The sequence below is a fragment of the Nocardia fodinahabitans genome (assembly GCF_052983615.1).
In genome coordinates this window covers 3,656,970-3,886,467 of sequence record NZ_JBRJJC010000001.1, presented here as the reverse complement: position 1 = coordinate 3,886,467, position 229,498 = coordinate 3,656,970, and the positions used below count along the sequence as shown (strand labels likewise).

Here is a 229,498-nt window from a genome sequence, read left to right as displayed (position 1 = left end):
GACGTGGTGATCATCTCGGCCTCCGGCGAGGAGATCGTCACGCCGATAGCCGAGGTACTCGGCGCCTCGCACACCGAGGCGACCAGGATGGTCGTCGAAGACGGCAGGTACACCGGCGACATCGAGTTCTACTGCTACGGCGAGGGCAAGGTAGCCGCGATCGAAAAGCTGGCAGCCGCAGAGGGTTACGACCTGTCCCGGTGCTACGCCTACTCCGATTCGGTGACCGACCTGCCGATGCTGAGCGCGGTCGGCCACCCGACGGCGGTGAATCCCGACCGCGCGCTGCGCAAGGAGGCCGTCACCCGGGGCTGGCCGGTGCTCACCTTCTCCAATCCGGTGTCGCTGTGGTCGCGCTTCCAGGCGCCGTCGAGCACCACCGTGGCGGCCACCGCGGCGGTCGGACTGAGCGCGATCATCGCCGGCGCGATCAGTTACCGACTGCTGCGGAAACGTCGCTGACCTGCGACGCTCGAGCACGAATCGCCTGGCGACACGCCGAAAACAACCGCATTCGGTGATGCCGTCGATACGCTTGCTGTGAGTGCCATCACAGTGTAAGAATGGAGTCACGGAAGGACGGAAGGCCAAGACGGAGCCGGAAGAGAAGGTTTCGCCTCCCATCCCACCCTTCCCAGCACGGACGCCAGGCACCCACGCGGAGCGCGCCGCGACAAGGGCAGCAGAGTTGTGGGCCTGCGAAATTCGGGCAGTCGTCGGCGAACGCCTCGCACAGGTTGCGGGGATGAACCGACGGGGTTCGGATGATCGCCGAGGCCACCGAACACAACCCACCGAGCACGCTTGGTAACCAGGCGTTCCGTGCTAGCGGGCGGTGAGGCCGAGCAATCGGCACGCCGCCCGTTTCGATGTCCGGGGGACGTCTCAGCCCGCAGCGGCGTCGGCGATCGAGTTCGCTTCTCTGGCACCGTCTTCGAGCGCGCCCGCGCAGAACAGCACCCAGCCGCCGACCCCCTCCGCGGTGCCCATGCCGAATCCGGCGGCCGCGTCGAAGTAGGCCTGGCGGCGGCGCAGCCAGAACACCTCGGGCACGCCGAGGCAGCGTGGGTCGAGTCCGCTCGAGACCGTGACCAGGCGCGAGGCCGCCCGCGCGACGACACCGTCGGCGGTGCCGAAGGGCCGCAGCGACAACAGCTCACCGTGCACGACCGCCGCGATCACGGGCGCGGGCGCCTTGCTCGCCTGAACGGTCTGCACCAGCAGGTCCAGCCGTTCGGCGACGCCGGGCGTCGCGCGCGGCCTGCCGAGGTCCTGCTCATCGGCGACCAAGTCGGCGGCGGCGAGCAGGTGCAGCCGGGCCAGCGCCTGTAGCGGCGCGCGCTGCCAGGTGCCGACCAGATTCGTCAGCGCGTCACCGTCGAGCGCCTGGCCGACCCGCAGCGCGCCGGCCAGCACCGGATCGCTGACCTTCCCGTCGGCGGGCAGATCGGTGCTCGCGCCTTCGATGGCGGCCGAGGACCGCGCGGCGCGCACGGCCGCCTCGGCGGCGGTCGTCGCCCAGCCACGCCGGTTCGACTTGTGCCGATGCACCGCGGCGAGCGCGTCGCGGGCTTTGTCGGCGGCTTCACGCACGCCGGGCAGGTCGACCAGGGGCTGCAGCGGATCAGTCACGGCATACGAGGCTACCGTCCGACCACCGCACCCCCGACGACCACGTGCAGACCGCGCACCCCGGGCCAGGTGCGGTCCGGCCATAGCTCCTCGGCCAACCGCTTGGCGGCCGGGGTCAGCGCCCGGCGCCTGCGCGATTCCAGCTCGGCCTGCCGTTCGGCCTGAATGCGATCCATCGGCGACTCCTACCCCTGCGATCCACACCGCACCACCTCGGACCTCGCTCACGGTACGCCGACCAGCTGCGCTGACGAGGAGTTTCGACCAGGCAGCCGGGCGCTGCCGAGACGCCCGGCGGCAGCGCGGGTCACCCGGTGAGCAACTCCCGTCCCGGAATCGCTTCGAGCAGCGCTCGCGTGTATTCCTGTTCGGGCGCCGCGAACACCTCGTCGGTGGTCGCGGACTCGACGACCTTGCCCGCCCGCATCACCAGGACGATGTCGGCGATCTGCCGGACCACCGCCAGGTCGTGGGTGATGAACAGATAGGTCAAGCCCAGCTCGGCCTGCAGATCGTTGAGCAGGGTGAGGATCTGCGCCTGCACCAGCACGTCGAGCGCCGAGACCGCCTCGTCGCAGACGACCAGCTCGGGCGAGAGCGCCAGCGCCCGAGCGATCGCGACCCGCTGACGCTGCCCGCCCGAGAGCTCGTTCGGATAGCGGCGCAGCACCGACGACGGCAACGACACCTTGTCGAGCAGATCGCGCACCACCTTCTCCCGCTCGGCCGATGTGCCGACCTTGTGCACCCGCAGCGGCTCCTCGATGGTGCGGAAGATCGAGTACATCGGGTCGAGCGAGCCGTAGGGGTTCTGGAAGATCGGCTGCACGCGGCGGCGGAAGGCGAACGCGCCCTTGACATCCAGCGTGGCGACATCTTTGCCGTCGAAGACGACGGTGCCCGCGGTCGGTTCGAGCAGGCCGAGCACCATCTGGGCGATGGTCGACTTGCCGGAGCCGGACTCGCCGACGATCGCGGTGGTCGTCCCACGGTCGACGCTGAAACTCACGTCGTCGACGGCCCCGAACTCCGTGGACTGCCACGGCCGCTTGCCCCGAATCTTGAACGCCTTGGTCAGGTTCCGCACTTCCAGCACGGTGTCGCCGACCAGGTCCTCGGCCTCGGCCACCTCCACCGCCTGCGCGCGCACGGCGGCCCGCTGCCGCGACGACGACATCCGCTGCGCCGCCAGCGACGGCGCCGAGTTGACCAGCTTCTTGGTGTAGGCGTGCTGCGGATCGCGCAGGATCTGCAGTGCCGGACCGGACTCCACGACCCGGCCGCGATACATCACCACCAGGTGCTCGGCCCGTTCCGCGGCCAGGCCGAGGTCGTGGGTGATCAGCAGGACCGCGGTCCCCAGCTCGGTGGTGAGCTGTTCGAGATGGCCGAGGATCTGCCGCTGCACCGTGACGTCCAGCGCCGAGGTCGGCTCGTCGGCGATCAGCAGCTTCGGCCGGCAGGACAGCCCGATCGCGATGAGCGCGCGCTGGCGCATGCCGCCGGAGAACTCGTGCGGATACTGGTTCACCCGCCGCTCGGCATCGGACATGCCCGCTTCGGCGAGCAGTTCCACCGCGCGCTTGCGGGCGGCGTCGCCGGTGGCGATGCCGTTGGCCGCGAGCGTCTCCCGGATCTGGAAGCCGATCTTCCACACCGGGTTCAGGTTCGACATCGGGTCCTGCGGGACCAGGCCGATGCCGTTGCCGCGGATCGCGACGATCTCCTTCTCCGACGCCTTGGTCAGGTCGGTGCCGTCGAACAGGATCTGCCCGCCGGTGACCTTGCCGGTGCCGGGCAGCAGGTCGATGATCGCGTGCGCGGTCGTCGACTTGCCCGACCCCGACTCACCGACGATGGCGACCGTCTGACCGGGGAAGACGGTGAGATTCACCCCGCGCACGGCGGGCACCGGCTTGCCGTCGGTGGTGAAGCACACGTCGAGGTCGCGGATCTCGAGCAGTGGGGTGGCGTCACTCATCGGGTGCGCTCCTTCGGATCGAGCGCGTCGCGCACCGCGTCACCGAGCAGGATGAAGCTCAGCACGGTGACGGCCAGCGCGGCCGCCGGATAGAACAGGATCGGCGAGGTACGGATCTCGTACTTCGCGCGGGCGATGTCGGCGCCCCAGGCCACGATGTCGGGTGGCAGGCCGACGCCGAGGAACGACAGGGTCGCCTCGGTGACGATGAAGACGCCGAGCCACAGCGTGGCGACCACGATCAGCGGACCCGCCGCGTTCGGCAGCACGTGCCGCACCAGCGTCCCCAGCCGCGACACCCCCAGCGCCTTGGCGGCGGTGACGTATTCGCTGTTCTTGGCCTCGATCACCGCGCCGCGGGCGATGCGCGCCGCCTGCGGCCAGGTGAACGCGACGAGGATCAGGATCACCGTCAGCACGGTCGTCGGTCGCAGCAGCTGCAACAGCACGATGGCCGCCAGCACCATCGGGATGGCGTAGAAGATCTCGGCGATCCGCGACACCACGGTGTCGAGGAAGCCGCCGTAGAACCCCGACAGCGCGCCGAGGATCCCGCCGACCAGCAGGAACAGCATCGCCGCTCCGATGCCGACGCTGACCGAGGCCCGCGCGCCGTAGATGGTGCGCGCGTAGACGTCGCAGCCCTGCTTGTCGAACCCGAACGGGTGGCCGGGACGTGGGCCGTCCATGCCGAACTCGCCGAGGCACAGCTTCGGGTCCTGGCTGGTGAACAGCGACGGCCACACCACGACCAGCAGCACCAGCACGATCAGCACGACCGCGACCAGGAACACCGGATTGCGGCGCAACCGCCGCCACGCGTCGCCCCAGATGCTGGTCGGCGTGCCCACCTCGACCACCCGGTCGGTGGCCAGCACCTCCACCTCGTCGGCGGGGGCCACGAAATGCTGTTGGCTCTCATGCATAACGGATCCTCGGGTCGAGCGCGGCGTAGAGCAGGTCGATGATCAGGTTGGTCACCAGGAACACCACGACGAGCACCGTCACGAACGACACCACCGTCGGCGGCTCGCCGCGGGTGATCGCCTGGTAGATGGTGCCGCCGACGCCGGGAATGTTGAAGATGCCCTCGGTGACGATGGCGCCCGCCATCAGCGCACCGAAATCGGCGCCGAGGAAGGTCACCACCGGGATCATCGAATTCCGCAGGATGTGCACCGTCACCACGCGCCTGCGGCCGAGCCCCTTCGCCGTCGCGGTGCGCACGTAGTCGGCGGATTTGTTCTCCGCCACCGAGTTACGGGTCAGCCGCAGCACATACGCGAACGACAGCGACCCGAGCACGAACGCGGGAACGAGCAATTCCCCCAGGCTCGCGCTCCCGGTGACGGTGACCGGCGCGATCCCCCATTTCACACCGAGGAAGAACTGCGCCAGATAGCCGACGACGAACACCGGCAGCGCGATGATCACCAGGCTGGCGATCAGCATCGCCGAATCGAAGAGCTTGCCCTTGCGCAGGCCCGCGATCAGGCCGAACACAATGCCGAACAGGCCCTCGATGAGCACGGCGAGAAACGCCAGCCTGATCGTGATCGGGAAGGCGCGTTGGAGTTCCTCGCGCACCGGCCTGCCCGAGAACGAGGTGCCGAAATCGAGGGTGAGAATGCCCTTCAGATAGTGCAGATACTGCACGATGAACGGCTGATCGAGGTGATACCGGGCGCGCAGCGCCGCCTCGGCCGCCGGGGTCAGCGGTTTCTCACCGGCCAGCGCCTTGATCGGGTCGCCGGGGATCAGGAACACCATCGCGTAGATCAGCAGCGTCGCACCCAGGAAGACCGGGATCATCTGGAGCAGGCGCCGAAGTATGTACCAAGCCATCATTCCTCCGAAAACGACTGGGGCCGAGCCACTGCAGGTGGCTCGGCCCAGCTCCGAGTGTCTACTTCTCGATGTTCTCGAAGTCGAACAGACCGTTCCAGGCCAGCTCGGCCTTGGTCACCCGGTCGGATCGGCCCGCGGCGGCGACATAGTCGAACACCGGGATGTCGGCCATGTCCTTGATCATGATCGTCTGGGCCTGGGCGATCAGCTGGTAGGACTCCTGCTGGGTCGGCGCGGCCATGGCGGCGTCGAAGAGGCGGTCCACCTCCGGGTTGTTGTAGTCGACATTGTTGGTGTCGGAGTAGCTGTAGTACTGCGAGGACAGGAACTGCATCATCGTCGGGTAGTCGCCCTGCCAGCCGTAACGGAAGGCGGTGCCGATGGTCTTGGCGTTCACCGCGTCACGCACGTTCTTGAACGTGGGCACCGGGTTGGCGACCGCATCGATGCCGAGGGTGTTCTTCACGCTGTTGGCCACGGCCTCGATCCAGGCCTGGTGACCGCCGTCGGAGTTGTAGGTGATCGTGTACTTGCCCGACCACGGCGAGATCGCGTCGGCCTGGGCCCACAGCTTCTTGGCCTGGTCGGGGTTGTAGTCGAACACCTCCGAGCCCGGCAGGTTGCCATCGAACCCGGGCAGCGTCGACGCCGTGAAATCGCGGGCGGGAATGCGCAATCCGTTGAAGATCTTGTCGATGATCTGCGGGCGGTTGATCGCCATCGAGATCGCCTTGCGGCGCAGCACGCCTTCCTCGCCGCCGAAATGCGGCACGGTGGTCTGGATGCCGATGTGCTGGTTCTGCGCGGTCGGCTTGGTGATCGCGCGGTCGCCGAGATCGCTCTTGTAGGAGGTCAGCGCACTGTCGGGAATGGTGTCGAGGGTGTCGAGATTGCCCGCCTGCAGATCGGCGTAGGCGGTGTCGAAGGACTGGTACATGACGAACCGCAGGCCCTTGTTCTTGGCCGGGCGGCCGCCGGGGTAATCCGGGTTGGGCGTCAAGTCGATCTTGACATTGTGTTCCCACGTGCCGAAGGCGTACGGGCCGTTGCCGATCGGGTTCTCACCGAAAGCCTTCATGTCCTTGAAGGCGGCGTCGGGCAGCGGATAGAACGGGGCATAGCCGAGCGCGCTCTCGAAATCGATCGAGGGGGATTTCAGTTCCACCGTGAAGGTGCGGTCGTCGACCACCTTCAGGCCCGACATCGTCTGTGCCTTGGGCTGTTCGGCATTCACCTCGTCGAATCCGACAATGGGGGTGAACACGTAGCTCTGCAGCTGAGCGTTGGAGGCGAGCGCACCGTAGTTCCAGGCGTCCACGAAGGACTTGGCGGTCACTGTCGTACCGTCGGTGAACTTCCAGTTCGGCTTGATGGTGATCCGATAAGACTTGCGATCGGCGGTTTCGATCTTCTCCGCCATCTCGTCGTGCGCCTCACCGGTGGCGTCGTAGTACTTCAGCCCGGCGAACAAACGGTCGACGACCCGACCACCCATGTTCTCGTTGGTGTTGGTCGGCACCAACGGATTCTGCGGTTCCCCCGCGTTGGTGGTGACAATGCTCGCGTCGGCACTGTCGTCGGACGAGCACGCGGTCAGGCTGAGGCTTGTGGCCGCCAGGCCCGCTGCGATCAGCGCGGTCGCTCTGATGAATCTCAACGCTCTCTCCCGGTTCGATTCCCGTGGCATAACGCTCGGAGGTTAGCCACTTCGGCCCGGTTTTTCAGTGAACCGAGCCTTTTTCGCTTCACATGTATCAGTACGGTTACTCGACGGAAACGCAGGAAAAAATGCCGAGCCCCTCATGCTCGGCAGAAAAATATGAACAATTCTCGGAACCATCAGCTGAACGGTTGATTTAAAACGATAGCCCGCGACCGGCCGGTCTGTCCGCGAAGTCATCGGATGAACCGGCCCCGATTGACCGTGCCGAAACCTTGCCGACACAACGCCGCCGACAGTGCGCCCGGGTTGACTACGCTCGAGGGAGCAGGGGTGAGCCCCGCCCGACCGACCCGACCGCACCAGGCATGTGAGGCTGATTCGACATGACCGAAACCGCTGCAGGACACCAGGACTCGTATCCCCCGAGCGCGGAGTTCGCCGCCACCGCCAACGCGGGCGCCGACCTCTACGAGCGCGGCGAGACCGACCGTGAGGGCTTCTGGGCCGAGCAGGCAGGCCGCCTGCACTGGCACAAGCCCTTCACCCAGGTGCTCGACTGGAGCGATGCCCCCGTCGCGCGCTGGTTCGCCGACGGCGAGCTCAATGTCGCCTACAACTGCGTCGACCGCCACGTCATCGACGGGCACGGCGACCAGGTGGCCATCCACTGGGAAGGCGAGCCCGGCGACTCCCGCGACCTCACCTACCGCGAACTGCTCGAAGAAGTCTCACGCGCCGCGAACTACCTGACCGAGCTCGGTCTCGAAGCGGGCGATCGCGTCGCGATCTACATGCCGATGGTCCCCGAGGCGATCGTCTCGATGCTGGCCTGCGCGCGGCTGGGGCTCACCCATTCGGTGGTGTTCGCCGGCTTCTCGCCGACAGCACTGCGGCAGCGGGTCGACGACGCCGAGGCCCGGCTGCTCATCACCACCGACGGGCAGTGGCGGCGCGGTAAGCCCGCCCCGCTCAAGGAGGCCGTCGACGAGGCGCTCGCCGCCAAGGGCGATGTGCCGTCCTCGGTGGAGCATGTGCTCGTCGTCCGCCGGGTCGGCACCGAGGTCCCCTGGACCGATGAACGCGATCTGTGGTGGCACGAAACCGTCGGCACCGCTTCGCCTTCGCACGAGGCGCGGTCCTTCCCCGCCGAACACCCCCTGTTCATCCTCTACACCTCCGGCACTACCGGAAAACCCAAAGGCATCCTGCACACCACCGGCGGCTACCTCACCCAAACCGCCTACACCCACCACAACGTCTTCGACCACAAACCCGACGACGACGTCTACTGGTGCACCGCCGACATCGGCTGGGTCACCGGCCACAGCTACATCGTCTACGGACCACTGGCCAACCGCGCCACCCAGGTCGTCTACGAAGGCACCCCCAACTCCCCCAACGAACACCGCCACTTCGAGATCATCGAAAAATACGGCGTCACCATCTACTACACCGCACCCACACTCATCCGCACCTTCATGAAATGGGGACGCGACATCCCCGACGCCCACAACCTCACCACCCTGCGCCTGCTCGGCTCCGTCGGCGAACCCATCAACCCCGAAGCCTGGCGCTGGTACCGGGAAGTCATCGGCGCCAACACAACCCCCATCGTCGACACCTGGTGGCAGACCGAAACCGGCGCCATCATGATCTCCCCACTGCCCGGCGTCACCGCCACCAAGCCCGGCGCGGCCATGCGCGCGCTGCCCGGCATCTCGGCGAAGGTGGTCGACGAGGAGGGCAAGCCGGTGCAGCTCGGCGAGACCGAGGCCAACGGCTACCTGGTGCTGGACAAGCCGTGGCCGTCGATGCTGCGCGGCATCTGGGGCGATATGGAGCGGTACAAGGCCACCTACTGGGAGCGCTACGCCGAGCAGGGCTGGTACTTCGCCGGTGACGGCGCCAAGCTCGACGCCGACGGCGACCTGTGGGTGCTCGGCCGCGTCGACGACGTGATGAACGTGTCCGGACACCGCATCTCCACCGCCGAGGTCGAATCCGCGCTCGTCGGGCATCCGGCGGTGGCCGAGGCCGCCGTCGTCGGGGCCAGCGATGCCACCACCGGGCAGGGCATCGTCGCGTTCGTCATCCTCACCGGCGACTCGGCGGGCCGGGCCGGTGACGGCCTCGTCGACGAGCTGAAGGCCGAGGTGTCCAAGGAGATCAGCCCGATCGCCAAGCCGCGCGAGATCCACATCGTGCCCGAGCTGCCCAAGACCCGCAGCGGCAAGATCATGCGCAGGCTGCTGCGCGACGTGGCCGAGGGGCGCGAACTCGGCGACACCTCGACACTGGTCGATCCCGGCGTCTTCGAGGCGATTCGCACCGGCGGCAACTGAGACAGGGCGCGGGAACGCGCAGGATACGGCCGGTGACCTCCATTGTCACCGGCCGTATCCGTTAGAGTTACGTTCAGGTGTGCCGGGAAGACTGGTCGGCATGCGGTCGTGAATCCGTGGCACCGCAGGGTGGGATGAGCGCCCGCAGCGCCGTCCACCCCGCCGAAAGGCCCGCCCTTGATCACTCGTGTTCGCTCCGAACTCAGCCGCTATCTCCGCACCGAAACCGTCGGTGGCGCGCTGCTGCTCGCCGCCGCCGCCGTCGCCCTGCTCTGGGTGAACTCCCCCTGGGGCGCGAGCTACCAGACGATGGTCGACACCCATCTCAGCATCTCCGCGCTGCATTTGGACCTCACCCTGGCCGACTGGACCAAGGACGGGCTGCTCGCGATCTTCTTCTTCGTCGCCGGGCTGGAGCTCAAACGCGAATTCGTCGTCGGCGAGCTGGCCGATCCGAAGCGGGCCGCGCTGCCGATCATCGCCGCCGTCGGCGGTGTCGTCACGCCGGCCCTGATCGCGATCGCGGTCGGCCACGGTGTGCCCGGCATGGAGAACGGCTGGGCCATCCCGGTCGCCACCGACATCGCCTTCGCGCTGGCGGTCCTGGCCATGACCGGCTCGCGGATTCCCGCCAGCGCGCGAGTGTTCCTGCTGAGCCTGGCCGTGGTCGACGACCTGCTCGCGATCATCCTCATCGCGGTGCTGTTCACCGCCTCGCTGTCGATGCTGTGGCTCGCTGCCGCGCTGGCCTGCTGCGCGGCCTGGGCGCTGGCCCAGAAGTACCGGCTGCACACGCCCCTGTTCTACATTCCGGTCGCCCTGGTCTGCTGGTACGCGCTGCACGAGGCGGGCATCCACCCGACGCTGGCCGGTGTCGCGCTCGGGCTGCTCACCAGGGTGCGCAAGGATCCGGGCGAGAAGACCGCGCCGGCCACCCATCTCGAGCACGTCGTGCAGCCGATCTCGGCCGGCTTCTGCGTGCCGCTGTTCGCGTTGTTCGCCTCCGGCGTGCCGCTCAACAGCGCGGTGTTCGGCTCGCTGTTCACCGACCGGTTGTCGCTGGCGATCATCCTCGGACTGCTGCTCGGCAAGACGATCGGCATCTTCGGGATCAGCTGGCTCGCGATCCGGTTCGGCGTGGCGAAACGACCGGTGGGGCTGGAATATCGCGACATGTTCGCCCTGTCGGTACTCGGCGCGATCGGGTTCACCGTTAGCCTGCTGGTGGCGGAACTCGCGCTGGCCGATGTCGGTGACGACGCCATCGATCTGGCGAAGGCCGCCGTCCTGGTGACCTCCATGGCAGCATCGCTGCTCGGATCGGCGCTACTGTTGCGCCGAGGACGTGTGCACCAGGCGCGCCGCGACGCGGACGAGCTACAACCGGACAGTGAGGCCTAGTAGTGCCAGGACAGGGAGAAGGGTCGACGAAGTGAGTTACACCCAAGGCGGAAATGACGGTCGCACGGTCACTTCCATCCCGTTGACCGACGCCAACCCGCCCGGATCGGCGAGTATCGGCAGCCTCGTCCGCGATGCGACCGAGCAGATGTCCACCCTGGTCCGCGCCGAGGTCGCGCTGGCCAAGGCCGAGGTCACCGCCGAGGTCCGCAAGGGACTCACCGGCAGCGTGTTCTTCATTCTCGCGTTGACCGTGCTGCTGTTCAGCTCGTTCTTCTTTTTCTTCTTCCTCGCCGAACTGCTGGACGTGTGGCTGTACCGCTGGGCCGCGTTCCTGATCGTGTTCGTGCTGATGGTGGCGGCCACCGCGCTGCTCGGCTTGCTGGGCTGGCTCAAGGTGCGCAAGCTGCGGGCGCCGGAGAAGACGATCAACTCGCTCAAGCAGACCGCCGAGGTTCTGCCCGCGGCGCTCACCCACCATGAGCCCGCTCCCGCGCTGGAGAAGTCGACCAGTCGATGACGCGCCGGGCGGGCCCGGTCGCGACGGCCGGACCCGCCTACTAGGCTCGATCGGCGTGTCGTCCAACTCATTCCCGGATCCGTCCAGCGTCCGTTACGACGGACCGTGGACCCACCGGGACGTGCACGCCAACGGGATCCGCTTCCACGTCGTCGAAGCCGACGGAACGGACCGTGCGGATGCCCCGCTGGTGCTGCTGCTGCACGGCTTCGCCGACTTCTGGTGGTCGTGGCGGCACCAGCTGACCGGGCTCACCGCGCACGGCTACCGGACCGTCGCCGTGGACCTGCGCGGGTACGGCGACACCGACAAACCACCGCGCGGCTACGACGGCTGGACCCTCGCCGGTGACATCGCGGGCCTGATCCGGGCACTCGGCCATACCGAGGCCACGCTCGTCGGGCACGCCGAGGGCGGCCTGGTCTGCTGGGCCACCGCCGTGCTGCATCCCCGGCTGGTCCGCTCGATCGCGCTGGTGAGCTCGCCCCATCCGGCGGCGCTGAAGAGCGCGGTCCTGCGCGATCGCGCCCAGCGCGCCACCTGGCTGCCGGATTTCCTGCGCTATCAGCTGCCGCGCTACCCGGAGAACCTGCTCACCCGCCGCGACGGCGCCGAGGTGGAGCGACTGCTGTGCGAGCGGGTCAGCGAATCCTGGTCACGGACGGCCGAATTCGCCGAGACCGCGGCCCGGATGCGGACTGCCATCCGGATTCCCGGCGCCGCGCACAGCGCGCTGGAATACCAGCGATGGGCCTTCCGCAGTCAGTGGCGTCCCGACGGCAAGCGGTTCATGGCCACCATGCGCACGCCGATCGACATCCCGGTCCTCGGGCTGCGCGGCGAGCACGATGCGTATCTGCTGCCGACCACGTTCCACCGTGGGGCCCGGCTGTCACCGGATCGGACCCTGGTGTCGATCCCGAAGGCCGGGCACTACGCGCACCAGGAGAACCCCGGCAAGGTCAACGAGGTGCTGACCACCCGCTGGCACGAACAGAACGGCATCAACGGGTCGCCCAAGGACGGCCTGGTCTCCCCCTGAACGGAGTTCGTCCCGGGCAGCTGGTGCCGCCCGGGACGATGCGCGCTCAGCTCAGGACGCAGGCCCCGGTGGGGACGGGTCCGTCGTTGGTCTGCGCGGCGGCCAGTTCGGGGGCGATCTCGCGCAGGGTCAGCACGTAGCCGGTGTCGTCGTCGGTGACGGCGGCGCCGAAGACCACGCCGAGCACCTGGCCCTCGGTGTCGACCAGCGGTCCGCCCGAGTTACCGGCCCGGACCTGACCGCGCACCGTGTACACCTCGCGCTCGACGGTGCCGTCCCGGTGGATCGTCGGGCCGGTGAGGTCGAGGGTCTCGCGGACACGGGCGGCGCTGGCCGTGTACGGGCCGCCACCCGGGTAACCGAGCACGATCGCGCTCTCGCCCGAGCTGGCCGCTTGCGGCGCCTGCGGTACGACCGGCGCGGTCAGTCCGGGCACATCGAGGACCGCGATGTCCTTGGACGGGTCGAACAGGACCACGCTGGCCTCCAGCGGCCCGCGCGCGGTATCGACGGACACGCTCGTGGTGCCCGCGACGACGTGCGCGTTGGTCATCACCCGTTCCGGCGCGACGATGAAGCCGGAGCCCTCCAGCGCCCGCTGGCAGCTGGGCGCCACACCGCGGATGCGCAGCACACTCTGCTGCAGCGAGGCCGCGACCGGGCTGGCGAGCACGCTCGCGTCCGGCGGTTCGACGGCGGCGATCGGCGCCCGGCCGAACGGCCCGATGACGTCCGGCAGTCCGGAGGTGTTGAGCAGCTTCGAGAATTCGTTGGGCAGCGTGCGCAACCAGGTCGGCGCGACCTCGTTGACATCGGCGAGCACCCGCGACCCGTTGATCGCCGCCGCGACGCCCGGTTGCGAGGCGGTGGCCAGCGGCAGAGCCAGCAGCCAGGCCGCGACCAGCACGGTCGCCGCCTGCAGCACCGCGCCGATCACGCTGTCCACACTGCGCGCCACGGGATGACGCATACTGCTGCGCGCCGCGCGGCCGAGCACCATGCCCGCGACCTCACCGACGATCACCAGCAGCACGATCAGCAGGATGCCGCCGAGGACCCGGCTGCGCCCCTCAGTGAGGTGTTTGAGGATGTGTGGCGCGATCAGAATGCCCGCGACCGCGCCGAGCGCGACGCCGAAGAACGCCAGCGCCGACGCCACCGCGCCTTGCCGCCAGCCGGTGGACGCCGCGACCAGCGCGATCAGCACCACCGCGATATCGAGCCATACCGACGCGCTCACGCTTCCGCCTCGCTGACGCTCGGCTCCAGCATGACCGCGATGGCGGCTGCACCGATTTGCCGCTCGCTACGCTCGCTCACAGGGTCATTCCGACCGCAGCCAACGAGCTCTCCAAGTCACGCACGTCGCTCCGATCCCAGTCTCGTTCCCACCCAGCCGTTTTGATGATTCCGGCGAGAATACCGCCGGTGAGTCCCCAGACCAGCATGCCGTCGACCTGGAAGGCGGGACTCTGGTAGCCGAGACTGCCACGCACCATGAATCTGTGTGCCGGATCGAGCAATTCGGTCAGCGGAATACGGACGACACGCTCGGTTTCCGCCTGATCGACGACGCCGACCGCGCTCGGTGCTCGCCAGTAGCCGAGCACCGGGGTCACGTCGAATTTCGACGGTGGAACGAATAATTTCGGCAGCATGGCGAAGGGCTGAACGCCGGCCGGGTCCAGACCGGTCTCCTCGGCGGCCTCGCGCAGCGCGGTGCCGATCGGGCCGCCGTCGCCGGGATCCTCGGCGCCACCGGGGAAGGCGACCTGGCCGCGGTGCTGGCGCATGGTCGACGCGCGCTGGGTGAGCAGCACGTCGGCGTCGGCGGGCAGTCCGCCCGGTGCGTCCGGGTCGGCGTCCGGCGAGCCACCGAAGAGGACGAGCACCGCGGCCTGACGCGGCTTGCCGGTGATCGACATGGCCCGGCGCAGCGCGCGGGAGATGGCGAGGGTGTCGTCGGTGTCGGGGCCACCATGCCGGATCGCGGCGGTCAGCCAGGCCGGGAGGCCGGACTCGTCCAGCCTTAGTACACCGTTCATCACAACGTCCTTCGTCATACCGCGATCCGAACGCCGAGTTCCTCGGCCACCGTGTCGGCGATGTCGGCGACATCGGCGAACGTGCGTACCTCGACACTGGCAATCGTGCCGTCCGCGCGCACGAGCACCGACACCGGGAGTACCGCGGGGGCACCGACGGCGGTGCGCACGCTCGCCTGCGGGTCCTCGACACCGGGCAGCGTGATGCCCAGACCGTCGAGCCGGGACAGCGCCTTCACCTCGTCGGGGTCGCTGTGCACGGTCAGCACGGTGAGCTGCGAGCCGGCGCGCTGCGCGAATTCCTGCAGGTGGGGCAGCTCGACGGCGCACGGACCGCACCAGTAGGCCCAGAGATTGAGCAGCGCGGGCTTGCCACCGAGCGCGGCGGCGAGGTCGACGGGCGCGCCGTCGGCGAGGCAGTGCAGGGTGATCCCGGCCAGCGGACCCGATCCGGTCGCCTGAGCCGGGGCCGGACACGGGGCCAGGCCCGCCGCGGCCCGCTGCTCGGCCGACGCCGTCGCGGGCTGCTTCGCCTGCGGTGCCGGCGTGCCGGAATCCTCGGAACCACCGCGCGGCCACAGCGCCACCGTCGCGGCGACGACCAGGATCAGCGCGGCCAGCGCCCAGCGGACCGCGGGCCGCCGCACCGGCGACGGTTCGGCGGGATCACTCACAGGCCGACCATATCGAGCAGGTGTTCGCGCTCAGGACCCTTGACCAGATCGGCCGCCGCCACCGGATCGGTCGGCCCGATCCCGAACGACGGGCAGTCATTGGCGAGCACACAGGCGCCGCAGGCCGGCTTGCGCGCATGACACACCCGGCGACCGTGGAAGATCACCCGATGCGAGAGCATCGTCCAGTCCTTGCGCTCGATCAGCTCGCCGACCGCGTGTTCGACCTTGACCGGATCCTCGTCCTCGGTCCACTTCCAGCGGCGCACCAACCTGCCGAAATGGGTGTCGACCGTGATTCCCGGCACATCGAAGGCGTTGCCGAGGATGACGTTCGCGGTCTTGCGGCCGATGCCGGGCAGCTTCACCAATTCCGGCAGGCTGTGAGGCAATTCACCGTCGAATTCGGTGACGAGCGCCTGCCCCAGCCCGATGAGTGAACTGGTCTTGTTCCGGTAGAACCCCGTCGGCCGGATGTATTCCTCCAGCTCGGCCCGGTTGGCCTCGGCGTAGTCGCGCGCGCTGCGGTACTTCGCGAACAGCGCGGGAGTGGTGAGGTTCACGCGGACGTCGGTGCACTGGGCCGACAGGATCGTCGCGACGGCCAGCTCCAGCGGCGTGGTGAAATCCAGCTCGCAGTGCGCGTCCGGGAAGGCCGCGCCAAGCGTGCGGTTCATCCGACGTGCCCGGCGGACCAGTCCGATCCGTGTTTCCGCAGCTATCGCACGGTTCTTGCGCTTGCGCGCCGCGGAGATACCGGTGGGCGCCGCGGCCGTTGCGACGTCGTCGGCGGCCGCGGTGGAGGGGGAAACGGGCACCTGTCCACCATACGTAACCGCTACGACAACATTGGGCGGTCAGTTTGCCGCCTGTGTTCCATCTGAGACCTGGACCGTGTTTACTGCCTGTCATGCAAGGACTCGCTGTGGTGCTCTTCCCAGTGCTGTTGATGCTGTTCGCGCTGGGGATGGAGCGGGTCGAGAATCGGCTCCGAAAGCTTCTCGAACCCGACGAAGAGGTTCAGCAGTACCTGGACAACGCCAGCAACGCCGAAGTGAAAGAGCTGACGAAACTCGGCCTCCCGGCCGCGGTCGCGCGGATGCGCAAGCGCCGCTCACGGACCGCCGAAATGGACGTCGCTCGGGCCAGCTGATCATCGTTCCGCCGCGGGCACAACCGCCCGTTCACACTCCGCGCACAGTGCGCAATCCACTCTTTACGTGGTGTCTGTCACTGTGCTGCCGTGAGGCCGCGTAGACTGCGCTGTTGGTCGATTCGCTCGACCAGGTTCGCAAGCCATATCCCATAAGGAGCACATTCGTGGACGAGGCCCTCGCCAGAGCAGGCATCTTCCAAGGCGTCGAGCCCACCGCGGTGGCCGCGCTCGCCAAGCAGCTGCAGCCCGTAGATTTTCCGCGCGGCCACGTCATCTTCAACGAGGGCGAACCCGGCGATCGGCTGTACATCATCACCTCGGGCAAGGTGAAGATCGGTCGTCGGTCCCCCGACGGCCGGGAAAACCTGCTGACCATCATGGGTCCGTCCGACATGTTCGGTGAACTGTCGATCTTCGACCCGGGCCCGCGTACCTCGACCGCCGCCACGGTCACCGAGGTCCGCGCGGTGACGATGGACCGTGACGCGCTCAAGGCGTGGATCGATCAGCGCCCCGAGATCGCCGAGCAGCTGCTGCGCGTGCTGGCCCGACGTCTTCGCCGCACCAACAACAATCTCGCCGACCTGATCTTCACCGACGTGCCAGGTCGCGTCGCCAAGGCGTTGCTGCAGCTCGCTCAGCGCTTCGGCACCCAGGAAGCGGGCGCGCTGCGCGTGACCCACGACCTGACCCAGGAAGAGATCGCCCAGCTGGTCGGTGCCTCCCGGGAAACCGTGAACAAGGCGCTGGCCGACTTCGCGCATCGCGGCTGGCTGCGACTCGAGGGCAAGAGCGTGCTGATCTCGGATTCCGAGCGGCTCGCACGTCGCGCTCGCTGATCGAGTAGTTCGTCGACGTCTCGGCACGCCGGGACCACCGGTGCGGCTCCGCAGGAAGAGGGCCTCGGCCGCACCACTGTGGTTCCGGCGTGCCGTCGTCGTTTCAGCCGGGTGCGTCGCGCACGCCGAAAGCCGACGTGCGGATCACCCGCACGCCGGCTCCCGGGCCGAGCTCAGGCCCCGCGTTCGGCCCGGAGATAGTCCAGCTGTGCCTTCACCGAGCTGCGCGCGGCGGGCCACAGTCGTTTGTCCACATCGGCGTACACCTTGCGGACGACCTCGAAAGCACCCGCGTCCTGGCCCAATTCGACCAGGGCCGCCCGGATCTGCTCGAGCCGTTCGCGCCGGTGGTTCAGGTAGTACTGCACCACCGGAGCGGCGTCGGGATGATCGGGACCGTGCGCGGGCAGCAGTGCCTTGCTCGCGCCGTGGTGCAGCAGCGATTCCAGCGACCGCAGGAAATCGGCCAGCGCACCCGAGGACGAGGCGAGCACCGTGGTGCCTTGGCCGAGCACCGTGTCACCGGTGACGATCGCGTCGTCGAGCACGAAGCTCACCGAGTCGTCGGTGTGGCCCGGGGTGGCGAGCACGGTGATCCGTACCCCGGCCACCTCGATCAGCTCGCCGTCGACGAGCGGGGCCACCTCGCCGCGCAGGTGCTCGGGCTGCACCGACCGCACCGGCGTCCCGGTGGCTTTCACCAGGTGATCGATGCCGCCGGTGTGGTCGTGGTGGTGATGGGTGATCAGGGTCAGTGCTACCCGGCCACCGGTGGCCGCGACGATCGCGGCGACGTGCTTCTTGTCCTTCGGTCCCGGATCGACGACCACATAGTCGTCGCTGCCGGGGCCGCGCAGCAGCCAGGTATTGGTGCCCTCGAGCGTCATCTGCGACGGATTGTCCGCCAGCAGCACCGATGCCGTCGGCGTGACCGCTCTGACCTGGCCGTACGCGGGATGTTCCAGTGCCATGACGGCTGCCTATCCGACCTCGACGATCAATTCCACCTCGACGGGAGTGTTCTTCGGCAGTTCCGAGACACCCACCGCGGAGCGCGCGTGCACGCCCGCCTCCCCGAACACCTCGCCGAGGAACTCCGACGCGCCGTTGATCACGATCGGCTGATCGGTGAATCCCGGTGCGGAATTGACGAACCCGACGACCTTCACGATCCGCACCACCTGGTCGAGCCCGACCAGATCGTGCACGGCGGCCAGCGCGTTCAGCGCGCACAGCCGCGCGGCCTCCTTCGCCTGCTCCACATCGACGTCCGCGCCGACCTTGCCGACCGACGACAGCTCACCGTCGACGAAGGGCAGCTGGCCGGAGGTGTACACCAGCGAACCGGTGCGCACGGCCGGGATGTAGGCCGCGACGGGGGCGGCGACCGGCGGCAGGGTGACCCCGAGCCGATCGAGCGCGTCCTTCCACGCGGTGGCCACGGCTACTTCTGCCGCTTCAGGTAGGCGACGTGCTGCTCGCCGGTCGGACCGGGCAGCACCGTGACCAGCTCCCAGCCGTCGGCGCCCCACTGATCGAGGATCTGCTTGGTCGCGTGCGTCAACAGCGGCACGGTCGCGTACTCCCACAGGGTGACTTCACTCATGGTGTGAGTTTAGGGCGCACCCCGACCACGGCCGAGAAACGGGTTATAGGCTCGGCCACGTGGGAGCACCAACAGCAGAGCCGGTTTCGTCGGTTCCCGAACCGTCGACCGGATGGCCACAGCGCGCGGCCACCGCCCGCTTGCACTACGTCACCGGCAAGGGAGGCACCGGCAAGTCGACCGTTTCGGCCGCACTCGCGCTCGCCCTGGCCGCGGGAGGACGCAAAGTGCTGTTGGTCGAGGTGGAGAGCCGTCAGTCCATCGCGCAGTTGTTCGACCGGCCGCCGCTGCCACCCACCGAGACCCAGATCGCCAGTGCCGACGGCGGCGGCGAGGTGTTCGCGCTCGCCCTCGACATCGAGCACGCGTTCCTGGAATACCTCGACATGTTCTACAACCTCGGCTTCGCAGGCCGGGCGATGCGCCGGATGGGCGCGATCGAGTTCGTCACCACCATCGCGCCCGGTCTGCGCGACGTGATCCTCACCGGCAAGATCAAGGAATGCGCGGTGCGCGCCGACAAGAACGGCAAGCCCGCCTACGACGACATCGTCGTCGACGCGCCGCCGACCGGCCGGATCTCGAGCTTCCTCGACGTCACCCAGGCCATGGCCGAGATCGCCAAGGGCGGCCCGATCGCCTCGCAGGCCGAGGGCGTGTCCAAGCTGCTGCACTCGGACCAGACGATGATCCACCTGGTCACCCTGCTCGAGGCGCTGCCGGTGCAGGAGACCGCCGACGCGGTCGCCGAGCTGGCGGCCAACGATCTGCGGATCGGCACGGTGATCGTCAACCGGGCGGTCGAATCCCGGCTCAACACCGTCGATCGCGAGCTGGCCGTGCGTGGTGGACTCGACAGCACCGATATCGCCGCCAGTCTGGCGAAGGCCGGAATCACCCTGCCCGAGGAGGATTTCGCCGGTTTGCTCACCGAGACCGTCGACCACGCCATCATGCTGACCGCGCAGGACGAGAGCGCCGCCGAACTGGCGCGCGTCGACGTGCACCAGCTGCACCTGCCCGCCCTCAGCGAAGGCATGGACCTGGGCGGACTCTACGAACTGGCAGAACAGCTATCCGCGCAGGGAGTGCGATGAGCGAGCAAGTGACCCCGACGCCCCCGCTGGATATCTCCCGGATCATCGCCGATCCGACGGCCCGCGTGATCGTCTGCTGCGGTTCCGGCGGCGTCGGCAAGACCACGACGGCGGCCTCGATCGCGCTGCGGGCCGCCGAGGCGGGCCGCAAGGTCGTGGTGCTCACCATCGATCCGGCGCGCAGGCTCGCCCAGTCGCTGGGGGTGGCCGAGCTGGACAACACCCCGCAGCGCGTCGAACTGAGCCCCGAGGTGCCCGGCGAGCTGCACGCGATGATGCTGAACATGCGCCGCACCTTCGACGACATGGTGCTCGAGCACACCAGCGCCGAGAAGGCCGAGCAGATCTTCGCCAACCCGATCTATCAGACGGTGGCGTCGTCCTTCGGCGGCACGCAGGAGTACATGGCGATGGAGAAGCTCGGCCAGCTGGCCGGGCACAAGGAGTGGGACCTGATCGTGGTCGACACTCCGCCCTCGCGCAACGCGCTGGACTTCCTGGACGCGCCCAAGCGGCTCGGCAATTTCCTCAACGGCAAGATGATCCGGCTGATCATGGCGCCGGGTCGCGGCGTCGGCCGGTTCGTCACCGGGGCGATGAGCCTGGCGATGCGCGGTGTGTCGACGATCGTCGGCGGTCAGATGCTCAAGGACGCCTCGACGTTCCTGCAGTCGCTGGAATCGCTGTTCGGCGGTTTCCAGGATCGGGCCGAACGCACTTTCGCGATGCTGTCCAAGCCGGGCACACACTTCCTCGTGGTCGCCGCGCCCGAACCCGACGCGCTGCGCGAGGCGTCGTTCTTCGTAGACCGGCTGTCCACCGAGCAGATGCCGCTGGCCGGCCTCGTGCTCAACCGGACGCATCCCGCGCTGTCGGGGCTGTCCGCCGATCACGCGCTGACCGCCGCCGATCAGCTGGCAGAGACGGACCCGCTCGCCGCGGCCGTGCTGCGCATCCACGCCGAGCGGGTGGCGACGGCGAAGCGGGAACAGCGGTTGCTGCATCGCTTCACCGGCGCCCATCCGCGGGTCCCGATCGTTTCGGTCACCGCGCTGCCGTTCGAGGTCTCCGACCTGGAGGCTTTGCGTGCGGTCGGTGACCAGTTGGCGGGCAAACCCGCCGCGGTCTGAGCCGTCTGCCCGAATCCAGAGCTCGATTCAGACATATCGGCTATAGCTCACAATCTCGTAACACCCGCCAACGGCGCCGATTCCGCAAACTCAGCGGTCTCGGCGCCGTTTGTGATAACGCTGCGGTCTCGCCTGCTAGATCGCCACCTGATGCTGGCGCTGGGCCTGGAAGAAGTCGGCCCACGACGTCACATCGGGATGCTGCTTGAGCAGCGCGCGCCGCTGCCGCTCGGTCATCCCGCCCCACACTCCGAACTCCACCCGGTTGTCCAGCGCATCGGCGCCACACTGCATCAACACCGGGCAATGACGGCAGATCGTTGCCGCCTTGCGCTGCGCCGCACCACGAACGAACAGCTGATCAGGGTCCACTTCCTTGCATCGCGCCTGGGCAACCCAAGCGATCCTTGCCTCGGCCTGCTCTACATCCAGTCGAGCGATGGGGGTTGTGATGTGCATTTGATGTGCCCCTTTGCAGTCCGAACACCGTTGTGCGGCGCTCCAGAATCGCGAGCGCGGATCACAGCAACCCAACTACCGCTGCGGTCCGCACCACATTCCACTTTGAGTGTTAGCTCTATCACACTGGGTTCTCAATCTAGGTAAAGGTATGGCGGTTACGCAAGACCAGCCCCCGATTTTTTGGTACGGGCGTCCATTCAAATCGGGGATCGACGGCGCAGTCCTGCTGTTCACCGGCGTGGCCGGACGCGACACGCCGATGTGATCATTTTGTTGACACGCCCGAGCAACCCCCCTGGCACCGACCGGACATCACCCGTCGAGCAGCACAGCCGTGAACACCGCCACCCCACCCTTTAGGCTGGGCTCGTGCCGATCACTCAAACGCTCGCGAGGCTGGCCGGCAGCTGCGCGCTGGCCTCCGTGCTAGTCGCCGGGCTGTTGTTCCCCTTGGCCGGTGGATTCGGGTTCATCTCCAACCGAGCCGCCGATGCCGTCGACAACGTCTCAGCCGAACTGGTGGAAGGCACGGTCCCGGCCGTCTCGACCATGGTCGACGCGAACGGCGCGCCCATCGCCTGGCTCTACGAGCAGCGGCGCTTCGAGGTGCCGAGCGATCGCATCTCCAACAACATGAAGCTGGCGATCGTGTCCATCGAGGACAAGCGCTTCGCCGACCACAAGGGCGTCGACTGGCAGGGCACGCTGCGCGCGTTCCTCACCAACACCTCCTCCGGCGAAGTCCAGCAGGGCGCCTCGACGCTCGACCAGCAGTACGTGAAGAACTTCAACCTGCTCGTCGTCGCGAAGACCGACGCCGAACGCCGGGCCGCGATCGAGACCACCCCGGCGCGCAAGCTGCGCGAGATCCGGATGGCGCTCACGCTCGACCGCGAGCTGAGCAAGGACGAGATCCTCACCCGCTACCTGAACCTGGTGCCCTTCGGCAACGGCTCCTACGGCATCCAGGACGCCGCCCAGACCTACTTCGGCGTCGATGCCGCCGACCTGAACGTCACCCAGTCGGCGATGCTCGCCGGCATGGTGCAGTCCAGCTCCAAGCTGAACCCGTACACCAACGTCCAGGGCGTCACCGATCGACGCAACACGGTGCTCGACACGCTGATCCAGAACATCCCCCACCGCGCGGAGGAATTCCGCAAGGCCAAGTCCGAACCGCTCGGCGTGCTGCCGGAGCCGAAGGGCCTGCCGCGTGGCTGCATCGCCGCCAATGACAAGGGCTTCTTCTGTGACTACGCGCTGCAGTACCTGGCCGAGTCGGGCATCAGCCGCGAGCAGATCGACAAGGGCGGCTACCTGATCAAGACCACCCTCGACCCGGTCCTGCAGGAATCGGTGAAGCGGTCGGTGAACGAGCAGGCCGACCCCAACCTCGACAACATCGCCGAGGTCATGTCGGTGATCGCGCCCGGCCAGGACGCGCACCCCGTCCTCGCGATGGCGTCGAGCCGCACCTACGGCCTCGACCGCGACGCCAACGAGACGCTGCTCGGCCAGCCGTACTCGATGGCCGGTGACGGCGCCAGCTCGATCTTCAAGCTGTTCACCACCGCCGCCGCGATGGAGAAGGGCCTCGGCATCGCCGCCCAGGTGGACGTGCCGGGCACCTACGCCGCCAAGGGCATGGGTTACTCGAACTCGCCGGGCTGCCCGGCGGACTCCTGGTGCGTCAAGAACGCGGGCAACTACCCGGGGTCGATGTCGTTGACCGACGCGCTCGCGACCTCGCCCAACACCGCGTTCGTGAAGATGATCCAGGACGTCGGCGTCGCGTCCGCGGTGGACATGGCCGTCCGCCTCGGCATGCGGTCCTACACCGATCCGGGGACCTCCGGCCACGGCAACACGAGCCTGGCCGACCACATCAAGAACAACAACATGGGCTCGTTCACGCTCGGCCCGTTCGCGATCAATCCGCTCGAACTGTCGAATGTCGCCGCCACGATCGGCTCGGCCGGCAAGTGGTGCCCGCCCTCGCCGATCAAGGAGGTCACCGACCGCACCGGCAAGCCCGTACCGCTCACCCAGCAGGCGTGCGAGCAGGTCGTCGACCCCGGTCTGGCCAACACCCTCGCCAACGCGATGAGCAAGGACGACGTCAGCGGCACCGCCGCGGGCGCGGCGCGGGCCGCGGGCTGGGCGGCGCCGATGTCGGGCAAGACGGGCACCACCGAGAGCCACCGTTCCTCGGCGTTCCTCGGCTTCACCAACTCGCTGGCCTCGTCGGTCTACGTCTACGGCGACAGCCCGACCCCCGGCGAGATCTGCTCGTTCCCCCTGCGCAACTGTGGCGCCAGCAATGCCGCGGGCCTGTTCGGCGGTAACGAACCGGCGCGCACCTGGTTCAACGCCATCAAGCCGGTCATGGACCGATTCCCCCCGCCCGCCCTGCCGCCGGTGGACGACAAGTATGTCCGCGGCGCGAACAACTCCCAGGTGCCGGACGTGGCGGGCAAGTCGCAGGGCGAGGCCACCTCGATCCTGTCCGGCGCCGGCTTCCAGGTGTCGGCGGTGACCAGTCCCGGCTCACAGGCCAAGGGCACCGTGATGGGCAGTTCGCCGAACGGCTCGGCCATCCCCGGCTCGGTCGTCACGATCTACATCAGTGACGGCTCGGTCCGCGTGCCCGCGCCGACCACACCACCGCCCGCCGCGCCCGCGCCGGTGATCCCGGGTCTCCCGCAGATCCCGCGCCTGCCACCGATCCCGATCCCGGTGCCGCGCTAGTACGACCGACGAACAGGGCCGCCGTCCACTCCGGACGGCGGCCCTGTTCGTTGGTCTCAGCGGGTCAGAGCCGCGCTTTGACCGCCGCGGACAGCCGCGAACCGTCGGCCTTGCCCTCGGCGAGCGCGGTGGCCACCTTCATGACCTGACCCATCTGCTTCATCCCCGGCCGTTCGCCGATCGCCTCGGCGACCTGAGCGATCGCGGTGTCGGCGACCTGGGCCACCTCCGCCTCGGTCAGCTGCCTCGGCAGGTACTGCTCGATGACCTCTTCCTCGGCGCGCTCGTTCGCGGCCAGTTCGCCACGCCCGTTCTGTTCGTAGATCACGGCCGACTCGTTGCGCTTCTTGGCTTCCTTCTGCAGCACGGCGACGATCTCGGCATCGGAGAGTTCCTTCGCCTGCGCTCCCGAGACCTCGGCGTTCTGGATCGCGGCGAGCAGCATCCGCAGGGTCGACAGGCGCAGAGTGTCCTTGGCTTTCATCGCGGCGGTCATATCCGCGCGCAGTTGCGATTTCAGTTCCGACATGCGCCTCACGCTAGCTGTTCACCTCGCGGAGTCCCATCACATTTTCATCGCAACCGAAATTCCGACCGTTTGTGCGGAAACACACGCGCCGTTCCGGGAGGGGGTCGCCTATGCTGGGCAAATGCCCGTTATCTCGACGTCCGCTGTCCGCCGAACCGCGTTGGGAGCCGCCGGGGCCGCCGTCGCCGGTATCGGCTACGCCACGCTGATCGAACGGAACGCGTTCGTCCTGCGCGAAGCCACCATGCCGGTCCTCGCGCCCGGCTCGCCGACGCTGCGGATTCTGCACGTCAGCGACCTGCACATGATGCCGGGCCAGCAGCTCAAACAGCAGTGGCTGCGCGAACTCGACCGGCTCGAACCCGACCTGGTCGTGAATACCGGTGACAATCTTTCCCACCCCAGGGCCGTGCCCGCCGTCGTGCAATCACTCGGTGCGCTGCTGGCCCGTCCCGGTCTGTTCGTGTTCGGTTCGAACGACTATTTCGCGCCGGTGCCGAAGAATCCGCTGAAGTATTTCAAGAAGGATCATCGCCGTGTTTACGGCGACCCGCTGCCCTGGCAGGATCTGCGCGCGGCGTTCACCGAACGCGGCTGGCTGGACCTGACCCACACCCGTCGCGACCTCGAGGTGGCGGGCATCCGCATCGCGAGCGCCGGCGTCGACGATCCGCATCTGCAGCGCGATCGCTACGACACCGTCGCGGGCGCGCCCAACCAGCTCGCGCAGCTGAGCATCGGCGTCACCCATTCGCCGGAGCCCCGGGTGCTCGACCGCTTCGCCGAGGACGGCTACGACCTGGTCCTGGCCGGTCACACGCACGGTGGACAGCTGGTCGTGCCCGGTTACGGCGCGCTGGTGACCAACTGCGGCATCGACAAGTCCCGGGTGAAGGGCGCCTCGCAGTGGGGCGAGCACACCCAGCTGCACGTCTCGGCGGGCATCGGCACCTCGCCGTGGGCGCCCTACCGATTCTGCTGCCGCCCGGAGGCCACCCTGCTGACGCTGGTCGGCGCATCGCCGAAGCGGCCGTCGGCCGACACCGGCCACGGCATCTCGGCATCGGAGGCCGTCGCCCGCTAGGGTTGCGCCCCGAACGACGTTTGTCAGTAGGGGATGACAGTGAGCAGTGGATCCGACGACCGGCGCAACGACCCGACCGTATTCGGCGGTTCCGGTGCGCCCGACCCATCCGACGCGCAGTGGCAGCGGCCCGGTGCGGTGAACCCACCGCCGGGCGCGCCCGCGCCGGCGGATCCCGCTGCGGGACAGCAGCATCCCGATCCCACCGCGGTGTGGACGCCCGGCAGCACCGGCCTCCCACCCACCCTGCGCTGGGACGGCTCCGGCCCGCCCCCCGGCCTGCCCGAGCCGACGCAGTGGACCCCGGCGGGCCCACAGCAGTGGGACAACCCGCCCGCCGGCCAGCCCCAACCGTGGCAGCCCGGCCAGGCCGACGCGACGCAGCTGCGTAGCCCGTCGGAACCCGCCCCTTGGCCCGGCGGCAATCCCGCTGCTGGACAACCCGGTTCGCCTCAGCCATGGCAGCCCGGCCAGGCCGACGTCACTCAGCTACGCAACCCGGCCGAGCCCGCACCCTGGCCCGGCGCGAATCCGCCCGCCGGACAGCCCGGCTCACCTCAGCCAGGCGGAGCCGACGCGACCCAGTTGCGCACTCCGAACGCGGCGTGGCCGGGCGCGAATCCGCCCGCCGGTCAGCAGGGGCAGCCGTGGGGCGCGCCCGCCGGACAGCCGCAGTGGGGCGCTCAGACGCCGAACCAGCAGTGGAATGCCGCTGCGGGACAGCCGAATCCAGCGCAGCCGTGGGGTCAGCCGCAGCAGCAGTACGGCGAGGTTCCGCCGCTCGAGCAGTTCGGCAGACAGCCCTACGGGCAGGCGCCCTACGGGCAACCCGTCCAGAAGTCCGGCAGCAAGGCTGTGATCTGGGTGGCGGCTGGTGTCGCCGCCCTGCTGCTGGCCGGCGGCGCCATCACCGCGTTCGCGCTGACTCGCGACGACGACCCGGCCACCACCGCGAGCGGCAACACCACCCCGTCGATGGTCAGCGCCCTCACCACCACCGGCGCGCCCCCGTCGACCAGCAGGCCGAAGGCCAGCTCCACCACGCCGTCCCCCTCGGGCGCCGCGGGCAACCGCACGCCGCTCATCTCGGGCTACCAGGTGGTCGCCTCGCCCGACCGCGGCGCCGCCTACGACGTCCCGCCGAGCTGGAAGGTCGCCACCGAGACGACCATCGGCGGCGTCGGCGAACCGCCGGGCGACACCGTCATCGGCAAGGGCTACGCCTCCGACGGCCGCGACTACTGCCCGGGCTCCACCCGCACCATGTCGCTGCTCACCGGCTCCAAGCAGGCCGACCACGCCGCGGCCGGTGCCGAGCTCGGCACCAAGGCCGCGCCCCTGGCCTACACGGGCGCGACCGGCACCCCCGGCCCCGCCCAGCCGCTGAAGTCGATCGACGGCAAGACCAACGGCATGTTCACCGAGACCACCGGCACCGTCCCCAACCCCAAGCCCGGCTGCGCGACCACCTTCTCCATCTACACCTACGCGTTCGAAGGCTCGAAGGACGGCAGCTTCGTCATGGTCATGATCGCCGACACCGGCGTCCCCGACGCGATCGACGCCGCCACCGCCAAGCGCATCTTCAGCTCCGTCCGCGCCCTCAACTAGCCCCCTGACCAGCCGGTTTAACAATCCCCGCCACCTCGTTGTAAGCTACTTCAGGTTCGCCTCACGGGGTGTGGCGCAGCTTGGTAGCGCGCTTCGTTCGGGACGAAGAGGTCGCAGGTTCAAATCCTGTCACCCCGACGTGTTGGTTGAGACACAGAAGAGCCCCTGATCAGTTCACTGGTCAGGGGCTCCTCGTATTTCCGGACCATTCTCCCGGCATTCGGCCGACGACAGTCAGTCGGCGTCGTCAGCGCGCCGCGCGTGGATCGCGGCTCGACGGGCGGCGGCGCGGGCAGCATGACGTTCCCGGCTCGCGGCGCTACGACGGCTGTCGGGGTCGGCAGCTCGGTGGATCGGCTCGGCACGATCGACGCGACCCCGCACCCGATCGACCACGGCACCGACCGCGTCCCAGGCGACCGACGCGAGAACCAGCAGGACAAATCCCACGCCGACAAAGATCAGCAGATCCCCGAGGACGAAATTCCCCAGCAACTTCAGGCCGAACATCATTTCCCCCTGTACACGCGGCAACGCCGCTTCGGTCGCAACCGAGGAATGCTACAGCTGCCGCGGAACTCTCACCGACTTGTCCGGATCACCAGACGGATCAGTGGCGGTCACGGCGGGTGGGTCGAGGGACGGACGCACCGCGTAGCAGGGGTTCTTCGTAAGTCGGGGGTGTTTCGCGGTCGAGGGGGTTGGGCCACCAGACGGTGACGGCGATGACCGAGAACAGGCCGAGAATGAGGGCCAGAATTGCGGCGGTTGTGGTCATGGGACGCCCTTCCGGGTGAGCGGAGTGGGAGCGCGACGGTGGGCTCGCAGAAAAGACTGCGCGCGGACTGTGTCACCCGAGGTTCCCTGCGTGTTCGAAGGTGGTTGAGAAGTGCTCTCCACAGTGCCGCGGCCGTCGTGAGATGGGGCGGTGTGAGGACCCGATAACCTGCCGCTTACTTTCTGTCACTTGATAGAAATTCCCGGTCGATAGCGTATACACCCATGTCGACAAGGGTGGATGCACCGGATGACAGCGCGAGCAGGCCGCTGCGGGACGTCGTGTACTCGACGTTGCGGGCCGAGCTGATGAACGGCGACATCCGTTTCGGCGAGCGCCTCACCGAGCCGAAGCTGTCGACCAGATTCGGCATCTCCCGCACGCCGGTGCGCGAGGCGCTGACCATGCTGTGCTCGGACGGCCTGCTGGAACGCGAGGAATTCGGGTTCAGCCCGGTCCGGCCGAGCGTGGCCCGCATCCGCGACCTCTACGAACTGCGGCTGACACTGGAGCTTGGCGGGATGACCCGGGTTCGCACCGACCCCGCGCTCACCCACGACGAGCGGCTACTGCGCGCCGAACAGCAGCGCTGGCTGGCGTTGCAGGCCGACCCGCCTGCCCAGGAGCCGGGTTTCGTGGTGGTCGACGAGGAATTCCACGTCGCCCTGCTGACCGCGGCGGGCAATACCGAGATGGTGCGCGCGCTGATCGCGGTGAACTCCCGGATCCGCCATGTGCGCATGTACGACTTCATGATCAACAATCGGATCGAGACCACGATCAGCGAGCACCTCGGCATCCTCGACGCCGTCCTCGCCGGCGATCTCGAGCTGGCGCAGCGGCTCCTGCACACCCACATCGGCGACTCGCTCGATGTCGTGCTCGAGCGCATCTCGCGCGCCGTCGCCGCCATGTCCATGAGCGATTAAGGAGACCCCCGCCATGCCAGCAGGACTACTCGACACCGCGACACCGACCGCCAGGGTCGCCGCGGCCTACGCGCGGATCGCCGAGGTGGATCGTCCCGAAGTCTGGATCACGCTGCGCCCGGAGAGCGAACTCGCCACCGAGGCAGCGGAACTGGAGCGTCGGCTCGCCGCGGGTGAGCAGCTGCCGCTGGCGGGTCTGCTCCTCGCCGTGAAAGACAATGTCGACGTCGCGGGCCTGCCGACCACCGCCGCCTGCCCCGAATTCGCCTATCCGGCAAGCGAAACCGCCGCGGCGGTGGCGCGCCTGGTCGCGGCGGGCGCGCTGGTGCTCGGCAAGACGAACCTCGACCAGTTCGCCACCGGCCTGGTCGGTACCCGTAGCCCGTACGGCGCGGTCCGCCATGCCCGGCACCCCGAATTGATCTCCGGCGGTTCGAGTTCCGGTTCGGCGGCCGCGGTCGCCCTCGGCATCGCCGACCTGGCGGTCGGCACCGATACCGCCGGATCTGGCCGAGTGCCCGCCGCGCTGCACGGCATCGTCGGCATCAAGGCCAGCCTCGGCGTGATCCCCGCGCACGGCGTCGTTCCCGCCTGCGCCGACTACGACGCGGTCACCGTCTTCGCCGCCGATCTGGACCTGGCCGTCACCGCCGCCAAGACCATGGCGGGCCCGGATGCCCGCGATCCGCGCAGCCGCGCCTGGCCTGCCGACGTGCGCCTGGCCGCGTCGCCCCAGCCGAAGGTGGCGATCCCCCGCCCCGACGACCTGGCGCCACTGAGCACCGCCTACCGGCTGGCCTTCACCGAAACCGTTGCCACCCTGCGTGATCAGGGTGTGGCGGTGCACGAGATCGACATCTCGCCACTGCTCGACGCGGCCCGGCTGCTCTACGACGGCGCGATCGTCGCCGAACGGTACGCGGCCGTCGGCGAGTTCGTCGACAAGGGTGCGCCCGGCCTCGACCCCACCGTGGCCGGAATCATCGGCGCGGCGAAGGAACTCGACGCGCACACCTTCGCCACCGATCTCGACACCCTCGCCGGGGCCCGCGCCACCGCCACCGCCCTGCTGCGGGGCTACGACGGCCTGCTGCTGCCGACCACCACCGAGCATCCGTCGATCGCCGAGGTGGCGGCCGATCCCGTGGCCATCAACCGCAGGCTCGGCACCTACACCAACTTCTGCAATCTGCTCGACCTCGCCGCCGTCGCGGTCCCGGGCGCGCCCACCGCCGACGGCTTGCCGTTCGGCGTGATGGTGGTCGTCCCCGCCTTCGCCGACCAGCTCGCCGTCGACCTGGCCGCCCGCCTCACCGGCAGCCCGTCCCCGCTCCTGGTGGGAACCGGTGTGCCACTGGCGGTTTTCGGCGCGCACCTGCGCGGCCAGCCGCTGCACTGGCAGCTCGCGCAGCTCGGCGCCCGGTTCGCCGGCGAGATCACCACCAGCGACGCCTATCGCCTCACCGTGCTCGGCACGACCCCACCCAAGCCCGGCCTGGTCCGCCACGGCGACGGCCTCGGCGCGCCGATCCTGGGCGAGCTGTTCCTGGTCTCCCCCGGCGGCCTCGGCCGCTTCCTGGCCGAACTGCCGCCGCCGATGGCGCTGACCAGCATCGAGCTGTCCGACGGCCGCTCGGTGGTCGGCTTCGCGTGCAGCTACGACGCCGCCGTCGCCGCCACCGACATCACCGGCTACGGGGGCTGGGTGGCGTATCTGCGGGCTCGCTGACCGCGATCCCCAGCTCGGTGAGCAGGCCCGTCACGCGGCGGCCGATGTCGTCGCGGATGGGCCGCACCAGCTCCAGTTCCAGGCCGGCCGGGTCGTCGATGATCCATTCCTCGTAGCGCACGCCGGGCACCAGCGGACAGGTGTCGCCGCAGCCCATCGTGACGATCACGTCCGCGGCCCGGATGATCTCGTCGGTCCACGGCTTCGGATACTCACGCGAAATGTCGATGTCGACCTCCGCCATCGCCGCCACCGCGGCCGGGTTGAGCTGCCCACCCGGCACCGACCCGCCCGACCAGGCGACGGCGCGATGCCGCGCCAGCTCCTCGAAGAAGCCGAGTGCCATCTGCGACCGGCCCGCGTTGTGCGTACACAGGAACAGCACCGTCGGGCGCGGCGTCGCGACCTTGCCTTCGACCTTGGCCAGGGCCGCCAACCGCTGCCTGCCGAAACGTTCCGCCAGCAGCGGGAGATACAGAGTCACCGTCGCCCTGGCGGCGAAGTCGTCGTAGGAGGAATACAGGAAACGATGGATCGTCTCCGGCTCGAACAGCGTCGCGAATTCTTCGCGCAGCCGTACCTCGGCACGATCCAGCGCGTCTCGGTGCTCGGCGATTTCGACCACCTTTCAACCCTGACGGCGAATGCCGTCGAACGCAAACGACCGGGCCGGTCACCCCTCGATCAGACCGGCCCGGTCGGCGTACCCCGCGACACCTTCGGAACAGCTCCGGCCCAGTCCTTCGGTGTGGTTACCGTCGGCAGTGCGTCTTCAGCGTCTGGAAGAGCCACCTTCTGGTCTGCACCGCCGGGTCCGACTGATCACCCCTCGAGACCGGTCGGACCCGGTTGTTCCGGTGTCTGGAGAAAGGATGCGATGCCCGTCTCGAGAGGTTCTTAAGAACAACTTGTCAGCACAGGCCGGTTCATCGGCGATGATGGAAGTACCGACAAGATGGAGAACGACGATGGAGACCGTAATCGTCTGGTTGCTGGCGAGCCTGCTGTACTGGTTCAGCAACTTCTGACCGAGAAGACATCACTGGCGCGGAACGAATTCCGCTCCGCGCCAACCTATTTCCTGCGGACATGACGCGAGGCAGGTATGCCTTGCGGCGTACCTGCCTCGCTGTCGGTTCGATCGGTGGATCAGCCCTCCCGGCCGGCCCGGACCCCTTCCTCGACGCGCTTGCCCAGATCGGCGTCGACATTGCGCCAGTACTCGAATACCCGGCTCAGTACCGGCTCGCTGACCCCGGCGAGCACGTGCCCGACGATATTGTCGGCCAGCCGCTCACGCGCCGCGTCGTCGAGGACCTCCCGCACCAGGGTGCCCGCCTGGGTGAAGTCGCCGTCCTCGGCGTGCTCGAGGTAGCCAGCCCGCACCATCGACGGATCGAATTCCCACAGACCGCCGTCGCCCGCCTGTGACGGGTCGGCGTGCGGACCACCGTAGGAGTTCGGCGCGTAGACCGGCACGTCGGCGGGGTTGTACTGGTACCGCATGGCGCCCTCCTTCGAATAGGAGTTCACCTCGGCGGCCTTGGCCTGGTTCGGCGGCAGCTGCGCGTAGTTGGTGCCGATGCGGTAGCGGTGCGCGTCGGCGTAGGCGAAGACGCGGCCGAGCAGCATCTTGTCCGGCGAGAAGCCGATGCCGGGGACGATGTTGGACGGCTCGAACGCGGCCTGCTCGATGTCGACGAAGAAGTTGCCCGGATTGCGGTTGAGTGTCCACTTGCCGACCTCGATCAGCGGGTAGTCCCGCTGCGACCACACCTTGGTCAGGTCGAACGGGTTGAACCGGTAGCCCTCGGCCTCAGCGACCGGCATGATCTGGACATTCAGCGTCCAACTCGGGAATTCGCCACGCTCGATCGCCTCCCAGAGGTCCTGGCGGTGGTAATCGGGATCGGAACCGGCGAGGGTGTCGGCCTCGGCCTGGGTGAGGAACTCGATGCCCTGATCGGTCTTGAAGTGGTACTTCACCCAGAACCGCTCGCCCTCGGCGTTGATCCACTGGTAGGTGTGCGAGCCGAAGCCGTCCATGTGGCGGTAGGTCTTGGGCAGGCCGCGGTCACCCATCAGCCAGGTCACCTGGTGCGCCGATTCCGGGCGCAGGGTCCAGAAGTCCCACTGCATGTTGTGGTCGCGCAGACCGCTGCCCGGCAGGCGCTTCTGCGAGCGGATGAAGTCGGGGAACTTCATCGCGTCCTTGATGAAGAAGATCGGGGTGTTGTTGCCGACGAGGTCGTAATTGCCGTCCTCGGTGTAGAACTTCACCGCGAAACCGCGCGGGTCACGCCAGGTGTCCGGGCTGCCCTGCTCACCGGCCACCGTGGAGAACCGCACCAGCGACTCGGTGCGCGCGCCCGGCTGGAACAGCTTGGCCTTGGTGTAGCGGCTGACATCGCCGGTCACCACCAGCTCGCCGTAGGCGCCGGAACCCTTGGCGTGCACGATGCGCTCCGGCACCCGCTCACGGTTGAACTGGGCCAGCTTCTCGATCAGGTAGTGGTCGTGCAGCAGCACCGGTCCCTGGGTTCCGGCGGACAGCGATTCGTCGTCGCTCTCGACGGCATTACCGGTGTTCGTCGTGGTCGGCTTGGTCATTTCGCGGCCTCCTGATTTCGACAGTCGGGGCACAACCCCCAGAAGACGACCTCGGCCTCATCGATCGCGAAACCGTGATCGTCCGCGGGCTGCAGACAGGGCGGGGCGCCGGTCACACAATCGGTGTCGACGACCAGCCCACAACTTCGGCACACCAGGTGATGATGATTATCCCCGGTCCGGGTCTCGAACCGGGCAGGCGAACCCGCCGGCTCGATCCGCCGCAGGATCCCCACGCGCACGCAGGCACTGAGCACGTCGTACACCGCCTGCGTCGACACCGCGCCGAGCCGCGCCCTGGCGGCCGTCGCGATCGTCTCCGCATCCGAATGTGGTAGCGCCGCAACAGTATCCAGCACCGCGACCCGGGGCGCGGTCACCCGCAACCCGGCGTCGCGCAACAGTCGGCGAGCGTCCATGTCCTCGGTGTGCACGACCTCCACTCTCCCCGTTTTCTGGAATAAGTCAAGAAAACGAGTCGATCAAGCTAGGTTGCGCGGATCACATCCGAGGCGCGGAATAGCTCCAATGCGACCTTGGTTGAACACCACTGTCGGCGCCCGAACAGCCCCGGGCCTCACCCCTTTGTCGCTACGAGCGACCACCCGCCGAGAGGCGCTTGTGGGGCGTCGACACCCTGACGGGCCGTCCACGCGGCGGCCCTTCGACTCGAACGCCGCCAGGTCTCCCTCATCGACCTGGCGGCGTTTGCCGTCTCCCGGCCAGGCCGTCTGTGAGTCGGGGTTTTACGGGGAGATGAACATGCCTGTGATTAGGGGAACGAGCGGCCCCGCTATACGGGTTACGGACGGCGATGCGGGCTAGTCTCGGCCGCATGGGGCTGATCAGGGGACTTTTCGCGGGAACGATCGTGGTTGCACTGGCTTCGGCGACGCTGGTCGCCGCTCCCGCTGCCGCCGACCCCAGTGCCGAGACGCGGTGCGCGGTGACCTCTGAGCGTGATCTCGAACGTGCCAGCCCGGAACAGGTCGGGCTGGACCCGGCCAAGCTCGAGGAGGCATTGCAATTCGCCGCCACCCGTAATCGGTTCAATGTCCAAGTGTTCCGGCACAATTGCCTGGTCGGGGAGGGCCCGCGCAACGACGAGACCGGCGACGTCGCGTGGAACATCTGGAGCGTCACCAAGTCGGTGGTGTCGCTGCTCGCCGGAATCGCCTCCGACCAGGGCAAACTCGAGATCGGCGCCCCGATCGACCGGTACCTGCCCGCCGGCCTCGGCGACGCGGTGCACCGCTCGATCACGGTGGAGAACCTGCTCACCGAGACCTCAGGGATGAAGGTCGGCGTGCTCACGGAGGGCATCACCGCGGTGATCCCGGTCGACCCGAACAGCGCGGTCCAGGCGCTGGCGGTGGAGCTGACCAACCCGCCGGGCACCGCGTTCAGCTATAGCCAGCGCAATGTCGACCTGCTGTCGTGGGTGATCGAGCTGGCCGTCGGCGAACCGCTGCAGCAGTTCGCGCAGCGCGAGCTGTTCGACCCGCTCGGCATCGCCCGCTCGGACTACTACTGGGCGCGGGATCGGTCCGGGCACACCTACGGCTACGCCCACCTGCTGCTGCCGCCCAACAATCTCGCCAAGGTCGGGCTGCTCGTCGCCAACGACGGGCGCTGGGGCGCGCACCGGGTGATCTCCGCCGACTACCTGCGCAAAGCCCGCACCCCGTCACCGCAGAACAGCTGCTACGGCTACCTGTTCTGGGTGGGCGCCGACTGCGCCGAGTCCCCCGATTTCCTGCCCGCCGACAGCTTCTTCATGTCGGGGCTCGCGCTGCAGAACGTCTTCTTCCTGCCTGGCCTGGACCTGATGGTCATGTGGACCGGCGCGTTCGGCAACGAGACCGCGTACGGTGCGAGCGGGGTGATCGCGCATCCCGAGGAACTGCCGCACGAGTTCTTCCGCCGGCTGTTCGCGGCATTCACCGATACGCCCGCGCCGGTCGCCGCGCCGTATGTCGAACCGCCGATCGAGTTCGATCCGGCACGGCTGATCGACGCCAACATCCTGCTCGCGGTGTTCGGCATCGGTCCCGGCGCCTATCCGGGCTGCACCGTGTTCGACTGCCTGAGCCAGCCGCTGGCCGCGCCGTTCGCGAGCATTCCGCCGGGGTGCGCGGTGCTGGTCTGTCTCGGAGACGATCCGCGCACCCCCGGGATCCGGCGGTAGCGGTCAGCCTGGACGGACTGCGCCGGGTCGAGTCGTGAGACGAAAAACGGGCTGGGCCACCGATTGTGGTGGCCCAGCCCGTGTTACCGAACTGCTCAGCGGTTGTTCAGCAGAACTTCCGCGATCTGAATGGTGTTGAGCGCGGCGCCCTTACGCAGGTTGTCGCCGGAGATGAACAGCGCGAGACCGCGGCCGCTCGGGACGCCCGGATCCTGGCGGATGCGGCCGACCAGCGAGTCGTCCTGGCCCGCGGCGGCCAGCGGGGTCGGCACGTCGACCAGGCGCACGCCCGGCGCCTTGGCCAGCAGTTCCTGCGCCTGCAGCACCGAGATCGGCTCGGCGAACTCGGCATTGATCGACAGCGAGTGGCCGGTGAAGACCGGCACGCGCACACAGGTGCCGCTGACCAGCAGGTCGGGCAGACCGAGAATCTTGCGGCTCTCGTTGCGCAGCTTCTGGTCCTCGTCGGTCTCGCCGGTGCCGTCGTCGACCAGCGAGCCGGCCAGCGGGATGACATCGAACGCGATCGGGGCGACGTACTTGTTCGGCGCGGGGAAGTCGACGGCGCTGCCGTCGTGCACCAGCTTCTCGGCGTCGGCGGCCACCGCGCGGATCTGCGTGGCGAGCTCCTCCACACCGGCCAGGCCGCTACCGGACACGGCCTGGTAGCTCGACACGATCAGGCGCTGCAGGCCCGCCACGTCGTGCAGCGGCTTGAGCACCGGCATCGCGGCCATGGTGGTGCAGTTCGGGTTCGCGATGATGCCCTTGGGCAGGTTGCGCGTGGCCTCGGGGTTGACCTCCGAGACCACCAGCGGCACGTCGGGATCCTTGCGCCAGGCCGAGGAGTTGTCGATCACGGTGACGCCCGCCGCGGCGAAGCGCGGAGCCTGCACGCGCGACATGGTGGCACCGGCCGAGAACAGCGCGATGTCGAGACCCGACGGATCGGCGGTCTCGGTGTCCTCGACGACGATCTCGCCGCCGCGCCACGGCAGCGTCTTACCAGCCGAGCGCGACGAGGCGAAGAACCGCACCTCGTCGGCCGGGAAGTTGCGCTCTTCCAGCAGCTTGCGCATGACGGCGCCGACCTGACCGGTCGCGCCGACGACGCCTACCCGTACACCCATGGTTCAACGCCCCGTTCCGCCGTGGACGACGGCAGCCTCGTCGCCGCCCAGATCGAAGGCCTTGTGCAGGACCTGCACGGCCTCGTCGAGTTCGGTGTCGCGCACGAGCACCGAGATCCGGATCTCCGAGGTGGAGATCAGATCGATGTTCACGCCCGCGTTGGCCAGCGCCTCACAGAAGGTGGCGGTGACGCCCGGGTGCGACTTCATGCCCGCGCCGACCAGCGACACCTTGCCGATGTGGTCGTCGTAGAGGACCTGCGCGAAGCCGATCTCGTCCTGCCGCTTGGTCAGCATCTCGACCGCACGGGCGCCGTCGGTCTTGGGCAGGGTGAAGGTGATGTCGGTCTTGCCCGTGTCGACCTTGGAGATGTTCTGCAGCACCATGTCGATGTTGATCTCGGCGTCGGCGACCGCACGGAACACCTTGGCCGCGTAGCCCGGCTCGTCCGGCAGGGCGACGACGGTCACCTTGGCCTCGCTGCGGTCGTGCGCGACGCCGGTCAGGATTGCCTGCTCCACGGGAATGTCCTCCATCGATCCGAAAACAGTGGTGCCGATCTTGTCGGTGTAGGACGACCGAACATGAACGGGAACGTTGTAGCGGCGCGCGTACTCCACGCAGCGCAGCATGAGCACCTTCGAGCCACAGGCGGCCATCTCGAGCATCTCCTCGTAGGAGATCTTGTCGAGCTTCTGCGCGTCGCCGACGATGCGCGGGTCGGCGCTGAAGATGCCGTCCACGTCGGTGTAGATCTCGCAGACATCGGCTTTCAACGCCGCGGCCAGGGCGACGGCGGTGGTGTCGGAACCACCGCGGCCCAGCGTGGTGACGTCCTTGCTGTCCTGGCTGACGCCCTGGAAGCCGGCGACCAGCACGATCTGCCCCTCGGCCAGCGCCTCCTGCAGGCGGCCGGGGGTGACGTCGATGATCTTGGCGTTGCCGTGCGCGCCGGTGGTGATCACACCGGCCTGCGAACCGGTGAACGAGCGCGCTTCGGCGCCGAGCGAATGAATCGCCATGGCCACCAGCGCGTTCGAGATGCGCTCGCCGGAGGTGAGCAGCATGTCCATCTCGCGAGCAGGCGGCGCCGGGGCCACCTGCTCCGCGAGATCGAGCAGCTCGTCGGTCGTGTCACCCATGGCCGAGCAGACCACGACGACGTCGTTGCCCTGCTTCTTGGTCTCCACGATCCGTTCAGCGACGCGCCGGATCCGCTCGGCGGTGGCCACCGAGGATCCTCCGTACTTCTGAACAACGAGAGCCACGGCTAGGTCCTTCACGATCGACAATCAGGCTTGGTATCAGCGACCAAGAGTACCGGCCCAGGTCCACCGGATTCGCCGCTACCTCCCCAGCCTGTGGAAAACGACACAGGCTCGTCACCTGTGGATAACCACCGAAATCAGGCCCGGGTGAACCAGGTGACCTGCGTGCCGTTGTCGAATTCCTTGCGCTGCACCGGAGTGAAGGATGTCGGTTTGAAGACGCCGGTGAACGCCTGGACGCCGTCTCCCGCGATCACCGGGTAGCTCTTGATGACCATCTCGTCGATCTCGTCGATGAGCTGACCGGCCAGGCTGCCGCCACCGCACAGCCAGATGTCACGGCCGTCCTGTTGCTTGAGCTCGCGCACCAGCTCGGCCGGATCACCGGAGACGATCTCGACGTTCGGACCGTCGACCGGCCCGAGCGAGGACGAGAAGACGTACTGCTTCAGATGCGGGAACGGACTGACGATGCCGGCGAGGTACGCCGGGTCGTAGGTGCCGCGGCCCATCAGCATGGTGTCCCAGTGCTTGTTCGGCGTGTCCACGTCCATCCCGAAATGCGCGCGGAGGTGAGCCGGGACGGCCTCGGGGAATTCGCCGTTGAGCCACTCCGAGTACTCGGGCGGAGTCGGATAGAAGTCGTACTCGCCGCCGGGACCTGCGATGTAGCCGTCGAGGGAGACACCGATGTAGTAGACAAGCTTTCGCATGGGTACCGCCTAAGTTGTTGTACTCTGATTGAAGTGGTTTCAACGTAGTACTACAAACGGAGTGGTGTCAAGTGCGAACTAATCCCGAACGACGACAGGCGCTGCTCGACGCGGCGATCGAGGTACTGGCAAGCGAAGGCGCGCGTGGCCTCACCTTCCGCGCGGTGGACAAGCAGGCCGGGGTGCCCGTCGGCACCGCGTCCAACTACTTCGCCGGCCGCGACGAGCTGCTCACCCAGGCGGGCACCCGCTTCTACGAGGTGGTGCAGCCGTCCGAGGAGACGATGGCGCTGGTCAGCGAGGGCCCGAAGACGGTCGAGAACATCACCGCGCTGATGAAGGAGGTGGTCGGACGGCTCGAATCGCACCGCACCGCCTACCTCGCGCTACTCGAATTGCGGCTGGAGGCGACCCGGCGTCCGGAGCTGCGCGAGGTGCTCACCGAGCGGGTCAGGGCCGACCTGGATTTCAATGTCCGCAACCACCTGGCGTCGGGCCAGCCGGGCGACGAGGCGTCGGTACTCCTGCTGTATCTGGCCCTGAATTGGCTCATCGTCGAACACCTCACCCTGCCCGGGATCTTTACCGAGCAACAGAGCATGGAGCTGATCGAAACCGCCGTCGAGCGGGCGATACGCCCCTGACCCGGTCATATGTCCAGACCATAGACGTGTTGACGATCACTGGTACACATGTGCACAATCGGGCGCGAAGACAGCGGGGGTTTCGGAGGACAGGCAAGATGCGCTCGAAGATCGACATCCGATTCACCGTCGATGCTCCCGTCGACCAAGTCATGGATGCTCTGCTCGCCGTCGATCTGCTAGCCGAGTGGTCCACCACCTACAGCGACGTCCGCGTCGGCCCCCGCGACGCCGACGGCAGGCCACGCCGGGTCTTCGTCACCGCGACCTTCATGGGCAACTCCGACGCGCAGGTCCTCGAATTCTCCTGGGAGCACAACCGGGTGTCCTGGGAGGTCGTCGACAGCAGCCGCGGTTCCAAGGGCAGCGGCTCGTTCGATCTGCTCGCGACCCCCGAGGGCACCGAGCTCGACTATCACGTCGAGATCCAGCTGCCGCTGCCCATCCCCGGCATCCTGTTCAAGCGCACCCTGCGCAAGGTGAGTGACGAGGTCGTCGCCAATTTCATCGACTTCGCCGAGCGGTATCCCGAGATCGAGCGCTACGGCGTCGGCTAGGAGTTCCGCCGACGGCGAAAGCTCCCACGGTTCCACGCGGACGACGACTCCGGGTGCGACGATGGGCGCATGATCGGTACTCGACGGGTTCGGTTCCAGCAGGTGACCGAAGGCGCCTCGGTGACTCAGCTCGAACTGTTCTTCGACCTCGTGATCGTCTTCGCCTTCACCATGGTCACCGCGCTGGCCGCCGACAATCCCACCGGCGCCAACGTGGTCCGTGCGACGCTGGTCCTGGCACTGATGTGGTGGCTGTGGATCGCCTACTCCTGGCTGGGCAATGTGGTCAGAGCCGACGAGGGCATCACCCGGGTGGCGATGTTCGTCGCGATGGGCGGCGCGTTCATCGCGGCGCTGACCATTCCCGAGGCGTTCGACGACCTGAGCGGCGGCTGGTTCGGTCCGCTCGTCTTCGCCATCGCCTACCTGGTGGTGCGGCTGGTGCACGTCTCGATCTTCTGGGTGATCAGCGCCGAGGACTCCCAGCTGCGCGGGCAGCTGTTGCGCTGGGCGATCGGCTCGATCACCCTCGGCACCGCGCTGCTCGTCGTCGCCGCCATGACCGACGGCCTCACCCAGATCCTGCTGTGGCTGGCCGCGATCGCCGGCGACATGGTCTGGACCTGGTTCGCGGGCACCGACTGGCGGATCAACTCGGCCTCGCATTTCGCCGAGCGCTACGGGCTGATCGTGATCATCGCCCTCGGTGAGTCCATCGTCTCGATCGGCATCGGGGTGGCCGGCCTGCCGATCTCGTGGCCGATCGCGCTCGGCTCGATGCTCGGGCTCGCGGTGTCGGGCCTGCTGTGGTGGCTCTACTTCGACGTCGCGGCGATCTCGATCGAGCACGCCTTCGCCCATTCCCGCGGCGCGCACCAGATCAAGATCGCGCAGCGCAGCTACACCTACGGGCATTTCCCGATGATCGCCGGCGTCATCGCGCTCTCGCTCGGGTTGAAGAAGGTGCTGTACTACGTCGGCGACGCCTCGCACCACAAGCTCACCGACGCGCTGCACGGCATTCCGCTGGCCGCGCTCTACGTCGGGCCCGCATTGTTCCTGCTCGGCGTGGTCGCGGCGAAATACTATGCGACCAAGCAAATCTCGACTGCCCGGGTGGTCACCGCGGGCCTCCTGGTCGCGCTGATCCCGGTGGCGACGAACCTACCGGCGCTCGCCGCGCTGGCCCTGCTGTGCGCGCTGCTGGCCCTGCTGGTGATCTTCGAGACCATCCGCTACGCGACCCCGCGCGATCAGATCAGACACGCTTGACCTGACCGACGTGGTGGCGCACGCCGTGCTCGGCGGGCGTCGCCCCCCGGTGCGACGGCGGCACTCTCACCCCGGCGCGCACCGCGTCGGTGATCTGATCGAGGTTCTCCCGCAGCATGTCGGCGACGAGTTCGTCGGTGCGCGGATCGTCGAGCAGCTGGCGCAGCATCCGGTACACGGTGTCGGCCACCAGCCGGATGATGTCGTCGTGGAACGGGACGTAGCGCAGCTTGCTGGTCGCCGGGTCGTTCTTGATCAGGTCGACGATCATCTGGTCGACCTCGGTGTGGTTCTCCTCCAGTGCCGCGGCGATGTTCTTGGTGTAGTGCCCGGCCCGCAGGACCTTGGAGACCTCGTCGAGGATCGCGATCGTCATCGGGCGCTTGATCACGTCGACGATGGTGCCGACGAACCGGTTCACGATCGTCGCGGTGACCCGCTCCCCCAGCGCGCGATCGGCGACCCGGCCGAGCCGGATCACGATCACCACGATCCGCAGCAGCCGGAAACCGCGGAAGATCGGGCTGGTCACCGGGATCATGCCGACCACTTCGTACCAGTAGACGAACGGGAAGCTCCACGGCCAGCCCGCGCGGCGCCACCGCCACAGGAACTCGATCAGGAAGATGCCGCAGATCGTCCAGTCGGTGACCACGATCGCGTGATAGGTCGCCCCGGAGACCGGGAAGAAGGTGATCCACACGACCAGCACGACCGAGATGATCGCCAGGACCAGCATGAACAGATCGGTGCGTAGCGACGGCGTCTTGGAGCGCACGTCCGGCAACGCCTCGACCCGCTCGATGCCCGGTGAGGCCACCTCGGTACTCCCTTCGAACGCCATCGTCCTTGCCGAGCGTAACGGCCGGGTCGGTGCGCATCGGTCACATTGCGCGCGACCGGTCCGCGAGTGTCAGCGACCGGCGCCGATCACGGCCGCGATATTGCGTTCGGCCAGTGCGGTGATCGTGAGCGAGGGGTTGACCGTCGCGGTGCTGCCCGGGATCGCCGCGCCGTCCATCACGTAGAGGCCGGGGTGCCCGTGCACGCGACCGAACGCATCGGTCGCCTTGCCGAGCACCGCGCCGCCCAGCGGATGCGCGGTGAACCGGGCGTTCGCGTCGTAGCCGAGCGCGCCGTACTCGGCGAGCGCGCCCGCGCGTTCGGCGATCCGGTGATCGACCGCGCGCGCCGCGTCGACGACGGCGTCCTGGGCGCCCGCCGACCAGCTCAGCCCGACCCCGCCGCCGGCGTGATAGCCGAAGCGGGCCCTGGTCGGGTCGAGCACCATACCGAGCGAGGCGAGCGCGCCGGTCTCGAACGGAATGCCCGGGATGTACCAGTTCTCCAGGGTCAGCGGGACGCGCGACTCGTCGTAGATGCGGCTCGCGCTGGGCACGCCCTGGCCCTGGCCCGCCACCGCGCTCGCGCCGCGGGCCAGCACCACGTCACCGTTGGTGCCCCAGCCGTCGCCGATGTGCTCGTTGAGATTGGGCAGCGCGCCCGTGGCCTGGGCCCGGACCAGCAGCTCGGAGGTGCCGACGGAACCGGCGCCGAGGAACAGCTTGTCGCAGGTCAGCGTGCGGGTACCGAGGTTCTGACCGGTCGGGGCCAGTTTCGTCACGGTGACCACGAACTTGCCGCTCGCCTCCTGGGCGATGGCGTCGACGCGGTGGCCCGGATACACCTGGGACTTGCCGGTCTCCCTGGCGTAGCGCAGGTAGTTCTGGTTCAGGTCGAACTTGGCGCCGTTGGAATTGCCCAGGTTGGAGCGGGCGACGGTGGCCGAGGCGCGGGAATTGCCCGCCAGTTCACTGCGCAGTACGTCCCAGGTGAAAATCGAATCGTTGGTCACCGGCTGGTAGCCCGCGGCACGGACCTGGTCGTCCCAGGCGCGCGAGTGCGCGAACGGCGCGGAGTGGTAGATGTCGGCGGGCATCGGGTCCAGGCGGAGCATTTCGCGCACGCGCGGGTAGTAGACGCGTTCGAGCTCGCCGTAGTCGACGACACCGCCGAAGACGTGGTCGAACAGCTTGCGTTCGGGCGCCACCATCGCGCCGGTGAAGATCACCGAACCGCCGCCGACCGCGGCGGCGCGCCACACGTCGATCCCCGGGTACTCGGTGACGTCGAGGACGCCGCCGAACGCGCCGAAGCTCATCGGCACCTTGGTGACGCCGGTGAAGCTGGTGCGATGCCAGAAGCCGCGCCCGTCGGGCAGGTCGTCGCCGGTGAAGATCTCCCGCCACGGGTCGTTGGGCCAGCGCGAACCGCGTTCGAGCACGGTGTTGACGATCCCGGCCTCGGCCAGCCGCAGGGCCGTGACGGCCGCGCCGAAGCCGGAGCCGATGACGATGGCCTGCGTGTGCGCCGGTGCGTCGGGGATGGGCTCGAAGATCTCCGGTACCCAGGTACGGAACATCGCCTCGCGCGGATCGGCCGAGGCGGCCGTGGTCGTCAGCGTCGTCCCCACGGCACCGGCGATCGTCGCCAGTCCCGCCGCCTTGAAGAAGGCACGTCTGTGCACCAGGCCACCTCCCTCATCACGCATGGCCGAGCGCAGGATACCCCGTGTGAAACGCCAATGGTGTTCAACCGAGGGGCGTTTGGTGGTAGTCACAACCGGCGGGCGGGCCGCATCGAGCGGCCTGGACTCACCCCGAGGTCAGCAGCCGGATCACCGCGATCGTGCCCACGATGACGATCACCGCGCGCAACGCGTTCGGCGGCAGCTTGCGTCCCACCTTCGCGCCGAGCTGGCCACCGATGATCGAGCCGACCGCGATCAGCGCGACCGCCTGCCAGTTCACCTCGGCGATCGCGATGAAGATCGCCGCCGACACCGCGTTCACGATCAACGCCAGCACATTCTTCACCGCGTTGAGCCGCTGGATGTCCTCGTGCACGAACACCCCGAGCAGGCCGAGCAGCAGCACGCCCTGGGCGGCGCCGAAGTAGCCGCCGTAGATGCCGGTGCCGAACACCGCGACCAGCAGGATCGGGCCGCCGTGCTCGGGAGTGGCCGCGTCACCGTCGGCCCTGCGCCGCTTCACCCAGGCCGCCAGCCGGGGCTGCACGACCACCAGGATCAGCGCGGCGATGATCAGCACGGGCACGATCGCCTGGAAGGCCTCGGCGGGCATGACGAGCAGCAGGATCGCGCCGGTGATGCCACCGAGCAGCGAGGCGGTGCCCAGCTGCAGCAGTCGCGACCGCTGCCCTTCCAGTTCGCGCCGGTAGCCGATCACCCCGCTGACCGAGCCGGGGACCAGGCCGATCGTGTTGGACACGTTCGCCGTCACCGGCGGCACACCGAAGGCAAGCAGCGTGGGGAAGGTGATCAGGGTGCCGGAGCCGACGATCGTGTTGATGCCACCCGCGGCGATGCCCGCCGCGAGAATGGCCACTTGCTGTAACCAAGTCATCCGAGTTCCTTTGTGACGTCTCGTCGGACGCGATGGTCCGTACAAGCGTGCGATTCGCTGAAAACCGTACCGCTCGCTTACTACCGGCCGGTTTCCCCAGGCCGCTTACCAGCGGGGCAGGGCACGCGGTATCCTCGAAGGATCATGCAGCGGGCACTTCTTCTCGGCCGCCGCGACGGGTTCTGATACGGACCGGCTCCCGTCGCGGGGTTCCAACGCGCCGGTCGACCCGCTCCCACCAGGGAATCCACCTCACCCACGGAGAAACTTGCATGTCCTCGGCTGACGCATTCGTATCCGCTTCGCGCACCATCACGGCCCCCGGCAAACCCGCACCGGCCGACCAGCCCGCCTGGAACAACCAGAAGAACTCGTCGATGCCGTCGTTCCGGTACCGGCCCTTCGCCGAAGAGGTCGAGCCCATCTCGGTGCCCGACCGCACCTGGCCCGACAAGATCATCGATCGCGCCCCCGCGTGGTGCGCCGTCGACCTGCGCGACGGCAACCAGGCCCTCATCGACCCGATGAGCCCGGCCCGCAAGCGCCGCATGTTCGACCTGCTGGTCCGGATGGGCTACAAGGAGATCGAGGTCGGTTTCCCGGCCGCCAGCCAGACCGATTTCGACTTCGTCCGCGAGATCATCGAGGACGGCGCGATTCCCGCCGACGTCACCATCCAGGTCCTGACCCAGTGCCGCCCCGAGCTGATCGAGCGCACCTTCGAGGCCTGCAACGGCGCACCGAACGTCATCGTGCACTTCTACAACTCCACCTCGATCCTGCAGCGCCGGGTGGTCTTCCGCGCCGAGCGCGACGCGGTGAAGAAGATCGCCACCGATGCCGCCGCGCTGTGCCTGGAGATCGAGCAGCGCTACCCCGACACCGAATGGCGCTACGAGTACAGCCCGGAGTCCTACACCGGTACCGAGCTGGACTACGCCCGTGAGGTCTGCGACGCGGTCTCGGCGATCATCGCGCCGACCCCGGCCAAGCCGCTGATCATCAACCTGCCCGCGACCGTCGAGATGGCCACGCCGAACGTGTACGCCGACTCGATCGAGTGGATGCACCGCAACCTGGCCCGCCGCGATTCGATCGTGCTGTCGCTGCACCCGCACAACGACCGTGGCACCGCCGTCGCGGCCGCCGAGCTGGGCTACCAGGCCGGCGCCGACCGCATCGAGGGCTGCCTGTTCGGCAACGGCGAGCGCACCGGCAACGTCTGCCTGGTGACGCTGGGCATGAACATGTTCTCCCGCGGCGTCGACCCGCAGATCAACTTCTCCGACATCGACGAGGTCCGTCGCACGGTGGAGTACTGCAACCAGCTGGCCGTTGCCGAGCGTCACCCCTACGGCGGCGACCTGGTCTACACCGCCTTCTCGGGCAGCCACCAGGACGCCATCAACAAGGGCCTGGACGCGATGAAGGCCGCCGCCGACGCGCAGAACGCCGACGTCGCCGACATCACCTGGGAGGTCCCGTACCTGCCCATCGACCCGAAGGACGTCGGCCGGACCTACGAGGCCGTCATCCGGGTGAACTCGCAGTCCGGCAAGGGCGGCGTCGCCTACATCATGAAGACCGATCACGGTCTGGTGCTGCCGCGCCGGCTGCAGATCGAGTTCTCGCAGGCGATCCAGGCGATCACCGACGGTGAGGGCGGCGAGGTGACGCCCAAGGAGATGTGGGACGTCTTCGCCACCGAGTACCTGAACCCGATCCTGCCGCTGGAGCGGATGCGCCAAAAGGTGACCGCGTCGGAGACCGACGGCGGCGTCGACACCATCGTCGCCACGGTCAAGGTCGACGGCGTCGAGCAGGAGATCACCGGGTCCGGCAACGGCCCGCTGGCCGCGTTCGTCGACGCGATCGCCACCGTCGGGTTCGACGTGCGGGTGCTCGACTACAGCGAGCACGCCATGTCCGCCGGTGACGACGCGCAGGCCGCCGCCTACGTCGAGGTCGCGATCGGCGACAAGGTCGTGTGGGGCGTCGGTATCGCCACCTCGATCACCACCGCGTCGCTGCGGGCCGTCGTCTCGGCGGTCAACCGGGCAGCCGCCGGTACCGCCGCTCAGGGAAGGTAGCGGTCGTCCGGTAGCCGGGCGCGCCGCTCCGGATTCGGCGGGTCGTCCGGTAGCCGGGCCCGCCTCCCCGGGATGCAGCGGACCGTCCGGTAGCTCGACCGTTGGCGGTCGGGCTTACGTTCAGTGCGGGTGGGTCGGAGGTGCTTGGGGAGCTACCCGTGTCCGTACGACATCACCGGGTGGCGTTTGTCGCACATCGCGCACTCGTGGCCCCGAACGCCCCGACCTCGAGGAGGGGCAGGCCGACGAAGTCGGCCGTCGCGGCCGTCCCGCCGGTCAGGCACCGTTGCGCAAGCGACGAAGGAGCAAGCAACGGTGTCTGACCGGCGGGACAGGAGGGGCCGCGACCTCGAGCGCGCCAGCGCTCCAAATAACACCGTGCTAGCGTTTTGGTGCACATTCAGCGCCGAGCTTCCTGCTCGTTCATCGGGCAAAGTGGGGGAACTGTGACCAACAACGACCATAATCCGACGTCTCCGCCCTGGCTGCAGAGTCCGTCGGCTGAGACGGCCGACGCTGCGTCCGGATCCGCCGGAGTGCAGACGGCCACCGGCGACGACATCGAGCCCACCGATACCGCCGCCGAGCAGCCGGGCGAGGCTCCCGAGCCGCAGCCCGCCGAGGCCGCGGCCGAGCCGCACGCCGGGCTCGCCGACCAGACCGTGTTCCAGCCCGGTGGCTTCGTGCCCGGCCCGTTCGCCCCGAACGGGTACCCGGGGGCGCCCGATCCGTACCAGAGTGGTGGCGCGCATCCCCTGGTGAACGGCCCCGAGCAGCAGCCGTGGCCCGGTCAGCCCGCGCCGGGCACCGAGCAGCCGTGGCCGGGGCAGCCCGGCGCCGAACAGCCCTACCCCGGTCCGCAGGCGACCGGTGAGCAGCCCTATCCCGGCGCTCCCGGGCCGTATCCGGGCGCACCCGAGCAGCCGCAGTTCCCCGGGCAGGAGCAGCAGCCGCAGGGTCCGCAGTCCGAGCCCATCTACAGCTGGGCGCCCCCGCCGCCGCCGATGTACCAGCCGCCGATGCAGGGCGGCATGCCGCCCGGTCCGATGCCCGGTCAGCCGGGGCAGCCCGGTCCGATGGGCGCGACGCCCGGTCAGCCGCAGTGGCAGGGCGGCCCGGCGCAGCAGCATCAGCCGTTCCAGCCGCAGCACGTGAACGCGCCCGGTCAGCCCGGCCATTCGGTCAACGATCTGAACCTGCTCAAGCGGGCCCGCAAGGCGCCGCGCAGCGGGTGGCGGCGCGCCGTGCACAAGGCCTCCGGCGGCATGATCAACCCGGGTGAGTCGGCGGCCGACGTCGTCCACCGCGATCTCGCCGAGCGGGTCAACCAGCCGGTCCGCGGTGACTACCGGATCGCGATCCTCTCGCTCAAGGGTGGCGTCGGCAAGACCACCACCACGGTCGGCCTTGGTTCCACCTTCGCCTCGCAGCGTGGCGACCGCGTCATCGCGATCGACGCCAACCCCGACCTGGGCACCCTCGCCCACCGGGTGCCGCGCCAGACCCGCTCGACGGTGCGCAACCTGCTCGAGGACCAGAGCATCACCCGCTACTCGGACGTGCGAGCGCACACCTCGCAGGCCCCGAGCCGGCTGGAAGTGCTTGCCTCCGAGCAGGACCCGGCCGTGTCGGAAGCCTTCAGCGAAGCTGATTACCGCAAGGCGATCGGCATCCTGCAGTCGTTCTACAACATCATCCTGACCGACTGCGGTACCGGTCTGATGCACTCGGCGATGTCCGGCGTGCTGGACATGGCGAGCTCGCTGGTGCTGGTCACCTCGCCCGCGATCGACGGTGCGCGCAGCGCCTCGGCGACGCTGGACTGGCTCGACCACCACGGCTACAGCAAGCTCGTCGAGCGCACCGTCGTCGTCGTGAACGCCTCGCGCCGCGGCGCGTCGACGGTCGACCTGGACCAGCTGCGCAAGCTGTTCCTCGACCGCACCCGCGCCGTGCAGATCGTCCCGTTCGACGATCACCTGGCCGAGGGGGCCGAGATCGACCTCGAGCTGGTCAGCAAGCCGACCAGGCGCGCGCTGCTCGAACTGGCCGCGATGGTCGCCGACGATTTCGGCTACCACGGGCAGCAGCAGGGCCAGCAGTTCCCGCCACAGGGCCAGCCCTACCAGGGTCAGCAGCAGTACCAGCCGGGGCAATTCTGAGATAGCCGAAGGTAATTGGGGGGGGGACATGTCCGAGGTCGTGGCCGCGCGCCATGTCGCCGGGATGGCGGCGGGCGCGGGACTCGGTAGTCACCGGGCGGCGTACACCCCGGCCGTGATGGCGTGGAGCCGGATTCGGGTGCTCGGGATCGTGGCGGGTGTCGCGCTCGCGGTGACGGCCCCGGCCTTCGTCACCGATCAGGCCGGGATCGCCTGGATCACCGGGCTGATCGCGATCGGCGCGGGGTTCGGATTCGTGCTGAGCACGGCGCAGGCGTGGTGGCACGAGCGCGAGACCGCGGGCAACCGGCTCGCCGTCTACGACCACGGCCTGGTCGCGGTGGTCGGCGGGCGCACCAGCGTCGCGCGGTTCGACTCGACGACGGTGTTGCAGAAGATCGTCCGTAAGCGCGCCAACGGCGGCCCGATCATCACCGTCCACACCTACACGCTGACCGATCTCGCCGGTCAGCACTTCGTGCTCGACAGCTCGTTCACCGACGCCGATCAGTGGGGCCAGTGGCTTCAGCAGGCCGTCACCGCGGCCCAGCTGCCCCAGGCGCTCGCGGCGGTACAGGCCGGACACCGGCTCGACTTCGGCGACCTCTGGCTGACCGCGAACGAGATCGGCGCGCGCAACAAGAGCGTGCCGTGGCACCAGGTCCAGGGCCTGCAGACGGTCTCGGGCTACGCCGAGATCGCCGTCGAGGGCACGTGGTTCGGGCTGAACTCGACCTCGATCGCCGACATCCCCAACTTCTTCGTCCTGCGCGCGCTGGTCGACCGGCTGCGCGCGTCGGTCAGCTCGCGCTGACCTCGCGGGCCGCGGCCTCGAAGGCGTCGAGCACCGCGGCGATGGCGGGACGCCGGTGCGCCTGCGGCCGGGTGAGCAGTTCGTACACCCGCGCCGCGCGCACCCCGGCCAGCCGCAGCACCGACAGCCCGGGATGGGCGACCGCGAAGCGCGGCATCAGCGCGACACCGTAGCCCGAGGCCACGAGCGTTTCGATCACCCGGAACTCGTTGAGCCGCTGCGCGATCCGTGGCCGCACTCCGGTGATGGTGGCGATCGACTCGAGCACGTCGTCGACCGGGAATCCGCCGCGCACGCTCACCCACGTCTCGTCGGCCAGCTCCTCCGGGCGTACCGCCCGCCTGCCCGCGAGCGGGTGCGTCGCCGCGACGACGACGTCGATCGGTTCCCGCATGAGCACCCGCGCCGAGAGCCGCGGACCGGCCGGCGAAGGGGCACGCTCGTCGCGATGGGTGAGCACGATGTCGTAGTCGGCCAGCAGTTTGGGCGCTTCCGACGGCGGCAGGTCCTCGTCGCCCGCGACGATCCGCACGCCGCTGCCGGCGAGCGCGGTGAGCACCGGCGGCAGCAGCAGCGCGGCGCCGGACGGGAACGACGCCACCCTGACCTGCCCGCGCGGTGAGCCACGGTAGTGCGCCATCTCGGCGGTCGCGCGCTCCATCGCGGCGAGCACGTCGTCGGCCCGCAGCACCAGCGCCTGGCCGGCATCGGTGAGCCGCACGCGTCGCCCGTCCGGCTCGAGCAGCGCGACGCCGGCTTCCCTGGCGAGCACCTTCAGTTGCTGCGACACCGCCGAGGGAGTCATCGACAGCGCCGCGGCGACGGCGGCGACCGTGCCGCGATCGGCCAGCTCGCGCAGAATCCGCAGTCGGTCGATGGAAAACATGAAGTAAATCTACTTTATTTATCCACTTTTATTCGATTGTCCTGATGCTTCGCCAATCGCACGATTAGGGCGTGACCACCCGCGACCGCCTGCTCGGACTGACCGTCGTCGTGCTCTGGGGCCTGAACGTCCTGGCCATCCGGATCGGCCTCGACCACTTCCCGCCGTTCTTCTTCGCCGCGCTGCGGTTCGCCGTCATCGCGATCCCCGTGCTCGTCTTCATTCCGCGGCCCGCCGTGCAAACCCGCTGGCTGCTGCTCTACGGCACCGGCTTCGGCATCCTGCAGTTCGCCTTCCTGTTCACCGCGATGCGCACCGGCATGCCGACCGGGCTCGCCTCGCTGGTGCTGCAATCCTCCGCGCCGTTCACGGTGGTGCTGGGCGCCGTGCTGCTGCGCGAGCGGCTGCGGCCGGTCCAGGTCGCGGGCCTGGCGGTGGCGGTGCTCGGCATGGCCGTCATCGGCGCCGACCGGCTGGCCCATGCCACGCTGCTTCCGGTGCTGCTGACGCTGGCCGGCGGGCTGGGGTGGGCGTTCGGCAATATCGGCGCGCGCCAGGCGGGCGCCGACTCCCCCGGCTTCGATCCGCTGCATCTGACGCTGTGGATGTCGGTGATCCCGGTGCTCCCGCTGCTGGCGCTGTCGATGGCTGTCGAGGGGCCTGACACCGGTTTCCGCGCGCTCGGCGCGGCCGTCTCCTCGACCGCCGGGCTCCCCGCGCTGGCCGCGCTCGCCTATATCGCCCTCCTCGCGACGGTCTGCGGATCGGGCCTCTGGACATATCTGATGAGCCGCTATCCGGCGGGCACGGTGGCGCCGTTGTCGCTGCTCGTCCCGGTCGTCGGCATCGCCGCGGCCTGGGTGGCCCTCGACGAGCAGCCGTCGGCGGCCGCGCTCGTCGGCGGCGCGATCGTGATCGCCGGCGCCTTCGCCGCGACGACCACCCGGCAGCTTCGGCGGGTACCGGACCCGGTCCCGGATCGCGGCCTGGTTCAGGTCTAACGTCCAAATCAGCGCACAATCGCGAAGGCTCTGGCTAGCATGTGACCGATCGCGCGATGCGTTTTCCGCGCGACCGGTCGGTTTCGAGCTCGGGCGAACGACATGCAGGTCGCAATAGCCAGGTCTTCGCCGCGCTCTAGAGTGATAGCAAATCGCAGGCAATAATTCGAGCAAGGCAGCTGAACAGCATATGGCGCAACGGTGGCCCGTCTCGCGGAGGACCTTTCTCCGCGGCACAGTCGCAGCGGGGGTGGTATCGGCGGGGGCCGTGGCGGGCGCGCCGGGTGTTGCGCTGGGCGCGCCGCCCGGCCGGCGGGTCGCGGTCCTCGGTGGCGGTGTCGCCGGGCTGACGGCGGCGCACGAGCTGGCCGAACGCGGTTTCGAAGTCACCGTCTACGAGGCCAGGGCCTTCGGCGGCAAGGCCCGCAGCGTGCCGGTACCGGGCACCGGCCGCGACGGCAGGCCCGATCTGCCCGGTGAGCACGGCTTCCGCTTCTTCCCCGGCTTCTATCAGAACCTGCCCGACACCATGCGCCGGATCCCCGTCGCGGGCAATGCCGACGGCGTGTGGAGCAATCTGCTCACCGTGCCCGAGGCCAGGTTCTCCCGCCGCGACACCGACGACATCCTGCTCGCCCTGCCCGACGGCTTCACCAACCCGAACACCCATCCGGACGCGATCAGGGAAACCTTGGCCGCCACCCTCTCGACGATGACGAAGATGCCGCCCGCCGAGGTCGCGTACTTCGCCAACCGGCTGCTGGTGTTCAACAGCAGCTGCGAGGCCCGCCGCTTCGGCCAGTGGGAGCACACCTCCTGGCAGGACTTCGTGCACGGCCACGAGCGCTCGCACGAGTTCCGCGCGATCGTCTCCCGCTCGCTCACCAGCATCATGGTCGCGGCCAAGGAGGATCTGGCCAGCACGCGCACCATCGGCAGCATGGGCGAGCAGTTCCTGGGCAACCCGCTCGGCCTCGGCAACGACGGCGGCCTGGACCGGGTACTGAACAACGCCACCAATATCGCCTGGATCGACCCGTGGGTGCAGCACCTGCGCGGACTCGGCGTGCGGTTCGAACTCGGCGCGCGCGTCGAGGAACTCGTGGTGCGCGACAAGCGCATCGGCGCCGCGCGGATCACCGACGCCACCGGGGCCCGCACCGTCGAGGCCGACTATTTCGTCACCGCGCTGCCGGTCGAGCAGGCGCGCAAACTCTGGTCGCCGCAGTTGCTCGAACTGGCGCCGGAACTGGCCGCGACCGATCGCCTGTTCGTCGACTGGATGAACGGCATGCAGATCTATTTCCGTTCCCCACTGCATATTTCGCGCGGGCATACCGCGTTCGTGGATTCGCCGTGGTCGCTCACCTCGATCAGCCAGAACCAGCTGTGGACCCACAAGCTGAATTCGTTCGGTGACGGATCGGTGGCCGACTGCCTGTCCGTCGACATCTCCGATTGGAATACGCCCGGCATGCTCTACGGCAAGCCCGCCGTGGAATGCACGCACGAGGAGATCTTCCGCGAGGTCTGGGCCCAGCTCGCCGCACATCTCAACGACCGCGAACAACTGCTACGCCCGGCCGACGTCCATTCCTGGTTTCTCGACCCGGGGATCACCTGGCAGGGCAGCCGGAACGCGAATGCCGATCCGTTGCTCATCAATACCGCCGGCTCGTGGGACGCCCGGCCCGAGCCGCACGGATCGATCGAGAATCTTTTCCTGGCAGGCGATTACGTGCGCACCGATGTCGACCTGGCGACCATGGAGGGCGCCAACGAGTCGGCGCGCGCCGCGGTCAACGCGCTGCTCGACGTGTCGGGCTCATCGGCCCAGCGCTGCCGCACTTTCCGGCTGCGCCGCACGCCGGAACTCGAGCCGCTGCGGGTGCTCGACGCCGATCGCTACGCCCGGGGATTGCCCAATATGTTCGACGAATAGTTGTGAACTGTTGGAACGACCAGAACGCCCGTTGCTTCCGCGTCCGGTTCCGCCGACAATAACGACCGTCTGATCGACACTCGGTGTTAGCGGGGGGATTTCTGGTGAATCTGCGCGTACTCGGCACGGCCGGCTCGATAGCGGTAGCGACGGCGGTGCTGTGCGCGTGTGGTCCGGTCGGTCCGCCGGGTATCCACTTCGGCGAGGCGAAACCCGCCACCCAGCCCATCACCGTGACGCTGCCCGCCACCGACGACAATTGGCCCGACGCCTGCGCCGTCCTCTCCGACGCCGAGATCACCGCGATCCTGCCGCAGGCCACCAACCTGAAACGCACGCCGCAGACCGTGCAGATCGTCGACGAATCGGTGCGCAATATCGCCCAGGGCGGGTGCCTGTTCGGTTTCGACCTGCCCGACCTGCCCGCGTCCTCGGACAACGCCAAGATCACCGTCATGTTCTCCGCGGTCGGCGAGGAATCCGCCGTCGCCGCCTACTACGCCGATCGGAAGCGCTTCACCGGCGACCCGGTGGCACCGGAGTGGGGCGCCACCGAATGCACCTACGGCAAGATCATCGAATCCACGGTGGACTGCCATCGGGGGAATTTCGCGTTCGCCATCACCGGCGACTCCTCGGTCGGCGGCCTGGACAGCCCCGCGCGGTTCCAGATCTGGCGCGACGAGGTCACCGCCGAGATCGTGCGCACCCTGGTCGCCAGGATGGACTGACGTACCTCACACCGCTCCCGCACGCGGCCCGCGACCGCGCGCACATAGACTCGCGGCGTGGCAGACATCTCGGTGCGTGGGCGCCTGGCTTTGCGAGCGGCGGCGGCAGCGTCGTGGGCTTCGCAGAAGGCGGGCCGCGGCAAGGGTTCGATGATCGGCGGCCTGATCGCGCTGAAGATCGATCCGACGATCATGACGCAGCTCGGTCGCGGCAGGCGGACGGTGCTGATCACCGGCACCAACGGCAAGTCGACCACCACCAGGATGACCACCGCCGCGCTGGGCTCGCTCGGCCAGGTCGCCACCCAGGCCGACGGCGCCAATATGGACGCGGGCATCGTCGCCGCGCTGAGCGTGCACCAGGGGGTGCCGCTGGCCGCGATCGAGGTCGACGAACTGCATCTGCCGCATGTCAGCGACGCGCTCGACCCGGCCGCCGTGGTGCTGCTGAACCTGAGCCGCGACCAGCTCGACCGGGTCGGCGAGATCAACATGATCGAACGCAAGCTGCGCGCGGGGCTGGCCCGCCATCCCGGCACCGTCGTCATCGCCAACTGTGACGACGTGCTGGTGGCCTCCATCGCCTACGACCATCCCAGGGTGGTGTGGGTGTCGGCGGGCAGCGGCTGGGCTGTCGACGCGACGAGCTGTCCGCGCAGCGGTGAGCCGATCGTCTGGGAGGGCGAGAACTGGCGCTCGACCGGCGCCGATTTCCATCGCCCGCAGCCGGATTGGTGGCTCGAGGGCGAAGACCTGTGCGGCCCCGACGGTTTCCGCGCGCCCCTGCACCTGGCGCTGCCCGGTCGCGCGAACCGCGGCAATGCGGCGCAGGCCGTCGCCGCGGCGGTCGCGATGGGCGCCGAGCCCGCCAAGGCGACCGACGCGACCGGCACCGTGCGCGAGATCGCCAGCCGCTACCGCACCGTCACCGTCGGCGAGCACGACGCGCGGCTGCTGCTGGCCAAGAACCCGGCGGGCTGGCAAGAGGCGCTGTCGATGATCGAGCCGACCTCGGCCGGTCTGGTGATCGCGGTCAACGGGCAGGTGCCCGACGGTGAGGACCTGTCCTGGCTGTGGGACGTGCGGTTCGAGCACTTCGAAGGCGTGCAGGTGGTGGCCGCCGGCGAGCGCGCCACCGACCTGGCCGTGCGCCTGACCTACGCCGGGGTCGAGCACACCCTCGTCCCGGACCCGCTGCGCGCCATCGCCTCCTGCCCGGCCGGGCACGTCGAGGTGCTGGCCAACTACACCGCGTTCCGCGATCTCAACCGTGACCTGGAGGCACGCGCATGAGCGAGTCGACCATTCGCATCGGCCTCGTCCTGCCCGACGTGATGGGCACCTACGGCGACGGCGGCAACGCGCTGGTACTGCGCCAGCGGCTGCGGATGCGCGGCTACGACGCCGAGATCGTCGACATCACCCTGGCCGACCCGGTACCGGACTCGTTCGACATCTACACCCTCGGCGGCGCCGAGGACTCGGCCCAGCGCCTGGCCACCCGGCACCTGCAGAAGTACCCCGGCCTGCAGCAGGCCGCCGCCAAGGGCGCCCCCGTCCTCGCGATCTGCGCCGCCATCCAGGTGCTCGGCAACTGGTACGAGACCTCGGCAGGCGAGAAGGTCGACGGCGTCAGCCTCTTCGATGTCACCACCTCCCCCCAGGACACCCGCGCCATCGGCGAGGTGACGACCACCCCCGTCCTCGACGGCCTGTCCGCCCCGCTGACCGGCTTCGAGAACCACCGCGGCGGCACCCTCCTCGGCCCCGACGCCGCCCCGCTCGCCAAGGTCACCCGCGGTGTCGGCAACGGCGTCGGTGACGGCACCGAAGGCGTGGTCCAGGGCTCCGTCATCGGCACCTACCTGCACGGCCCCGCCCTGGCCCGCAACCCCGAACTCGCCGACCTCCTCATCGCCCGAGCCCTCGGCATCTCCCCCACCGACCTCGCCCCCCTCGACCTCCCCGAGGTAGACCGCCTCCGCCGCGAACGCCTCCGCGCCTAGCGGCTCGTCAGCACGGCAGCGAATCGACCTCGTAACGCAGGCAGTACGGGTCCCGGGTGACGAGCGTCAGCTCCTCACACCGGGCCTGCGCGACCAGGATCCGATCGAACGGATCACGATGGATCGACGGCAGCCGCGCGGCTTCGATGGTGTGCCGCGCCTCGATCGGTAACGGCAGGAACCCGCTACCCACCACTCGCTCGGGCAGGTCGGCCGGACCGGCCAGCTTGCCCGACGCCTGTTTCATCGCGATCTCCCAGACCGACGCCGAGCTGACGTAGACATCGGGGTCGTGGTCGAGCCGTTCGCGCAGTTCCGCGTCCAGCGTCGGATCGTCGGTGAGCCACCACAGGACGACGTGGGTATCCAGCAGCAGGCTCATGCGTCGAAGTCGCGCGCGATCTCGGCATTGGTCTCGGGCGAATCCCAGCCCGGCGACAACTCCAGCCGGCCACGAAGCGAGCCACGACCGGTCCGATTCACCCGACGCGTCAACGGAACGACTTTGGCCACCGGAGTCCCGGCACGACTGATCACGATTTCCTCCCCCTGCTCCACCCGCTCGATGATGCGCGACAGGTTCGTCTTCGCGTCGTGAATATTGAACCGCTCCGCCGCGTTACCTGCCATGACGCCTCCTTAGCTAAGAGGTTAGTCCAGCGACTCGGGGCCTGTCCACCGCCGTCGTCAGGATCCGCGCGCATCCGAGATTCGGCGTGCTCCGTGACGAACTCGCCCGCCAGATCGACGGGGCCAACGCCCGAGCTTCACTCCGCCGCGGCGACCGCCGCCTTCGGCTGCCCGCGGGTGATGAGGTAGCCGAACGCGGCGGCGAGCGGGAACATCAGCATGCCGTAGATCGCGGCGGGCACCGCCATCTCGGTGCTGCCCAGGACGCTCACCGCGATGGTGATGGCGATCGTGCTGTTGTGGATGCCGACCTCCATCGAGCAGGCGATGGCCTGCCGGTCCGGCACCCCGAGCAGGCGCGGCAGGAAGTAGCCGACGGTCAGGCTGATCAGGCAGAACAGCGCGGTGATGGCGCCGACCTGGGCGAACGAGTCACCGAGGGTGTCGGATTCGGTGGCCACGGTGCCGAGGATCACCAGCAGCAGGGTCAGCGCCGAGCCGATCCGCACCGGGCGGTCCATCCGGTCGGCGAACGCGGCCGAGGAGCGGCGCACCAGCATGCCGATCGCGACCGGGACCAGCACGATCGCGAACACCTGCACCACCTTGCCGAACTGCAGCCCGAGCGAGCCACCCTCGGCGGGGTCGAAGTAGCCGATCGCGAAGTTGGTCACCAGCGGCACGGTGGCGACCGCGATGATCGAGTTGACCGCGGTCAGCGACACGTTCAGCGCCACGTCGCCACGGAACAGATGGCTGAACAGGTTCGCCGTGGTCCCGCCCGGCGAGGAGGCCAGCAGCATCACCCCGACCGCCAGGATCGCGGGCAGATCGAACAGCAGGACCAGCCCGAAGGCGACGACGGGTAGCGCGACCACCTGACAGAGCAGCGCGATCGCGACGATGCGCGGGCTCTTGGCGATGCGGGTGAAGTCGGCGACGGTGAGCGAGAGTCCCAGACCGAACATGATCACGGCCAAGGCCAGCGGCAGTCCGACGGAAACCAGGGGTGAGTTCATAGCAATCCTCATCGAGCAGCCCGGGCGTCCCGGGTTTGAGACTCATGCGTCTCAATGAGTGAGGGTAGCCAGATGTGATCCAGATCGCAGCGGAAACGCCGGAATTACGCGACCACGGCGGCGGAGTCGCTGCGCTCGCACAGTTCGTGGACGAAGCGCATCTTCTCCAGGACATGGTCGGGCAGCACGAACGGATAGAGGTCGTCGTGTCCCATCGATCGGTTGACCATGTTGAGCGACCAGGCCAGCGGCAGCCACAGTTCGATGATCTTGTCGAAGCCCGCGCGCCCGACCTGCGGACGATCGAGGGTGGCGCCCGCGGGGGCGAGGCCGAAGGCGGCGGCGGTGTCGAGGGTGTCGCGGATGTGCAGGTAGTGCGCGAACGTCTCGGCCCAGTCCTCCGCAGCGTGCATGGTCGCGTAGGACGACACGTAGTCCCCCTCCCAGCCGGGTGGCGCGCCCTGGGAGTAGTGCCGGTTCAGCGCGTCCTGGTAGTCGGCGTACGGGTCGCCGAACAGCTCCCGGAACCGCTGCAGCGCTTCGTCTCCGGCGACCAGCACGGCGAAGTAGTAGTGCCCGATCTCGTGCCGGAAATGGCCGAGCAGGGTGCGGTACGGCTCGGCCATCTCGATCCGCAACTGCTCGCGGTGCGGGTCGTTCGCCTCGGCCAGATCGAGGGTGACGACCCCGTCGATGTGCCCGGTCAGCACGCCGTCGGTGCGGCTGGAGAGCAGGTCGAAGGCCAGGCCGTGCGCGGGGTCGGCGTCGCGGCCGACGATCGGCAGGCCGAGCTCGGCCAGTTCGAAGATCAAGCGGCGCTTGGCCGCCTCGGCCTCGGCGAACGCCGCAAGACCGTCGGCGTCGGCGTCGTTGGGCCTGGTCCGGGTCAGCGCGCACGACGCGCACAGCATCGGCCCGGACGTGCGATCCGTCGTGTCGACCAGCCAATTGCACTGCGCCACATGCAGGTTGTCACACAGCCGGAACCGGTCACCGTCGACGACGCCGCCCGCGTGATCGATAGCCGCGTCACCGGGCGGATCGCCGATCACCACCAGCGCGCGCTCCCGCAGGCTGAAGCCGAGCCGGCTCGAGCACGACAGGCAGACCGAATTCTCGAAGGCCAGCTGCTGCCCACAGTTCGGGCAGACGAAATCACGCAAGGGACTACACCTCCACCGGGGCAACATCGACCGAGACCGTGATCGTGGACTGTTTGGCGTCGGTGTAGATGATGCCACGCAGTGGCGGAACATCCTGGTAGTCACGCCCCCACGCCACGGTCACGTAGCGCTCGTCGGCGAACTGGTCGTTGGTGGGGTCGAAGGCAATCCAGCGGCCGGTGCGGTCGGTGGAGTCGGTGCCGGGCAGCCAGACCGCCGCCCACGCGTGGGTGGCGTCCACCCCGACCATACGTTCCTTGCCCGGCGGCGGATCGGTCGCGAGGTAACCCGAGACGTAGCGTGCGGCCAGCCCCCGCGACCGCAGGCAGGCCGCGCCGATCCGGGCGAAATCCTGGCAGACGCCCTCGCGCGCGGCGAAGACGTCGGCGACGCTGGTGCTCACCGTGGTCGAGCCGGAGCGGTACCGGAAATCCTGGTTGATCCGGGTATTCAGCTCGGTGACCGCCGCCAGCAGCGGCCTGCCCGGCGGGAAACTCCGCGCGGCGTACTCGGCGACCTCCGGGGTGATCTCCGGCGGCAGCAGATCGAGGGTGAACTCGACCGCGAGCGGCCCGGTGGCCGTGCTCGGCCGCGCCGCCTCCCACGCGACATCGGCGCCCGGCGTCGTCGACGGATGCTCGCCGTCGACCTCGACGAGGGATTCGCCGGTGACCTCGAGTCTCCGATGTTCCGATGTCACATGGAAATACGTGGTCGTGTTGCCGTAGACATCGGTGCCGACCGAGCGGTCCGACGGCACCGGGTCGATGTAGATATCGTGCTCGAGCAGCCGCTGACCGGCGAACTCGCGCGGCGTCAGATACGCACGGCCGTAGGAACTGGTGACCTCGTCGGAGTAGCTGTAGGTGGTCCGGTGCACCACCCGGTAACGCCTGCTCATCCGACCATCCTGGTATTGCCCCACAGCGGCTGGATACCCACCGGCACAGCGAGTTTGGTGGTCTCGAACGATTCCGACAGCTTGCGCAGCCGCAAGTGCACCCCCGCCAGCAGTTCCACCAGCTCCGTCCGCACGCCTTCGGCGTCGGTCTGTTCGAGATCGGCCGGGTCGACGCGGCGCAGCATGCGCTGGGCGTCGGCGAGCAGCCGCTGCGAGCGGGACGCGCCCGCGCCGCCGGGCAGTGCCTGGAAGTCGGCTTCGAGCCGGTCGAGCTGATACACCAGCGAGCGCGGATTGCCCGCGTCGAACAGCAGCAGCCCGGCCAGCGCGGCGACGTGCGCCGAACCACGGTGGCGACGGCGGTAACTCACCGCCGACTCGGTGGCGACGAGCACCGAATCGGCGACCACCCGCTCCACCTCGGGCGAGCTCGCCTGCGCCAGTGCGGCATTGAGCAGCGAGGACAGCGCGAGCCCGCGCTCGATGCGCTTGCCGATGTCCATGACGTACCAGCCGGTGTCGCGCACCAGCGATTCGGCGCCGATCCCCGACAGCGACAGCAGCGCGGCCAGCGCCAGCGAGTGCACCGAGGACAGCGCGGTCTCCTGTTCGGTACTGGCACTACGGAACTCGGCCAGCGCGCGGTCGACGGCGCCGACGATCATCCAGGTGTCACCGGAGAGCTGGTCACGAACGGCCCTGGCGGCCGCGCCGTAGTGGTCGACCGCGTAGGACAGCGATCCCGGCAGGTTCCGGTCGCCGGTGAGCGCGGACAGGTAGGCGAACCCGTCAGCGGACGCGCCCGCGACGGTGCGCCGTGCCGCGGTCGACCCGCCGTCCATCGGGCGGTTCGTGAACTGGCCCTGCTTCTGCCGGGTGCGTGGCACGTCGGATTCGTTGTCCCCCACCGGTTCCGCCGTCCGATCGGCGGCGGTGCCGGTGGTGCGCAGTGCACGCGCGAGCGCGCTCGTCCCCGCGCGTTCCCACGGGGCAGCCGTGTCGTCGGAATCCGGTTCCATCGCAGTGGTATCCATATCCGCTTCGCCCGAATCCGGAGACGCGGTATCGCCGCCGGCTGCCGACGACCGAGTCCCGGTTCCCGGCGCCTCAGCAGCTCCATCAGCGGCCGGGGACCGGGTGTCGCTTCCCGGCGTCGCGGCGCCGTCTGCTGATCCGCTCACCCTGGCAGCGGAGGACGCCGCGGAATCAGGCGCGGCGGCGGTGGACCGATCGGCGCCCGCATCCACGGCACCGGAGTCAGCCTGCGGTGGCACCCGGACCAGGGCGCCGACCGGCCCGCTCCCATGGGGCAGCACGGATTCCGGGGCGTTCGTGCCGGTGGTCACCGACAGCGCGCGCAACAGGATCGGCAGCGCCTCGGCACCGTCGAGCCAGGGGCGGTAGCGGTAGTCCTGGTAGACGTCGTGGGTCGCGGCGAGCAGCCGGACCACCGATTCGGCGCGCTCGCTGTAGCGGCCCATCCAGAACAGGTCGTTGAGCACACGTGGCGAGCTGACCGCCTCGACGACCGGCACGGCGCGGCGCAGCCGTTCCTCGTGCGGCGTCTCGGCGCCGACGGCGGGCGCGGTCGCGGGCGCGGCGCGCACCCAGACGTCCTTGGCCGCCACCTTGATCACGCTGCGCGTCGGTTCCAGCCGCATCCGCTGCTGGCCCAGCCCACCCGACATCGCGGTGTAGCCGCCGCGGCGGGCCAGCGAGAACAGCCGCATCCCGACCGGTGCGGGCTTGAGACCCGCCTCGCCTTCGACAGCGGGCGCGACCGAGAACTCCGCGGGTTCCTGACCGACCCATTTCCATCGCTCGGCCTCGATCCGGGCGGCGAGTTCGTCGCGCTCGGCGGCAGCCAGGCTCGGCCCGAAGATGGTCGACCCGTCGACCGCCGACCGGATCACCAGGTCACCGACGTGGGCGATGAGATGCGCGCGCTCGGTGTCGTCGCCGCCCCAGTAGGCGGGCGTGCCGTCGAGCAGCAGGTCGGCGCCGAGGACGGACCGGGCGATCCGGGGCAGAAACGCGCTCAGCGCAGGCGATTCCAGCAGTCCCGAGCCGAGGGTGTTGACCACCGTGACCGCGCCCCGGCGCAACACCTCGACCAGGCCGACCACGCCGAGGCGCGAATCGGGCCGTAGATCCAGCGGATCGGAGAACTCCGCGTCCACGCGGCGCAGCACCACGTCGACCCGTTCCAGACTGCCGAGCGAGCGCATCCACAACGCGCCGTCACGCACCACCAGGTCGGCGCTCTCGACCAGCGGGAAACCGAGCGTCTGCGCGAGATAGGCCTGATCGAACGCGGTTTCGGAATGCGAGCCGGGGCTCAGCACCACGATGACCGGCTCCTCGCCGTCGGCCAGTTCCGGCGCGGCTTCGGCGAGCATCAACCGCATGGCCCGCGCGAACGGCGTGAGCGGACGCGGGCCCGCGTGCTCGAACGCCTCGGGGATGGCCGAGGCGACCACGCGCCGGTCGGCCAGCGCGTACCCGGCGCCCGAGGGTGCCTGCGCCCAGTCGGCCAGTACCCGGAACTGCCCGTCGCTCCAGCGGCTGATGTCGCAGGCGTGCAGGAACAGCTGGTGCGTGCCGGGGATGGTGATGCCGTGCGCCGCCCGCACGTACCCGGTATTGCCGAAGACGAGCTCCGGCTGCAGCAGCCCCGAACTCAGTAGTCTGCGTGGGCCGTACACATCGGTGAGCACTTCGTCGAGCACGAGCGAGCGCTGCACCAGACCGTTCTCCAGCCGGGTCCAGTCGTCGGCGGAGACCAGCAGCGGGATGGGATCGAGCCGCCAGGGCATCGGGGTCGCCGCGTCGTCGCCGAGGCCGACCTCGGTGTAGGTGACGCCGTCGTCCTCGATCTGCCTGCGCACCCGGTGATCGATCCGGCCCAGTCCACCGGTGCCCTGGTCGACGAAGTCGGCCGAGAGCTCCGACCACATCGACCGCACCCGCCCGCGGCCGTCGACCAGTTCGTCGTAATAGCCCTGGGTGGGCCGACCGCACTCGTCGAAGCGCGATCCCGCCTTGCTCTCGGCCCGGTACCGCGCGAACTGCTCGGCAGCGTCGTCGGCGGCGAGGACGCCGCGTCGTTCGCGGCCCCTGGTATCCCGTCGGTCAGGCACCGTTGCTTGCTCCTTCGTCGCCTGCGCAACGGCACCTGACCGACGGGACGGCCGCGAACCGGCCGCTGCGCGGCCGTCCCCGGCGCGAGGCCGGGGAGTGCTGTAGTTGGGCGAGTTGTCGTAGTTACCGGTTGTCGCGCACGCCCCACACGGTTCGCGCGCGACGTAGATCCAGGATGCCCGGTGCACCGACATCGGTCGACTGCGCCGCGATCTTCGCACGGAGTTCGGCCGGGTCCATCGGATTCACGGTGTGTCCCGCCGCCTCGAAGCGGCGATTGCGCCGGGACTGGGCCGCCACCGCGTTCACGGGCGCGTCGTCGAAGGCGCGGCCGCCGGGGTGCACGACGTGATAGGTGCAGCCGCCGTGCGAGAGTCCGGTCGCCGCGTCGACCAGGTCGAACACCAGCGGCGCGTCCACGGTGATGGAGGGGTGCAGCGAGTTCGGCGGCTGCCAGGCGCGATAGCGCACACCGGCGACCTGCACGTCGGCCTTGTCGGTGGTCAGCAGCGGCACCGGCATGCCGTTGCAGGTCACCACGTACCGGCCGCGATCGGCGCCGACCACCCGCACCTGCAACCGTTCCACCGAGGAGTCGACATAGCGGGCCGTGCCCTGCCCGGTGGTCTGCTCGCCGAGGGTCAGCCACGGTTCGATCGCGCCGCGCAGCTCCAGTTCGACATCGCCGATCACCGCGGTCCCGATCCGCGGGAAGCGGAACTCGGTGAACGGGTCGAGCCAGCTGGTGTCGAAATCGACGCCGTGCGCGCGCAGGTCGGCGGCCACCTCGGCGATATCACTCATCAGGAAGTGCGGCAGCAGATAGCGGCCGTGCAGGTTGGCGCCGTGGCGCAGCAGCGGCGCCCGGTACGGCTGGTCCCAGAACATCGCCACCAGCCCGCGCACCAGCAGCGACTGCACCATCGCCATCTGGAAGTGCGGCGGCATCTCGAAGCCGCGCAGTTCCAGCAGACCGAGCCTGCCACGCGCGGAATCGGGACTGTAGAGCTTGTCGATGCAGAACTCGGCGCGGTGGGTGTTGCCGGTGAGATCGGTCAGCAGGTGCCGCAGGGCGCGGTCGATATGCCAGGGCGCCGACTGGATCTCGGCCGGGGTGGCATCGCCGATCGCCTGCTCGGCGGTGAGCCGGGCGATTTCGGCGAAGGCGATCTCGAGTTCGTAGAGCGCGTCCTCGCGACCCTCGTCGGCACGCGGGGCCTGCGAGGTCGGTCCGACGAAACGGCCCGCGAACAGGTACGACAGCGCCGGATGACGCTGCCAGTAGGTCAGCATCGACACCAGCAGATCCGGCCTGCGCAGCAGTGGCGAGCGCGCGGGTGTCACCCCGCCCAGGGTGATGTGATTGCCGCCGCCGGTGCCGCCGTGCGTGCCGTCCACGTCGAACGACTCGGTGCTCAACCGGGCCAGCCTGGCCTGCTCGTAGAGGGTGTTGAGCACCTCGGCCTGCTCGGCGAAGGAACTGGTCGGCATGATGTTCACCTCGATCACCCCGGGATCGGGGGTGATCGAGAACGTCTGCAGCAGGGGGTCGTTCGGTGGGGCGTAGCCCTCGAGCACCACCGGCTGCCCGATCGCGACGGCGGCGGATTCCACTCGGGCGATCAGGTCGAGGAAGTCGGCCAGCTCGCTGACCGGCGGCAGGAACACATGCAACCGGCCCGCGCGGACCTCGGCGACCAGCGCGGTCGTCGGCGTGAAATGCGCGGGTTCCACCAGCGCGGGCGGTTCGGCCCGCTCCGGGTCCAGCGGCCGCTGATACAGCGGGTCGGCCTCGGGCAGCACCGGCGGCGACACCCACGACACCGACCCGATCGGCAGGCGCAGACCCGCGGGCGAATCGCCGTCGGCGAGCACGATCCGCCCCGGCCCGTCCTCATCGCGTCCCCGTCGCAACTGCCAGTCGGCACTCGCCCAGCCCGCGCCGTCGGCCCGGCGATGAATCGGCAGCACGAAGGCGGCCGGTTCGTTGACCGCCTGGTCCAGGCTCTCCACCAACCGCTGCCGGACCTCCGGCGAGTCCTCCTCGGGATCGATGTCGGCGGGCGGCGGATCACCGTACGGCGCGGACACGGTCGCGGCCAACCGGGCCAGCGGGTCCTCGAAGGCAGGCCGCACCTGTCCGGCGGGCAACCCGAGCGTGTCGGCGATCTGCGCGATCAGATCCCGCGCCGCATCGATATCGGCGGCCGGTTGCCGATCCGCCAGCGCCCCAGCCGCATTCAGCGGCTGCGTCTCCGCGGCCCGGATCCCCGCCTTCTTCCGCGCCCGCTTCCCCTTCTTCTTCTCTTTCTGCTTCTTCCCCTTCGCCGACTTCCCGGCCTCGACCGCCGCCACCTCGGCAGACGCGGCCACCTCGGCAGACGCGGTCAGCTCGCCCGACTCGGCAAGTCCAGCGATCTCGACCTCCCCACCAGGCTCGACCGAACCTCCGAGCTCGGCCAGGTCGGCGGGCCCAGCCAGGTCGGCGGCCTCAGCCAGTGCTGTGGGGGTGTCGGTGAGTGCGGGCTGTGCCGGTACCGCGCGCTGGGAGATCGGGGTCCAGGGGTCGGTGAGGAGGTCCTGGCGGCGCCAGATCGGTTCGCCGTCGGCGCGCCAGGCGATGGCGATCTCCCAGCGCGGCAACGGTTCTCCGGGGTACCACTTGCCCTGCCGGTATTGGACGATGCCGGTGGGGGCGTAGAGCGAGCGCAGGCGGTCGGCCAGGTCGACGGCGCGCTCGCGTTTGTGCGGGCCGTCGGCGTCGGTGGTCCACTGGGCGCTCATCTGGTCGTCGATGGAGACGAAGGTGGGTTCGCCGCCCATGGTCAGGCCGACGTCGGCCGCGGCCATCCGCTTGTCGATGGCGGCACCGGAGGCGGTGATCCGGTCCCACTGGGAATCGGTGTAGGGCAGGGTGACTCGCGGATCCTCGTGCACCCGGCGCACCACATTGCTGAATTCGAGGGTGGCCTCGGTGATCCCGGTCGCGCCGGTGATCGGGGCGGCGGCGCCGGGATGCGGGGTCGCCGCGAGCGGGATGTGCCCCTCCCCGGCGAACAGCCCGGAGGTGGGATCCATGCCGATCCAGCCTGCGCCCGGCAGGTACACCTCGGTCCAGGCGTGCAGATCGGTGAAGTCGGCGCTGGGCCCCGACGGCCCGTCCAGCGACGGCGTGTCCGAGGTCAGCTGCACCAGATAACCGGAGACGAACCGCGCGGCCAGCCCCAGCTCGCGCAGAATGCCGACAAGCAGCCAGGCCGAGTCCCGGCAGGACCCCAGCCGGGTGCGCAGCGTGTGATCGGGCGACTGCACGCCCGGCTCCATCCGCACCGTGTAGTCGACGGTGTTGCGCAGCGCGTAGTTCAGCTCGACCAGGTAGTCGATCGAACGGATCCGGCCGTGCGCGCGGTGCACCCGCACCCAGTCGGTCAGCAACTCCCCCGGCCCGGAACCCGGCTCCGCCTCGTCGACCGGGCGCAGGTACGGCTCCAGATCGGCGGCCGGCGCCGCGGGATAGGTGAACGGGAAGTACTCGGCGTAGTCCTCCACGAAGAAGTCGAACGGGTTGACCACCTCGAGATCGGCGATCAACCCCACGGTGATCGACAATTCCTTGGTCGGCTCCGGAAATACCAGCCGCGCAACGAAATTGCCGAACGCGTCCTGTTGCCAGTTCACGTAGTGCGCGGCCGGCGACACCTGCAGCGAGTACGCCTCGATCGGCGTCCGCGAATGCGGCGCGGGCCGCAGCCGCACCTCGTGCGGATGCACCTCGACGAGACGATCGAAGGAGTACGCGGTCCGGTGTTCGAGTGACACCTTGATGCCCATGCACTCAGTTGACCACAGACCACGGGCGCGGCGTGGCGTGACGAAACCGGAGTTTCCCGGCGGGCATCAGGTCGAAACCCGCAGGCAACACAGCCGCGCCGAAGGCTGCCGAACCAGCACGAACCGACCGACCCGTAGGCTGACCGGGTGAGCTACGACCACATCCTCTTGCCGTCCGGCGTCGCCACCTCCGTCGACGAGGTGGACGCGTACCTGGCTGCCCAGGAAGGTCAGCCGGAGTCCGCGGAGATCGTCGAGATCGCGACCGAACTGAACGCCCGCAACGCCGAACTACCGGTGGACGACTCGTTCCTGAGCGTCGAATCGGTCGGCGGCGCGAACGGGGCGACGCTCTACATCCCCTCGCCGTACGACGCGATCGGCTTCGTCCGCAACCTGCTCTTCGACCTGGCCACCCCGCGCGGCTTCGCCGTCTACGACCCGCAGCTGACCTGGCTGATCGACCCGGCCGGGCACGTGCCGATCGCCGTCACCCACGGTGGCGCGGGCGAATTCCCGTATCTCACCGAGGAATTGGCGCAGCGCTGGGTCGCCGGACTGGCCGACCCGAACCCCTATCTGATCGTCGAGCGCGGCGAGCAGCGCTACATCCAGACCTACCGTGATCCGAGCGGGCCGTACACCCTGGAATACCGCGACGGCTCCCCGGACCGGCACTTCGGCGCCACGCTCGACGATCCGGCGCGCGTCGCCGACATCATCTGGGCCTGGACCACCGAGGACCCCGCCGCGGGCAAGGGCGTGGACTGGACCCGCGTCGAGTTCTGAGCGCTAGAGCGCCCGCCGGCCCGACAGCGCGCGGCCGAGGGTCAGCTCGTCGGCGAACTCCAGGTCGCCGCCCATCGGCAGGCCGGAAGCCAGCCGGGTGACGGTGAGCCCGGGGAAATCGCGCAGCATGCGCACCAGGTAGGTGGCCGTCGCCTCGCCCTCGGTGTTCGGGTCGGTCGCGATGATCACCTCGCTCACGTCGACGCCGTCGTCCTGATTGCCGATGCGGGTCAGCAGTTCCCTGATCCGCAGCTGATCGGGTCCGACGCCGCTGAGCGGATCGAGCGCACCGCCGAGCACGTGGTAGCGACCACGGAACTCGCGGGTGCGCTCGATCGCCTGCACGTCCTTGGGTTCCTCGACCACACAGATCATCGTGCGGTCGCGGCGCGGGTCGGCACAGATCCGGCACAGCTCACCGTCGGCGACGGTGCCGCACGACACGCAGAACTGCACGCCGTCGCGCACCTTCTGCAACGCGGCCTGCAACCGGTCGATCTCCGGCGGCTCCACCTGCAGCAGGTGGAAAGCGATGCGCTGTGCGCTCTTCGGACCGACGCCGGGCAGCTTGCCCAGCTCGTCGATCAGATCCTGAACCGGCCCCTCATACATCAGAAGTCGGGCAGACCGGGCATCGAGCCGCCGCCGAGGCCCTGCGAAAGCGGGCCGAGGCGCTCGGCGGCGAGCCGCTGGGCGTTGGCCATGGCGTCGTTGATCGCGCCGATGACCAGGTCCTGCAGGCCGTCGACATCGGACGGATCGACGATCTTCGGGTCGATCGTCAGCGCGACGACCTCACCGCTCACCTTGATGGTCGCCGCGACCAGACCGCCGCCGGCCTGACCCTGCACTTCGGACTCGGCGAGCTCGGCTTGCGCCTGCATCACCGCCTGCTGCATCTGCTGGGCTTGTGCGAGCAGGGCCTGCATATCGAACTGACCACCATCGGGTTGCACAGCACGTCCTCTCCAGAAGTTTCGTCCGCGTCAAGCGTAGTCCTCACGCGCCGCCGGGATACTCCCACACCCGCCCCGGCGATGGCGCATACCGACCGGGCCGTTACCCGTGACCTGCCCGGTAACAGATTGATTGCTGACTGTCCGCGATGGAACCTGTTCCGATGCTCTTGCCTACGATCGAACGTGGTCGGGACAGGGTTCAGCAATCCGAGGGAGAACTGATGAGTGTCATTCGCGCGTCCCTGATCACCACCGCGCTCGCCGCCGTCGGCCTGCTCGTTCTGCCCACGGCGACCGCGTCGGCCGACTCCGGCGCGGAGATCGTCGACTACGGCCGCGGCTGCGTCGTCGATCCCGGCAATTCCGCGGCGACCCTGGATTCGCTGCGCTTTCGCTGCAACGTCACCCAGCAGGATCAGATCTACCGCGACGCGCGCGAAGGCGCCGTGCCGACGGGCGTGACCAACGGCTGGCTGGTCCGCCCGCCCCAATTCGAATCGATGGCGGCGGCCCTGTGGATCGGCAAGGTGTTCCGCACCGGACCCGACGGCGGCAGCCTGACCAACCGGGTGACCGGCGCGGGCATCGAGGCCTTCCCGGCCGACGTCTACCGGGCGCCGTCCATTCTCGACGGCGGCCCGACCTGGGCGCTGAACTACGCACCGTCGCCGACACCGCAGGTCTACGACGAGATCCGCGAGATCAGCCCCGGCGTCTGGTTCGGCTACTCGTGGTGGCGCGAGGGCGACTGGCCGCTGCTGGCCGCCTTCGTGCTCGCTCCCGCGTGAGTCACTGTTGACCCTCCCCCGGCTGGAGGGTGTTGGCTGATCCCATGACAGCCACCGTGGCGATCGGCGAGTTCGCCCGCCTCACCCATCTGAGCGTCAAGACGCTGCGCTACTACCACGAGATCGAGTTGCTCGAGCCGGTCGCGGTGGACGCGGGCACGGGCTATCGCCGGTATTCCACCGACCAGGTGGAGACGGCGCATCTGATCCGCAGGCTGCGCGATCTGGACATGCCGTTGCCCGACATCCGCACCGTGCTCGCGGCCGCCGAACCGGCCGACCGCGACGCCACCCTGCGCGCCCATCTGACCAGGATGGAAGCCGAATTGCAGCGGACCCGCGACGTGGTCGCCTCGCTGCGCGCGCTGCTCACCGTGCCCGCGCCCCCGCTGCGGGTGGACTACCGGGTCGAACCCGCGTTCACCGCGCTCACCCTGACCGAATCGGTCGACCGCGACGCGATTGCGCCGTGGTGCGGCACCGCGTTCGAGCAGCTCTACGTGAGCCTGCTCGCTGCGGGCGTGACGCCGGGTGGGGTCGCGGGCGCGACCTATTCGACCGAGTTCTTCACCGAGGCCACCGGCGCGGTCACCGCGTACGTGCCGCTGCCGCCCGGCGCGGACCTGATCCCGCCGGACGGACTCGCGATCACCGAGTTCGCGGCCCGCCGCTTCGCTATCGCCGTGCACACCGGCGCGTTCGAGGACTTCGACCGCACCTACGGCGCGCTCGGCAGCCACGTCGCCGAGCACGACACCGTACTTCCCGACGAACCGGTCCGCGAGCGCTATCTCGTGGGACCGGACATCACCGATAACCCGGCCGACTACCGCACCGAGGTGTGCTGGCCGATCACCGAAGGAGAGATCCGATGACCCTCGCCCTTGGCAATGTCACGTTCGACTGCCACGACGCGAACGCGCTGGCCGAGTTCTATGCCCAGCTGCTCGACCGCCCCGTAGACCCGGAGGCCTCCGCGTTCTTCGCCACCGTCGGCCAGACCGCGGGCGCCTCGCCCGTGCTGATGTTCATCCAGGTCCCGGACAAGACGCCCGGCAAGAACGTGGTGCACCTGGACTTCCACGCCGTCGAATGGCGCGCCTACGTCGAGCGCGCGATCAGCTTGGGTGCCAAGCACATCGGCGACTTCGACGAGTACGGCCAGCAGTGGGTCACCCTCGCCGACCCCGAGGGAAACCTCTTCGACATCGGCAAGGAGTGACCGCGACGAGGGCCTGATCAGGACAGTTCGCGCTGGAGGTTGCCCAGCACCTCGGCCTGGATCTTCTTCAGGCCCAGGGGCGCGAAGATGCCCTCGAAGATGCCCGACACGCCGCCCGCGCCGGTCCAGGTGGTGCGGAGGGTGACCTGCGAACCGGCGCCGTCCGGGGTGACGGTCCAGGTGTTGACCATCGAGGAGTTCGCGTCGCGCTCGGTGAGGATCGAGTCCGACACGGTGACGCTCGCGCGCACATTGCGCGAGCGCTTCTCGGTCGCCTGCAGCGTCCACTCCACCACGGTGCCCGCGCCCTTGCCGCCCTCGACGACCTTGTAGTCGCGGTAGTGCGAGGAGAGGATGCGCGGACGGATCGTCTCGTAGTCGCCGATCGCTTCGAGCGTGCGCTGCGGATCCGCGGCGACGACGATCGAACTGCTGGCGCTGACCTGTCCCACTGTTGACTCCTTGTCGGGGGTGCGATATCTCGACCGGGTTACATCCTGCCCTGTGCCTCACCGGATCGCCCGACCAGGTTGGGCGAAAGGGAAACATATGCGTGACATTTCATCGTGGCGGGGTGGTATTCGGTAGCCCGATGGACACGGTCGTACTAGCGTCGAATGCGTGGCAGTGAGTCTTTTGGGTAGGGCCGGCCACGAACCGGCCGCACGCGAGTCTGGATATGCCGCGCACCGGGAGGGTGTGGAGCGACTGCTGGCAAGCTATCGCGCCATTCCACCCGGCGCCGTCGTCCGCTTGGCGAAGAAGACGTCGAATTTGTTCCGGGCCAGGGCGGCCACCACCGCGCCCGGCCTCGATGTGTCGGGCCTCGGGCGGGTGATCGCGGTGGACCCGGAAGCGAGAACCGCCGATGTCGCAGGCATGACCACCTACGAGGACCTGGTGGCGGCGACGCTGCCCTACGGTCTGGCGCCGCTGGTCGTGCCGCAGCTCAAGACCATCACCCTGGGCGGTGCCGTCACCGGCCTCGGCATCGAGTCCACCTCGTTCCGCAACGGCCTCCCCCACGAATCCGTGCTGGAAATGGACGTACTGACCGGTTCCGGCGAGATCGTCACGGTGAAACCCGAGGGCGAGACCGCCGACCTGTTCCGCGGCTTCCCCAACTCCTACGGCACGCTCGGCTACACGGTCCGGCTGAAGATCGAGCTCGAACCCGTCAAGCCCTATGTCGCGCTGCGCCACGTGCGCTTCCACGACCTGCGCGAACTCGAAGCCGAGCTCGCGCGCATCGTCACCGAGCGCAGCTACGAGGGCGAACGGGTCGACTACCTCGACGGCGTCGTGTTCACCGCGACCGAGAGCTACCTCACCCTGGGCAGGCAGACCGACGAGCCGGGCCCGTTCAGCGACTACACCGGAATGGACATCTACTACCGATCCCTGCAGCACGCCGACGGTGTGCAGCGGGACCGGCTGACCATCCACGACTACCTGTGGCGCTGGGACACCGACTGGTTCTGGTGCTCACGCGCCTTCGGCACCCAGAACCCGAGGATCCGCCGGTTCTGGCCCAAGGCGTACCGCCGCAGCAGCTTCTACTGGAAGCTGGTGGCCCTCGATCGCAAGTACCACATCGGTGACCGGCTGGAGGCCCGCAAGGGCAACCCGCCGCAGGAGCGGGTGGTCCAGGACATCGAGGTGCCGGTGCACCGCACCGCCGATTTCGTCGAATGGTTCCTGAGGGAAATACCCATCGAGCCGATCTGGTTGTGCCCGTTGCGGTTGCGCGAGACCGCCGGCGACCCGGCGGGCGACCGTCCATGGCCGCTGTACCCGCTCGAACCGCAGCGCACCTACGTCAATGTCGGATTCTGGTCAGCCGTCCCGAGCAAGCCCGGTCAGCCGGAGGGGGCGGCCAACCGCGCGATCGAGAAGATCGTGTCCGAATTCGACGGGCACAAGTCGCTGTACTCGGATTCCTACTACGCCGAAGACGAGTTCGCCGAGCTGTACGGCGGCGAGATCTATTCCGAACTGAAGAACCGTTACGACCCGGACCAACGACTGCTGAATCTGTATTCGAAGGCGGTGCAACGCAAGTGACGACATTCAAGGACCGATCCGAAGTATTCGCCGAGCTGGGAACCCGGCTCACGATCGCCGAGGTTTTCGAGACACTCATCGACGGGGAGATCCCGATCCGGTTGACCGCCTACGACGGCAGCGCGACCGGACCGGAGGACTCGCCGTACACCCTCGACATCAAGAGCCCGCGCGGCATCAACTACCTGGCCTCGGCACCCGGTGACCTCGGCATGGCCCGCGCCTACATCGCGGGCGACATGGTCGCCGACGGCGTGCACCCCGGCGACCCCTACGACATCCTGAAGGCCATGCAGGCGATGAAGTTCCATCGCCCTTCGGCGTTGTCGCTGGTCACCATCGCCCGTTCGCTCGGCTGGGAGCGGCTCAAGCCGATCGCGCCGCCGCCGCAGGAGACCCTGCCCCGCTGGCGCCGGATCGCGCTGGAGGGCCTACGCCACTCCAAGACCCGCGACGCCGAGGCGATCCACCACCACTACGACGTCTCGAACAAGTTCTACGAGTACGTCCTCGGCCCGTCCATGACCTATACCTGCGCGGTCTACGGCGAGCCGGACTGGACGCTGGAGCAGGCACAGGAGAACAAGTACCGGCTGATCTTCGAGAAGCTGCGGCTGAAGGAAGGCGATCGGCTGCTCGATATCGGCTGTGGCTGGGGCGGCATGGTCCGCTACGCGGCCCGGCGCGGCGTGAAGGTCATCGGCGCCACGCTCTCGGCCGAGCAGGCCGCCTATGCGCAGCAGAAGATCGAGGAGGAGGGCCTGGGCGAGTTCGCCGAGGTCAGGCACAGCGACTACCGCGACATCCCCGAGGGCGAGTTCGACGCGGTCTCCTCGATCGGCCTCACCGAGCACATCGGCGTGCACAACTACCCGTTCTACTTCGGCTACATCAAGGACAAGCTGCGCGACGGCGGCCTGTTCCTCAACCACTGCATCACCCGGCCGGACAACACCCGCACCACCAAGGCGGGCGATTTCATCGACCGCTACGTGTTCCCCGACGGCGAACTGATCGGCTCGGGCCGGATCATCTCCGAGGTCCAGAACATCGGCCTCGAGGTGCTGCACGAGGAGAACCTGCGCGAGCACTACGCGCTCACCCTGCACGAATGGTGCAAGAACCTGGTCGAGAACTGGGACGCCTGCGTCGCCGAGGTGGGCGAGGGCACCGCGAAGGTGTGGGGTCTGTACATGGCGGGCTGCCGGCTCGGCTTCCAGCGCAATGTGGTGCAGCTGCACCACGTGCTCGGCGTGAAGCTCGACCGCAGCGGCACCTGGGACGTCCCGCTGCGTCCGTGGTGGCAGCCGTAATCCGATCCTGAGCTCGGGTGCGCGTCGGCGCACCCGAGTTCGCGCTCAGACCAGCAGCTCGTCGAGGAAGTGGCCGGGCACCTCGGCGAGCAGTGGATGCGGCTGTCCCTCGTGCGATTGCGTGCGCACCACGTGCAGCAGCCCGACGACGCCGGGTCCCGCGTCGAGCAGCGGCCTGGACCAGCCGAGATCGGCGCAGGTGCGCAGCACCGGCAGGACCAGCCCGGTCGCCTCGCCGACCCAGCCCGCCGACGCCAGACACTCGGCGAGCAGCAGTGTGGCATCCAGTTCCGCCCGGGGACGGGACTGATCGAGCAGCCGCGCGTAGAGCACCCGCGCGTGCCGGGCGGCCCGGTCGTCGGCGCGCAGCCGCTGTTCGGCCAGCAGGGCCCTGATCTCGGCGATTTCACGCGCTTCCGCGATGAGCACCGCCGCACCGGACTTGCTCCGCTTGCCGTTGCCCGACGGGCCGGCGGCGAACAGGTCGGCGGTGTCACCGGCGGGTAGACCCAGGCGCGACCGCTCGGCTCGAACATGCGCGTCGAGCCGAGCCAGCCCGTTCGCCGCGGCCACTCGCGCACCCTCGTCCAACCGCGCCGACGCCGTGTACTGGTCGCCGAGCGCGGCCTTCACCCGCGCGCCGATCACGAAAGTGGCGACCAGGAAGTCGACCGGCCCGACCCGCGTGACCAGCTCATGACTCTCGTCGAGCAGGCGATCGGCCAGGTCCAGGTCGCCGCGCCGGTAGGCGACCTCGCCCAGGAGCGCCGCGGCCACCCGCGCCGCGTCCGAACGCGGCCCGGCCCGGTCGCGCGCCGTGTCGTAGGCGAGCTCGAAACACTCGGTGGCGGTGGCGATGTCGAGTTGCTCGTAGGCGGCGGCGCCACGCGCGCACAGGCCGAAGACCGGGCCGAGCGGATCCTTGGACCGCGCGTGATATTCGGCCGCCCAGTCCTGCATCTCGGTCGCGCCGGCGAAGTCGAACTCGCAGAGCCGGACGAACGACACCAGATTGGCCGCGGTCGAGACCGTCCACGCGGGCAGTTCGTCGGGGGTCTCCAGGCAGGCGGCGAGCTTGTCGGTCACGCCGTCGAGGTCGTCGTGCGCGACCCGGTCGGCGGCCTCGAGCACCGTTGCCGCGCAGCGCTGTTCGGCCAGCTCCGGTTCGCCGCCGCCACCGCGCGCCAGCAGATTCGACAACCGGCCGAGCGCCGCGCGTGCGGTGCTGGTCTCCTGCAGGTTCATATTCGCCCGCGCGACCGCCATCAGCAGCTTGGAGCGGGAAGTCACCTGCTGCACCGGCAGTTTCGAGACGCTGCCGAGCAGCGTCGCCAGCCGGGACCGGTCGATCAGGTCCATGCCGCCGCTCTCCAGCAGGTCGGCCGCGAGCTTGAGATCGGTGGCGGCCAGCGCGTGGTCGACCGACTTGCGCAGCAGTTGATGCTCGGCGTACCAGCGAGCTGCCTTGCGGTGCAGCACTTTCGCGCGGCCGGGGTGTTCGCGTTCGAGCCGGGCCCGCAGGTGCTCGGCGAACAGCGGCTGCATCCGGTACCACTCCGGGTCGTGCTCGATCCGGTGCACGAACAATTCGCGCTGCTCGACTTGTTCGAGCATCGTCGCGCCGTCGGCGACATCGGCGAGCAACGAGGCAAGCGAGCCGTTCACCCGCTCCACCACCGAGATCGCCATCAGGAATTCCAGCAGCTCCGGATCCATACTGTCCAGGACGTTCTCGGCCAGGTACTCGCGCATCCCGTGCCCGCCCTCGGCGAGCTGAGCGAGCAGCTGAGCCAGATCGGCCTTGCCGCGCAGAGTCAGGCTCACCAGCTGGATCGCGGCGGGCCAGCCCTCGGTGGCGGTGTGGATCTGCTCGCACTGCTCGTCGGTGAGCACGAAGCCGTTGCGCTCAACCAGGATCTGACGCGTCTCGGCCTCGGTGAGCCGCAGGTCCGCAGCACCCAGCTCCACCAGTTCGTCGCGCACCCGCAGCCTGCTGATCGGCAGACCGGACTGGTCACGGCTGGTCACCACGAAACGCACATGGTGACAGCCGTTGTCGAGCAGCGCCGCCATCGCGCGATCCACGCCGGGGTCGCTGACCCGATGCCAGTCGTCGACGACCACGACCACGCTGCGGTCGCTGGCGTGGATCTCATCGATCAGGGTTGCGATCACGAACGCGGCCGCGTCGGCGGGACGCTCCTCGAGCACCTGCTCGAGTACGGCCGGCGCCCACGTCGGGGCGGACCCGGCGGATGGCTTGGATCAGGTGGGCGAGGAACCAGATCTCGCTGTCGTCGTCCTGGTCGATGCCGAGCCAGGCGACCGGGATATCGCGGGCGACCAGGTCGGCCCGCCACTGCGCGGCGATCGTGCTCTTGCCGAATCCGGCGGGGGCGTGGATCAGGGCGAGCCTGCGGGTGCCGCCCGCGCGCAGCACGTCGAGGAGGCGCTGCCGCGGGAAGGGCTCGCGGGCCGGCGTCGGCGGCCGGAACTTGGTGGCGGCTGTCGGTGGGAAGGTGGCGGTGTTGCCGCTGGGCAGCGGCACCGAGGCGCCGACGGGCTGCAACGTCAGCGGCCAGCTTCGGCGGGCGGTGACAGCCTTCAGCGATTCCGGGGTGTCCGCATCGGTGGTTTCCGTGGTGGTGTCGAGCAGTGCCATCTCGTCGGGCATCTGGCCGTGCGCGAGCTGGACATCGCGCAGCAGCTCGCCGAATTCGTAGGCCGAGGCGGGGCGGTCGTCCGGGGCGGGTGACATGGCCTTTTCGATCACCGCGGCCACATCGCCGGGAATGTCCTGGGCGCGCAGATCCGGCACCGGTTGGGTGGTGATCCGCAGGAACTGCGCGATCACCTTCTCCCCCGCCTGCCGCTCGAAGGCGGCGTGGCCGGTCAGCAGGGCGAACAGGGTCGCGCCGAGCCCGTAAATGTCAGACCGTACGGTCGGTTCTTGACCTTTGAGCACCTCAGGCGCGGTAAACGCGGGCGAACCGGTGATCAGGCTGCTCGAGGTCTGGAAGCCGCCGGGGATGCGGGCGATGCCGAAATCGGTGAGCTGCGGTTCGCCGTAGTCGCTGATCAGGACGTTCGCGGGCTTCACGTCCCGGTGCAGGATGCCGACCCGGTGCGCCGATTCGATCGCCGCCGCCAGTTTCACCCCGGCACGCAAGGTGTCGGCCCAGGTCAGCGGCCCTCGATCGTGAATGAGCCGTTCGAGTGAGCCGCGCGACCAATACGGCATGACGATCAGCGGCACCCCGGTCGCGGTCACGTCGACCTGCAGGATGTCGACTATGTTCGGATGCCCGGACAGCCTGCCCATCGCCTGTTCCTCGCGCAGGAACCGCTCCCGGCTCTCCACGTCGATCTCCGAGGACAGCACCTTCACCGCGACGACCCGGTCGAGTGCGGGCTGCAGGCACCGATACACCACGCCGAACCCGCCGCGCCCGATCTCCTTGGCCCCGGTGAGCCCCATGGCGTCGAGCTCGGCGACGACCGCCTCGTCCAGCTCAGCAGGCACCTTGACCCGCTGGGTATTGTTCCCCACCGGTGACGACTCGGACGGCCCGCGCTGTATACCGGTCGGCTCCGGTTCCATGTGACCACCCCTCGAAGCGAATCGGCGGCACCGGCGTTTCAGTCGGCGTACGGACCCCCGAAAATCCGTACATATCCAAGCTAGCGCGATCCCGCATCTATCGGGTGGAGATTCGGTGCTGTGGCGGCATCGGTTGCCCGCCCACGATCGTCAGCGCCTGGCGAGTTTCGGCTATCGTGGCGCCCATAACCTCTGGGGCGGGCTGTTCCTGCTGCTGTTCTTCGTCATTTTCGGCAGGTTCGTCTGGGGGCTACTGAACGTGGTGGCCGAGTTCACATGGGACGCATACACACTGCGGCGCATCAAACGCGAGATCACCGCGCTGCCCGATGAAGTTACCGCCCCGCACGGCAAGTTCGAGGCTTCATAAGCCGGTTGCCGACTGCGGCGGCATGCGAGGCGATGGACCGAGTCCCCGATCAGCCACCCATGGCAACTGATGAGGACGCGGGCCGCAGACAACAACACGCCACGACGACGAACCTTGCCTTGCCCAACCTCTCTATCTGAAGTTGAACTTTAGTTTTATGGAGCAGGCGAGCTCAATACTAATATTGAGCTTTAGTTTTGCGCAGAGTACCGTCACCTTCTGTGCATCATGAGGCAAGGGAACGACGCGACCAGCTGTGGCGTATCGCTGCCCAGCAACGGGGCTACTTCACCGCCGCCGATGCGCTGGCGGCTGGATACTCCTACCAAGCTCAACGATTCCACAAGAACAGCGGCAACTGGATCCAGATCGATCGGGCGCTGTATCGGTTCCGCGAGTTTCTGGCACTCCCGGGGCAGGACACCGATCATCTCGTGCGCTGGACGCTGTGGAGTGCAGGTCAAGCGGTCGTCTCACACAGCACGGCGCTGGCCGTCCATGATCTGGGGATCGCGAATCCTGCCATTGTGGAACTGACTGTCCCGCCAGGGTTTCGGCGGAAGAACAGTGCGGTTGCCCTCCATAGGGCGACTCTTCCACCGACCGACATCGAGCACCACGACGGCTTTCGGGTCACCACCGCGGTCCGGTCAGTGCTCGACGCCGCAAGCGCAGGCACCGACCAAGACATAGTCGCGTCCGCCGTCGCAGACCTGCTACGCCGCGGTATCACCAGCCGTCGAACGTTGCTTCATCGCGCCCAGGAGGCTGGGCCGCGCGCCGAACTGTCAATCGAACGAGCAGTACGGGAGGGCGAGCAGTAACAAGGTATCGCAACGGCGCTGATCTGCGGACAGCGCTGGAGTTCAGACTAAAACGCGAATCCGATGAAACCGGGACGGACCTGGCCCGTCTGCGACGGCGAGTCGTCTTCGACCGCGTGGCCACCCGGCTCGCGGCCGACCCGCACCATGCGTGGGTCCTCAAAGGCGGTGCAGCCCTCGAATTTCGACTGTACCCTCGCGCCCGAGCCACCAAAGACCTCGACTTCGCTCTCGGCACTCACAGTGCGGACGGCCAATCCGTTCGGGACCTTCTCATCGAGACCCTTGCTGAGGATGCCGATCGCGACTGGTTCACCTTCGAGGTATCCCAGGCAACTGAATTGGCACTCGACGCCGCGCGACGCGCAGCTTGGCGTTACTCCGTGCAGGCGAACCTGGGCGGAAGGCAGTTCGCCTGTGTGCGCCTTGATGTAGCCAATCGGAGCGAAGAACTCGCTGCCACCGAACGGTTGCCGCTGCCTGACACCTTGAGCTTCGCCGGAATAGCCTGCCGCACCGTCGAAGCCGTCGACCGCCACCAGCACTTCGCCGAAAAGCTCCACGCACTCACCCGCGACTATGGTGATCGCCCGAACACCAGGGTGAAAGATCTTGTCGATCTTGTCTTGCTGATCGAGGACGGCCTCGAGCCGAACCCAGAACTTGCCCGGGTAGTCGATCATGTCTTCACTGTCCGTGGCACACATCCAGTTCCGGGGCACATCGAGGAACCGCCGCCCCTCTGGCAGAACCAGTACCCCAGCGCCGCAGCTCACTTGACGGAAATCCGACCGGACCTGCAACACGCACTCTCACTCGTCCGTGAGTTCTGGGCCCGCGCGTCAGCTCTGCCGAACTGAGCATCCGGCGAATTGGCCCGCCATGACGGAAGCCCGCCACCGAACGGTGACGGGCTTCCTGACCGGCCGGAACCGGGAACTACCGACTTACTTGCGCAGCGAGGCCGGGACCTCGAAGCGCGGGCCGAACTTCTTCGCCAGCTCGTCGGCGCGGGCCACGAAGGCCTCCTGGCCGCCGGGGTAGCCGACGATGAACTGGTGCGAGCCGCCCGACCAGGCCGGGAAGCCGATGCCGAAGATCGAGCCGATGTTCGCGTCGGCGGTGCTGGTGAGCACGCCTTCGTCGAAGCACTTCTGGGTCTCGATGGCCTCGGCGAACATCATCCGGTCCTTGAGGTCCTGGAAGGTGACACCCTCCGGGAGCTCACGCTGCGAGTTGTAGAGCGAGCGCAGCTCGTCCCACAGGCCGGTGGCCTTGCCGTCGACGTAGTCGTAGAAGCCCGCGCCGCCCAGCTTGCCGGTGCGGCCCTTGTCGTTGACCATGGTGTCGATGACCTCGGCGGTCTTCGCGGACGCGGCGTTGAGCTCGCCACCGGCAGCAAGGATGGCCTCGGAGGTCTCCTTGTAGATCTTCTGCATGGTGGTGAAGTTCAGCTCGTCCGAGAGCTTCAGCGGCGCGGCCGGGTAGCCGGCCTGCAGGCCCGCCTGCTCGATGGTGGCCGGGTCGACACCCTCGGCAACCATGGAGATGGCCTCGTTGATGAAGGTGCCGATCACACGCGAGGTGAAGAAGCCACGGCTGTCGTTGACGACGATCGGGGTCTTCTTGATGGCGAGGGTGTAGTCGTACACCCGGGCCAGCGCCTCGTCGGAGGTGTTCTTGCCCCGGATGATCTCCACCAGCGGCATCTTGTCCACGGGGGAGAAGAAGTGGATACCGATGAAGTCCTCGGAGCGCTTGACGCCCTCCGAGAGCAGGGTGATCGGCAGGGTCGAGGTGTTCGAGCCCAGCAGCGCGTCGGGATCGACGATGTCCTCGATCTCCTGGAAGACCTTGTTCTTGAGGTCGGGGTTCTCGAACACGGCCTCGATCACGAAGTCGACGCCCTTGAAGTCGGCGGCGTCCGCGGTCGGGGTGATGCGCGCCAGCAGCTCGGCCGACTTCTCCGGGGTGGTCTTGCCACGGGAGAGCGCCTTGGCCTCGATGGCCTCGGAGTACGCCTTGCCCTTCTCGGCGGCCTCGAGCTTGACGTCCTTGAGGACGACCTCGAAGCCGGCCTTGGCGGAGACGTAGGCGATGCCCGCGCCCATCATGCCGGCGCCGATGACACCGATCTTCTTGATCTCACGCTTCGGCACGTCCTTCGGACGCGAACCGCCACCGTTGATGTGGTTCAGGTCGAAGAAGAACGCCTGGATCATGTTCTTCGCGACCGGACCGGTCAGCAGGCTCGTGAAGTAACGGCCCTCGATGGTCAGCGCGTTGTCGATGTCGACCTGCGCACCCTCGACCGCCGCGGCCATGATGGCGCGCGGGGCGGGCATGTTGGTGCCCTTGATCTGCTTGCGCAGGTTGGCCGGGAACGCGGGCAGGTTCGCCGCGAAGGCCGGGGTGGCCGGGGTGCCGCCGGGGATCCGGTAGCCCTTCTTGTCCCACGGCTGCGCCGCCTCGGGGTTGGCCGCGATCCACGCCTTGGCGGCGGGCAGCAGCTCCTCGACCGAGGACACGACCTCGTCGATCAGGCCGATTTCCTTGGCCTTGGTGACGCGGTGACGCTGGCCCTGCAGCAGCACCTGCATCAGGGCGTTCTGCAGGCCGAGCATGCGCACGGTGCGGGTCACGCCGCCGCCACCGGGCAGCAGGCCCAGGGAGACCTCGGGCAGGCCGATGGCCGAACCCTTGACGTCGGCCGCGACACGGTAGTGGGTCGCCAGCGCGATCTCCAGGCCGCCACCGAGGGCGGCGCCGTTGATGGCGGCCACGACCGGCTTGCCGAGCTGCTCCAGGCGGCGCAGCGGGGCCTTCACGCGGGTGACCATGTCCATGACCTCGGCCGCGTTGTCCGGGCCGACCTGCATCATGTTCTTCAGGTCGCCGCCGGCGAAGAAGGTCTTCTTGCCGGAGGTGAGCACGACACCGGTGATGTCGTCCTTCTCGGCCTCCAGGCGGTCGACGGTCGCGGCCATCGAGTCGAGGTAGGCGTCGTTCATGGTGTTGGCGCCCTGGCTGGGGTCGTCGATCGTGAGGACGACCACGCCGTCGGCGTCCTTCTCCCAGCCGATGATGTTGTCAGTCATAGTTTTTCGTTCTCTCCTATGAGAAGTTTCGGCCGGGGATCAGACGCGCTCGACGATGGTGGCGACACCCATGCCGCCACCGATGCACAGGGTGACCAGGCCGTAGCGCGCGTTGCGGCGCTCCAGCTCGTCGATCACGGTGCCGGTGATCATCGCGCCGGTGGCACCCAGCGGGTGGCCCATCGCGATCGCGCCGCCGTTGACGTTCAGCTTCTCGTCCGGGATGTTGAGGTCCTTCTGGAACTTCAGCACCACGGAGGCGAACGCCTCGTTGATCTCGACGAGGTCGATGTCCTCGATCGTCAGACCGGCCTTGGCCAGCGCCTTCTTGGCGGCCGGGGTCGGGCCGGTCAGCATGATGGTGGAGTCGGCACCGGAGGTGGCGGTCGCGACGACGCGGGCACGCGGGGTCAGACCCGAGTTCTTGCCCGCCTCCTCGGAGCCGACCAGCACCAGGGCGGCGCCGTCGACGATGCCCGAGCTGTTGCCGCCGTGGTGGACGTGGTTGATCTTCTCGATGTAGGTGTACTTCTGCAGCGCGACGGCGTCGAAGCCACCCATCTCGCCGATGCCGGCGAAGGAGGGGTTCAGCTTGCCCAGGTCGGCGGCGGTGGTGCCGGGACGCATGTGCTCGTCGCTGTCGAGCACGACGAGGCCGTTCTGGTCCTTGACCGGCACGATCGACTTGGCGAAGTAGCCGCCGGTGGTGGCCTTGGCCGCCAGCTCCTGCGAGCGCACGGCGTAGGCGTCGACGTCATCGCGGGAGAAGCCCTCGATGGTGGCGATCAGGTCGGCCGAGATGCCCTGCGGCACGAAGTAGCCGTCGTAGTTGGTGGCCGGGTCGAGCGCCCAGGCGCCGCCGTCGGAGCCCATCGGCACCCGCGACATCGACTCGACGCCACCGGCGAGCACCAGGTCGTCGAAGCCGGAGCGCACCTTCTGCGCAGCCAGGTTCACAGCCTCGAGGCCGGAAGCACAGAAGCGGTTGAGCTGGAAACCGCCGACGGTGTCGGGCAGACCCGCGGTGGTGACGGCGACCCGGGCGATGTCCATGCCCTGGTCACCGACGGGGGTGACACAGCCGAGGATGAGGTCCGAGATCTGGTCCTCGTCGAGGTTGGGGAAGCGGCCACGCAGCTCCTGGATCAGACCAACAGTCAGATCGATCGGCTTGACCGAGTGCAGCGAGCCGTTCTTCTTGCCGCGGCCGCGCGGAGTGCGGATGGCCTCGTAGATGTAGGCCTCTGTGGTCATATCGGAGTGTTTCCTTCCTTGGGGTGCGGTGGCCGCACGAACGCCACGACCAATGTGTCTCGACGCCGTACAAATCCGGCAGCACCAGCGGAACATAGAGCCATGCTCCATCCGGCGATTCCGGCCACCCGTTCATACTACCGTGGTGTGCGAACTCCGGTTAACTTAACGTGGTCCAGCCGGTGGCTGTCAACCATCCAGACTCTTCGCTCCGAGCTCGTCTCGCAGCAACGCCAGAGCGACCTCGTCCGGGTCTTGCCGATCGCCGGGAGCCACCGGCTCCGCGGCGGCGGCCAGCATCTCCTGCTCCTCTTCCGGGGTCGGCGGCGCCAGCACCGCGTCACCCGGCCTGGAACCGCGCCCGGAATCGCCACCGGACCGGCTCGAATCGGACCCGTACCCCTCGTCGGGACCGGGGTCGTCGGGTAGGTCGGGGAAGTCGGGCGGCGGGATGTCGTCGTCGGAGGTCGGCTTGGCCTGACCGGACGCACCCGCCTGATTGCCGTTGGCCTGGCTCGGCCGGGAGAACTTGGGTCGTCCCGCTGGCTTGGCCTCGCCCTGACCCGCACCCCGCGCCGGAGCGTTCGCCGCTTTAGCCGCCGGACGCGGCGCGGGCGCACCCGTCTCCCAGCGCACATCCAGCTCGCGACCGAGCACCGCGCGCACCGCCGACCGCACCGCGTCGATATTGCGCGGATCCGACAGGCGCTGCGCCAGCGGCGGACTCTGATGCGCGAACACGATCACGTCGCCCTCGACCCGCGACACCGCCGCCCCCGACAGCAACGCCTGCAAGGTCGGCCCGAACTCCCGCACCTTCCCCTTGATCTCCGCCCAGGCTCCATCGACCAAGGCGACGAGGTCCTCCGCCGGTGCGGCGGGCGGCTGCGCGGCGGGCGGCTGCGAAGCGCCGGTGGGCTCCTGACGCGGCGCAGCAGCCTGCGGGCCTGCGGATTCCTGCGGAGACACGACTCTCTGCGCGGCCGCGGGCGCCTGACGCGGCGGCGTTTCCGGCGACACCGCGGGTGCTTGCCCGGCCTTGTCCGAATTGGCGAGCGGCGAGGGAGACGCTGTGGACTGCGGGGCCGTGACGTGTTGCGGAGCGGCATGTTCGTGCGCAGCCGCTGCCTCCTGCGTATCAGCCGGGACCTGCTCGAAGTCGCGCGACTGTGACGCGCCGGAGGGAGCGGTCGCCTGCGAGCGCGAAGCAGCCTGTGCCGCTTCACCTTCCATGCCAGAGGCAGACACCTCGCCCTGCGTCGAGGCGGACAACCCGACGTCAGGAGACATAGCCGCGCCTGAATGCGGCTGCGCGGCAGAATCTTCCACAGCGGCGCCGCCGATCGCCCGACCCGGCTGACCTGCGACAGAACCCTGCTGCCCGAGCGGAATCGACGGGGCGGCCTGCGGATCCTGCTGTCCAGCAGGAGAGTCGGCGCGTTCGCCCGCAGATGACCCGGCCGGTGCAGTCTGCGCCGCGACCGACGCGGCCGCCGCATTCTGCTGCCCGGCTGGCGCGGGTGCCACATCCTGCTGCCTGGCCGGTGCTGGTGCCACACTCTGCTGCCCGGCCGACGCGGCGGGAGCCACACTCTGCTGCCCGGCCGACGCGGGCGCCACACTCTGCTGTGCAGGAGTCGGCGCCGCAGGCTCGACCGCGACCGGGCCGCCCGCCGCGGCGGGGCGCTCACGGTTCGGTGCGGACGGTGCCGAACCGACTGCGGCCGCTTCCTTTTCGGCACGGGCGGCGGCCAGGAGCTCGGCGCCGCGGCGGCGGCTCTCGCCACCTGCGGGGCGGGGCGACGGACGCTCGGCCGGGGCGGCGGCCTGCTCGGGCGCCGGTTCACCGGCGGCGGGGCCGGGGCGCGCGGGGGCGGAAGGAACTGCGCCACCGGCGAATCCCCGCTCCAGGCGTTCGAGACGCTGGAGGGTGGCGGATTCGGTATCGGAGACCGACGGGAGGAGCATGCGGGCGCAGATGACCTCCAGCAGGAGGCGGGGGGCGGTCGCGCCGCGCATCTCGCCGAGACCCTCGTGCAGGAGTTCGGCGTACCGGGTGAGGGTGGCGGGACCGAGGCGTTCGGCCTGCTCACGCATGCGTTCCAGAACATCGCCGGGGCCGGAGACCAGGCCGCGCTCGGCGGCGTCGGGGACCGCGCGCAGGAGGATCAGATCGCGCAGGCGTTCGAGCAGGTCGACGGCGAAGCGGCGCGGGTCGTGGCCCGCCTCCATGACGCTGTCGACGGTGCCGAACAGCGCGGCGCCGTCGACGGCGGCGAGCGCATCGATCGCGTCGTCGATCAGCGCGACGTCGGTGACGCCGAGCAGCGAGACCGCGCGCGGATAGGTGACACCCTCGGGCCCGGCACCGGCCAGCAGCTGGTCGAGCACGCTCAGGCTGTCGCGCGGGGAACCGCCACCGGCCCGGATGACCAGCGGATACACCGCCTCCTCGACCGGCACGTGCTCCTGCTCGCAGATCTTGCCGAGCAGGCCGCGCATGGTCGCGGGCGGCAGCAGCCGGAACGGGTAGTGGTGGGTGCGCGAGCGGATCGTCGGCAGCACCTTGTCCGGTTCGGTGGTGGCGAAGATGAAGATCAGGTGGGCAGGCGGCTCCTCGACGATCTTGAGCAGCGCGTTGAAGCCGGCCGTGGTGACCATGTGCGCCTCGTCGACGATGAACACCCGATAGCGCGACTCGGCGGGCGCGTAGAACGCGCGATCACGCAGCTCACGGGTGTCGTCGACACCACCGTGGCTGGCCGCGTCGAGCTCGATGACATCGAGATTGCCCGCACCGCCCGGCCCCAGCGCCACACAGGACGCGCAGACCCCACACGGCGTGGAGGTCGGACCCTCCACGCAGTTCAGCGAGCGCGCGAGGATGCGCGCCGACGAGGTCTTGCCGCAGCCACGCGGACCGGAGAACAGATACGCGTGACTGATCCGTCCGGTATCCAGCGCCGTACTCAGCGGGTCGGTGACATGCTCCTGACCCACTACCTCAGCGAACGTCGCCGGTCGATACTTCCGGTACAGAGCCACGGCCCACAGGCTACCGCCGTGCTGTGACATGTGGATGAGCGGCCGACGCGTCGCTCGCCCGCACGAACCTCGTCACGCAAACGTGATGCAGATCACAGTTCGGGCGCAGGTTCGGAGCGGATGGGCAAACCCGGTCAGCGAGGCGCTACGGCCGAGCTAACGACTACATCGCGCGCGGCGAATGCCCAGAGGAACGGCAGTCGATCCTGGTTGTGGCGGAAATGCATACCCGTTCCCCGATTGACAGCTCCTTTCCAGATGTAACGAAACAATCAATCACCGTGACAGCGGCGCAAGCCCCTGGCTACCGTGGATCTCGGCAACTTCGGTGGCCAAACCTTCATCAGGTTGGTGACCCCGGCCGGTCCCTCATCCCGACCGGGGCACAACCTTCGCGCACCGTATCGCTCCCCCACCGCCGACCGGAGGAACGTTTCACCGTGCTGTCGTGTGATGACATCGCAGCCGCCTGGCTCGCCCACACCGACTTCGCCGGCGACCACGCCGCGGTCGGCCTGCTGAGCCGGGCGATCAGCCCCCAGGACTTCGACATCAAACGCGATTCGCTGCCCGTCGCCGCCGCGGCGGACCCGGCGACCGCCGCGGCCATCCTGCAACTGCTCGAACGCGGGCAGGTGCCGACGATGGCGGCCATCCGCACCCTCACCGCGCAGAACGAGATGCGCCGCGAGGCCGAGCGGATCGAGCGCCTCGGCAGGCGCGCCCAGCGCAGCATCGACGAGTTCGGCCGCATCCTGGCCCGGCTCGCCGCCGCGCACTGGTCCGAACACGGCATCGGCCCCACCCGGCGCGACATCCTCGCCGACGCCGAGGTCTCCGAACTCATCGCCGAGCGGGTCGGCGAGATCGCGCCGTCGGCCGTCAAGCATCTGTGGCTGATCGAGCGGGCGCAGCGCGCGGGCTGGATCGCCTCGAACGCGAATCCGGGTTCGCTGTGCCCGGCCCGCCGCTGGCACACCACCAAGTACGGCAACCGGGTGTCGCAGAAGCCGGTCAACATGATCGGCAAGCTGGTCGCCGGCTTCGTCGTCGAGCACACCGCCGAGCGGGGCAGGCCGCCGAGCTGGGCGGCGCTGGCCAGGGACGCACGCGACGATCGCGGCAGGCGCGTCTTCTTCGACGTGGCCGACGCGCATGCTCAGCGGCGCTGGCTGATCACCGCCGAATGGCTCGCCGACGGTGATGACCTGCCCGTTCCCGGCAAGCGCGGCGCCAGGGCGCTGGCGAAGGAAAACCGCGGCTAGAACCCGGCCGACACCAGCGCGGGCGGTGAGCGTTCGGTAATTTCCTTGCAACGCAATCACGCGTGAAAGGAGTTACCGTGCCCGCAACGATCGATCCTGCGGCCACCGCCTGGCTTCTCGCGGCTACCGCCATGGTGCTGTTGATGACGCCGGCGCTGGCCGTCTTCTACGGCGGGATGGTGCGCTCCACCGGCGTACTGAACATGCTGATGATGAGCTTCATCGCGATCCCGCTGGTCACGGTGGTGTGGCTGGTGGCCGGGTACAGCCTGGCCTTCGGTGACGACGCGGGCGGCGGCCTGATCGGCAATCTCGAGCACGCCGGCCTGGCCGGGCTCAATCCCGACTCGGTGCGCGGCACGATTCCGGAGCTGCTGTTCGTCACCTTCCAGCTGACCTTCGCGATCCTCACCGCCGCGCTGGTCTCCGGCGCGATCGCCGACCGCGCGAAGTTCGCCGGCTGGATGGCCTTCGTGCCGCTGTGGACGCTGGCCGTCTACGCCCCGATCGCGCACTGGGTGTGGGGACCCGACGGCTGGCTGCTCGGCTTCGGCACCCTCGACTACGCGGGCGGCCTCGTCGTCGAGATCGCCTCGGGCGCCTCGGCGCTGGCGCTGGCCCTGGTGCTCGGCCCGCGCATCGGCTTCAACATCGACGCGATGCGGCCGCACAACCTGCCGTTCGTGCTGCTGGGCGCAGGTCTGCTGTGGTTCGGCTGGTTCGGCTTCAACGCCGGTTCCGCGCTCGGCGCCACCGGCACCGCGGCGGCGGTCTTCCTGAACACCCTGGTCGCGGGCAGCCTCGGCATGCTCGGCTGGCTGATCGTCGAGCAGGTCCGCGACGGCAGGCCGACCACCTTCGGCGCGGCCTCGGGCGCGGTGGCCGGTCTGGTCGCGATCACTCCGTCCTGCGGCGTGATCAACACGGTCGGTTCGGTGATCGTCGGTCTGGCGGCGGGCATCGTGTGTTCGTTCGCCGTCGGCTGGAAGCACAAGGCGGGCTACGACGATTCGCTCGACGTGGTCGGCGTGCACTTCGTCGGCGGCATCGTCGGCACGATCCTGATCGGCCTGCTCGCCACCGAGGTGATGACCGGCGGCGTGAACGGGCTGTTCTACGGCGGCGGTTTCGCTCAGCTCGGCAAGCAGCTGGTCGGCGTGCTGGTGGTCGCGGCGTACGCGTTCGCGGTGTCGTTCGTGATCGGCAAGCTGATCGACAAGGTCATCGGGTTCCGCGTCAGCAAGGAAGACGAGACCGCGGGCATCGACTTCGCCCTGCACGCCGAGACCGCGTACGCCGAAGGCGTGCACGGCAGTTCGCCGCGCCGCTTCGGCGAGGGGCACTACGGGGGTCACTGACCCGCTAGCTGACCTCGTCGGCCGGGGACAACCAGGTGTTGCATTCGAAGTTGCGGTTCTTCGAGTAGCCCTGGTTGTACCAATCGCCGTTGTGCTCAGGCGTTCCGTGATCGCGGTGGCGGCCGTTGCCGTCACCGCGGTTGTAGTTGTGCTTGACCGCGGCGTAGCCCTCCTGCGAGGTCCACGAACCGCCCGCCTCGGCCGAACCGATGTACATGCCGCCGAAGCAGCTGGCCTGCAACTCCATTCGGCGCGAGGTCTCCAGCCCGCCCGCCGAGGTGGTGCCCTGCTCGCGGCGCTGATTCGATGAGGCCTGCAGCAGTCCGGTCAGACCCTGCACGTGATGGCCGTACTCGTGCGCGTACACCGACAACGCCTCCATCGGCGGATACGGCGTGCTGTGCAGGACCAGCCCGGCGGTCGACATGTAGATGGTGCTCGACGCGCTGCAGTAGAACGCGTCGCTGGAGGCGCCGCCGCAGGGCGAGGACAGCTCGGACGGATTCACCGCGACCACCAGGCCCGGGCTGCGGAACGGCAGGTTCGCGGCGGCGAGGTTGGTCCGCCACATCTGATCCAGGCAGCCCTGCGCGGCGGCGAAGAAGGCCTTGGCCGTGACCGCGTCGGTCGACCAGCGCGGCAGATCGCAGTCCATGTTGGGCAGGAAGGCGCTGTTGTCGCGGAACAGCGGATGCTGACCCAGCGCGATCACCGGTTGCGGCCCAGCGGGTTTCGTCGTCGTCGGCGCGGTGGTGCGGGCCGAGGTACGTACGGTCGTCTGGGGCGTCGTGGTCGGCGCGGGAGTGGCCGAACTGCTGTAGGTGAAACTCGGCGCCGTCGTCTTGGCGACGTTGCGCTTCGAGGAATCCTCCGACAGCGAGACCGCCGCGACCAGCAGCGCACCGACGATCCCACATACGGTGAGCACGGTGAGCAACGAACCGAACCACCCGCCACCACCCCGCCGCGGCGGCGGATACCCCTGCGGCGCATAGCCGTACGGCGGCGGCAGCGGGCGGGGGTACGGCGGCGGCATCGGCCTGCCGTACGCGGGCGGAACCGGTCTGCCATAGGGCGGCTGCGGCGGATACACGACACTCACTCCATCAAATCGCGGAGAGGCGGAACAGCTAGCTCACTTCGCCGGCGGCGGCGGTGAAGGTGTTGCACTGGGCGGTGAGGTTGCGCTGCACCCCGGACTCGAACCACTGCCCACCGTGCTCGGAGGTGCCGTGATCGCGCATGTCGCCCGGTCCGTCACCGCGGCCGTAGGAATCCTTGGTGGCGACGGTGACCTGCGCGGCCGTCAGCGATCCGCCGCCCTTCGACGACGCGATGAACATGCCGTCGAAGCAGTTGGCCTGCAACTCGACCCGGCGCGAGAGCTCGAGGCCCTTGGGCGAACGGGCGCCGGCGTCGACGCGTTCGGAGTTGGCCTTGCGCAGGATGCCCGACTGGGCCTGCACGTGGTGGCCGTACTCGTGCGCGAACACCGACAGGTACACGACCCAGTTGTCGCGGAACTGATCGGTCTGCAGCTGGCTGATCGGCATGTAGATGGTCTTGTTCGCCGCGCAGTAGAAGGCGGCGAAGTTGCTCGTCGATCCGGTGCACGGCGTGGTGATGCCCGCGGTGGTCGCGGTGACGCTCAGCGTCGGCGACTCGAACGGCAGGTTGTTGGCCGCCAGCAACGGCTTCCAGGCCGCCTCCAGGCAGGTCGCGGCCGATTCGAAGAAGGCGCGCGCCTTCTCGACCTGGGTGCTCCACGGCGCGTAATCGCAGGACGCGGGCACCAGGGTGCCGTCGGAGTCGGTGAGCAGCGGGTTGTCGCCGGTGGCCGCCGGTGCGGTGCCGGGCTGCGGGGTATAGGTGGTGCTCGGCTTCGGGCCGATCGCGCCGATGCCCGCGTCGATGCTGGTGCGGACGGCGAACGCCACCAAGCCGCCGGCCACGAGGAAGACGATCACCAGGAACAGCGAGGTCAGGCCGCCGCGACGTTTGCGCGGCGGCGGGGTGGGCCTGCCGGGCGGGCCGTAGGGCATCGGCGGTGGCCGGTATCCCGACGGCGGTCCGTAGCCCTGGCGCGGCCGGTAACCCTGTGGATAACCTTGTGGTTGTTGATAACCGGGCGGACCGTAGCCGGGTTGCGGTCGATATCCCGGGGGCGGCCCATAGCCAGGGGGCGGCGGAACCGGTCGTCCACCTGGACCGACCGGGCCATAACCGTACGGTGGTTGGGTCACGTCCCCCGTACCCCCTCGTCTCGTGAGTCGCCGACAGCCGCTGACGCAGAATAGCAAGCTGTCTAGAGTAAGCAGCCATGCTGACTTTTCGGGGGGGCGCCGCAGGCGCGCTGCTGCTCGCTTCGGCGGGATTGCTCGCGGCCGCGCCGGTAGCCCACACGGAGCCCGCGCCGGCAGGCGTCACGATCACCGCCGATCTCACACTCACCGATAACGGTGTGCTCCAGGTCACCGAGACCGTCGGGGTGCCCGCCGACGGAAACTTCACCATGTCGCTGCCGTTGCGCCTGAAGGTCGGCGACGATGTCGAGCGAGTCTTCAAGGTCACCGACGTCACCGCGAGCGGGGCGGGCACCGCGACCACGGTCAACGACCAGTTCGTCGTCGAGGCGAAGCCGGGTGAATCCAAGTTCACCTATTCGGTGCACAACACCGTCTCCGACATGCCGGGCACCCAGGTGTTCCACTGGCTCGGCGTGATGAACGCCGATATCGCCGCGCTCGACGTCTCGGTGATCAGCCCCAGCTATCAAATGGGCATCGTCGACTGCAAACTCGGCCCGGCGGGCAACCCCAAGCCGTGCGCCGACGTGCACACAGAACCCGACGGCGTGCTGTACCTGAGCCAGCGCGACCTGCGTAAGGGTGATGCGATCGACCTCACCCTGCAGCTGCCGCCCGGCACCGTGCCCGCCAACGCCGATGTGCGCGGCGGCGACTCGGAGAACTTCTTCGCCTTCACCACCCCGGTGCTCGCCGCGTTCGGCGCGCTGCTGCTGGCGCTGGCGGCGATGATCGCCTACATCCTGACCGCCAGGAAGCGCGCCGCGGCGGCGCTGGCGGGCAGCGACACCTTCCAGCCGATCGTCCAGCAGGGCGGCCGGGTGGACTTCACCTCCCCTGACGGCGTACTGCCCGGCGAGGCGGGCCTGCTGCTCGACGAGCACGTCGACCCGGTCGACATCGCCGCCACCGTCGTCGATCTCGCGGTCCGCCGCTATATCTGGATCACCCCGGTGAACGCGCGCGGCGAGGACGACTGGCGAATCAGCCGGGTCAACGCGCCCGACGACCAGCTGCGCGACTACGAGCGCACCGTCTACGACATGCTGTTGCCCGAGGGCACCGACACCGTCGCCGTGCGTGAACTGCGCGCGCCGGGCCGGATGCAGCTCGACCCGGTCCGCGCCGCCATGCGCGCCGACGCGGTCGCCACCGGTGCCTTCGCCGACCCGAAGCAGCGCGCGCTCCCCCGCTGGATCGGTGGCGCGCTGATCGTCCTCGGCGTGCTCGCCACCGTCGTGCTCGCACTGACCTCCGGTCACGCGCTGGTCGGTGTCGCGATCGCGCTGGCCGGGGTGGCCGCGGTCGCGCTGCCGAACTACCTGCCGACCAGGACCACCCTCGGCGACACCGTCGCCGGCCGCGTGCGCGCCATGCAGCGTGGCCTGGATGCCGTTGCCCGCGAGCAGATCCCGCCGATCGATCAGGAGACGGTGTTCTCCCGCGCGCTGCCGTACACGGTGATCAGCGGCCGGGCCGACAACTGGATCCGCGCCTTCCGCGACATGGACCCGTCGGCCGATTCGCAGCCCGGTCTCTACTGGTTCGCGGGCTACGACCGCGACCGCAACCTGCACCGCTTCGCCGCGCAGTTCCCGTTCTTCATCACCGCACTGGAAGGCGCGTTCGGTCCCGCCTCCCCCAGCTAGATCCGGCGGATCGCGGCCAGCGGGTCGGCGTAGAGCGCGCTGAGCGAGGTGGCCACGGCGGCGAATTCCTGCACCTTGCCGCCGAATCCGCTGATCCGGATGTCGGTGGGCGGGAGCTGGGTGCTCTGGGTGAACGCCCTGGCCACGTGCGACAGCGCGGGGCGATAGCCGGTGAACGCCTGGCCGCCGAGGACGACGCGGTCGGGGTTGAGCATGTCGCGGACCAGGGCGACGGTCTGCCCGAGCATGGTGGCCCGCTCGGCGAGCAGGTCCCGCGCGCCCGCGAACCCGGACTCGGCGGCCCGGTAGAGATCGGCGACGGTGCTGCCCGCGGTGCCGTTGTGCGCCGGGATGATGCCGCGGCCGACGGCCCTGGCCTGCAGCGCGCGGTCGCCGACGGTCACTTCCAAGCAGCCGCGACGGCCGCAGGCGCACTGCACGTCCGAGCCGGTGGGCAGGTGCGCGATCGACCCGGGACCGTTGTTCGGGGTGTGCACGCGGCCGTCGAGGGTGACGGCGATGCCCGCGGTCTCACGGACGTAGAAGTAGAGGCTGCTGCCGCTCTGGGCGCCGGGCAGTTCGGGGTCGGGCTCGGGCCTGCGCGCGTCGATGGTCGCCAGCAGCAGCTCCGCGGCGGCCATCGCCTCGACGTGCGGCGCGACGGAGACCGGCAGCTCCAGCACGTCACCGAGCACCTGACCGACCGGTGCGCCCTGCCATTCCAGCGTGGGATGGTCGACCACGCCGGTGTGCGAATCGACGCGACCGCCGATGGCGATGCCCGCCCACAGCGGGGTGCGCCGGTGCCAGCGCTGCAGGAACGCCCTGGCGCTGCGGGCGACGGTGGTGACCGCGAATTCCTGGCCGGTCTGCGGGGTCGCGATGGCGAGGCCGCCCAGGATCCGGCCGCGCGGGTCGGCGGCGACGATCTTGGTCGCGGCGGCGCCGATGTGGATGCCGAGGGTCAGGTAGGCGTCGTGGTCGATCTCGAACGGCACCCGGGGCCTGCCGACCGCGCCGGCGGCGGTCAGATCGGGCCGCTCGCGTAGTAGACCGGCCGAAAGCAGCGAGGCCACTTGGCGATTCACCGTAGCGATGCTCAGACCCGTTGCCCGCGCGGCATTGTCGCGCGAGACCGGCCCGGAGATGGTGGTCCGCAGCACGGCGGCGGCGGGGTTGTCGCTACGTCGCAGTTCCGGGGCGACCACAGGACGGGAGACCCGAGGACGACCGGCGCCCGCCCGAGCGGCGGGACGATCGATGATGGGAGTAGACATAGGAAGTTCCTTGCTGAAATCCCGTTGTCCCAACGGAATTGCCGACACGTACGGCGTGGCAGCTCGCGAGCCGGAGCCGGCTCGGCTGCAGCATCAGGAACGACAAAGTTCACGCGTCAACGGCAACCGCAAGCCGAGAGCGGCGGTCACGTAGGTGACCCGCTTGGCGAGGAGATGGTTGCCGGACATAACAATCAAGCTAACACCGAATCCCGGCCCACCCAAGACGAACCAGCGGATTGTGTCGCGCCGCACAACGTTTCCGCAGATCAGAGCATTGTTCGGGGCACAATGCCGCTCGTGGCAGGCAGATCGCAATCAGGAATTCACCCGGCGGATTTCGCGGCCGCCTTCGCCTGCTTCTTGAATTCTCTTACTTCGGCCAGGGTTTCGGCGTCGACGACATCGGCGACCGAACGTCGCGAACCCTCGTCGCCATAGGATCCCGCGGCCTTTCGCCAGCCGTCGGGATGTACGTCACGTTGCTTGCCGAGCAGCGCCAGGAAGATCTTGGCCTTCTGCGCGCCGAAGCCCGGCAGGTCCTGGAGCCTGCGCAGCACTTCCTTGCCGTCGGGGTCGCCGCTGGTCCAGAGGTTGGCGGGCACACCGTCGTAGTGCTCGATGACGTACTGGGCCAGCGCCTGCGCCCGGCGCGCCATCGAGCGGCCGTAGCGATGGATGGCGGGCGGCGTGGCGGCGAGTTCCTCGAATTCGGCCGGATCGGCCTCGGCGATCCGGCGCAGATCGAATCCGCCCATTCGCTCGGCGAGTTTGCGCGGCCCGCGAAACGCGTGCTCCATCGGATACTGCTGATCGAGCAGCATGCCGAGTAGCAACGCGAAATCATCGGTGCTGAGGAGTTCGTCGGCTTCGGCCTCCTGCGCGAGACACAGCGTTCGGGTCATACATTCATCGTGACACAGTTCACTAGTAGCCTCTGGGTCCATGCTCCCGAGGACTGCAGCTTCCACGATGGCGGTAAGTATGACCGACTACACCCCTCGCCCTGACCGCTTCGATCAAGCGGGCCAGGACCAACTGATCGACGCCCACGACCTGGAGGTCACCCAGCCCGGGATGCGCAGGCTACGCGCCTGGAGTCATGCCGCGCTGGCCCTGCAACCGGGCGAGAGCGCCCTCGACATCGGCTCCGGGACCGGCTCGGAGGTGTTCGTCTTCGCCGACGCCGTCGGCCCGACCGGCACCGCCGTCGGCGTCGAACCCGATCTGAATCTGCTCGCCTCGGCGCAGCGCCGCGCCACCGAGACCGAGTCGACGGCGACCTTCGCCACCGGCGACGCCTACGGCCTGCCCTTCGGCAACGAGAGCTTCGACGCGGTGCTCTGCGAACGCGTGTTCCAGCATCTGACCGCGCCCGCGCGCGCCGCGGCCGAGATCGCTCGCGTCCTGCGGCCCGGCGGCCGCGCGGTGGTCGTCGACAGCGACTGGGCCACCTCGATCGTGCATCCGGGCGATCCGAGGGTGGTCGGCGCGGTGGTCGACACGCTGATCTCCTCGACCACGAATCCGCTGTCCGGGCGCAGGCTGGCCGGGCTGCTCAGCGGCGCGGGCCTGGTCGTCGACGAGATCGGCTCGCACGCGCTGGTGCAGGACCGCAGCGTCGGCGCCGGCTCACTGGTCAGCCGGATCGCCGGGCTGGCGGTACTGCGCGGGGTGATCACCGAGGCCGAGCACGCGCAGCTGATCGCCGACCTGCAGGCCGGCGCCGATCGCGGTGACATCCACATCTCGGTGACGATGTTCGGCGTGCTGGTGCACAAGCCGAGCTGAGCCGAGGCCGGGCGCGCCACCGCGCGCCCGGCCCGCTCACTCAGTGCTCCGCGAGCAGCTTCTCCGTGGCGGCGAGCAGCACACAGGTCGCCAGCCCGTCCATCGCCTTCTCCAGTTCCGGCAGTTGCGGGAAGGAGGGCGCGATGCGGATGTTCTTGTCGTCGGGGTCCTTGCCGTACGGGAACGTCGAACCGGCGGCGGTGAGGGCTATGCCCGCGTCCTTGGCCAGCGCGATCACCCGGGCCGCCGTGCCGTCGAGCACGTCGAGACTGATGAAGTAGCCGCCCTTGGGCTCGGTCCAGGACGCGACCTTCGACGCCCCGAGCCGGTCCTCGAGGACGCGGCGCACCAGCGCGAACTTCGGCTCGAGCAGCCTGCGGTGCTTCTGCATGTGCTCGCGCACGCCCTCGGCGTCGGTGAAGAAACGCAGGTGCCGCAGCTGGTTGAGCTTGTCCGGGCCGATGCTCTTCTTCGACGCGTGCGCCAGGTACCAGTCGAGGTTGGCCTTGGACGCGCCGAAGAAGCTCACGCCCGCGCCGGCGAAGGTGATCTTGGAGGTGGAGGCGAACACCAGCGGCCGGTTCGGGTTGCCCGCCGCCGCGGCCATGCCGAGCACGTCGAGCGCCGGCGCCGCGGTGTCGGTGAGCGGGTGCACCGCGTAGGCGTTGTCCCAGAACAGCCGGAAGTCCGGCGCGGCGGCCTTCATCGAAACCAGTTCGCGGACGACCTCTTCGGCGAAGACGGCGCCGGTCGGGTTGGCGTAGTTGGGCACCGCCCACAGACCCTTGATCTGCGGGTCGTCGGCCAGCAGCGCCGCGATGGCCCTGGTGTCGGGGCCGTCGTTGTTCATCGGGATGGTGATCATCTCGATGCCGAGCGCCTCGGTGATGGCGAAGTGCCGGTCGTAGCCGGGGGCCGGACACAGCCACTTGATCGTCTCCTCCGCCGCCCAGCGGCGCGGGGAGTCCGGGGTGCCGTGGAGCATCGCGAAGACGATGTTGTCGTGCATGAGCTCGAGGCTGGCGTTGTTGCCCGCGATCAGTTGCTCGACCGGGATGCCGAGCAGTTCACCGAAGATCGCGCGCAGTTCGGGCAGGCCGTTGAGGCCGCCGTAGTTGCGGCAGTCGACACCCGAACCGTCGCGGAAGTCGCCGTCACCCGGGAGGGAGAGCAGCGACCCGGATAGGTCGAGTTGTTCCGGCGAGGGCTTACCTCGGGTGAGGTCCAGGGTGAGCTTCTCGGTCTGGAGCGTCGCGTAATTCGCGGTCTGGGACTCGTGCTCGGACACGAGTTCCGCGTGGCTCATCAAACCGATCTGCGTTTGCCGGGGCATCCTGGGCAGCCTTTCGAAGCAGCAAGGTGGGTGGTGCACGCTGCGCGTGCCGACACCCGCAACGTTACCCGGCGGTTGCTCGGAATTGGTGGGGTATCCGGGCCGAATCAGGCTCGCACGCTGCGAAGGTGCGGAGGCGGATGATCCGGCGGCGGTCCCCAGAAATTAAAGGGGACCCCGCGCACCCGGCAGAGCCCGTTGACCCTTGCTGCCTTCCGGCCCTGGGGGAGTTCACAGGATGCGCGCCGCGCGGGATCCGTCGGCCAGTGTAGCGGTTCGATGTGCCGGCCGCAGCGGGGGGTCGATACGATCGCGTCGAATCGACGGGGCATACCCGTATCGAAACCGGAGGGGGCCGAACATGACGAATTCCCAGCAGGGATCCGGCGATCAGCCTGGACAGTCCGATCCGACCGTGCACTGGTGGTCGACGCCGACGAACGCGGGCGCCGATCCCACGGTGTTCAATCCGGCGGCGGCGGGCCCCGATCAGCCACAGCCGGGGTTCGGCTATCCGGCGCAGGGCGGGCCCGGCTACGGCCCGTACCCGTCCGCCCCATCGATGCCGCAGGCCGGTTATCCACAGCAGCCCGCTCCCCCGTACCAGGCTCCCGGCTATCAGCAGCCCGCCTACGCGATGCCGCCCCGGCCGCCCGGCAACAACAACGGGCTGATCATCGCCGGTGTCGTCGGCCTGCTCGCGGTGGTCAGCATCGGTGTCGTCGGGGTCGCGGTCGCCACCCGCGACGACCCGTCCGACCCGCTGAGCTCGATGGAGGACGATCGCAAGAAGAAGATGGAGGGTAACTACACGATGGCCTCCGTCTCCAACGCCTGCTCGCTCATCGACCCGACGGTGCTGAAGAAGTGGTCCACGGATCCCAAGGGCAGCCCGGAACACAAGGAAACCCAGCCGACCAGCTCCACCGGCGGCAGGCTCTCGTGCACCGCGGATTACTCGAGCAAGTCACCGCGCAGCAAGTACCAGACCAACGACGCCAGGATCGAGCTGGACGTCGACTTCAACGATGCCTACGGCGACCCGTCCTACACCCGGTGGAAGGAATACGACACCGGTACTTCGGGTTCGGGCCTCGCCTCGGGTGAGGTCAGCGGGATCGGCTCACAGGGCTACTGGAAATCCGAGACCCGCGATGTCGTCGGGCCGCGGCTGACCTACACCGTCGGGGTCGGCGACAGCAATGTCTCGGTCAAGGTGCAGATCACCATCTCGCGGGCCGAGGGCGAGACCATCAGTACCGACGAGGTCGCCACGGTCGCGAAAGCCCAGGCACAGAAGGCGCTCACGGGGCTGAAGAAGTAGCTCAGCGCGGCTCGAACAGCAGATCGGCGGCGCGGGCCAGCACCTGGGTGCGGGTGCGGCCCTCGTGGTCGGCGGCGAGGAAGTGCCCGCCGATCACCGCGCAGAAGGCGAGCAGGCTGCGGGCTTCGACCTCGTCGGGGTCGGTGCAGAAGGTGCCGATCGTCTCGCGCAGCAACGCCATTCGGCGATTGTCGACCCGGCGCAGCCGCTCGGCGACGTCGTCGTCGCGACGAGCCCAATCGCGGATCGCGAGATCGATGGGCAGCAGCCGATCGCTGGAGAACGTGAGCACACCCGCCAGCCGGGCCCGCGCCTTCGGGTCGCCCGCCTGCTCGACCTGCTCGAGCACCTGGTCGACCGCCTCGCGCTCCCACTGCTCCAGCATCGCGACGAGCAGGGCGTCCCGGTCGGCGAAGTAGCCGTAGAACCCGCCCTTGGTGACGCCGATCCGCTTGGCCAGCGCCTCGACCCGGACCGCGTCGATACCGGCGGCGGCCAGCACCAGCAGGCCTTCCTCGACCCAGCGCTCCCGGGGAGTTCGCGCGGTACCCACGACGTGTTCCACCTCATATCGCCTCGACCGGACCACCGGATGAGCGGCCCGAGCACCCAGTGTACGGAGCCGTATAGTCTCCCGAACCGCACTGACCGACCCGACCCGTTTTTACACCGGGGCACCGGGACCGCTATGCTGCTCCACGGAGGATTCGCCTAGTGGCCTATGGCGCTCGCCTGGAACGCGGGTTGGGTTAACGCCCTCAGGGGTTCAAATCCCCTATCCTCCGCCACAGCAGGGCCCTGATCGGTTCGCCGGTCGGGGCCCTGTTCGTTTAATCGGTGGATCTGTCGGTGGGCTTCCGTAGAGTGAGCCCCGACAGTGCGGGAAACCCCCACCACCCACCCGCCGGTGTCGCCGCCGTCCCAGATGTGTGCGTGCCGACACAGCGGAGTGGGTACCCAACCCCAGTGCCCGTCCGTAAACGGACGGCGTGCGCCGGTCGATTGTTCTTCGACCGCGCCCCAGACTTCAGGAAGACAACTCGTAGTGAATACCTCACCTCAGACCACGAGCATCGGCCGCGACGCGGCCGGGCCGATCCGGCTGATGCTGCGTGAGCGACATGCCGTCACGGGCCCGATCGACGGTGCCTGGTGGCCGCGCACCGATCAGCCGATGACCGAACTGCACCAGCTGGTGCAGGCGGTCTCGCCGCGGATCGGCAAGCTGGCCCGGCTCGGATTCGATTGGCATGCCATCGAATCCGCAGCGTCGGCCGAGCAGGCCTCGCGCATCATGCACCTGGTCGGCAGCAACGGCGCCGACCTGGCGCTGCTCGTCATCCCCGCCTCGACCGAGGCACCCGCGGCGCGCAGCCAGATGCGCTGGGCCGCGGGCAAACCGCGCGTCCAGGATCCCGCGCCCGCCGAGACGGCGGCCGACGGGCCGCGCACCCTCGTCCAGACCTAGTTCATCGGTCGCTGGTGTAGGTCGGGTCGAAGTCGCGCGGCGTGCCACGGCGGCTCAGCAAGCGGTCGAACCATTCACCCAGGATGACGCCCGCGGCCAGCGCGCACCCGACGCCGAACGCGCCGAGGATCTGCCCGAATCCGAGCAGCGTCTCGTCCTCGAGCAGGGCGTACAGGCCGCGATACACCTTCAGGCCGGGCAGCAGCGGCGTGATGCCCGCGACCGCGACGACCAGCGGCGGCGTGAGCGCCCGGCGCGCCATCAGACCACCGGCCAGACCGATCAGCGTGGCCGCCATCCCGGACGCCACGACCGGACCGAACCCGATGTCCTGCGCGACGAGGTAGGCCACCGTGCCCGCCGCGCCGCTCAGCCCGGCCGCGAACAGGGCCCGGCGTTCGGCGTAACAGGCCATCGCGAAGGCGATCGCGGCCACCGCGCCCGCACTCAGTTTGATCGCCAGATACTCGGTATCGCGGCCCGCGCTCGCCGCGATCTCCGGCACCGCGATCCCGAGCATGCTCGAAACCCGCAGCGCCAGACCGATACCGGCGACGATGCCGCCGGTCATCATCACCACTTCGAGCATGCGCGCGGCCGCCGTGATCGGCGCGCCGGTGATGGCGTCCTGCACGGAACCGACCAGCTGCAGCCCGGACAGCAGCACCGTGATGCCCGCGGCGACGATCAGCGCGGCGTCGGCTCGCCAGTGATCGCTGATCGCGGCGAGCGCGATGGCGGGCGCGGCGGCGATGACACCACCGACCAGATGCTGGAAGAAGATCGGCAGGCCGAGCTGGTGCAGTGCCCGGTTGACCACGTCGATCAGCGCCGTGGTCGCGAAACTGATGACGGCGAGCAGCGCGCCGCCGCCGAGCAGCACCGCGATCGCCGCCGCCAGCAGCGACCAGCCCAGCGTCGACACCCAGCGCGGATACGGGTGGGCGCCGGAGACGATCTCGTCCAGCGCGGCATGCGCCTGGTCGACCGGGACGACCTGGCTGCGGATCCGCCGGGTCAGCCGGTCGACCGCGGCCAGCCGGGTGAAGTCGAGCGAGCGGTACTTCACCACCCGCATGTCACTGGCCGGGGGCAGCCGCGGGCCGCGGTCGGCCCAGATGCGGATCGCGTCGAAGGTGACGTCGATATCGCACTTGTCCAGGCCGTAGGTGGAGGCGATGAAGCGGACCTGGGCCGAGGTGTCGATGACACCGGTGCCCGCCGCCAGCACCACCTCCCCCACCCGCACGGCGAGATCGAGCACCTGGGACACCTCGGCGTCGTCGGTGAGGTCGATCGGCTGCAGCGGGGTGGGGGCGATGGTGATGTTGTCGGCCGTGGCGCGCTGCGAGGGCAGCACGAACGGACGGCGGAATCGCCACCATCGCGGGCGCAGCTCTGGGCGTGCGGTGATCGTGTCGCCGTCGCCTTCCGATGCCGGGTCCGCACTCATACCTTCGACCGTAACGGCGTTCGAGGCGGGTTCGCCGTCTCGCAACGAGTTCGTCAACGTGTCGCTCGTCATGACGCGGTCGGGCTCAGATGTCCTCGATCAGCCCGGTGCTGTAGGCCGTGGCCGCCAGGTGCTGGAGGCAGCGCGGACCGCAGCCGTCGTGCTGAGTCAGCACGAAACGAGCCTGCTGAAGCGAGAAGATGGGAGAATCGGCCACGCAGTCGGCATGCGCGGCACGCCAGTGGTCTTCGCGACCACGGATGGCGGCCCGCGATGTGGGCGGGTCTGGTGCGGATGTGTCCAGCAGGGTGTGACGGTAGGGGCCGGCGATGGAGGCGATGACTGTATGAACACCGGGACGGGGAAGGTGATCCAGGAGCGGCGGCGGTTGCTCGGGCTCTCGCAGCCCGCGCTCGCGACCGCGATCGGGGTGAGCTCGCGGCAGATCACCCGGTACGAATCGGAGGAACAGTCGCCGACGCTGCCGGTGGCGATCCGGCTGGCCGACGCGCTGCAGATCTCGCTCGCGGAGCTGGCGGGCATCGTCGACAACCGGATCGATCTGGCGGGCCGTTGGTGGGCAGCCTGGCAGAAAGCGGCGAACCACGGCGACGAGGTCGAGGTAACGCCGGTGACGATCCGGCACGAGGGCGACCACCTGCTGATCGACTCGGCCGCCGAACCCGCTGCGGCGCAAGACGACCCGGCCGCGCAGATGCGCGGCGAGATGCGGGTGTGGGACGGCGACGCGCTCACCGGCTGGGTGCGTGGCATGGATATCGCGCGGCCGATCGGCACCATCTACTACTCGCTGCACCCCCAGGGCGCTCATGCGGTCGGCTCGTGGACGACGAAGTCCGGCCCCGACGGTGTGGTCCGCGGCTGGAGCGCGCTGGCCAGGGAGAAGTCCGACGCCGAGAAGCTCCTGTCGGAACTGGTCCGCACGGACGGGACGGTCGAGTCGTGGCCGGGGAATTCACGCTCGGCCTGAAGCCGGCGCCGGATGTCACCGACGCTCGGTCGCCCCGGCTCCACGGGCGGCAGGAGTAGCAGGTAGCGGGTCAGCGCTCCGAACACGAACAGTCCCACAGCAATCCACAGGTAGATGTCCATCTGTCCCCTCCGAACCAGTCGGTGCTGCACGGGTGGCGCGGTATGGTGGTGTCGAAGCCACCGCAGCAAAGTATGGTCGTCGTCAAGACCTTTTGGACAGCAAAAAGCGTCTACAAACGTCTACAGTTCGCTACGGTGTGTCCATGTCCAGTCGGGGCGAGCAGGGGAACGGCGAGACCACCATCGTCGGCGCGCGGTTGCGACAACTCCGCGAGGAAGCCGGACTATCCCTGACCGCACTGGCCACCCGCGTCCCGTACAGCCGCGCCGCCCTCGGTCACTACGAAACCGGTACGCGCGCAGTGCCGTCCGAGGTGATCGACTGGTACGAGCGGGTGCACGCCCAGTCGGCCCCCGCGCTCCCCGGCACCCGGCGCCGTGATCCACGCGCCGCCGACGCCGCGCTCGCCGACGCGATCGCGGCCGGGCCCGGCGCGACCCGGCCGCTCATCGAGATCGACCGACCACACCAGGGCGACAACGGAACCGGCTACTTCTGCCCGTTCCGCATCGACGGCCTGATCGAAGGCGAGGCCGCGGGCACCGACGCCGCCACCGCGCTGCGCTCGGCCCTGCGCGCCGTCGGCGTCGCACTGACCAGGAAACGCTGATCACGCGAAGGGACCGCCGGGACCGAAAGCGAAGTGGGCGAATCGGTTCCCGACGCGGTGGTATCCGGCGGTGTCGAGATGGAGTAGGTCGGGTGCTGGGAGCTCGGTGAAGTCCCGCTCGCCGTAGAGGTCTCGGCCGTCGAGATAGTGCAGGTGTGGATCGGCTCGTTCGGCGGTGATCCGGGCCAGTTCCGCGCGGACGATCGTGAGATTCAGGTGTCCATCGGCCAGGTCCTCCGGGGTGCCGAGGGCACGGAAACGCAGTGTGGTGGCGTCGAAATCAGGGACGACCGGGCCCGGGATGGTCTCGATGATCGGGCTCAGGAAGGGTGAGACGATCAGCAGTGGCGTGTCGGGGTGGCCGTCGCGGATGGTGTCGAGGAACCCGTGCACCGCCGGACCGAAGGCGCGCGATCGCAGGATGTCGCTGGTGACGAGGTTGGTGCCGAGTTCGAGGCTGATCAGGTCGGTTCCGGTGTCGCGGATGGCGCGGGCGACGAACGGGTCGAGCAGCGCGTTGGTGCCAAGACCGAGGTTCGTCGACTCGACCCCGGCGAGCCGGGCGGCGACGGCGGGCCAGGTCGCGGTCGGCGAGGCGGCTTCGGCACAGTGGCTGAGGGAGCTGCCGTGATGGAGCCAGCGACGTCGCTGTGGTGCGGGGGGGCTCGATGGCGGCGTCGGCGCGCAGAGCGATCAGTTCGGTGATTTCCGCTTGGGGGAGCCAGATCTCGATGTTCTTCCACTCGCCGGGCAGACCGGTGAAGCGGACGGTGCCGGGTCGGCCGGGCACGATGTGGAAACTGCGGGCGGGCATGTCCAGGACCAGCGTATTGCCGGCGGGAGTGCTCGCCTGTGCGGCGAGACGTCCATCGATCAGCAGGTCGTAGACGCCGTCGGGCACGCCGGGCGCCCCCTTGTAGACGGTCTTGGTGGGCAGTACGTCCAGTTCGAGCGTCGTCGCGGTGGACCGGAATGCCAGCCGCACCCCGGCCGGTTGCGCCTCGACCATCGTCAGCGGCTGACCGTCGAATCGTGCGCGCTGGTTGTCGGGGAACTGCGCGCGGGCGGCAGCGGGCAGACGATGCGGCAGGAGCCCGCGGCCGGTGTGCTCGATGTCGAGCGCGCCACGCAGGTCGACGGGCCCGTCGACGAGGGGGATGGTGATCATGCGGGCCTCCGGTCCGACGCGAGCAGCGCGCGGGTGAGAGCGGCCAGCCGGGCCGCGGCGGCGGGTTCGAATCCGGTGCCGTGCACGTCGATTCGGCGATGTTCGAGGAACGCGGTGAGCGGTTCGGCAGGTGGCCGGTCGAGGAGATCGACGATCGGCGCGATGCCGGCCTCGACGGGTTTGCCGAACTGCTTCAAGCGTTCGACATGGGCCGCGGTCGCGGCGTCGTACTCGCCGGAGAAGCTGGTGGCCACCGCACCCGGATTGACCAGCACGTACGGGATCGCGGGGTGTTCCGCGGCGAAGCCGACGCCGAGCAGATCATTGGCCCGGCCTGCCTGCAGCTGGGCGGCGACGCCGTCGTAGCCGCGGGTCAGCCCCGGGTCGGTCCAGCGGATCTCCGGTTTGGGTACGCCGGGGCCGGACACGTTGACGATCACCGGTCGCGGGGCTCGCCGCAGCGATCCGGTCAGGCCGTGGCTGAGCAGGTAGCGGCTCAGGTACTCGAGTGCGAAGGTGCTTTCGAATCCCTCGGCGGTTTGTCTGCGTGCCGAACGGAAGTGACGGGCGCACAATACGAGTGCGTCCACCGCCGGGAAGGCCGCGCCGATCTCCTCGACCACCCGGTCGTTCTCGGCGACCGAGCTCAGATCGGCCTGGATGAACGTCGCGCCGCGCAGGGCGTTGCCCCGGTCCGCGTCGCGGCCGAGAACGACGACGTTGTCGCCCCGGCGGAGGTAAGTGCGGGCGATGGCCTGGCCCATTCCGGCGGTTCCGCCGGAGACTACGACAGTTCTCATCGGGTAACTCCTTGTGCGACTGGGACTTCAGTGGCTCGTCCGGGGAGGAATGTGCTCGCCGCGAGCAGGACGAGGATCGCGACAGCCAGGAATCCGAACACGCCGCGTAGGCCCGCGGTAGCGTCGGTCGCGGTGGTCATCACGAGCGCGACGACGGCGACGCCGATCGAACCACCGAGCTGGTTGAGCATGTAGAGCACGGAACTGCCCTGCGGCACCGAGGCTTCGGGGAGAGTGCGGTAGAGCGCACCCATCGCCGGGCGGCCCGACGAAACCGAGGCCGATACCGATCGCCAGCGCGGCCGAGGCTACCCACACCGCACTCGTTGTCACGCCGATCCTCGTGCAGGCGAAGGCGGACACCGCCGCCACCAGGCCTCCGGCGAAGACGAGAGCGCGGGAGCCGATCCGGTCGCTGATCCGGCCGGCCAGCGGCGCAGCGACGGCGGCGCCGATGCCGAGCGGCGCGACGAGCAGCCCGGCCGCGAGCGCACCGTGCCCGCCCACCTGCTGGAAGTACAGCGGCAGCGCGACCAGACCCGCGAACATGGCCAAGCCGGTGAGCGCCATGACGGTGACGCTCGCGGCGAACCCGCCGCGGGCGAACAGCCGCAGATCGACGAGCGGCTGCTCACTGCGCAGGGCGTGCGCCGCGTAGGCGGTCAGCAACGCGACGGCGGCGGCGAGCGGAACCAGCACCGGCACAGCGGCGAACTCGGCACGATCGGCGGCCCGCGAGAGCATCAGCAGCAGCGCCGCGAAACCGGGTCCGAGCAGGGCGACGCCGAGGACATCGAGCCGAGTCCGCGACAGCGGCGGTTCGTCCGCGGGCATCACCCGGTCGGCCAGGGCGAGTGCGAGCACCCCGATCGGCACGCTCAGCAGGAACATCCACCGCCAGCCGAGGCCCTGGATCACGACGCCGCCGAGTACCGGCCCCAGTACCGGGCCGAGCGAGAGGACCGCGGCCATCAGCCCCATCACCCGCCCGATCCGGTGCGGACCGGCCGCTCGGGCGAGCAGGGTCAGTACCAGCGGATCGAGCACACCGGCGCCGACGCCCTGAATCACCCGGAAGCCGATCAGGCTGCCCGCGTCCCAAGCCAGCCCACAGCCGAGCGAGCCGATCACGAACACACCGAGCCCGACCATCCACATCCGTTTGCCGCCGAAGGTGTCCCCGGCCCAGCCGGTGATCGGGATCGTCACTGTGACCGCGAGCAGGAACCCGGTGGACACCCAGCCGATAGTGCCGAGGGAAGCGTCGAACTCACCCGCCAGCCGGTCGATGCCGACCGCGACCATCGTGCTGTTGAGAATCCCCAGCGCGCCGCCGAGGAGTATCACGCCGATGAGCGGGCCCGGCGTGGATTCCCGTCGATTGAATAGACTCACTAGACTGTTATAGCAGACGCACGAGTCTAGTTCTGTAGTCGGATTGGTATGCTCGGACGATGAGTGGAGCTGTCACGGCACGCGGCCGGATCGACAAGCGGCAGGCGATTCTGGATGCCGCGTTCACCGTCTTCGCGCGGGAGGGATACGCCCAAGCGGGCGTCGACGTGATCGCGCGGGAAGCGGGCGTCGCCAAAGCGACCGTGTACAGCCATTTCGGCGACAAGGAGACGCTGCTCCGCGCGGCGATCGCGGTATCCGCCGACCAGGCGCTGGCCGAGAACCTCGCCGTCGTCGACCGGCTCACCGCCGTCGACGATCTCCGGACAACGCTGGAAGGCGTCGGCTTCCAGCTGCTCGAGTGCTACTGCGACGATCGATCCTGGGCGCTGCGCCGGCTACTCGCCGCCGAGCTCAATCAGTTCCCCGACCTGCTCGACATCGTCCACACCCGCGCATCCGACCGGGTCACCGACGCCTTGGCCGACCGGCTGGCCCGGATCACGGTCACCGGACGCCTCCGCACCCCGGACCCGGTCCTCGCGGCGGAGCAGTTCCTGGCTCTGCTGTCCGGCCCGGTGGACAGCCGCGCGCGCCTTGGCACCCGGCGCCTGCCAGACACCGAGCTCCGGTCGCTGGCGAGCGCCGCCGTCGACACCTTTCTGCAAGCGTTCGCGAGCCAGGTCGACTAAGCACCGTCCGCGCTCGCCGCGCGGTGCGCGGCGACCACCGCGTCCAATGATTCCGCGAGCAGGGCGAGGTAGCGGTCCGGATCGGGTAGCACCCGGGCATCCGAATGCACCGACAGCGCGATGGTTTCGCCGATGCCGTGCACGCCGTGGGTCAGGTGCATGACGGCACCGAGGGCGGGGAAGCCGCCGGTGAACAGGACGGGGGCGCCGGCGAAGGCGAGATCGGCGGCGCCGCGGTAGACGCTCGAGACCACGGTGTTTCCGTCCAGGGCCGGGGGCACGCTGTCCAGGTCGGCCCGTGCGACGTCGCGGGCGGCGAAGACCGCCGGGACCGTGGCGCCGACCCGATCCTGTACGGCGAGCAGCGGATTCAGCGCGCGCTCGCGGCGGGTCGCGAGGTCGTCGGCGATCAGCCCGGCGCGGATGGTGAGGTCGGGTTCGTCGATGTGCAGATCGATCGACAGGCCGCGGTAGTTGTTGTGCGCCGCGCCCGGGGCGGGCAGTGCCATCGGCAGTGCGGTGCCGAGGCGGTCGGGACGGTCGCCGTGCTCGGCCAGGTAGCCGGTGAGTGCGCGGGAAATCGCGGTCAGGGCAACGACTGTCACGGTGCGGCCGAGTACGCGGATGCGCGCCGCGTCGACGACGAGCATGCGGACCCGGTGGTCGAACACCCCTACCGGAGCGCTCGGATTCAGCGCGTTCGGCGCGAAACCCGCCGTCGGCGCGGGCACCTGCCCCGCCGCGGTGCGATCCGCGAGCTCCCGCTGGGCCAGGTGCGCCGCGCGTCCGCGGCGAGCGGTGGTCACCAGCTGCCGGGGAAAACGCAGCACCCCAGTCACTCTCGCACCGGCGGCCCCCATGGTCCATGCACAGATTTGTCCCCAGTAGTCCACAGGCTGTGCAAGAGTTTTCACAGGTGCGACCGGGCGATATTCCGAGTTGTCCACAGGTACACCGGGAGAGCTGGGGATAACTTCACCCTTCGACGTTGGGGCGAACAGCGAACGCGCGATGGCAGCGGCCCTGGTGCCGTCGGCCAGGGCGTGCGACACCTGCAGCACGACGACGAGCACCGGCCCGGCCGACGCGGGCGCATCCTGGACTGCGCGGAAAACATGGATGCGCCAAGGACTTTCGGTGCCATCGACACCGGCTCCCAGCAGTTCGCCGACACGGTCGAGCAGCGCGGGCCACCGGAGTCCGGCGGGCCGATGGGTGACGAATTGCTGGGACGTGAATTCGGCGGGTTCCCACCGCGGATAGTCGAGGTTGCCCGGAATCTCCCGAATCCGGATCCGCAGATCCGGAATGCGCGCCGAGCGCGCGGCGATGAAAGCGCGGAGTTCGTCTGTGGCGGTGCCGGTTTCGGCGAAGCAGTAGAGCAGAAACACATCATTGACGCCGCGCCGCGACAGCCAGAACATCGTCGCGTCGCGCGCGGCCATCGTGGTCATCCGGCCACGATAGGCCACGCCACAGAGAAGGCCCCGAGTCCTACCGACCCGGGGCCCGTGCTGCCTTCTCGAGGCGCATGGCGCGGCTCAGCCGCGCGCGAACTCTCCCGCGGTGACATCGGCTAAGAACGCGCGCCACTCTCCCGGTCCGAAGGCCAGCACGGGACCGCGACCGCGATCCTTGGTGTCGCGGACCGCGACATCGCCGCCGGCGAGAAAGGCCACTTCCACGCAGTTCCCATCGGGTCCGCTGTAGGTGCTCTTCCGCCACACAGCGTCCGTCACATCAACTTCCACGGCACTTACTCCTTTGCATGATCGAGAACGGGATTACTCCAGGAATCGTTGCAACATTCCGATATCCGGTGCGATCGACGAGTTACTTCGTGGCACAGAGAGCACTGCCACACGGCGCGCGCAACCGACCGGCACGAACCAGCGCATCGAGGCGTTTCCGCCTCCGGGGGCTGCCCCCGCGGAAGAAACACTAGCAGGTCTTCCGCAAGTTTGCGGATGAGAATTTGCTTTCTCATAGGGGTTTGCCAAGCTTGCGAAGCTTCACGTTTGCGGGAGCATTGCCAGGCCCCGCTACCCATTCCCCAACCGGCTGACACATCAACTTTTACTTCCATGTGATTAGTCCGTGATACGTCAATTTCCCGGCCGTCTCAGCCGCCCCTCGGGCACCACTGACGACACCCGTGGATCATGGGGGAATGATCTCCCGTGACCGCGATGCCGCAGGTCGTGCCCGCAACGACCGCCCCAGGGACCGCCTCGGCAGGCCGCTGCCCCCCGGCAGTGCCGGGGTCGCCCGAATTCCGGACGACCTCGAGCTGGCACCCCAGCAAACTCTCACCTTCGCTCAGCAACTGCTGGACGACGGTTTGGCATTCAATGCCCACGAGGTACTGGAGGCGGCATGGAAGAACGGGCCGGTAGCCGAGCGGATGCTCTGGCAGGGGCTCGCGCAATACGCCGTCGGCATCACCCACATCCAGCGTGGAAACGCCAAGGGCGCGGGTACTCTGCTGCGCCGCGCGAGCGGGCGGCTCGGGGCCTACCCGGCGAATGCCCAGCAGCACGATGTCGACCGGGCCGGGCTGATCGCCCACGCGGCCGTCCTGCTCGCAGCGCTGGACGCGGGCGGCCCCATCGCCGAGGAGCAGCTGCGACCGCGGCTGTGCCATCCGCCCGCCGCATAGGATGGTCCGGTGCCAACCAGCCCCTCCACCGGCGCGGGCCGGTACGCCCCGAGCCCCTCGGGTGAACTGCACCTGGGCAATCTGCGCACCGCGATCCTGGCGTGGCTGTTCGCCCGCACGACCGGACGCGGCTTCCTGCTCCGGATCGACGATCTCGACCGGGTCCGCCCCGGCGCCGCCGAACGCCAGCTCGACGACCTCGCCGCCATCGGCATCGATTGGGACGGCGCCGTGGTGCGCCAATCCGAACGACTGTCTCGCTACGACGCGGCCATCACCGAACTCACCGCCGCCGGGCGCACCTACGAATGCTTCTGTACCCGCCGCGAGATCCAGCAGGCCGCGACCGCGCCGCACGGACCGATGGGCGCCTACCCGGGCACCTGCCGCCACCTGACCGATGCCGAGCGCACGGCCAAGCGCGCCGAAGGACGACCTGCCGCACTGCGATTGCGCGCCGACGTCGGCGATTACGCGATCACCGATCTACTGCACGGCGAATACCGTGGCGCCGTCGACGATCTGGTGCTGCGCCGAGGCGACGGAATCCCCGCCTACAACCTCACGGTCGTCGTCGACGACGCGGATCAGGGCGTCGACCAAGTGGTCCGCGGCGACGACCTGCTGCCGTCCACTCCACGCCAGGCCTACCTCGCCGAGTTGCTCGGACTGACCGCGCCCGCATACGCGCACGTCCCGCTGGTGCTCAACCAGGAGGGTAAGCGACTGGCCAAACGTGACGGTGCCGTGAGCCTTTCGGACCAGCGCGCCCTGGGCAACACGCCCGAGGATGTGGTGGCGGCCCTCGCCGATTCCCTCGGCTACGCCGCGCGGACAACAGCCGAGCTACGCGAAGTTTTCGACCCGGCGCGGATACCGGGAAAACCGTGGATACTCGAGCCTATCGGGTTGTTCCGACCAGAGGGATGTCCGTAACGTACGCATCGACCGATCTCCTGATCACGACGAGGACGAATTTATGACCAGCGGTGGTTACGACCCCAACCAGTACCCGCAGGGCGGTCAGCCCGGCGGCTACGGCCAGGACCCCTACGGCCAGCAGCAGCCGGGTTACGGCCAGCAGCAGCCGGGATACGGGCAGCAGCAGCCGTACGGGCAGCCCCAGCCCGGTTACGGCCAGGACCCCTACGGCCAGCAGCAGCCGGCCTACGGCCAGGACCCGTACGGCCAGCAGGCCTACCCGGGCGGCCAGGGCGGTTACGGCCAGCAGGGTTACGGCGGCGTGCAGCCTGCCGATCTGGGTGTCCGGATCGGCGCGCGCGTCATCGACAACCTGATCGTCAGTCTCCCGCTCGCGATCGTGCTGGCGCTGGTGTTCAGCGGTAACACCTACCAGTTCGTCAGCGGCGCTGTCGTCTCGCTGGCGGTCTACGGCTACTTCATCGCCATGGAAGTCACCCAGGGCACCTCGCTCGGCAAGAAGATGCTGGGCCTGCGGGTCGTCGCCCCCGGTGGCGCGCCGAACCTGACCCCGGAGCAGTCGGCCAAGCGCAACCTGTTCCAGATCGTCGGCCTGATCCCGTGCGTCGGTGGCCTGATCAGCCTGGGTCTGGCGATCTACATCATGGTCACCATCTCCCAGGACCCGAACAAGCAGGGCTGGCACGACAAGTTCGCCGGCGGCACGCAGGTCGTCAAGGGCTGATTCCCGGCTGACGAAAACGTCAGGGGCGCTTCCGGATACGGAAGCGCCCCTGTTTCGTTGTCGGGAGTCAGTACGACGAGGACGAATCCAAACCGCCCGCTACCCCGAGCACGATGACGAACACCACGTACAGCAGAGCGAGCACCAGGGTGATCGCGCCGATCCAGATGCCGGCCAGCGCCATGCCGCGGCCTTCACCGCCGCGCTCCTTGATCTGGTTGAGCGCCATCACACCGAGCACGATGCCGACGATCGAACCGATGCAGGTGCACAGGCCGACCAGCGAGGAGACCAGCGCGCCGATCGCCAGGCCGTTGGTGCCCTGCGGCTGCGGGAACCCGCCGTAGGGCTGGTAGCCGCCCGCGGCCGGGTAGGCGCCGTAGGCGGGCTGCTGCGGCGGCTGCGGATACTGCGGCGCCGAGGGCTGCTGGTAGTTGGGGTACTGCGGCTGCGACGGCGGAGGGGCGGGCTGCTGCGGGTACTGCGGCGTCGACGGGTAGCTGGGTGGCTGCGACGGCTGCGCGGACGGGTACTGCGGCACCGAGCCCGGCGCGCCGGACTCCGGCGACACGCCGGAGCCGCCGTACTGCTTCCACCATTCGTCGGAATCGCCGGGATTCGTCATTGGTACAGCGTATTCCACAACCGGCGCCCGTGAGGCACCGCGACCTTGGTTGGATAGGAGCCGTGACTGATGCAAACACTCTCGACCAACCTGCCGAATCTGGGCGCCCCGCGCCGGACCATGCGGCATTCGCCCAGGTTGCGCGGGGGTTCTACCCGGTAATCGTCGCCGTGTTCACGGCGACGCTGATCATCTCCAACATCTGCGCCACCAAGGGCGTCGAGTTCTTCGCCGGCGAATCGGTGATGCTCGGCCCGCTGCAGATCCTGCCGATCGCGACCGACGGCGCCTTCTTCCTGTTCCCGCTCGCCTACATCCTCGGTGACGTGCTCAGCGAGGTGTACGGCTTCCGTGCCACCCGCCACGCCATCTACACCGGTTTCGCCGCGCTGCTGCTCACCGTCGTGTGCTTCGCGATCGCGATCCGGCTGCCCGCCGCGGGCTTCTACGAGAACCAGGAAGCGTTCCGGACGGTCCTCGGTACCACCCCGCAACTGGTGCTCGCGGGCCTGGCCGGCTACTTCGTCGGTCAGCTGCTGAACTCGGCCACCCTGGTGATGATCAAGGAACGCACCAAGGAGAAGCACCTGTGGGCCCGGCTGCTCGGCTCCACCGTCATCGGCGAGTTCGCCGACACGCTGATCTTCTGCTCGATCGCCGCCACCGCCATCGGCATCAGCACCTGGCAGTCGTTCGTCAACTACGTCATCGTCGGCTTCCTGTGGAAGACGCTGTGCGAGATCATCGTCATGCCGATCACCTACCGCGTGATCGCGCTCCTCAAGAAGACCGAGCCGACCTACGCCCCCGCGAAGGTCGACGCACTGCGGGATTAGTTGGAGCGCTGGCGGGGTTGTTGGAGCGCTGGCGCGCTCGAGTCGGCGGCCCTTTGGGTCCCGCCGGTCAGGCGCCGTGGCTTGCTCCTTCGTCGCTTGCGCCACGGCGCCTGACCGGCGGGACGGCCGCCGACGGCCGACTGCGTCGGCCTGCCCCTCCTCGGGGTCGGGGCGTGGTGGTCCTCGGGGGGCGGGGCGGTGGGTGGGTGGGTCGGGTCAGGCGCTTGGGGCCTTGATCCGGCCTTTCCACTGGCCGAGGAATTCGGTTTTGAACTCGTCGAAGTAGCCGCCCTCGATGCTGGCGCGGATCCGGTCGACCAGCCGCACGGTGAACCGCTCGTTGTGGATCGTGCAGAGCGTGGCCGAGAGCATCTCCTTGGCCTTGAACAGGTGATGCAGGTAGGCGCGGGTGTAGTGGGCGCAGGTGTAGCAGTCGCAGTTCTCGTCGATCGGGGTGAAATCGCGGCGGAAGCGGCTGGTGTTGATGTTGAACCGGCCCTCGTCGACGTAGATCGCGGCGTTGCGCGCCACCCGGGACGGGTTCACGCAGTCGAAGGTGTCGGCGCCGTTCTCGATGGCGACGAACATGTCCTCGGGTTCGCTGATGCCGAGCATGTGGCGCGGCTTGTGCTCGGGCAGCTCGTCACAGCACCAGCCGACGATGGTGCCGAGATTGTGCTTCTCCAGCGCGCCGCCGATGCCGTAGCCGTCGAATTCCGTTCCGCCGGAACCGCGGATCTCCTCGAGCTCGCGACAGGCCTTGCGCCGCAGGTCTTCGTACTGCGCGCCCTGGATCACCGCGAACAGGGCCTGGTAGGGCCGATGACCGCGCTCGCCGGTGAGCTTCTCGTGCTCGTCGATGCAGCGCTGCGCCCACTCGTGCGTGCGCTGTAGCGATTTCTCCTGGTAGCCACGGGTGTTCAACAGGGTGGTCAGCTCGTCGAAGGCGAACATGATGTCGGCGCCGAGCTGATGCTGGATGCCCATCGACACCTCGGGGGTGAACCGGTGCTTGGAGCCGTCCAGGTGGGAGCGAAAGGTGACGCCGTCGTCGTCGACGGTGGCCAGGCGCTCCTTGCCCTCGGCGATCACCTCGTCGGAGCGGATGTCGACCGCTTCCATCGCGAGCACCTTCTTGAACCCGACGCCCAGCGACATCACCTGGAAGCCGCCGCTGTCGGTGAAGGTGGGGCCGGACCAGTTCATGAACTGGCCGAGACCGCCCGCCTCGTCGACGATGTCGGCACCCGGTTGCAAGTACAGGTGGTAGGCGTTGGCCAGCAGCGCCTGCGCGCCGAGCTCCTTCATCGCCTCCGGCAGCACCGCCTTCACCGACGCCTTGGTGCCGACCGGGATGAAGGCGGGCGTGGCGATCTCGCCGTGCGGGGTACCGATGACGCCGGTACGGCCGTGCCGCCCGCCGTCGAGACGGGTGCCTACGGTGAAGGAGAACTCGCTGGGATCGGCCACCAGCCCATCGTGCCAGGACTGCCCGGCGCGTCACCCGCCCGGGTGACGCGCCGGTCTCCTACAGTTCCGCCGCCGCGAACTGCGCGTTGTAGAGGCGGTAGTACGCGCCGCGCTCCTCGAGCAGCCGCTCGTGCGAGCCGTGCTCGACGATGCGGCCCTTCTCCATCACCACGATCAGGTCGGCGTCGCGGATGGTGGACAGGCGGTGCGCGATGACGAAGCTGGTGCGGTCGCGGCGCAGGGCCGCGGTCGCGTGCTGGACCAGCAGTTCGGTGCGGGTATCGACCGAGCTGGTCGCCTCGTCGAGGATCAGGATCGACGGCTTGGCCAGGAACGCGCGGGCGATGGTGATCAGCTGCTTCTCCCCCGCGCTGACACCGCCGCCCTCCTCATCGATCACCGTGTCGTAGCCGTGCGGCAGCGCGTGTACGAACCGGTCGACGTAGGCGGCGCGGGCCGCGGCCAGGATGTCGTGCTCGGAGGCGTTCGGGTTGCCGTAGGCGATGTTCTCCCGGATCGTGCCCTTGAACAGCCAGGTGTCCTGCAGCACCATGCCGATTCGCGAGCGCAGATGATCGCGGGTGATGGTGGTGATGTCGACGTCGTCGATCGAGATGGTGCCCGCGTCGAGCTCGTAGAAGCGCATGAGCAGGTTGACCAGGGTGGTCTTGCCCGCGCCGGTCGGGCCGACGATGGCGACGACGTGCCCGGGGTCGGCGACCAGCGACAGCCGCTCGATGACCGGCACCTCGGGGTCGTACCCGAAGGAGACCGCCTCGAACTCGACCCGTCCGCGATCGACCGGGCGCTGGTTCTCCACCACCGGGTCGGGGCTCTGTTCCTCGGCGTCGAGGATCTCGAAGATCCGCTCCGCCGAGGCGACGCCGGACTGCAGCAGGTTGGCCATCGCGCCGATCTGGGTGAGCGGCTGGCTGAACTGGCGCGAGTACTGGATGAACGCCTGCACGTCACCCAGCGACAGGTTGCCCGTGGCCACCCGCAGACCACCGACCAGCGCGATGAACACGAAGTTCACGTTCCCGAGGAACATGATGGCCGGCATGATCAGGCCGGAAATGAACTGTGCCTTGAAGCTCGCGTCGTAGAGCTGCTGGTTGCGCTCGTCGAACTCCTTGCCGACCTCGCGGCTGCGGCCGAACGCGGTGATGATCTCGTGGCCGGTGTAGGCCTCCTCGACCGAGGCGTTCACCGCGCCGGTGAACTTCCACTGGTCGACGAAGTGCGGCTTGGACCGCTTGGCGATCTGCGCCGTGACGATGATGGCCGCGGGCACGGTGAGCAGCGCGATCAGCGCCAGCAGCGGCGAGATCCAGAACATCATGATCAGGATGCCGACCACGGTGAACAGCGAGACCAGCAGCTGACTGATCGTCTGCTGCAGGCTCTGCGAGACATTGTCGACGTCGTTGGTGACGCGGCTGAGCACGTCACCGCGCGGCGCGGAGTCGAAGTAGCGCAGCGGCAGCCGGTGGAGCTTGTTCTCGACGTCGTCGCGCAGCCGCTTGACGGTCCGGTTGATGACGATGTTGAGCAGGTAACCCTGCAGCCAGCCGAACACCGAGGCCGCCACGTACAGGGAGAGCACGATCAGCAGCACCCGCGCGACGGCGTCGAAATCGATGCCGGTACCAGGGATGACGTTCATCGCCGAGAGCATGTCGGCGCGGGTGTTCTCGCCGCGGTCGCGCAGCATCTCGATGGTCTGCTCTTTGCTGAACCGCGGGTCGAGCTGCTTGCCGACGAAACCGTCGAAGACCAGGTTGGTGGCCTTGCCGAGCAGGTAGGGGCCGAGCGTGTTGAGCACCACCGAGGTGATCACCAGCGCGATGATCACGCCGACGGCGAAGCGTTCCGGCGCGAGCCTGCGCAGCAGGCGCTTCAGCGACGGTCCGAACGACTTGGCCTTCGTACCCGGCGCGCCGGGTACCGGAGCACCGGGCCTCATCGAGCCTCCTCCACACTGAGCTGGGACTCGACGATCTCGCGATACTCGGGACATCGCTGCATCAACTGGTCGTGCGTGCCGATGCCCGCCATCGCGCCGTCCTCCAGGACGACGATCTGGTCCGCGTCGCGTATGGTCGCGATCCGCTGGGCGACGATGATCACCGAGGCATCGGCCGTCTCGGGCGCGAGCGCGGCGCGCAGCCTGGCGTCGGTGGCGACGTCGAGCGCCGAGAAGGAGTCGTCGAACAGGTAGACGCGCGGCCTGCGTACCAGCGCGCGGGCGATGCACAGGCGCTGACGCTGCCCGCCCGACACCGTGGTGCCGCCCTGGGCGACCGGGGTATCGAGCCCCTGCGGCATCTCACGCACGAAGTCGGCCGCCTGGGCCACCTCGAGCGCGTGCCACAGTTCCTCGTCGGTGGCCTCGGGCTTGCCGTAGCGCAGGTTGCTCGCGACGGTGCCGGAGAACAGGTACGCCTTCTGCGGCACCAGGCCGATGCCGCCGCGCAGGAGTTCGAGGTCGAGATGGCGCACGTCGGTGCCGCCGACGTAGACCGCGCCGTCGGTGACGTCGATCAGCCGTGGGATCAGGTTGACCAGGGTGGTCTTGCCCGAGCCGGTGGCGCCGACGATCGCGGTCGTCGTGCCGGGGGCGACCTGGAACCGGATGCCGCGCAGCACCGGCTTCTCCGCGCCGGGGAAGGCGAACTCGGCGAACTGCAGGTCGACCGCGGCCGGGTCGGCGGCGAAGGGCTGCGGCAGCCGCGGCGGCCGGACCGAGGACTCGGTCTCGAGCACCCCGCCGATCCGGTCGGCCGAGACCGCGGCGCGCGGCGCCATCATGGCCAGGAACGAGGCCATCATGACGGCCATCAGGATCTGCATGATGTAGGACAGCATCGCGGTGAGCGAGCCGATCTGCATGGTGCCGTTGTCGACGTGGTGACCGCCGAACCAGATCACCGCGACGGCGGTGACGTTGCTGATCAGCATGACCGTCGGGAACATCAGCGCCATCAGCTTGCCGACCCGCAGCGAGGCGTCGGTGAGCGAGGTGTTGGCCATCCCGAAGCGCCAGATCTCCTGCCGCTCCCGCACGAACGCCCGCACCACTCTGATGCCGGTGATCTGCTCGCGCAGCACCCGGTTCACCTCATCGATGCGCGCCTGCATCTGCCGGAAGCCGGGCACCATGCGGGCCACGATCGTGCCCATGGCCAGCGCCAGCGCGGGGACCGCGATCAGCAGCAGCCAGGACAGGCCGAGGTCTTCGCGCAGCGCCATGATGATGCCGCCGACACACATGATCGGCGCCATCACCAGAATCGTCACCGACATGACGATGAGCAGCTGTACCTGCTGGATGTCGTTGGTCGAGCGGGTGATCAGCGACGGCGCGCCGAACATGCCGACCTCCCGCGCCGAGAACGTCTCGACCCGGTGCAGCACCCCACCGCGTATGTCCCGGCCCGCGCCCATGGCCGCCTGGGCGCCGAGGTACACCGACGCCGACGAGGCCACGATCTGCACGCAGCTGATCGCGAGCATGAACAATCCGGTGGACCAGATGTAGCCGATATCGCCCTTGGTGACGCCGTTGTCGATGAGGTCGGCGTTGAGGCTGGGCAGGTAGAGCATCGCGATGACCGAGATCAGCTGGAGCACGAGGACACCGGCCAGCTGAGCGCGGTACGGGGCCAGGTAGGTCCGCAGCAGGGTGATCAACATGGTGGTCGCAGGCTACCGCGTGCGGGTGACCATCGCCGCTGACTTTTACCCGCCCTGTGGACAAGTCCGGCCTGTGGATGAACTAGGCGCCGGCGGGGGTCCGCGGCTCGCGGCGCACCCAGGCGCCGGGGTCGGCGATCAGCTCGCCGATGAAACCCGGCAGCCGGTCGGCGGCGATATCGGCGATGGAGACGTTCTCCAGCACGGCCCTGATGTTGACCCGCAGCGCGATCCACACCTGTTGCAGCGGTTCGGCGGCGCCCGGGTAGCGCACGTCCTCGGGGCGCTGCCCGCGGACCGAGGCCAGCGGCGATTCCACGGCACGGATCACGTCGGCCACCGAGATGTCCGGGGCCGGCCTGCCGAGTCGGTAGCCGCCGTCGGGGCCGCGCCTGCTCAGCACGAGGTCGGCGCGACGCAGCTCGGCCAGCACGGTCTCGAGTACCTTCGGCGGGATCTGCGCGGCGGCGGCGATCGCCTCGGCCTTGACGACGCCGTCGGCCGCGGCGAGCTCCAGCAGCGTTCGCACCGCGTAATCGACCCTGGCGGTGATATGCACGAGTCGAACTTACGCGGTCGCCCCGGCGGGAGCGGCGGGCCGCCCTCTCATGCCGACCGTCCGCAGCCGGTCAGCACACAGGTCGCCGCGTCGAGCAGGGTCTTCTCGACCAACTCGTCGGTCGCGCCGGGCGCCAGCTCCGACGACAGCAGCGCGACCCCGAGCACCTCGATGGCCGCGGCCGCGCGCAGCATCGCCTCCTGGTCCGGGTCGGGACCGGCCAGCCAGGTGCGCAGTTCCCTGGTCGGCTCCATCAGATCGGGGTAGCGATCGGCGATGGCGTTGACGATCGCCGCCGTGTCGCGCACGCACAGCGCGCCCGCGGCGCGGTGCCGGATCATCCCGCGCAGATAGGTGCGCAGCACCGCGCGGATGCCTTCGTCGTCGTAGGGCACCGCGTCGATGTCGGTGACGATGTCACGCATGTGGTCGATGATCGGATCGATGATCGCGAGCAGCAGATCCAGCTTCGACGCATAGTGGTAGTAGAGCGAAGCCTTTGTGATCCCCACCATATCGGCGACCTCGCGCAGGCTCGTCTGCTCGAATCCCTTGGCGGCGAAAAGCTGCACCGCGGCGTCGCGGATGGCCTGCTTAGTGCCTCCACCTGCGGATACGGCGTCGACGGTGTCTCGGGGAGCCATGTATTCAATCCTCCCATCACTGCGTGTGACTTAGTCGGCGCCCCCGAAATCGAGGTTGCCTCTCCACTTACTGAATCGGTAGTCTACCTACCGCACGGTAGGCAGAAAACGACGATGTGGAGGCGGGTCGTCAGGGGTGACCCGCAAGTGCTGTCTACGAGCCTGATCCCACCCGAGTTCTTCGCGCTAGGAGCACCCTCGTGTCCGTATACCTGTACAGATGGGGAAAGTTCGCTTTCCGCCGTAAATGGATCGTGCTACCGGTCTGGTTGTTGCTGTTCCTGCTGCTCGGCGGCGTCGGCGCCGCCCTGAGCAAGCCGATGACCAACGACTTCAGCATGCCGTCGCTGCCCTCGGCCCGTGCGAACGAGATCCTCGACAAGCACTTCCCCGGCATGTCCGAGCAGTTCAAGTTCGACGCCGTGTCCGGCACCTACGTGATCGGCGCCCCGGAGGGCCAGAAGCTCACCGATCCGGCCAACCGCGCCGCCGTCGACGCGCTCATCACCAAGCTCGGTGAGCTGCAGATCGTCGATCACTCGAAGCCGCTGATGAGCCCCATCGAGATGACCGACAAGATGGGCTGCCTGGCCGATCCCGATCCGTCGCAGTGCTCGGGCGCCCCGCTCAACGTGCTCAGCTCGACGGCGCCGGAGAGCGTCGCGGTGCTGAACGTGCCGTTCAGCATCGAGGGCGTCACCGACGTGACCGACGTCGAACGCGACGCCGCCTACGAGGTCGCCGCCGAAGCCCGCAACGCCGGCCTGACGGTGGAGCTCAGCGGTTCGATCGCGATGAAGCAGGAGCAGCCGAGCGGCAAGTCCGAGCTGATCGGCATGGGTGTCGCGCTGATCGTGATGGTGGTGGCCTTCGGCGCCATCGTCGCCGCCGTCGTCCCGATCGTCACCGCCATCGTCGGCCTCGGCGCCGCGACCTCGCTGATCATGCTCGGCACCTCGGTGATCGAGGTCCCCAGCTTCACCACGTTCCTCGCCTCGATGATCGGTATCGCGCTGTCGATCGACTACGCGCTGTTCATCGTGTCCAGGTACAAACACGAACTGGCCGTGCGTGACTCGGCCGAGGAAGCCGCGGGCACCGCGCTCGGCACCGCCGGTTCGGCCGTCGTGTTCGCCGGTCTGACCGTCATCATCGCGCTCGGGGCGCTCAGCATCGTCGGCGTGCAGTTCCTGACCTTCATGGGTCTGGGTGGCGCCATCGCCGCCGGCTTCGCGGTGCTCACGGCGATCACCCTGATGCCCGCGCTGATGGGCGCCTTCGGCAAGTCGCTGTTCAAGCCGAAGCTGCCGCTGGTCGCCCAGCACGATCCCGAGGACGAGAACTCGGTCACCAACGGCCAGCGCTTCGCCCGCCTGATCGGCAAGGCCCCGTGGGTCGCGCTGATCCTGTCGGTGGTCGTGCTCGGCGCGCTCGCCGCACCCGCCGCCGGCCTGAACCTGGGTCTGCCCGGCGAGGACTCGGCGCCGAAGACCTCCACCGTCCGCAAGGCCTACGAGCTGCGCACCGAAGGTTTCGGTGAGGGCAGCAACGGCGTGCTGATGGTCGTCACCGATCTGAGCGCGGTGCCGGAGGGCCAGCGTGAGGCCGCGGTCGCCGCGCTGCGCGACAAGCTCGACTCCTACGACGGCATGGACTACGTGACCGAGCCGCAGTGGAGCGAGAACAAGCAGGGCGCCATGCTCAACGGCGTGCCGAAGTCCGGCCCGAACAACCAGGCCACCAAGGATCTGGTCGCCGAGGCGCGCGGCGCCGAAGCCGACCTGAAGGCGCAGTTCGGCATGGAGTACGGCATCACCGGCACCACCGCCATCTACGCCGATGTCGACCACGTGCTGCTCAGCAAGATCGTGCCGTACCTGGCGATCGTCGCCGGTGCCGCGTTCATCCTGCTGATCCTGGTGTTCCGCTCGATCCTGGTCCCGCTCACCGCGGCCCTGGGCTTCCTGCTGTCGATGGCGGCCACCTTCGGCGCCACCGTGCTGATCTTCCAGCAGGGCAAACTCGGCCTGATCGAGGATCCGCAGCCGCTGGTCAGCTTCCTGCCGATCATGTTGATCGGCTTGGTGTTCGGCCTGGCGATGGACTACCAGGTGTTCCTGGTGACCCGCATGCGCGAGGAATTCGTGCACGGCAAGTCGCCCAAGGACGCGATGGTCTCCGGCTACCACCACGGCGCCCGCGTCGTGACCTCGGCGGCGATCATCATGATCTCGGTGTTCGGCTCGTTCATCCTGGAAACCGACGTCACCGCGAAGTCGTTCGGCTTCGCCCTGGCCGCCGGTGTGGCGATCGACGCCTTCATCGTCCGCATGGTCGTGGTGCCCGCGCTGCTGGTCATCATGGGCAAGTGGTCGTGGTGGATCCCGAAGTGGCTCGACCGCATCCTGCCCGATATCGACGTCGAGGGCTCGAAGCTCGAACAGCTCCGTAACCAGGGCGCCGAGACGGTGAAGCACCCGCTTCCGGTCTCCTGACCCGCTCGAACAGGCCGACCCCGCAATCCACCCGGATTGCGGGGTCGGCCTGTTTTTCGCCCGTCGCGCCTGGCACGTTGCTTGATATCGCGGTGGCCTGGCACCAGACTCGGGATTGGTTAGACCCGGCTGTAAGCACGCCGCGCGTGCTGTACCTCCCGATCCGCGCTCTGCACCGATCACCGCGAGGAGAAGAACCGTGTCCGTCTATCTGTACCGGTGGGGCAAGCTGGCCTTTCGCCGCAAATGGATCGTGCTACCCGTCTGGCTGATCTGTTTCCTGGTGCTCGGCGCGCTCGGCGCGCAGCTCCAGAAACCGATGACCGACGACTTCAGCATGCCCAACCTGCCGTCGGAACGGGCGACGGAGATCCTCGACGAACACTTCCCCGGCATGTCGGAAGCCTTCGCTTTCGACGCGGTGACCGGCACCTATGTCGTCGGCGCGCCCGCCGGGCAGAAGCTCACCGACCCAGCCAACGAGCAGGCGCTCGACGCGATGATCGGCCGGCTCGATCAGCTCGGCATCGTCGATCACAGCAAGCCGATCCCGAATCCGATCGCGGTGACCGAGGAGATGGGCTGTCTCGGCGCCGAGCGCGATCCGTCGACCTGTAGCGGCGCACCGCTGAACGTGCTGAGCAAGACCGCACCCGACACCGTCGCGTACTTCAGCGTGCCGTTCACGATCAAGGAATTCGCCGACATCACGGCCGAGGACCGCGACGCCGCCTACGCCGTCGGTGACGCCGCCCGCGCGGCCGGGCTGACGGTCGAGATCAGCGGCACCATCGCGATGGAACAGGAGATGCCGAGCGGCAAGTCCGAGCTGATCGGCATGCTGGTGGCGCTGGTGGTCATGGTCGTCGCGTTCGGGGCGATCGTCGCCGCGTTCGTGCCGATCATCACCGCGATCGTCGGCCTCGGCGCGGCCACCTCGCTGATCTTCCTGTCCACCTCGGTGCTCTCGATCCCCAGCTTCACCACGTTCCTGGCCTCGATGATCGGCATCGCGCTCTCGATCGACTACGCGCTGTTCATCGTGTCCAGGTACAAACACGAGCTGGCGGTGCAGGATTCGGCGGAGGAAGCGGCCGGTACGGCGCTGGGCACGGCGGGTTCGGCGGTCGTGTTCGCCGGGCTCACCGTCATCATCGCGCTGGTCGGGCTGAGCATCGTCGGCGTGCGGTTCCTGACCTTCATGGGTCTGGGCGGCGCGATCGCGGCCGCGTTCGCGGTTCTGACCGCGATCACGCTGATGCCCGCGCTGCTCGGCGCGTTCGGCAAGTCCCTGTTCACACCGAAGCTGCCGCTGATCGCCCAGCACGATCCCGAAGACGACAGCGTCGTCACCAATGGCACCCGGGTGGCCAGGGTCATCGCGAAGCGGCCCGCCGTGACGATGGGGCTGGCCATCGTGGTGCTCGGCCTGCTGGCCGCGCCGGCGATCAACCTGAATCTGGGCCTGCCCGGCGAGGACAGCCTGCCCAAGTCGACCACCGTCCGTAAGGCCTACGACCTGCGCACCGAGGGCTTCGGCGAGGGCAGCAACGGCGTCCTGCAGATCGCCGTCGACCTCAGCGACACCCCCGCCGACCAGCGCGAAGCCGCGCTCCTCGCGTTGCGCGAGCAGCTCCAGTCCTATCCGGACATGGAGCTGGTCACCGAGCCGCAGCTCAGCCAGGACGGCGCGGGCGCGCTGATCAACGGCATCCCCGACGCCGGGCCGAACGCGCAGTCGACCAAGGATCTGGTGCAGTCGGCGCGCGACGCGGAACCCGCGCTGCACGATCAGTACAAGATGTCGTACGGCATCACCGGCAGCACCGCGATCTACGCCGATATCGACCACGTCCTGCTCAGCAAGATCGTGCCCTACATGGCGATCGTCGCCGGTGCCGCGTTCATCCTGCTGATCCTGGTGTTCCGCTCGATCCTGGTCCCGCTGACGGCCGCGCTCGGCTTCCTGCTGTCCATGGCGGCCACCTTCGGCGCCACCGTGCTGATCTTCCAGCAGGGCGAGCTAGGCCTCATCAAGGACCCGCATCCGCTGGTCAGCTTCCTGCCGATCATGTTGATCGGCTTGGTCTTCGGCCTGGCCATGGACTACCAGGTGTTCCTGGTGACCCGCATGCGCGAGGAGTACGTGCACGGCGCCGATCCCACCGAGGCCGTGGTCAAGGGCTATCACCACGGCGCGCGCGTGGTGACCTCGGCCGCGATCATCATGATCTCGGTGTTCGGCTCGTTCCTGCTCGAGTCCGACGTCACCGCCAAGTCCATGGGCTTCGCGCTCGCCGCGGGCGTCGCCCTCGACGCCTTCGTCGTCCGCATGGTCCTCATCCCCGCGCTACTGGTGCTGCTCGGCAAATGGGCATGGTGGATCCCGAAGTGGCTGGACAAGATCGTCCCCGACATCGACGTAGAGGGCGCGCGCCTACGCGAACTACAGCAACAGGAAAAAACCCCCGTCCCCGCACGCACATAACCCCCTCCCTTCCCACCCCCGGGTTTCCGGCCGCCTCGAATCCGAGGGGCGAGACGTACCGCCGAAGGCGCAGTATCGCCCCTCGGATTCGAGGCACCAGGGGCCGGAAACCCCGCGGCGCCAGCCGCCTATGTCACTGACTCGGTTGGGGTACCTCACACTCGCTGACCCGCGGGTTCAGGCCGACGTAGTTGGCCGGACCCGCGGCAGCGGTCACCGCGATCGTCGCCCAGTCGGAGCATTCCTTGGGCAGGTGGGCGAAGTAGTGTCGCTGGCCCGCGGCGAGCAGCCCGACGGCTACCCAGCCCAGCACGACCAGCACCATGAGCTTCCCCCCGAGCCCGATCCCGGACTTCGCGGGTGGCGGCTGTCGCCCGCGCATAAGACATCGTTCCTTCCCGGATTTCGGTACTACCAGTCTATTACGTGCGGCCCCGGTGGGCGGGGCGGTACCGCATGAACAGCCGACGAAAAAGAGCCCCTCACCTGGCATATCAGGTGAGGGGCTCTGTGGCGGTGGCGGAGGGATTTGAACCCTCGGACGGGGGTTACCCGTCACACGCTTTCGAGGCGTGCTCCTTAGGCCGCTCGGACACGCCACCGCCGACTACGATACCGGAGGGGGCGCCGGATCGTTAAATCGGCTGGTCAGCGCTGAGTTCGGAAGAAATCGTCCAGGAGGGCGACGCACTCCGGCTCGAGGATCCCGCCCCGCACCTCGGGACGATGGTTGAGCCTGCGGTCGCGCACCACGTCCCAGAGCGAGCCGACGGCGCCGGTCTTGGGTTCCCAGGCGCCGAACACGACCTTGCCGACCCGGGCCAGCACCAGCGCGCCCGCGCACATCGTGCACGGTTCCAGGGTGACGGCCAGCGTCGCGCCCTCGAGCCGCCAGCCGTCGCCGTGCACGGCGGCCGCCGCCCGCAACGCGAGGACCTCGGCGTGCGCGGTCGGGTCGCCGAGGGCTTCCCTGGCGTTGGTCGCGCGCGCGAGTTCGCGCCCGTCGGCGTCGAAGACGACGGCGCCGACCGGCACATCGCGCGGGTCGGCGCCGGCGGCGGCCGCGATCGCGGCGCGCACCATGTCTTCGTCGGTCACCGTCACCGAGGCAGTTTGTCCAGGACCGCCGCGAATTCGGACGCGAAACCGAGCCGCTGGGCGATCATGCCGAGCTGCTCGTCGGGGTAGAGGTCGGTCTCGGCGAGGATCACGCTGAGCACCGGTTCGGGCAGGCCGAGGTCGGCGAGCACACCCAGGTCGCCCTCTTCCCACGGCTCGACGTCGTCGAGGTCGTCGGGGTCGATGTCGGGGATTTCCACATTGAGTGCGTCGAGGACGTCGGCGGCGATGTCGTAGTCGATCGCCGCGGTCGCGTCCGAGACGAGCAGGCGGGTGCCGCTCGGCGCGGGGCGCAACACGACGAAGAACTCGTCATCGACGTCGAGCAGCCCGAATACCGCCCCCGAGCTGCGCAATGCCTTCAGCTCCGTCTCCGCGACCGACAGGTCGAGGAGCGCGTCGTGGCTGAGCGGACTGCACCGCCACGTGCCTTCTTCGCGGACCACCGCCACTGCGAACCCTTCGACGTCGAAGTCGTCGTCCGACGTCGCCCTGTTCGTGCCCGAGCGCTGTGCTGCCATGGACCAAACGGTAGTCTGTCCCGCCCGTAATGATGAACTCGTGTGCCAATCTGTTCCGATGACCCTCGACCAGCGAGCTGCTGTCTGCGTCCTCGGAACCGGTTTGATCGGCGGCTCACTGCTGCGCGCCGCGGTCGCGGCGGGGTACCCGGCGTTCGGCTACAACCGCTCGGACTCGGGTGCCGAGGCGGCGCGTCGCGACGGTTTCGACGTCTCGACCGACCTGTCGGCGGTGCTGCGCAAGGCGGCCGCCGGGAACGCGCTGCTGGTGATCGCGGTGCCGATGCCCGCGGTCGACCGCCTCCTCACCGCCATCGCGACCGAGTCGCCCCGCTGCCCGCTGACCGATGTGGTGAGTATCAAGGGCCCGGTCGTCGACGCGGTGCGCAAGCACGGGCTGGAGGCGAATTTCGTCGGCGGGCACCCGATGACCGGCACCTCCGAATCCGGCTGGGCGGCAACCGATCCTGAACTGTTCCGGGACGCGGTGTGGGCGGTCGGGGTGGACGAGGGCACGCTGGTCGAACCGTGGGTGCGGGTGGTCCGGCTGGCGCTGGACTGCGGGTCGGTGGTGGTTCCGGTGGTGGCCGACGAACACGATCAGGCCGTCGCGCGGATCTCGCACCTGCCACACGTGCTGGCCGAAGCGCTGGCCGCGGCGGGCGCCGACGGCGGCGCGCTCGCGCTCGGCCTGGCCGCGGGCTCGTTCCGCGACGGTACCCGCGTCGCCGGTACCGCACCCGATCTGGTGCGCGCCATCTGCGAACCGAACGCCGCCGCGCTCGGGCAGGTGCTCGACGAGACCATCGCCGCTCTGGTCACCGCCAGGGACGCACTGCGCGCGGACGGCACCCTCGGCGAGGTTGTCGAGGCGGGTTACCGCGGCCGCACCGCGTACGAGGAGCGCACGCGCTGGGAGATCACCGGGGTCGTCCCCGGTGCGGCCGACTGGCTCGACGAGCTACACCGGGCCGGACAGCGTGGCGGGGTGCTGCGCGCGTTGTGAACCCGGCCGCGCGCTCGCCCGGCCGATTCGGCGTCACGCGCGTTCGGCGAGCCCCGGATAGTCGAGGACGAACCCTTCCGGATCGACCGTCAGCGTCGCGCTGGAGACCGGGGACAGCACGTTGATGCCGTCGGCGGCGCTCGAGTAGGTGAGCTCGGCCTCCTGCACCAGCAGATCGGGCAGCCGCACGTAGACGACCGGGACCTGCACGTCGCCGACCGCGTTCTGCAAGCCGAACCGGCGAATCGGCAGCGTGTTGAAGAACGGGCTCAGCACCACGTCGACATCGAGCGCGCCGGCGAAGGTGGACCGCACGTGGCTGCCGCCCGCGTCGACGAGCCAGTAGTTCTCCTCGTCCCGGGAGATGGACGCGTGCCGCTCCCCGGCTGCGGTGGTGGTGCGCAGCGACAGCCGCCGGGTCGCGCCCGCCTCGTCGGTGACCAGGTCGTAGGACGCGCTGAACGCCGGGTGCTCGCCGCAGGCGCTGCCGATCATCCGGCCCGCTGCCCGGATCCGGTTGCCGTTGAGCGTCACGCGAACCGATTCCATCCGCGTGTTGTCGTGGGCCCGCCAGGTGAGCACCGCGGGCCACCGGGAGGCCGGTCTGTTCTCGGTGGGGCCTGCGGCCGGGCCCGGGGCTGGGATCGTCACCTCTCTACGGTAAGCGACACCAGCCCCGCTGCTGTACAACACGGTGGCATCAGACCAGCGAATCCCGCCACGCGGCGTGCAAGCCGGCGAAGCGGCCCTGCCCGGCGATGAGCTCGGCGGGTGAGCCGTCCTCGACGATCCGGCCCGCGTCGAGCACCAGCACCCGGTCGGCAATGGCCACCGTGGACAGCCGGTGCGCGATGATCACCGCGGTGCGCTCGCGCAACAGCGTCTCCAGCGCGTGCTGGACCAGCCGCTCGCCGGGGATGTCCAGGCTCGAGGTCGCCTCGTCCAGCACGATCACCGCAGGGTCGGCCAGGAACACCCGGGCGAACGCAACCAGCTGACGCTGACCGGCCGAGAGCCTGCCGCCCCTGGTGCGCACATCGGTCGCGTACCCCTCGGGCAGCGACCGGACGAACGCGTCCAGACCGACCGCCCGCGCCGCCGCCGTGACCTCGGCATCGGTCGCGTCCGGCCTGCCCAGGCGAATGTTGTCGGCGATGGTTCCGGAGAACAGGTACGCCTCCTGGGTGACCATGACGACGTGCCTGCGCAGCTCGGCGTCGGCCAGCCTGCGCAGGTCGACACCGTCCAGCCTGACCGTGCCGCCGCTCGGGTCGTAGAACCGGGTGAGCAGCTTGGCCAGCGTCGACTTGCCCGCGCCGGTGGCACCGACCAGCGCCACCACCTGCCCGGCCGGGATGGCCAGGTCGAACTCCGGCAGCACCGGCGACTCGGCCGTGTAGCCGAACCAGACCTTCGCCATCCGCACCGCACCGGTCGCCTGGTCCAGCGCGATCGGATCGTCGGGTTCGGCGACCGCCGGCTCTTCCTCGAGCACGCCCGAGATCTTCTCCAGCGCCGCCGCGGCGGACTGGTAGGAGTTGAACACCTGGGCGAGTTCGTCGAGCGGCCCGTAGAACTGGTCGAGGTAGAGCAGGTACGCGGCGAGCACGCCGATCGCGAGATTGCCCTCCATCACCTGCCAGGCGCCGACCAGCAGCACGATCACCGTGGTGACCTTGCCGATGAAGTTCGACAGGCCGACGTAGTCGCCCATCCCGCGGATCGCGGTGGTGGTCGCCCGCTGGTACTCGTCGTCCTCGCCGCCGAGGACCTCCTGATTGCGATCCTCCCGGCGGAACGCCTGCACCGCGCGCATGCCGCTCATCGACTCGACGAACTGCACGACGACGCGGGCGATCGCGCCGCGGGTGCGCCGGTAGCCCGCGCGCTGGCGCCGCTGCGCCCACCTGGTCACCAGGACCAGCGGCACGAAACCGAGCAGCACGATCGAGGCCAGCATCGGATCCAGCCAGACCAGCAGCACCGCGATGGTGACCACCGAAAGGACCGCGCCGAACGCCTGGTTGAGCGCGCCTTCCAGCAGTTCCTGCAGGGTCTCGATATCGCTGGTGAGCCGGGTGACGACCTTGCCCGAGGTGTACTTCTCGTGGAACGACACGCTCAGCCGCTGGGTGTGCCGGAACGCGCGCACCCGCAGGTCGAACAGCACCCGCTGGCTCAGCGAACCGGAGGCCCGTAGGAAGAAGTACGTGGTCAGGCCTGCCAGCACGGTGACCGCGGCGAACCCGGCCACCGTGGCGAGCATCGGCGTCCAATTGCCCTGCCTGCCTTGGCCGATGCCGTGATCGAGGCCGTAGGCGATGAACAGCGGCATCGACACCTTGGCCGCGTTGTCGAGCAGGATCAGCACGAAGGTGAGCACCGCCTGCTTGCGGTAGGGCCGCACCAGATCCAGCAGCAGGCGCCGGGATCGCCCGGCCAGCACCAGGTTTCCGGTGCCGGTGACGGCGTCGTCCTCCTTGGCGATGCCGCGCCAGTCCGCCGCCAGGTCGGTCTGCTCGGGCGGGGTCTGGATATCGGTGTCGGTGGTCATGATTCACCTCCCATCAGTTCGCGGTAGCGGCTGTTGGTGCGCAGCAGCTTCTCGTGGCTGTCCTCGGCGACGATCCGGCCGTCGGCCAGCAGGGCGACGCGATCGGCCAGTGCCGCCGTCGACGGCCGGTGCGCGACCAGCAGCGTGGTGGCGCCGGCGAGCACCGTGCGCAGCCGGTCCTGCACGCGCTCTTCGGTTTCCACGTCCAGCGCCGAGAGCGGATCGTCGAGCACCATGATCCGGCCGTGCTCGGCCGCGGACTCCCCGATGAGCACGGCCCTGGCCAGGGCGAGCCGCTGACGCTGGCCACCGGACAGGCTCATGCCCTGCTCACCGATCCTGGTGTCAAGGCCCCAGGGCAGCGCGTCGACGAACTCGCTCGCCTGCGCGATATCGAGAGCCTGACGCACATCGGCGTCGGTGGCGCGCGGGTCGCCCAGTGCCACGTTCTCGCGCACGCTGGCCGAGAACAACACCGGCTCCTCGAAGGCCACCGTCACCACCCGGCGCAGGTCGGCCAGGCGCAGGGTCGAGATGTCGACGCCGTCGATGGTGATGCTGCCGTCGTCGACGTCGTAGAGCCGGGGAATCAGTTCCAGCAGCGCGGTCTTGCCGCTGCCCGTCGCACCGACGAGCGCGACCGTCTCTCCCGGCCGGACCCGCAGCGAGATGTCTTCCAGCACCGCCTTGTCCGAGCGGTCCTCCCCGGTCGGGTAGGCGAAGCGCACCTGGTCGATGACCAGCTCGCCGCGCAGCCCGGTGGGCAGGCTCGCCGGCTGCGGCGGATCGGTGATGTCGAGCGGGGTGTCGATGATCTCCCAGAACCGGTCGGCGGCGGTGCGCGCCTCGAACAGCTCCGAGAGCAGGAAGCCCAGCCAGATGATCGGCCACTGCAGGAAGGTCGCCAGCGTGACGCTCGCGACCAGCGTGCCGATCGTCATCGTGCCGTGCACCACCGAGTACCCACCGACGCCGAGCGAGATCGCGATCGCGACCGTCGGCAAGGTCACCAGCGCGGCCCACAGGGTCGCGTCCAGGCGCACCTTCTCCAGCTCGGTCTTCTGCAGTTCGCGCGAGAGCGCGGTGAAGCGCGCACCGAAGAACCGGCCACGGCCGAGGGCCTTGAGCACGCGCACGCCCTGCGCGGATTCCTGGGCGATGGTCGCCAGGTCACCGGACTGGTCCTGCGAGCGCCGCGAGGCCACCTCGAACCGGCGCACGAAACGCACGCAGAACAGCGTCAGCGGCAGCGAGATCGCCGTGAAGATCAGTCCCACTTGCCAGTTCATCGCGAACAGCGCGATCAGACCGATGGGCAGCACGATGCTGTTGACGATGAGGAACGGTCCGGCGAACGCGACGAATCGCCGCAGCACCGACAGATCGTCGATGGCGCGGGAGAGCAGCTGACCCGATTGCCAGCCGTCGTGCCGTCCGATCGCAAGCGCCTGGAGCTGGGCGAAAAGCTTTGCCCGCATCCGGATCTCGAACAGGGTCGACGGCTTGGACACCAGCCAGCGCCGCCCCCACATGCCGAAGGATTCGAGCCCGCCGAGAACGAAGATCAGCGCGACCGGCAGCAGCAGCCCGGCGAAGTCCTGCCGCGCGATCGGCCCGTCGATGACCCGGGCGATCACCAGCGGGATCACGATGGCGGTGCTGGCGGTGACGATCGCGAGCACATTGGCCGCGATCAGCGGCACCCGGTAGGGCCGCAGGTACGGCAGAAATCGGCGCAGCGACCGCAATCTACCGCTCGGCCGCGGCGACGGCCGCCCCGATCTGTCGGCCTCCGATTCGGTGGCCGCCAGCTCCAAAGTGACAGACAAGACTCTCCCCCTTGGTGTCCGGTTGGATGGTTGGTTCCGGAACGGACGCCTGGTGATGTTCGCACCGGGGTCCGACAAGTCGGCCTATCAAGAGTGGCACCGGACCACCGTCGCGAGCTACTGATTTTCCGCCGGAGCTCGGGTTTCGGCGGCCCGATACAATGCGCCGCAGGCGCGAGTGACGGGTCGTTGGACGGCGAGCCCGCCAGACACAGGAGGGTCGTTGACGCGGATGGTCGGGCTGTTCGCCGGGATCGGCGGGCTCGAACTCGGCCTCGGCAGCAACGGCTGGTCGACCGAGTTGCTCTGTGAGATCGACCCCGGCGCGCAGGGCGTGCTCGCGGCCCGCTTCCCCGACACACCCCTGCACGGCGACATCACCCGGCTGCGCTCGCTGCCCGCCGGAACCGAACTGGTCGCCGCGGGCTTCCCCTGCCAGGACCTGTCGCAGGCCGGGCGCACCGCGGGCATCACCGGCCGCCGGTCCGGACTGGTCGACGAGGTGTTCCGGCTGGTCCGGCGGCAGCGCGGACCGCGCTGGCTGCTGATCGAGAACGTCCCGTTCATGCTGCAACTGGGCCGGGGCGCGGCGATGCGGCACATCACCGCCGCGCTCGAGGAACTCGGCTACACGTGGGCCTATCGCGTCGTCGACGGCCGCGCGTTCGGATTGCCGCAGCGGCGCCAGCGGGTACTGATGCTGGCCTCGCGCACCGAGGATCCCCGCGAGGTGCTGTTCGGCGACGACGCGGGCCCGCGCGAATACGGCGACCCCGAGCGCGATCCGTGCGGCTTCTACTGGACCGAGGGCGTACGCGGCCTCGGCTGGGCGGTGAACGCCGTGCCGACGCTCAAAGGTGGTTCGGGTCTCGGCATCGCCAGCCCACCCGCGGTCCGGCTGCCCGCCGGCGAGATCGTCACGCCGGGCATCGTCGACGGTGAGCGATTACAGGGGTTCGACGCCGACTGGACCGCGCCCGCGCTCGACGTGCCGGGTGTGCGGCAGGGACATCGCTGGAAGCTGGTGGGCAACGCGGTCAGTGTGCGAATGGCCAATTGGGTCGGTGAGCGGCTGGCCGCACCCTCGGAGCCGCTGACCGTGGGGGAACCGCTACGCGCCGGCTCGCCGTGGCCGACCGCGGCGTGGGGCCGGGCCGGCGTCGTGCACCGGGTTCCGCTCTCGACCTGGCCGGTGCACGAACCGTACGAGGATCTGAAGAACTTCCTCGCCGAGCCCCGGCTCTTGTCGCCGCGCGCCACGGCCGGATTCCTGCGCCGCACCGAGATGGGCAATCTGCGCTTCCCGCCGGGCTTCCTCGACGATGTGCGCGATCATCTCGACCGGATGGGCGGCTGGGCGGCATGACCGGGCGGCGCGCGCGAGCCGGAGACGATCCCGCTGCGACGCCGCCTGCCAGGAAACCGGTCACCGACGCGGCGACCAGTGCGCGGATGTCTCGCCAGCGGCGCGCGAACACCGCTCCGGAACTGGCCTTACGCCGCGAACTGCATCGCGCGGGACTGCGGTATTTCGTCGACCGCCCGCCCATCAAGGGCCAGCGACGGCGCGCCGATGTGGTGTTCCCGCGTCTGCGAGTCGCCGTCTACGTGGACGGCTGCTTCTGGCATCGGTGCCCGGTGCACGCGACCGATCCGAAGAACAATGCCCAGTGGTGGGCCGACAAATTGGCGGGCAATGTGGCCCGGGACCGGGCTACCGACGCCGCGCTGCAGGCAGCGGGCTGGCAGGTCGTGCGGGTGTGGGAACACGAGGATCCGCAGGTCGCGGCCCAGCAGATCTATGCCCTCGTACGCGAGCGGTCACCCCACTCGCCGCGGTAGCCGACCGGTCAGCGGCGGCGCGGGTCGCTGTTCACCCGCACCCGGACCAGCGATCGTGGCGCGTTGGCCGCGGCGAAACCGGAGACAGCCATCCCCAGGAACATGGCAAAACCTGCCAGCGCTAGCACGTAGCTCATCGAAGACCTCCTGGTTGGTTACGACACCCACCCTGCCCGGTGAACCTGACAACAACCTGTGCGCGCTGTGATGAAACCACGTGCGCGGCGTGCGACGCGCCCGATCGGGTGGATGGACCGGGCGGTCTGCCAGGGGCCGCACAATGATCGATGTGCCCGAATCCACCCGGATATCCCGCGGCTACCCACTGCTGATCGCCCTCGCGATCGCGGTCGCCGGTCTCTGCTATTCGTCCTGGGTGCTGGAGTTCGTCCTGCCGATCGACGCCGATCCGGTCAATTCCTTCCTCAGCGAACTCGACGCGGAGGGCAAGCCCTACCGAGACGTGTTCGCCACCGCCGACAAGCTGGTCGGCCTGCTGCTGATCCCGGCCGCGATCGGTGGCCTGCTGGTCTTTCGCCGGCGCAGGCTGACCACCGTCGGCTGGGTGGCCCTGCTGTGTTTCGGCGCCTCGACGATCGCCGACGCCATGCTCCCGCTGCGCGACTGCGACCCGTCGGTCAGCGCGTGCGGCGGCGACAGCGAGCTGTTCCCACAGCTGCATCAGCCGCACGCGCTGACCAGTTCCCTGGCGGTCACCTCGATCGCGGTGGCGGCGTTCGCGTTCAGCGCCGCCGCCTACCGCTATCACCGCTGGTCGATCCTGCGCGAGTTCGGCGTGGTCGTGCTCGTCGTCGGGTCGGTGGCGACCGTCTGGATGTTGATCGCCGACAACCTGTCCGGCTCGCATGCCCTCGGTATCGCCCAGCGCATCCAGGTCGGGTCGATGTCGCTGTGGCTGCTCGCGCTGGCCGCCGCGGTGCTCGTCGAGGCCCGCGAATGGGCTAGTTGACGGAGATCCGCACCGTGTAGCCGTCCACCTTCGCCGGCAGCTCGGTGGTGTCGACCGCGAGCACCTCGCCGGTGTCCTGGAGACCGTTGGGCAGCGTCTTGGGCTTCAGCCCGAATGGAGGCTGGTCGCCCTGGCTCGCGGCCAGGCCGAAGTCGCTGTCGTTGGCGATGTAGATCGTTTTGCCGCCGTCGGTGGTGGCGATGCCCTCGATCTTGTCGTGGCCGAAGAACCGGCCCTTCTCATCGAGCCCGGCGACCAGGGCAGACAGGTCCAGGTTGCTATTCTTGGCGACCGCGGTGATGCCCGCCTTGCTCAGCGCGGCGACCGCGTCGGTGGTCGGGACGCCGCCGATGAGCGTCTCCAGCGGCTTGCCGTCGACCAGCAGGCCGCCTTTCTCCGCGTCATAGGTCGCGCCGGGAACGGTCGACTGCGGGCCGACATCGGTGGCACCGGCGATGTCGATGGTCCAGATCTTCTTGTCCGACTTGGGCGCCAGGTTGCCGTCGCGCTCGCCGACCAGGAAGGTGGTCGGGCTCAGCGCGGTGATCTCCGAGACGGCGACCTTGGTCTGCTTCGGATTCTCCAGTGGGTACAGGAATTCCTTCTGCGCCTTGGTCTTCAGATCGACGGTGACGATCCGCGCGAACGGCACCTCCTTGGCCGAACCGCTCAGGCCGGGGGTGTTGAGCGCGCTCTGCACGACGCCGACGAGCGTGCTGCCGTCGGGCGTGACGGTCAGGCCCTCCATGCCCTGATTGGGCGTGCGCAGCGCGATCTCCTTCGGCAGCCCGCTGCCGGGCGCGAGCCGCTCGAGCTCGGTGCCCTTGGCATCGAAATGCACCAGGAACGGGCCGTATTCGTCGGATACCCAGAAGGTGCCGTCGGCGAGCGCGACCAGGCCCTCTGGGTCGAGGCCGTGATCGGTGGGCGGCAGGACGTTGCCCTGCAGGTCCTTGATGGTCTCGCCGGTGCTGGCCGAGGTGTCGACCTGACCGTTGAACGGCGCGCCCGACTTGCTGCGCAGCTCGATGCTCGACTGGAGCACCGCCCTGTTGTCGACGAGCTCGAACCGGCCGATCTTCGGCACGAATGCCGGGGTGGGCGCGAGCTTTTCGTTCTTCGCCGGCCCGTCCACGTTCGGACCGCGATCGGTCAGGCCGTAGAACTCGTCGGTGCTACCCGGCACCGGGGTCCACGCCGAACCGAATCCGCTGCCCTGCACCGTGGTGCCACCGTATTCGCCGAGCACCGGAATATCGGTGGTGTACAGCCGAACCGCGTCGGTGGTGGTGACCTTGAACTGGTCGAGTCCCCGGTAGCCCGCGATCGGGGTGTAGACGTAGGAGCCGTCGGTACGCCGGGTCAGGTTGCCGTGCTCGGGTTCCATGTCGACGCCGAGGACCGCGCTCTTACCCGACTTGGCGACCAGGTCGTCGAGCGAGATGACCAGCGTCTGGTCCTTGCCCACGGTGAAGTCGGCGTCGGAGCCGGGCGTGGAGCAGCCGGCGACGGCGGCGGCCGCGCACAGGGCGGCGGTGAGCGGGAAGAGACGGAAACCTGGACGTGCGTTCATCTGCCATGCGTACCGCGTCGAGCCGACCAGCAGCCGACCGGCAAATGAATTGTCATCCACCATGCGGTGGATCATTCTGGCTGCCATGACCACAACTCGGGTGAACATCTCTTCCGCCTCCGATTTCGAAGATGTCGTCGGTTACTCGCGGGCCGTGCGCGTCGGTGACCATGTCGTGGTGAGCGGAACGACCGCCGCCGTCCCCGGTGGTGGCGCCGTCGGCGGCGACGACATCGGCGCGCAGACCACCGAGGTCCTCGCCCGCATCGCCACCGCGCTGGAACAGGCGGGCGCGAGCCTGCGGGATGTGGTGCGCACCCGCATCTTCGTCACCGATATCTCCCGCTGGCCCGAAGTCGCCGCCGCGCATTCGGCCGTCTTCGACACCATCCGCCCCGCCGCCTCGATGTACGAGGTGACCGGTCTGATCGCCCCCGAGCTCCTGATCGAGATCGAGGCCGACGCGATCGTCGCCGGCTGAATCGTCACACGCGGCGGTTCGCCGCCATCGCCGTCGAGCGCGAAAACTCCCCAGTTGTCCACAGGTTCACGGTTATCCACAGGGGTTCGCCGACACCGCGCTGAACGGCGGTGCGCGCGGACCCGGGCAACTACGCTCGGACTCGTGACCAGCGAAACGGCTAAACCCACCGACCTGCTCACCCAGGTCGCCGCCTCCACCGCCCGCTTCGACGCGGCGATCGGCGCGCTCACCGATGCGCGGTTGAGCGAACCGTCCCGGCTCCCGGGCTGGACGCGCGGGCACGTCGTCGCGCACATGGCGCGCAATGCCGACAGCCTGCTGAACCTGCTGCTGTGGGCGCGCACCGGCATCGAGATCCCCCAGTACGCCAGTGGCGCGCTCCGCGACGCCGACATCGAGGCGGGCGCACCGCGGCACCTCGACGTCCAGCACGCCGACTTCACCGCCTCGGCGCATCGCTGGCAGGCCGTGGCCACCACGATGCCCGCCGCGGACTGGCAGGCCGTCGTCCGCAACCGGCAGGGCGGTTCGCTCACCGCCGACCAGATTCCGTGGATGCGCCTGCGCGAGACCGAGATCCACCACGTCGATCTCGGCGTCGACTACACCCCCGCCGACTGGCCCGCCGCCTTCGTTGCCCGGCTGCTCCCCGAAGCCATCGCCGACGTGTCCGCCAAACTCGTCCCGGACGCGACCCCTACCTTCGACATCCAGGCCACCGACACCGACTTCATCGCCACCGTCGGCCCCGGCCGCCCCCACCACACGGTCCTCGGCCCCTCCTCGGCCCTGCTCGCCTGGCTCCTCGGCCGCTCCCCCGGCAACGACCTCACCGGCCCGCTGCCCCCACTACCCGCCTGGAAGTAGCGACTGGGAGGAATGCGAAAAGGCTCCCAGCGAATGCTGAGAGCCTTTTCTCTGTGCGCCCGAAGGGATTCGAACCCCTAACCTCTTGATACTTTCCAGCGTACCCTGCAGTCCGCTCGTGTACGCCACATCCGTTACTACACAATGCATTTCACGCTTCACGATTCCAGGCCGTATGCGGTTATCCAACACCGTCTGCGGGTGTTTGTATGAGCAAAGTAACCGCTCCGTCAAGATCCCCACTGCTCCGACCCATACGCGCGTGCGGTGCACCCGCTAACGTTGGGTGCCATGGCAGATGCCCCTTGGCGAACCTACGAAGAGGTAGCACAAGACGTGGTCGACCGAATCGGCAACATGCTTGGGCTGGAACGGGTCGAAGGCAAGCAAAAGTTGGTCGGGAAGCTCACGACGTGGGAGGTCGAGGGGAAGGGCGTCAAGCTCGGCGGTGAGGGTTTCGTCGTGATGGAGTGCCGGCGCTATCCAGGCCGAAAGCTGACCCAGGAGGCTATAGGCGCATTCGCCTTCCGTTTGCAGGATCTTGGCGCTGCTGGGGGCCTCATCGTCAGTCCCCTAGATCTACAGGAAGGCGCTCGGAGGATCGCAGCAGGGACGGGCATAGTCCACGTTCGCCTCGACGCGGATAGCACGAAGTCGGATTTCGTTGTGCGCTTCCTGAATCAAGTAGTCCACGGCGCATCGGCTCAGACGACAATCGGCTGGGACATGACGGCTGAGGTAGAAGTCACTCGGCCAGAGCGGTGAGGCTGACAAGCACGGAAGCTTGTCGGATCCGTGAGCTACCGTTCGCGGATGGCAAACCGACACTGCTGGCACTGCGGCGCGTACGCGCAGATGGTTCGCATTGACGACAGCAACTGGGTGACTAGAAGCGGCAGCTTCATACTCAACTTCTCAGCATTCCGATGTGCCTCGTGCCTGCGAGGCAGTATCGGCTGCATCACCAATGACGTGGCCGTCCCACCCAGGTACTTCGACACCGAAGAGGGTGGCAACCGGATCGACTGGGTCCCGGTACATGCCGTCAGCACTGACTTCCCGGACGTTCCTGCACACATTGGCGATGCCGCGAAGGAAGCCACAGGATGTATGAGCGTAGGACACTATCGAGCGGCGGTGCTACTCGCTCGATCGGTGGTCGAGGCAACGGCAAAAGACCTTGGGATAACCACTGGACGTCTCGCGACGAAGATTGATGCCATGCACTCGGCGGGGCGAATCCGCGAACACACCAAAGATGCTGCACATGAGATTCGCTTTCTCGGCAACGAGATGGCGCATGGAGACTTCGCGACCGAGGTGGACTCAGAAGAAGCGGAGGACGTATTGAACCTCATGTCGGAGCTCCTCGACGAGGTATACCAAGGTCCAGCCAGGTTGGATAAGAAGCGGCAAGCACGATTGGCGCGATCGCAACCGAAAAGCCCTGAGCCACAGAATTCCTGACCTCAGCCCCAAATTCGCAGGTAGGCCCTGGCTGGGGTCGGCCTGCGCACGGCGGGGCTGGCTTCCGGCCTGCCCCTTAGGGCCTGCCCTTCGTGCGCAGAGGCTCACGGGTCAAGGGTGGCGATAGCCATCAGCGCAGCTGACGCCAGAGGCGCCCTTGACGCGTGAGGGGCGCACGAACACAATGCAGGCCGACACCGGACAGGGCCGTTCGCACGTCAATCGGAGTCGTTCCCTCACGCGACCGGACCACAGCAAGTCCCTCGGCCGGTACCGGAGACCGCGGCACCCGAGTGGCGGTAGAGACAGTCCGGTAGGGCACTCGACGCGCCCAGCACTGCTCGGCAATGCCAGAAGCGACCGGCGAACCTTCATGAGGTTCGAGGGCACGCCGGCGGTTTGAGCTTCGGTTCGGCGGCAAGGGTCGGTCCGCTATCTATCTAAGTAATAGACGAATTCGGCAGTTGTTCGTGATGGTTGTGGTCGGTGACCGGACCCGGGTGGAGCGGGCCCGGTCACCGCGGCCGATCAGAACGGGGGCTCGTCGGCCTGGCCGCTGCTGGTGCTGTTGCGGCCGTAGCGGGTGATCTTCGCCTTCTGGGCCTTCAGGTCGACGGCGACCGTGTCGGCGGTGAGTTCGAGTGCGGCGCGGGGCTTGGCGTCCTTTCCGATGTAGGCGTCGGTGGTGATGCGGTGGCCGGTGACGGTGACTCGGCAGCCCTTGACCAGGCTGTCTCCGGCGAGTTCGGCCAGGTCGCCCCAGCAGGCGATGCGGATTGCGGTCTTGGCTGCGTCGACCCATTCGTTGCGTTCGCGGTCGTAGCGGCGGTCGTTGGAGATCACGGTGAAGTTGGTGACGAGCTTGCCGGTGCCCGTGGTGCGGACCTCGGGGTCGGCGGTGAGGTGGCCGGTGATGGTGACGGTGACGTTGTTGGCCATGACTGTTGCCTCCTGGCTGGGGTCCCGGTAGCCGGTTCCCGGTGGTGGGTGGGACGGAGGACAGCAGGGCGGGACCTTGCCGGGCGGGTCAGGACTCGCCACGGGGCCGACGCACAGGAATGTTAGGGGCGTAGCTCATTGATGTGGGGCGGTTTCGGGGTGACTCTGCTTGGTCTTGGCCTGGTCGGTGAGGTGCTGCCAGGGTGGCATTCGGCCCGCGCGCCATCGGGAGACGGATGCGGGGTCCAGCCGGGAGGTGACAGGCGTGGTCGACGGCGGCAGTGGTGCCAGCGCTGGTGACCTCGCTGTCGGCGTCGGGGTGCGTGCCACGGGCGCCGGTGAGGTTGTCGGCGGGTTCACCGTGGTCTGCGGCGGGCGGTGGTGCGGGTGTGAACGTGGCGGATGGATCGGCGTGGCCGAGACCGTGAGCCGGGTCGACTGCTGGGGTGAGGTGGCCGGGCTCGTCGGTGACGGGATGGACGAGGGCTGTCGAGTTGCCGTTGCCGGTCATCGGGTCAGCGGCGGTGCCTGGAGCGGTAAGGGCGCCGAGTCTCGTGGTGTGCTTGAGCTCGCCGTCGGCACGGTCGTCGTCGGCGTGCAGGCTCGGGAGGCGGAGGTCAGCCGGTGCGGTCGCGGCAGTGTCAGCAGTGGTCAGGTCGGCGAGTGGCCGGTCTGGTCGGTCGTGGTGAGCGGGTCCGCTCCGGCCGGGTCCGGTTGTCGAACGCTGCCGTCACGGGCGGCTGACGGGTTCGGCTATTACTTGGATCAACCTCGGCGTGCTGGGTGCGCCGCGACCCGCCGCCGCTCCCGCCCGCCGGAGCGCCAGCGGAGGTGGGCGGCTGTGCGTCCGCCGCGGGGCGCGGCGCGCGCAGCGCGCCGCCTTGATCCCGTATAGCCAAATTCAGCAACCACCTGCGAAGGTGACGGGGCCTAAACCTTCGAGTGTCGGATCTGGCTGATTCGCCCCTTGGTCAGGCCGAGCTGCTGGGCGATCTCAGTCACCGTCAGACCGGATGCGTACGAGTCTTCGATGGCGGTCTGACGGATGTTGGATAGCTCAGCAAGCCGGATCTGGTAGACGGTGCTCAGTTCAGTTGCGAGCTGGGCTCGCCGAATCGGGTCGGCAACGGCTCGAATTCGATCAATCTCGCTGCCTGGCAGCTCGGGGGTCGGGACGTCGGGCAGTTGTTCGACTACAAAGCTCCCGCGGCGTGGGACGGTCCTGACTAATCCCCTCGATTTCAGCAGCCGAATTGCCTCGCGGATGACGATGTTGGAGACCCCGAACCGTTCGGCCATTTCTCCTTGGCTGGGCAGGGGTGTACCCGGATGGAGTGATCCGTCTTGGATTTGCCGCGTGTAGTCGTCGGCGATGCGCTCATAGGCTGGCCTGACCGCGTGCTCGGGTCTGCTTCCGGCGGTCGCGGTTTGGAGGTTGCGCGCACTTGGTGCCGCTACCACCCGATGCGATCGGTCGCGGGCGTGAACGTAGCCGTCTTCGATCAAGATCTGCATCTGACTGGATCCCTTTGAGCAGGTCCAGTGGTTGTGAGAGTTCTGATGCACCAGAATGGGTGCAGGAGGACGAGAACACACCATGGCACGACGACACACCCCCGAGCAGGTCATCCGGAAGCTCCGCGAAGGCGAGAAGCTGATCGGGCAGGGCTTCTCGATCGAAGAGGTCTGTAAACACCTCGAGATCTCCGACGCCTCCTGGCACCGCTGGCAAGCCCAATACGGCGGCATGAAGTCCGACGACGCGAAACGGCTCAAAGAGCTCGAACGCGAGAACGCGCGGCTGAAGAAGATGGTCGCCGAGCAAGCCCTCGATATCGACATGCTCAAGGAAGTGAACCGGGGAAACTTCTGAGCCCGGACCGACGCCGCAGAGCCGTCGTGTTTCTGCAACAACGGTTTCGGGTGTCACAGCGACGCGCGTGCGCGGTCGTGGGGCAACCCCGATCAGTGCAACGCCGACCACCCACGATCACTGAGCTCGACCGGGCTTTACGGGCGCGGTTACGCGAGATCTCGGCCAAGCACCCGCGGTGGGGATGGCGCAAAGCCCACGCACTTTGCCGCGGCGAGGGCATGGTCACCAACCACAAACGGACCCAACGGCTTTGGCGCGAGGAAGGTCTGAAACGACCATTCCGGGTCCGGAAGAAACGGCGGATCGGGGCAGGCCGCAATCAACGGTTGCGGGCAACCGCACCTGATCAGATGTGGGCGTTGGATTTCCAGGTTGATGTCACCGTCGACGGGCGCCAGGTCCGGTTCCTCAACATCGTCGATGAGTTCACGCGGGAAGCGTTGGCTACCAGAGCATTTCGGTCGTGCACGTCGGATCAGTTGGTCGGGGTGCTCGATGAGATCATCGCGGACACAGGCCGGCGGCCAGTCCATATCCGGATGGACAACGGCACGGAGATGACCGCGCACGCGATGCGGGATTGGTGCCGGTTCACCGGTGTCGACGCGTCGTTCATCGATCCGGGATCGCCGTGGCAGAACGGGATCTGCGAGTCGTTCAACGGGCGTTTCCGCGACGAGTTCTTGTCGTGCGAGGTGTTTCATTCGTTGACCGAGGTCCGTGTTCTTGCCGAGGACTGGCGGATCGAGTACAACAGTTACCGACCCCACGGGTCGTTGGGCTTTCTCAGCCCGGAAGCGTTCCGTGAGCAGTGGTCACCGACCGAGTTTCAGCAGCAGCTACAACTCGCATAGCCGGTGGACCCACCGACGGGGCCCAGTCACATCGCCTCAGACACCGTCCGCTGGCTCGCTTGCCAATGCGCTGCAAGTTCACGGTTGGTCGGCAGCAACTGACCTTCCCTGAGACTTCCGCTGTCGATATCGGCCTTGATTGCCGAAGCGATGCGGACGTGGGCCTGGACGCGCGAGGGCTCGGGGCTGAACGATGCGGCTTCCTCCGGTTGCGGCATGAGCCGAGTGTGACACGTGCGGCACCGGTTCGAAGCTTTAGCGATCAAGCTGGGAGGAGTCGAGATGTGTACCCGGCGTTGACAAGCCGGGTAAAGGCGTCTTTGACACTCACTGGAACGTCCTGTTCGATTGCCCAGCCGCGCGCGGGGTACACCCAAATGCGCTGGGTGTCTCCTACCAGCATGTTGATGACTCGATCAGGATCGCCGATCATCGCGATGTAATCGTCGAGCGAGAGTGGGAGCGATGAGCACATGACCTCGACTTCCGGCCAATGCTTGCGAGCTATCGCGTAGCTGCGTCGCTGCTGGTACGGCCTCGATACGAGGGTGACGGATTGAATCGAGGCGGCAACGCCGTGCTCCTCGAGCACTGCACGCGCAAAATCGATGTTCTCGCTTGTGTTCTTCGCCCTTGGTTCGAGCAGGATCGCCTCAGGCGGCACTCCGAGATGTATGGCGTGTTCCCGGTAGTGCACGGCTTCCCCGCGCGGAAACCGTGCAACGGTCGTGGGGGCATTCGCGCCAGTGAAGACGATCAGCGGAAACCTGCCGGCATGGTAGAGCTCGGCGGTGTGCGTCGCGACGCCCAAGTCATGACTACCTAGGCCGATACCGACATCAGTCGTTCGAAGGTGATGGTCGAGTTGGTTGTACTGCCACAGTGTTTCGACGTCGGGTCGAAGCGAGGCCGGATAGGTGGTTGTCGACATCGGCAGCACCCTTTCAGTCAGGCAGCTTGAAGTCGTAAGTCCATGAGAAGCGGGACGCTGCGTGAACGCCGCGCGCGAACTCGACCAGAACATCCTCGACGGTATAGGTCTGTCGAACAAGGATCATCACGGGCTCGCCGGGAGGAAGCTCCAGCAGTTCGGCTTCATCGGGCGTGGGCATACGAGCCGAGATTGTCTCGGTCATGTGGTCGGGTTCGTAGCCCTGGAGAGTGAGAACCGCGAACCCACCACCCCGTCCGGCCGGACCGGCAGTTGGATCGACGAGCGGTGTTCCCTCGACATGTTCTGGAAGATAGTAGCTGGTGAGCGTATGTGTCGGACGCCCAGTATCCCGTACAACGCGAGCGCGCTCATAGACAGTGGCACCCGCCGGAATTCCGTAGGCTTCGGCGACCTCGGCATCCGCCTCGATCAACCGGACCGTGTTCGTCTGGTCCGTCAGCTGCCACGGCCGACCGGATGCCTCGCGATCTGCAACGAAGGCAACCGTATCGCCGAACTTCCACTTCTTCTTGGCATACCGCTCGGTGCCCAGTCGCCGCATCGGCGGGCGTTCGCGAACGACAGTGCCGCGGCGTCGAATCGGCGTCACGAGGCCTTCGCTCTCCAGTAGCGCGATCGCCTGGCGAACCGTCTTCACGTTCACGCTGTACTGCTCGGCCAGTTCACCCTGTTTCGGCAGGTTGGATCCCGGCTGGTACTCGCCTGCCTTGATCGCATCGCGCAGCGTAGCCGCGAGCTCTCGATACCCGGTCGTGCCCATAGGTCTGCCTTCCTGTCGACCTCGTCAATTAAGAGTAGCCATAAGTGTGCAGGGAGGGTCCGACACGTCATAGAGGTGGTTCTATTGACAGTGGAGCGTTTCTGCTGTCCAATAAAGGTGGTTCTATTGCTCGATACCACCACCTTCACGGGGCGCGCTGGCCGCCCCTCTCACGCACAGGAGTTGATTCCAATGGCACTCAAGGACATGTGGATTCCCACCGACTTCCGTTCCGTCTTCCCGATGGGCGTGTTCCTGATCGGCAATATCGAGGCTCAGACCGAGTTCAGCTCGGACCGCAACGCTCCGAAGCGGCACGCCCTCGACTTCGACCGGGAGGGCAACGGCACCGGAAAGCGCCTGTGGAAGGCCACGATCATGGACCCCTCGGGCGGGAACGCGAAGAACTCCAGCTTCGACGTCACGTTCGTCGCTGATCAGCAGCCGATCGCGGCTGGCGTGGAGGTTTCGCCGGGGCTGCGCTCGATCGAGCTGGAGGGCTTGCTGATCAAGCCGCGTGTCGTCGGCAACGGCGAGTTCAAGTCGATCAGCTTCTACATCCGCGCGACCGGGATCAAGGGCGACACCTCCGGCGCGAAGGTCAACCAGCCTGCCGCGCAGAAGGCCGCGTGATCGACATGTCGCATGCGAGCACGTCAAGCGGCACCCTGACCGCGTTGGAGGTGGAGTACCACCCGGCCAAGGTCACCGATCGCGGGTACACCCGCCCCGCATCGGTCTGGATCACCATGGAGAACGAGCAGAACTCCGCGCATACAACGGTCTTCTTGGACATCGAGCACGTTCGCCAGCTTGCCGAGCAGCTGCCCGACATCCTGATGTCTCACGACGCCGCCGAACGCGCGGCCCGTGAGCAGGCTACGGCGGTAGCCGAGTCCCGGGCGGCGTGACCGTGGATACGGCGGATCAGCAGCCTAAGGGCATCCGGTGGGCACGCTGGTCCGCTGTGGTCATCGTCATCGCGATCGGCGCCGCAGCGTTCGTGTTGTCGTTCGCGGCGCTGCGTGACCTCGCGGTCATGGCGAACACCCCCGCACCACTGGCGTGGCTGTTCCCGGTGATCGTGGACGGCACCATCATTCAAGCCACCATCGCGGTGCTCGCCCTGGCCGACAGTCCCGAGCGAACGTTCTTCACCCGGGTCCTGGTCGCCGGCGCGACGGTATCGATCGGCGGCAACATCGCCCACGCGGTCGTGTCCGGCCACGGCGTGCTGGCCGCGGTCCTGGCAGTGATCGCCCCCGCCGCGCTACTGGTCGACACGCACGGCCTGGCCGTACTGCTGCGGGCACGGAACACCCCGCCGCAAACCGAAATGCCCGCCACCGCGGTGGTGGCTGAACCCGACTCCGCCGCCGATCCCGGACCCGATGTGGTGCCCGCGGTCGCGGCTCCCGCTCCGGCTCTCGCGCCGGTGCACACCATCCACCCTCCGCGTTCGGCTGCGCCGTTGCTGCCTGTCGCGGTCCCGATCCCTACAGGGGGTAACTGACATGGCTGATCACTCGTTCATGACGGTCACAACCGTCTCCGACGACAGCACCTTCGACGTCCGCTACAGCGAGCCGACCGGAATGCTGATCGTGCAGCTCGGCGACAGCAGGCTGTTCATGCCGCCGGTCGACGCTGCGACGTTGGTCGACCAGATCACCGAGGCACTGAACGCCTACACCGCGACCCTGCGGGCGGTGGCGTGATGGTTACGACCATTGTCGCGCTGTCGACCATCCTCGCTACCGGGGTACTGCTGTGGTGGCGCCACCTCGACGGCGTGATCCGCCCGATCGTGGACGCCGACCCGTTCGCCGGCATCCCGGTCGAGCTCCGGACCGCGGCCAACGTCCTCACCGACGTCCGGCACCTGGCGCTGATGTGGTCGGCGGTCGGGCTGGGCTCGGCGGGCAACTGGCCGACCATCGTCGGCGGTGTCGACCTCGTTCCCTCCGGTGCGGTGTTCGAGGTGCAGATCCTCGGTGGGCAGAAGCTGACCGACTGGACCAACGAGGAAACCCGCGATGTTCTCGCGCAGTACCTCGGCGTGGCGAAAGTGCTTGTGCAGCAGCGTGAGCCGGGGTTCGTGCATATCGAGCTGCGGACGTTCGACACGCTGTCGGCTGCGGTCGATCCGGTGACGCCGCTGGATGTGTCCTCGACCGGTGTCGACCTCGAAGCCGTGGTCGCCGGTATCCGTGAGGACGGGCAGCTGTGGCTGCTGCGGGTCCTCTATGCCCACATCCTGCTGGCCGGGGCGACCGGTTCGGGCAAGGGCTCGGTGCTGTGGTCGATCATCCGCGGCATCGGCCCGGCGATCAAAGCCGGTTTCGTGGACGTGTGGATGGCAGACCCGAAGGGCGGCATGGAATTCGGGCGCGGCGGCAAGCTGTGGGTGCGGTTCGAATGGACCGCTGACGGCATCCTCGCCATGCTCACCGAAGCAGTCGAGTTGATGCAGAACCGGGCCTCGGACCTGCGCGGCGCCGGTGTCCGCAAGCACGTGCCGACCCCGGACGCGCCGCTGATCCTGATCGTGATCGACGAGGCTGCCGCCCTGTCGGCGTACGCCAACCGTGAGCAGCGCCAGGAGTTCGAACGTCTGCTCGGGCTGCTGCTCTCGCAGGGCCGCGCGGTCGGGGTGTCGGTGATCGCTGCGTTGCAGGACCCGAGCAAGGAGACGATGCCGTTCCGGCAGCTGTTCCCAGTTCGCATCGGGCTGCGACTGGACGAGCCGACACAGACCTCGATGATCCACGGCCAGGGATCCAAGGACCGCGGCGCCCTGTGCCACGAAATCCCCGACACCACCCCGGGCGTGGGCTACGTCGGCGAGGACGGCACCACCGAGTTCGTTCGGGTCCGCGCATTCTGGATCTCCGACGAGCAGGCCGACGCCATCGTCGATGCCTTCGCCCCGACCCCGGCCGCGGTCACCGACCTGCTGGATCGCGGCGCCGACGAGTTCGACCCGGCCACGTTCGACCCGGACTACATCCCCGGCGAGGACGACGAGCAGCAGGGGCGTGCGGCATGAAACGCGGATTCCACACCGAAAGCCACGTCGTCACCTACTGCCACGTCTGCGGCGACATCTACACCGACGCCGATGGCGAGTCGATCTGCTTCGACACCACCGCCCAGGCCGTGGAGTTCCTGGCCGTGGACACCGCGACCGGATGGGCCTTCGACGGCGACGTCGTGCGCTGCGAAACCTGCCTGATCGGCGAACAGTGCCGCCGCGACGGCCACGACTTCGTCCTCACCCGCTACCAGCCGCCGCTGCTGGACACCGTCGAGTGCTCGCGCTGCGGGCTCCTCGCACCCGAACAGGAGATCTGACCATGGCCCGCAACAACATTCACGCCGAGACCGGTCTGGCCGATGTGATCGACTTCGCCGCGCGGGCGCGCTGCCGCTCCGAAGCCCGCGGCCTCGACCCGGTCGCCGTGGCGGTGAACATGCTCGCCGAAACCGGGATGGCTCCGGCCTGGAACGACTACAGCGGCGACGACTGGGGTGACGCGGCATGACCACGAAATCCGTTGCCCACAAACAGACTCCGGCTGTCACTGCTGCGGCCGCGAAGATCCGGAAACGGACGGACACCGCACCGCCGGAGCTGGTTCCGACGCCCGACCAACTTCCCCTGTTTCCCGTCGAAGACCTCACCAGGAAGGCGAACCGATGAGCAAGACCAACACCAGGACCGATCCGGCCGGCGAAATGCTCGACGCGGCGCTCACCGGGATCGGCCGGGCAGTGCTCGCGGTTTTCGAGCTGGCCTGGTGGGCGATCTTGTTCCCGATGGTCACCATCCCGGTCGGCGCGACGGTCGCGGCGTGGCTGCTCCTGGGCTGGCCTTTCGGGATCGGGGTCGCCGGTGTGATGGTCGCGGCGCTGCTGGCGTGGCAGCACTGGCACCGGGAGACCTTCGAGGACTGGTTCACCCGCCGTGCCCGTGCCCGGTTCCTGGCCGTGTTCCGGTACCGGCGCCGGTGGGCATCGCTGATGACCGCGTGCGGTCTTTCGATTGTCGACGGTGACCGGGTGCTGGTGCCGCGGCTGACCGAGGTGCTCATCGGTGACAACTCCGACATCGTGCGGGCTCGGATGCTGCCCGGGCACTGCCCCGAGTCGTGGACGGGCCGCGCCGAACACCTCGCGCACGCCTTCGGCGCGCAGAACGCCCGCATCAAGATCGCCGGTCCCGCCCAGATCGAAATCCTGTTCCGCCGCTCCGACGCGCTCGCCGACACCGTCGTCGTCCCGATCGAATCGCTCGCCGGATTCAAGCCCTTGCCCGGCCACAAGGCCGCATGACCACCACTTCGCTATCCCGATCCCTGCTGAGGAGGCCGCACCATGGAAACCACCACCACCACCACTGACTCCGCTCCCGCGGCCTCCATCGGCAAGATGACCGCGGCCCAACGCCGCGCACTGCCCGACCTGCGCGACGTCGCGACCAGTGCCGCGGAGAAGGAAGGCGTGTGCGCGCGGGTCATCCCCATGCGCGCCGTCGACGACCGCACCGGCACGATCAGCTACGTCGGTGCGCCGTGCAAGTCCCGCGACTCCTCGGTCTGCCCGGCGTGCGCGAAGGAATTCAAGCGGTTGCGGATGGACCAGTGCCGCGAAGGATGGTGCTTGCCGGCCGAACCCGTGGACGATGTTGTGGAACCGACCGATGCGCAGCGGGAGCTGTTGACCGCCCGCGCCGAGCTGTTCGGCCAGTACCAGGACGCGCGCCGCGACGGTGATCACGACCTCGCCGAATCCATCGCCGCGTTGGTGGCCGACCTCGACGCCGAGCTGCGCGACCTCGGCGTGCGTGGCCGGTTCCCCGCCCTCGATGACAAGCCTCGCCGCAAGGCCAAATCGACTCGCCGCCGCCAGGACGTGCCCGACCTGCCACGCCGCAAGGTCGAAAAGCGCACTGTCGGCGCGGTCTACAACGGCTACCAGCCCTCGACGTTCCTCACCCTGACCTGCGACTCCTACGGCCGCATCAACGAGGTGTTCGACCCCAAGCAGAAGAAGATGGTCTCTGACGGGTCGCCGGTCAACCCCGAGAGCTACGACTACGCCCGATCCGCGCGCGACATCGTGCACTTCGCGGCCCTGTTCGATCGGTGGGTGCAGAACCTGCGCCGCGCGGTGGGCTGGGATGTGCAGTACTTCGCCACCGTCGAACCGCAGAAGCGCGGTGCCCCGCACCTGCACATCGCGATCCGGGGATCGGTGTCGAACAAGCTGCTCGCCGCGGTGACCGCTGCGACCTACCGCCAGATCTGGTGGCCGCACTTCGACCGCGAGGTATACCGCGACGGGCACATGCCGATCTGGGACTACACCGCCGACACGTTCTGCGACCCCGATACCGGGGCGCCGCTGACCTCGTGGGAAGACGCGCTCGCGGTGATGGATGAGGTCGATGACCTCGAACCCGCGCACGTGGTCCGGTTCGGCAAGCAGGCCAAGCCGATCCAGATCCTCGCGGGCACCGACAAGTTCGAGCGCAGCGTCCGCTACCTGACCAAATACATCACCAAGAGTGTGGGCGACCTGCTCGAACCGGGCTCGCGCCGCGTCGCCGAGCACTACGACCGCTTGCACGCGGAGTTGTGCGTGACGCCGTGCTCGCCGCGGTGCGGGGTCTGGCTGCGCTACGGCATCGTTCCCCAGGGCGCCACCGACAAGACCGTTCCCGGCCGTTGCGGCGGCAAGGCGCATCGCCGCGACACCCTCGGCCTGCCCGGGCGCCGGGTCCTGGTGTCGAAGAAGTGGACCGGCAAGACACTGCCCGACCACAAGGCAGAACGCCAGGAATTCGTTCGGCAACAGCTCGCCGCGGTCGGCATCGTCAAACCCGAAACCTCGCACCTGCGCGTGTATCCGGTCCCACCCGGCGATAAAGACGCCCCAGCACGCGAACACCTCGTGATCGCGCTGGCTGCGGCCCGCTCGAAATGGCGTGCGGAGTACAACTCGGCCTGCCTGGCGCTGGCCGATAGTCCGCCAGCGCCCACGACATTCGTTCAGCAATCCGAAGCAGCATAGGGAGGAACCGTCATGTCCAAGCTTCTCAACGAGGCCGAAGTCCGCAAGCTGATCCCGATCGGGCACAGCAAGTACTACGAACTGATCGGCTCCGGCGCGCTGCGCTCGGTCAAGATCGGAAGCCGTCGGTTTGTCACCGAGCAGGCAGTCACCGACTACATCTCGTCGCTCGATCAGGCTGCGTGATCAATGCCCAGACAGCGCATGGCCCCTGGCGAGTGGGGAAAGATCACCGTCAAACAGACCGGGCCTGGGCAGTTCACCGCGTCCACGTACGTCCGCGATGAGGATGGAAAGCGTCGTCAGCCCTCCCGTAGCGGTACCAGCGAGGAAGACGCGCGCCGGAACCTGCTGCGGCACCTCAAGAAGCGGACAACACCCGTTGTCGACGCCGTGATCGATGAGCGCACTTCGCTGTCTGAGCTGTTCACGGCGTGGATGGCCACCAAGGAAGACCTCAAGGGGCAATCCGCGACCGCCTACCGGAAGACCTGGGAGCTCTACGGCGAGAAGCAGCTCGGGGCGTTGCGGGTGCGAGAGCTGAAGACCAGTCGCGCCGACAAGCACATGCGCGCGATCCCGACCTCGCGGGCTCGGATGTTGCGGGTGATCCTGATGGGCATGTTCACGCTCGCTGTGCGCGAGGACGTACTGACGGTCAACCCGATCCGTGAGGTGGTCCGCAAGAAGCGCCAGGTGACCCCGACTCGTGCGCTGACCTCGGCGGAGTTCGCCGCGGTTCGTTCAGCAGTCGTGGCCTATCGAGAGGAGAAGCGGAGCGGTCCCCCTCGCGGGCAGTTGCTCCTGGAGTTCATCGACGTGATGAGCTCGTCCGGTTGCCGGCCAAATGAGGTGCTGTCGTTGCGCTGGTCGGATGTCGATCTGCTGGCCGATCCTCCGACGTTCACAGTCTCTGGCACTGTCGTCGACTACGGCCGCGAGGAAGGCCAGTCGCTGCATCGCCAGGATGAGCGCAAGGGCGACGCGCCGGATCACACCGTCGTGTTGCCCAAGCTGGCGGTCGAAGCGCTCACGAGGTTGTTCGGCTCGGCGTCGGACCCGGACGGCCCGGTGTTCAGCAATCGCGACGGCGGCTGGATGAGCCTGGGGAATCTGCGGCGGTCACTGCGTGCGGCCCTGCCTGAGGAGCTGGCATGGGTTACCCCTTACAGCTTCCGCCGGACGGTCGCGACGGTGGTCCGAAACGACCTTGGCGCGATGCAGGCACAGGCTCAGTTGTCCCACGCTCAGCTGGCCACGACCGAGCGGCATTACCTCGAACGGCAGACCCACGGGCCGGACGTCCGGAGCACCCTGGACCGGTTCGCCGAGGGAAAGTAAGAGCGCGTTTGTAAGGGGAAAGTAAGTTATCCTGCCCGGATTGTCCGGAAACGAAATCCGCCTCCTACCGGCTGACGCTGGTAGGAGGCGGATTGTTGTGCGCCCGAAGGGATTCGAACCCCTAACCTCTTGATCCGTAGTCAAGTGCTCTATCCGTTGAGCTACGGGCGCATGGTCTTCAGTTGTACCCGGCGAACCGGGTGTGGCGGAGGCGAGAGGATTTGAACCTCCGGTCCCCGTGAAGGGACAACTCATTAGCAGTGAGTCCCATTCGGCCGCTCTGGCACGCCTCCTGGAGCCTTCTCTTTCGAGGGCACCGGTCCTTGTCGAACCGCCGGGAATGAAGATTACACGAGCAGTTCATGTAGTCCAAAACGCCTGGTCAACTACCGTAAGTTGCTATCGAACCAGTCGTAGATGCGGGTCTGGGAGTCGATCAGAATGGCGTCGGCGGCGTCGTCGTCCTGATCGGGGCGGTCGGCGCGGTGACTCAGGCCGGGGTAGGTGATAGTGAGACTGGCCACATTCGCCCGCGAGGCCGCGTCGCGGAGCCGGTCGACGGCGTCGGGCGGGGTGGCCGGGTCGTCGGCGCCGAACAGGCCGAGCCACGGCGCCTGCAGCGCGGCGGCGATCTCGACCAGGGGGGCGTCCTGATCCGGGAGCGGGTCGGTGATGCCGGGGGCGGCCACGCTCACCGCGGCGCCGATCGGGCGGGTGGTGGCGACGAGGAAGGCGGCGGTGCCCGCGGTGTCGAAGCCGAGCACGCCGATGGTGTCGGGGAAGACGCCGCGGCGGGTGAGCCAGTCGAAGCCGGCGTCGAAGTCGTCGAAGAGTTCGTCGCCGAAGACCTCGTTGACCTGGTCGTCGGCGATCCGGTCGAACAGGTGCGGCGCGACGACGATCCAGCCCTCGAAGGCCAGAGCCCGCATCAGATCGAGCAACTGTGGCGAGAACTCCCGGGATTCGTGCAGGACCACGATGCCGCCGCGGGCGACCCGCTCGGGCTCCACGACGGTGATGGGCACGCCGGTACGCGTGGCGACGGCTGCCGTTTCGGCGTCACCCGCCACGGCGGTGGGCTCCACCGACCTGAGTGGGGCGACATCGTCGTAGGTCCCCGACATAAACCCAGCGTAGGCGGCGAAACTGCGGTTGGGTAGAGCTGATCGGCGGTGGCGCGCATCGAGATGACGCGTCACCGTAGGGTGGAGGCGTGACAGCGCACATCCGGCCCGACCTCGCCACCATCCCGGCCTACGTTCCCGGCCGTAACCACCCCGATGCGGTGAAGCTCGCGTCGAACGAGACGACCTTCGGGCCGTTGCCGAGCGCGGCGAAGGCGATCGCCGAATCGGCCGAGCAGGCCAACCGGTACCCGGACAACCAGGTCACCGAGCTGCGGGCCGCGCTGGCCGACTTCCTCGACGTCACGGTCGCGAATGTCGCGGTCGGCTGCGGCAGTGTCGCGCTGTGCCAGGAGCTCGTGCAGATCACCTGTGACGCGCCGACCGACGAGGTGGTGTTCGCCTGGCGCTCGTTCGAGGCGTACCCGATCGTCACCCAGGTGGGCAATGCCACCGCGGTGCCGGTGCCGCTCGCCGAGGGCTACCTGCACGACCTGGACGCGATGGCCGACGCGGTCACCGAGCGCACCAAGCTGATCTTCGTCTGCAACCCGAACAACCCCACCGGCACCGCCCACGGGCGCGCCGAGCTGGAGCGCTTCCTGGACCGGGTGCCCGCGCATGTGCTCGTCGTGCTGGACGAGGCCTACTACGAGTACCTCCGGCTGACCCCCGAGACCCGTCCCGACGGTGTCGAGATCGGCCGTACGCGGCCGAATGTGGTGGTGCTGCGGACCTTCTCGAAGGCCTACGGTCTGGCGGGCCTGCGGGTCGGCTACGCCGTCGGCGACCCGGAGGTGATCACCGCCCTGCTGAAGGTGCACATCCCGTTCAGCGTGAACCGGGTGGCGCAGGCGGCCGCGATCGCCTCACTGGAAGCCCGCGGCGAACTCCTCGACCGGACCGACGTGCTGGTCGCGCAGCGGCACCAGGTGCGTGACGCGCTGCTGGCGGCCGGCTACCAGGTGCCGTCGAGCGAGGCCAACTTCCTCTGGCTGCCGCTGGGCGAGCGGACCACCGCCTTCGCCGAGGCGAGCGCCGCCGCCGGCGTGCTGGTGCGGCCGTTCGCCGGTGACGGCGTGCGGGTGACGATCGGCGACCCGCACGAGAACGAGCAATTCCTCGCGTTCGCCACCACACCGGAGACCGCCGCCCGATTCCGTTAGGTCAGCACACGGTCAGCATGCCTTGACGCCAGTCGCGGTGGGATTACCGCGATTTCGAGCACACCGCCAGCACACCGGTCGTAGGCTGGCGCGCAGCGAATCTCGGTGTTCGAATAGGACAACTATGCATGCGGCGATGACCGACCGATTACCTGGTCGGCGCGCGCCACCGGTCGAGCAGCGTGTTCTCGGCGGGCGAATATCCCGCATCCCGGGTACGCCCGCACGGCCCTGCACCCTGCTGCCCGACCCGGAGATGTAACCGTGAACCAACGTTCTCGCCCTGCTGTCTGCGAAAAAGGCTCCACCCCAGTCACTTCGGCCGGTGACGTCGTCGTCGCCGCACCGCCCGCCACCGACCTCGATCGTCGGCTGCGCGAATGCGACGAGTTCTTCCGCAATCCCGAACTCGGCCATCTACCCACCCAGCGTCGCCTCGGCGCGCTCGCCGAACTGCGCGACACCGGCACCTATCGGCAGACCGCCGAGGAGATCCTGATCGGCGCCAAACTGGCCTGGCGCAATCACGCCCGCTGTGTCGGGCGCAAGCATTGGCGTTCGCTCAAACTGCTGGACGCCCGCCGAGTTACTTCCGCGCGAGAGCTTTCCGAGGCTTGCTGGCAGCATTTGCGCCTGGCCACCAACGGCGGCGCGATCCAGTCGATGATCACGGTCGGCCCGCAGCTCGAACCCGGCGGCGGCGAGTACCGGATCGTGAGTTCCCAGCTGATCCGCTACGCCGGCTATCCCAACGGCGACGGCACCGTCACCGGCGATCCGGCCAATATCGCCGCCACCGAGCAGGCGATGGCGCTGGGCTGGCGCGGCGCGCGCACTCCCTTCGACGTGCTGCCCGTGCTCATCAGCACCCCCGACGAGGATCTGCGGTACTTCGACGTGCCGCGCGAGCTGGTCCGCGAGGTCGACCTGATCCACCCCGACTACCCGTGGTTCGCCACCCTCGGGCTGAAATGGCATGCGCTACCGGCGGTGTCGAACATGGATCTGGAGGTGGGTGGCATCACCTACCCGTTCGCCCCGTTCAACGGCTGGTACGTCGGCACCGAGATCGGCGCGCGCAATCTCAGCGACACCGACCGCTACAACATGCTGCCCCTGATCGCCGACATGATGGAACTCGACACCTCCTCGGTGCGCACGCTCTGGCGCGACAAAGCGCTGATCGAGCTGAATCACGCGGTGCTGCACAGCTTCCGGACCTCCGGTGTGCACATGGTCGACCATCACACCGTCGCCAAGCAGTTCTGCGATCACGTCCAGCGCGAGGAGGCCGCGGGCAGGCGCTGCCCCACCGACTGGAGCTGGGTCAACCCGCCGATCTCCTCGGGCCTGACCCCCACCTTCCATCGCTACTACGACGAACCCGACATGGACATCCGCCCCAACTTCGTCAAGCGCGCCGACAGCTGAGCGGCGACTCCGGAGGTCTTCAGGCGGTGAAGAAGAGGCAGGCGCCGTAGGCGTCCGCGGCGGAGACGAAGAAGCCGTCGGCGGTCGCGGTGGTCGGGGTGCCCGCGTCGTCGACGAGATCGCGCGCCGCGACGACGTCGTCGACGCGGATGGTCAGGGCGGCCGGGTAGGAGGCGGCGGGGGCCGGTTCGCCCGGCAGGAGCTGGTCGGCGTCGCTCGCCCGGACGAATTCGAGCCGGGCCGGGCCGACATCGAACATGGTGAGCGGGCCCTCGCGGTCCGGCGTGTGGTCGAGGATGCGCCGGTAGCGGTCGACGACAGCGGTGAAGTCACCGTCGTCGACGACGTACAGCGCCGAGCCGAGACCGCGGGCGCCGTTCGGGTGCCGCAGGTAGCGGGGCTGGTGGACGTATTCGCGGGTCAGGTGCTGGGCGACGCCGAGATAGGTCTCAGGGGTCGCGCGCGGGTCGACGTGGACGGCGCGGGCCCGCAGGGTGCGTGGGCCGTCGACGGTGTCGACCGGGCGCTCGAGGTCGAGGACTCCGGAGGTGCGCAACCCGGCCTCGGTCAGGCGCCGGTCGGCCTTCTCGGCGTCCGAGGTCGCCAGGTTGAGCAGGCGCAGCCCCTCGTACTGATCGGCCATCGCCTTCGTGTGCCACGGGTCGGGCGCGGATTCGTCGACGATGCCGAGGAGCTCGAGATAGGAGTCCTCGAAGACCGCGCAGAGGTTGGCGGTGCAGCCCGCGACCGGCGGCTCCCCCCGGCCCGGCGGCGAGGAGATGACGCGAGCGCGGGGTGAGGGTGAAACCGAGGGAACGGTAGCGGCGCTCCAGCCCGTCGAGATCGCGGGTGAGGATCCCGACGTGGTGGATGCCGTCGATGTCTGCTGTCATGGGTCGATCGTGGGTCCGGCCCGGGGCGGTGTCGCCGATCAGCGCCCGGTGCGCCGGAATCCGACACGACCTACGCTGATCTGGTGGATTCGGTCAGGCTGGACGCGGTCGATCTGGGGTTGCTGCACGCCCTGCAGGTCGACGGCCGGGCCTCGTTCAGCCGGATCGGCGAGGTGCTCGACGTCTCCGATCGGACGGTGGCGCGCCGGTTCGCGCGGCTGCGTGGGCACGGGCTGGCGCGGGTCACCGGGATCGCCGACAGCGGACTGGTCGGGCACGCCGAGTGGCTGGTCCGGATCCGGGTACGGCCCGGCGGCGCCTCGACGCTGGCGCGAGCGCTGGCCCGCAGACCGGACACGTCGTGGGTGAGCGTGCTCGCCGGCGGCGCCGAGATCAGCAGCTTCTTCCATGTCGGGGCCCAGGCCGCGGTGCCGCTGGACGCGCTGGCCAGGCATCCCCAGGTCGAGTCGGTCGAGGTGCAGCGGCTGCTGCGGCAGCTGACCGACCGCCGCTGGCAGGGCCGGACATCGGCGCTGACGCCCGAACAGGTCAGCGCGCTGGCGCCGCCGCTGACCGAGCGGCCGGACGCGGTCACGATGACCGAACTCGATCGGCGTCTGCTGCCCGCCCTCGCCGTCGACGGCCGCGCCGACTACGCGCGGCTGGCGCGCGCGGTCGACTGGTCGGAGTCCGCGGTGCGGCGCCGGGTGGACGAACTGCGCAGGCAGCGCGTGCTGCGCTTCGATGTGGAGATCGATGCGGCAGTACTCGGTTTCCCGGTGCAGACGGCACTGTGGCTGACGGTGGCGCCCGCCCGGCTCGTCGCCGTCGCCCGTGCCATGTCGGCACACCCGGAAACAGCGTTCGTCGGCGGGACCACCGGGATCGCCAACCTGGTCGCGATCGTGGTGTGCCGCGACGCGGACGCCCTGTTCGACTACCTCACCGAGCGGATCGGCGCACTCGACGGAGTCGAACGTGTGGAGCCGGTCCCGATCACGGCCATCGCCAAACGGGCCGCTCCGGTCGTCTGATTCCGGGCGTTCCGCCGGCGGGTTCGCGGGCGTAGTGTCCTGGGGTACGGGCCGAATCGCCCTGGTCCGGCTCGTTGGGCGACGAGCGAGGGAGACCGAGATGAGCACCGCATCCAGTTCGGGATTCGATGCCGAAGCACTGCGCCGCGGGATCGAGGGCCGCGACGCGACGACACTGCTGGCACTGTACGGCGACGACGCCGAGATCCGGATGGTCGACCACAACGACCAGCCCAGCCATCCCCGTGTGCTGCACGGACGTTCGGCGATCAGCGAGATGTTCTCCGACGTGTGCTCGCGGGAGATGACACACAAGCTGGAGAGCGTCCTGATGGACGGCGACCACGTCGCCTTCGTCGAATCCTGCCGCTATCCCGACGGAACCAGAGTCCTGGTCCACTCGATGGCCGACGTCCGCGACGGCCGCATCGTCGACCAGACCTCCATCCAAGCCTGGGACGAGGAGACGTAACGATCCTTGGCGGAGACGGAGGGATTTGAACCCCCGGTCGCTCTCGCGACGCTCGCTTTCAAGGCGAGTGCATTCGGCCGCTCTGCCACGTCTCCCTAGAGTGAGATGTTAGCGGACGCATCCGCGACCACAGATCTCACAGACCGCCCGACGCATCGCGGCTCGTCACGCGCCTGCGCCCGGCCAGGAGACGCGGAGAGGCGGCCGAGCTTCATGCAGGCAATCGAGTTGAACGGGTTCGGCGGGCCCGAGGTGATGGAGTGGACTGTCACGGTCGATCCGGAGCCGGGGCCCGGCGAGGTGCTGATCGAGGTCATCGCGGCCGGGGTGAATCGCGCCGATGTGTTGCAGCGGCGGGGGTTCTATCCGCCGCCCGCCGACGCGAGTTCGGTGCCGGGGCTGGAGTGTTCGGGCACGATCGTCGCGCTCGGCGAGGGCGTGCGCGAGTGGCGGATCGGGGATCGGGTGTGCGCGCTGCTGGCCGGCGGCGGCTATGCCGAGCTGGTCGCGGTGCCCGCCACGCAGCTGCTGCCGATTCCGGACGAGCTCGATCCGGTGGCCGCGGCCGGGTTACCCGAGGTGGCGACGACGGTGTGGTCGAACCTGGTGCTGACGGCCGGACTGCGGTCGGGGCAGCTGGTACTGATCCACGGTGGCGGCGGTGGGATCGGGACGCACGCGATCCAGGTCGCGCGGCGGCTCGGGGCACGGGTGGCGGTGACGGCGGGGTCGGCCGAGAAGCTGGCCAAGTGCGCCGAGCTGGGGGCCGAGCTGCTGATCGACTACAAGACGCAGGACTTCGTCGCGGTGGTCGCGGCCGAGCCGTCGCCGGCCGGTGGCTTCGGTGCCGACGTCATCCTCGACAACATGGGCGCGCTGTACCTGGAGCGCAATGTGGAGGCGCTGGCCCCGCACGGGCAGCTGGTGGTCATCGGGATGCAAGGCGGCGTCGCCGGGACGCTGAATCTGGCGACGCTGCTGGGCAAGTGGGGCACGGTGCACGCGACGAACGTGCGCAACCGGCCACGGGCAGGCACGGGCAGCAAGGCCGAGGTCGTCGCGGCGGTGCGCGAGCACCTGTGGCCGCTGATCGCGGCGGGCGAGGTGGCGCCGGTGATCTCCGCCGAGCTGCCGATCACCGAGGCCGGGCGCGCGCACGAACTGCTCGATTCGCCGGAGACCTTCGGCAAGGTCGTGCTGCGCGTGCGATGACTACTCGAGCGAGCTGAGGGCGCGACCGAGCTGGTCGATCTCGTAGCGGGTCGTGTAGGGCGCCAAGCCGATGGTGACGGCGCCACCCTCGTCGTTGACACCCAGCGCGTCGAGCAACCGGCTGCCGCCGTGCACGCCGCTGACCGTGCCGATCCGGTTGTCGGCCAGCTTGGCCGCCACCTTCTCCGCCTGCATCCCCGCCATGGTGAAACTGACGGTGGGGATGCGGGTGGAGGCGCGACCGATCACGGTGAGGTTGTCGACCTTGTCGAGCACCTGCATCAGGTGGTCGAAGAGCTGGTCGTGATAGTCCTGCAGCGAGGTGATCGACATCTCGAGCCGTTCACGGCGGGTGCCGCGCGCCCGCTCGTCGAGCCCGGCGAGGAAGTCGATCGACTCGGTGAGCCCGGCCAGCAGCGCGTACTGATGGCCGCCGACCTCGAGTCGTTCAGCACCCTTGGCATAGGGATTGAGCGACATCGACGGGATGCGATCGAGGAAGGCCGGATCGCGGAACACCAGCGCGCCCACCTGCGGGCCGCCCCACGACGGCGCGCTCAGGGCGACCACGTCGGCGTTGAGGTCATCGATGTCGATCAGGGCGTACGGTGCCGCGCCGAAAGCGTCGGCGACCAGCAGTCCACCCACGTCGTGCACCCGGTCGGCGGCCACCCGGACCGCGGGCGCCGAGCCGACGATCGGGGACGCCGCGGTGAGCGCGACCAGCCGCGCGGTCGGGCCGATCAGCTCCTCGAACTGCCAGGACGGCATCTCGCAGGTCTCGATCTCGACCTCGGCCCAGCGCACGTGCGCGCCGTAGCGGTTGGCGATGCGCAGCCACGGGGCCACATTGGCCTCGTCGTCGAGCCGGGACAGCACGATGCCGGTACCGAGACCGAGCCGGGAACTCAGCGATTCCGCCAGCCAGGCCAGCAGCACCGCGCGATCGGGTCCGAGCACGACGCCGGCCGGATCTCCCCCGACCAGATCGGCGACCGCCTCACGCGCGGCGTCGAGGATCGCGCCGCTGCGGGTCGCCGCACCGTGGCGGCCGATATGGGAAAACGAGGAGGTGCGGAAACCCGTTGACACGGCACGCGATACCGAATCCGGAACGAGCATCCCCGCCTGCGGGTCCAGGTGGATCCAGCCGTCGCCCAGGGACGGTATCAGGCCCCGAACCCTCGCGACGTCATAAGTCATGCCCGCCACTTTAAGGGCAGCGGGCGTCCCGGTGTAACCGCGTCGGGGTTTTAGCGCGAACCCGGCACACACGCAATGATGGGGATATGACGCACTCGGAGGATGTCCCGGAATCCATCGTCGTGATCGGTCCCGACGGCCGTCCGCTCACCGTGCCCGCGGAGCAGAACGGCGGCGCCACGTTCACCGGACAGGTCGTGCCCGACGATGAGCAGACCGCCACCGACGACGCCGATTCGGGTGAGTCGCTGGCCGATATGGTCGAGCAGCCCGCCAAGGTGATGCGCATCGGCACCATGATCAAACAGCTGCTCGAGGAGGTCCGGGCGGCTCCGCTCGACGACGCCAGCCGCTCGCGGCTCAAGGAGATCCACAAGTCCTCCGTCCGCGAGCTCGAGCAGGGTCTCGCACCCGAGCTGCGCGAGGAGCTGGAGCGGCTGACCCTCCCGTTCACCGACGAATCGGTGCCGTCGGACGCCGAGCTGCGGATCGCCCAGGCCCAGCTGGTCGGTTGGCTCGAGGGCCTGTTCCACGGCATCCAGACCGCGCTGTTCGCCCAGCAGATGGCCGCCCGCGCCCAGCTGGAACAGATGCGTCAGGGCGCCTTGCCGCCGGGCATGCACGTGGGCGATCCGAAGGCCGGCGGCCACGTGGGCGGCGGGCAGTACCTGTAGTCCACCGAAGTCCCGCCCGTTCTCGGCCGCCTCGATTCTGGACTGACGGAGCGAAGGAGCGCAGCGACTGAGCGGAGGAAGGAAGAATCGAGGCCGCAAGGCCGAGAACACCCCGGCCCCGGCCGGGCAGCAACACTGTAAGGTCGGGGACCGTGCCCGCAGCTGCCGCTCGTCCCGATTCGGTCTCCGACCAGAGTGACGCGCGTACCGAAGAGAGCCCCGTGCATTCCGACGACAATCCCCCGGTGACCGAGGCCGAACTGGCCGAGATCGCCGAAGCCGAGCACACCACGGATTCGCCCCTGCTCCTCGCGGAGCCGATGGTGTCGGACTCGCAGACCTTCCAGCGCGCCTTCAAGGACATGCGTGACGGCTTCCATCAGCGCGAGCTGTGGCTGTCGCTGGGCTGGCAGGACATCAAGCAGCGGTACCGGCGATCGGTGCTCGGCCCGTTCTGGATCACCATCGCGACCGGTCTGCAGGCGCTGGCCATGGGTCTGCTGTATTCGACCCTGCTCGATCAGCCGATCAGCGAGTACCTGCCCTACGTGACGATCGGCCTGATCGTCTGGAACGTCATCAGCGCCTCGATCCTCGAGGGCTCCGATGTCTTCATCGCCAACGAGGGCCTGATCAAACAGCTGCCCTCGGCGCTGAGCGTGCATGTGTACCGGCTGGTCTGGCGGCAGTTCCTGTTCTTCATCCACAACGCCGCGATCTACGCGGTCCTGCTGGTGGCGTTCGCGCTCTGGCAGGACCTGAACTGGTCGGTGCTGCTGGCCGTGCCCGCGATCGTGCTGCTGTTCCTCAACGCCATGTGGGTGTCGATCGTGTTCGGCATCTTCTCCACCCGCTACCGCGACATCGCCCCGATCCTGGGCTCGATGACGCTGATGCTGTTCGTGCTGACCCCGGTCATGTGGTCGACCAAGGCGCTGGAGAACTCGGTCGGCGGGATGAGCGACCGGGCCAAGCTGATCGAGATCGTGCCCACCTTCCACTACCTGGAGATCGTGCGCGCGCCGCTGCTCGGCGAGCCGTCGGAATGGCACCACTGGGCGATCGTCGGCGCGATCACGGTGGTCGGCTGGATCGTCGCGATCCTGGCGCTCAAGCAGTACCGTGCCCGCGTCCCGTACTGGGTTTAGGAGCAGTCCCCGATGAGCCGTGTGAGTATCGAAACCCAGCAGGCGTGGGTCGAGTTCCCCATCTTCGACGCCAAGTCGCGGTCGCTGAAGAAGGCGTTCCTCGGTAAGGCGGGCGGCGCGATCGGGCGCAACAGTTCCGATGTGGTGGTCGTCGAGGCGCTGCGCGACATCAATCTCTCGCTGAAGGAAGGCGACCGGGTCGGCCTGGTCGGCCACAACGGCGCGGGCAAGTCGACCCTGTTGCGGCTGCTGTCGGGCATCTACGAGCCCTCGCGCGGCAGCGCGCGCATCCGCGGCCGGGTCGCGCCGGTGTTCGATCTCGGCGTCGGCATGGATCCGGAGATCTCCGGCTACGAGAACATCATCATCCGTGGCCTGTTCCTCGGGCAGACCCGCAAGCAGATGATGTCCAAGATCGACGAGATCGCCGATTTCACCGAGCTCGGCGAGTACCTGTCGATGCCGCTGCGCACCTACTCCACCGGCATGCGCGTGCGGCTGGCGATGGGTGTGGTGACCTCCATCGACCCCGAGATCCTGCTGCTGGACGAGGGCATCGGCGCGGTCGACGCGGAGTTCATGAAGAAGGCGCGCACGCGGCTGCAATCGCTGGTCGCGCGCTCGGGCATTCTCGTCTTCGCCAGCCATTCCAACGAGTTCCTCGCCCAGCTGTGTGACACCGCGATGTGGGTCGACCACGGCCAGATCCGCCTGCACGGCGGCATCGAGGAAGTCGTGCGAGCCTACGAGGGTCCCGACGCGGGTAATCACGTGGCACAGGTGCTGCGTGAGCTGGAGACCGAGGGCGCAGCGGGCGCAGGCGGCGAACGAGAACTGGAGCAGAACCAGGCATGAGCGGTCAACGGCCGGAGGCGGCAGCGCAGCATAACCACGGAGGCCGTCCGAGCATGCCCGGTGTAGCAGCATGAGCGACGACCACGGGAAGCCGGTGCCGGGCGGGTTCAGCATGACCGATCGCCTCGAGGCGACCGCGGCACCCGCGGAGCCCGCCGCTGCCCTGGCCGATGACGCGGTGCTGCCCGGCGAACCGGCGCCCGCGCAGGTCGCCGCGCTGGCTGACGACGCGGAACTGCCCGCAGGCGCCGAGCCTGCCGACATCACGACCGAGACCGGCCCGAGCGCGCGGATCATCGCGGTGGTCGTCACCCACAAGCGCCGTGAGCTGCTCGCCGAATCATTGAAAGTCCTCGCCTCGCAGTCACGTCCGGTCGACCATCTGATCGTCGTCGACAATGCCAACGAGGACGCGGTGGCCGAACTGGTCGCGCAGCAGCCGATCGAGGCCACCTACTTGGGTTCACGGCACAACCTGGGCGGCGCCGGTGGTTTCGCCCTCGGCATGCTGCACGCGCTCACCCAGGGCGCGGATTGGGTGTGGCTGGCCGACGACGACGGCCGCCCCGACGGGCCCGAAGTGCTCGCGACACTGATCGATTGCGCGCGCAGGCACAACCTGGTCGAGGTTTCGCCGGTGGTCTGCGATATCGACGAACCCGACCGGCTCGCGTTCCCCCTGCGCCGTGGCGTGGTGTGGCGACGGCTGCGCTCCGAGCTCGGTGACGAGGACTTCCTGCCCGGCATCGCCTCGCTGTTCAACGGCGCGCTGATCTCGGCGAAGGCCGTGGATCTGATCGGTGTGCCCGATCTACGGCTGTTCGTGCGCGGCGATGAGGTGGAGGTGCATCGCCGCCTTGTCCGCTCCGGGCTGCCCTTCGGCACCTGCCTGCAGACCGCCTACCTGCATCCCAACGGCGCCGAGGAGTTCAAGCCGATCCTAGGCGGGCGGATGCACACCCAGTACCCGGACGACCCGGTCAAGCGCTATTTCACCTACCGCAACCGCGGCTATCTGATGTCGCAGCCCGGAATGCGGAAGCTGTTGCCGCAGGAGTGGATTCGCTTCTCCTGGTTCTTCCTGGTGACCCGTCGCGACCCGGCCGGCCTGAAGGAATGGTTCCGGCTGCGCTCGCTCGGCCGGAACGAGCAGTTCGGCAAACCGGACTAGGCGGAGCCCCCCCAGAAATAGGGGGGTAGGTCCTGGCGATCTCGCGACCTAGGATCGGTAGGTGACCTTACGAACGAGTTTCGCGTCCACCGCTGCCGCCATTCTCGCCGGCAGTGCACTATGCCTGGCCGTGCCGGGCACCGCCAACGCCGATGACACCTGTCAGCTCGGCGCGTCCAACGTCGGTCCCCGCTCCTGCGTGATGAACGAACTGCGCACGGCCCCGGTCCCGACGCTCGGCAACGGCGTCTGCTTCGGCCTCGTGAACGTGGGCGGCACCGCGTTCGACGGACCGCTCAACTCCCCGAGCGTGGCGCCCGGTGCCACCCACAGCATCTCGCTGCGCATCTCGCAGGGCCTGCTCGGCAACATGGCCCCTGCTCTGCTGACGTGCGATGTGAACGTCATCGTGGACTGGCGGAACCTGGACAACGGTGCCACCGGCTCCATGACGCATTTCGTTCCCGCCAGCCACAACAGCACCTATCCGTTCCAGGTGGTCGCCCCCACCGGCCCCGGCCGGTTCCAGGTCACCGTGCGCACCGACCGTCCGAGTCTGCCCGCCTCCACCGAGATCGTCGTCCCGTAACCTGCGTCGACGCCACCGGGAGCTGATTCGTCAGCCCTCGGTGGCATAAATCAGTTGTGCGGTGTCGCGGGTGTGCGGCACAGTGGGAGCAACGTTGGAGAGGAGGTGGATGTCCGTGAGTACAGCCGTGTGGATTGCCGTGCCCGGCGAGCGCGATTGCGCGCCCGCCCTGGCCGCGCCGGACATCACCTCTCCTCGCTGAACCCGTTGTCGGGTTCAGCGCCCGACGAAGGACTTCACACCGATGGTCGACTACGACCTGCTCGTCCCTTACGGCTGGACCGAAGCCGTAGCTTCTGAATATCTGCCGCTGCTCAGCGATCTCACCCCTGCCCGCATCGTCCGGATGGACCGCAGCGAGTGCGATGTGGTCACACCGCGCGGCCCGGCACGGGCTTCCTGTCCGCGCGACATCACCGGACTGTGCACCGGCGACTGGGTGGGGCTGGACGCCGAACACACTGTGCGGCAACTGTTGCCGCGCCGTTCGGCGATCATGCGATCGTCGGTGTCGGGGCGTTCGGTCGCCCAGGTGCTGGCGACCAATGTCGATACCGTGCTGATCTGCACGGCCGCCGACGGTGATGTGGACCTCGGCCGGATCGAGCGGATGCTCGCGCTGGCGTGGGAGAGCAATGCCCAGCCGATCGTTGTGCTCACCAAAGCCGATGCGGCGGTGGATATCCCGCTTGACGAGGTGCGCGCGGTCGCACCGGGCGCGACGGTGCTGGCCGTGAGCTCCACCGCCGAGGTGGGGCTCGATGTGCTCACCGCGCTGCTCACGGGCACGGTGGCGCTGATCGGACCGTCGGGTGCGGGCAAGTCAACCCTCGCCAATGCCCTGCTCGGCGCGGAGGTGTTCACCACCAACGCCGTTCGCGCGGTCGATGGGAAGGGGCGCCACACCACGGTGCATCGGGAGTTGCGGCCGCTCCCCGGCGGCGGCACACTCATCGACACTCCGGGTCTGCGTGGCATCGGCCTGTACGACGCGGCCGAGGGCATCGGCAAGACATTCAGTGACATCGAATCCCTCGCCGCCGAATGCCGTTTCGCCGACTGCGCGCACCAGACCGAACCGGGCTGCGCGGTTCTCGCCGCCCTCGCCGACGGCACCCTCCCCGAACGCCGCTTGACGAGCTATCGCAAACTGGCCAAGGAGAACGAATGGATGGCTGCCCGCACCGACAAGCGCCTCGCGGCCGAACGCGCCCAGGCCTGGCGCACCATCGCCAAACAGCAGCGCCGCCGATACCGCGAACGCGGCCACCGCTAACCCACCTGGACAAATGATCACCACGCTCTGGTGTAAGCATCGGCCGAATGCCGACCCGCACCAGAGCGTGGTGATCTTGTTCATCCGGTGGAGCCGCGCCCGCCCGGACGCGGGTGCGGTAGCGCGATAGGGTGCGGGCGCACGGTTCGCTATCCGGGAGGGATGAATGAGTAGCCCCGGCGATTTCCCATCACCACACCCCGCCGATTCGGCTCGCGCCGATGTCGGCGCAACAGGCGGTGACACACCGCAACCCAGCCTGATCCGGCCCCACACCGGCGACCAGTGGTCGGTGAGCAGGCCGGACATCCCACAGCCCGGCCATGGTCGCCCGGGAGTCCCTCCACCGGGATCCGGCGGGCCCGGTGCGCCGCCCGGGTACGGTCAGCCGCCTGCGGGGCACGGGACTCCAGCTCCTGGTTTCGCACAGCCGGGCCCGGGCACGCCGCCACCCGGATTCGGCCAGCCCCCTTTCGGACCAGGCACTCCCTCTCCTGGGTTCGGCCGGCCTGGCCCAGGCGCTCCGGCTCCCGGGTTCGGCCAGCCCGGCCCAGGCACCCCGCCACCCGGATTCGGCCGTCCGCCTGCGGGACCGGCCGTTTCGGCCCCCGGTCAGCCGCAGATCCCGCCACCAGGCCAGCCGCATGACCCCGGTTTCGGCCAACGACACACTCCGCCGATCGGTCTCGGTCTCGCGCAAGGCGCTCCGCAGCGGTACGGCCAGCCGCAGGGTGGACCCGTGCAGCCGGGATTCCCGCCTCCGCAGCGTCCTCCGGTGGGGGCCGGCTCTTTTGACGGTTTCGCGGGGGCTCAGGGCGATCAGCCGCCGTTCGGGCAGGCCGGTCACCCACCGCAGGGCGCACCCGGTCCGTTCGGGCAGGGCGCGCCGGGGCAGTTCGGTGGTCCGGCGGGCGCGAGTGGGGCGCAGCAAGGGCCGAATCCGCCTGGGCTGACGGTGGATTCGTCGTATGTGTGGGCGTCGTTCATGTTGGCGCTGGTCAAGCCGAAGATCTTCGTCAACGGGCAGCCGGTGCCGGATGCGCGCTGGGGGCAGACGCATGTGCCGGTGGGGCCGGGGCAGTATCACGTGCGGGTGGTGACGCCGTGGCTGTTCGATATGGGGCCCGCGGAGATCCAGGTTCCGGTCACGCCGGGGCCGGGGAGCAAGGTCTACTACCGGTCGCCAGCTGCGGTCTTCTTCCAGGGTGCGATCGGGTCGGAGCCGCAGAAGACGCCGGGAGTGATCTTCCTGTGGCTGCCGTTCGCGGTGCTCGGGGCGTTCTTCCTGTTGACGTTGCTGCTGATCCTGCTCGGCTGACCGGCATCGCCACGCGAACAGCCCCGGCACCGCGCCGGGGCTGTTCGCGTTTCCGGCGCCGACAACGAGAAACGCCGCGCCGGAACGAATTCCGGCGCGGCGTCACGATCAGCGCGGACTCAGCTGGGGTCGATCCCGTAGAGCCTGGCCCAGTTCTCGCGGCTGGTCAGCTCGGGCACCGCGTCCCGGTACGCGGCCTGCAGCGCGGGCAGTTCCTTGCGGAGCTTGCGCAGGGTGCGGTAGGTGCGGATGAGCAGGGCGCGGGCGCGGGCCTTGTCGCGGCGGCGCACGCGCACGCCGGACTGCGAGGCGTCGGTGACGACCACGTGGTCGAACAGGCCGACATGCCACCAGTGCGCGTCCTCGCGGGTGATGCCGATGAGACCGTGCTGGGTACGCCCGGTCCACTGCGCGATCGCGCGCTTGATCAGCACCAGGGTGACCCGGCTCGGCTCACCGCTGGCCCGGCGGACCTGGATGTCGGCGGAGTTCACCGGCGGGGTGGCGGCCGGGTGCTTGATGGTCTCCGGGTAGTCGCCGCGGGTGCCGCGGGCGGCGGCGAGGGCGTCGATGCCGCCGTCGCGCAGCACCTTCGGGCCCTTCATGAAGTCCTCGATGCCCTGCAGCGTGGTGTGCACCAGGCCGTACTGCATGCCGACCAGGTGCTCGGCGATGTAGCGGAAGAACTCGCGCGTGATCGCCTTGCCGTCGAGATCGGTGTGCAGGGCGCCGACGATGAGCGAGTTACGCGTGGAGAAGTAGCGCGCCCAGTCGTCGTAGTCCTTCCAGTAGAAGTCGGCGTGCCAGACGGCGGCGTTGGGCAGGGTGACGGTGACGAAACCGTGCTCGCGCGCGCGGATGCCGTACTCGACGTCGTCCCACTGGAAGAAGATCGGCACCGGCAGGCCGATCTTGGCGACCACCTCGGCCGGGATCAGGCAGGTCCACCAGGCGTTGTAGCCGGCGTCGACGCGGCGCTCCTGGTTCTTCTTGAGCATGGAGGTGTTGCGCAGCGCCTTGGGCACCTTCTGCCCGTGCTTGAGCTCGTGCAGGTGCACCTCCTCCGCGCCGACATTGAGGTAGTCGGGATTGAGCAGGAACAGCATCTGCGCGCCGACCAGGGTCGGTTCGACGGTCAGGTTGGCGAAGGCCTGCAACCGCAGCACGGTCTCCGGCTCGCAGAGGATGTCGTCGTCCATCAGGATGACGTCGGCGTGCTCATTGGCCGCCGACACCTCGTAGAGGCCGCGGGTGAAGCCGCCCGCGCCGCCGAGGTTGGGCTGGCGGATGTAGCGCAGCTTGTCGCCGAAGTCGGGGCGCACCTGCTGGAACAGCGGGCGGTTCTCGACCAGGTCGGTGCCCTGGTCGACGACGTAGACGGCGTCGATCGCGGCCAGCACGGTCGCGTCGGAGGCCAGCGCGGCCACCGTGTGCGCGCAGTCCTCGGCGCGGTTGAAGGTGCAGATCGCGATCGCGACCGGGCGGACCTTCTCCGGCGCCTGCGCGGTCCAGGCGAGCTCGGTGATGTCGAGGGTGCCGCCGATGGCGTCGAACTCGAGCCACAGCGCGCCGCCGTCGACGTACTGGTCGAGCGGGGCGCTCAGGCTGACGCGGCCGCTGCTGGTCGCCACGAGCGAGGCGATGATGCGGCGGTGGCCCGCGATGTCGGAGGCGACCAGGCGCACATTGGCCTTGTCACCGACCTCGAGGGTCGCGCTCACCGTCACCTCGGTGACGGTGGTCCAGCGCTGCCAGTAGCTGGCGGCGAAGCGACCGAAGTAGGTGTTGGTGTGCGCGGTGGCGCCCTTGGGCAGGCGCAGTGCCAGGCGCTCACGGACCGCGGCGCCGCCCTTGACGACGGCGTAGAGCTCATCGCTCACCCGGGCCGAGGGGCCGGTGAATATGCCCCTGGCCAGCACCAGCCGCTCCGGCGCCGCGTGTTCACCGCGCAGCGACTCCGGCGCGGCCTCGCGCCGATCGTTCGATTCGGTCACGGCTCCCGTAGCCGACTGTTCCATGAAATCCTCGAAATTCTCGGTATCGACTGCGCCGACGCAAGCAGTCACGTAAAGAAGGGGCGGCGCGGCAGGCGGGGGTGAGGATATCAATCGCCCGGCGTCGTCGCGCCGTCAGTGAGGGGTCGCCGCACCCCGCGCGTGTTGCTCTTCAGTTGCCGAAGAGCCGGTGAAGACGAATTTGTCGTAGGCCCAATAGCGGAATACGACCGCGACGATCTGGCCGATCAGCGTGCCGGAAATGTTGTCCGACAGCGGCGAGGACAGGTCGAGCACATAGCGGGAAAAGCCGAGGCAGCCGAGTTGCAGCGCGATCGCGACGACATTGAAAACCGCGTACAAAACGTATTCGCGGCCCGGGTTGTCGGTCTTCTTGTGGGAGAAGGTCCACCACTTGTTGCCGAAGTAGGTGACCACCGTCGCCACCGCGATCGCGATGATCTTGGCGAGCAGCGGCGAGTGATACAGCACACCCTCGGTGAAGCTGAATCCACCGCCCCAGAAGACGAGCAGGTTGTAGGTGCCCGCGTCGACCAGAAAGCCGATCGCGCCGACGACGAGGAAGGCGGCGCCCTGCCGCAGCGCCGTCACCACCTTCGACATCAACGACGCGGGAACCGGCTCGGACAACTCGGGGTGGGACACGGGCCGACCGTACACCGATGGCCCGTTCGGTCCCGCGTTAAGCTCGCTGAACCGGGTGAGCGGATCGGACGTGCGCTGTGTACCCTCCCGGTGTCCCACTGCTGCCTACATCGAGGATTGACCCGGGTGGACTCCACCGAGCTTCGCATTGCCGCCGTGGTCCCCTGCCACAACGAAGAGGCCGCGGTCGCCAAGGTTGTCGCCGACCTGAAGGCCGCCGTGCCGGGGATCGTCGTCTACGTCTACGACAACCTGAGCACCGACCGCACCGCCGAATGCGCCCGCGAGGCCGGGGCGATCGTGCGCTACGAGAACACCAAGGGCAAGGGCAACGTCGTGCGCCGCGCCTTCGCCGACATCGAGGCCGACGTCTATCTGATGATCGACGGCGACGACACCTACGAGGCGTCCGCGGCCCCGCTGATGATCAAGACACTGCTCGACGGCCCCTACGACCACGTGCTCGGCGTGCGCAAGCAGGACGACAGCGACGGCAGCGCCTACCGCTCCGGCCACGAGACCGGCAACAAGGTGCTCAACGGCGTCGTCGGCAAGGTGTTCGGCGAGAACGTCGAAGACATGCTGAGCGGCTTCCGGGTGTTCTCGCGCCGCTTCGTCAAGAGCTTCCCCGCCGTCTCGCGCGAGTTCGAGATCGAGACCGAGCTGACCGTGCACTCGCTGCACCTGCGGGTGCCGCAGACCGCGGTGCAGGTCGGTTTCCGTGACCGCCCGGCGGGCAGCGAGTCCAAGCTGCGCACCTACCGCGACGGCACCAAGATCCTCGCGCTGATCCTCGGCCTGGCCAGGCACGAGCGCCCGGTGGCGTTCTACGGCCTGTTCGGCACACTGGCCTGGCTGGTGTCGCTGATCCTGACCGTGCCGATCGTGATCGAGTTCTACGACACCCACGAGGTGGCGCGGTTCCCGACGCTGTTCTTCGCGTTCACCCTGATGCTGCTCGGCAGCCTCGCGTGGACCGCCGGCATGATCCTCGACGGCATCCGCCGGTCCCGTCACGAGGCGGCGCGCCTGGTCTACCTGCGCTATTCGGCCGCCGGAGCGCACGACGACGTCGCTGCCGGAGACCGTCGGTGACGACTTCGACCGAGCCGGACACCGCCGTCGAGCTCAGCAAGACCGCACCGCAGGCACCGAGCACCAAGGATCGCCTCCTCGCGCCGATCCAGACGCTGACGACCAAGCTGGGCGCGGCCACGGTCGCCTTCGCGGTGATCGCCACCGTGTTCGGCGCCCTGTTCGCCGTGCTCACGCCGCCGTTCTGGGGCCATGACGAGCTGACCCAGTTCGGCCGCGCCTACCAGGTGGCGCACGGCGGGGTGTTCCCGCAGCGCATCGCCGACGACCGCGGTGTCGCCTACGGCGGCCAGATCCCGGTCAGCGTCGACGCGCTGATGGACTACGCCTTCCGCGACTACAACGACAACCCCGACGAGCCCGACGCGATGGTGGCCGACCCCGCCGTCTACGACCGGCTCGGCGACGCCGAGATCAGCTCGGCCACCAAGACGATGTGGTTCACCAACACCGCCGCCTACTCGCCGGTGCCGTATGTGCCCGCCGCCGTTGGCATTCGGCTCGGCGAAGCACTCGGCCTGAATGTCGGCGGGATGTACCTGCTGACCAGGCTGGCCGGCCTGGTGGCCTATCTGGCCGTGGTCGGTTTCGCGCTGTATGCGCTGCGGGAGCGGCGTAGTCAGTGGCTGGCGTTCACCGTCGCGGTGCTGCCGATCGCGCTGTTCCAGGCGGGCACCGTCACCGCGGACACGCTCACCAACGCGCTCGCGATCATGGTGTCGGCGTTGCTGCTCAAGGCCCTTTTCCTCGGCGATCGGTTGCGGCCGGTGGAAACCGGCGCGTTGCTCGCCGCGACGATCGCGTTGCCGCTGAGCAAACCGACCTACGTGCTGCTGGCGATGCTCGTTGTCGTCGTGCCCGCCGACCGGCTCGGATTCACCGGAAAACTGAAGCTGATTCCGTGGGCTTTCGCCGCGACGGGTGGCGCGCTTTTCCTCGCGTGGACCAAAATCGCGGCACCGACCGGCGACGGTATGAGCCTGATGCGCCCGCCGCACCAGTGGGGCCAGGTGCGTCCCGCCGACCAGCTGACGGGAATCCTCAGCGACCCGGTGCAATTCGTGCACACCTTCGGCGAGAGTATCGCGTTGCGCGATCACCGCTGGTTCAACCAGTTCTTCGGTGAACTCGGTTTCGCGTATGTCGACGTGCCCGCCGTGTCGATGCTGGCGTGCCTGATCGCGTTCGCGGTGAGTTTCGGTATCGCCGACCGGATGAACACCGCGACAGCCACTTTCCGGCGCACGCTGATCGTGGCACTGACTGTGCTGGCGAGCGTCGCGATGATCTACGTGACGTTGTACATGTCGTTCACGCCGGTCGATTTCTACATCATCGACGGCGTGCAGGGCCGGTATTTCGTGCCGCTGGCCATCATGGGACTGGCCGTGGTGGCCCGCTGGGTTCCCTTGCGGCTCACCGATTCCGACGGCGTGATTCCCACCAGGGGAACGGCGATCACCGTCACCTGCGCCTCGGTTTTCGCGCTGATCGGCGCGGCCGCAACATATTACACCGTCGTCTGGGGATAAATCCCCCGACGACGGTGCGGGACTCAGAGCTTCTTTTCGCCCGCCGCCGCGTAGGCGCGTTCGGTGGCGGCCTTCTTGGGCCGCCACCAGTCCTCGTTCTCGCGGTACCAGGTGATGGTGTCGGCCAGGCCGGCCCGGAAGTCCGCGTAGCGCGGTGACCAGCCCAGTTCCTCGCGCAGCAGGCTCGCGTCGATGGCGTAGCGCTGGTCGTGGCCGGGGCGATCCGTCACGTGGTCGAAGTCGGCGGGATCGCGGTCGAACGCCTGCAGGATGAGCTGGACGACGCTGAGATTGTCGAGTTCGCCCTCGGCGCCGATGAGATAGGTCTGGCCGGTCCGGCCGCGGTCGAGAATGTCCCAGACCGCGCGATTGTGGTCGTCGACGTGGATCCAGTCGCGCACCTGATGACCGGCGCCGTACAGGCGCGGCCGCACACCGTCGATCAGATTGGTGATCTGGCGCGGGATGAATTTCTCGACGTGCTGATACGGGCCGTAATTGTTGGAGCAGTTCGACAGGGTCGCGCGGACGCCGAACGAGCGGGTCCAGGCGCGGACCAGCAGATCGCTGCCCGCTTTCGTCGCCGAATACGGACTCGACGGGTTGTAGGCCGTGGATTCGGTGAAGGCCGGGTCGTCGGGGGTGAGGTCGCCGTACACCTCGTCGGTGGAGACGTGGTGATAGCGCACCTCGTGGCGGCGCACGGCCTGCAGCAGCGAGTACGTGCCGACGATATTGGTCTGCACGAACGGCCACGGCTCGGCCAGCGAGTTGTCGTTGTGCGATTCGGCGGCGAAATGCACCACCGCGTCGACGCCGCTGACCAGATTGTCGACCAGGTCCAGATCGGCGATGTCGCCGTGCACGAAATCGATCCGGTCGGCGACCGAATCCAGCGACGCCCGGTTGCCCGCGTAGGTGAGCGCGTCGAGGACGGTCACGTGCACATCCGGGCGCGTGGCCACGGTCTGCTGGACGAAATTCGCACCGATGAACCCGGCCCCGCCGGTTACGAGCACTCGCACCCGGCCAACGATACGTGCTCGCCGATGCCGTTCCGGACTCGAGGCGGACGAAAATGTGATGCTGTACAGCGTCCGACCTGTGACGCCCCGGATATATTTGCTGTGACGTCCATCACAATAGAGCCGGTTAGGTTACGACTTCGGGTCTGTTTTCCTGAGAAAAAGCCCGGTCATCGCTCAGGTTTCCGACGCCGCACCAGTACTGGGGTATCTACGGTGAACAGAATTTGAATAGACGGTCACGCGAGGTTCACCGCTCGTTAGCTGCGAGGGCTTTTGATCATCGGGTCCCCTCCGAACGCTCCAACATCGAGGTTCAACGAAAATGCTGATGAGGAAATTCGCCGCCACCTCGGCGCTGCTGATCGCTGCCATGGGCGTCACCGCCGGCACCGTCAACGCCGCGCCGGTCGAAGAGGCCGCCCCGATCAACTACACCGCCGAGGTCGTCGACGGTTCCAAGTCCGTCATCACCACCGACGCCGGCTCGCTGGTCGTCGAGGACGGCGCCTTCAAGATCAAGGCCGCCAACGGCACCACCGTCGCCGGTACCCCGCTGACCTTCCGCCTCGACGAGTTCGAGCTGCCCATCGTGGCCGAGATCTCGGGCAACAAGGCTGTGCTGAGCCCGCAGCTGGACCCGGCCCAGGCTGTCTACAAGCCTGTCGCCCTGCCCTACGAGGACAAGGCCGAGTTCAAGACCGAGTACGCCCGTGAGCAGGCCGCCTGGTCGCGTCTGACCTCCACCATCTCCATGGGCGCCACCATCGGCACCCTCGTCGGCGGCCTGTCCGGCGCTGCGATCGGCTGCGTCGCCGGTGCGGCTGCGGGCCTCGTGGCCACCGGCGTGCTGCTGGCCCTCTTCGGTGCCGGCCCGCTGGCCGGTTGCGCCGTCGGTGCCGCCGGTGTCGGTTTCATCGGTGTCCTGATCGGTCAGATCCTGGTGACCGCGCCGGTCGCCATCGGTGCTGTTATCCAGTACATCACCACCATCTCCGCCCCCTTCACCCCGCCGGCCAAGTAATTTCGCCGCAGGACTGAGTAGAGCGGCCCCGGTTCGGAGAAATCCGAACCGGGGCCGCTTGTTTCGTTTCTGCGGAGGCTCGGCTTACCGACCGTGGTCCAGACCGTCCGAGCCGTTCTCAGGCCGTCCTGGCCCGCTGCGCAGGTTCCAGCGCCACCCGCACGAACTTGGCAACCCGGCCGAGCGCCGACCGGCTCTCCGGCATGCTGGGCAGGATGCTCATGAAGGCGTGCACCTGACCGCGCCACAGTTCGAGGGTGACCGGCACGCCCGCCGCGGTCAGCCGGTGGGCCATGAGTTCGCAGTCGTAGCGCAGCAGTTCGTCCTCGGCGGCGATGAGCAGCACCGGGGGCAACCCGGTGAGCTCGGCGTTGACCGGGGACATCGCCGGGTCGAGCGGACCGGCTGCCTCGGTACCCATCCGGACGAGGGCCGCCAGCCCCGACAGCGGGATATAGGCGTCCCGGGTGACGTTGACATACCCCTGCTTGGCCTGGTGGTCGAGGTCGAGCAGCGGGCTCAGCCCGACCAGCGCCGAGGGCAGCGGCAGGCCGATCGCCCGTGCGCGCAGCGCGGTGGCGAAGGTGAGGTAACCACCCGCGGAGTCGCCCGCGAACACGATCTTCGCCGGGTCGGCACCGTGGCGCAGCAGCCAGCGGTAGGCGAGCACGCAGTCGTCGATCGAGTCGGTGATCGCGCGCCCGGACAGCTGCCGGTACTCCACGTTGAGCACGGCCAATCCGGTCCGCCGCGCGATCCCGGCGACGATCGCCCGATGCGAGTGCAGTCCGCCGACGGCGAAGCCGCCACCGTGCATGTACAGCACCGCACCGTGGCGCAGCGCGCGCGATGCGCCGGCGGGCCGGACCATCTCCATCTTGAAGCCGTCCATGTGGATCTGCTCGCGCTCGATCCCGTGCGGTTCCGGCCGCAGCCGGGAGAGCAGGTCGACGGCGACGGCGCCGAGCGGGATGGTCGCCCGGTTGATCGGCACGGTCCGCAGCAGCGGCCCGATGACGCCGACGCACGCGCCCATCAACACTCGTGACGAGGTGCTCGTTCGCCCGGAGTTGACGATGATGCCCTGTTCGGGCCCGCGCGCCGCCCGCTTCCCCACGACAGCGGAGGCGATCCCGCCCATCACACCCGGCCCGGCGATCTTCGACGATCCCATCGCGCACCTACCTCACAGCTGGCGCGTCGACCCCCCACCAGGCGGGCCCGGCATGGATGTCCACGCTGACATCTAACATAGTGATGTTTCACACATCGACGCTCACATAATCAGATAAGCGCCATGTCTGTCCCAGTTATCGCCCGACACACCCGGATACAAACGTTCGTGACCAATTCGTCGACGTGTCGGAACCTCCCCGACTCCGCGACAAGAGGAGCTGGCAGACTTCCCCCATGCGCGGAATCATCCTGGCGGGCGGCACCGGTTCGCGGCTGCACCCCATCACGCGCGGGGTGAGCAAGCAGCTCGTCCCGGTCTACGACAAGCCCATGGTCTACTACCCGTTGTCCACCCTCATGTTGGCAGGGATCGACGACATTCTGGTGATCACCACGCCGGAGGACGCCGACGCGTTCGCCCGGCTGCTCGGCGACGGCAGTCAGTTCGGCGTCGCCATCAGCTACGTGGTCCAGCCCGAACCCGACGGACTCGCGCGCGCGTTCGTGCTGGGCGCCGACCACATCGGCACCGAGCCAGCGGCCCTGGTGCTCGGCGACAACATCTTCCACGGCCCCGGCCTCGGCGCCAGCCTGGAACGCTTCCACGACATCGACGGCGGCGCGGTGTTCGCCTACTGGGTCAAGGACCCGACCGCCTACGGCGTGGTGGAGTTCGAGCACGGCCGCGCGGTCTCCATCGAGGAGAAGCCGAAGAAGCCGCGCTCCAACTACGCCATCCCGGGCCTGTATTTCTACGACAACGACGTGGTGCAGATCGCCCGCGAGCTGCGGCCGTCGGCACGCGGCGAGTACGAGATCACCGACATCAACCGCGCCTACCTGGAACAGGGCAAGCTCAGCGTCGACGTGCTGGCCCGCGGTACCGCCTGGCTCGACACCGGCACCTTCGACTCGCTGCTCGACGCGGCCAACTACGTGCGCACCATCGAGGAACGACAGGGCCTCAAGATCGGCGTGCCCGAGGAGGTGGCGTGGCGGCGCGGGCTCATCACCGACGACCAGCTGTGCGAGCTGGCCGAACCGATGGTGCGCTCCGGCTACGGCCGCTATCTGCTCGATCTGATCGACCGCGGGAAAGACTGGTAACAACAGGCATGCAGATCCGTGAACTGGCCATCCCCGGCGCGTGGGAGGTGACTCCCCGCCTGCTCGGCGACGACCGCGGGATGTTCTGTGAGTCGTTCAAGGCCTCGGAGTTCGAGAAGGCCACCGGGCGCCCGTTCGAGCTGCACCAGGTGAACACCTCGGTCTCGGCCGCGGGCGTGCTGCGCGGCATCCACTACACCGAGGACCCGCCCGGCCAGGCCAAGTACGTGACCTGCGTGCGCGGCGCGTTCCTGGACGTGGTGGTGGACCTGCGGCCCGGCTCGCCGACCTACGGCCGCTGGGACAGCGTGCTGCTCGACGACGTGCACCGTCGCTCGGTGTTCCTGTCCGAGGGCCTCGGCCACGCCATCCTCTCGCTGGAGGACGGCTCGACGGTCACCTACCTGTGCTCGCTCGAGTACACCCCCGAATTCGATCGGGACATGGACGCTTTCGACGCCCGCCTCGGCATCGACTGGCCGACCGAGGGCCGCGACGGCAGCAGGCTCACCTATATCCGCTCCGCCAAAGATGAAGTGGCTCCGCCTTTTTCCTGATTCACGTGAAACGGCGAACGGCACCACCTGGGAAAGGGTGCCGTTCGCCGTTACCGGATCAAGCGACCGGCTCTAGTAGCTTCTCCTCGGTGGCGGGCGCCTCGACGACCCGCGACCGGCGGCGCGGCAGGAAGACCGTCAGGGCGACCAGCGCGCCGACGATGGTGACGCCCGCGGCGAATTCCAGACCCGGCCGGTAGGTGTCGAGCATCTGCTGCGGCGTCGCGCCGGCGCCGTGCGTGCCGGAGGTGACGATCGCGGTGGTCACGGCGAGCACGATGGCCGCGCCGACCTGCATCGAGGTCTGCAGCACGCCGGCCGCCAGGCCCTGCTCGTCGTCGTCGATACCGCTGGTGGCCTGCACGTTGATCGCCGGGAAGCCGACCCAGCCGATACCGATCAGCAGGATGGCGGGCAGCAGCACGGTCAGGTAGTCCGGCGCGGTGTCGACCCGCAGGAACAGCAGGTAGCCGACGGCCATCACGGACATGGTGACGGCGATGACCGGCCCGGTGCCGAAGCGGTCGATCAGCTTCTCGGAGAAGAAGGCCGACCCGACGACCAGGATGCCGACCGGCAGCAGCGCCATCGCCAGCTTCAGCGCCGACCATTCCAGCGTGTCCTGCATGTACAGGGTGACGATGAACTGCCAGCTGAAGTACGAACCGGCGACCGCGATGATGGCCAGGCTGGCCCGCACCAGCGACACCTTGCGCAGGATGCCCAGGCGCACCAGCGGATGCTTCACCCGCTGCTCGGTGATGACGAACGCGGCGAACAGGGCGATCACGGCGAGGAAAGAACCGACTGTGCGGACCGAGGTCCAGCCGACCTCCGGCGCGGTGACCACGGTGTAGACCAGCAGCAGCATGCCCGCGGTGGACAGCAGCGCGCCGAGCAGATCGTGTCCGCCCTCCTCGGCCTTACCGTCCTTGGGCACCAGCACGAACGCGGCGGCCAGGGCGGCCAGGGCGATCGGGACCGGCAGCAGGAAGGTCCAGCGCCAGCCGACGCCGGTCATCAGGCCGCCGAACAGCAGGCCCATCGAGTAGCCGCCCGCACCGAACACGGTGTAGATGGACAGCGCCTTGTTGCGCGCTTTTCCTTCGGCGAAGGTCGTGGTGATGATCGACAGGCCGGTGGGCGCGGTGAACGCGGCGGCCAGGCCCTTGATGAAGCGGGTGACGATCAGCAGGGTCGGATCGCTGACCAGGCCACCGACTAGCGAGGCGATCGCGAACACGGCCAGGGCGATGAGGAAGACCTTGCGGCGCCCGAGCAGGTCGGCCGTGCGGCCGCCGAGCAGCAGCAGGCCGCCGTAACCGAGGACGTAACCACTGACGAGCCACTGCAGGGTGGAGGTGGACAGATCGAGCTCGGCGCCGATGGACGGCAGCGCCACGCCGATCATCGAAACGTCGAGACCGTCGAGGAACAGGACGATGCACAGGGTGATCAGCATGCCCCAGAGCCGGGCGGACCATCTGGTCGGATCGGTCGCCTGATCTGCGGCCGACAGCGTTGCTGGCGAAGTCATGCGGGGAACATTACATGCGCACGCATTAATTGCCAACACATAAAATGCCGTTGCATAGAGATCCGGGGACCACTAGGATGGGGCCATGTCGAACCCGGCCACAGCATCAGCTCGGCGCAATGGAGCGCCCACCGAGCTGGTCGGCCAGTGGCGCGAACTGCTCGGACGGCACGCCGCCGTGAGCTGCGCACTGGAGAAGGCGCTTCAGCACGAACACCGCATCGGGCTCAGTGAGTTCGAGACCCTCGATCGCCTGGTCGACGCGGACTGCCAGAAGTACCGGATGACCGAGCTGGCCGGTGACATCTATCTGAGTCAGAGCGCGCTCTCGCGCGCGGTGGCCAGACTGGAACGCGACGGCCTGGTCGAGCGCACCATGTGCGCCGAGGACCGCCGCGCCATCTTCGTCCGGCTCACGGAAAAGGGCAGGGCGGTCTACGACCAAGCCCTGCCCACGCACCGTTCGGTGCTCGCCGACTCCTGGTGAGGAGCTACAGCTCGCCGGAAGCCGCCGCGCTGATGTCGGTGAACGCGCCGCGATAGCGGTCGTAGTCGTTCGGCTTGTCCAGATAGGCCGAACCGGCGAAGGTCTCCACGAAGACCACCGGTGGCTCCGGCCGGTCCAGCGAACCGTCGATGCCGAAGTCGAGGATCACGAACCGGCCCGACTCCAGCCCCGCGTGATACCCAGTATCGCCGGGGACCACCTGGATCCGCACCGTGTCCAACTCGGCGAGCTCGCGCAACCGCGCGCGCTGGCCCGCGAGCACCCGGTCGTCACCGATGCGCCTGGTCAGGACCGCTTCGGCGAGCACGACCTGCAGCCGCAGCGGTGCTTGCGAGCGGGTAATCAGCGCCTGCCGGGCCGCGCGGACCCACAGCCTGCGCTCCAGATCCTCCTCGGTCAGGCCCGGAACGGTCTGCTCGAGCAGCGCCCTGGTGTAGTCCTCGGTCTGCAGCAGCGCCGGGACCAGGCCGTCCTCGTAGATCGACAGGCCGGTCGCGGCCTCCTCGAGGCCGATGTAGACCTCGAAGCCCTCCGGAATCACATCGCTGTAGCTCGTCCACCAACCCCGTGCCTTGGTTTCGCGAGCCAGCGCGGCCAGCGGCTCGACGAGCTCCGCCGGCGCGCCGTACACCTTGCACATGGCCTCGACGTCGAGGCTGCGCAACGACGTCTGCCCCGTTTCGATCCGCCAGATCTTCGCTTCCGACCACTCGAGTTGCGCCGCCGCGGTCCTGGTCGTCATCCGCGCCTGATTGCGCAGGTCACGTAGGTGCCTGCCCAACTGCCTGCGCGGCATCGTCGAACCGGTGACGCCCTGTGGTGAAGCCATACTGCCCCCCTGTATCCAAATCCGGTCTCCCCCATATCCTTCGGAGACCGCCATACGCAGCCGACAATAGGCGCCGGATCTGCGTACGGATTGTTTCACAATGAATCGGACAACGCGCACCACATACTTTCGGGGCCTCGCTCCGGGCCGGGGCGCTACTTCTTCTTGCGGAACCGCCAGAACTGCACGGCCCGGACGTCCTCGGAGAGCTGGTTCACCGGTTCGGCGACATCGGACAGGGCCTGGAACAATCCGTCGGCCAGTTCACTGATGTGCTCGACCCGGCCCGCCAGCCGCGCGGCGTTGCCGGCGAACTCCAGCATCAGGCGCACCGAGGCCGCGATGGTCAGGCCGAGCGGGACGGCGACCATTGCGGCGAGGATGCCGAGCAGCACCGAGGCCTTCCACATCAGCACCGTGAGCGCGACCGGGACTCCGATGCCGAAGGAGACGACGCCGAGGATGTAGGCCAGCGGCAGCAAGGTCCTGGTCGCGGGCCTGCGGAACTGGACATCGAGCAGCGAGCGCAGCACTTCGGCCGCCCACTGCTTGGCGGAGCCGGTGCTGCGGAACGGGTCGTCGAAGCCCGCATCGCGAGGTATGCCCGAATCGTCCGGAAATTCGCCGGTGTCGCCGGCCGCCTCCGCCCGCGCCGCCGAGCGCTTCACGTTGGCCTCTTTCCAAGAGAGCCAGCGTGATTCGGCTTCGAACTCCTCGGGATCCTCGTCGGGAGACGAGGTGGTGCCCGGCGCTTCGGTCATAGTCCGAATCCTGCCCGTTTTCAGCCCGCACGCCAAGCCTGATGGGGCCCATCCGCCGATAGCGAAGGTGTGCGAACTGAGACGAAGCAGACACTCTCGAATATTTTTCGGTAATGGCGTAACAAGACTGCCACCCCGAGCCGATACGCCCCATGAACGCAGGAACAGAGCTCTTCGGGGAATGGAGAACACAGTGCGCACGACGTTTCCGACCACCACCACGGGCACCGAGAAGGGTGCCGCCGCGCAGGAGTACGCCGCGCGGGGCTGGACGGTTGCCGAAACGGCCAACGGCCTGTGCCTGATCACCGACGATGACATCTCGGCCATCGAGGTCTCCGGTGAGATGGCCGGCGAGGTCCGCCGCTTCCTGCGCGCCAACAACCTGTCCGGCCCCGTGATCGAGATCCCGGGCCAGGAGCGTCGCGAGATCCACCTGGTCACCGGCGTCCGCAAGGCCGCCATGGCGATCGAGGCCATGCGTGAGGCCGGTGTCGTCGTACACACCGACGGTGCCAGCATCCCGCTGCCCCCGACCCAGCTCGCCGCCGGCTCCGCCGCCTGGAGCGTCGCCCCGTCCGAGGCCCGCTGGGTCCCGCCGGTCGTCGCCCTCGGTGCCGCGGTGCGCGCCGCCGCGACCCGCAAGCGCGCCACCGTGACCCCCTCGCTGACCCTGGCCAGCTGAGGTAACGACTACCGAACCCTCGACCGCGACGCCTCCCCGACGTCGCGGTCGAGGGTTTTCGGCGTTTTCGAACCCGGGCGCGCCGGGCGGCGCAAGGATGGGGTCATGGCTCCGCGAACGCTGCTGCGCACCTGTCCGCTGTGTGAGGCCGTCTGCGGCCTGACCATCACCCTCGACGAGGCCGACCGGGTGCTCTCGGTCCGCGGCGATCGCGACGACCCTTTCAGCAAGGGCTTCCTCTGCCCGAAGGGCGCGAGCTTCGGCAAGCTCGACGACGACCCCGACCTGGTCACCACCCCGCTCATCCGCGAGGGCGACGAGTTCCGCCCCGCGAGCTGGGACGAGGCCTTCGACCTGATCGCGAGCAGATTCGCCGCGGTCACCGCCGCGCACGGCAGCGGCGCGACCGGGATCTACCTGGGCAATCCCAACGCGCACACCGTCGCGGGGGCGCTGTACCTGCCCGCGCTGATCCGCGCGCTGAGCACCCGCCATATCTACACCGCCAGCACCGCCGACCAGATGCCCAAGCAGGTGGCCGCCGGACTCATGTTCGGCGACCCGCTGACGGTGCCGGTCCCCGACCTGGACCGCACCGACTTCCTGCTGATGCTCGGCGCGAACCCGCTCGAATCCAACGGCTCGCTGTGCACCGCGCCGGACTTCCCCGGCCGGTTGAAGGCGCTGCGGGCGCGCGGCGGCAAGCTGGTCGTCGTCGACCCGAGGGCGACCAGGACCGCCGACCTCGCCGACGAGCACCTGTTCATCCGGCCGGGCGCCGACGCGTACCTGCTGTTCGCGGTGATCCACACCCTCTTCGCCGAGAACCTCGTCGACGTGCGGATCGAGGTCGACGGCCTCGACGAACTGCGCGCCGCGGCCGAGGAGTTCGGCCCGGAATCGGTGGTCGAGCGCACCGGTATCCCCGCCGACACCATCCGCGCCCTCGCCCGCGACCTCGCCGCCGCGCCGACGGCCGCCGTCTACGCCAGGATCGGCACCTGCACCGCCGAGTTCGGCACCGTCACCCAGTGGCTGGTCGACGCGATCAACGCGCTGACCGGCAACCTCGACGCCCCCGGCGGCGCCATGTTCGCCACCGCCGCGGCGGGCGGCATCGCGCGCAGCAAGCCGTTCCGGCCGGGCCGCTGGACCAGCCGGGTGCGCGGACTGCCCGAGACGATGGGCGAACTGCCCGTCGCCACCCTCGCCGACGAGATCGAAACACCGGGTCAGGGGCAGATCAGGGCCCTGGTCACGGTCGCGGGCAACCCGGTGCTGTCCGCGCCGAGCGGTGCCAAGCTGGACCGGGGGCTGGCCGGGCTCGACTTCATGGTCAGCGTGGATCGGTACGTGAACGAGACGACGCGGCACGCGTCGGTGATCCTGCCGCCCCCGCGCTCGGTGCAGTCGCCGCACTACGACTTCGCGCTGCTGCAGTTCGCGGTGCGCAACTACGCGCGCTACTCGCCGCCGCTGGTCCCGCTCGACGGGCGTCCGTCCGAGTCGGCGGTCATCGCGCGGCTGGCCGCCGCCGTCAGCGGGCAGCCGCACGACGGCACCGGCGCGGCGAGCCCGATCGCCGTGGTCGACGAACTGGTCATCGCGGGCATGCTGCACAAGGCGGGAATGAGCGAGCGGCGCGACGAGCTGGACGGCGTCGACACCACCGAACAGCGCATCGACCTGATGCTCAAGCTCGGACCCTACGGCGCGTGGAACGGCGGCGAGCTGAGCCTGCGCACCCTGCTCGACAACCCGCACGGCCTCGATCTCGGCCCGTTGCGGCCGCGCCTGCCCGGCGTTCTGCGCACGGCGTCGGGCCGGGTCGATCTGGCGCCGCGGCAGCTGCTCGACGATGTCGGCAGGCTGCGCGCCGGGCTGACGGCGAGCGCGCCGGAGATGGTGCTGATCGGGCGCAGGCAGCTGCGCTCCAACAACAGCTGGATGCACAACATCGCCGGCCTGGTCGGCGGATCGAACCGCTGCACCCTTCAGATCCACCCCGACGACGCGACCAGGCTCGGCATCGGCGAGCAGGCCGCGATCAGCTCGGCGGCGGGCTCGCTGACCGTCCAGGTCGAGCAGACGCCGACGATCATGCCCGGCGTCGTGAGTTTGCCGCACGGCTGGGGACACGGCGCCAGCACCACCCAGGCGGTGGCGAGCGCGCACGCGGGCGTGAACGCCAATGTGCTGACCGACGATTCGGTGGTCGACGCGATCTCGGGCACCGCGGTGTTCAACGGAGTACCGGTGACGGTAGAACCGGTCTGATCGGTCTACCTCGGGAAACCCTTGCGCAAACCGGACTTTCGTACCGTTCGCAACAATGGACTCGCCCCACGGCTGGTGACAGTCCCCTACACTGGGTGAGATTGCGGTCACAAGCGGGGGTTTCAGCGCGAAACCCGCATCACCCGGTTCGGCTAGCAGAGGGGGCCCCGATGCCCGATAGACACGTCGGCAGCGACGGAGAGCACGAGCTTCAGGACACGTTGGGCACGACCGAAAGGGCCGAACGCTTCTACGACGACCAGGTGATCGACTACCTGAACCCGTCGATGGTCGAATTCGCCGCGCGGATGGACATGGCCTTCATCTCCACCGCCGACGCGCACGGCGAATGCGACGCCAGTTTCCGGGCGGGCACACCGGGATTCCTGCACGTGATCGACGAACGCACGATTGCGTACCCCGAATATCGAGGTAACGGGGTAATGGCCAGCCTCGGCAACATCCTCGAGAACCCCCACGTCGGGATCTTGATGATCGACTTCGTGCGCGATCTGATCGGCCTGCACATCAACGGCAAGGCGCGCATGGTTGCCGACAGTGAGCTACGCGAGACGGTCGGCGATCTGCCCGCCGCTGAACGTGGCAAGACATCGCAGGTCTGGGTCGTGGTCGATGTGGAAGAGGCCTACATCCACTGCCGCAAGCACATTCCGCAGATGGTGCCCGTCGCGCGGGATCGGCGCGAGTGGGGCACCGACAACGTCAGGGCCAAGGGCGGCGACTACTTCGGCGTCAAGGCGGGCAAGCAGCCCGCGCCCGCCGCCGCCAAGGCCGGCTGACCTACTTGATCTTGAAGATCACCGCACGCTGCACGACGAAGTTGATGACGGTGGCGGTGCCCTGCGCGATGACGAACGCCAGCGGCTGCCGCCACCACTCGCCGGGCAGCGCGTAGTACAGCGCCGCGTTGATGCCGACCTGCACGGCGAAGGTCACCGCGTAGAGCACGACGACGGCGATGAACCGCGCCCTGCTCGGCTCGGCCTTGAAGGTCCAGCGCCGGTTGATCAGGTACGCGGTGGTCGTTCCGCAGACGAAGCTGATCGCCTTGGCCAGGCTCACCGGCAGACCGAGCAGGTTCAGCAGCAGGCTGTAGATGCCGTAGTCGACGATCGCCGAGAGGCCGCCGGTCAGCGTGAACCGCACGATCTGCGTCTTCAGGTCTACGTCGGTTCCACCAGGCTCGTCGACCAGCGGAATCTCGGCGGGAAGCGGCAGATGCGGTTGGGCTTGCACGTGAGGAAGACTACGAGACCGGCCGTGTGTCCCGCCATGCATGTAGCCTCTTAGCCGATGTCCGAGAACATTCCGACCGCCACCGGCGAGGCGTTTGCGCTGCCTACGCGTACTCGCAAGCTCACCGGATGGGGTCGCACCGCACCCACCTCCGCCGAAGTGCTCTCGACCAGCGATCCCGAGTTGATCGTCAAGGCCGTGAGCATGGTCGCCGAGGACAACGACTCCAAGCCGGCGCACCTGCGACGCGGCGTGATCGCGCGTGGCCTCGGCCGCTCCTACGGCGACAACTCGCAGAACGCGGGCGGCCTCGTGATCGACATGCCCGCGCTGAACAAGATCCACCGCATCGACGCCGCGACCCGCATGGTCGACGTCGACGGCGGAGTCGATCTCGATCAGCTGATGAAGGCGGCGCTGCCGTTCGGCCTGTGGGTGCCCGTCCTACCCGGGACCCGGCAGGTCACCATCGGCGGCGCGATCGGCTCCGATATCCACGGCAAGAACCATCACAGCGCGGGCAGCTTCGGCAACCACGTCCGCTCGATGGATCTGCTGACCGCCGACGGCGTGGTCCGCACGATCACCGCCGAGTCCGACCCCGAGCTGTTCTGGGCGACCATCGGCGGCTGTGGCCTGACCGGCATCATCCTGCGCGCCACCATCGAGATGACGCCGACCGAGACGGCGTACTTCATCGCCGACGGCGACGTCACCGCCACGCTCGACGAGACCATCGCCTTCCACAGCGACGGCTCCGAGGGCGACTACGAGTACAGCTCGGCCTGGTTCGACGCGATCAGCCCGCTGCCGAAGCTGGGGCGCGCCGCCATCTCGCGCGGCAACCTGGCCAAGCTCGACCAGCTGCCGGCGAAGCTGCAGAAGGACCCGCTGCGGTTCAACGGCAAGACCTTCTTCACCCTGCCCGACGTGTTCCCGAACGGGCTGGCCAACAAGTACACCTTCGGCCCGATCGGCGAGGTCTGGTACCGCAAGTCGGGCACCTACCGTGGCAAGGTCCAGAATCTGACGCAGTTCTACCACCCGCTCGACATGCTGGGTGAGTGGAACCGCGGCTACGGCTCCAACGGCTTCCTGCAGTACCAGTTCGTGGTGCCGCCGGAGTCGGTCGAGGAGTTCAAGCGGATCATCATCGACATCCAGGGCTCCGGCTTCTATTCCTTCCTCAATGTGTTCAAGCTGTTCGGACCGGGTAACCAGGCACCGTTGAGCTTCCCCATGGAGGGCTGGAACATCTGCGTCGACTTCCCGATCTCGCGCGGGCTCAACGAGTTCGTCAGCGATCTGGACCGGCGGGTGCTCGAGTTCGGCGGCCGGCTCTACACCGCCAAGGACTCGCGGACCAGCGCCGAGTCGTTCCACAAGATGTACCCGCGGATCGACGAGTGGATCAAGGTTCGCCGCAGCGTCGACCCGACCGGCGTGTTCATGTCCGATATGGCCAGGAGGCTGGAACTCCAGTGATCAACGCAGTTGGCAACCCGCAGACCATTCTGCTGTTCGGCGGCACCTCCGAGATCGGTCTCGCGATCTGCGCCGAGTACCTGCGCAAGAGCCCGGCCCGGATCGTGCTGGCCAACCTGCCCGGCGATCCGCTGCTCGAGGGCGCGGTCGCGACGCTGAAGGCGGCGGGCGCGACCCAGGTCGACGTCATCGACTTCGACGCGCTCGACACCGAGTCGCACCCGAAGGTCGTCGACCAGGCGTTCGCCGCGGGTGACGTCGACGTCGCGATCGTGGCGTTCGGTGTCCTCGGCGACGCCGAGGAACTGTGGCAGAACCAGCGCAAGGCGGTCATGACCGTCGGCATCAACTACACCGCCGGTGTGTCGGTGGGCGTGCTGGTCGGCGACAAGTTCAAGGCGCAGGGCCACGGCCGGTTCATCGTGATGTCCTCGGTGGCCGGTGAGCGCGTGCGTCGCTCCAACTTCGTCTACGGCTCGACCAAGGCCGGTCTGGACGGCTTCTACCTCGGCCTCGGCGAGGCGCTGCGGCCGCACGGCCCGCGCGTCACCGTGGTGCGGCCGATGCAGGTGCGCACCTCGGCGACGAAGGCGCACTGGGAGGCCACCGGCTCCAAGGAAGCCCCGCTCACGGTCGATCCCGAGGACGTGGCCCGGCTCGCCGTCGCTGCCTCCGAGAAGGGCACCGAGATCGTCTGGGCGCCCGGCGAGGCCCGCTTCCTGATGTCGGCGCTGCGCCACGTGCCGCGCCCGATCTTCCGCAAGCTGCCGATCTGATCGTCGCCCTGTCCTGAACTGCCGCATCATCTCCGGATGGTGCGGCAGTTCTCGTTCACCGACCACGCTGTGTCCGGCGGGGATCCGGCGTCGGCGAGACCGCCCGACCGAACCGGCTCCACTAGGCTGGCCCGGACCGTGGAGCTGAGTGGAGCCGGAGGATTGCGCGCCGATGACGACCAACGATGAGGTGCGGGCGGGGCGCAGGATCGGGTCAGGGGTCGCCGAGGGCGCGCTGGCGGCGCTGGCGGCGCTCGTCGTCGCCGTGGTCGGCTTGTCCGCCTTTTCGGCGGTGCAGTGGCCCGCGTTCAACTCCTCCAACGTGACTCGGGCGCTGACGACCGTCGGACAGGTCGTCGCGGTCGCCCTGCTGGTCGTCTCGGTGCTGCTGATCCGGCTGCGGAAGTGGCCGTGGGTCGCGAAACTGGCCTCCTGGGTGGGCATTTCGAGCTTCGTGACGGTGACGCTCGGGATGCCGCTGGCGGCGACCAAGCTGTACCTGTTCGGCGTCTCGGTGGATCAGGAGTTCCGCACCGAGTATCTGACCCGGCTCACCGACAGCGCCGCGCTGCGCGATATGACCTATGTCGACCTGCCGCCGTTCTATCCGGCGGGCTGGTTCTGGATCGGCGGACGCGTCGGCAACGTGCTCGGCATGGACGGCTGGGAAGTGTTCAAGCCGTACGCGATCGGGCTCCTCGCGGTGGCGGCCGTGGTCGCGCTGGTGCTGTGGACCCAGCTGGTGCGGGCCGATCTTGCGGTCGGCGCGGCGGCCGCCGTGACCGCGATGACGCTGGCCTACGCCTCGCCGGAGGCATACGGAGCGGTGCTGGTCGTGTTCATTCCGCCGGTGCTGATCTTGGCCTGGGGTGCGCTGCACCGGTCTTCGGGTGGCTGGGGCGCGGTGCTGGGCACCGGGCTGTTCCTCGGGGTGGCCGCCTGTTTCTACACGCTGTACCTGGCGATCGCGGCGTTCGCCGTGGTGCTGATGGCCGTGGTGGCGGCGGGGGTGGCCGTGTCCACGCGCCGATCCGACCTGCGACCACGCGTCGGTGGACCGCGTGCCGTCGGCGGGCCCGCGCCATGGCGGGCGGCGATCGCGCCGCTGACCAAGCTGGTCGTCATCGGGGCCATCGCGGCCGTGTTGGCGCTGGTGGTGTGGACGCCGTATCTGCTGAAGATGCTCTCCGGCGCGAAGATGCCGTCGGGCAACGCCTTCCACTACCTGCCCGAATCCGGCGCCGAGCTGGCGTTCCCGATGCTGGAGTTCTCGCTGCGCGGCGCGCTGTGCCTGCTCGGGGTGCTGTGGCTGGTGCTGCGGGCCCGATCCTCGCGCCGGGCCCAGGCGCTGGGGCTCGGAGTGGTGTCGATCTACCTGTGGACGCTGCTGTCGATGGCGGCGACCGCGGCGGGCACCACGCTGCTGTCGTTCCGGCTGGAGCCGGTGCTGCTCGCGCTGCTCGCCGCCGCGGGCGTCTTCGGTTTCGTCGAGACGGCGGGCGTGCTCTACCGCGCGGCGAACGACGCCGCCCCCGTGCGCACCGCCGCCGGTGTGCTGGCCGTGCTCGGCGCGCTGGCCTTCGCCCAGCACATCCCCACCGTGCTCACCCACGAGATCGACACCGCCTACACCGATACCGACGGCAACGGCGAGCGGGCCGACAAGCGCAAGCCCTCCGCGGTCTCCTACTACCGGGAGATCGACGCGGCCCTGCTGGCCCAGACCGGCCGTCCCCGAGACGAATCCGTCGTGCTCACCGCCGACACCAGCTTCCTGGCCTTCTACCCCTACTTCGGCTTCCAGGCCCTCACCTCGCACTACGCGAACCCGCTGTCGGACTTCAAGGCCCGCGCCGCCACCATCGCCGCCTGGAGCAAGCTCGACTCGTCCCCCGCCCTCCGCGACGCCATGGCTGCCGCGCCCTGGCGCGCCCCCGACGCCTTCCTCTTCCGCCGCGACGGCGACACCTACACCCTGCGCCTGGCCGAAGACGTCTACCCCAACGACCCGAACGTCAAGCGCTACACGGTCGCCTTCCCCAAGACCCTCTTCACCGACCCCGCCTTCACCACCACCGACATCGGCCCCTTCACCTTGATCACCGTGCGCCGCTGATCCCTGGCTCGACCCGACGCACGGTGCCGACCTTGCCGGGCGTCGCGGATTTCTTCCCACGAGCGGCCACGAACCTGCGGCGGAACCGGCACGCTCCCCCGCGAGGTCGGGCAGGTCGGAGTCCTGGCTCAGGCGGTGGTGCGGCCGAGGTGGTGGAGGAGGTCGTCGATCGGGCCGGTCGACGTGGTGTCGACGATGGGGGCGTAGGCGCCCCACTGGCGGAGCGGTTCGATGATCTCGGCATCCTCGCCGCTGCCGGGAGCCGCGTGGACGGTGCGTGCCGCGGTCAACAGGTGGGTGGCCAGGTCGTCGGTGAGCGGGGACGGCTGGCCGGTGGCCACGGCGATGTCCCAGGCGTGGACGGCGGCGTCGAGGGCGGCCAGCGTGGCGGCGACCGGGGTGGGCAGATCGCCGTGCGGGAGCGGGGTGGGGACGGTCGCGGTGTCGTCGGCGACGGTGGCCCAGGCGGCGGCGGTCTGGTCGACGGCCGCGCGGACCAGGTCGGTGGCGGAACCGTCGAGCGAGCCGGACGGGTCGAAGGGGTTGTAGCTCGGGCCGGGGCCGACGCCGAGGGCGGCGGCGTAGGCGAGCTGGTCGCCCGCCGCGTGCTGGACGACCTGGGTGACGGTCCATTCCGAGCACGGGGTCGGCAGGTCCCACTGGTCGGCGCCGACGCCGGCGACGACGTCGCTCAGGGCCGCGTAGGAGTTGGCGACGACGTCGCGCCAGACGGTTTCGAGGGCTGCGGTGCTGTTCATGATGGAGCCTTCCTGCTCGGTGATGACTCCAGCCTAGAAACCTATTAGGCTCGTTTCTTTCCTAATTTCCGCACGACTTCCGACGAGGTGGGAATGGCCGCGACGACACCCCGCGTCCTGCGGCTGCTCGCCCTGCTCCAGGACCGCAGCTCCACCGGACGCGAGCTCGCCGATCGCCTCGAGATCACCGAACGCACCGTCCGCAACGACATCTCGCGGCTGCGCGAGCTCGGCTATCCGGTGCACGCCGAACGCGGCGCGATCGGCGGCTACCGGCTGGGCCGCGGCGCGACCATGCCGCCGCTGCTGCTCGACGACGACGAAGCCGTTGCCGTCGCACTGTCCATCGCCGTGGCCGCCGACGGCGCGCTCGCCGTCTCCGATCTCGGCGACCAGCTCACCAGGGCCCTGCGCAAGATCGAGCAGATCCTGCCGAAACGCTTGCAGCGCAAGGTCTCCGCGCTGCACGACGCCACCGAGATCGGCCCGGCCACCACCGGCTCGCGCGAACCCGACGCCCCGGTCGCCGCGGGCATCCTCACCACCCTGGCCGACGCGGTCCGCCGCACCACCGCGGTCACCGTCGACGACGGCGTCGAACTGGAGCCCTACCGGCTGATCAACTGGCAGCGCCGGTGGTACCTCGTCGCCTACAACATGAACAGCCATGCGTGGGAAGCGCTTCCGGCCGCCCGGATCACCAGCGCCGTCACCGGCAGCCGGGTGTTCGCGCCGCGCCGCCTGCCCGACGACGACCTGGTCGCCTTCGTCATGCGCCACATCGCGACCACCGGCTGGCGGGTGCACGCGCGCGTCACAGTGCTCGCTCCCGCCGAGACCGTCATCGCCCGGATCAACCCCGCGGTCGGCGTGGTCGAACCGGTCGACGAGCACAGCTGCGTCCTGCACACCGGCGCCGACGCGATGGAGACGATCGCGATCTACCTGAGCATGTTGATGATGGATTTCCGCGTCGACGGCCCGCCCGAGCTGGTCGCCCACCTGCGCACGCTGGCCCGCCGCTACACCGCGTCCACACCACCGTGATCGTTTCCGATCCGTGCCGGATCCCGGCCTCCGGGCCGCTCGACAGCACTACACTGACTGGTGCGGCACGGTCGCCGCCGGTGGGCGAGCTCCACGGCGGATGGCGCTGGAATCTTCGATCCTGCACGTCACGGGTCTCGGCGACCCGCTACCGGAGGAGGACTCATGTCCGATCCGTTGCACACGAGGGTGTGCCTCACCGGCCTGAACTGCTCCTGCCCGAGCATCAGCGTCTTCGTGGTGCCCGAGCCGCTGGTCCGCGGCGGGCAGATGCTGCACCTGCTCGAACAGGCGCCGGTCGCGGGGCGAATACCGGCACCGAAACCCGACACCGAGCTGATCGAGCTGATCGAAGCCGTCCGCACGCCGCTGAGTACCCGCGGCCTGGCCCATCTCGAGCAAGTCGCTTTCGCGGGCCCGCGCCACGATCCGCCGACCGCGCGCACCATCCTGCACGACCACCTCATCGAGGAACCGGAACCGTGGGGCCTGGACATGGACGATCCGGCGGAACTGGTCCGGCTGGAAATGCTGCCCGAGCACCGCATCGGCCCGCGCCGCATCGACGACTTCCAGGCGCATTCGGTGCGCCAGGCGATGGCGGCGGTCTACCAGTACTTCGGGATCGATCAGCGCATACCGCTCGTCTATCACGGATTCGCGGACCCCCTGGACGGATGGTTCGCCCTGCGCGCAGCGGCGGCCTGAACGCCCTGGTCAGGAGCACACAACCAACTGTTGTGTTGATCGACACCCGGTAGCTACTGGTATGCGGGAGCGCGATAGACCACAATATGTCCGGTCAGTGTCAACAAACCGCACGGTTCGTGTCGCGGGGCGGGTACGCTGCGAAATGTTGGAAGTTCGGCCGACCGAAATCAGTTTTGGTAGTGCTGATCGGTACGGATGCAGAGGTATAGCTATGACGCTCAGCAGGCCCGAGCGAATCGATCTCTTGCTGACCCGACCGCACCGCCAGGAACCTGAACCGGCGCCACGGGAACAGCTGGCATCGCTGCGCGAGATCGAACAGACCGTGGTCGACGCCGCGATCGCGATGCTCGCGCCGGGCCAGAAGTTCGCGCTGCTGTGGTCGCTCCAGGTCGGCGAGCAGGCCGTGGCCGGCGTGCAGGTCAAGGAGCGCGACGGCTCGGTCACCAACATGGTGCCGCCGGCCGAGGTGCTCGAGTACCTGGTCGATCACAAGCGGATGTCCTACGACCCGAGCGTCGGCACCTGGCTCAGCGCCGAGATCTTCATCGCCGGACCCACCCGCTACAAGGCCACCTTCGCCACCGGCACCGTCGCGGACTGGATGCCCCAGGTCACCGAGGACGACCTGCGCGCCGAGTTCGACGCCTTCCCTCGGCCCGCCGCCGAGATCCCGGATTGGGCCCGCACGCAGCTCGATTGGAGCGACCGCAGGACCGGCTGAGCCCCGATGTGCCGCGGCACCGAGTCGCGCACAGGTTCGATGGCTAGCATCAACCCCCGTGCTGCGATCTGAACGAGCGTTCACCCGATACCGCATGATCGCCCTCGTCTGTGGGCTCCTCGGTTTCGTGCTTGCCCTGCTGACGCCACTGCTGCCGGTGCGCCAGGACCGCGCGAGCCTGGACTGGCCACAGCCGGGCGCGACCAGTGTCGAGGCACCGCTCGTGTCGTATGTGCCGCAGCAGCTCGACGCGCGGCTGCCGTGCACCATGCTGGGCGGGCTCCCCGAGACCGGGACCACGACGCTGGTCGGCACCATCCCCGCGGCCTCCGGCCAGACCTCGAAGGGCCTCACCGTCGCCGTGCGCGACGGCGTGCTCGGGGTGCAGGCGCGCGATGTGCCGATGCTGTCGGCACCGGTCGCCGAGATCGCGAACTGCGACCGGATCACCATCACCTCCACCATCGCGGCCACCACCGTCGAATTCACCGGGGTGACGCGCCAGGACGGCAGCCCGTTCCGCAACACCGTCACCGTCGACAAGCGTCCCCAGATCGTCGGCGTCTTCACCGATCTCGACGCCGCCGCGCTCACCGGCGCCCGCGTGCACGCCGACATCGATTCCCGCTTCACCTCCACGCCGACCACGCTGAAGCTGGTGACGATGATCGCCGCGGCGGTGCTCACCGTCCTCGCGCTGATCGCGCTGCACCTGCTCGACACCTCCGACGGCAGGCGCGCGCGCCGGTTCCTGCCGCGGCACTGGTGGCGGGTCACGCCGACCGACGTCGTCGTGGTGGTGACGCTGCTGGGCTGGCATGTCATCGGTGCCAACACCTCCGACGACGGCTACATCCTGAACATGGCTCGCGCGTCGGGCCCGTCGGGCTACATGGCCAACTACTACCGCTGGTTCGGCGTCCCCGAGGCGCCGTTCGGCTGGTCCTACGAGCTGCTGGCCTGGATGACCAAGGTCTCCGACGCCAGCCCCTGGATGCGCCTGCCCGCCCTCCTCGCCGGCCTGGTGTGCTGGGCGGTGATCAGCCGGGAAGTGCTGCCTCGCTTGGGCGCCCGGGTGCGCCGCGACAAGGTGGCGCTGTGGACGGCCGGACTGGTGTTCCTGGCGTTCTGGCTGCCGTATGACAACGGCCTGCGCCCCGAGCCGCTGATCGCGGCGGGCGCGCTGCTCACCTGGTGTCTGATCGAACGCGCCATCGCCACCGCCCGGCTGCTGCCCGCGGCCCTGGCGATCCTGGTCGCCGCGTTCTCGCTGGCCGCCGGGCCGACCGGGTTGATCTGCATCGCCGCGCTCATCGCGGGGACCAGGCCGGTCATGCAGATCATCATCAAGCGCGCCCAGGGTGTGCTCCCGCGCCGGATCGCCGCCGACGCCCACTCGACCGCCGGGGACGCAGGCGAAAGCACCGCGAGCACGGTCGCGACGAGCACCACCGCCAGCGAGCGCCCTCGACTGTCGCTGGGCACCAAGTTCTTCCGCTACGCCGCGCTGCTCGCGCCGGGCCTGGCCGCGGGCACCCTGGTCCTCATCGTGGTCTTCGCCGACCAGACCCTCGCCACCGTCATGGAGGCCACCCGGGTCCGCACCCTCGTCGGCCCCAATGTCGCCTGGTTCGACGAGCGCACCCGCTGGGACTCGCTGTTCATGCTCTCCCCCGACGGTTCGCTGGCCCGGCGTTTCGGCGTGCTGGTGCTGCTGCTGTGCCTGCTCGTGTGCGTCCTGCAGGTGCTGCGCAAGGGCCGCATCCCTGGCACCTCGCGCGGGCCGTCGGTGCGCATCCTCGGCATCGTCTTCGGCGCGCTGCTGCTGATGATGTGGACGCCGACCAAGTGGACCCACCACTTCGGCGTGTACGCCGGACTGGCCGGGTCGCTGGCCGCACTGGCCGCGGTCGCGGTGGGCGCCAACGGCATCCGCGCGCCACGCAACCGCGCGCTGTTCACCGCGGCGGTGCTGTTCCTGCTCGCGATGACCTTCACCGGGTCCAACGGCTGGTGGTACGTGTCCAGCTTCGGCGTGCCGTTCTGGGACAAGGCGCCGCTGGTGGCGGGCAAGGGCATCTCGACGCTGTTCCTCGGGCTCGCCGTGCTGGCGCTGCTGGTCGCGCTCTACTTCCATCTGCGCGATCCGTACCGCACACCGTCGAAGCCGAACCGGTTCGACCGCTTCGCCACCATGCCGCTGACCATCGCGGCCGCGCTGCTGGTGCTGTTCGAGGTGGCCTCGATGGCGAAGGGCGCGCTCACCCAGTACCCCGCCTACTCGATCGCCAAGTCGAACATCGAGTCGCTGGCCGGTGACACCTGCGGGCTCGCCAACGACGTCCTGGTGGAGACGAACACCGCCGATTCGCTGCTCACCCCGTACACCGGCGCCCCCGCCGACGGACTGAGCGCCGAATCCACCGGCTTCACCCCGAACGGCGTCGCCGCCGACCTCACCGCCGACGCCGACGAGACCGTGGTCGGCGGGGCGAACTCGGTCGACAAGGACTCCGCGAACAAGACCACCAACACCACCGGCGCAGGTACCGGCGGCGGGACCAGCACCGAGCCCGGCATCAACGGCAGCACCGTCGCGCTGCCGTTCGGCCTCGACCCCGCGCGCACGCCCGTCCTCGGCTCCTACCAGGACGGCGTGCAGCAGCAGGCAAAGCTGACCTCGCAGTGGTACCGCCTCGACCTCGACGCCGTCCGCGCCGACCCCGCCTACCAGGCGCTCGTCGTCACCGCGGCCGGGCGCATCCGCTACGTCGACACCGATGGCGTCGTGCACTACGGCCAGGACCTGCGCCTGGAGTACGGCACCCGGGCCGCCGACGGCACCGTCGACGCGACCGGCTCGGTCGCGCCCATGGACATCGGCCCCGCGCCCTCGTGGCGCAACCTGCGCGTGCCGCTGGACCAGCTGCCCGCGGGCGTGAACGCGGTGCGCCTGGTCGCCGCCGACAACGACATCACCCAGAAGCAGTGGCTGGCCGTGACGCCGCCGCGGCTGCCGAAGCTGGCCACGCTGCAATCCGTGGTCGGCGAGACCGATCCGGTGCTGCTGGACTGGCACGTCGGCCTGGCCTTCCCCTGCCAGCGCCCGTTCGACCACCACGACGGCGTCGCCGAGGCACCGCAGTGGCGGATCCTGCCCGACCGGGTCGGCTCCGACGCCTCCAACGCCTGGCAGGACGACATCGGCGGTGGCCCGCTCGGGTGGACAGGATTGCTGCTGAAGGCCGAGACTGTCCCCACCTATCTCGATCACGACCTCGGCCGGGACTGGGGCGCACTGGAGCGTTTCACCCCCTACCAGCCCGCGCCGCCCGCCGATATCTCGGTGACGGTCGTGAACCAGTCGGGGCGGGCGAAGGAACCGGCGATCCGGGCACAGTAGCGACCGGGCGCGGCCTCCAGGCCGCGCCCGCGCACCAGCGCGGGTGACTGTGCCAGCGGAAGGGCAGTGACCGGGCGTATACGCGTGTACGGCGCGAAAATCGTAGCGGCCGTTAGCGTTTCGTGTACGTGAAACGCCTGTAAATGCCTGCCGAATGGCCTCCGTCCGCTGGTTTCAGCACGTACCCTGATGGGTATGACAGGAGCCTTCGATGACATGGATCTGCGAGATCTCGTCGAGCTGCTCAGCGATGACGAGAAAAAGGAACTACGACCGGCTGTGATGCGGGTGCTGGATAGATTGCCTTCGCAAGAGGTATTACGTCGCGACCTCAACCGTCGCATGCTCAACGTCTGACTCCTGCTACCCCGCCAACGACCGAAGGCGCGGACCCCACCCAGGTGGGGTCCGCGCCTTCCTACTATCCGGCGTCGGTCAGAACACGCGCAGTGGACCGGGCGTCCACAGGCCGTCGCGGGTCTCGGTGCCCGTCGTCAGCTCGGCCGGCTCGGCCTCGAGGTACTGGTCGTAGCGCTCCAGCGAACCCCAGTCCCGCGCCCAGTCGTCCTTCAGGTAGGTCGGGATGGTGACCCGGCCTGCCAGCATCTGCGAGAAGCCGAGCGGGCCGCCGAACTCCTGGGCCTGCCAGGTGTCGGTCGAGGAGATCGCCAGCGGGCGATCGGGCAGGATGCGGTAGTTCGGCACCTCGGCGACGCCGTTCTTGTGCGCGAACGGCCGCTGGCACGGGAACTGCAGGCCGACGGCCCAGTCCAGCAGCACCGGCTGGGTGCGGCCGATGAAGGTGTCGAGTGTCCGCAGCTCGGGCACCCGCGGCGGGGTGAACGCCAGCCACTGGTCGCCGATCAGGATCGGGTCGTTGGCCAGGATGCGGACCGCGTTCGCCTCGGCGGGCAGATCGGCCAGCGGGACGCGCAGGTTGCGCCAGGACGGGAACGGGCCGATATCGCGCGGCAGGTAGGTGCCCAGCGTGGTGACGCTGCCGTCCGGGTTGCGGGTGCCGTACTCGACGAGCAGCGACTGACCGTACTTGTCGGCGCCGGTGTCGTCCTTGGAGGCGATCCGGCCCGCCGCGGAGATCACGACCAGCGGCGAGTCGTCGGAGCGGGCGGGCAACCCGTACCAGGACGACTCCAGTCGCGCGGGCTGCTGCACGCCCTCCTGGTAGGAGCCGAGGATGGGGGTCTGCGCCGGGTCGAGCCCGAACGGCAGGGCCACGGTCGACCCGTTGACGCCGCGCGCGCCCTCACCGCCGCCGGTGCCCGCGCTCTCGCCTTCGGCGAAGGCCGCGCCGACCGACTGGTTGCTGGTGTTGCCGGTGCCCGGCTTCACCTCGACCGCGTCCGCGGACAGATCGCCCGGCACGCCGTTGGGGGTGAAGCCGACCGAGCCGGTCCCGGCCAGCGGATCGTTCGGGTCGGTGAGCGGCGTGGCCGGATCGACGATCGGGTCGAGCCTGCCGCCGTTCGGGTCCGACTCGACGAGCACGTCGTTGGCCAGGCCGCAGGCGTTGCCGCCGAGCGCGTCGATATTGGAGCGGGCCAGCGAGTACGCCGGGTACTGCTGGGTGGCGCCCTTGACCAGCGACAGCACCTCGAACAGCACCATCAGCCCGACCACGACGGTCAGCGGGATGGCGGCGAACTTGCGGATCCGCCTGCCCCGCACGGTCTTCGCCGACGGTTGCGGCTTCACGTAGTCCTCGCGCAGGGCGTACCAGCCGACCAGCGCCAGCGCCACGCCGAACAGGATCAGCATCACCGTGTTGGAGTTGATCCCGCGCAGCGAGATGGTCTTGTCGAACCACGGCACGCCGTAGCTGGACACGTACCAGTAGCCGTTGATGCCCGAGAACGACAGCGCGAGCACGAACAGCAACCCGGCCAGGAAGATCGCCCGGTTCTTGCGTGAGCGCAGCGCGCTCTGCGAGACGGCCACCGCCGTCACCGCGGCCAGCGAACCCGCGATGCCCGCGTAGGCGCCGAAGTGGTGGGTCCACTTCGTCGGGTTGAACATCATGAAGAAGATCGTGCCGAAGACGATCCCCATCAGCCGCCAGGTCGGGCCCGAGGCGATGCCGGGCACCTGGCGGCGGCGCAGCAGCACCAGCAGCGTGGTGAACAGGCACAGCAGCATCACCAGGAAGGCGAAGCGCCGGGCCAGCGAGCCGTCGACGGTCTCGACGAACATGTAGTAGTAGCGCAGGTAGTCCTCGTACCAGGCCAGGTTCGGGCCGGTGGCCTGACGCACCCGGTTGGCCTCCTGGATCCCGGCGAAGGTCTGGTCGCCGTAGACCACGACCAGCACCAGCAGACCCGCCGAGGCGATCGGGGCCAGCAGCGGCAGCGTGCCGAACTGCCGGTGCCTGCGGACGATGATCCGCACCAGCGGCCGGATGCCTGCCAGCAGCGCGGCCACACACATCAGGCCGGTCGGGGCGGCGGCCAGGGTGAAGGCCGCGATCAGCACCGCGATCCCGGCGGGCAGCAGCCTGCCGGTGGCGATGGCGCGCTCGATGGAGACCCAGGTGAGCAGCGCGCCGAGGGCGACGATCGGCTCCGAGCGCAAGCCGTTGTCGAACGGCAGCCAGAACGCCAGGAACACCAGGCCACCGGTCCACAGCGCCACCTGCGAGCGCTTCACCGCGTTGCCGAGACGGGGCACCACCTCACGGCTGATGACCATCCAGCACAGGATTCCGCACAGCAGCGCGGGCAGGCGCACCCACGGGCTCGCCGTGGAGATCTCGGCGAAGACCTGGATGACGTAGTAGTACCAGCCGAACGGCGCCTCGGGCACGCCGTACCAGCGGAAGTAGTTGGCCATATAGCCCGCGTCGGGGGCCACCCGCACCATCGACAGGATGTAGCCGTCGTCGGAGGTGTTGGCGCCGACGAAATGCCAGACCAGCAGCGTGCTGATGACCGCGCCGTCGGCCCAGGTCGGCTTCAGCCAGTTCTTCGGCAGGAACCGGCGGTGCCCGCGCCCGTCGCTGCCGTCGAGCGCGGCCAGCGCGCCCAGCGCCAGCAGGGTGCACAGCACGGCGGCGATGATCGCGACCAGCTTGATCACCGACGGGCTGGAGGAGAAGCGCGAGTCGATCGTGGAGGTCAGCGACAGGCCCTGCGGGACAGCGCCCTCGAGACTGGAGAACACCCCGACGATCTGCGGCCGCAGATCACCGGCGAGCTGACCCTGCACCGGCACCTGCACGGTCTCGACCGCGCCGGGCTGACCGGGGATCGGCCGCTCGATCTCCTTGGTCATGCCCTCGAAGACCGCCGTGGTGCGGTTCTGGTCGGAGCTGATGACGATCGCGGAGCACTGGTCCATCGCCGCGCGGTCCGCCGAGGCGACGACCGCGTTGCGGTCGACCACGTCGACGGAGGTGTCGGAGACCCGGACGAACAGCGCCTCCAGCGCGGCCCGGTCGCCCTGCGGCGGCGCGGTGGCCAGCAGCATGCCGCCCTGCGCGGGCAGCGTCGCGACCGCCGCGCACGGGATGGTGGCGTTCAGATCGATCGGCACCTGCGACATCAGCGGTGCCTGGATATTGCCGAGCTTGCCGTTCTGCGGCCAGTTCAGCTGCGCGGTCGTCTGGGTGACCGGCAGGAACGGCGTCGCCACCGCGAAGAGGGCGCCGAGGATTCCGGCGACGAGCGCGATCCAGCGCGCGATCCGGAAGTCTTTCGCGGACGCCACCGGTTCGGCGGGTGGCTTGGTGAGAACAGCTGTTGCGGCGTCTGGCACGGTTCGCCATCGTATCCGCACGAGGGTGGTTGTGAGGGGTCGCACGCCATGCCGTCGGACATCGACCGCGCTATGGTGTGAAGTTCAAGCGTTTCATTAAGCGTGCGACGTGCGGCGACTTCCCCGAGCATTGCGGCCACACAGCAGAGCCGAAGGTTCCGGCGCTATGCGAATTCGCTATCGATCCAGGTCCGGGCGAGACGATCGACCGCCGAGCGGGTGCGGCACAGGAGTTTTTCGATGCTACCAGTGTGCACGGTGCATATAGATACGAAAGACGGTAACTGTTACAGAGGGTAACAGTCCCGCATTTTAAAGCCGGAGCCATTTCCCGGAGGCCGAAACGCGAAGGTTCCCGAATGAAATGATAGGCGCGAATAACGCGCTACAGAATTACGGCCTTCGTACTCTTGAACACGACATCTTCACATCCGGAGATGTCGAATTCACCAAGGAGTACGCATGTTCGACAGCAACTTCTTCGCACGCACCGCAGTGGCGACAGCCGGGTGTGCGATCGCGGCCGCATCGCTGGGTATCGGCCCCGCCGCGGCGCAGGCCTCGACGACCGTCAGCCCGGCGGGCGCCGCGGTCCAGGCCACCAACCAGGGTGTGGTCAAGGCCGTGGCGGGTGGCGTCACGATCACCTGCAACACCTCCACCGCGACCGGCTCGGTGCCCGCCGCGCCGGGCAACACCAATCCGAGCGGGCCGGTCACCGTGCCGATCAGCGCGCCCAGCTTCACCGGCTGCTCGACCAGCATGTGGGGCGTCAGCGCGACGGTGACGACGAGCGGCAGCTGGTCGATCACCGGCCAGAACGGCACGCCGATCGCGGGGACGATCAACATCCCGACCGGCGGCATGGTGATCCAGACCAGCGGTCTGGCGTCCTGCAAGGTGGTCGTCGCGCCCACCGCCCCGGCCGCGCTGGCCGGCACCTGGACCAACGGCACCCCGTCCACGGTTCAGGCCACGAATTCCCCGGCGCCCATCAAGGTGACCGGTGGCTTCGGCTGCCCGACCAGCGCGACCACCGGCTCGGTGACCGGTACCTACAAGGTCACCAACACCACCACCCCGGCGGTGCCGATCACGGTCGGCCCCTGATAATTCCGGGGTGAATTCGAAATGACCGGTACGCCGGTTCGAATTCGGTGAATTGCCTGGCTGTGCATAAAAGGAACCCGCGTGCGTCTCGCACTCGCACGCGGGTTCCCCACACATCGTAGGCAATATTCGCGCCGGGTGCCGCCCACCGGGCACCCGGCTGCGATTTCGGCACCGGTCCGCGGCCGTCCGGACCCCGGTCTCTTCCCGGCCCCTCCCCTCCCTAGACTCGATGGCATGACCAAGGTGAATCTCGAAACCAACTACGGACAGATCGTGCTCGAGTTGGACGACCAGGCCGCGCCGAACACGGTCGCCAACTTCGTGAACTATGTGAACGCCGGCCACTACAACGGCACCGTGTTCCACCGCGTCATCCCCGGTTTCATGGTGCAGGGCGGCGGCTTCGAGCCCGGCCTGAAGCAGAAGCCCACGCAGGCGCCGATCCAGAACGAGGCCACCAACGGCCTCAAGAACGACAAGTACACCGTCGCGATGGCCCGCACCAACGACCCGCACTCGGCCACCGCCCAGTTCTTCATCAACGTCTCCGACAACGCCTTCCTCAACCACACCGCCCCCCAGGGCCAGGGCTGGGGCTACGCCGTCTTCGGCAAGGTCGCCGAGGGCACCGAGGTCGTCGACAAGATCGCCGCCGTCTCCACCGGCAACGCGGGCCCCCACCAGGACGTCCCGGTCGACGACGTCATCATCGAATCCGCCACCGTCGCCTGATCTTTCGACGTCGAGTCGGGCCGCCATCGTCGACGACGAGGGCGGCCCGACCCGTAGGACAACCGTGACGGCGCAGCCAGTGAGCACTCGGACCTACATCGAGGAACAGCGCGCTCGAGTAAACTGTGTCCAGCGGGTCGAGCCCGCCCCGATAGTGGCCGGGAGGAGCGCGTGATGACTGCCGAGACAGCGCTGCCCGCGTGGATGCATCAGCAGATCACGGCAGCGGAGTACGACTCCTGGTCCGAGGAGCAGAGTGCGGGTATCGAGATCGTCGACGGGATGGTCGTTGTGAGCCCGAGCGCGTCGAAGCGCCACAACCGGTTGGCCCGGATGCTGGCGAATGCGCTGGATGCCGCATCCGGACCGGACTGGAACGCCGACATCGACTTCGACGTCCGGCTCCAAGATGTTCCGCTCACCAATCGCCGCCCGGACGTCGTGGTCTATCGCGCGGACACCATCGACCTCACGCCTACCCGCCCCGAACATGTGCTGCTCGTCGCGGAAGTTGTCTCGCCCGGTTCGGAGACCACCGACCGGATTGTGAAGGTCGACCAGTACGCCAGGGCCGGCATCGCCTTCTACTGGCGGATCGAACAAGCAGCGACCGGTGTACCGCTGGTCTACACCTACGTCCTCGACCCGGCGACCATGGCCTATCGGACCGGTGACATGTTCACGGGCGTCGTCAAGGTATCGGCTCCGTTCCCCGTGGAGATCGACCTCGGCGCGATCTGATCGCAAGGGTCCGGCCGCCGCCCTCCACTGGCTCGACTATCCCGCCGATCATCACGCGCTGCGGTCATGGCACAACGATATCCACCGTGGTGCGAGCTGACAGGTACTACAGCGGCAGGACGTGGTGCTTGCGGGGGTTGCGCTGGATCTTCTTGTCCTGGAGCAGCTTCAGGGCCCGGCGGATTTCGAGGCGGGTGGTGGCGGGTTCGATGACCGCGTCGATGAAACCGCGTTCGGCGGCTACCCAGGGGGTGGCGATATTGGCGTTGTAGAAGTCGATGAGGTTTTGGCGGATGGCGGCGCGCTGGTCTTCGGGGGCGGCGGCGATCTGGGCCGCGCCGAGGAGGCTGACGGCGCCCTCGGCGCCCATGACGGCGAGGCGGGCGGTGGGCCAGGCGAGGTTGATGTCGGCGCCGAGCTGCTTGGAGCCCATCACCGCGTAGCCGCCGCCGTAGGACTTGCGGACCACCAGGGTGATCTTGGGGACCGAGGCTTCCACGTAGGAGAACAGGAAGCGGCCGCCGCGCTTGATCACGCCGACCTTCTCCTGCTCGACGCCGGGCAGGAAGCCGGGGGTGTCGACGACGAAGATCAGCGGGATCTCGAACGCGTCGCACAGGCGCACGAAATGCGAGGCCTTGTCCGAGGCGCGCGCGTCGAGGGCGCCGGCCGAGGCCAGCGGCTGGTTGGCGACGACGCCGACGGTGCTGCCGTCGACGCGGGAGAAACCGGTGATGATGTTCTGGCCGGTCTCGGCGCTGATCTCCTTGAACTCACCGTCGTCGAAGATGCGCAGCAGGATGTCGTGCATGTCGTAGCCGGCGTTGTCCGAATCCGGCATGAGCGTGTTCAGCTCGCGATCGGAATCGGTGATCTCCGGTTCCAGACCGGGATTCACCACCGGCGGCAGCTCCTGGCAGCTGCTCGGCATGTAGCCCAGGTACTCGCGCACCCAGGCGAACGCCGCGTCCTCGTCCTTGGCGACGTGGTGGATGTTGCCGTACTCGGCCTGCGTGCGCGCACCGCCGAGCTCCTCGAGGCTGACGTCCTCGCCGGTGACCTCTTTGATGATCTTCGGACCGGTGACGAACATATGCGCCGACTCGGTCGCCACCACCACATCGGTGCAGATCGGCTCGTACACCGCGCCACCGGCGCAGTTGCCGAGGATCAGCGAGACCAGCGGCACCATGCCCGACAGCGGCTCGAGATTGGTCGCCATCCAGGCGTACCAGGCCAGCGAGCTGATCGCCTCCTGCACGCGCGCGCCGCCGGAGTCGTTGATACCGACCAGCGGAATGCCGACCTTGGACGCGTACTGCATGATGCCGCACAGCTTGCGGCCGAACGCCTCACCGACCGAACCGCCGTAGACGGTCTGATCGTGTGAGAACACCGCCACCGGACGGCCCTCGACCAGACCGTGCCCCACGACGACGCCGTCACCGTAGAGCGCGGTCGGGTCGCCGGGCTTGCGCACCAGTGCGCCGATCTCGACGAAGGTGCCCGGGTCCATCAACATGTTGATGCGATCCCTGGCGCTGGGAATGCCCTTCCGCGCGCGCTTCTCGATCCCCTTCGCGCCTGCGGGCTCTTTGGCGAGCTCGAGGCGCTGCTGTAGATCGACAAGCTTTTCGGCGGTAGTGCTCACTTCTCTCCCTTGGCGGAAATCGCGGCCAGCTTGGCGGCGAGGTCGGCACCGATCTGGCCGATCCGCGGTTCGTCCACGATCTGGAGGTGGTCGCCCGGGATGTGGACGATCTCCAGGTTCGGGACGTACTCGTCCCAGCCGCCGTTGGGCTTGCGATCGGCGAAGCGGGGCTCGAGCTCGATCGCACCGTCGTGGTAGCGATCGGCCAGGTAGAGCACCACGTCACCGTCGTACTTGCGGGGGCGCACCTGCTGCAGCGCGCGGTTCTCGATCCAGGAGGTGCGCTGGTGTTCGAGCACACCACCGGGGATCTTCGCGCCCGACAGCTTGATCAGGTCGCTGATCATCGAGAACTGCTCGGCGTCGGAGGCCGCCGCCAGTTCCTCGATCTGCTCGCGGTCGAGCTCGGCGGGAACGTTGTAGGTCTTCTTGGCGAAGGCCTGGTAGCGCTCGAGGCGGCGCACGCGCTCCTCGGGGCTGTTGTCCTCGTCCTCGACGGTCATCGCGAGGTCGATCAGGCCGACGTAGCGCACGTCGGCGCCTTCCTCGCGCAGCAGCTGACCGACCTGCAGCGCCAGCACGGCGCCCAGCGACCAGCCGTACAGCACGTACGGACCCTGGCCCTGGATCTTGCGCAGCTCGGGCAGGTACTGCCGGGCACGTTCCTCGATCGAGCCGTCGACCCGCTCGATGCCGTACATCGGGGTGTCGGCGGGCAGGCGCTTGAGCAGCGGCTCGTAGACGAGGGTGTTGCCACCGGCCGGGTGGAAAACGAATACCGGTGTGGCGGTGGAACCCTCGACGCGGGCCCGCAGCGGACGGATGAAGCCGTCCACATCGGCGCCGCTGTCCTGCAGGTTGCGCACGATCTCGGAGAGCTGCTCGATGGTCTCGCAGTCGAGCACGTCGTCGACGGTGACCTCCGCGCCCACCCGCTCGGTGAGGCGAGCCGCCATCTTCTCGGCGACCTCCTCTTCCAGGATCGGGAGGGTGTTGAAGATGCCGCCCGGCGAGGTGCCGGTGACCACGGCCCAGGTCGCGTAGGCGAGCCGCTCGGCAGCGTCACGTGGCGGAACGTTGTCCTCGTCCCCGGCCGGAGCCGAGTAGTCGACGTCCGGCGTCACCGGCTCGGCGACCGCAGGCGCAGCCACCTCGGCAACCGGCTCCGCCGAAACAGCTTCGGCGACGCCACCTTCCGACGGCAGCTCCGCACCGGCGGCCTTGGCCGCAGCCAGCGGATCCCCACCGGCCGCGATCGCCGCGCGCGCGGCTTCGACGAAGTTGGCGTCCACGCCGATCTCGACGTCTTCACCGGCCGCCTTGGCCGCGGCCTGCTTCTCCGCCATCGCCGCGACCTCGTCGCGGTGCTCGATCGCGTAGCGCAGCACCTTGGCGACCTCGTTGAGGCTGGCGTCGCGCACGGCCGAGACCTGCAGCTGCGGGATGTCGAACTCGTACTCGACGCGGTTCTTGATGCGCATCGCCATCAGCGAGTCCAGGCCCAGCTCCATCAGCGGGATCTCCATCGGGAGGTCCTCGACGGCGTAGCCCATGGACTCGGCGACGATCACGCACAGCCGCTGCTCGACGGTCTCGCTGCCCTTGGGGTCCCAGCGGTCGCTGGTCGCCACGGCCACCTCGGCCGCGGTCGGCGCGGCGACGGCGGCCGGGACGGCCTCGGCGGCAACGGGTTCGGGCAGCGCGGCACCGGAGGTGACGACCGCGTCGAACAGCAGCGTGAAACCGGTGGCGCCCTTGGCGTGCACCTGCACCGACGCGCCACCGAGGTGCGGGGTGAGGGTGGTGGTCAGGGTGCCGGTGCTCGGCAGCGCGGCGTGCGGGTGCGAGACCGACACGGCGACATCGGAGAGCACCTGCGCGGCAGCGGCTTTCACCAGCGCGGCCAGGTCGGTGACCGAGCCGGCCTGCACCTCCCAGGCGTGCCGGCCGTCGGGCATGGCGACGTGCGCGCCGGGCACCCGGGTGTTACCGCGACCCGAGGACATCGCGACCTTGGGCCAGTACTCCTTGCGCACGAACGCGGTCCGCGGCACGTCGGCGTAATCGCCTTCGGGCAGCAGCGAACTCAGGTTCACGGCGTGGCCGTGCACGTAGAGCTGGGCGAGCGCGCCGATGACGCCGGCGGACTCGTCCTCCTTGCGCTTGAGCGTCGGGATGAGCTGCGCGTCGTGCACGCCCGCGGCGAAGGTGGTGCCAAGGACCTGCATCAGCGCGACGGAGTTGGGCGCCAGCTCCAGGAACGTGGTGTGCCCGGAGTCGACGGCGGCCTTGATCGCGTTGGTGAAGTACACCGCGTGGCGCATGTTCTTCACCCAGTAGGGCTCGTCGTGGATCGGCTCGGTGCCGGGCTTGAAGTACAGGCCCTCGTGCACGGTCGAGTACAGGCCGGTCTTCAGCGAGGTCGGCTCGATGCCGGCCAGTTCGGCGGCCAGCTCGCCGAGCAGCGGGTCCATCTGCGAGGTGTGCCCGGCGCCGCGGGTGGGCAGAATGCGAGCAAACTTGCCCATGCCCTCCACCTCGGCGACGATCTGCTCGACCTGCTCGCGCGGGCCGCCGATGACGGTGTTGGTCGGCGCGGCGTACACCGCGCACTCCACGTCGGGGAAGCGCGGCAGCAGCTCGGCGACATCGTGGGCGCTGAGTTCGACCAGCGCCATATTGCGCACGTCGTCCTCGGTGATCATCTGCTCGCCCTCGCCCATCAGGCGCGAGCGGGCGCAGATCACGCGCACCGCGTCTTCCAGGCTCAGGCCGCCCGCGATGTACGCGCCCGCGACCTCACCCATCGAATGACCGACCACCGCTGCGGGTTCCGCGCCGTGGGCGCGCAGCACCGCGGCCAGACCCAGCTGGGTGGTGAAGATGCCGACCTGGCAGGTGCCGACGTCGTAGTCCTGCTCGTCGTCGAGGAACATCTCGCGGATCGAGTAGCCCGCCTCGTCCTGCACCAGCAGGTCGACCTCGTCGACGGTCGCGCGGAAGATCGAGTTCTCGGTGTAGAGCTGCTTGGACATCTTGCGGTGCTGCGCGCCGAAGCCGCACATCACCCAGACGGGGGCGTTGGTCGCCGGGGAATCGGCGGTGAACACGCCGGCGCCGGGCTTGCCCTCGGCGATCGCGCGCAGGCCGGCGACGGCCTCGGCGTGCGTCTTGGCCAGCACCACGCCGCGCGAACGCTGGTGGCTGCGCTTGGCCAGCGAGCGGGCGACGTCGACCAGCGGCACGTCCTTGCCCGGGCCCGCCAGCCAGTCGGCCAGCTCGGCGGCGGCACGCTTGCGGCGCGAGGGCAGGTAGGCCGACACGGCGATGATCACCGGCAGCGGCTCGGCGCGCTCGCCGTCCCACTCGACGACGACCGGCTGCTCCGGCTCGGCGGCGGCCGCGGTGATCGCGGTGGCCTCGGCGACCACGTCGGTGGTCTCCTCGCCCTCGACCGCCTCGGCGGCGACCTGCTCGACCGTCACGTCCTCGACGACCGGCGGCGACGGCACGTACTCCTGGAGCACGACGTGGGCGTTGGTGCCACCGAAGCCGAAGCCGGAGATGCCGACGGTCGCGACGCCGCTGTAGCGCGGGTACTCGGTCGGCTCATCGACGACCTTGAGGTTGGCCTGCTCGAACGGGATGTACGGGCTCGGGCCCGCGTAGTTGATGTTCGGCGGAATCACGTTGTGCTGGAACGACATCAGCACCTTGGCCAGGCTCGCCGCGCCCGCGCCGGATTCCAGGTGGCCGAAGTTGGTCTTGGCGGAGCCGAGCAGGGCGGGCTTGTCGGCGTCGCGGCCGCGGCCGACGATGCGAGCCAGCGCCTCGGCCTCGATCGGGTCGCCGATCGGGGTGCCGGTGCCGTGCGCCTCGATGTAGTCGACGGTGGCGGGGGCGATGCCGGCGTCGCGGTAGGCGGCGCGCAGGACGTCGGCCTGGGCCTCCGGGTTCGGGGCGAACAGGCCGTTGGAGCGGCCGTCGGAGTTCACCGCGGAACCCTTGATCACACCGAGGATGTTGTCGCCGTCGCGCTCCGCGTCGACCAGGCGCTTGAGCACGACCAGACCGGCGCCCTCGGAGCGGACCATGCCGTCGGCGTCGTTGGAGAACGCCTTGATGTGACCGTCCTTGGCGACCGCGCCGTTCTTCTCGAAACCGAGGGTGATGACGGGGGCCAGGATCATGTTCACGCCACCGGCCAGCGCCACGTCGGCGTCGCCCTCGCGCAGCGCGCGCACGGCCTGGTGGACCGCGACGATGGTCGAGGAGCAGGCGGTGTCGACGGTGACCGACGGGCCACGGAAGTCGAAGAAGTAGGAGACGCGGTTGGCGATGATGCCGGTCGACGCGCCGAGCAGGGCGTAGGCCTCCGCCGAGATCGGCAGGCTCGGGTCACGATCGCCGAGGCCGAGCGAGGCGATCAGCTGGAAATCGCTGCTGGACGAGCCGACGAACACGCCGACCTTCTCGCCCTTGAGCTCGCTGGCCGGGATGCGCGCGTGCTCGAGCGCCTCCCAGGTGAGCTCCATCATCAGACGCTGCTGCGGGTCGACACGCTCGACCTCGACCGGCGACATCGCGAAGAACTCGGCGTCGAAGCCCTTGACCACGTCCTGGTCCAGGTAGCCGCCGAGGGTGTTGGACTCGCTGACGGTCTGCGCCACTCCGGGATCACCCAGGAACTCCGACCAGCGACCCTCCGGCAGCTCACGGATCGCGTCACCGCGACCGATGATGAACTCCCAGGTCGACTCCGGGGTGCTGCCCGCGCCTGGCAGCCGGGTCGACAGGCCGACCACGGCGATGTCGTGCGTCTCGCCGGGGGCGTAGGTGGCGTAGAAGGCGTCGTCGGCATCCTCGGCGGGCAGCTCCGGCTCGCCGTTGATGATGACCTCGGCCAGCGAGGCGATCGTCGGATGCTGGTAGACCACCGTCGGGGTGAGCACGACGCCGGTCAGGTCCTCGATGTCGCCACCGAGGGCGAGAGCATCGCGCGAGGCCAGTCCGAACTCCTCCATCGGCCGGTCGACGGTGATCGCGTCGATCGACTGCCCGGTCGCGTCGGCGACCCATTTGCGCAACCATTCGCGCAGCTCGGCGACCGAAAGATCACCCGCCGGGGTGGTCGGCGCGGGAACTTCGGGGTTCTGGGTGGGCGTGCCCTCGTTGTCAGCCATCAATTCCTCAAGCTACCTGTCTGCGTACAGGGCGCGCCGTGGAATGACGCCCGACGTGCACTCACGCCGGGCGTCGATCCGATCCGGTCGGCCGATTACTCTTCCGGTGCATCGGGGAAAGCCTGCTGGGTGTAACCACCGCGCAGCGTTCCCTCGAGGTAGGCGGCCTTGCAGGCCCGCCGGGCGATCTTTCCGCTGGAGGTACGCGGGATGGAACCCGCGGGGACGAGCAGGATGTCACGAGCGGTCACACCGTGCCGCAGCGAGACCGCCGCGCGCACCGCGTCGGCGATCGGGGCCGGGTCGGCCTTGCCCGCGCCGGGACCACGCTCGGCCACGATGACCAGCTGCTCGGACGCGTCGTCGGCGTCGAACTTCAGACCGGAGTGGCTGTCTGCGACGAAGACCTCGGCGGGCAGCTGGTTGGCGGGCACCGCGAAGGCGGCGACGAAACCGGGCCGCAGCGCCTTGGAGGCCTCCTGCGCGGAGTACTCCAGGTCCTGCGGATAGTGGTTGCGGCCGTCGACGATCACCAGGTCCTTGACGCGACCGGTGATGAAGAGCTCACCTTCGAAGTAGACGCCGAAGTCGCCGGTGCGCATCCAGTCCGCGTCGGCGGCGGTGCCCTCGGTGTGCCCACCCGGCTGACGGTCGGTGACCCGGTTGCGGAAGGTCTTGGTCGACTCGTCGGGGCGTCCCCAGTAGCCGATGCCCATGTTGTTGCCGTGCAGCCAGATCTCTCCGACCTGGCCGTCGGGCAGCTCGCGGCCGCCGTCGGGGCCCTCCACCGACTCGGGGTCGATGATCGCGGCCCACTGCGACAGTCCCACGTAACCGCAGGAGACCTGGGCGATGGCGTTCTCGGCGGACTGCTCCACGCGGACCATCCGGCCCTTGTTGAGCTCGTCGCGGTCGACGTAGATGTACTTGGCTTCGTCCTCGGCCTTGGTCGCCGAGACGAACAGCGTCGCCTCCGCCATGCCGTAGCAGGGCTTGATCGCGGTCTTGGGCAGGCCGTACGGGGCGAACGCCTCGTTGAACTTCTTCATCGACGAGACCGTCACCGGCTCGGAGCCGTTGATCAGGCCGATCACGTTCGACAGGTCCAGCGACTCGCCCGCCTTCGGCACACCACGCGCGGCGGCGTGCTCGAACGCGAAGTTCGGCGCGGCCGCGAACGTGCCCGCACCGTCGGAGACGGCGGCCAGCTCGTTGATCCAGCGCGCGGGGCGGCGCACGAAGGCGCTCGGCGACATGATGGTGATGAACTTGCCGCCCACCGCGGGCAGGATGACCGTCAGCAGGCCCATGTCGTGGAACAGCGGCAGCCAGGTGACACCGCGCGAGTTCTCGTTCATGTTCAGCGAGTCGATCATCTGCAGCAGGTTGGTACCGACCGCGCGATGGGTGATCTCCACACCGGCGGGCACCCGGGTCGAACCCGAGGTGTACTGCAGGTAGGCGATGTCGTCGATCGCGGTATCGGGACGCACCCACGACTCACCGAGCGTGTCGGGAATCGCGTCGACCGCGATGATGCGTGGACGCTGGGCCGCGGGCAGCGAGCGGAAGAACTGGCGGACACCGGCAGCCGACGACGTCGCGGTGAGGATCGCCGAGGGCTCGCAGTCGCCGAGAACGGCGTGCAGCCGGTCGGTGTGACCGGGTTCGTCCGGATCGAACAGCGGCACCGAGATGGTGCCCGCGTAGATCGCGGCGAAGAAGGAGATCACATAATCCAGTCCCTGCGGCGCGAGGATCGCGACCCGGTCGCCCGGGTTGGTCACCTGCTGCAGGCGAGCGGCCACCGCGCGCAGCCGAACTCCGAACTCCTGCCAGGTCAGCTCGTGCACCTCGCCGTCGCGCTCGCGCGAGTAGTCGATGTAGCGGTACGCGAGCGTGTTCGCATCGTTACGGGTGTGCTTCTCGACGTGATCGACCAGGGTTCGACCCTCGGGAATGCTGATGTTCCCGGTCTCGTCCAGGTAGTCGTCGAAAGTCTGTTCCATTCCTTCTTCTCCTCCGAGGCCCGGACACCGGTGAATTCTCTCAACGCATTGCCGCGTTGACACCTGTGAGGCCCCGACTCGCTATCGCCACCGGTCGCAGGACGACGCAGTGCGTACGTCACAGCAACCTGCGGATTTTCGAGCGGTCTGCGCGGTGACCGCTATCGGCTAGATGTTCTCAAACCAGAGTCATGTTACAGAGAACCCCCGCTCAGTCCTCCCGCAGCAGCGGAATGACAGGCGCGAAAGCGTCCATCTGGGTGGGGAAGATGCCCACATAGGACATCGACGTGAGTTCGCGCACACGCTTGACCTGTTCGGCGATCTCCTCGAAGGTGCCGATCGCGATGTAGGGCGAACTCAGGATCTGCTCGGCGGTGAGCTCCACGTCGACCTCGAGATCGGGGTGCAGGCCGCGTTCGATCGCGCGCAGCGCCATCTCCGCGGTCTTCTCCCGGTCGTCGGTGATGACGATCGCGGTGATCGCCCAGTTCAGTTCGATGTCGGCGAACCGGTCGCCGGCAGCCTCCTTGACGATATTGACCTTCTCGATCGTCTTCTCCAGCGTGATGCCGGACAGCAGACCCTTTCCGTTCTTGGTGGTCTGCGGGACGATCGAGACGATATCGGCGTGCTTGGCCGCGAGGGCGAGCATCTTCGGGCCACCGCCACCGGTGCACAGCGGGGGACGAGGGCCCTGCCGCGGTCGGGGGGTGCCCTTGATGCCACGCACCTGGTAGTGCTTGCCCTCGAAGTTGCACTCCTGGCCACGCAGCAGCGTGTCCAGAATGGTCAGCGACTCGTCGAGCTTCTCCAGCCGGATGCCGGGACGCTCGTACGGGATGCCCGCGTTCTCGAACTCTTCCTTGATCCAGCCCGCGCCGACGCCGACCTCGAGCCTGCCCTTGGACAGCACGTCGATGGTGGCCAGGTCCTTGGCCAGCACGACGGGGTGCCGGAAACCGTTCGCCAGCACCGAGGTGCCGAGCCGGATCTTGTCGGTCGCCTGGGTGAGTGCGCCCAGCGCCGCGATCGGACCGATCTGGTCGCCCAGGTGATCGGGGACGACGAAGGTGTCGTACCCCATCTCCTCGGCCTGCTGCGCAGTCTGGACGAACTTGCGTGCGCCGCCCTCCTGCTTGTTGCCCTCGCCCGCCGCCGCGAAGCGGAACGGACGCAGCGGCGTACCCAGCGCGGTCGACTCACCGACGGGTGCGGCAGCTTCGGTCATGAACTCATCGCTCCTGGCTGTTGCACGCTGGGCGTGCTAGGCGGTGTATTCGGGCCACCGGCTACTCCGCGGTAGCAGAGAAGTCGGCGCGATCATCAGCGCACTTTACAGCGTGTGGGCGAATGGGAGTGCGGATGTCACAGCGAGGCATGATCCATGGCAATCACACACCCGCTGTGACTGTGACAACTCCGCCGATCCGCGCCGCGGGGAACACTCAGGAATGCGGGGGGTACGGCGCGTTCTCGATGAGTCCGGCCGCCCAGTTCACCGTCCACTGGGTGGCGGTGGTGCCCTGCCCGTCCACGGTGTTGGTGGCGTAGAGCGCGTGCACCGGGTTGCCCGCCGAGCGGATCAGCGCGGCAAGGCTGCCCAGCGCGTTGGCCGGGTTGAGGGCCTCGCGCGGGGCGTCGCAGATCATGTCGCCGGGCGCGCAGATCGAGTTCACCTTCGATGCCAGCGAGCCGAAACCACCGGGCCGCGGGCCGGTCATGCTGATACCGGGCACGTTGACCCCCTCGAGCGCCACCTCGGCGCCCTGGCCCGCCGGCGGCGGATCGCCGATCTCGGTGGGCTGACCGGGGCCGTTGTCGGCGGTGCGGCGGCCGTCGGCGATCACCGTCACGCCGAGCACCTTGTCGGCCGGGACCGGACCGTTGCCCATACCGATCTGCGCGGCGATGTCACCGGCGATGACGGCGCCCTGCGAGAAACCGGCGATGACGTAGGTGGTCAGCGGGCACTGCTGGTGCCGCTGGGCCAGGATGTCGGTCGCCCGCGCGGTGCCCTCGGTGCGGCTGTTGTTGTAGGAGGCCTGCCCGTCCGGCGGGAACGCGATCGGGTTCGAGAACTGCGCCACGTAGGGCACCGTGTACACCTCGAGCCGGTTGTCCGGGAACTGCGCCCGCAGCGGCCCCGACACGCTGAGCATCAGCGAGATCGGGTTGGCGCTCGGGTTGTACGGATCGTCCGCGCTCGCCGACTCCCAGGTGCCGGGGATCGAGAGCAGCATCACATCGGGACAGTCCGCCGACTGCGACGTCGGTGGCGGCGGCCCGGGCGGCGTCGGCCCCGGCTCCCGCAACCGCCCCGCGAGCAGATACCAGAGCAGCACGATGACGATGATCGCCAGGACGAGCAGCGCCAGCACGGTCAGGCACCCCGCAGGCCAGAGCCTGCGGGTGCGTCGCGTCGGTCGGGGGTTCACTAGCAGTAGGTGGCGGTCGCGGCGGCGATGTAGACCTGAGCTGCCTTGTTGACGTCCATCTTGGACTCGTCGAACGCGGTGTCGGTGCCCGCGATCGCCGCGACGTACGGGGCGATATCGGCATCGGAGGCACCGGTGGCCCGGCTGGAGCAGATGTAGCCCGCCGCGGTCAGCGCGATATCCGGGCTGGCCGGGTTGATCCCGTTCTTGCTCAGCTCGGCCAGGAACGCCTTGTCCTTGTCGGAGGCAGGCGCGGACTCGGGCGTGGGCTCCGGCGCGGCCTGCGGCTGCTCGGGCGCGGCGGAGGACTCCGGCGCGGCGCTCGACGTCGTCGCGTGGTCACCGTGGCCGCCCGGCGTGGTCGCCTGGGACGTGGCCGAGGCGGCGGCGCTCGCACTCGAGGAGAGGGTGGGCGTCTGCGACGCGGTCGAGTCGTTGCCGCCACAGGCGGACAGCAGGGCGACGGCAGCCAGGGCCGCGACCGATCCGGCAGCCTTGCCAGGAATCCGATGCATGAAGATGTCTTTCCTCGATCGTTCGTCAGGGAAGCGGTCGCAGACCAGGCTAGCCGGACATCTGGGGACGCCGGGTACCGCGCGGCGAAGCTCAGAGAGTTCTCAGTCCGGGCTCACACCCCGTGAACTTCGGATTTGCCGTCCCGCACCACGATGAACCCGGTCTGAAAATTCTGCTGGATCCCGCCGGGGACGGTGAATTCGTCGCTGACCGGATACCCCAGCCTGCCGTTCTCGAACCCCTGTGCGCCCCAGGCGTCGGCGACCGCGCCGTTGCGCACCGACCACGCGCCCGAGAGCGGGCTCCAGTAGATGTTGCCGCCCTCGAACCGGCTGTACCGGCCGAGATCCTTCAGCGGCGCCTCCTCGGCGACCGGGAAGCCCAGCGGGCTCGTCTCGAAGCCGAGCCCCGCGTATTTGTCCAGGATGAAGCCCTGCACCCGGTGCGCGCCGGTGGCCGGGCTGTAGAACATGGGGCCGTGCTCGAAGGCCTGCACCGAACCGTCGCGGCTGGGCGTGCGCGCCTCGGCGGCAACGGGATACCCGGCCGGACCGCGCTCGTAGCCCTGCTTGCCCCACTCCGCCAGGAACGCGCCGCGTATCACCTGCGCGCCGGTCTCCGGCGTCCAGTAGATCGAGCCGCCCTCGAAGGTCTGCATGCGGCCACGGCCGTCCGGCAGGCCCTGCTCGCCACCGGTCGGCATGCCGAGCGGCGACGACGGCCCGCCGACACCGGCGTACGTGCCGCCGATCCGGCCCGCCACCGCGTGCGCGCCGGTCGCGGCGGAATGGAACACCCGCCCGTTCTGGAAGTCCTGCACCATGCCCGCCGCCACCGGATACTCCGCCGTCAGGCAGTTGCCCAGCCACGCCGCGGCCTGGGCGACCGGACCGATCGCGCCGCCGGTACCGCACGCGGTGCCGCCGGGATCGGTGCCGAGCGCGGCGGCGGCCTGCGGCCACGACTGCCGCATCTCGAAATCCCAGTACGGCCACGTATGTGTGCCCGCGGGACGGTAATTGGCCTGCACCGGGATCGCCAGCTTCTCCAGCTTGGCGACGAAGTTCTCGGTCGACAGCCGCGACAGGATCTCCAGACCGGTACCGGCCCAGTTCTCGCTCAGCAGCGGCACCTCGCCCAGCTGATCGTGACTGCCCGCCAGGCCGCTGCCGCTGGAGACGTACATGCTCACACCTTTGAGCTTGTCGGCCAGCAGATAGGGATCGTGCGCCGCCCACTCCGGCCCGCCGGGCGGTCCCCACATCGACGCCGCGTCGAAGCCGCCCGCGTCCTTGTTGGCGAAGGTGATCGCCTGCGGCATTCCGAGAGTCGTGGTGGTCAGCAGGCCCGAATACGAGGCCACGTACTTCATCAGGCCGGGATTGCGGCCCGCCAGGTTCATCGCGGCCGTGCCGCCCATCGAAAGGCCCTGCACGCCACGCACATCCGTGGTGCGCCAATCGCGTTCGAGCAGCGGCGGGAGTTCCTTGGTCAGGAACGTCTCCCACTTGTAGGTGCGTCCGTTGTCGGGCGCGAGCCAGTCGGAGTACCAGCTGGACTGGCCGCCGACCGGCAGCACCACGTTGACGTTCTTGTCGGCGAAGAAGCCCTCCGCGTCGGCGTCCTTGGTCCAGCCGTTCTCGTCGTCCTGGGCGCGCAGACCGTCGAGCATCAGCAGCATCGGGAACTTGGCGTCGGGGCGGACGTTCCAGTCGCGCGCCAGCAGCATCTGCACCTGGATGGGCGTGTTCATGGCGGGCGAGTACACCCACATCGCCACCCGGCGATCCGAGAGCCATTCCACCCGTTGCACGCCCGCGACGCCTGTCTGCGCCTGGGCGGGTACCGCGACTGTCGGCGCGAGCAGCGCCGCGGTCATCGCCGCCATGCCGAGGATCCGCCGCATCGGCGCTCGGACACGATGTTTCAACACGCGCGACCCTCCTCATCCCCGCCCTGGGACTGCCTCATCGTTCGTTGTACCGCAGTACCGGCCGATAACCCGGGAGGACACGCGAGCGCCCCGCACAGCAAAAAGACCGGCTCACCCTGCGGGTGAACCGGTCTTCTCAGCGTTGCTGGGCGGAAACTGTCAGGCGCCCAGGGCGCCCAGGATCTGCGGACGCGCCTTCCACAGCTGGTCCTCCCAGTACTTCCAGGAGTGCGTGCCCGCGGCCGGGAAGTCGAAGGTGGCGGCGATGCCGAGCGACTTCAGGCGGCTCTGGAACGCCAGCGTGCTGACGAACGAGATGGCCTCGATACCCATGGCGGTGCTGGTGTTGAAGACACCGGCCGCGCTGGCCGGACGATCGTGCTGGCCGGGCAGGCCGTTGGCCGAGGAGATGAACATCGGCAGGCCACGCAGCTCGGGCGCGAAGACCATCGGGTCCATCCGCAGCCACGCCGGGCTCCACGGAGCGGCCATGGAGTCGACGTTGAAGCGGCCGGCGTCGAGCATCATCACGCGGATGGCCTCACGCATGCCGGGGGCACCCCAGTTCAGCGGGCCCGAGAGCGAGGACGCGTGCTTGAACTGGTCGCGGTGGAGGGCGGCCAGGCGCAGGGCGGCCGGGCCACTCATCGACAGGCCGAGCACCGCGTTGTTCTTGCGGGAGACGCCGTAGCCCTCGAGGAACGCGGGGAGCTCTTCGGTCAGGAAGGACTCCCACTTGTAGGTGGTCTTCTGGCCGTTGGTGTTGCTGGCCGAGGTCCAGTCGGCGTACCAGCTGGACTGGCCACCGACCGGCATCACCAGGGTGACGTTGTCGTTGGAGAACTGCTGCATCGCGTTGGTCTCGAACGACCAGGCGTTGCGGTCGTCGCGGGCACGCAGGCCGTCGAGCAGGTAGAGCGCGGCGTTGCCACCGTTGCGCGCCCACTGCACCTGGACCTTCACCGGGCCCATCTTCGAGGGCACCATCAGCTCTTCGTAGCCACCGGCGGGCGCGCGCAGCGCCAGCACGGACGCGGGGGCGGCGAACGCCATCGGGGCCGCCCCTGCGGCGATCGGCAGCACGAGGGCTGCGGCGCCGACAGCTAGAATTCGATTACGCCAACCGCGAGATGCGACTCCCCGGGACGTGCCCGGCTGGTCACCCTTCGGCGCGGCGGCCTTGCCGAAACGCATGTGAATTCCGCTCTCTTTCTGCTGTTGTGGCATGCCAGACCGCCCCGCGACATCGCCCGGATCCCGACAGTCCGGCCGATCAGACAGGTGAAACAACGATCTGGTCACACTTTCGCTCGCTGGAGGATATTCGACCCACGAATTACTTGCAAGGGCAACGGAACTCGGCGGTATTAAACCGGAGAGCCGTCATGTCGAGCGAAGCAGGTCAGCACCCGTGAACATCCGGTTCCGGTGCGATTCCCGCCGTAAAACAAACGCCCGGTGCACGAATGCACCGGGCGTTCGGGTTGTCTGGGGAGAGTAGCGCTAGCCGATGTTGTTCGACATATCCGGGATCATCCGCAGCGCCTCGTCGTTCCAGTTGTTCCAGGCGTGGATGCCGAACGCCGGGTACGAGTAGGTGACGTTGCGCGCCCCGAGGGTCGCCATCCTGACCTCGAAGGCGCGGGTGTTGGCCAGCGCCAGCGCCTCCAGCGCCATGCCGTTGACGGTGTTCATGTTCGGGCCGTCGGAACCGGTCGGCAGACCCGAGGCCGCGGCGACCCACAGCCGGGTGTTGTTGCCGACCAGGTTCGGGGCGAAGACGAACGGGTCCATCCGCAGCCACTGCGGACCCCACGGCGGCGCCATCGAGTCGACGTTGTAGCCGCCCGCGTCCAGCATGGCGAGGCGGATGGCCTCGCGCATTCCGGGTGCCGAGATGTTCAGGTAGCCGGAGAAGGCGCCGGCGAAGCTGAACTGGTCCGGGTGGTAGGCGGCCAGCGTCAGCGCGGCCGAGCCACCCATCGACAGACCGAACGCACCGTTGCGGTTGCGGCTGAAGCCGAGCCGGCTGGCGAGCGCGTTCGGCAGCTCGTTGGTGAGGAAGGATTCCCACTGGTACCGGTAGCTCTTGCCGGGCCCGCCGGAGAGCGCGTTGGCCGCGCCGGAGCCGGAGTTCGGCGCGCCACTGCCCGGAATACCGAAGAATTCACTGGGCGAGTTCCAGTCGGCGTAGAAGCTCGACATACCGCCGACGGGCATCACCACGTTGATATCCGCCGCGGCGAGCGCATTCGGGATATCCGTTTCGATCTCCCAGCCGTTGAGGTGCTCCGGCGCGCGCATGCCGTCGAGGACGTAGGCGACGCGATGGGTATTGCCGTTTCGCGCGGGGAGAATGCGCGTCTTGATCGGGCCCATCCCGGAGTCGACCCAGAAGTCGAAGGCGGCGGGGTTGAATCCGGCGGACGCGGGGGCGGCACCACCCGCGATGACCGTTCCGATCGGCACCAGCAGTGCCATGGATACGCCGGCGGCCCAGCGCCGCGCCCACGATCCAGGGGCTGCGGTCTTCACGGGCCGACGCTTCCAGCGCAGTGTTCGCATTCGACTAGACCTTTCTCGGCTGAACCGACGGCGCAAACCCCTAGCTACACGGTCGGATCCCTCATCGGGCGTCGAAAGCGATCAATCCAGGGCAAAACGGACGAATCAACCTCGACGCATGCTCGCTGTGTATGAATCAATGACGAATGCCTACATGTTGCTGGAAAGTGACCCGCAGCACAACTCACGGTGACCTGCCGCACGTAATTCGTCACCGGCTATCAGTCGGATCGTGACGAAAACGAAGAAAATGGCCGCCCGGTGCCAAGCACCGAACGGCCACTGCCATTCTCAGTACAACCACGGTTTCGGCCGCCCCGGTTCCGCGGAGCGAGACGGAACGCCGAAGGCGCAGTATCGCTCCGCGGAACCGGGGTCACGAGGCCGAAACCCGCGGCACCAGCCGCCGAAGAATCAGCCGCCGAAGAATCAGCCGATGTTGGCCGACAGGTCCGGGATCATGCGGTTGACCTCGGTCTCCCAGTTGCGCCAGTTGTGCACGCCGGTGAGCGGGAAGTCGAAGTTCGCGTTGCCGCCGCCGAGGGTGGCCATCCGCACCTGGAAGGCACGGCTGTTCACCATCGCGAGCAGCTCCAGCGGCACGCCCTGGACGATCTCCATCGGGTTGGACACGTCACCCGCGCCCGGGATACCGCTGGCCGCCGACACCCACACGCGGGTGCCGTTGGCCACCAGCCGCGGCGCGAAGACGAACGGGTCCATCCGCAGCCACTGCGGGCCCCACGGCGGCGCCATGGCGTCGATGTTGAAGCCACCGGCGGAGACCATCGCGACTCGCATCGCCTCACGCATGCCGGGCGCCGAGATGTTCAGGTAGCCGGAGAACGAGCCGGCGAAGCTGAACTGGTCCGGGTGGTAGGCGGCCAGCGTCAGCGCGGCCGAGCCACCCATCGACAGACCGAACACACCGTTGTTGTTGGGGTTGAAGCCCAGCCGGGCCGACAGCGCGTTGCGCAGGTTGCCGGTCAGGTAGCTTTCCCACCTGTAGGTGTTCTTCTTGCCCGCGACCTGGGCGGGCGCGATCGACGAACCCGTCATGGCCGAGCCGGTGGCCGCCGAACCGGTCGAGCTGCCGCCCGAACCGGTGTCGAGACCGAAGAAGTTGCTCGGCGCGTTCCAGTCGGCGTAGAAGCTGGACTGGCCACCCACCGGCATCACGACGTTGATGTTGGCCGCGGTCAGCGCCCGGGCGACATTGGTGTCGATCTCCCAGCCGCTGAGGTCGTCGCGGGCCCGCATGCCGTCGAGCGCGTACACGACGCGACCGGTGTTGCCGTCGGCCGCGCGGAAGATCCGGTTCTTGATCGGGCCCATTTCGGAGTCGACCCAGAAGTCGAAACCACTGGGATCGAACGCCGCCGAAGCGGTGCCGGTCGGGCCGGCCACCGCCGCACCGAGCGGTAGGACAACAGCCAGGGAGAGAAGCATCGACCGCTTGAGCCAGCCGGCTCCCCGGGCTCTGAGACGTCCGCCACGCATTCTGTTTCGGGCCTTTCCTCGTGCGGTTCGCGCGGAACCGCGGTTGCAAATGACCGCCGACTTACTACCGGCACACCAGTGCGCCGACGGGCCGTTCCTCGAAGACCATATCGTGACATCGATAGCCTGGCGTTACCGAAAAGTGATTTAGCGGCGAACGCCACTGGGAAACCGCAGGCCAGGGGTGTAACCACTGAGCCCACGGGTATCCCGTGGGCTCAGTGTGACGCATGTGGAACGTTTCAGCGAGGCGGCTCGGGAAATGGATCCACCAGACCGCATCGCTGGATCTCGTACTTGGGCACCCGATCGATCCGGTACTTCGCGAAACTCAGCGCATTGCGCAGGTTGTGCTTGAACCGGTCGAAGGTGAGCGGGTCGCGGGTGGAGATCAACAGCGCCTGCGTTTCCGGGCACGACATCGCCGCGCGCGCCTGGGTCACCCACTCCTCGTCCATGTACCAGGGCATCCACGGATGGATGTCGACCATGCCCGAGTCGACGACCACCCAGTCCGGGTACAGGCTCTTGTCGTGCCCGATGCGGCCGTCGGCGAGCCGGTCCGAATGCGCGGCCAGCGGGTAGGCCAGGCCCATCGGATCGATGACGCGCACGCTCAGCGGCACGTTCATGCTCGTCATGCCCAGGTTCAGGAAGTAGACCGTGTGCCCGGCGCCGCCCTCGGGGATCGGCTGCGGCGGCGGGTCCAGGTACCAGAACGTGAACGACGGCGAGTTCAGCAGCAGGCCGCCGTTGGGGTTGGCGGCGATGTCGTTGACCATCGCCCGCATGCGCGGGTAGTCGAGGTAGTCCTCGGCCAGGATCGGATGGTCCTTGCCGGTGTTGAGCACGTAGTACACGCGCTCGTCGACGATGCCCGAGGAACTGATCTTGGTGCCGGTCTTGATCGCGGTGGTGCTCGCCGCGTACAGCGACCAGCCCGCGGTACCGAGTAGCGCGGCCAGCACGACCACCATCGACCAGTCACGGGGGTTGAACGCCCGCAGCCGGATCGGCACGACCGCCACCGGCAACAGCAGCAGGAACAACTGGGTCAGCAGCATCCGGCCGTGCATGAAGTCGCCGCCGACGCGGATCGCGTAGACGGTGAGCAGCAGGCCGCTGCCCAGCATCAGCGTGACGACCGCGCTCGGCGAGCGCAGCCACGTCCGGAGCGCCGACACCGACCACTGCGGCCGCACCTCGACCCCGCGCGCCACCGCGGTGACCACACCGGCGATCAGCAGCACGAGCAGCGGAATCCACAGGTAGTACGGGCCGACCAGGTCCCACAGGTACTTCATGCCCTGGCCCCACTTGGCCCCGCCCGCGTCCTTGGCGACCGCGGTGTTCGGGTAGGGCAGGCCGTAGTAGCCCATCCGCCAGATCTGGTAGGCCACCGGCACGATCCCGGCGACGAAGACGATCAGCGCGCGCAGCGCGATCGGGCCGTACCGGAACCTCGGCATCGGGGTCAGGAAGATCATGCCGAGGGCGAGCACGCCGATCAGCGTGGCCTCCGGCCGGATCAGCGGCGCGAGGCCGGCCAGGAAGACGAGCCCGAGCAGACTCGGCACCCGCACCACGGCGGCCTGGCTCCAGCGGATCATCAGCCACCACAGCAGCCCGACCCAGCAGATCACCAGGCCGCTCTCCAGCCCGGAGGTGGCGTAGTCACGGGCGGGCGGCAGCGCGATGTAGACGAGCACACCGGCCGGGATGAGCAGCTGACCGCTCGTCCCGCCCCACAGCCGGGCGGTGCCCAGCATGGCGAACACGATCGCCAGCAGCGAGACCGCCAGCGCGACGCCGAGCACCACGTACTCGAGCCGCGCCTGGGTCAGCCAGCTGAAGAACCAGACCAGGTAGGTCCACGCGGTACTGGTGTTGGCTTCGACCCGCTCGTCCATGTTGAAGACGGGGCCGTTGCCCGCGAGCAGGTTGCGCACCGTCCGCAGCACGATAAGGCCGTCATCGGCGATCCAGCGCCGCTGCCAGGCGCCCACCGCGAACACGACGACGGTGAACACCACCCCACCGACGAAGGTGGCGCGGGACAGGGTCGCGAAACGCGCGGTCGGACGCGCCGACTGCTCGTCGTCGCGTAGCCGCTCGTATTCGGTTGATTCCTGCTCCGCTACCACGATCTCGTCAGGTGAGATAGACAGCGACACCTACCGCTCCGATCCAGGCAATAGCGAGGAACTGCAGGATGCGGTCCCCCAGCGCGATCTCTTCGGGTTCACCGGCCTCGCCACCGTCGACGTCGACCGCGTAACGCAGGATTGCGATGGTAAACGGGATCATGGAGATCGAGTACCACTGGGTGTCTCGAGCCGAGTCCTGCTGGAACGCCCAGAGGCCGTAGAACACCACGACGGCGGTGGCCGCGAGGGTCCAGATGAAGCGCAGGTAGGTCGGCGTGTAGTACTGCAGCGACTTGCGGATCTTCGCACCGGTCTCCAGCGCGATCTGCAGTTCCGCGTAGCGCTTGCCCGCCGCCATGAACAGCGAACCGAACGCCATGATCAGCAGGAACCACTGCGACAGCGCGATGCCCGCGGCCGCGCCACCGGCGACGGCGCGCAGCAGGAAGCCAGACGACACGATGCAGATGTCGAGCACGGCCTGGTGCTTGAGGCCGAGGCAGTAGGCCAGCTGGATGGCGATGTAGATGGCCATCACCACGGCCAGATGCCAGGACGCCAGGAACGAACCGGCGATCGAACCGATCAGCAGCAGCGCGGCCAGCGCGTACGCCAGGTTGACCGGGACGACGCCCGCCGCGATCGGGCGGAACCGCTTGGTCGGATGCGCCCGGTCGGCCTCGACGTCGAGCGAGTCGTTGACCAGGTAGATGCCCGAGGCCGCCATGCAGAACACCACGAAGGCGATCGCGACGTGCACGAGCACGCCCGCGTCGCTGATCGCCTCGGGCCCGACGGCCAGCGGCGCGGCGAGCACGAGCACGTTCTTGACCCACTGACGCGGGCGCATGGCCTTGATGACTCCGCCGACCAGGGTCTTCGGCGGGCCCTTCACCACGCCCTCGTCGAGGACGGCGGCGGACGGTTCTTCGCTCATCTCAGCCAAGGTTCTTTCGGTTGCGGTCACTGTCGGAGTCTCTTTTCGGCGGCTAGCACGGCGGCTGCCGACGCGGCCCCCAATGCGGAACCGGCGAGCACGTCGGAAGGGTAATGCACCCCGAGCACGACCCGGGAAAGGAGCATCGGCGGCACGAGCACCGCTGGCAAGGGTAGCCCGGTCAGCCTGCCGAGCAACACCGCAGCCGCCGTGGTGGACGTGGCGTGCGAGGACGGGAAGCTCAGCTTGCTCGGCGTCGACACGTTGACCTGCACCGTCGGGTCGTTCGGGCGCGGGCGCCGGACGATCCGCTTGATCACGATCGAGGCGGCGTGCGCGCCGACCGCGCCGACCGCGACCCCGGCCCACTGCCTGCGCCGCGGCTTGTCGACCAGCCAGCCCGCGGCGGCGATGCCGACCCAGCCCAGCGCGTGCTCACCGAAGTGCGACATCCCGCGCGCGGCCGAGACCACGGCCGGGTTGGTGCCGATGGTGGTCTGCACGACATTGATGATGCCGACCTCGAGCGGCACCTCCACGTACTCGCCGTCGCCGCAGGCGCACTCGCCGCAGCAGCCTTCCTCGGCCAGCTCCAGCTCGGGCAGTTCCGGGTTGATCGCGTTCACTTCTCGGTTCCGTTCAGGCCGAAGGTCTTCTCCCACGCCGCCGTGCTGGTCAGCTCGGCGTGCGCGGCCCGGTAGCGCTGCTGCATCTCCGGGAATCTGGCAGTGAGCTCCTTACGCAGCCGCATCGCTTCCTTGAGCAGCTCGGCGGCCTTGCGCGGGTCACGCTTGCGGTAGACGACGCCGCGTCCGTCGGCGGTCGTCACGGTGACGCCGTCGACCTGCGACAGCAGGAACCAGCGCGCGTCCAGCGTCGGCACGTTCAGCTGCGGGGTCTCGTACGCGGCCGGGTCGGCCTTGCGGAAGTTGTGCACCACGCCCTTGGCCAGGCGCGCGACCTTGGCGATCGGGTTGCCCGGCTCGCCGACCGCGCCGACGCCGTGCCGGTTGGCCAGCGGCAGTTCGGTCGAGGAGGGCAGGACCACGGCGTCCGGGTACTCCTTGCGCATCGCGTGGATCTTGCCCAGCGCGCTCGGCAGCAGATCGAACAGGCCCTCCGGACCGGCCAGGAAGTCGCGGATCGCCTCGTTCTGGATGGCGACCGTCGAGTACTCCAGGCACAGCAGGTGCTTGAGGGTGGCCTTGACCGTGTTGACGATCATCGGCTTGCCGTCGCCGGGCAGGTGCAGCGAGGCCACGACCAGGCGGTTGCGCAGGTGGAAGTACGCCTGCCAGTCGATCGCGTCGTCCTTGTCGGACCAGGCCATGTGCCACACGGCCGCACCCGGCAGGGTGATGGTCGGGTAGCCGGCTTCGCGCGCGCGCAGGCCGTATTCGACGTCGTCCCACTTCAGGAACAGCGGCAGCGGCTGACCGATCTGCTCGGCCACCTGGCGCGGGATCACGCAGGTCCACCAGCCGTTGAAGTCGACGTCGATGCGCCGGTGCAGCAGCTTGGAGTTGTCGCGGTCCTTGAGCGGGTACTTCGAGAAGTCGTGGTCGTACTCGACGTTCGGCGCCGAAGACCACATGAAGATCCCGCGATCGACGACCTCGCCCATGCTGTGCAGGTGCGACCGCTCCTGCAGGTTCAGCATCTGCCCACCGACCAGCAGCGGTGACTTAGCGAAGCGCGAGAACGCGAGCGCGCGCAGGATCGAGTCCGGCTCGATCTCGATGTCGTCGTCCATGTAGACGATGAACTCGGCGTCGGTCTTCAGCGCCTCGTACATGACGCGGCTGTACCCGCCGGATCCGCCGAGGTTCGGCTGGTCGTGGATGCTCAGCCGGTCACCCAGCGTCGCGGCGGCCTCGGTGAAGCCGGGCTCGTCGACGACCTTGCGATTGCCCTGATCGGCCACGATCACCGCGGCGACATTGCCCAGCACCAGCGGATCCGAGCCCAGCGCGGCCAGCGTCTTGACCAGGTCGGTGGGCCGGTTGAAGGTGGGCATGCCGACCGCGATGGTGCCGGTGCCGGGCGCCTCCTGCGGGGCGTACCAGCCGCCGGCCAGCAGCGTCACCGCCGTGTCGGTGGTGATGTCGAACCAGATCCAGCCGCCGTCCTCGAACGGGCCGAGATCGGTCTCGAATTCCACGAATACCGAGTCCGCGCCCTGCGCGACGGCGAACTCCTTGCCCTGCACATGGATGCGCGAGCCGTCCGCCTTCGAGCGGTACACGTCGACGCGGCCGTGCCCGGCCAGCTCCAGCCGCAGCACCACCGAGTTCAGCACGCTCCAGCGCCGCCAGTAGCTGGCGGGCAGCGCGTTGAAGTAGGTGCAGAACGACACCTCGGACTCGGCGCCGATCGACAGCGCGGTCCGGCTGGTGGCGTGCGCGCGGCGCGCGTTGGTGGTGGATTCCTCCAGGTAGAGGGTCCGCACGTCGAGCGGCTCACCCGGACGCGGCAGGATGATCCGCTGCAACAGCGCCTTGGCGCGCGTCTCGGTGGTCACGTCATCGAGCACCGGCTGCGCGCTCACGCTGCGTCCTTTCTGGCGTGCTCGGGCGCCCTGCGTGGCCCGCCCGTCTCCCGCCGCCACCCTCGACGGGCGGCCGTCGGCCGACTGAGCCGATCCGTGGGCTGCGCCCTCCGGGCCCTGACCGCTCATGCCTGGTCCACCAGGGCCGAGCCGGACTCCAGGTGCGGCCGCAGCACGTTCTCGAACATGCTCAGCGCCGAACCGATCGCCATGTGCATGTCCAGGTACTGGTAGGTGCCGAGGCGGCCGCCGAAGAGCACCTTCTTCTCGGCGGTCTCCTTCTTGGCGAGCTCGCGGTAGGCCAGCAGCTTGGCGCGGTCCTCGGGGGTGTTGATCGGGTAGTACGGCTCGTCGCCGGTCTGCGCGAAGCGGGAGAACTCGCGCATGATGACCGTCTTGTCGGTCGGGTAGTCGCGCTCGGGGTGGAAGTGGCGCGGCTCGATGATGCGGGTGTACGGCGCGTCGGCGTCGTTGTAGTTCATCACCGAGGTGCCCTGGAAGTCGCCGATCTCGAGGACTTCGGTCTCGAAGTCGATCGTGCGCCAGCCCAGCTCGCCCTCGGCGTAGTCGAAGTAGTGGTCCAGCGGGCCGGTGTAGACGATCGGCGCGTCCGGGCTGGCCGCGACGAGCTCGTCACGCACGTCGAACCAGTCGGTGTTCAGGCGCACCTCGATGAGCTCGGAGGCGGCCATGTTCTCCAGCCACTTCGTGTACCCCTCCTTGGGCAGGCCCTCGTAGGTGTCGTTGAAGTAGCGGTTGTCGAAGGTGTAGCGCACCGGCAGGCGGGTGATGTTGCCCGCGGGCAGTTCCTTCGGGTCGGTCTGCCACTGCTTGGCGGTGTAGTCGCGCACGAACGCCTCGTAGAGCGGGCGGCCGATCAGCGAGATCGCCTTCTCCTCGAGGTTCTGCGCGTCGGCGGTCGACACCTCGGCGGCCTGCTCGGCGATCAGCGCCTTGGCCTCTTCGGGGGTGAAATAGCGGCCGAAGAACTGCGAGATCAGGCCGAGCCCCATCGGGAACTGGTAGGCCTGGCCCTTGTGCAGCGCGAAGACTCGGTGCTGGTAGCCGGTGAACTCGGTGAACTGGGTGACGTAGTCCCAGACCTTCTTGTTCGAGGTGTGGAAAAGATGCGCGCCGTACTTGTGGATCTCGATGCCGGTTTCGGGCTCCGGCTCGGAGTAGGCGTTGCCACCGAGGTGGTAGCGGCGGTCGATCACCAGCACCCGCTTGCCCAGCAGGTTCGCGGCACGCTCGGCGACGGTCAGGCCGAAGAAGCCGGAGCCGACCACGATCAGGTCGTAAGCAGAATTATCGGAGTTACCCGGGGACGATGCGACGGTCACGGGTGCCCAGCGTATCGGAAGACGCCGGATTGTCCCGGCGGAGTCACCGACCTGCCCCTGAGCTGGGGTGATGCCACCGGCCTACCGGTAGGGATATCCCGGTCCCCGCCTGTCCCTGTCCGACAGGCAACGGTCCGGGAGGCGGGAAACCGGGTGCGACGCCGAAGCCCCGCCGCGGTGGACGCGGGTACCCGGGGTGCTAGAGCAGCACGAAGATCAGGTTGCCGCCGGCCTTGTTCGAGATCTGCTCACTCGTCCCGGACCCGGCATGGGGCTGCGCCGCCCACAGGAATCCATTGATCGCGGCGATCGCCGACAGGACGGCGAGGAGCAACGCCAGCGTGCCCATCGTCCGGTGCAGCATCACGCCGGAATCGTCGGGCCGACGGGGACGGCGCTCGACCTCCGCGCCCGGTGCCGGCCACGGCTGGACCGCCTGCGGCAGGGGGTACGGGTCAACCCGTGGCGAGAGCCACCACTCCCCATTCCCCGCGCCGGGAGCTTGGTGATCAGGGCCGTACAGCACGGTCGGTGGTGCCGGGAGCGGCGAAACCTGCTGGGCGACTCCTTCGTTCGGAACGTGGCCGGACGGATAACTCATGCGTGGTCCCCCCTGGGCGCGCGTCAGTAGTACGGGTAGGCAGGGTACGCGGACCGGCGAGCTGCGCGGATCCAGCGGCCCGTGGACGGGGCGGAGGCGCAGACGAGGATGAGCAGAGGGATGCAGGTGGCGACGACGCTGCCGGCGACCAGGGCAGGCGGGGCGCCTTCGCCGGCCGAGACCGCAACCGAGATCGCGCTGATAAGCAGGCCGATCGTGGAGAGGATGATCAGGATGACCCGGCCCGCGGTCTTGCGGCGGAACAGCAGGATCGAGCCGAGCAGCCACAGCAGGGCGGGGACCGAGGCGATCGCGAGGCCGGCGATCGTTCCGGCGCGGGCGTCGTCGTCGGCCCCGATGGATTCGGTGCTCAGCTCGGCGGCCGCGATCACGCCGAGGCCGATCAGCGCGAACAGCGAGATCAGCAGGGAGAGCAGGGCCGCGGTGATTCCGGTACCGCCACCCGCCCGCTGCGGTGCGGCGTAAGCCGGTGCGCCGTAACCATATTCGTACCCGGGCGCGGCGTAGGGCTGCTGTCCGTACCCGTACGGTTGCGCGGCGTAGCCCTGCTGCGCGTAGGGATCGGCCGCGTAGCCGGGTTGCGCGTAGCCGCCCGCGTACGGGTCTTGGCTCTGCTGTGGACCATACGGGTATCCCATGGTGTCCCCCTCCAAAAGAGCGGCGTAGCGCCGCTGACCTGCCAAAACTACACGGCCGAACCGACCGCCCGCTCGGTCCGAGCGTAGGCCGCCGTCCACGGCAGCGCCGCGGGCACCAGCACCAGCGCGCCGAGCGCGACGGCCGCCAGCGCGGCCGCCCAGCTGTGGTTCACGATCGCCGTCACCGCACCGGGTACCCCACCGAACCCGATCGGAATCGAACGGACGACCGGCTCCTCGGCGAACCAGTGGATGCCGTACTCCGAGTCGTAATTCACCAGCGTGGCAAGCAGACCCAGCACACCGAGCCCGATCTGTGCGCCGCCTGCGACGATCAGCACCCACCGGCCGGTCTCGTCGCGACGCGCCAGCAGCATGCCCCCGTAGCCGAAGGCGAAGGCCGCGCCGAGCGCGCCGAGGGTGGCGAACAGCGTCAGCGAGTCGTCGAGACGTTCCGGAGCGTCCAGGAAGGCGCGCACCAGGATCAGCGCCCCGAGCAGATTCGCCACGACGGCCAGTCCGGCGCAGGACACGGCGATGATCGTCGTCATCTCACCGACTGTCGACTTCGTTTCCCGCACGACCATGATCAAAACCTATCCCCTGCCGAGCTACCGCGTGATGGTCCACCGGCGCGTCGGCTCGATCACGCTGAGCACCAGGATCACCACATTGAGCACGAGCCACCAGTCCAGCGGCCCGAACCGCGGCCCGTGCCCGCCCCCGTTGAGCACCACGACCAGCAACGTCGCCCCGCTCATCGCTGCCGACATCCCCACCAGGATCCGCCTGCCGAGCATCCGCCGCCGCAACAGCAGCACCGCCCCCAGCAGATACACCACCCCCAGCCCACCGACGATCCCCGCACCCACGTAGTCGAGCTCGATCTCCCGCCCGAACGCCCGCATTACCGCCGTCGCCGTGCCCACGATGATCCCGGCACCCCCGACCAGCACCCCGAGCCACCCTGCCACCAGCCCGGTCACCGCGCGCGAAGGCCCCTCCAGCCGCACCTGATCCACCACTG

The 229,498-nt window shown here is 68.6% G+C and carries 207 protein-coding genes, 6 tRNA genes, 1 other RNA gene and 1 pseudogene (1 of these 215 running past the window's edge); 105 read left to right on the top strand and 110 right to left on the bottom strand.

Translation table 11 applies throughout. The features are described from left to right. Window positions 1-462 carry the 3' portion of an HAD-IB family hydrolase gene (locus tag NV348_RS18045; protein ID WP_447151077.1) on the top strand. Its footprint begins 333 nt before the window's first position, so the window shows 462 of its 795 coding nt (coding positions 334-795); its start codon lies beyond the left edge, outside the window; its stop codon occupies window positions 460-462. Between the two features lie 423 nt (window positions 463-885). On the opposite strand, the gene NV348_RS18040 is transcribed toward NV348_RS18045, so the two are convergent. From NV348_RS18040 to NV348_RS18015, 6 genes are all read right to left on the bottom strand, one after another. Then, window positions 886-1,632 (bottom strand): Fic family protein, encoded by a 747-nt coding sequence (locus tag NV348_RS18040; RefSeq protein ID WP_447147933.1) that lies wholly within the window; start codon window positions 1,630-1,632, stop codon window positions 886-888. 11 nt (window positions 1,633-1,643) lie between these two features. Next, window positions 1,644-1,808, bottom strand: a complete 165-nt coding sequence (locus NV348_RS18035) for a hypothetical protein (protein ID WP_218720677.1) — start codon at window positions 1,806-1,808, stop codon at window positions 1,644-1,646. A 131-nt stretch (window positions 1,809-1,939) separates the two neighbouring features. Further along, on the bottom strand, window positions 1,940-3,613 hold the full coding sequence (locus tag NV348_RS18030; protein ID WP_447147932.1) for a dipeptide ABC transporter ATP-binding protein: 1,674 nt from the start codon (window positions 3,611-3,613) through the stop codon (window positions 1,940-1,942). Further along, window positions 3,610-4,539 (bottom strand): ABC transporter permease, encoded by a 930-nt coding sequence (locus tag NV348_RS18025; RefSeq protein ID WP_447147931.1) that lies wholly within the window; start codon window positions 4,537-4,539, stop codon window positions 3,610-3,612. Before NV348_RS18025 ends, NV348_RS18030 begins: the two co-directional genes overlap by 4 nt. After that, a complete protein-coding gene (locus NV348_RS18020; RefSeq protein ID WP_447147930.1) occupies window positions 4,532-5,458 on the bottom strand; it encodes an ABC transporter permease in 927 nt (308 codons plus the stop codon). Before NV348_RS18020 ends, NV348_RS18025 begins: the two co-directional genes overlap by 8 nt. Before the next feature lie 61 nt (window positions 5,459-5,519). Continuing rightward, window positions 5,520-7,148, bottom strand: coding sequence for a peptide ABC transporter substrate-binding protein (locus tag NV348_RS18015; protein WP_447147929.1), 1,629 nt, complete (start codon window positions 7,146-7,148; stop codon window positions 5,520-5,522). 359 nt (window positions 7,149-7,507) lie between these two features. Here NV348_RS18015 and acs point away from each other — a divergent pair, with 359 nt between their 5' ends. The 4 genes from acs (at window position 7,508) to NV348_RS17995 (ending at window position 12,429) form a co-directional block, all read left to right on the top strand. Next, entirely contained in the window at window positions 7,508-9,466 is a 1,959-nt protein-coding gene (gene acs, locus NV348_RS18010) for an acetate--CoA ligase (protein ID WP_447147928.1), read from the top strand. Between the two features lie 177 nt (window positions 9,467-9,643). Continuing rightward, complete coding sequence (nhaA, locus tag NV348_RS18005; RefSeq protein ID WP_447147927.1) at window positions 9,644-10,867, top strand: Na+/H+ antiporter NhaA; 1,224 nt, start codon at window positions 9,644-9,646, stop codon at window positions 10,865-10,867. Between the two features lie 31 nt (window positions 10,868-10,898). Beyond that, the gene (locus tag NV348_RS18000; RefSeq protein ID WP_447147926.1) at window positions 10,899-11,387 is read left to right on the top strand and encodes a phage holin family protein; all 489 of its coding nucleotides are present in this window, start codon (window positions 10,899-10,901) and stop codon (window positions 11,385-11,387) included. 55 nt (window positions 11,388-11,442) lie between these two features. Further along, complete coding sequence (locus NV348_RS17995; protein WP_447147925.1) at window positions 11,443-12,429, top strand: alpha/beta fold hydrolase; 987 nt, start codon at window positions 11,443-11,445, stop codon at window positions 12,427-12,429. A 46-nt stretch (window positions 12,430-12,475) separates the two neighbouring features. Here NV348_RS17995 and NV348_RS17990 read toward each other — a convergent pair whose 3' ends face one another. From NV348_RS17990 to nth, 4 genes are all read right to left on the bottom strand, one after another. Further along, the gene (locus NV348_RS17990) at window positions 12,476-13,669 is read right to left on the bottom strand and encodes a MarP family serine protease (protein ID WP_447147924.1); all 1,194 of its coding nucleotides are present in this window, start codon (window positions 13,667-13,669) and stop codon (window positions 12,476-12,478) included. Between the two features lie 76 nt (window positions 13,670-13,745). Then, window positions 13,746-14,474: an NUDIX hydrolase gene (locus NV348_RS17985; protein ID WP_447147923.1), complete on the bottom strand. Its 729-nt coding sequence runs from the start codon at window positions 14,472-14,474 to the stop codon at window positions 13,746-13,748. A gap of 14 nt (window positions 14,475-14,488) precedes the next feature. Then, window positions 14,489-15,148 (bottom strand): TlpA family protein disulfide reductase, encoded by a 660-nt coding sequence (locus NV348_RS17980; RefSeq protein ID WP_447147922.1) that lies wholly within the window; start codon window positions 15,146-15,148, stop codon window positions 14,489-14,491. Further along, window positions 15,145-15,903, bottom strand: a complete 759-nt coding sequence (gene nth, locus NV348_RS17975; RefSeq protein ID WP_447151076.1) for an endonuclease III — start codon at window positions 15,901-15,903, stop codon at window positions 15,145-15,147. Before nth ends, NV348_RS17980 begins: the two co-directional genes overlap by 4 nt. Before the next feature lie 170 nt (window positions 15,904-16,073). Between nth and NV348_RS17970 the strand changes: the two genes are divergently transcribed. Together NV348_RS17970 and NV348_RS17965 are read left to right on the top strand one after the other, a co-directional pair. Further along, window positions 16,074-16,301, top strand: coding sequence for a hypothetical protein (locus NV348_RS17970; RefSeq protein ID WP_218716986.1), 228 nt, complete (start codon window positions 16,074-16,076; stop codon window positions 16,299-16,301). Between the two features lie 167 nt (window positions 16,302-16,468). Continuing rightward, window positions 16,469-17,143: a Crp/Fnr family transcriptional regulator gene (locus NV348_RS17965; protein WP_447147921.1), complete on the top strand. Its 675-nt coding sequence runs from the start codon at window positions 16,469-16,471 to the stop codon at window positions 17,141-17,143. 173 nt (window positions 17,144-17,316) lie between these two features. On the opposite strand, the gene NV348_RS17960 is transcribed toward NV348_RS17965, so the two are convergent. The 3 genes from NV348_RS17960 to sp36 are packed head-to-tail and all read right to left on the bottom strand — an operon-like array spanning window position 17,317 to window position 18,749. Continuing rightward, entirely contained in the window at window positions 17,317-18,114 is a 798-nt protein-coding gene (locus NV348_RS17960) for an MBL fold metallo-hydrolase (RefSeq protein ID WP_447147920.1), read from the bottom strand. Window positions 18,115-18,123: 9 nt separating this feature from the next. Further along, entirely contained in the window at window positions 18,124-18,585 is a 462-nt protein-coding gene (locus NV348_RS17955; RefSeq protein WP_447147919.1) for a RidA family protein, read from the bottom strand. A gap of 2 nt (window positions 18,586-18,587) precedes the next feature. Continuing rightward, window positions 18,588-18,749 (bottom strand): Sp36 family protein, encoded by a 162-nt coding sequence (sp36, locus tag NV348_RS17950; protein WP_019044568.1) that lies wholly within the window; start codon window positions 18,747-18,749, stop codon window positions 18,588-18,590. 59 nt (window positions 18,750-18,808) lie between these two features. Here sp36 and bagA point away from each other — a divergent pair, with 59 nt between their 5' ends. Both bagA and bagB read left to right on the top strand, forming a co-directional pair. After that, window positions 18,809-19,846: an ATPase BagA gene (gene bagA / locus NV348_RS17945; protein WP_447147918.1), complete on the top strand. Its 1,038-nt coding sequence runs from the start codon at window positions 18,809-18,811 to the stop codon at window positions 19,844-19,846. Beyond that, complete coding sequence (gene bagB / locus NV348_RS17940; protein ID WP_447147917.1) at window positions 19,843-20,976, top strand: ATPase BagB; 1,134 nt, start codon at window positions 19,843-19,845, stop codon at window positions 20,974-20,976. The genes bagA and bagB overlap by 4 nt, the downstream gene beginning before the upstream one ends. A 135-nt stretch (window positions 20,977-21,111) precedes the next feature. Here the strand turns inward: bagB and NV348_RS17935 are convergent, their stop codons facing one another. Continuing rightward, window positions 21,112-21,435 carry a WhiB family transcriptional regulator gene (locus NV348_RS17935; protein ID WP_019044565.1) on the bottom strand — a complete coding sequence of 108 codons (324 nt, stop codon included), beginning with the start codon at window positions 21,433-21,435 and terminating at the stop codon, window positions 21,112-21,114. Window positions 21,436-21,807: 372 nt separating this feature from the next. Here NV348_RS17935 and NV348_RS17930 point away from each other — a divergent pair, with 372 nt between their 5' ends. Further along, complete coding sequence (locus tag NV348_RS17930; RefSeq protein ID WP_447147916.1) at window positions 21,808-24,186, top strand: penicillin-binding protein; 2,379 nt, start codon at window positions 21,808-21,810, stop codon at window positions 24,184-24,186. Between the two features lie 64 nt (window positions 24,187-24,250). On the opposite strand, the gene NV348_RS17925 is transcribed toward NV348_RS17930, so the two are convergent. Beyond that, window positions 24,251-24,715: a GatB/YqeY domain-containing protein gene (locus tag NV348_RS17925; protein WP_447147915.1), complete on the bottom strand. Its 465-nt coding sequence runs from the start codon at window positions 24,713-24,715 to the stop codon at window positions 24,251-24,253. Window positions 24,716-24,836: 121 nt separating this feature from the next. Here NV348_RS17925 and NV348_RS17920 point away from each other — a divergent pair, with 121 nt between their 5' ends. The 3 genes from NV348_RS17920 to NV348_RS17910 all read left to right on the top strand — a co-directional run bounded on the left by NV348_RS17920 (window position 24,837) and on the right by NV348_RS17910 (window position 27,548). Next, on the top strand, window positions 24,837-25,799 hold the full coding sequence (locus NV348_RS17920; protein ID WP_447147914.1) for a metallophosphoesterase: 963 nt from the start codon (window positions 24,837-24,839) through the stop codon (window positions 25,797-25,799). Window positions 25,800-25,838: 39 nt separating this feature from the next. Further along, window positions 25,839-27,410, top strand: a complete 1,572-nt coding sequence (locus tag NV348_RS17915; protein ID WP_447147913.1) for a DUF8017 domain-containing protein — start codon at window positions 25,839-25,841, stop codon at window positions 27,408-27,410. 64 nt (window positions 27,411-27,474) lie between these two features. Further along, window positions 27,475-27,548, top strand: a tRNA-Pro gene (locus NV348_RS17910). A gap of 96 nt (window positions 27,549-27,644) precedes the next feature. Here the strand turns inward: NV348_RS17910 and NV348_RS17905 are convergent. Further along, window positions 27,645-27,920 (bottom strand): hypothetical protein, encoded by a 276-nt coding sequence (locus NV348_RS17905; protein ID WP_447147912.1) that lies wholly within the window; start codon window positions 27,918-27,920, stop codon window positions 27,645-27,647. Window positions 27,921-28,412: 492 nt separating this feature from the next. Between NV348_RS17905 and NV348_RS17900 the strand changes: the two genes are divergently transcribed. Both NV348_RS17900 and atzF read left to right on the top strand, forming a co-directional pair. Beyond that, window positions 28,413-29,117 (top strand): GntR family transcriptional regulator, encoded by a 705-nt coding sequence (locus NV348_RS17900; protein WP_447147911.1) that lies wholly within the window; start codon window positions 28,413-28,415, stop codon window positions 29,115-29,117. Between the two features lie 13 nt (window positions 29,118-29,130). Next, window positions 29,131-30,846, top strand: coding sequence for an allophanate hydrolase (atzF, locus tag NV348_RS17895; RefSeq protein ID WP_447147910.1), 1,716 nt, complete (start codon window positions 29,131-29,133; stop codon window positions 30,844-30,846). Here the strand turns inward: atzF and NV348_RS17890 are convergent. Continuing rightward, window positions 30,803-31,471, bottom strand: coding sequence for an arsenate reductase ArsC (locus tag NV348_RS17890; protein WP_447147909.1), 669 nt, complete (start codon window positions 31,469-31,471; stop codon window positions 30,803-30,805). The two genes, atzF and NV348_RS17890, sit on opposite strands and share 44 nt — an antisense overlap. Before the next feature lie 330 nt (window positions 31,472-31,801). Between NV348_RS17890 and NV348_RS17885 the strand changes: the two genes are divergently transcribed. Beyond that, window positions 31,802-31,939 carry a hypothetical protein gene (locus tag NV348_RS17885; protein ID WP_447147908.1) on the top strand — a complete coding sequence of 46 codons (138 nt, stop codon included), beginning with the start codon at window positions 31,802-31,804 and terminating at the stop codon, window positions 31,937-31,939. A 56-nt stretch (window positions 31,940-31,995) separates the two neighbouring features. On the opposite strand, the gene NV348_RS17880 is transcribed toward NV348_RS17885, so the two are convergent. Both NV348_RS17880 and NV348_RS17875 read right to left on the bottom strand, forming a co-directional pair. Then, window positions 31,996-33,456 carry a catalase gene (locus tag NV348_RS17880; protein WP_447147907.1) on the bottom strand — a complete coding sequence of 487 codons (1,461 nt, stop codon included), beginning with the start codon at window positions 33,454-33,456 and terminating at the stop codon, window positions 31,996-31,998. Then, window positions 33,453-33,875: a Fur family transcriptional regulator gene (locus tag NV348_RS17875; RefSeq protein WP_447151075.1), complete on the bottom strand. Its 423-nt coding sequence runs from the start codon at window positions 33,873-33,875 to the stop codon at window positions 33,453-33,455. The genes NV348_RS17880 and NV348_RS17875 overlap by 4 nt, the downstream gene beginning before the upstream one ends. A 416-nt stretch (window positions 33,876-34,291) precedes the next feature. Between NV348_RS17875 and NV348_RS17870 the strand changes: the two genes are divergently transcribed. Then, on the top strand, window positions 34,292-35,644 hold the full coding sequence (locus tag NV348_RS17870; RefSeq protein ID WP_447147906.1) for a serine hydrolase domain-containing protein: 1,353 nt from the start codon (window positions 34,292-34,294) through the stop codon (window positions 35,642-35,644). A gap of 95 nt (window positions 35,645-35,739) precedes the next feature. Here the strand turns inward: NV348_RS17870 and NV348_RS17865 are convergent, their stop codons facing one another. The 3 genes from NV348_RS17865 to NV348_RS17855 form a co-directional block, all read right to left on the bottom strand. Continuing rightward, window positions 35,740-36,774, bottom strand: coding sequence for an aspartate-semialdehyde dehydrogenase (locus NV348_RS17865; RefSeq protein ID WP_447147905.1), 1,035 nt, complete (start codon window positions 36,772-36,774; stop codon window positions 35,740-35,742). A gap of 3 nt (window positions 36,775-36,777) precedes the next feature. After that, window positions 36,778-38,043, bottom strand: a complete 1,266-nt coding sequence (locus tag NV348_RS17860; RefSeq protein WP_447147904.1) for an aspartate kinase — start codon at window positions 38,041-38,043, stop codon at window positions 36,778-36,780. Between the two features lie 137 nt (window positions 38,044-38,180). Beyond that, a complete protein-coding gene (locus NV348_RS17855) occupies window positions 38,181-38,756 on the bottom strand; it encodes a dihydrofolate reductase family protein (RefSeq protein ID WP_447147903.1) in 576 nt (191 codons plus the stop codon). A 71-nt stretch (window positions 38,757-38,827) separates the two neighbouring features. Here NV348_RS17855 and NV348_RS17850 point away from each other — a divergent pair, with 71 nt between their 5' ends. The 3 genes from NV348_RS17850 (at window position 38,828) to NV348_RS17840 (ending at window position 41,229) form a co-directional block, all read left to right on the top strand. After that, window positions 38,828-39,400, top strand: a complete 573-nt coding sequence (locus NV348_RS17850; protein WP_447147902.1) for a TetR/AcrR family transcriptional regulator — start codon at window positions 38,828-38,830, stop codon at window positions 39,398-39,400. 98 nt (window positions 39,401-39,498) lie between these two features. Further along, on the top strand, window positions 39,499-39,957 hold the full coding sequence (locus NV348_RS17845; protein ID WP_447147901.1) for an SRPBCC family protein: 459 nt from the start codon (window positions 39,499-39,501) through the stop codon (window positions 39,955-39,957). A 69-nt stretch (window positions 39,958-40,026) separates the two neighbouring features. Then, window positions 40,027-41,229, top strand: coding sequence for a low temperature requirement protein A (locus NV348_RS17840; protein ID WP_447147900.1), 1,203 nt, complete (start codon window positions 40,027-40,029; stop codon window positions 41,227-41,229). On the opposite strand, the gene NV348_RS17835 is transcribed toward NV348_RS17840, so the two are convergent. The 3 genes from NV348_RS17835 to NV348_RS17825 form a co-directional block, all read right to left on the bottom strand. Next, entirely contained in the window at window positions 41,216-42,073 is an 858-nt protein-coding gene (locus NV348_RS17835; RefSeq protein WP_447147899.1) for an ion transporter, read from the bottom strand. The two genes, NV348_RS17840 and NV348_RS17835, sit on opposite strands and share 14 nt — an antisense overlap. 69 nt (window positions 42,074-42,142) lie before the next feature. After that, the gene (locus NV348_RS17830; RefSeq protein WP_447147898.1) at window positions 42,143-43,756 is read right to left on the bottom strand and encodes a GMC oxidoreductase; all 1,614 of its coding nucleotides are present in this window, start codon (window positions 43,754-43,756) and stop codon (window positions 42,143-42,145) included. 127 nt (window positions 43,757-43,883) lie between these two features. Further along, window positions 43,884-44,654, bottom strand: coding sequence for a sulfite exporter TauE/SafE family protein (locus NV348_RS17825; RefSeq protein WP_447147897.1), 771 nt, complete (start codon window positions 44,652-44,654; stop codon window positions 43,884-43,886). A 272-nt stretch (window positions 44,655-44,926) separates the two neighbouring features. On the opposite strand from NV348_RS17825, the gene leuA reads away from it, so the two are divergent. The 3 genes from leuA to NV348_RS17810 all read left to right on the top strand — a co-directional run bounded on the left by leuA (window position 44,927) and on the right by NV348_RS17810 (window position 49,720). Next, window positions 44,927-46,744 carry a 2-isopropylmalate synthase gene (leuA, locus tag NV348_RS17820; RefSeq protein WP_447147896.1) on the top strand — a complete coding sequence of 606 codons (1,818 nt, stop codon included), beginning with the start codon at window positions 44,927-44,929 and terminating at the stop codon, window positions 46,742-46,744. 536 nt (window positions 46,745-47,280) lie between these two features. After that, entirely contained in the window at window positions 47,281-48,906 is a 1,626-nt protein-coding gene (locus tag NV348_RS17815; protein ID WP_447147895.1) for a MinD/ParA family ATP-binding protein, read from the top strand. A gap of 28 nt (window positions 48,907-48,934) precedes the next feature. Continuing rightward, window positions 48,935-49,720, top strand: a complete 786-nt coding sequence (locus NV348_RS17810) for a DUF6585 family protein (protein ID WP_447147894.1) — start codon at window positions 48,935-48,937, stop codon at window positions 49,718-49,720. Here NV348_RS17810 and NV348_RS17805 read toward each other — a convergent pair. Then, window positions 49,707-50,606 (bottom strand): LysR family transcriptional regulator, encoded by a 900-nt coding sequence (locus NV348_RS17805; RefSeq protein WP_447147893.1) that lies wholly within the window; start codon window positions 50,604-50,606, stop codon window positions 49,707-49,709. The two genes, NV348_RS17810 and NV348_RS17805, sit on opposite strands and share 14 nt — an antisense overlap. Window positions 50,607-50,677: 71 nt before the next feature. Between NV348_RS17805 and NV348_RS17800 the strand changes: the two genes are divergently transcribed. The 5 genes from NV348_RS17800 to NV348_RS17780 all read left to right on the top strand — a co-directional run bounded on the left by NV348_RS17800 (window position 50,678) and on the right by NV348_RS17780 (window position 56,286). Continuing rightward, complete coding sequence (locus NV348_RS17800) at window positions 50,678-51,607, top strand: EamA family transporter (RefSeq protein WP_447147892.1); 930 nt, start codon at window positions 50,678-50,680, stop codon at window positions 51,605-51,607. A gap of 190 nt (window positions 51,608-51,797) precedes the next feature. After that, a complete protein-coding gene (locus NV348_RS17795; protein WP_447147891.1) occupies window positions 51,798-53,549 on the top strand; it encodes a hydroxysqualene dehydroxylase in 1,752 nt (583 codons plus the stop codon). Between the two features lie 104 nt (window positions 53,550-53,653). Continuing rightward, complete coding sequence (locus NV348_RS17790; RefSeq protein ID WP_447147890.1) at window positions 53,654-54,280, top strand: hypothetical protein; 627 nt, start codon at window positions 53,654-53,656, stop codon at window positions 54,278-54,280. 57 nt (window positions 54,281-54,337) lie between these two features. After that, entirely contained in the window at window positions 54,338-55,573 is a 1,236-nt protein-coding gene (locus tag NV348_RS17785) for a DUF1727 domain-containing protein (RefSeq protein WP_447147889.1), read from the top strand. Then, window positions 55,570-56,286: a type 1 glutamine amidotransferase gene (locus NV348_RS17780; RefSeq protein WP_447147888.1), complete on the top strand. Its 717-nt coding sequence runs from the start codon at window positions 55,570-55,572 to the stop codon at window positions 56,284-56,286. Before NV348_RS17785 ends, NV348_RS17780 begins: the two co-directional genes overlap by 4 nt. Before the next feature lie 7 nt (window positions 56,287-56,293). On the opposite strand, the gene NV348_RS17775 is transcribed toward NV348_RS17780, so the two are convergent. The 7 genes from NV348_RS17775 to NV348_RS17745 form a co-directional block, all read right to left on the bottom strand. Continuing rightward, window positions 56,294-56,668, bottom strand: a complete 375-nt coding sequence (locus tag NV348_RS17775) for a type II toxin-antitoxin system VapC family toxin (RefSeq protein ID WP_447147887.1) — start codon at window positions 56,666-56,668, stop codon at window positions 56,294-56,296. Beyond that, a complete protein-coding gene (locus tag NV348_RS17770) occupies window positions 56,665-56,916 on the bottom strand; it encodes a type II toxin-antitoxin system Phd/YefM family antitoxin (protein WP_447147886.1) in 252 nt (83 codons plus the stop codon). Before NV348_RS17770 ends, NV348_RS17775 begins: the two co-directional genes overlap by 4 nt. Before the next feature lie 137 nt (window positions 56,917-57,053). Continuing rightward, entirely contained in the window at window positions 57,054-57,935 is an 882-nt protein-coding gene (locus tag NV348_RS17765) for a bile acid:sodium symporter family protein (RefSeq protein WP_447147885.1), read from the bottom strand. Between the two features lie 104 nt (window positions 57,936-58,039). Then, on the bottom strand, window positions 58,040-59,098 hold the full coding sequence (locus tag NV348_RS17760) for a zinc-binding metallopeptidase family protein (protein WP_447147884.1): 1,059 nt from the start codon (window positions 59,096-59,098) through the stop codon (window positions 58,040-58,042). Between the two features lie 4 nt (window positions 59,099-59,102). After that, window positions 59,103-59,999 carry a transglutaminase family protein gene (locus NV348_RS17755; protein ID WP_447147883.1) on the bottom strand — a complete coding sequence of 299 codons (897 nt, stop codon included), beginning with the start codon at window positions 59,997-59,999 and terminating at the stop codon, window positions 59,103-59,105. Then, window positions 59,996-63,139 carry a circularly permuted type 2 ATP-grasp protein gene (locus tag NV348_RS17750; protein WP_447147882.1) on the bottom strand — a complete coding sequence of 1,048 codons (3,144 nt, stop codon included), beginning with the start codon at window positions 63,137-63,139 and terminating at the stop codon, window positions 59,996-59,998. Before NV348_RS17750 ends, NV348_RS17755 begins: the two co-directional genes overlap by 4 nt. Before the next feature lie 124 nt (window positions 63,140-63,263). Then, window positions 63,264-66,971 (bottom strand): transglutaminase family protein, encoded by a 3,708-nt coding sequence (locus tag NV348_RS17745; protein WP_447147881.1) that lies wholly within the window; start codon window positions 66,969-66,971, stop codon window positions 63,264-63,266. A gap of 147 nt (window positions 66,972-67,118) precedes the next feature. On the opposite strand from NV348_RS17745, the gene NV348_RS17740 reads away from it, so the two are divergent. Then, window positions 67,119-67,760 (top strand): hypothetical protein, encoded by a 642-nt coding sequence (locus NV348_RS17740; RefSeq protein WP_447147880.1) that lies wholly within the window; start codon window positions 67,119-67,121, stop codon window positions 67,758-67,760. Window positions 67,761-67,763: 3 nt separating this feature from the next. On the opposite strand, the gene recR is transcribed toward NV348_RS17740, so the two are convergent. Next, window positions 67,764-68,372 (bottom strand): recombination mediator RecR, encoded by a 609-nt coding sequence (recR, locus tag NV348_RS17735; protein ID WP_019044526.1) that lies wholly within the window; start codon window positions 68,370-68,372, stop codon window positions 67,764-67,766. Next, window positions 68,372-68,716 carry a YbaB/EbfC family nucleoid-associated protein gene (locus NV348_RS17730; protein ID WP_447147879.1) on the bottom strand — a complete coding sequence of 115 codons (345 nt, stop codon included), beginning with the start codon at window positions 68,714-68,716 and terminating at the stop codon, window positions 68,372-68,374. The genes recR and NV348_RS17730 overlap by 1 nt, the downstream gene beginning before the upstream one ends. Before the next feature lie 224 nt (window positions 68,717-68,940). On the opposite strand from NV348_RS17730, the gene NV348_RS17725 reads away from it, so the two are divergent. From NV348_RS17725 to NV348_RS17715, 3 genes are read left to right on the top strand one after another with little or no spacing between them, the layout of a single operon-like run. Next, window positions 68,941-69,507, top strand: a complete 567-nt coding sequence (locus NV348_RS17725; protein WP_447147878.1) for a hypothetical protein — start codon at window positions 68,941-68,943, stop codon at window positions 69,505-69,507. Between the two features lie 44 nt (window positions 69,508-69,551). Next, window positions 69,552-70,382, top strand: a complete 831-nt coding sequence (locus NV348_RS17720) for a MerR family transcriptional regulator (protein WP_447147877.1) — start codon at window positions 69,552-69,554, stop codon at window positions 70,380-70,382. Further along, a complete protein-coding gene (locus NV348_RS17715) occupies window positions 70,379-70,729 on the top strand; it encodes a VOC family protein (RefSeq protein WP_447147876.1) in 351 nt (116 codons plus the stop codon). The genes NV348_RS17720 and NV348_RS17715 overlap by 4 nt, the downstream gene beginning before the upstream one ends. A 17-nt stretch (window positions 70,730-70,746) precedes the next feature. On the opposite strand, the gene NV348_RS17710 is transcribed toward NV348_RS17715, so the two are convergent. Continuing rightward, a complete protein-coding gene (locus tag NV348_RS17710; RefSeq protein ID WP_447147875.1) occupies window positions 70,747-71,181 on the bottom strand; it encodes an SRPBCC family protein in 435 nt (144 codons plus the stop codon). A gap of 175 nt (window positions 71,182-71,356) precedes the next feature. On the opposite strand from NV348_RS17710, the gene NV348_RS17705 reads away from it, so the two are divergent. After that, entirely contained in the window at window positions 71,357-72,793 is a 1,437-nt protein-coding gene (locus NV348_RS17705; protein WP_447151074.1) for an FAD-binding oxidoreductase, read from the top strand. Beyond that, a complete protein-coding gene (locus tag NV348_RS17700; RefSeq protein WP_447147874.1) occupies window positions 72,790-74,106 on the top strand; it encodes a class I SAM-dependent methyltransferase in 1,317 nt (438 codons plus the stop codon). The genes NV348_RS17705 and NV348_RS17700 overlap by 4 nt, the downstream gene beginning before the upstream one ends. Before the next feature lie 45 nt (window positions 74,107-74,151). Here the strand turns inward: NV348_RS17700 and NV348_RS17695 are convergent, their stop codons facing one another. Then, window positions 74,152-76,317, bottom strand: a complete 2,166-nt coding sequence (locus NV348_RS17695; protein ID WP_447147873.1) for a winged helix-turn-helix domain-containing protein — start codon at window positions 76,315-76,317, stop codon at window positions 74,152-74,154. Continuing rightward, the gene (locus tag NV348_RS17690) at window positions 76,259-77,656 is read right to left on the bottom strand and encodes a serine/threonine-protein kinase (protein WP_447147872.1); all 1,398 of its coding nucleotides are present in this window, start codon (window positions 77,654-77,656) and stop codon (window positions 76,259-76,261) included. Before NV348_RS17690 ends, NV348_RS17695 begins: the two co-directional genes overlap by 59 nt. A gap of 166 nt (window positions 77,657-77,822) precedes the next feature. Here NV348_RS17690 and NV348_RS17685 point away from each other — a divergent pair, with 166 nt between their 5' ends. The 3 genes from NV348_RS17685 (at window position 77,823) to NV348_RS17675 (ending at window position 79,761) form a co-directional block, all read left to right on the top strand. Continuing rightward, window positions 77,823-78,077 carry a hypothetical protein gene (locus NV348_RS17685; RefSeq protein WP_447147871.1) on the top strand — a complete coding sequence of 85 codons (255 nt, stop codon included), beginning with the start codon at window positions 77,823-77,825 and terminating at the stop codon, window positions 78,075-78,077. A gap of 221 nt (window positions 78,078-78,298) precedes the next feature. Beyond that, window positions 78,299-78,901, top strand: coding sequence for a type IV toxin-antitoxin system AbiEi family antitoxin domain-containing protein (locus tag NV348_RS17680; protein WP_447147870.1), 603 nt, complete (start codon window positions 78,299-78,301; stop codon window positions 78,899-78,901). Between the two features lie 116 nt (window positions 78,902-79,017). Then, entirely contained in the window at window positions 79,018-79,761 is a 744-nt protein-coding gene (locus NV348_RS17675) for a nucleotidyl transferase AbiEii/AbiGii toxin family protein (RefSeq protein ID WP_447147869.1), read from the top strand. 87 nt (window positions 79,762-79,848) lie between these two features. Here the strand turns inward: NV348_RS17675 and NV348_RS17670 are convergent, their stop codons facing one another. The 3 genes from NV348_RS17670 to NV348_RS17660 form a co-directional block, all read right to left on the bottom strand. Next, window positions 79,849-81,999 carry a 3-hydroxyacyl-CoA dehydrogenase NAD-binding domain-containing protein gene (locus NV348_RS17670; protein WP_447147868.1) on the bottom strand — a complete coding sequence of 717 codons (2,151 nt, stop codon included), beginning with the start codon at window positions 81,997-81,999 and terminating at the stop codon, window positions 79,849-79,851. 39 nt (window positions 82,000-82,038) lie between these two features. Beyond that, the gene (locus NV348_RS17665) at window positions 82,039-83,253 is read right to left on the bottom strand and encodes an acetyl-CoA C-acetyltransferase (RefSeq protein ID WP_447147867.1); all 1,215 of its coding nucleotides are present in this window, start codon (window positions 83,251-83,253) and stop codon (window positions 82,039-82,041) included. A 189-nt stretch (window positions 83,254-83,442) separates the two neighbouring features. Further along, complete coding sequence (locus NV348_RS17660; RefSeq protein ID WP_447147866.1) at window positions 83,443-86,298, bottom strand: DNA polymerase III subunit gamma and tau; 2,856 nt, start codon at window positions 86,296-86,298, stop codon at window positions 83,443-83,445. 440 nt (window positions 86,299-86,738) lie between these two features. Here NV348_RS17660 and NV348_RS17655 point away from each other — a divergent pair, with 440 nt between their 5' ends. Then, window positions 86,739-87,563 carry a hypothetical protein gene (locus NV348_RS17655; protein ID WP_447147865.1) on the top strand — a complete coding sequence of 275 codons (825 nt, stop codon included), beginning with the start codon at window positions 86,739-86,741 and terminating at the stop codon, window positions 87,561-87,563. Between the two features lie 77 nt (window positions 87,564-87,640). Continuing rightward, window positions 87,641-88,921: an ammonium transporter gene (locus tag NV348_RS17650; protein WP_447147864.1), complete on the top strand. Its 1,281-nt coding sequence runs from the start codon at window positions 87,641-87,643 to the stop codon at window positions 88,919-88,921. A 4-nt stretch (window positions 88,922-88,925) separates the two neighbouring features. On the opposite strand, the gene NV348_RS17645 is transcribed toward NV348_RS17650, so the two are convergent. Both NV348_RS17645 and NV348_RS17640 read right to left on the bottom strand, forming a co-directional pair. Beyond that, window positions 88,926-90,014, bottom strand: a complete 1,089-nt coding sequence (locus NV348_RS17645) for a neutral zinc metallopeptidase (RefSeq protein WP_447147863.1) — start codon at window positions 90,012-90,014, stop codon at window positions 88,926-88,928. Between the two features lie 37 nt (window positions 90,015-90,051). Continuing rightward, the gene (locus NV348_RS17640) at window positions 90,052-90,963 is read right to left on the bottom strand and encodes a neutral zinc metallopeptidase (protein WP_447147862.1); all 912 of its coding nucleotides are present in this window, start codon (window positions 90,961-90,963) and stop codon (window positions 90,052-90,054) included. A gap of 278 nt (window positions 90,964-91,241) precedes the next feature. On the opposite strand from NV348_RS17640, the gene NV348_RS17635 reads away from it, so the two are divergent. Beyond that, the gene (locus tag NV348_RS17635; RefSeq protein ID WP_447147861.1) at window positions 91,242-92,876 is read left to right on the top strand and encodes a DUF2207 family protein; all 1,635 of its coding nucleotides are present in this window, start codon (window positions 91,242-91,244) and stop codon (window positions 92,874-92,876) included. On the opposite strand, the gene NV348_RS17630 is transcribed toward NV348_RS17635, so the two are convergent. Further along, complete coding sequence (locus NV348_RS17630; protein WP_447147860.1) at window positions 92,873-94,153, bottom strand: ROK family protein; 1,281 nt, start codon at window positions 94,151-94,153, stop codon at window positions 92,873-92,875. The two genes, NV348_RS17635 and NV348_RS17630, sit on opposite strands and share 4 nt — an antisense overlap. 326 nt (window positions 94,154-94,479) lie before the next feature. Further along, window positions 94,480-95,058: an HhH-GPD-type base excision DNA repair protein gene (locus NV348_RS17625; protein ID WP_447147859.1), complete on the bottom strand. Its 579-nt coding sequence runs from the start codon at window positions 95,056-95,058 to the stop codon at window positions 94,480-94,482. Window positions 95,059-95,137: 79 nt separating this feature from the next. On the opposite strand from NV348_RS17625, the gene NV348_RS17620 reads away from it, so the two are divergent. Continuing rightward, window positions 95,138-95,944 (top strand): methyltransferase domain-containing protein, encoded by an 807-nt coding sequence (locus tag NV348_RS17620; protein ID WP_447147858.1) that lies wholly within the window; start codon window positions 95,138-95,140, stop codon window positions 95,942-95,944. 40 nt (window positions 95,945-95,984) lie between these two features. Here the strand turns inward: NV348_RS17620 and NV348_RS17615 are convergent, their stop codons facing one another. Together NV348_RS17615 and ffs are read right to left on the bottom strand one after the other, a co-directional pair. Continuing rightward, the gene (locus NV348_RS17615) at window positions 95,985-97,277 is read right to left on the bottom strand and encodes an aspartate aminotransferase type Ic (protein WP_447147857.1); all 1,293 of its coding nucleotides are present in this window, start codon (window positions 97,275-97,277) and stop codon (window positions 95,985-95,987) included. A 166-nt stretch (window positions 97,278-97,443) separates the two neighbouring features. Continuing rightward, an RNA gene (gene ffs, locus NV348_RS17610) (signal recognition particle sRNA small type) lies at window positions 97,444-97,538 on the bottom strand. Window positions 97,539-97,638: 100 nt separating this feature from the next. Here ffs and NV348_RS17605 point away from each other — a divergent pair. Next, the gene (locus NV348_RS17605; RefSeq protein ID WP_447147856.1) at window positions 97,639-98,601 is read left to right on the top strand and encodes a hypothetical protein; all 963 of its coding nucleotides are present in this window, start codon (window positions 97,639-97,641) and stop codon (window positions 98,599-98,601) included. 1 nt (window position 98,602) lies between these two features. Here NV348_RS17605 and NV348_RS17600 read toward each other — a convergent pair whose 3' ends face one another. Beyond that, entirely contained in the window at window positions 98,603-99,154 is a 552-nt protein-coding gene (locus tag NV348_RS17600; protein WP_447147855.1) for a TetR/AcrR family transcriptional regulator, read from the bottom strand. A gap of 147 nt (window positions 99,155-99,301) precedes the next feature. Here NV348_RS17600 and NV348_RS17595 point away from each other — a divergent pair. Next, a tRNA-Ser gene (locus NV348_RS17595) sits at window positions 99,302-99,389 on the top strand. Between the two features lie 257 nt (window positions 99,390-99,646). Continuing rightward, complete coding sequence (locus NV348_RS17590; RefSeq protein ID WP_447147854.1) at window positions 99,647-100,069, top strand: DUF5994 family protein; 423 nt, start codon at window positions 99,647-99,649, stop codon at window positions 100,067-100,069. A gap of 1 nt (window position 100,070) precedes the next feature. On the opposite strand, the gene NV348_RS17585 is transcribed toward NV348_RS17590, so the two are convergent. After that, window positions 100,071-101,522: a threonine/serine exporter family protein gene (locus NV348_RS17585; protein WP_447147853.1), complete on the bottom strand. Its 1,452-nt coding sequence runs from the start codon at window positions 101,520-101,522 to the stop codon at window positions 100,071-100,073. Between the two features lie 346 nt (window positions 101,523-101,868). Between NV348_RS17585 and NV348_RS17580 the strand changes: the two genes are divergently transcribed. Further along, window positions 101,869-102,513, top strand: coding sequence for a helix-turn-helix domain-containing protein (locus NV348_RS17580; protein ID WP_447147852.1), 645 nt, complete (start codon window positions 101,869-101,871; stop codon window positions 102,511-102,513). A 265-nt stretch (window positions 102,514-102,778) separates the two neighbouring features. Next, window positions 102,779-103,246 carry a helix-turn-helix domain-containing protein gene (locus NV348_RS17575; RefSeq protein WP_447147851.1) on the top strand — a complete coding sequence of 156 codons (468 nt, stop codon included), beginning with the start codon at window positions 102,779-102,781 and terminating at the stop codon, window positions 103,244-103,246. Here the strand turns inward: NV348_RS17575 and NV348_RS17570 are convergent, their stop codons facing one another. From NV348_RS17570 to NV348_RS17555, 4 genes and pseudogenes are all read right to left on the bottom strand, one after another. Next, window positions 103,247-103,639 carry an SGNH/GDSL hydrolase family protein gene (locus NV348_RS17570; protein WP_447147850.1) on the bottom strand — a complete coding sequence of 131 codons (393 nt, stop codon included), beginning with the start codon at window positions 103,637-103,639 and terminating at the stop codon, window positions 103,247-103,249. After that, window positions 103,640-103,816, bottom strand: a pseudogene (locus NV348_RS17565) (lipase); the annotation flags it as partial. It abuts the gene before it with no gap. 594 nt (window positions 103,817-104,410) lie between these two features. Further along, the gene (locus NV348_RS17560; RefSeq protein WP_447147849.1) at window positions 104,411-105,214 is read right to left on the bottom strand and encodes an SDR family NAD(P)-dependent oxidoreductase; all 804 of its coding nucleotides are present in this window, start codon (window positions 105,212-105,214) and stop codon (window positions 104,411-104,413) included. Window positions 105,215-105,241: 27 nt separating this feature from the next. After that, window positions 105,242-106,609 carry a DHA2 family efflux MFS transporter permease subunit gene (locus NV348_RS17555; RefSeq protein ID WP_447147848.1) on the bottom strand — a complete coding sequence of 456 codons (1,368 nt, stop codon included), beginning with the start codon at window positions 106,607-106,609 and terminating at the stop codon, window positions 105,242-105,244. A 59-nt stretch (window positions 106,610-106,668) separates the two neighbouring features. Between NV348_RS17555 and NV348_RS17550 the strand changes: the two genes are divergently transcribed. Further along, on the top strand, window positions 106,669-107,301 hold the full coding sequence (locus NV348_RS17550; protein ID WP_447147847.1) for a TetR/AcrR family transcriptional regulator: 633 nt from the start codon (window positions 106,669-106,671) through the stop codon (window positions 107,299-107,301). On the opposite strand, the gene NV348_RS17545 is transcribed toward NV348_RS17550, so the two are convergent. Next, window positions 107,298-108,755, bottom strand: coding sequence for a wax ester/triacylglycerol synthase domain-containing protein (locus NV348_RS17545; protein ID WP_447147846.1), 1,458 nt, complete (start codon window positions 108,753-108,755; stop codon window positions 107,298-107,300). The two genes, NV348_RS17550 and NV348_RS17545, sit on opposite strands and share 4 nt — an antisense overlap. A gap of 87 nt (window positions 108,756-108,842) precedes the next feature. Next, the gene (locus NV348_RS17540; RefSeq protein WP_308248653.1) at window positions 108,843-109,040 is read right to left on the bottom strand and encodes a DUF397 domain-containing protein; all 198 of its coding nucleotides are present in this window, start codon (window positions 109,038-109,040) and stop codon (window positions 108,843-108,845) included. Between the two features lie 431 nt (window positions 109,041-109,471). On the opposite strand from NV348_RS17540, the gene NV348_RS17535 reads away from it, so the two are divergent. The 3 genes from NV348_RS17535 to NV348_RS17525 are packed head-to-tail and all read left to right on the top strand — an operon-like array spanning window position 109,472 to window position 111,626. Continuing rightward, the gene (locus NV348_RS17535; RefSeq protein WP_447147845.1) at window positions 109,472-109,960 is read left to right on the top strand and encodes a DUF309 domain-containing protein; all 489 of its coding nucleotides are present in this window, start codon (window positions 109,472-109,474) and stop codon (window positions 109,958-109,960) included. A 9-nt stretch (window positions 109,961-109,969) separates the two neighbouring features. After that, window positions 109,970-110,896, top strand: coding sequence for a tRNA glutamyl-Q(34) synthetase GluQRS (gene gluQRS / locus NV348_RS17530; RefSeq protein ID WP_447147844.1), 927 nt, complete (start codon window positions 109,970-109,972; stop codon window positions 110,894-110,896). Window positions 110,897-110,939: 43 nt separating this feature from the next. Then, entirely contained in the window at window positions 110,940-111,626 is a 687-nt protein-coding gene (locus tag NV348_RS17525; RefSeq protein ID WP_447147843.1) for an RDD family protein, read from the top strand. 67 nt (window positions 111,627-111,693) lie between these two features. On the opposite strand, the gene NV348_RS17520 is transcribed toward NV348_RS17525, so the two are convergent. Then, window positions 111,694-112,251 (bottom strand): DUF4190 domain-containing protein, encoded by a 558-nt coding sequence (locus NV348_RS17520; RefSeq protein WP_447147842.1) that lies wholly within the window; start codon window positions 112,249-112,251, stop codon window positions 111,694-111,696. A gap of 62 nt (window positions 112,252-112,313) precedes the next feature. Here NV348_RS17520 and NV348_RS17515 point away from each other — a divergent pair, with 62 nt between their 5' ends. Continuing rightward, entirely contained in the window at window positions 112,314-113,087 is a 774-nt protein-coding gene (locus NV348_RS17515) for a queuosine precursor transporter (protein WP_447147841.1), read from the top strand. 216 nt (window positions 113,088-113,303) lie between these two features. On the opposite strand, the gene tgt is transcribed toward NV348_RS17515, so the two are convergent. From tgt to NV348_RS17490, 5 genes are all read right to left on the bottom strand, one after another. Next, window positions 113,304-114,557 (bottom strand): tRNA guanosine(34) transglycosylase Tgt, encoded by a 1,254-nt coding sequence (gene tgt / locus NV348_RS17510; protein ID WP_447147840.1) that lies wholly within the window; start codon window positions 114,555-114,557, stop codon window positions 113,304-113,306. A gap of 58 nt (window positions 114,558-114,615) precedes the next feature. Next, the gene (locus NV348_RS17505; protein WP_447147839.1) at window positions 114,616-116,523 is read right to left on the bottom strand and encodes an ABC transporter ATP-binding protein; all 1,908 of its coding nucleotides are present in this window, start codon (window positions 116,521-116,523) and stop codon (window positions 114,616-114,618) included. Continuing rightward, a complete protein-coding gene (locus NV348_RS17500; RefSeq protein ID WP_447147838.1) occupies window positions 116,520-118,253 on the bottom strand; it encodes an ABC transporter ATP-binding protein in 1,734 nt (577 codons plus the stop codon). Before NV348_RS17500 ends, NV348_RS17505 begins: the two co-directional genes overlap by 4 nt. Window positions 118,254-118,335: 82 nt before the next feature. Beyond that, window positions 118,336-118,812, bottom strand: a complete 477-nt coding sequence (locus tag NV348_RS17495) for an RrF2 family transcriptional regulator (RefSeq protein ID WP_447147837.1) — start codon at window positions 118,810-118,812, stop codon at window positions 118,336-118,338. Window positions 118,813-118,859: 47 nt separating this feature from the next. Continuing rightward, entirely contained in the window at window positions 118,860-119,456 is a 597-nt protein-coding gene (locus NV348_RS17490) for a TetR/AcrR family transcriptional regulator (RefSeq protein ID WP_447147836.1), read from the bottom strand. Between the two features lie 200 nt (window positions 119,457-119,656). On the opposite strand from NV348_RS17490, the gene NV348_RS17485 reads away from it, so the two are divergent. Together NV348_RS17485 and NV348_RS17480 are read left to right on the top strand one after the other, a co-directional pair. Beyond that, on the top strand, window positions 119,657-121,951 hold the full coding sequence (locus NV348_RS17485) for an MMPL family transporter (protein WP_447147835.1): 2,295 nt from the start codon (window positions 119,657-119,659) through the stop codon (window positions 121,949-121,951). 199 nt (window positions 121,952-122,150) lie between these two features. After that, window positions 122,151-124,439: an MMPL family transporter gene (locus tag NV348_RS17480; protein WP_447147834.1), complete on the top strand. Its 2,289-nt coding sequence runs from the start codon at window positions 122,151-122,153 to the stop codon at window positions 124,437-124,439. Window positions 124,440-124,572: 133 nt separating this feature from the next. On the opposite strand, the gene NV348_RS17475 is transcribed toward NV348_RS17480, so the two are convergent. The 4 genes from NV348_RS17475 to NV348_RS17460 form a co-directional block, all read right to left on the bottom strand. Then, entirely contained in the window at window positions 124,573-124,821 is a 249-nt protein-coding gene (locus NV348_RS17475) for a hypothetical protein (RefSeq protein WP_447147833.1), read from the bottom strand. Between the two features lie 129 nt (window positions 124,822-124,950). After that, window positions 124,951-125,041, bottom strand: a tRNA-Ser gene (locus NV348_RS17470). 46 nt (window positions 125,042-125,087) lie between these two features. After that, complete coding sequence (locus NV348_RS17465) at window positions 125,088-125,522, bottom strand: nucleoside deaminase (protein ID WP_447151073.1); 435 nt, start codon at window positions 125,520-125,522, stop codon at window positions 125,088-125,090. Window positions 125,523-125,539: 17 nt separating this feature from the next. Beyond that, entirely contained in the window at window positions 125,540-126,079 is a 540-nt protein-coding gene (locus NV348_RS17460) for a tRNA adenosine deaminase-associated protein (protein WP_447147832.1), read from the bottom strand. Between the two features lie 58 nt (window positions 126,080-126,137). On the opposite strand from NV348_RS17460, the gene NV348_RS17455 reads away from it, so the two are divergent. After that, window positions 126,138-127,085, top strand: coding sequence for a prephenate dehydrogenase (locus NV348_RS17455; RefSeq protein WP_447147831.1), 948 nt, complete (start codon window positions 126,138-126,140; stop codon window positions 127,083-127,085). Window positions 127,086-127,118: 33 nt separating this feature from the next. Here NV348_RS17455 and NV348_RS17450 read toward each other — a convergent pair whose 3' ends face one another. From NV348_RS17450 to NV348_RS17440, 3 genes are read right to left on the bottom strand one after another with little or no spacing between them, the layout of a single operon-like run. Next, on the bottom strand, window positions 127,119-127,736 hold the full coding sequence (locus NV348_RS17450) for a putative glycolipid-binding domain-containing protein (RefSeq protein ID WP_447147830.1): 618 nt from the start codon (window positions 127,734-127,736) through the stop codon (window positions 127,119-127,121). A 49-nt stretch (window positions 127,737-127,785) separates the two neighbouring features. Beyond that, window positions 127,786-129,639, bottom strand: coding sequence for an ABC transporter ATP-binding protein (locus tag NV348_RS17445; RefSeq protein ID WP_447147829.1), 1,854 nt, complete (start codon window positions 129,637-129,639; stop codon window positions 127,786-127,788). Continuing rightward, window positions 129,636-131,468 carry an ABC transporter ATP-binding protein gene (locus NV348_RS17440; protein WP_447147828.1) on the bottom strand — a complete coding sequence of 611 codons (1,833 nt, stop codon included), beginning with the start codon at window positions 131,466-131,468 and terminating at the stop codon, window positions 129,636-129,638. Before NV348_RS17440 ends, NV348_RS17445 begins: the two co-directional genes overlap by 4 nt. Before the next feature lie 232 nt (window positions 131,469-131,700). Here NV348_RS17440 and NV348_RS17435 point away from each other — a divergent pair, with 232 nt between their 5' ends. Both NV348_RS17435 and NV348_RS17430 read left to right on the top strand, forming a co-directional pair. After that, window positions 131,701-132,834, top strand: coding sequence for a DNA cytosine methyltransferase (locus NV348_RS17435; RefSeq protein WP_447151072.1), 1,134 nt, complete (start codon window positions 131,701-131,703; stop codon window positions 132,832-132,834). Beyond that, the gene (locus tag NV348_RS17430; protein ID WP_447147827.1) at window positions 132,831-133,310 is read left to right on the top strand and encodes a very short patch repair endonuclease; all 480 of its coding nucleotides are present in this window, start codon (window positions 132,831-132,833) and stop codon (window positions 133,308-133,310) included. Before NV348_RS17435 ends, NV348_RS17430 begins: the two co-directional genes overlap by 4 nt. An 8-nt stretch (window positions 133,311-133,318) precedes the next feature. Here the strand turns inward: NV348_RS17430 and NV348_RS17425 are convergent, their stop codons facing one another. Next, window positions 133,319-133,447, bottom strand: coding sequence for a hypothetical protein (locus tag NV348_RS17425; protein ID WP_447147826.1), 129 nt, complete (start codon window positions 133,445-133,447; stop codon window positions 133,319-133,321). A 143-nt stretch (window positions 133,448-133,590) separates the two neighbouring features. Between NV348_RS17425 and NV348_RS17420 the strand changes: the two genes are divergently transcribed. Continuing rightward, entirely contained in the window at window positions 133,591-134,280 is a 690-nt protein-coding gene (locus NV348_RS17420) for a DUF998 domain-containing protein (RefSeq protein WP_447147825.1), read from the top strand. Here NV348_RS17420 and NV348_RS17415 read toward each other — a convergent pair. Continuing rightward, on the bottom strand, window positions 134,273-135,853 hold the full coding sequence (locus NV348_RS17415; RefSeq protein WP_447147824.1) for an esterase-like activity of phytase family protein: 1,581 nt from the start codon (window positions 135,851-135,853) through the stop codon (window positions 134,273-134,275). The genes NV348_RS17420 and NV348_RS17415 overlap by 8 nt on opposite strands. 85 nt (window positions 135,854-135,938) lie before the next feature. Here NV348_RS17415 and NV348_RS17410 point away from each other — a divergent pair, with 85 nt between their 5' ends. The 4 genes from NV348_RS17410 to NV348_RS17395 all read left to right on the top strand — a co-directional run bounded on the left by NV348_RS17410 (window position 135,939) and on the right by NV348_RS17395 (window position 138,671). Continuing rightward, the gene (locus NV348_RS17410) at window positions 135,939-136,334 is read left to right on the top strand and encodes a RidA family protein (RefSeq protein ID WP_447147823.1); all 396 of its coding nucleotides are present in this window, start codon (window positions 135,939-135,941) and stop codon (window positions 136,332-136,334) included. A gap of 144 nt (window positions 136,335-136,478) precedes the next feature. Then, on the top strand, window positions 136,479-137,204 hold the full coding sequence (locus NV348_RS17405; protein ID WP_447147822.1) for a maleylpyruvate isomerase family mycothiol-dependent enzyme: 726 nt from the start codon (window positions 136,479-136,481) through the stop codon (window positions 137,202-137,204). 291 nt (window positions 137,205-137,495) lie between these two features. Further along, on the top strand, window positions 137,496-137,969 hold the full coding sequence (locus tag NV348_RS17400; protein WP_447147821.1) for a hypothetical protein: 474 nt from the start codon (window positions 137,496-137,498) through the stop codon (window positions 137,967-137,969). 48 nt (window positions 137,970-138,017) lie between these two features. Continuing rightward, the gene (locus NV348_RS17395; RefSeq protein ID WP_447147820.1) at window positions 138,018-138,671 is read left to right on the top strand and encodes a DUF4145 domain-containing protein; all 654 of its coding nucleotides are present in this window, start codon (window positions 138,018-138,020) and stop codon (window positions 138,669-138,671) included. 528 nt (window positions 138,672-139,199) lie between these two features. Here the strand turns inward: NV348_RS17395 and ssb are convergent. Together ssb and NV348_RS17385 are read right to left on the bottom strand one after the other, a co-directional pair. Next, entirely contained in the window at window positions 139,200-139,610 is a 411-nt protein-coding gene (gene ssb / locus NV348_RS17390) for a single-stranded DNA-binding protein (RefSeq protein ID WP_447147819.1), read from the bottom strand. A 930-nt stretch (window positions 139,611-140,540) separates the two neighbouring features. Beyond that, window positions 140,541-141,125, bottom strand: coding sequence for a winged helix-turn-helix domain-containing protein (locus tag NV348_RS17385; RefSeq protein ID WP_447147818.1), 585 nt, complete (start codon window positions 141,123-141,125; stop codon window positions 140,541-140,543). 82 nt (window positions 141,126-141,207) lie between these two features. On the opposite strand from NV348_RS17385, the gene NV348_RS17380 reads away from it, so the two are divergent. Continuing rightward, window positions 141,208-142,340 (top strand): IS3 family transposase gene (locus tag NV348_RS17380; protein WP_447145096.1). Its coding sequence is split into 2 segments (ribosomal slippage): window positions 141,208-141,469 and window positions 141,469-142,340, totalling 1,134 coding nucleotides; the frame shifts between segments, so codons are not numbered across the junction. Window positions 142,341-142,366: 26 nt separating this feature from the next. On the opposite strand, the gene NV348_RS17375 is transcribed toward NV348_RS17380, so the two are convergent. Genes NV348_RS17375 through NV348_RS17365 form a run of 3 tightly spaced genes read right to left on the bottom strand, consistent with a single transcriptional unit; the run spans window position 142,367 to window position 144,055 of the window. Continuing rightward, entirely contained in the window at window positions 142,367-142,558 is a 192-nt protein-coding gene (locus tag NV348_RS17375) for a GntR family transcriptional regulator (RefSeq protein ID WP_447147817.1), read from the bottom strand. Window positions 142,559-142,602: 44 nt separating this feature from the next. Then, a complete protein-coding gene (locus NV348_RS17370) occupies window positions 142,603-143,271 on the bottom strand; it encodes a YdcF family protein (protein WP_447147816.1) in 669 nt (222 codons plus the stop codon). Between the two features lie 13 nt (window positions 143,272-143,284). Further along, entirely contained in the window at window positions 143,285-144,055 is a 771-nt protein-coding gene (locus NV348_RS17365) for a GntR family transcriptional regulator (protein WP_447147815.1), read from the bottom strand. Window positions 144,056-144,181: 126 nt separating this feature from the next. Between NV348_RS17365 and NV348_RS17360 the strand changes: the two genes are divergently transcribed. From NV348_RS17360 to NV348_RS17310, 11 genes are all read left to right on the top strand, one after another. Beyond that, window positions 144,182-144,688, top strand: a complete 507-nt coding sequence (locus NV348_RS17360; protein WP_447147814.1) for a hypothetical protein — start codon at window positions 144,182-144,184, stop codon at window positions 144,686-144,688. Further along, window positions 144,685-144,966, top strand: coding sequence for a hypothetical protein (locus NV348_RS17355; protein ID WP_447147813.1), 282 nt, complete (start codon window positions 144,685-144,687; stop codon window positions 144,964-144,966). The genes NV348_RS17360 and NV348_RS17355 overlap by 4 nt, the downstream gene beginning before the upstream one ends. A 56-nt stretch (window positions 144,967-145,022) precedes the next feature. Beyond that, a complete protein-coding gene (locus NV348_RS17350; RefSeq protein ID WP_447147812.1) occupies window positions 145,023-145,568 on the top strand; it encodes a DUF2637 domain-containing protein in 546 nt (181 codons plus the stop codon). A gap of 19 nt (window positions 145,569-145,587) precedes the next feature. After that, window positions 145,588-145,773, top strand: coding sequence for a hypothetical protein (locus NV348_RS17345; RefSeq protein ID WP_447147811.1), 186 nt, complete (start codon window positions 145,588-145,590; stop codon window positions 145,771-145,773). Then, complete coding sequence (locus tag NV348_RS17340) at window positions 145,773-147,104, top strand: type IV secretory system conjugative DNA transfer family protein (protein ID WP_447147810.1); 1,332 nt, start codon at window positions 145,773-145,775, stop codon at window positions 147,102-147,104. The genes NV348_RS17345 and NV348_RS17340 overlap by 1 nt, the downstream gene beginning before the upstream one ends. Further along, window positions 147,101-147,409, top strand: coding sequence for a hypothetical protein (locus NV348_RS17335; RefSeq protein ID WP_447147809.1), 309 nt, complete (start codon window positions 147,101-147,103; stop codon window positions 147,407-147,409). The genes NV348_RS17340 and NV348_RS17335 overlap by 4 nt, the downstream gene beginning before the upstream one ends. Window positions 147,410-147,411: 2 nt before the next feature. Further along, complete coding sequence (locus tag NV348_RS17330) at window positions 147,412-147,600, top strand: hypothetical protein (RefSeq protein ID WP_378824190.1); 189 nt, start codon at window positions 147,412-147,414, stop codon at window positions 147,598-147,600. Between the two features lie 154 nt (window positions 147,601-147,754). Beyond that, window positions 147,755-148,390, top strand: a complete 636-nt coding sequence (locus tag NV348_RS17325) for a hypothetical protein (protein WP_447147808.1) — start codon at window positions 147,755-147,757, stop codon at window positions 148,388-148,390. 42 nt (window positions 148,391-148,432) lie between these two features. Then, complete coding sequence (locus tag NV348_RS17320) at window positions 148,433-150,130, top strand: replication initiator (protein ID WP_447147807.1); 1,698 nt, start codon at window positions 148,433-148,435, stop codon at window positions 150,128-150,130. 12 nt (window positions 150,131-150,142) lie between these two features. Then, window positions 150,143-150,316, top strand: coding sequence for a hypothetical protein (locus NV348_RS17315; RefSeq protein ID WP_447147806.1), 174 nt, complete (start codon window positions 150,143-150,145; stop codon window positions 150,314-150,316). Window positions 150,317-150,319: 3 nt separating this feature from the next. Next, window positions 150,320-151,471 carry a tyrosine-type recombinase/integrase gene (locus NV348_RS17310; protein WP_447147805.1) on the top strand — a complete coding sequence of 384 codons (1,152 nt, stop codon included), beginning with the start codon at window positions 150,320-150,322 and terminating at the stop codon, window positions 151,469-151,471. 98 nt (window positions 151,472-151,569) lie between these two features. Here NV348_RS17310 and NV348_RS17305 read toward each other — a convergent pair. The 3 genes from NV348_RS17305 to NV348_RS17295 form a co-directional block, all read right to left on the bottom strand. Continuing rightward, window positions 151,570-151,642 (bottom strand) — tRNA-Arg (locus NV348_RS17305). Between the two features lie 32 nt (window positions 151,643-151,674). Continuing rightward, window positions 151,675-151,764 (bottom strand) — tRNA-Ser (locus tag NV348_RS17300). A gap of 93 nt (window positions 151,765-151,857) precedes the next feature. After that, window positions 151,858-152,595 (bottom strand): dienelactone hydrolase family protein, encoded by a 738-nt coding sequence (locus NV348_RS17295; RefSeq protein ID WP_447147804.1) that lies wholly within the window; start codon window positions 152,593-152,595, stop codon window positions 151,858-151,860. 89 nt (window positions 152,596-152,684) lie between these two features. Here NV348_RS17295 and hisC point away from each other — a divergent pair, with 89 nt between their 5' ends. Together hisC and NV348_RS17285 are read left to right on the top strand one after the other, a co-directional pair. Beyond that, entirely contained in the window at window positions 152,685-153,761 is a 1,077-nt protein-coding gene (gene hisC, locus NV348_RS17290) for a histidinol-phosphate transaminase (protein ID WP_447147803.1), read from the top strand. A 372-nt stretch (window positions 153,762-154,133) separates the two neighbouring features. Next, a complete protein-coding gene (locus NV348_RS17285; protein ID WP_447151071.1) occupies window positions 154,134-155,192 on the top strand; it encodes a nitric oxide synthase oxygenase in 1,059 nt (352 codons plus the stop codon). 19 nt (window positions 155,193-155,211) lie between these two features. On the opposite strand, the gene NV348_RS17280 is transcribed toward NV348_RS17285, so the two are convergent. Continuing rightward, complete coding sequence (locus tag NV348_RS17280; protein WP_447151070.1) at window positions 155,212-155,877, bottom strand: VOC family protein; 666 nt, start codon at window positions 155,875-155,877, stop codon at window positions 155,212-155,214. 291 nt (window positions 155,878-156,168) lie between these two features. Between NV348_RS17280 and NV348_RS17275 the strand changes: the two genes are divergently transcribed. Both NV348_RS17275 and NV348_RS17270 read left to right on the top strand, forming a co-directional pair. Next, window positions 156,169-157,119 (top strand): Lrp/AsnC family transcriptional regulator, encoded by a 951-nt coding sequence (locus NV348_RS17275; RefSeq protein ID WP_447147802.1) that lies wholly within the window; start codon window positions 156,169-156,171, stop codon window positions 157,117-157,119. A gap of 100 nt (window positions 157,120-157,219) precedes the next feature. Next, entirely contained in the window at window positions 157,220-157,591 is a 372-nt protein-coding gene (locus NV348_RS17270; protein ID WP_447147801.1) for a nuclear transport factor 2 family protein, read from the top strand. Window positions 157,592-157,598: 7 nt separating this feature from the next. On the opposite strand, the gene NV348_RS17265 is transcribed toward NV348_RS17270, so the two are convergent. Next, window positions 157,599-157,686 (bottom strand) — tRNA-Ser (locus tag NV348_RS17265). A gap of 118 nt (window positions 157,687-157,804) precedes the next feature. Here NV348_RS17265 and NV348_RS17260 point away from each other — a divergent pair. Continuing rightward, window positions 157,805-158,803: an NAD(P)H-quinone oxidoreductase gene (locus NV348_RS17260; protein ID WP_447147800.1), complete on the top strand. Its 999-nt coding sequence runs from the start codon at window positions 157,805-157,807 to the stop codon at window positions 158,801-158,803. Here the strand turns inward: NV348_RS17260 and NV348_RS17255 are convergent, their stop codons facing one another. Next, the gene (locus tag NV348_RS17255) at window positions 158,804-160,006 is read right to left on the bottom strand and encodes a cysteine desulfurase-like protein (RefSeq protein WP_447147799.1); all 1,203 of its coding nucleotides are present in this window, start codon (window positions 160,004-160,006) and stop codon (window positions 158,804-158,806) included. Between the two features lie 86 nt (window positions 160,007-160,092). On the opposite strand from NV348_RS17255, the gene NV348_RS17250 reads away from it, so the two are divergent. The 7 genes from NV348_RS17250 (at window position 160,093) to NV348_RS17220 (ending at window position 167,037) form a co-directional block, all read left to right on the top strand. Further along, on the top strand, window positions 160,093-160,680 hold the full coding sequence (locus tag NV348_RS17250; protein ID WP_447147798.1) for a bacterial proteasome activator family protein: 588 nt from the start codon (window positions 160,093-160,095) through the stop codon (window positions 160,678-160,680). Window positions 160,681-161,000: 320 nt separating this feature from the next. After that, entirely contained in the window at window positions 161,001-161,828 is an 828-nt protein-coding gene (gene wzm / locus NV348_RS17245) for a galactan export ABC transporter permease subunit Wzm/RfbD (protein WP_447151069.1), read from the top strand. Between the two features lie 12 nt (window positions 161,829-161,840). Beyond that, window positions 161,841-162,683: a galactan export ABC transporter ATP-binding subunit Wzt/RfbE gene (wzt, locus tag NV348_RS17240; RefSeq protein ID WP_447147797.1), complete on the top strand. Its 843-nt coding sequence runs from the start codon at window positions 161,841-161,843 to the stop codon at window positions 162,681-162,683. A 70-nt stretch (window positions 162,684-162,753) separates the two neighbouring features. Further along, a complete protein-coding gene (gene glfT1, locus NV348_RS17235) occupies window positions 162,754-163,854 on the top strand; it encodes a galactofuranosyltransferase GlfT1 (RefSeq protein WP_447147796.1) in 1,101 nt (366 codons plus the stop codon). A gap of 61 nt (window positions 163,855-163,915) precedes the next feature. Further along, window positions 163,916-164,443, top strand: coding sequence for a hypothetical protein (locus NV348_RS17230; RefSeq protein ID WP_379079543.1), 528 nt, complete (start codon window positions 163,916-163,918; stop codon window positions 164,441-164,443). 244 nt (window positions 164,444-164,687) lie between these two features. Next, on the top strand, window positions 164,688-165,719 hold the full coding sequence (rsgA, locus tag NV348_RS17225) for a ribosome small subunit-dependent GTPase A (protein WP_447147795.1): 1,032 nt from the start codon (window positions 164,688-164,690) through the stop codon (window positions 165,717-165,719). A 775-nt stretch (window positions 165,720-166,494) separates the two neighbouring features. Next, window positions 166,495-167,037: a hypothetical protein gene (locus NV348_RS17220; RefSeq protein ID WP_447147794.1), complete on the top strand. Its 543-nt coding sequence runs from the start codon at window positions 166,495-166,497 to the stop codon at window positions 167,035-167,037. A gap of 119 nt (window positions 167,038-167,156) precedes the next feature. Here the strand turns inward: NV348_RS17220 and NV348_RS17215 are convergent, their stop codons facing one another. After that, a complete protein-coding gene (locus tag NV348_RS17215) occupies window positions 167,157-169,055 on the bottom strand; it encodes a glycosyltransferase (protein WP_447147793.1) in 1,899 nt (632 codons plus the stop codon). 111 nt (window positions 169,056-169,166) lie between these two features. Continuing rightward, the gene (locus NV348_RS17210) at window positions 169,167-169,655 is read right to left on the bottom strand and encodes a GtrA family protein (RefSeq protein WP_447151068.1); all 489 of its coding nucleotides are present in this window, start codon (window positions 169,653-169,655) and stop codon (window positions 169,167-169,169) included. Between the two features lie 168 nt (window positions 169,656-169,823). Between NV348_RS17210 and NV348_RS17205 the strand changes: the two genes are divergently transcribed. Together NV348_RS17205 and NV348_RS17200 are read left to right on the top strand one after the other, a co-directional pair. Next, window positions 169,824-170,792 (top strand): glycosyltransferase, encoded by a 969-nt coding sequence (locus NV348_RS17205; RefSeq protein WP_447147792.1) that lies wholly within the window; start codon window positions 169,824-169,826, stop codon window positions 170,790-170,792. Then, window positions 170,789-172,324, top strand: coding sequence for a DUF2142 domain-containing protein (locus NV348_RS17200; protein ID WP_447147791.1), 1,536 nt, complete (start codon window positions 170,789-170,791; stop codon window positions 172,322-172,324). Before NV348_RS17205 ends, NV348_RS17200 begins: the two co-directional genes overlap by 4 nt. A gap of 23 nt (window positions 172,325-172,347) precedes the next feature. Here the strand turns inward: NV348_RS17200 and rfbB are convergent, their stop codons facing one another. Further along, window positions 172,348-173,349 (bottom strand): dTDP-glucose 4,6-dehydratase, encoded by a 1,002-nt coding sequence (gene rfbB, locus NV348_RS17195; RefSeq protein ID WP_447147790.1) that lies wholly within the window; start codon window positions 173,347-173,349, stop codon window positions 172,348-172,350. Window positions 173,350-173,674: 325 nt separating this feature from the next. On the opposite strand from rfbB, the gene NV348_RS17190 reads away from it, so the two are divergent. Then, window positions 173,675-174,373, top strand: a complete 699-nt coding sequence (locus tag NV348_RS17190) for a DUF8020 domain-containing protein (protein ID WP_447147789.1) — start codon at window positions 173,675-173,677, stop codon at window positions 174,371-174,373. Window positions 174,374-174,491: 118 nt separating this feature from the next. Here the strand turns inward: NV348_RS17190 and NV348_RS17185 are convergent, their stop codons facing one another. Next, window positions 174,492-175,547: an alpha/beta hydrolase gene (locus NV348_RS17185; protein WP_447147788.1), complete on the bottom strand. Its 1,056-nt coding sequence runs from the start codon at window positions 175,545-175,547 to the stop codon at window positions 174,492-174,494. A gap of 236 nt (window positions 175,548-175,783) precedes the next feature. On the opposite strand from NV348_RS17185, the gene rfbA reads away from it, so the two are divergent. Next, a complete protein-coding gene (gene rfbA / locus NV348_RS17180; RefSeq protein ID WP_447147787.1) occupies window positions 175,784-176,656 on the top strand; it encodes a glucose-1-phosphate thymidylyltransferase RfbA in 873 nt (290 codons plus the stop codon). An 8-nt stretch (window positions 176,657-176,664) separates the two neighbouring features. Further along, complete coding sequence (locus tag NV348_RS17175) at window positions 176,665-177,213, top strand: dTDP-4-dehydrorhamnose 3,5-epimerase family protein (RefSeq protein WP_447147786.1); 549 nt, start codon at window positions 176,665-176,667, stop codon at window positions 177,211-177,213. A 58-nt stretch (window positions 177,214-177,271) separates the two neighbouring features. On the opposite strand, the gene NV348_RS17170 is transcribed toward NV348_RS17175, so the two are convergent. Next, window positions 177,272-178,750, bottom strand: coding sequence for an MFS transporter (locus tag NV348_RS17170; protein WP_447147785.1), 1,479 nt, complete (start codon window positions 178,748-178,750; stop codon window positions 177,272-177,274). Between the two features lie 85 nt (window positions 178,751-178,835). On the opposite strand from NV348_RS17170, the gene NV348_RS17165 reads away from it, so the two are divergent. Beyond that, entirely contained in the window at window positions 178,836-179,237 is a 402-nt protein-coding gene (locus tag NV348_RS17165) for a MarR family winged helix-turn-helix transcriptional regulator (RefSeq protein ID WP_447147784.1), read from the top strand. A gap of 4 nt (window positions 179,238-179,241) precedes the next feature. On the opposite strand, the gene NV348_RS17160 is transcribed toward NV348_RS17165, so the two are convergent. Both NV348_RS17160 and NV348_RS17155 read right to left on the bottom strand, forming a co-directional pair. Continuing rightward, complete coding sequence (locus NV348_RS17160; protein WP_447147783.1) at window positions 179,242-180,087, bottom strand: helix-turn-helix domain-containing protein; 846 nt, start codon at window positions 180,085-180,087, stop codon at window positions 179,242-179,244. A 155-nt stretch (window positions 180,088-180,242) separates the two neighbouring features. Further along, window positions 180,243-180,848, bottom strand: coding sequence for a DUF4282 domain-containing protein (locus NV348_RS17155; protein ID WP_447147782.1), 606 nt, complete (start codon window positions 180,846-180,848; stop codon window positions 180,243-180,245). A gap of 193 nt (window positions 180,849-181,041) precedes the next feature. Here NV348_RS17155 and NV348_RS17150 point away from each other — a divergent pair, with 193 nt between their 5' ends. The 3 genes from NV348_RS17150 (at window position 181,042) to NV348_RS17140 (ending at window position 184,610) form a co-directional block, all read left to right on the top strand. After that, window positions 181,042-181,533, top strand: a complete 492-nt coding sequence (locus NV348_RS17150; protein ID WP_447147781.1) for a hypothetical protein — start codon at window positions 181,042-181,044, stop codon at window positions 181,531-181,533. Between the two features lie 105 nt (window positions 181,534-181,638). Continuing rightward, on the top strand, window positions 181,639-183,810 hold the full coding sequence (locus tag NV348_RS17145) for a molybdopterin-dependent oxidoreductase (protein ID WP_447147780.1): 2,172 nt from the start codon (window positions 181,639-181,641) through the stop codon (window positions 183,808-183,810). A gap of 170 nt (window positions 183,811-183,980) precedes the next feature. Next, on the top strand, window positions 183,981-184,610 hold the full coding sequence (locus NV348_RS17140; RefSeq protein WP_447147779.1) for a pyridoxamine 5'-phosphate oxidase family protein: 630 nt from the start codon (window positions 183,981-183,983) through the stop codon (window positions 184,608-184,610). Window position 184,611: 1 nt separating this feature from the next. On the opposite strand, the gene NV348_RS17135 is transcribed toward NV348_RS17140, so the two are convergent. After that, window positions 184,612-185,109 carry a GtrA family protein gene (locus tag NV348_RS17135; RefSeq protein WP_447147778.1) on the bottom strand — a complete coding sequence of 166 codons (498 nt, stop codon included), beginning with the start codon at window positions 185,107-185,109 and terminating at the stop codon, window positions 184,612-184,614. Window positions 185,110-185,124: 15 nt separating this feature from the next. Here NV348_RS17135 and dprE1 point away from each other — a divergent pair, with 15 nt between their 5' ends. The 3 genes from dprE1 (at window position 185,125) to NV348_RS17120 (ending at window position 189,444) form a co-directional block, all read left to right on the top strand. Then, window positions 185,125-186,552, top strand: coding sequence for a decaprenylphosphoryl-beta-D-ribose oxidase (gene dprE1, locus NV348_RS17130; RefSeq protein WP_447147777.1), 1,428 nt, complete (start codon window positions 185,125-185,127; stop codon window positions 186,550-186,552). Next, window positions 186,549-187,328 carry a decaprenylphospho-beta-D-erythro-pentofuranosid-2-ulose 2-reductase gene (gene dprE2 / locus NV348_RS17125; RefSeq protein WP_447147776.1) on the top strand — a complete coding sequence of 260 codons (780 nt, stop codon included), beginning with the start codon at window positions 186,549-186,551 and terminating at the stop codon, window positions 187,326-187,328. The genes dprE1 and dprE2 overlap by 4 nt, the downstream gene beginning before the upstream one ends. A gap of 172 nt (window positions 187,329-187,500) precedes the next feature. Then, on the top strand, window positions 187,501-189,444 hold the full coding sequence (locus tag NV348_RS17120) for an arabinofuranosyltransferase (RefSeq protein ID WP_447147775.1): 1,944 nt from the start codon (window positions 187,501-187,503) through the stop codon (window positions 189,442-189,444). Window positions 189,445-189,572: 128 nt separating this feature from the next. On the opposite strand, the gene NV348_RS17115 is transcribed toward NV348_RS17120, so the two are convergent. After that, window positions 189,573-190,202: a TIGR03086 family metal-binding protein gene (locus NV348_RS17115; RefSeq protein ID WP_447147774.1), complete on the bottom strand. Its 630-nt coding sequence runs from the start codon at window positions 190,200-190,202 to the stop codon at window positions 189,573-189,575. A gap of 93 nt (window positions 190,203-190,295) precedes the next feature. On the opposite strand from NV348_RS17115, the gene NV348_RS17110 reads away from it, so the two are divergent. From NV348_RS17110 to NV348_RS17090, 5 genes are all read left to right on the top strand, one after another. Then, window positions 190,296-191,249, top strand: a complete 954-nt coding sequence (locus tag NV348_RS17110) for a helix-turn-helix transcriptional regulator (protein ID WP_447147773.1) — start codon at window positions 190,296-190,298, stop codon at window positions 191,247-191,249. A gap of 165 nt (window positions 191,250-191,414) precedes the next feature. Beyond that, entirely contained in the window at window positions 191,415-191,957 is a 543-nt protein-coding gene (locus NV348_RS17105; protein ID WP_447147772.1) for a protein kinase family protein, read from the top strand. 214 nt (window positions 191,958-192,171) lie between these two features. Further along, window positions 192,172-192,684 (top strand): hypothetical protein, encoded by a 513-nt coding sequence (locus tag NV348_RS17100; protein ID WP_447147771.1) that lies wholly within the window; start codon window positions 192,172-192,174, stop codon window positions 192,682-192,684. A 94-nt stretch (window positions 192,685-192,778) separates the two neighbouring features. Continuing rightward, window positions 192,779-196,087, top strand: a complete 3,309-nt coding sequence (locus NV348_RS17095; RefSeq protein ID WP_447151067.1) for an arabinosyltransferase domain-containing protein — start codon at window positions 192,779-192,781, stop codon at window positions 196,085-196,087. Between the two features lie 195 nt (window positions 196,088-196,282). Continuing rightward, window positions 196,283-196,444, top strand: a complete 162-nt coding sequence (locus tag NV348_RS17090) for a hypothetical protein (protein WP_218721237.1) — start codon at window positions 196,283-196,285, stop codon at window positions 196,442-196,444. 78 nt (window positions 196,445-196,522) lie between these two features. Here the strand turns inward: NV348_RS17090 and NV348_RS17085 are convergent, their stop codons facing one another. Then, complete coding sequence (locus NV348_RS17085) at window positions 196,523-199,855, bottom strand: arabinosyltransferase domain-containing protein (protein ID WP_447147770.1); 3,333 nt, start codon at window positions 199,853-199,855, stop codon at window positions 196,523-196,525. Window positions 199,856-200,317: 462 nt separating this feature from the next. Between NV348_RS17085 and NV348_RS17080 the strand changes: the two genes are divergently transcribed. From NV348_RS17080 to NV348_RS17070, 3 genes are all read left to right on the top strand, one after another. Further along, a complete protein-coding gene (locus NV348_RS17080) occupies window positions 200,318-200,965 on the top strand; it encodes a hypothetical protein (RefSeq protein WP_447147769.1) in 648 nt (215 codons plus the stop codon). Between the two features lie 237 nt (window positions 200,966-201,202). Beyond that, window positions 201,203-201,700, top strand: coding sequence for a peptidylprolyl isomerase (locus NV348_RS17075; RefSeq protein WP_218721234.1), 498 nt, complete (start codon window positions 201,203-201,205; stop codon window positions 201,698-201,700). 174 nt (window positions 201,701-201,874) lie between these two features. Next, window positions 201,875-202,441 carry a Uma2 family endonuclease gene (locus tag NV348_RS17070; protein WP_218721233.1) on the top strand — a complete coding sequence of 189 codons (567 nt, stop codon included), beginning with the start codon at window positions 201,875-201,877 and terminating at the stop codon, window positions 202,439-202,441. 106 nt (window positions 202,442-202,547) lie between these two features. Here the strand turns inward: NV348_RS17070 and NV348_RS17065 are convergent, their stop codons facing one another. The 19 genes from NV348_RS17065 to NV348_RS16975 all read right to left on the bottom strand — a co-directional run bounded on the left by NV348_RS17065 (window position 202,548) and on the right by NV348_RS16975 (window position 229,493). Next, window positions 202,548-204,092: an acyl-CoA carboxylase subunit beta gene (locus NV348_RS17065; RefSeq protein ID WP_447147768.1), complete on the bottom strand. Its 1,545-nt coding sequence runs from the start codon at window positions 204,090-204,092 to the stop codon at window positions 202,548-202,550. Continuing rightward, complete coding sequence (pks13, locus tag NV348_RS17060; protein ID WP_447147767.1) at window positions 204,089-209,275, bottom strand: polyketide synthase Pks13; 5,187 nt, start codon at window positions 209,273-209,275, stop codon at window positions 204,089-204,091. Before pks13 ends, NV348_RS17065 begins: the two co-directional genes overlap by 4 nt. A gap of 95 nt (window positions 209,276-209,370) precedes the next feature. Then, window positions 209,371-211,284, bottom strand: coding sequence for a long-chain-fatty-acid--AMP ligase FadD32 (gene fadD32, locus NV348_RS17055; RefSeq protein WP_447147766.1), 1,914 nt, complete (start codon window positions 211,282-211,284; stop codon window positions 209,371-209,373). A gap of 211 nt (window positions 211,285-211,495) precedes the next feature. Continuing rightward, a complete protein-coding gene (locus NV348_RS17050) occupies window positions 211,496-212,515 on the bottom strand; it encodes an LLM class F420-dependent oxidoreductase (protein ID WP_447147765.1) in 1,020 nt (339 codons plus the stop codon). A 217-nt stretch (window positions 212,516-212,732) separates the two neighbouring features. Then, on the bottom strand, window positions 212,733-213,728 hold the full coding sequence (locus NV348_RS17045; RefSeq protein ID WP_447151066.1) for a cutinase family protein: 996 nt from the start codon (window positions 213,726-213,728) through the stop codon (window positions 212,733-212,735). Next, window positions 213,722-214,237, bottom strand: coding sequence for a DUF732 domain-containing protein (locus NV348_RS17040; protein WP_447147764.1), 516 nt, complete (start codon window positions 214,235-214,237; stop codon window positions 213,722-213,724). Before NV348_RS17040 ends, NV348_RS17045 begins: the two co-directional genes overlap by 7 nt. Window positions 214,238-214,350: 113 nt before the next feature. Then, entirely contained in the window at window positions 214,351-216,126 is a 1,776-nt protein-coding gene (locus NV348_RS17035; RefSeq protein ID WP_447151065.1) for an alpha/beta hydrolase-fold protein, read from the bottom strand. 204 nt (window positions 216,127-216,330) lie between these two features. Next, window positions 216,331-217,365, bottom strand: coding sequence for an alpha/beta hydrolase (locus NV348_RS17030; RefSeq protein WP_447147763.1), 1,035 nt, complete (start codon window positions 217,363-217,365; stop codon window positions 216,331-216,333). A gap of 309 nt (window positions 217,366-217,674) precedes the next feature. Beyond that, complete coding sequence (locus tag NV348_RS17025) at window positions 217,675-218,736, bottom strand: alpha/beta hydrolase (RefSeq protein WP_447147762.1); 1,062 nt, start codon at window positions 218,734-218,736, stop codon at window positions 217,675-217,677. 429 nt (window positions 218,737-219,165) lie between these two features. Next, entirely contained in the window at window positions 219,166-220,236 is a 1,071-nt protein-coding gene (locus NV348_RS17020; protein WP_447147761.1) for an alpha/beta hydrolase, read from the bottom strand. Window positions 220,237-220,478: 242 nt separating this feature from the next. Continuing rightward, a complete protein-coding gene (locus NV348_RS17015; protein ID WP_447147760.1) occupies window positions 220,479-222,410 on the bottom strand; it encodes an arabinofuranosyltransferase AftB family protein in 1,932 nt (643 codons plus the stop codon). Then, complete coding sequence (locus NV348_RS17010; RefSeq protein WP_447147759.1) at window positions 222,388-223,320, bottom strand: decaprenyl-phosphate phosphoribosyltransferase; 933 nt, start codon at window positions 223,318-223,320, stop codon at window positions 222,388-222,390. Before NV348_RS17010 ends, NV348_RS17015 begins: the two co-directional genes overlap by 23 nt. 26 nt (window positions 223,321-223,346) lie before the next feature. Continuing rightward, window positions 223,347-223,859 carry a phosphatase PAP2 family protein gene (locus NV348_RS17005; protein ID WP_218721334.1) on the bottom strand — a complete coding sequence of 171 codons (513 nt, stop codon included), beginning with the start codon at window positions 223,857-223,859 and terminating at the stop codon, window positions 223,347-223,349. An 83-nt stretch (window positions 223,860-223,942) separates the two neighbouring features. After that, entirely contained in the window at window positions 223,943-225,868 is a 1,926-nt protein-coding gene (locus tag NV348_RS17000) for a glycosyltransferase (protein ID WP_447147758.1), read from the bottom strand. Between the two features lie 125 nt (window positions 225,869-225,993). Then, window positions 225,994-227,211, bottom strand: a complete 1,218-nt coding sequence (gene glf, locus NV348_RS16995) for a UDP-galactopyranose mutase (protein WP_447147757.1) — start codon at window positions 227,209-227,211, stop codon at window positions 225,994-225,996. Window positions 227,212-227,410: 199 nt separating this feature from the next. Further along, window positions 227,411-227,812, bottom strand: a complete 402-nt coding sequence (locus NV348_RS16990) for a hypothetical protein (RefSeq protein ID WP_447147756.1) — start codon at window positions 227,810-227,812, stop codon at window positions 227,411-227,413. A 23-nt stretch (window positions 227,813-227,835) separates the two neighbouring features. Continuing rightward, a complete protein-coding gene (locus NV348_RS16985) occupies window positions 227,836-228,471 on the bottom strand; it encodes a hypothetical protein (protein ID WP_447147755.1) in 636 nt (211 codons plus the stop codon). Window positions 228,472-228,518: 47 nt separating this feature from the next. Continuing rightward, window positions 228,519-229,022 (bottom strand): hypothetical protein, encoded by a 504-nt coding sequence (locus tag NV348_RS16980; protein ID WP_447147754.1) that lies wholly within the window; start codon window positions 229,020-229,022, stop codon window positions 228,519-228,521. A 60-nt stretch (window positions 229,023-229,082) separates the two neighbouring features. After that, on the bottom strand, window positions 229,083-229,493 hold the full coding sequence (locus tag NV348_RS16975; RefSeq protein ID WP_447147753.1) for a hypothetical protein: 411 nt from the start codon (window positions 229,491-229,493) through the stop codon (window positions 229,083-229,085). Between the last annotated feature and the right edge of the window lie 5 nt (window positions 229,494-229,498).

Bases quoted from the DNA above. Each gene is read 5' to 3' on its own strand.
- NV348_RS18035 (WP_218720677.1), bottom strand. From the start codon at position 1,808: ATGGATCGCATTCAGGCCGAACGGCAGGCCGAGCTGGAATCGCGCAGG.
- NV348_RS18030 (WP_447147932.1), bottom strand. From the start codon at position 3,613: ATGAGTGACGCCACCCCACTGCTCGAGATCCGCGACCTCGACGTGTGC.
- NV348_RS18025 (WP_447147931.1), bottom strand. From the start codon at position 4,539: ATGCATGAGAGCCAACAGCATTTCGTGGCCCCCGCCGACGAGGTGGAG.
- NV348_RS18020 (WP_447147930.1), bottom strand. From the start codon at position 5,458: ATGGCTTGGTACATACTTCGGCGCCTGCTCCAGATGATCCCGGTCTTC.
- NV348_RS18015 (WP_447147929.1), bottom strand. From the start codon at position 7,148: ATGCCACGGGAATCGAACCGGGAGAGAGCGTTGAGATTCATCAGAGCG.
- acs (WP_447147928.1), top strand. From the start codon at position 7,508: ATGACCGAAACCGCTGCAGGACACCAGGACTCGTATCCCCCGAGCGCG.
- NV348_RS17985 (WP_447147923.1), bottom strand. From the start codon at position 14,474: ATGAACGGTGTACTAAGGCTGGACGAGTCCGGCCTCCCGGCCTGGCTG.
- NV348_RS17960 (WP_447147920.1), bottom strand. From the start codon at position 18,114: ATGGCACTGGAACATCCCGCGTACGGCCAGGTCAGAGCGGTCACGCCG.
- sp36 (WP_019044568.1), bottom strand. From the start codon at position 18,749: ATGAGTGAAGTCACCCTGTGGGAGTACGCGACCGTGCCGCTGTTGACG.
- bagB (WP_447147917.1), top strand. From the start codon at position 19,843: ATGAGCGAGCAAGTGACCCCGACGCCCCCGCTGGATATCTCCCGGATC.
- NV348_RS17935 (WP_019044565.1), bottom strand. From the start codon at position 21,435: ATGCACATCACAACCCCCATCGCTCGACTGGATGTAGAGCAGGCCGAG.
- NV348_RS17925 (WP_447147915.1), bottom strand. From the start codon at position 24,715: ATGTCGGAACTGAAATCGCAACTGCGCGCGGATATGACCGCCGCGATG.
- NV348_RS17920 (WP_447147914.1), top strand. From the start codon at position 24,837: ATGCCCGTTATCTCGACGTCCGCTGTCCGCCGAACCGCGTTGGGAGCC.
- NV348_RS17905 (WP_447147912.1), bottom strand. From the start codon at position 27,920: ATGTTCGGCCTGAAGTTGCTGGGGAATTTCGTCCTCGGGGATCTGCTG.
- NV348_RS17900 (WP_447147911.1), top strand. From the start codon at position 28,413: ATGTCGACAAGGGTGGATGCACCGGATGACAGCGCGAGCAGGCCGCTG.
- atzF (WP_447147910.1), top strand. From the start codon at position 29,131: ATGCCAGCAGGACTACTCGACACCGCGACACCGACCGCCAGGGTCGCC.
- NV348_RS17885 (WP_447147908.1), top strand. From the start codon at position 31,802: ATGGAGAACGACGATGGAGACCGTAATCGTCTGGTTGCTGGCGAGCCT.
- NV348_RS17880 (WP_447147907.1), bottom strand. From the start codon at position 33,456: ATGACCAAGCCGACCACGACGAACACCGGTAATGCCGTCGAGAGCGAC.
- NV348_RS17875 (WP_447151075.1), bottom strand. From the start codon at position 33,875: ATGGACGCTCGCCGACTGTTGCGCGACGCCGGGTTGCGGGTGACCGCG.
- NV348_RS17870 (WP_447147906.1), top strand. From the start codon at position 34,292: ATGGGGCTGATCAGGGGACTTTTCGCGGGAACGATCGTGGTTGCACTG.
- NV348_RS17865 (WP_447147905.1), bottom strand. From the start codon at position 36,774: ATGGGTGTACGGGTAGGCGTCGTCGGCGCGACCGGTCAGGTCGGCGCC.
- NV348_RS17855 (WP_447147903.1), bottom strand. From the start codon at position 38,756: ATGCGAAAGCTTGTCTACTACATCGGTGTCTCCCTCGACGGCTACATC.
- NV348_RS17845 (WP_447147901.1), top strand. From the start codon at position 39,499: ATGCGCTCGAAGATCGACATCCGATTCACCGTCGATGCTCCCGTCGAC.
- NV348_RS17840 (WP_447147900.1), top strand. From the start codon at position 40,027: ATGATCGGTACTCGACGGGTTCGGTTCCAGCAGGTGACCGAAGGCGCC.
- NV348_RS17835 (WP_447147899.1), bottom strand. From the start codon at position 42,073: ATGGCGTTCGAAGGGAGTACCGAGGTGGCCTCACCGGGCATCGAGCGG.
- NV348_RS17825 (WP_447147897.1), bottom strand. From the start codon at position 44,654: ATGACTTGGTTACAGCAAGTGGCCATTCTCGCGGCGGGCATCGCCGCG.
- leuA (WP_447147896.1), top strand. From the start codon at position 44,927: ATGTCCTCGGCTGACGCATTCGTATCCGCTTCGCGCACCATCACGGCC.
- NV348_RS17810 (WP_447147894.1), top strand. From the start codon at position 48,935: ATGTCCGAGGTCGTGGCCGCGCGCCATGTCGCCGGGATGGCGGCGGGC.
- NV348_RS17805 (WP_447147893.1), bottom strand. From the start codon at position 50,606: ATGTTTTCCATCGACCGACTGCGGATTCTGCGCGAGCTGGCCGATCGC.
- NV348_RS17795 (WP_447147891.1), top strand. From the start codon at position 51,798: ATGGCGCAACGGTGGCCCGTCTCGCGGAGGACCTTTCTCCGCGGCACA.
- NV348_RS17780 (WP_447147888.1), top strand. From the start codon at position 55,570: ATGAGCGAGTCGACCATTCGCATCGGCCTCGTCCTGCCCGACGTGATG.
- NV348_RS17775 (WP_447147887.1), bottom strand. From the start codon at position 56,668: ATGAGCCTGCTGCTGGATACCCACGTCGTCCTGTGGTGGCTCACCGAC.
- NV348_RS17770 (WP_447147886.1), bottom strand. From the start codon at position 56,916: ATGGCAGGTAACGCGGCGGAGCGGTTCAATATTCACGACGCGAAGACG.
- NV348_RS17765 (WP_447147885.1), bottom strand. From the start codon at position 57,935: ATGAACTCACCCCTGGTTTCCGTCGGACTGCCGCTGGCCTTGGCCGTG.
- NV348_RS17755 (WP_447147883.1), bottom strand. From the start codon at position 59,999: ATGAGCAGGCGTTACCGGGTGGTGCACCGGACCACCTACAGCTACTCC.
- NV348_RS17745 (WP_447147881.1), bottom strand. From the start codon at position 66,971: ATGGGCATCAAGGTGTCACTCGAACACCGGACCGCGTACTCCTTCGAT.
- recR (WP_019044526.1), bottom strand. From the start codon at position 68,372: ATGTATGAGGGGCCGGTTCAGGATCTGATCGACGAGCTGGGCAAGCTG.
- NV348_RS17725 (WP_447147878.1), top strand. From the start codon at position 68,941: ATGAGTGTCATTCGCGCGTCCCTGATCACCACCGCGCTCGCCGCCGTC.
- NV348_RS17720 (WP_447147877.1), top strand. From the start codon at position 69,552: ATGACAGCCACCGTGGCGATCGGCGAGTTCGCCCGCCTCACCCATCTG.
- NV348_RS17715 (WP_447147876.1), top strand. From the start codon at position 70,379: ATGACCCTCGCCCTTGGCAATGTCACGTTCGACTGCCACGACGCGAAC.
- NV348_RS17670 (WP_447147868.1), bottom strand. From the start codon at position 81,999: ATGACTGACAACATCATCGGCTGGGAGAAGGACGCCGACGGCGTGGTC.
- NV348_RS17665 (WP_447147867.1), bottom strand. From the start codon at position 83,253: ATGACCACAGAGGCCTACATCTACGAGGCCATCCGCACTCCGCGCGGC.
- NV348_RS17640 (WP_447147862.1), bottom strand. From the start codon at position 90,963: ATGCCCTACGGCCCGCCCGGCAGGCCCACCCCGCCGCCGCGCAAACGT.
- NV348_RS17635 (WP_447147861.1), top strand. From the start codon at position 91,242: ATGCTGACTTTTCGGGGGGGCGCCGCAGGCGCGCTGCTGCTCGCTTCG.
- NV348_RS17630 (WP_447147860.1), bottom strand. From the start codon at position 94,153: ATGTCTACTCCCATCATCGATCGTCCCGCCGCTCGGGCGGGCGCCGGT.
- NV348_RS17625 (WP_447147859.1), bottom strand. From the start codon at position 95,058: ATGACCCGAACGCTGTGTCTCGCGCAGGAGGCCGAAGCCGACGAACTC.
- NV348_RS17620 (WP_447147858.1), top strand. From the start codon at position 95,138: ATGACCGACTACACCCCTCGCCCTGACCGCTTCGATCAAGCGGGCCAG.
- NV348_RS17615 (WP_447147857.1), bottom strand. From the start codon at position 97,277: ATGCCCCGGCAAACGCAGATCGGTTTGATGAGCCACGCGGAACTCGTG.
- NV348_RS17605 (WP_447147856.1), top strand. From the start codon at position 97,639: ATGACGAATTCCCAGCAGGGATCCGGCGATCAGCCTGGACAGTCCGAT.
- NV348_RS17585 (WP_447147853.1), bottom strand. From the start codon at position 101,522: ATGAGTGCGGACCCGGCATCGGAAGGCGACGGCGACACGATCACCGCA.
- NV348_RS17580 (WP_447147852.1), top strand. From the start codon at position 101,869: ATGAACACCGGGACGGGGAAGGTGATCCAGGAGCGGCGGCGGTTGCTC.
- NV348_RS17575 (WP_447147851.1), top strand. From the start codon at position 102,779: ATGTCCAGTCGGGGCGAGCAGGGGAACGGCGAGACCACCATCGTCGGC.
- NV348_RS17560 (WP_447147849.1), bottom strand. From the start codon at position 105,214: ATGAGAACTGTCGTAGTCTCCGGCGGAACCGCCGGAATGGGCCAGGCC.
- NV348_RS17550 (WP_447147847.1), top strand. From the start codon at position 106,669: ATGAGTGGAGCTGTCACGGCACGCGGCCGGATCGACAAGCGGCAGGCG.
- NV348_RS17545 (WP_447147846.1), bottom strand. From the start codon at position 108,755: ATGACCACGATGGCCGCGCGCGACGCGACGATGTTCTGGCTGTCGCGG.
- NV348_RS17535 (WP_447147845.1), top strand. From the start codon at position 109,472: ATGATCTCCCGTGACCGCGATGCCGCAGGTCGTGCCCGCAACGACCGC.
- NV348_RS17525 (WP_447147843.1), top strand. From the start codon at position 110,940: ATGACCAGCGGTGGTTACGACCCCAACCAGTACCCGCAGGGCGGTCAG.
- NV348_RS17520 (WP_447147842.1), bottom strand. From the start codon at position 112,251: ATGACGAATCCCGGCGATTCCGACGAATGGTGGAAGCAGTACGGCGGC.
- NV348_RS17505 (WP_447147839.1), bottom strand. From the start codon at position 116,523: ATGAGGCCCGGTGCTCCGGTACCCGGCGCGCCGGGTACGAAGGCCAAG.
- NV348_RS17500 (WP_447147838.1), bottom strand. From the start codon at position 118,253: ATGTTGATCACCCTGCTGCGGACCTACCTGGCCCCGTACCGCGCTCAG.
- NV348_RS17490 (WP_447147836.1), bottom strand. From the start codon at position 119,456: ATGGCTCCCCGAGACACCGTCGACGCCGTATCCGCAGGTGGAGGCACT.
- NV348_RS17475 (WP_447147833.1), bottom strand. From the start codon at position 124,821: ATGCGCGGGCGACAGCCGCCACCCGCGAAGTCCGGGATCGGGCTCGGG.
- NV348_RS17465 (WP_447151073.1), bottom strand. From the start codon at position 125,522: ATGGTGCGCGCCGCGATCGCGGCCGCCGCCGGCGCCGACCCGCGCGAT.
- NV348_RS17460 (WP_447147832.1), bottom strand. From the start codon at position 126,079: ATGGCAGCACAGCGCTCGGGCACGAACAGGGCGACGTCGGACGACGAC.
- NV348_RS17455 (WP_447147831.1), top strand. From the start codon at position 126,138: ATGACCCTCGACCAGCGAGCTGCTGTCTGCGTCCTCGGAACCGGTTTG.
- NV348_RS17445 (WP_447147829.1), bottom strand. From the start codon at position 129,639: ATGACCACCGACACCGATATCCAGACCCCGCCCGAGCAGACCGACCTG.
- NV348_RS17435 (WP_447151072.1), top strand. From the start codon at position 131,701: ATGGTCGGGCTGTTCGCCGGGATCGGCGGGCTCGAACTCGGCCTCGGC.
- NV348_RS17430 (WP_447147827.1), top strand. From the start codon at position 132,831: ATGACCGGGCGGCGCGCGCGAGCCGGAGACGATCCCGCTGCGACGCCG.
- NV348_RS17425 (WP_447147826.1), bottom strand. From the start codon at position 133,447: ATGAGCTACGTGCTAGCGCTGGCAGGTTTTGCCATGTTCCTGGGGATG.
- NV348_RS17420 (WP_447147825.1), top strand. From the start codon at position 133,591: ATGATCGATGTGCCCGAATCCACCCGGATATCCCGCGGCTACCCACTG.
- NV348_RS17415 (WP_447147824.1), bottom strand. From the start codon at position 135,853: ATGAACGCACGTCCAGGTTTCCGTCTCTTCCCGCTCACCGCCGCCCTG.
- NV348_RS17410 (WP_447147823.1), top strand. From the start codon at position 135,939: ATGACCACAACTCGGGTGAACATCTCTTCCGCCTCCGATTTCGAAGAT.
- NV348_RS17400 (WP_447147821.1), top strand. From the start codon at position 137,496: ATGGCAGATGCCCCTTGGCGAACCTACGAAGAGGTAGCACAAGACGTG.
- NV348_RS17395 (WP_447147820.1), top strand. From the start codon at position 138,018: ATGGCAAACCGACACTGCTGGCACTGCGGCGCGTACGCGCAGATGGTT.
- ssb (WP_447147819.1), bottom strand. From the start codon at position 139,610: ATGGCCAACAACGTCACCGTCACCATCACCGGCCACCTCACCGCCGAC.
- NV348_RS17385 (WP_447147818.1), bottom strand. From the start codon at position 141,125: ATGCAGATCTTGATCGAAGACGGCTACGTTCACGCCCGCGACCGATCG.
- NV348_RS17375 (WP_447147817.1), bottom strand. From the start codon at position 142,558: ATGCCGCAACCGGAGGAAGCCGCATCGTTCAGCCCCGAGCCCTCGCGC.
- NV348_RS17370 (WP_447147816.1), bottom strand. From the start codon at position 143,271: ATGTCGACAACCACCTATCCGGCCTCGCTTCGACCCGACGTCGAAACA.
- NV348_RS17365 (WP_447147815.1), bottom strand. From the start codon at position 144,055: ATGGGCACGACCGGGTATCGAGAGCTCGCGGCTACGCTGCGCGATGCG.
- NV348_RS17345 (WP_447147811.1), top strand. From the start codon at position 145,588: ATGACGGTCACAACCGTCTCCGACGACAGCACCTTCGACGTCCGCTAC.
- NV348_RS17340 (WP_447147810.1), top strand. From the start codon at position 145,773: ATGGTTACGACCATTGTCGCGCTGTCGACCATCCTCGCTACCGGGGTA.
- NV348_RS17335 (WP_447147809.1), top strand. From the start codon at position 147,101: ATGAAACGCGGATTCCACACCGAAAGCCACGTCGTCACCTACTGCCAC.
- NV348_RS17330 (WP_378824190.1), top strand. From the start codon at position 147,412: ATGGCCCGCAACAACATTCACGCCGAGACCGGTCTGGCCGATGTGATC.
- NV348_RS17325 (WP_447147808.1), top strand. From the start codon at position 147,755: ATGAGCAAGACCAACACCAGGACCGATCCGGCCGGCGAAATGCTCGAC.
- NV348_RS17320 (WP_447147807.1), top strand. From the start codon at position 148,433: ATGGAAACCACCACCACCACCACTGACTCCGCTCCCGCGGCCTCCATC.
- NV348_RS17315 (WP_447147806.1), top strand. From the start codon at position 150,143: ATGTCCAAGCTTCTCAACGAGGCCGAAGTCCGCAAGCTGATCCCGATC.
- NV348_RS17310 (WP_447147805.1), top strand. From the start codon at position 150,320: ATGCCCAGACAGCGCATGGCCCCTGGCGAGTGGGGAAAGATCACCGTC.
- NV348_RS17295 (WP_447147804.1), bottom strand. From the start codon at position 152,595: ATGTCGGGGACCTACGACGATGTCGCCCCACTCAGGTCGGTGGAGCCC.
- NV348_RS17270 (WP_447147801.1), top strand. From the start codon at position 157,220: ATGAGCACCGCATCCAGTTCGGGATTCGATGCCGAAGCACTGCGCCGC.
- NV348_RS17260 (WP_447147800.1), top strand. From the start codon at position 157,805: ATGCAGGCAATCGAGTTGAACGGGTTCGGCGGGCCCGAGGTGATGGAG.
- NV348_RS17255 (WP_447147799.1), bottom strand. From the start codon at position 160,006: ATGACTTATGACGTCGCGAGGGTTCGGGGCCTGATACCGTCCCTGGGC.
- NV348_RS17250 (WP_447147798.1), top strand. From the start codon at position 160,093: ATGACGCACTCGGAGGATGTCCCGGAATCCATCGTCGTGATCGGTCCC.
- wzm (WP_447151069.1), top strand. From the start codon at position 161,001: ATGGTGTCGGACTCGCAGACCTTCCAGCGCGCCTTCAAGGACATGCGT.
- wzt (WP_447147797.1), top strand. From the start codon at position 161,841: ATGAGCCGTGTGAGTATCGAAACCCAGCAGGCGTGGGTCGAGTTCCCC.
- glfT1 (WP_447147796.1), top strand. From the start codon at position 162,754: ATGAGCGACGACCACGGGAAGCCGGTGCCGGGCGGGTTCAGCATGACC.
- rsgA (WP_447147795.1), top strand. From the start codon at position 164,688: ATGGTCGACTACGACCTGCTCGTCCCTTACGGCTGGACCGAAGCCGTA.
- NV348_RS17215 (WP_447147793.1), bottom strand. From the start codon at position 169,055: ATGGAACAGTCGGCTACGGGAGCCGTGACCGAATCGAACGATCGGCGC.
- NV348_RS17210 (WP_447151068.1), bottom strand. From the start codon at position 169,655: ATGTCGAAGGTGGTGACGGCGCTGCGGCAGGGCGCCGCCTTCCTCGTC.
- NV348_RS17190 (WP_447147789.1), top strand. From the start codon at position 173,675: ATGCTGATGAGGAAATTCGCCGCCACCTCGGCGCTGCTGATCGCTGCC.
- NV348_RS17185 (WP_447147788.1), bottom strand. From the start codon at position 175,547: ATGGGATCGTCGAAGATCGCCGGGCCGGGTGTGATGGGCGGGATCGCC.
- rfbA (WP_447147787.1), top strand. From the start codon at position 175,784: ATGCGCGGAATCATCCTGGCGGGCGGCACCGGTTCGCGGCTGCACCCC.
- NV348_RS17175 (WP_447147786.1), top strand. From the start codon at position 176,665: ATGCAGATCCGTGAACTGGCCATCCCCGGCGCGTGGGAGGTGACTCCC.
- NV348_RS17170 (WP_447147785.1), bottom strand. From the start codon at position 178,750: ATGACTTCGCCAGCAACGCTGTCGGCCGCAGATCAGGCGACCGATCCG.
- NV348_RS17165 (WP_447147784.1), top strand. From the start codon at position 178,836: ATGTCGAACCCGGCCACAGCATCAGCTCGGCGCAATGGAGCGCCCACC.
- NV348_RS17160 (WP_447147783.1), bottom strand. From the start codon at position 180,087: ATGGCTTCACCACAGGGCGTCACCGGTTCGACGATGCCGCGCAGGCAG.
- NV348_RS17155 (WP_447147782.1), bottom strand. From the start codon at position 180,848: ATGACCGAAGCGCCGGGCACCACCTCGTCTCCCGACGAGGATCCCGAG.
- NV348_RS17145 (WP_447147780.1), top strand. From the start codon at position 181,639: ATGGCTCCGCGAACGCTGCTGCGCACCTGTCCGCTGTGTGAGGCCGTC.
- NV348_RS17140 (WP_447147779.1), top strand. From the start codon at position 183,981: ATGCCCGATAGACACGTCGGCAGCGACGGAGAGCACGAGCTTCAGGAC.
- NV348_RS17135 (WP_447147778.1), bottom strand. From the start codon at position 185,109: ATGCATGGCGGGACACACGGCCGGTCTCGTAGTCTTCCTCACGTGCAA.
- dprE1 (WP_447147777.1), top strand. From the start codon at position 185,125: ATGTCCGAGAACATTCCGACCGCCACCGGCGAGGCGTTTGCGCTGCCT.
- NV348_RS17120 (WP_447147775.1), top strand. From the start codon at position 187,501: ATGACGACCAACGATGAGGTGCGGGCGGGGCGCAGGATCGGGTCAGGG.
- NV348_RS17115 (WP_447147774.1), bottom strand. From the start codon at position 190,202: ATGAACAGCACCGCAGCCCTCGAAACCGTCTGGCGCGACGTCGTCGCC.
- NV348_RS17110 (WP_447147773.1), top strand. From the start codon at position 190,296: ATGGCCGCGACGACACCCCGCGTCCTGCGGCTGCTCGCCCTGCTCCAG.
- NV348_RS17105 (WP_447147772.1), top strand. From the start codon at position 191,415: ATGTCCGATCCGTTGCACACGAGGGTGTGCCTCACCGGCCTGAACTGC.
- NV348_RS17100 (WP_447147771.1), top strand. From the start codon at position 192,172: ATGACGCTCAGCAGGCCCGAGCGAATCGATCTCTTGCTGACCCGACCG.
- NV348_RS17095 (WP_447151067.1), top strand. From the start codon at position 192,779: ATGATCGCCCTCGTCTGTGGGCTCCTCGGTTTCGTGCTTGCCCTGCTG.
- NV348_RS17090 (WP_218721237.1), top strand. From the start codon at position 196,283: ATGACAGGAGCCTTCGATGACATGGATCTGCGAGATCTCGTCGAGCTG.
- NV348_RS17080 (WP_447147769.1), top strand. From the start codon at position 200,318: ATGTTCGACAGCAACTTCTTCGCACGCACCGCAGTGGCGACAGCCGGG.
- NV348_RS17075 (WP_218721234.1), top strand. From the start codon at position 201,203: ATGACCAAGGTGAATCTCGAAACCAACTACGGACAGATCGTGCTCGAG.
- NV348_RS17070 (WP_218721233.1), top strand. From the start codon at position 201,875: ATGACTGCCGAGACAGCGCTGCCCGCGTGGATGCATCAGCAGATCACG.
- pks13 (WP_447147767.1), bottom strand. From the start codon at position 209,275: ATGGCTGACAACGAGGGCACGCCCACCCAGAACCCCGAAGTTCCCGCG.
- fadD32 (WP_447147766.1), bottom strand. From the start codon at position 211,284: ATGGAACAGACTTTCGACGACTACCTGGACGAGACCGGGAACATCAGC.
- NV348_RS17050 (WP_447147765.1), bottom strand. From the start codon at position 212,515: ATGACCGAAGCTGCCGCACCCGTCGGTGAGTCGACCGCGCTGGGTACG.
- NV348_RS17040 (WP_447147764.1), bottom strand. From the start codon at position 214,237: ATGCATCGGATTCCTGGCAAGGCTGCCGGATCGGTCGCGGCCCTGGCT.
- NV348_RS17035 (WP_447151065.1), bottom strand. From the start codon at position 216,126: ATGGCGGCGATGACCGCGGCGCTGCTCGCGCCGACAGTCGCGGTACCC.
- NV348_RS17030 (WP_447147763.1), bottom strand. From the start codon at position 217,365: ATGCGTTTCGGCAAGGCCGCCGCGCCGAAGGGTGACCAGCCGGGCACG.
- NV348_RS17025 (WP_447147762.1), bottom strand. From the start codon at position 218,736: ATGCGAACACTGCGCTGGAAGCGTCGGCCCGTGAAGACCGCAGCCCCT.
- NV348_RS17020 (WP_447147761.1), bottom strand. From the start codon at position 220,236: ATGCGTGGCGGACGTCTCAGAGCCCGGGGAGCCGGCTGGCTCAAGCGG.
- NV348_RS17010 (WP_447147759.1), bottom strand. From the start codon at position 223,320: ATGAGCGAAGAACCGTCCGCCGCCGTCCTCGACGAGGGCGTGGTGAAG.
- NV348_RS16990 (WP_447147756.1), bottom strand. From the start codon at position 227,812: ATGAGTTATCCGTCCGGCCACGTTCCGAACGAAGGAGTCGCCCAGCAG.
- NV348_RS16985 (WP_447147755.1), bottom strand. From the start codon at position 228,471: ATGGGATACCCGTATGGTCCACAGCAGAGCCAAGACCCGTACGCGGGC.
- NV348_RS16980 (WP_447147754.1), bottom strand. From the start codon at position 229,022: ATGACGACGATCATCGCCGTGTCCTGCGCCGGACTGGCCGTCGTGGCG.